Genomic DNA, 230,686 nt, shown 5'->3' on the forward strand with positions numbered 1-230,686 from the left:
GCTCTGGTTTTGGTTCTGGCTTAGGCTCTGGTTTTGGTTCTGGCTTAGGCTCTGGTTTTGGTTCTGGCTTAGGCTCTGGTTTTGGTTCTGGCTTAGGCTCTGGTTTTGGTTCTGGCTTAGGCTCTGGTTTTGGTTCTGGCTTAGGTTGTGGTTTTTCATTTTCCTTGATAAGCACAACATTTTTATTCCATTCAACAACTGGTTTTTCTGTTTCTTTCTTAACAGGATCCTTCACCAACTCAGGTGCTTCTGGTTTAACCGGTTCACTTGGTAAGACAGGTACAGTTTTATATTCTGGTTCTGTCGGTGGAACTGGTTTTTCTTTAACAGTTGGTACTTCTGTCAATTCTGGTTTTTCAGGTTTAACTGGAGGTGTTGGTTCTGTTGGTTTAACTGGCTCTTCACCTGGATCTTGAGGGAAGCCAACGTTTGAGTTGATAGAGAACCAATAGAGAGTTGCTTCGCCTGTTGCGTTAGCACCTTTTGCTGTAAATTCAAGATGACCATCTTTCAAAATAACAGCAGCACCACCATAGTAAAGGTAAGGGCTCGTAGGATCATCCCAACCCTTAGTTTGACTTGAAGAGTCTGCATTAAATGTAGCACCTTGATCCATGTATTGGTTTTGTTCTTTAGCAGATACTTCTTTTGTAGATGAATCTTGGTCTACACTTGAATTTGGAAGTTTAATAAACTCTTTGTCACCAATGTTTACAGACTCAACGTGAGGAGTATCTTGGTGTTTCATTTTTGGTGTGTATCTCAAAACACCTGATGTAGCGTCTACAGTGTAAGAACCGATAACATCTGATTTATCACCAAATGTGTAATCTTCAGTACCAACTGAGTGACCATTTCCGCCACCAGATGCGTTCACTGTTGTAGCATCAACTGTTGTTTCTTCAGTTACTTTAAAAGCATCATTATCCCATGTTGCTTTTTGAGCAACAATTTTCAAAGGATTATCAGCATTGATATCAACTTCTGCACTACCGAAGTCAGCTTTACCGCTTTTCACAACAACGTCTGCACCATCAAGTTTTGGTTCACTTCCATCTGAATATGGATCCCAAGTTCCACGAACTGTATTGCCTTCGCTATCTTTAGCTTCAACAACTAGAGGACGAGGTTTGTCATTTTCAACATAAGATGCACCATTCCAGTGGTTAAGTGAGTTAAGGGCAAGGATTGCATTATGTTGTGACAAATCAATTAATTGGTCATTTTCATCATAAAACTCAATGTCAACACCAACTGTAACTGGGTTTTCAGTATCAGTTGAGCTACCAATTGTCATTGTAACCGCTGGATCGTTATAAATTTGAACGATTCCTTTTCCATCTGATGATGGAAGGCTCTTCACTTCGTATTTATAAACAACTTTTGCAATACGTTTTTCTTCGCTACCTTTTACAATTTTAGCTTGAGTAAGTCCTGTGTATGTAACATCAAATTTGTCTCCGACTTTTACTACTCCCCACTCAATTTCATTGTTAGCATATGGGTTTGTAGTTGTCAAATCAGAATCTTGTAGATTCTTTGTTTCATACATTTTTGTAGCTTTCCCATCGCCGTACATACGAGATTGACCTTCTTTTGTCAAGTAAGTTGTTAATCCAGTTGTTTGGTGTGTGATTTTAGTTGTTTCGCCATCAGCAAGTTCTTCAGAGAGGAATGTCAAATCTTGTTTGTATTTCTCAGGATTTCCTCCACGCTCTGCAACCATCTTATTGAAGGCATCTTTAGCATCATCGTATTGTGCTTTTTTCTTGTTGTAAATTTCAAGTTCAATCAAGTAAGCAGCTTGCGCTTCATCATAAACAGCTTTTTTAGTCTTGTATTCAGCTAATTTAGCTTCATAATCTGCTTGAGCTAATTTATTACTTTCAGTAGCTTCTTGATTTGCTTTTACAGATGCATTATATGCTGCAAGAGCTGTGTTATATTCTTCAAGCGCTTTTTCATAAGCAACACGTGCTTCTTCATTACTCTTTTCTACTGCTGTTTTTTCTGCTGATTTTTCAGTCAATTCTTTTTTATAAGCAGTAAGTTTTTCGTTGTAAGCTGCAAGCTCTTTATCGTAGTTTGCTTGTGCAACAGCATTTTTAGCATCAACTTCAGCTTTTTCTTTTTCGTAAGCTTCTTGATTTGTTGCTACTTCAGCTTTGTAATCAGCTACAGTTTTATTAATAGCTGTAACTTGTTTTTCGTAATCTTTAGCAGCAACTTCCTCAGAGTCTTGCTTTTTAGTCTCAGTTTCTTTAACTTCAAGACCTTCTTTTGTGGCAGAAGTTTTAGCTTCTTCCAACTTCTCTGGAACCGCAACTTCTTTTGTTTCTTCTCCAGCTACTGTTGTAGTTGAAGTAACCGGTGTAGTTGCTGATGAAGTTTCATCGGCAGATACTGTAGCAATACCTGCAACAGCAATCACTGTTGCAACTGCAACAGAACCAAAGGCAACTGAGGTTTTTCTCAAGGCATATTTAATCGTTTTATTATTCTTTAACGATGACATGACAAACTCCTTTTTAAATGGTTTTTTTATGCTTCTCAAGCAAAAAGAATTTTTGTTCTTCGAAGTCAGAAAAATCGTAACAAAAATAATTTAAAAAGTCAAGTATTTTTATATATTTTTTTCAAACTTTTTTCACTTTATTTTTAGGGGTTTTTTTAGGGGTTTTTCATTTTGATTTCAAAAAATTTACGTTTTTGTTGACATTTTCCTATGATATGTCGTATAATTTCAACTAACAAAATTTAATGATTGGGGGATATAATGAAATCTTCAAATAACTTTTCTCAAGAAAAAGGTCACGGCTATTTCCGTAAGCGAAATAAAGTACTTGTATCTATGATTACGGTCTTTGGTTCTTTGATGTTAAGTTCTGTTGCTATGGCAGATGAAGTTGCTTCAACTACAACTACAACTACAACTTCAACAACAAACGTAACTACATCAAGTCAACCAGCCACTAGTACTGAGACCACTAGTGAGCAACCTACTACAACAACTAGTGAGGAAACCCCAAAGACTTCTTCAAGTGAAGAGACATCATCTTTGCCTCAAACTGCAAGTGCAACTGAACCCACAACGGCTAGTACTTCATCTACAACAAGCACTTATAACACTCCAAAAATCCAAAACGATGTAACATTTAACAAAGCCACATATAAAAGTGGCGAGGATGTTAGCATCTCAATCAATAATCCTGACGTAACTTCGTCTGATTTGACAGTGTCTCATTTAGACAAAGTTATTTATGAGTTGAAAAATGCTCCAGGAAATTCACTTGTCATTCCAAACTCTGTTTTCTCTCCAAATTCTGGTTATCTCATTGACATTATTGGAAAGAATGCTGATGGAAAACAAGAATTTCACAAAGTAGCTGGGCTATCAGTCGAAGATGATTGGACTGTATATCCACGTTATGGTGTTGTAGCAGGTTCAAAAGACAATCACAATTCGATCACTAAAGAGCAAGTGGAAGGATATAAAAATAGTATTGACCAATTGGCCAATATGCACATCAATAACTACTTCTTCTACGACGTTTATAATACACCTGCTAACCCATTCCCAGCAAATGTTGAACGATTCACACAAGATTGGGCTACTTTCTTGATTCCGAAAGATGAAACAGATCCCGAAAAACGTAAAACATACTTACCGGTTATTGACACAGAAGCTGTAAAAGAGTTGGTTTCTCATGTCCATTCAACTGGCGCTAAAGCTATGCTTTATAATATGATTTACGCTGTGTCTCTTGATGAGAAAATCCCAGACCAAGTAAAAAGTGCGATCGTACGCAACTTGCAAGATCACTTCAACTTTGGAAAGACTGGTGATGTTACAGCGACTGATATCCAACAATTTCTTGATCCAGGAGATCCAAACTGGCAAAACTTTATCATCAATGTGATGTTAAAAGCCATGAAAGAAGGCGGCTTCGATGGTTGGCAAGGGGACACTATGGGGACTAACTTGGTTGAAAAAGTTAACGAACCTGGAAAAGCTTTCTCTTTAAGTGAAAACTATCCAAAACTAGCCGCAGCTGCAACAGAGGCCCTCAAAAAAGAAGGCTATGACTTCATGATCAACGATATCTCTACTGGAGATGCTGATCGATTAGGAAAAACCAATGTCTCTGCACCTTACGCGGAAGTTTGGGGAGATAGCATCGCCTATGATTCTACCTATCAAGCCTTAACACGCTTGACTGAGCGTATGCGAGATTTATACAACGGAAAATCTCCAATTATCGCTGCTTATACTCACCGTGAAAAAAATGCAACAAAACTCAGCAAAGACAATGAATTACTAACAGATGCAATTATTGCAGCAAGTGGAGGTTATCATATGACCACTGCTGCTCTCAATACATCTCAAGATGAAAAAGGTTTTGGTGTTATTCAGGCTGAATGGTACCTCAATCAAAACTTACCAGTCAATGCTGATTTTGCTAATGCAGAATTCAACTACCAAGAATTTATCGTTGCCTACCAAGAACTCCTTCGTGGACGCGAAACTTTAGCACATGATACTCGCCGTATTGGAGACAATACAAATGTTCTTGTAGATGGTAACTTTATCGGTTCTAATCTTGATAATTCAGATGGTGTTCGACCAGGCACTGTCTATACCATCACAAAAGAAACTAAAACTGGTGACCGAATTGCTCATTTAATTAATCTTGTTGGAATTACTGAAAACAAATGGAATAGTGCTGTTAATTCCACTACCAAACTGACTAACATCCAAGCTTTTGTGCCACTTGGTAAAATTTCAAAAGATCAGGCTGAACATGCTAATATCTATTGGGCTACCCCAGATGCTGTAGAAGGAAAGTATAATATTAAACTTCGTGAAACTACTGCCAACGTATATTACGATAGCGGTGCGGGACAATGGATGGCTGCAATTGATGTTCCTAGCCTGGATGTGTGGGATATGCTCTATGTCAAACTCAATGAGGTTGCCCGTGTAATTTATCAAGATGAAAATGGCAAGGAACTGGAACGTTCAAAAGACTTTGTTGGTCATACTGGTGAAAAAATTGACTACTCAACAAAAGATACGATTGCTAAATACCTGAAACAAGGTTATAAACTAGTTGAGAACGAATTTGATAAAAATGGACCAGTAAAATTTGACCGAGATGCTTCAAACATTAATGGTGATGGCGTACAGGAATTCATCGTTCGCTTTACACCAAAAATTGTAGATTTTTCTGAAACACAACCAATTCAAGTTGGCCAAGTTGTTCCAGGAGATATCGATGGTAGCATCTATCCAACTCCTAAAGCTCCAAATGGAAAATCTATTAGTGATCTCAATCATTTATCAGAAAAAGTAACTCGTACTATCACCTATGTTACTGAAGATAAGAATGGACACAATCGTCAAGAAGCTGACATCGTTTCAAAAACAGATAGTTTAAACTTTAGCCGAAAAGGAACTATCAATTTGGTAACTGGAGAAACAACACTTGAAGATTGGGTGTCTAAAGACGGTACTACTTTCGCAGATTATGAAAATCCAGTCAAAAATGGATATGTTGTCGTATCTAAAGAATCAAATGCAACAATCTCTCCTGATCTTAATAAATCTGGAGGTCATACTGGAATCCTAGCTGAATCTGATGACATTTCTGATATTGTTGTCTACCGACCAGTCGGTGTTTATACAATTAGTTATGCATCAGGAAAAGAACCATCAAATGCTATTAAAGAGATTCCATATTTAAATAATTCTTCTAATCCAACTGCTATTTCAGCGCCAACTGCAACTTTACCATATATTGAAGGGTTAGAACCAAAAGATGCAACTGGAAAAATCTTAACCTTTGTAGATCCACTTGATGAAACAAAGGGATACCTTCTTCCAACTGCAACTTCTGCTACTAATGATACATCAATTACTTATACCATTTCTCAAGGATCAGTGACGGTACAATTCCTCATTATAGGCAGTGATACCGAATTACAAGACTCTCAAACAGTTTCTGAAAACGCAGACTTTGGTACGAACTATATTACAGATGCACCAAAAGTCATTACCAAAGACGGTCTAGTCTATAATTTAGTTGGTCATCGTGAGGGTTCTGCTGATGTTTCAGGAACAGTATCTAAGGGAAATAAAACAGTCATTTATGACTACAAACTTGCTTTAGGAAATGTAATAGCACGATTTGTCCTTCAAAACACCACAACTGAATTGCAACCAGCTATCGTTATTGCTTCAAATGCAGATAACGGTTCTGCCTACATTGCTGTTGCACCGGACGAAATTTCTTATAATGGTCAAACATACGAACGTATTAGCAGTGCACAACAATCAGGCCAAGTCGGAGTAGGAACTACAGATCTGATTTTTGAATACAAAGTCAAAGAATTACCAACTCCTCAACCTCAACCTCAACCTCAACCTCAACCTCAACCTCAACCTCAACCTCAACCTAAACCTAAACCTAAACCTAAACCTAAACCTCAACCTCAACCTCAGCCTAAACCTCAACCTCAACCTCAACCTCAACCTCAGCCTAAACCTCAGCCTAAACCTCAGCCTAAACCTCAAACTCAGCCTAAACCTCAAACTCAGCCTAAACCTCAAACTCAAGTTCAACCTCAAACTCAAGTTCAACCTCAAACTCAAGTTCAAGTTCAAGGTTCTGAACGCCAAAAAGAGTCAATACAATCAGAAAGAACTTTGATTAAACCTGGTAGTCAGCTACCTGCAACAGGAGAGCAAAATTCCCAATTAGCATATCTTGGATTTGCTTTTCTCACTGGATTTGCAGGTCTTGTCGGTTATAAAAAGAAACAAGATTAAACTACTATAATTTTAAAAACCCAAGGAATAAGTCCTCGGGTTTTTTTAAGAAAATAACAAAGAGGCCTTGCTCTTACGAGCAAAGCCTCTTCATTTTAGAGCTAAAATTGCTATTTCAATACCAAAATATTGATCTTATCTCAATCTTAGTCTTCACGTCTTTTTGGTTTTGCAATTAAACCAAGACCTACTAGACCAAGTGCTGCACCTAGAGCCACTAATCCAACTTTAGATTGCTCACCAGTATTTGGCAACTCACGACCTTTAGGTTTTTCCGGAGTTGGTGGTGCTACCGGTGTTGGCGGTGTTGGCGGTGTTGGCGGCGTTGGCGGCGTTGGTGGTGTTGGTGGTGTTGGTGGTGTTGGTGGTGTTGGTGGCGTTGGCGGTGTTGGCGGCGTTGGCGGCGTTGGCGGCGTTGGTGGTGTTGGTGGTGTTGGTGGTGTTGGTGGTGTTGGTGGTGTTGGTGGTGTTACCTTGTTGTTAAACTCAGTATCTTCAGGCATTTGTGAAGTAAGGGTCAACACTTTACCATCCTTAGTTACAGTAACTCCAACAGTCACTACCATATTGTCATACTCAACTCCAGCCTCTGTACCTTTCACTTCTTCTACATGATAGATATGAGTGCCTTCTTGACCACGTTTGAACTCAAGAGCTGAGAACTTAATCTTACCTTCTGCATCGTTGCTTACAGTTTCAATTACGTTGCCATCTTTGTCTTTCAATACGAAGCTGAATTCTCCAGCTTTCAACGCACGACCTTCCAATTTCTTCGTGAAGTTGAATTCAACTTTTACTGGGATATTAACAACACGTTTTTCAGTTGGTTTTTCTGGTTTTTCAACTGATTTCTTAGTTGGATCGTATTGGTGAACGATTTGAGAAGCTGTATTTTCAATATCTACACCTTCCTTAGCAGTGTCCTTGATACGTGCAAGAATATCAAACTTATAGTAACGACCAAACGCTAGCTTAGTAGTATCAATTACTTGTGTATCTTCCGCATCTCCAAGAGACTTAGTCAAGTCAGCCTTAGATGTAGCAGTAATGACACCATCCACAATTGAGATATCAAACTTAGCTGTTACATCTTCACCAGTTACTGAATCATAAGCCTTAATTTCAGATACATTAACATCCAAGTTTTCGCTGTCATATTTATCTGTAATTCCTACAGATTGAATATTGTGACCTTCTGTGAATTTAGTTGTATCCAACCATACTTGGTAAACAACCTTATCACCTTTATGGAGTGTTTGAGTATTGATATTTTGCTTTTCATTATTATCAACATTGTCCACATATGGATCTTTGTTGGTATCAGCTACTTTATCAGTTAACTCTTTATCATCATCCAGAAGTTTAGTTCCAGTAATGTCAAATTTCTCTTCGTTAAGAATATATTTTTCTGGGTTAAACTCAGGAGTTTCTGGAGGAGTCACAGTGTTATTGAACTCTTTATCTGGAGCATCAGTTAGTGTCTTCACAAGTGCTTTAGCTGTACCATCGTATTTAACTTCTACTGTGATTTCAGCCTTCATAGAGTCGTAAGTGACTGTCGCATCAGATCCTTTAACTTCTTCTACAGTGTACTTATGAGTTCCAACTTGGGCTTTAGTGAATTCAAGTTTAGCGAATTTCACTTTACCATCTTTATCATTCTTGACAGTCTCGATTTCGTTTCCTTCAGAGTCTTTCAATACGAAGCTGAACTCACCAGCTTTCAATTCACGACCTTCGAGTTTCTTAGTGAAGTTGAATTCGACTTCAATTGGAACTGAGTTGACACGTTTTTCAGTTGGTTTTTCTGGTTTCTCAACTTTCTTCGTAGATGGGTTGTAGTAGTTTACAATTTGCGCTGCTGTATTTTCGATGTCTACTCCACCTTCAACGTCTGATTTTACAGTGGCTGGGATATCGAATTTATAGTAGCGACCAAACTCGAATTTAGTTGTATCGATGATTTGTGTATCGTCTGCGTCTCCAAGTGACTTAGTGAAACCAGCTTTAAGAGTTGCGGTCATAACACCAGCCTCAACCTTAATATCGAACTTGTCAGTCACATCAGCGCCAGTTACTGAGTCGTAAGCCTTGATAGCTGAAGCATCTACATCAACCTTCGTTTCATCGAAATCATCAGAAATACTTACTGACTGGATGTTATCCTTGTTAGCTGCGTCGAACTTAGTAGTATCAAGCCATACTTGGTAGTAGAGCTTAGCACCACGCTTAACAGTCTTGGTATTGATGTTTTCTGCTTCGTTATTATCAGTTTTATCTACATACGGATCTGTATTCGTATCTCCGTACTTGTCTGCCAATTCAGAATCATCATCAAGAAGTTTGTTATCCGTAATTGAGAATTTAGCTGTATCCAATACATATTTCTCTGGTTGGAACTTAGGTTCTTCTGGTGGAGTTACAGTGTTATTGAACTCTTTATCTGGAGCGTCTGTCATTGTCTTCACAAGTGCTTTCGCTTTTCCATCGTAAGAAATCTCAACAGTAATCTCAGCTTTCATTGTATCGTAAGTTACTGTCGCATCTGTTCCAGCTACTTCTTCTACAGTATACTTATGAGTACCTTCGTCACCCTTCATAAATGATAGTGGTTCAAATTTCACTTTACCATCTTTATCATTCTTGACAGTCTCGATTTCGTTTCCTTCAGAGTCTTTCAATACGAAGCTGAACTCACCAGCTTTCAATTCACGACCTTCGAGTTTCTTAGTGAAGTTGAATTCGACTTCAATTGGAACTGAGTTGACACGTTTTTCAGTTGGTTTAACTGGTTTTTCAACCTTCTTAGTTGATGGATTGTAATAATGTACTAACTGACTTGCAGTATTTTCAATATCAGCTCCTGCCTTAACATCTGCTTTAACAGTAGCTGGGATATCGAATTTATAGTAGCGACCAAAGGCAAATTTAGTTGTGTCGATGATTTGCGTATTGTCTGCGTCTCCAAGTGACTTGGTGAAGTCAGCTTTAAGAGTTGCGGTCATGACACCATTTTCAACCTTGATATCGAACTTGTCAGTCACATCAGCACCAGTTACTGAATCGTAAGCCTTGATAGCTGAAGCATCTACATCAACCTTAGTTTCATCGAAGTCATCAGAAATACTTACTGATTGGATGTTATCCTTGTTGTTAGCGTCAAACTTAGTAGTATCCAACCATACTTGGTAAACCAATTTAGCGCCACGTTTAACAGTCTTAGTATTCAAGTTTTCTTTTTCGTTGTTTGACGCATCGTCCGCATATGGGTTCGCATTTGTGTCTGCGTACTTATCTGCCAACTCTTTATCATCGTCAAGAAGCTTGTCACCTGTGATATCGAATTTCTCTTCAGAAACAACGTATTTCTCTGGTTGGAACTTAGGTTCTTCTGGAGGTTTCACAGTGTTATTAAACTCTTTATCTGGCGCGTCTTTAACAGTTGCTACGATTGCCTTAGCAGTACCATCATGGTCTACCTTCACTGTAACTGTTGCAACCATATCATCGTAGGTTACTGTTGAATCAGTACCTGCAACCTCTGAAACAGTATAAGTGTAGGTCTTGCCAAAATCATCTTTACCAAACTTGAGTGTCTTAAAGGTAATTTTACCTTCTGCATCATTCTGAACAGTTTCAACTGCAACATTGTCTTTCTTAAGAACAAAGCTAAATTCACCAGCAGCTAGAGTACGACCTTCCAACTTCTTAGTGAACTTGAGATCAACTGTAACAGGTACAGTGTTGACACGTTTTTGAGTTGGTTTTTCAGGTTTTTCTACAGATTTACTTACTGGGTTGTAGACATGAACGATTTGGTTGGCTTTGTTTTCAATATCAGCTCCTGCCTTAACATCTGCTTTAACAGTAGCTGGGATATCGAATTTATAGTAGCGACCAAAGGCGAATTTAGTTGTGTCGATAACTTGAGTATTATCAGCATCACCTAAAGACTTGTTCATAGAAGACTTAGAAGTTGCTGTGATGACACCATTTTCAACCTTAATGTCAAACTTAGCCGTTACATCTTCGCCAGTTACACTATCATATGCCTTAATATCACTAGCATTAACTGTTACTTTTCCAGCATCATAAGTATCGGAAATACCAACAGATTGGATATTGTTCTTCTCTGAGAAGTTTCTAGTATCTAACCATACTTGGTAAACTAATTTTTCACCACGTTCAACTGTCTTAGTATTGATGTTTTCTGCTTCGTTGTTAGTAGTTTTATCAGCATACGGATCTGCATTCGTTTCTGTGTACTCATCCGTTAACTCGTTGTCATCATCAACCAACTTAGTACCAGTGATGTCATACTTTTCTTTGTTGAGTACAAATTTTTCTGGTTGGAAAACAGGTGTTTCAGGAGGAGTGATTTTGTTGTTGAATACTTTATCTTCCGTTCCTTCAGTTGATGCTCCATTATCATCTACACCACCAGTTGATGATACGCTTGTTACTGTAGTAAGTGTATGACCGTTCTTAGCAACCTTGACTGTAATAGTTGCCTTCATCGTATCGTAAGTCATACCAGCTTCTTTCGATGCTGGAACAACTTCTTCTACAGTATAGGTATGTGTACCAATCTTCGTATTGTCAAATGACAATTCAGTAAATGTTACAGTTCCATCTTTTTTGTTAGCTATAGTTTCAACTTCTTGACCGTTTGCATCTTTAAGGATGAACTTGAATTCGCCATCTTTAAGTTCACGACCAGCCAATTTCTTAGTGAAGTCAAATTTCACTTTAACAGGAGCTACAACATAGTTGTTGAAGATTTTATCATCATCACTTGATTTGAATCCACCTTCAGCACTGTATTTAACTGAAGCTTGTAAATCACCTTGAGCGTTCTCAGTTACAGTAACTGTCATGGTAACAGTCATTGCATCGTAGTCAACGTTAGTATCAGAACCTTTTTGTTCAGTGATCTTGTATTTATAAGTACCAGCTTTGTTAAAAGTAAGCTTGCTGAATGTAGCTTTTCCATCCTTGTTGGTAACAGTTTCTTCGTGCTTATCAGGAGTACTTTTCTCTTCTGTTAATTTGAAAGTAAACTCGCCGTCTGTCAAGACACGTCCGTCCAATTGTTTTTCAACTTCTGGAGTGACTGTTACTGGTTCTTGTTTGACATAGTAATAAATTGGTTGCTTGTATGGTGTCAATGAGTTGAGCAAGTCAACGTTTGTACCTATTTGTACATATGCACCATTTCCTAATTGACTATTTGGTGAAAGGTGTCCGATACCATCTCCTAAGAATGGTACGAATACCGTTTTATACGGTGTATATCCAGCAGCTTTTTGGAAGTCAAATGGAACTTCTACTCCATTAGGATGGTTTACACCGTCATTACCGGTGAAGGCAATTGTGTTAAGAGGTGATTTCTTAACATTTAATTCTTGTTTGTTATAATCACCAGGTTTAATCGGTTTAGTTTCTGCTAGCAACATGTATCCATCAGTGCTCAATGTACCATCAGAACGTTTGCTTTGTTGTTTTGGATCTAGAAGATAAACACGAACGACTACAGTTCCATCTTCCCCTACGATTTCTTTAATCCGTTTAATCCCTGCACGCTCAGCGTCCATGAATTTAGTTCCAACTTTGTAAGGACGACTCACATAACCTGATTTATCGTTTGCATCAGCTGTTTGATACAATTTGTAGCCATCAAATTGGCGCTCACCAGATGCTGTGAAGTTTTGTCCTTCCATGGCTTTAGTTGTATATCTAGCCAAGTCTACTTCATTACCATTTGGTACGTAATCTTGAACAGTTTTATCTGTTTTATTAGCGTTAAATGTTGGGTTATTTTTATCAACTACTCTGTAGTAAGTTGTTTTATCAACGAATATTGGAATTTTAGCGTTTGTATCTGTGATTGTACGACCATTATAAGCTGGTTCTACAACGTTAATAATATCAGTTGATGTACGAGCGTTATAAACATCTTGATATAATTTTTGTTCAGCTTCATTCTTTGGATTTACTAAAGCTTGAATACTTGCACCAACTTCATAACCTAATTGGATAAATGGTTGGTCAGTTTTACCCGGCCCTGCTCCTGTACCTGGGTTGTAATCAACTTGCCAAGTTAGTTCACCATTTGATGCCGTTTTAGTAGTAGTGAATTTTTGAATTCCACTTGTTGCTGTGATTTTTCTAGTCTCTACTACATTACCAGTGTTTTTATCAATCAATTCAACCGTAGTGTCTGTAGTAACATCAAAATTCTTATATGCACGTGTATAGTAGTTTGTATTATAACGTTCATTGAACTTAGTAAGGTCTACAATACTATATGTATAGTAGTCACCTTCTTTTCTGGAATAACCAGCTGGTACATCTTGTGATTTAACAGTAGCCCCGTTAGGACTAGTGATAGATGGATCAACAGTCTCACCGTCTTTTAAATAAGTACTAACACTTACTGGTTTAGTGTTGTGATCTCCAGAAACTGCATCTTCCGTAGTCGCACGACGGTTACGAACTTTAGGTTTATTTGACTCATCTGTAGCTGGTTTTGATTCAGTTGCTGCTGGTTTTGATTCTTCAGTGTTTTCTGCTTTATTAGCTTCTCCTTCAGCAACTTCTGGTTTAGCAGACTCTTCCACTTTGGCAGTTTCTTCTGTAGCTGGTTTTGATTCAGTTACTGCTGGTGTAGCTTCTTCTGCTTTGTTTCCTTCAGCAAGCTCAGTTGTTGCAACATTTTCTACAATATTCTGTTCCTTTTTAGAGGAACCCTCGCTACTATCCTTTTTCACCAACTCTGTTTTTTCTTCAGAACTTGGTTGTGTAGGAAGTTCAGAAGCTTTTACCGTACCTCCATTTGCTAACATAAAACTAAGAGTTGTTCCCAAAAATACGGATGCAACACCTACCTTATATTTCCTCAAAGAAAAACGTTGTTGTTCCTTTCTTATCATTTTGATAAGTTCTCCTTTTATATTATTTTACTATTAGCAGAGGAATTATACCATATTTGAATCTAAAATACAATATTTTTCTCTAACTTTAGCCCTTATATCATACCATAACTCTGACCTAACTTCAAATAATTATGTGCTCCTGAAATCGTTTACTTTGTTATATTTTAGGCCTTTTCAACACCCTTTGATTTATTATATATACTTATATGTAAATGTACGCCACTCTATATTATGTCTATCTTTTAAAATCAATTAATTTAAAATTATACTATTTTTATATATTTACTTAGATCAAGGTTTTGCATTTAATTATTTGTGAAAAATGATAGCAACGCTTTCATAAAAAAAGATTCTCCAAAGAGAATCTTATTTTTTAAATCGCTTCTGTGACAAAACTTCTGCTTTCTAATACTTTTAGCATGGCATCTGCTGTATCCAAAGCTGTAAAGAGAGGCACCCCATGTTCGATAGCTGAACGTCTGATTTGCTCTCCATCTTCATCGGCTGTCCGTTTGGTACCAACAGTGTTGATGATAGCTTGAATTTTTCCTTTGCGGACATAGCTTGGGATATCGTGTTCATCATCACCAATCTTACCAACGAGTTGGGCTTGCAATCCATGACTTGCAAAGAACTCCGCTGTTCCTGCAGTTGCAAGGATTCCGTAACCAATATTTTGGAAACGACGCGCTAATTCTAAAGCTTCTTCTTTTGCATCGTCTGCGATGGTAAAGACAACATTCCCAAAGGTTGGCAAGTGAAGGTAAGAAGCTTCAAACGCCTTATAGAGAGCTTTTTCAAGAGTCGTATCAGAACCCATAACTTCCCCTGTTGACTTCATTTCAGGTCCGAGCAAGCTGTCTACTTTCGCTAGCTTGGTAAAGGAGAAGACTGGCGCTTTGATATGAACTCGTGTACTTTCAGGGTAAAGTCCATCTTGGTAACCAAGTTCTTCGAGACTTTGACCAAGAATCAACTTAGTCGCTACCTGTGCCATAGGGATATTGGTTACTTTTGATAGGAATGGTACGGTACGGCTGGCACGAGGGTTTACTTCAATGACGTAGACTTTCTCATCCTTGATAACAAACTGAATGTTCATCATACCAAGACAGTTGAGGCCAATTGCCAGACGCTTAGTGTAATCTGCAATCGTGTCTTGCACCTTTTGAGACAAGGTTTGTGGAGGGTAAACAGCCATTGAGTCACCTGAGTGGACACCAGCACGTTCGATATGTTCCATGATACCTGGAATGAGAACATTTTGTCCGTCTGAGATAGCATCAACTTCACATTCTTGTCCAACGATATAAGAGTCGACAAGAACAGGATGGTCTGGACTTGCCTTAACCGCAGTACGCATGTAAGAACGAAGATCATCTTCATTCTCAACGATTTCCATAGCACGTCCACCCAAAACATATGAAGGGCGAACGAGAACTGGGAAACCAATTTTACGTGCAGCAAGTACTGCTTCTTCTTCATTGGTTGCTGTTTGTCCAGGAGGTTGTGGAATATCCAAGTCTTTGAGGGCTTGCTCAAAGAGGTCACGGTCTTCCGCACGGTCCAAGTCCGCAACTTGAGTACCAAGGATAGTCACACCAGCTTTTGCTAATGGCTCCGCAAGGTTGATAGCTGTTTGACCACCAAATTGAACGATAACACCTTTTGGTTGCTCTAAGTCGATAACATTCATCACATCTTCGAACGTTAATGGTTCAAAGTAGAGTTTATCAGATACAGAGAAGTCTGTTGAAACTGTCTCTGGGTTTGAGTTCATAATGATGGCTTCGTAGCCAGCAGATTGGATTGCCTTAACAGAGTGAACTGTTGCGTAGTCAAACTCTACCCCCTGACCGATACGGATTGGACCAGAACCTAGGACTAGTACAGATTCCTTATCAGACTTGATAGACTCATTTTCCCATCCATATGTTGAGTAGAAGTACGGAGTTTCTGATTCAAATTCTGCGGCACAAGTATCTACCATCTTGTAAACTGGGACAATCTTGTTTTCTAAACGAAGTTGGCGAACTTGATCAGCTGTAGTTCCCCAAAGTTCTGCGATTTTACGATCTGAGAAACCATTGAGTTTTGCTGTTTTCAAGACATCGACATCCTGAGGATGTGCGCCCAATTCTTGCTCAATCTCAAAGATATGCAAGAGTTTATCCAGATAAAAGATATCAATCTTAGTCAAGTCAGCAATCTCTTCTGGTGTATAACCACGACGAATAGCTTCTGATACGTAGAAGAGACGGTCATCTTGAGCCTTGACAACTTTTTCAATCAAGGCATCATCTGAAACATCTGCAAGCTCAGGCATTTCATTATGATGGACACCAATTTCTAGAGAGCGACAAGCTTTAAGGAGAGATTCCTCGATGTTCCGACCGATGGCCATAACTTCTCCAGTTGCCTTCATCTGGGTACCAAGACGACGTTCCCCTTTTTCAAACTTGTCAAATGGGAAACGTGGAATCTTAGCCACCACATAGTCAAGGGCTGGTTCAAACATGGCATAGGTTGAACCTGTAACTGGGTTAATAACTTCATCCAAGGTCAACCCTACCGCAATCTTGGCAGCCAATTTGGCGATTGGGTAACCTGTTGCCTTAGAGGCCAGAGCTGAAGAACGAGATACACGAGGATTTACTTCGATGACATAGTACTTAAAACTGTGTGGATCAAGTGCAAGCTGAACGTTACATCCGCCTTCAATCTTGAGAGCGCGGATAATGCTCAAACTAGCATCACGAAGCATTTGGTTTTCATAGTCGGACATGGTTTGCGCAGGGGCAAATACGATAGAGTCCCCTGTGTGAATCCCGACAGGGTCAAAGTTTTCCATGTTACAAACAACAAGAGCATTATCAGCTGAGTCACGCATGACCTCATACTCGATTTCCTTGAAACCTGCGATTGAACGTTCAATCAAACACTGGGTAACAGGTGACAACTTCAAACCATTTTCAGCAATTTCACGCAATTCTTCCTCGTTGGCACACATACCACCACCAGTACCACCTAGGGTAAAGGCTGGACGGACGATCACTGGGTAGCCAATTGTAGCTGCAAAGGCTACGGCTTCTTCCACAGTGTTGACAATTTCTGATTCTGGAATTGGTTGCTTAAGTTCTTCCATCAATTGTTTAAAGAGATCTCGGTCCTCCGCTTGGTCGATGGCTGACAGTTTAGTCCCGAGAAGTTCAACACCAAGCTCATCCAAGATACCATTTTTTGACAATTCCATGGCCATATTAAGCCCCGTTTGCCCTCCAAGAGTTGGAAGCAAAGCATCTGGACGTTCCTTACGGAGAATACGAGTCACAAACTCAAGTGTAATCGGTTCGATGTAGACCTTGTCTGCAATCTCTTTATCTGTCATGATGGTTGCAGGATTTGAGTTAACCAAGACAACCTCATACCCCTCTTCTTTCAAAGACAAGCAGGCCTGGGTTCCAGCATAGTCAAACTCAGCAGCCTGACCAATAATGATTGGACCAGAACCAATCACCATAATTTTTTGAATATCAGTACGTTTAGGCATAGTTTATGATACAAAGCCCGTCAAGAACACAGTGAAAATAGGAAACTTGGTGCAGACGCCTTCAGCGTCAAATCAATGTTTATCTTTTTCACACAGTTCTTAGGGCGTGTTCACTTCCGCGAACAATGTATCTTCTCCTTTCTATTCGGCAACTCTCTGATTGCCATTAAATAAATTCTCCGACGATTTCTCACTCGTCATTAATTTGTTTGTTTGAATGCTTCCATCATCTCGATGAACTCATCAAATAGATAACTTGCATCATGTGGCCCAGGAGCTGCGTCTGGGTGGAATTGCACAGAGAAACCTGGTAGATATCTGTGACGTACGCCTTCAACTGACTTGTCATTGATTTCTTCGTGTGTGATGATTAAGTGCTCTGGTAAATCCTCACGGCTAACTGCATAACCATGATTTTGACTTGTGAAGTCCACGCGCCCAGTTGCAATTTCACGAACAGCATGGTTAAAGCCACGGTGACCAAACTTCATTTTATAGGTCTTAGCACCATTTGCCATCGCAAAGAGCTGGTGCCCCATACAGATACCAAAGATTGGAATTTTCCCGAGAATACCACGGATCATCTCAAGAGCTTCTGGTACATCTTCTGGATTTCCAGGACCATTTGACAACATAACTCCGTCAGGGTTTAAATGCAAGATTTCCTCAGCCGTAGTTGTGTATGGAACTACAGTTACGTTACAATCACGTTTAGATAGCTCTCGTAAAATAGAGTGTTTAAGACCGAAGTCTACTAAAACAACGCTCAAGCCAACTCCTGGAGCCGGATAAGCAGTCTTTGTAGAAACTTGTCTGATATTATCAGTTGGCAAAACAGTTGCTTGAAGTTGATCTGCGATATGATCCATGCTATCTCCAGCATGTGTCAAAGTTGCACGCATTGTTCCATGTTTACGGATAATCTTTGTAAGAGCTCGAGTGTCAATACCTGAAATTCCAGGAATTTTCTTAGCTTTCAAGAATTCGTCCAGCGTCATTTGGTTACGCCAGTTGCTGGCTCTACGAGCCTCTTCGAAAACCACAACTCCCTTACAAGTAGGACTGATAGACTCGTAGTCGTCACGGTTAACTCCATAATTCCCTACCAGTGGATATGTGAAGGTCAAGATTTGTCCATTATAAGATTGGTCTGTAATGGATTCTTGATATCCTGTCATTCCAGTGTTAAAGACTATTTCCCCTGTTACATCAATATCTGCACCGAAGGCCTTACCTTCAAAAACTGTGCCATCTTCTAAAACTAGAAGTCGTTTTGTCATATTTTCACCTCTCGTGGACGCTCACTGGCGTCTTTTAACGTTTTGTGTCTTATTTGGCTTTTCTACTCGCCAATACGGATTCTAAGATTGCCATTCGAACAAAGACTCCATTGGTCATTTGTTGAACAATGCGTGATTTTGGAGCTTCAACCAAGTGGTCAGCAATTTCCACATCTCGATTCACTGGAGCTGGATGCATAATGATTGCTTCTTCTTTTAAGCGATTATAGCGTTCTTGGTTCAAGCCATGTTGAGCGTGATACTCTTCTTTTGAGAAGACTGCTCCACTTTCGTGGCGTTCATGTTGAACTCGAAGCAACATCAGAACATCCACCTGGTCAACAATCTCGTCAATAGTTACAAACTGACCATAATCTGCAAACTCTTGACTTCTCCATTCCTCAGGTCCTGCAAAGTAAAGTTCAGCACCTAAACGTTTCAAAATCTGCATATTGGACTTGGCAACACGTGAATGGTCCAAGTCACCAGCAATGGCAACCTTAAGTCCTTCAAAACGGCCAAATTCTTCGTAAATTGTCATCAAATCAAGCAGACTCTGACTAGGATGTTGCCCTGAGCCATCACCACCATTGATAATCGATGTCGTAATGGTTGGGCTCGCAATCAATTCCCTGTAGTAATCAACCTCTGGGTGCCGAATAACACAGATATCTACACCAAGCGCAGACAAGGTCAGGATTGTATCATAGAGTGTCTCACCCTTGTTTACCGAACTTGTATTCACATCAAAGTCAAGTCGTTCCAATCCCAGTTTAATCTCAGCAACTTCAAAGGATTTATGCGTTCTTGTCGAATTTTCAAAGAAAAGATTGGAAACAATGGGATGGTCTTCGTAGGGCAACTGGGCTCCATTTTTAAACTCAATCCCTCGTTTAATCAATTTTATAACCTGATCTACAGTGAGATCTTCCATGGACACCACATGTTTGATTTCTTGTTGATTTTCTGACATGGCTACTCCTTTAGCTTTTAAGCTTCTTCAGTAATCAAAACTCTATCTTGGCCATCAAGTTCTGTCATCTCAACGATGATTTCTTCAGAACGACTAGTTGGAATATTTTTCCCAACATAATCTGGACGAATTGGCAATTCTCTGTGTCCACGGTCCACTAGTACCGCTAGACTCACACGGGCAGGACGACCATGTCCGACAATGTTATCGATAGCGGCACGAATTGTACGACCTGTGTAAAGAACATCATCCACCAAGATAACTTCGCGGTCTGTCACATCCACAGAAATCAAGGATGTATCTTCACCACTTTTGACATCGTCACGGTAAGGTTTGGTATCTAATTCTACAACGGGAACAGAGATGTTTTCCAATTGTTCCAAGCGCTCTTGGATGCGGTGGGCGATAAAGACACCGCGTGTTTTAATTCCCGCTAAAATGATTTTGTTCAAATCTTTGTTGCGTTCGATAATTTCATAAGTGATACGCGTAATTGCTCGCTTGACGGTTAATTCGTCTACAACTTCTTTTGTCTTCATGACAAACCTCCAAAAAGAAAAGTCTCCTTAGACAAGGAGACTTGAGAATGTATCATTAAGCGAGCCATACTGGAAACAGCATAGACTTACCCTTCTACTTTATCGAGCTCCTTGCCTGCCTCACGGGACAGGTTTAAAGGAATATTTTATTGTCCTTACTATATCACAAAGCCCAGTTCAAAGCAAGTAAAAACATTCAATGTTTGACCTTATAATGAACTAAAATCATACAATTGTGGATAGTGTTCGCATTCTGGATTTTTCGGATGACAGATAGCACGACCAAAGTAAATCATGGCTTGATGCGCCGCCAACCACTTTTCTGGTGGTAAGACATCCATGACACGTTTTTCAACTTCTAATGGTGTAGCTGATTTTTTAACAATATCATGGTGTTTGCAAATGCGCTCCACATGGGTATCTACCGCAAAAGCTGGAATTCCAAAGCCCACACTCATGACTACATTAGCTGTTTTACGCCCTACTCCCGCCAAGCTTTCTAATTCTTCTCTAGTCTGAGGAACTTGACCGTCAAAATCTTCTAATAACTGTTGGGCACATTTCTTAAGGAACTTGGCTTTGTTTCTATAAAGGCCTAGACGAGAAATATGTTTAGCAATCTCATTCTCACTTGCGTAAGCCATGGCTTGCGGTGTAGGGAAGGCTTCAAAAAGAGCTGGGGTTGCTTTATTTACTGCTGCATCCGTCGTCTGAGCAGACAACATCACTGCAACTAAAAGTTCAAAATGATTGCGAAAATCTAGACTAGGTTTTGCATCTGGAAAAAGAGCTATAATTTCCTCAATGACATGACGGGCACGTTTCTTGGATAAAACCATCTATTCATCTCCATCAAAAAGCCCTTGTAAACCTGCAAAAGGACTACTTTCTTCTTTCTTGACTGCTTGTTGAGCTTGGTACTCTTCCTCAGTCATGATTTGCCAGTCATTTCCAGAAACAAATCCCTGACCAGCTTCTTCTTCTGCTGTTAATACCTTGATTGGAATGTTTAGCAAGATATTGTCCGAAACGCTCTCAGCAAGGTCAATTTCACCATTTTCGATGGGTAAAACCAAGTCATCATCTAGAACTTCTTGGTCTAGTTGATTGGTTGCTCCCTCCATGAAGACTTCTGTCACTGGATAAGACTCTGCTAGCTCAACAGGTTCCATACTACGACTAGAAGCAAGTACGATGGTATAAGACAGTTGGTAATCTAAGAAAAACATACGGTCTTCATACTGAACCTTCCCAACTGCGACAATATCTTTTACGTCTAAAATTTCTTGGTTACGCTCACGTAAGTCGGCTGCTAAGTCTAAGGCTACTTCAAAATGCATGCCTTCAGGCTGCTTACGAACTTCTTGAATATTTAATTTCATACTTCCTCCATAAAGATTTACTCACTTGATTATACCATGAAAGGAGGTCAAGTAAAGCCTCTAAACTTTTAAAACATCATTCTGTGTTTTTTGATATATTTATTATGACAAATTTATTTTTTGTGCTATACTATAGGCATCAATACATGAGTAAAGGAGGACGCTCATATGGAAGACAAAGCTCTTTTAACAGAAGCCTATCAACTCGTTTCAAAATTAAACCAAACAATACAAAGCTGTAAACAGGGATTACCTGATGATCTACGCTTACAGCAAAATATAGACGAAATTCTCAGAGCACTTAAAAAAGCTGAGAAAGTAGACAATGCCGTCTTAATTGAACTGGAAACTTTTTACCAACGGACTAGCCTTTTGATTGGACTTGGTAGTCTAAAACTAAACGACCAGGCTCGCACTGCTTGGCGAAACTATGATAAGTTCCACTACGATCACGTTAAACATACGTTGACACTCTATGGACCTGTTTTTGGTCTTTAAAAATAGAGGATTTTCTGGCTTAATCTTGACAAATTTTCACAAAAAGAGTATGATGATTGCAACAATATTCGGAGGTAAGGGAGACATGAACAACTAAGTCTATCAAATAAAGAACCTTTATTTAGTAGATCTTGTTTCTGTCTCTTTTTTGTGTGCTCTTTTTCTGCTGGATTTTCAGCCCTTTTAAAAGAGTTTTTTTGACATAGACGATTAGCTCTACTAGGTAAAGTAGAGCTTTTTGTTATGCAATATGAACATTCTAGGAAGGGCAATAATATGATAAAAATCAATCATCTGACCATTACACAAAACAAAGATTTAAGAGACCTTGTTTCCGATTTAAACATTACCATCCAAGACGGAGAAAAGATCGCTATTATAGGCGAAGAAGGAAATGGAAAATCAACCTTACTTCGAACTTTAATGGGAGAAAAATTAGCTGATTTCTCTATCAGGGGAGAAATCCAGTGTGACCTTCAGTCCCTGGCCTACATTCCCCAACATCTTCCTGAAGAACTGAAGAAAAAATCTCTACAGGACTACTTCTTTTTAGAGTCTACAGATTTGGACTACAGTATCCTCTATTGCTTGTCTGATGAATTACACTTTGACAGCAGTCGTTTTGCAAGCGATCAAGAAATTGGTAGTCTCTCGGGTGGTGAAGCTTTGAAAATTCAGCTCATCCATGAATTTGCCAAACCCTTTGAGATTTTATTTTTAGATGAACCTTCAAATGACCTGGATATAGAGACGGTTGATTGGCTAAAAAAACAGATACATAAAACCAGACAAACCGTTATTTTCATTTCTCATGATGAAGATTTTCTCTCTCAAACTGCAGACACCATTATCCACTTGCGAGTGGTCAAGCACCGGAAAGAAGCGGAAACGCTAATAGAGCATTTAGACTACGATAGCTATAGTGACCAGAGAAAGGCTAATTTTGTCAGACAAAGCCAGCAAGCTGCCAACGACCAGAGAGCCTATGACAAAACCATGGAAAAACATCGCCGAGTTAAGCAAAATGTAGAAACTGCACTTCGAGCTACCAAAGACAGTACTGCTGGTCGCCTATTAGCTAAAAAGATGAAAAATGTTATTTCACAAGAAAAACGCTACGAAAAAGCAGCTCAGTCCATGACCCAAAAGCCACTTGAAGAGGAACAAATCCAACTTTTCTTTTCAGATATAGAGCCATTAGCGGCTTCAAAAGTCTTAGTTCGACTAGAAAATGAGACTTTATCCATTGGTGAGCGTGTTCTGTCTCAAGGGCTACAATTAACTGTCCGTGGTCAAGATAAAATCGGCATTATCGGTCCCAATGGCGTTGGCAAATCCACTCTGTTAGCCAAGTTTCAACAACTGCTCAGCGGCAAAAGAGAGATTTCGCTTTGTTTTATGCCACAAGATTACCAAGAAACACTGCAATTGGATCTATCCCCAGTAGAATTTCTCAGCCAAACTGGACACAAAGAGGAAATACAGAAAATCCAATCTCACCTAGCCAGTCTCAATTTCAACTATCCAGAGATGCACCACCAAATCCGCTCGCTATCTGGCGGGCAACAAGGTAAACTCCTTCTTTTGAATTTAGTTCTGCGAAAACCAAACTTTCTCCTTCTGGATGAACCCACACGAAACTTTTCTCCAACTTCTCAACCAGAAATCAGAAAACTTTTTGCCAATTATCCTGGTGGTCTTGTCACTGTTTCGCATGATCGACGTTTCTTAAAAGAAGTCTGTACGAGTATCTATAGTCTGACAGAGCATGGTTTAGAAGTAGTGGATTTACAAGATCTTTAACTTTTGGAATTAAAACATCCAGAGGAAAACCTCTGGATGTTTTTTACATATTTTTCAAACGTTCAATCCGCTCTGAAATGGGCGGATGAGTATAAAATAGTTTTTTCAAGAAACCTCGTTTTTGAGGATCATTGATATAAAGCGCACTACTAGCATCATCCACATGATGAGTCATTGGTTGACTATTTTCTAGTTTAAGGAGGGCATTGATCATTCCCTGAGGATTACGTGTTAATTCCACACTTGAAGCATCCGCTAAAAATTCTCGTTGGCGTGAAATAGCTAACTGCACCAAAGTTGCTGCAAGAGGTGCCAGAACTATGGCTAAGAGAGAAATGACTAACATAATCACTTCAAGCCCTCCACTGTCACGGTCACTATTTCTTCTACTACGTGATGCCCCACCCCACCACATCATACGACCAGCCATACTCGATAAAAGGGTAATAGCACTGGCAAGAGCAACAGCAATCGTAGAGATTCGAATATCCAAGTTGCGTATATGACTAACTTCATGCCCAATTACAGCTTCTAACTCCTCACGATTCATGATCTCTAGAAGTCCTGATGTCGCTGCAACAGCAGCATTTTGAGGATTCGAACCCGTAGCAAAAGCATTTAAGCCAGCATCATCAATGACATAAACTCGTGGCATAGGAATTTGCGCCACCATAGCCATATCCTCAACAACATGATAGAGAACAGGTTCTTCATTCCTATCAACTTCACGCGCACCATTCATACTCATGACAATCTCTGTAGATTGAAAAATCATGGTCAAGGCATAGATGAAACCGATAATCATGGCTACGGTCACGCCCCAGATACCTGAGTTCATGAAAAGATATCCAACCGCATATCCGACTATGGCTAACAAAAGAAAGAAAACAATTAATAAAACCCAAGTTTTACGTTTATTACTAGCGATTTGTTTGTACAGCATCTTAGTCACCTAAACCACTAAAATCAACTCTAGGAACAGCCTTTTCTTCTTCTGGAGTCTGAAGGAAATCCGCTGCCTTGAAGCCAAAGATAGCCGCAACTAGATTACTTGGGAAAGTTTCTAATTTAACATTGTAATTGCTAACGACACTGTTATAAAGTTGGCGAGAATATGATATTTTGTTTTCTGTGTTAGTCAGTTCTTCTTGTAAGTGAGCAAAGTTGCCACTAGCCTTCAAGTCAGGATAGTTCTCTGCAACCGCAAAGATACCAGATATCTGACGAGTCAGTGCATCACTAGCTTTCATGGCTTCTGCAGGTGTAGTTGCTGCAGCTACTTGTCTACGGAGTTCAGTCACCTTTTCAAGAGTAGAACTTTCGTATTTAGCATAACCTTTTACTGTTTCAATTAAGTTTGGTAAGAGATCATTTCGACGCTTCAACTGAACATCGATCTGACTCCAAGCTTCCTTTGTTTGCATACGCCCTCTGACTAGGCTGTTATAACTAACAATCACAAAGAGAACAATAAGAGTAGAAATTCCAAGAATAATCCAAGGCATAGTAGGATTCCTTTCTCATTTAAGATTAGTACCAGTATATCAAATTTCCATGTTTTTGTGGTAAAATAAGATGATATACAAGAAGGATATAACTATGAAACCAGAAACTTTTTACTCATTACTTGACCAACAGAATATTAATCTTACTGACCAGCAAAAAGCACAATTTGAGCGCTATTTCGAACTCTTAGTCGAGTGGAACCAAAAAATCAACCTGACTGCTATTACTGAAAAGGAAGAAGTTTATCTTAAACACTTTTATGATTCCATCGCTCCTATCCTACAAGGGTTGATTGCAAACCAAGAAATTAAGTTACTTGATATTGGCGCTGGTGCAGGATTCCCAAGTCTCCCTATGAAGATTCTCTACCCTCAGCTAGATGTGACTATCATTGATTCTCTGAACAAGCGCATTAACTTTCTTCAGCTTTTAGCTGAGGAGCTTGATTTAGAAGGGGTTCATTTCTACCATGGACGCGCCGAAGACTTTGCCCAAGACAAGAACTTCCGTGCCCAATTCGACATTGTGACAGCTCGTGCAGTTGCTCGCATGCAAGTTCTCTCAGAGTTAACCATTCCCTACCTTAAAGTTGGTGGAAAACTTTTGGCACTTAAGGCCAGTAATGCTCCTGAGGAATTGACAGAAGCCAAAAATGCTCTCAACCTTCTCTTTAGTAAGGTTGAAGATAACATCAGCTACACACTTCCTAATGGAGACCCTCGCTACATCACCATTGTAGAAAAGAAAAAAGAAACTCCAAACAAATATCCACGTAAGGCTGGTATGCCCAACAAACGACCACTTTAGGATATTTTAAATAGATACTCACAAGATTATAAATCGCGTCTTTATTTCTTATCTCTGGAAAAGGGAGAGGGACAGAAATCGATTATCATTTGGAATGACGATTTCGTCGTCTCTCCCCCGCAAAGTTGAGTAGGTCCATCAAAGCTAGAATCAAAGCGTAAGATGGGCCACTCAACCACTGCGTCTATCATTCAACTCTATCCTGATACAAAATATATTCCATAGTGACTCAGACCTCGCTTTTTATTTCTTGGCTCGGGAAAAAACGATTTACAAAATCTTGCCTCGCTTTCTCATTTCAAGGCTCAGGAAAAATTCGTTTACAAAACGAATTTTTTCTGCTATACTATCCTAAGCAAAGGTTTTTAATGTCATCCCGTGAGGTGACGAAGACGCAGAAATATATGAAATTCTTTAAGAATGAGATAATTCTCTTTTTGAAGAAGTCTTACTCTGAGAGCCTATTGCTGTAAAATAATGGGCTCTTTTTTGATGCCCAAAAAGTGAGGTATTTATGAAACAAGAATCAACTGTTGATTTGTTACTCGACGTTGACCAACGTCCTTCTTTTGGTAAGGGAATCCTACTCAGTTTCCAGCACGTGTTTGCCATGTTTGGTGCAACCATCTTGGTACCATTGATTTTGGGAATGCCTGTATCTGTTGCCCTCTTCGCTTCAGGGGTTGGTACCCTCATCTATATGTTTGCAACAGGTTTTAGAGTTCCTGTTTATCTTGGTTCTTCTTTCGCCTTTATTACAGCCATGTCACTTGCCATGAAAGAAATGGGGGGTGATGTATCTGCTGCTCAGACAGGGGTTATCCTAACTGGTTTTGTTTATGTCCTTGTTGCTGCAAGTGTTCGCTTCGCAGGTACAAAATGGATTGATAAACTCTTGCCTCCAATCATTATTGGTCCTATGATTATCGTTATCGGTCTTGGGCTTGCTGGTTCTGCCGTAACCAATGCTGGTCTTGTAGCTGACGGCAACTGGAAAAATGCTCTTGTAGCTGTGGTTACCTTCCTCATCGCTGCCTTTATCAATACAAAAGGAAAAGGTTTCCTTCGTATCATTCCTTTCCTCTTTGCAATTATTGGTGGATATCTCTTCGCGCTAGCACTTGGCTTAGTTGACTTCACTCCTGTTCTTCAAGCTAACTGGTTTGAAATTCCTGGTTTCTACCTACCATTTAATACAGGTGGTGCCTTCAAACAATACGACCTTTACTTTGGTCCGGAAACAATCGCAATCTTACCAATCGCTATCGTAACCATTTCTGAACATATCGGTGACCACACCGTTCTAAGTCAAATCTGTGGACGCCAATTCTTGAAAGATCCAGGTCTTCACCGCACTCTTCTCGGTGATGGTATCGCAACTTCTGTTTCTGCCTTCCTTGGTGGACCAGCAAATACAACTTACGGTGAAAATACAGGGGTTATCGGTATGACTCGCATCGCTTCTGTATCTGTTATTCGTAACGCTGCTTTTATCGCTATCGCCCTTAGCTTCCTTGGCAAATTCACTGCCTTGATTTCTACAATTCCAAACGCCGTACTTGGTGGTATGTCTATCTTACTTTACGGGGTTATCGCAAGCAACGGTTTGAAAGTCTTGATCAAGGAACGTGTAGACTTTGGTCAAATGCGTAACCTTATCATTGCAAGTGCCATGTTGGTACTTGGACTTGGTGGAGCAATCCTTAAACTCGGTCCAGTTACTCTTTCAGGTACTGCCCTATCAGCAATGACAGGTATCCTTTTGAACTTGATCTTGCCATACGAAAATAAAGAATAAATTTCATTCATAAAAAAATCCACTCGAGTGAGTGGATTTTTTGTTTAAGTTCCCCAAGCAATCAAGAGGTACAAGAGACTTGAACCAAACATATCTGCAAGAGCATGCATAAGAAAGAATGGCAGTAAATTCTTAACTACATACTTGTACAAGAAATAATAGAATAGTCCATATACAAGCCCAATAACTAAGGCCCAGAGTAATCCTTGGTAGGTATGAAAAGAAATCCTGATAATTACGGAGTAAACTAGTACTAACCACTTATGTTTTTCTTTGACTGAAGTCAGTAAGCCCAAGAAGAAAAATTCTTCGTAAAAACCATTTAATAAAGCATAACCAATGGCCATTGGTGTTAAGGCCATGAATTTTCTAATAATCTCCATGGGATCTATAAAAGGAATCAACTGAGGATTAAAATAATTGTACTCACCGCTAAGGGTTGTTACAATATCTCCAATTATTCCAACAACTGCAAAGATAAGGGGAACCCAGATGAAAACTGACCAGGAAAAGCGAATTGGAAGCTGCTTAAAATCATAGTTTCGAATCAGGAGGTAGAGCAAGGTAATTCCTAGCATAATCAACTGGAAAGTAAAATTACCCGAATAGGCCGCCCCATCACTTGCTACATTTGTTGTAGTTTCCGCAACACTAGCAAGAGTTGAAGGTGATAGACTCTCCATAAATTGTTGAGTAGAACGGATGATAAACTCTCCAAACATTAAAACAGTGACGATTAAGATATCAAACCATTTTAAGTATCTTAAAGGTTTAGCAGGATGAATACTTTGTATAAAATTCATATTTCCTCCGTTTAGCTTATTTTTGTAACTTTATTATAAACTTTCAATCTTAAAATTATATAAATTAATGCAGAACATAAAAAAACAACCTCTTTATAAGGTTGTTCTGTCTTTAAATAGACTTTTGTTTCTTTTCTAGCATTAAATCCTTTAAAGAAATAATGGTCACGGCCAGTAAAATCATTGCCATACCAAGAAAATCTACAGGATAAAAAATATCTCCCATAATCATGAAGGCAAAAAACACCGCAGAGATTGGCTCAATCGAGGCCAGAAGACTAGATTTGACTGGTCCAACCATACTAGCTCCCTTGAGAAAAGCTGTGTAGGCAAAAACCGTTCCAATAAGAATAATTCCAGCAAAGGCTAGAAAAATATCAAATGACATAGGAATTCTAGCGCCGATAATTCCAGTAAATGGAACTGCCACAAAACCAGAAATGGTCATTCCAACACCAATAACCAAAATGCTCCCCCACTTTTGAATCAGTTTAATGGGTAAAATGATATACAAAGCATAGGTTAAGGCAGAGAACAAGCCCCAAAATAGACCTGCCGGTGTCATAGAGAGCTGATCCAACTGTCCATGAGTTGCAATGAGAAAGGTCCCTCCTATAGCCAAAATCATAGAAATAATTTCAGCTATAGTAGGTGCTACCTTATCCTTTATACAAGTATAAGCTAGAATACCCACAGGACAGACATACTGAAGCACCGTCGCTGTACCAGCATTTGTCTCCTGAATAGCTGATAAATAGGCCAATTGATTTAAAAAGAGACCAAATAAAGAAAATAGCAAGAGAGAAAAGAGACTTGATTTATCCTTTAAAAAAGCTAGAAATTGTTCCTTAGACTTTATATGGGATAATAGAACCAAGAGGAGACCTGCGACAATCAAACGAATATTGGTTAGGACTAGAGCTGAAATCCCATGAGCCATCAGGTACTGACCACTGGTTCCAGATAGTCCCCAGGCAATACCTGCAATCACTGTAAAAAGAGTTCCTTTAAAGGCTTTTGACATACTTCCTCCCTAGTCTGCTTCACGAATCAGGTCCATGACCTGATTACGGTCTAGTATCCACTGGCTACGCTCATCCTTTTCGTAGGTTCTATTGGACAAGAAAATAGCAGCTTCCTGCTTCTTACGATTCCACATGATAAAAGTTCCAGTATAGCCTGTGTGATCCAGCCAATCACCTTCTATATTCCAAGCCAATGAACGTTCCTTATCATCCAAGTCTGAATAATTTTGACTTAAGTCTTCAGCAAAGGAATCCTGTAAATAATGCTCTAGGAAGATTTTTAAATCATGAACAGTTGAAAATAAACCTGCACTCCCTGCATGTTTCCCAAGCAAACGTGCCTTTGGATCATGCACCACTCCTGCTTTCTGATTACGAACAGTCGGAACGGCACTGCTAACAGGACCAAACCTCGTTTCCTTCATCTTCCATGGATCCAAAACTTGCTCTTGCAAAATCTGATCCAAGTCCTTATCAAAATATCTTTCCAAGAGAAAACCTAGCAAGAGAAAGTGAACATCTGAGTATAGAAAAGCCCTCTTCTCTCGTCGACTAAGATGAAACATAGCTTCTCTTAGCTGGCCTGCTGAGAGTTGATCTCTATTAGGTATATAAGGATCCAAATCAGTTGCATGCGTTAGCAATTGACGAATGGTGATATCTGGATAATCCGCCTCTGGAAGATAGGTCTTTATGGATTGATCGACCTCAATCTTGCCTTGCTTCCACAAGAAGGTTAAGACAGTTCCAACTCCGACGACTTTGCTCACACTTGCCAAATCATAGACTAAACCTTGACAAGTCTGCTCTCCAATTTCTGGATCTGCTTCTCCGAGGTAGCAATCAGACCATTCACCATCCCGATAATACGCAAAAGAGGCACCAGGATAAATCCCTGCCTCAATTTGTTGCTTTATTTTTTGGATAACTAATTCTCTCATACTTCTTCAAACCACAATTCGATATTGTTGGTATCCTTGGTTAGGAAAAACTTCTCTGACTTAGGAATAAAGTAACCTGCAGTTTCAAAACGTTGACGGAGACTAGCCAATTCAAGTTCTTTTACTTGGAATTTCAACATAGACAAATCCCAAGTAACATTATTTTCAACGAGCAAATCACTACCTTGAGCTTGTTTAAAAGCTAGGCTAGTTTCGATTTCCTCTTTTTCAAGCAGGCTCGTCGTTTCATCAGGCAAGTTAATCTCTACTGAAATATCAAATGCTGTCAAATACTGCATATTCTCATCTTTTGAGAAAGTAACAGTTTCATCAAACTTTCTCAAATCTTTGATGTCATCTTCCGCATGGATTAGGACAAGGTCCCCTTCCGGAGAAAGAGCTTCAAAAGCAAATCCCTTATTTCCTTTATAGAGTTGAGGAAGTTTTTCCATTCTAGCTAGTAAGGCTTCAATCTCGGATGGATTCGCTACTTTTACAATCAATCTAGCTAATTTTTTGATCCCTTCAACCTTACGGCTTCTCATACTTGGTGATTCTTCTAAAACCAATTTTTCAATGCCTGACTGGTCTCCTAGCGATAAGAAAGCCGACTCTTCAAGCAAGGGTTTCATACCCAAGGTTTGGATATAAAACAATTCATTTAATCTTCTATTATTTATCTTTAGCGTCGGGATCATACGCACAATTTGATTTACATTCATAAATTCCTCCAACACTTTTTATTTTAAAGGATTTTATTTCATTTTACAAGTTATTCAACTAAAAACTTTAACTATATTAACCCCTTGAGTAGTTAACCCCCTTCGCATATCCGAAGGGGGTCTTGTTTTATTTTAGTAAAATTATTTGTTAGTTCTTCCAAGAAAGTTCTGCTTGAAGACCATAGTGATCACTGACCTGTGGACTTTGTTTTCCATCAAAGACAACTTGTAATGTTTCTACCTGTATATCCTTTGTCGTAAAGACATAATCAATTCGAAGTGGTTCTGTATTTCCCTTCCAACCATCAATTTCAGGCGGAACAGTGTAACTACCACTTCTTTCTTTTGCAACTTCAAATGCATCTTGTAAGTTTAGTGGACTAGCTAAAATAGCTTGGTAACCCTCTTGGCCTGCAGGATTATTAAAATCACCTGCTAGCAAGAGTGGCTTCTTTAATTCTTTCAGAACTGCTTCAAAGCGCGCCCATTCCTCTTGGAAGCCTTTATCCCACCAAGAGAGATGGACACTCGCAACTGCAAGTTCTTTACCTTCAACTACTGTCTCTGCTAGAGCAACTCGACGAGTGTGGTAATCTGTCGGATCATCTACATCTGAAACCAAAATTTCACGCGCTTCAATTGGTGTTTTAGATAGGATTGCAACACCTTCATGGTAACGATCATAACCAATATGGTTGTAGGCCCAAGTCCAATAATAGTTTTGACCTTGCTCAGCTAAGTGTTCTACCAAGAGACGAACATAGTGGTCTTGATGAATCGGCTCAGCAGATGGTAATGGCTGATAAAGTGCACCAGCTTCTACTTGCGCTGAAGTAATTTCCTGGTTAATTTCCTGAAAACAAATCAAATCATAACTGTTTTCAAGTATATCTTGAAGTAAAAGTTGAAACTTTTGTTCAGGATCTTTTTCCATCCAACTATGAGTATTGAGTGTTAAAAACTTCATGCTTTTCTCCTATTAAACAAGAGGTTGGAAATAGCTTCCAACCTCCTAAATATTACAATTCTACTTTTGCAACTGCTGTTTTAGCTGCAAGAGAACCTGTTTGTTCTAATTTAACTGATTTGATCGCGTCACCATTTGTGAAGACAACTACAGTTGTAGTTTCACGACCAGCTTCACGGATAGCACCCAAGTCAGCTTTGACCAAGAGATCACCAGCAGCGACTGTTTGACCTTCTGAAACCATTACTTCAAATGGTTTTCCTTCAAGACTTACAGTATCAAGACCAATGTGAACAAGAACTTCAAGACCTGCTTCAGTTACAAGACCAAGAGCATGTTTAGTTGGGAAGACGCTTGATACAGTACCAGAAACTGGAGATACAATGTTTCCATTTGCTGGTTCTACTGCAAATCCATCACCCATCATTTTTTGTGAGAAGACTGGATCTTTAACTTGTTCCAATTCAATAACTTGACCGTCAGCAACTGAGTAAACTTCTTCAGTCACACCTTTGTAGACAACAGCGTCTTTTTGAGAAGCTGCCATTTGACTTGGAAGAGTTTCAGGAATCACTTCACCTGAGTCAAGAATATCTTGGATATCTGATTTCAAAACGTCAGCTTTAGGTCCGTAGATAGCTTGGACACCTTGTCCTTTCATGACAAGTCCCATAGCTCCTTCAGCTTTCCATTGTTCTTCTGTTCCAACTTTTTCAGCATCTTGTACAGTAACGCGAAGACGAGTCATACATGCGTCGACATCAACGATGTTGGCACGTCCACCGAGAAGGTTGATGATGTTAACTGCTTGAGAAGCTTCTGCAACTTTAGTTTCACCAGCAGCTGAAGATTCAGATGTACCATCTGCATTTTCGTAGTTACCGTTACGTCCTGGAGTTGCATAGTTGAATTTCTTAATCATGAAGTTAGCGATGAAGTACATGATAAATCCAAAGAGTACTGTAACCCAGATAAAGTTAATGATATCCATACCAAGACCAGCGTTGATAGCTAGCGGAGTACGAGTCAAGAATTCGATTGAACCGAATGAGTGAACACGAAGGTTCACAATATCAGCCATTGCAAAGGCAGCACCTTGAACAAGAGCGTAAACAAGGTAAAGAGGTGTTGCGATGAACATGAACATGTACTCAATTGGTTCAGTTACCCCTGTCAAGAATGTTGCAAGAGCAGTTGCGATCATCATACCTTTGTATTGGTGTTTCTTATCTGGATCAACGTTACGGTAAATCGCAACAATGATACCCATCAAGATACCGAATGAACCGATCATTTGTCCAACTTTGAAACGAGCTGGATGTACTGTATCTAACAAGTGTTGGTATTGAGCCACGTCAGTACCTTTAAGGTTGACAAGGTCTGTTACCCATGCAAGCCAAAGTGGATCTTGACCAAATACTTGAGTTCCTTTTGCTGCACCAGTTAAGACATCATAAGTACCACCAAGAGCTGTGTAGTTCATTGGGATAGTCAACATGTGGTGAAGTCCAAATGGCAAGAGCAAACGTTCCAAAGTACCATACAAGAACGGTGCTAGAACTGGAGCTGTTTCTTGTGAGTTAGCAATCCAAATACCAAAGTTGTTGATACCTGTTTGTACAACTGGCCAGAAAGCTGAAAGAAGAATTGCAGCGATTGCTGAGCGAAGAATAACTACAAATGGTACAAAACGTTTCCCGTTAAAGAATGAAAGGGCATCAGGAAGTTTACGGAAATTATAGTATTTGTTAAAGGCAGTTGCCCCTACAAAACCTGAGATAATCCCTACAAATACCCCCATGTTAAGGGCTGGTGCCTCAAGTACACTAATGAAGTAATCAGCAACCTTGATAGATCCACCAAAGATTGATGAAACCATAGCGTTAGGATCTTTCAACATATCCCCTGATACACCGAAGATTGTACCAGTGATACGGTTAATAAGGATAAATGCAAGACCTGCCGCAAAAGCACCACCAGCACGTTCTTTAGCCCAGCTTCCTCCAATAGCGAGGGCAAACAAAATATGAAGGTTACCGATAACTCCCCAACCAATTTGCTCTAGTACGCCACCAGTAATAACTAGGGGAGCAAGGTTTGGGTCAATCATTGCAAGTGACTTACCGATTGAGATCATCAATCCAGCCGCTGGCATAACAGCGATAACCACCATTAGAGCCTTACCGAATTTCTGCCAAAATTCGAAAGACAAGACATTTTTGAATGTATCTTTCATCATTCAAATCTCCTTTTATATTTATTAGGCAAACGTTTTACGAAAACGTTTGCACTTGTTTGTGACTTAATTATACCACTTTTTATTTTTTTGTAAAGGCTTTTTTTAAAATTTTTTTCTGTCCAATCATTTCAATATCTCTCACTTATTTGCTGACTTTGAGTTTGCGAGTCTTTTCTGATATAATATTAGCTATGAAATCCTATAATACCTTGAATGATTATTATCGAAATTTATTTGGAGAAAAGACTTTTAAAGTTCCGATTGATGCTGGATTTGATTGTCCCAACCGTGATGGTACAGTAGCTCATGGAGGCTGTACTTTTTGTACGGTTTCTGGTTCTGGTGATGCAATCGTTGCTCCTGATGCTCCTATTCGAGAGCAATTCTATAAAGAGATTGACTTTATGCACCGTAAATGGCCAGATGTCCAAAAATATCTGGTATATTTTCAGAATTTCACCAACACCCATGAAAAATTGGAAGTGATTCGCGAGCGTTATGAGCAAGCTATCAATGAACCAGGTGTGGTTGGAATCAATATCGGGACTCGACCAGATTGCCTTCCTGATGAAACGATTGAATACTTGGCAGAGTTATCAGAGCGAATGCATGTTACTGTAGAGTTAGGCTTACAAACTACCTATGAGGAAACTTCTGAATTGATTAACCGTGCCCACTCCTATGAACTCTACGTGGAGACTGTCAAGCGCTTGAGAAAATATCCAAAGATTGAGATTGTTGCCCATTTAATCAATGGTTTGCCAGGTGAAACCCATGAGATGATGGTTGAGAATGTTCGACGTTGTGTGACAGATAATGATATTCAAGGGATTAAGCTTCACCTACTTCACCTCATGACCAACACTCGAATGCAACGGGATTATCATGAAGGGCGATTGCAACTGATGAGTCAAGATGCATATGTCAAAGTCATCTGCGACCAGCTAGAAATTATTCCCAAACATATCGTCATCCATCGAATTACGGGTGATGCGCCTAGAGATATGTTGATTGGTCCTATGTGGAGTCTCAACAAATGGGAAGTTTTAAATAGCATTGAAGCCGAAATGAGACGTCGAGGAAGTGTACAAGGTTGCAAGGCTGTAAAACAGGAGTTTATGAATGAAAAGACCACTTGAAATAGCGCATGATTTTCTTGCCCAAGTCATCACAAAAGATGATGTTGTTGTAGATGCGACCATGGGAAATGGCCACGATACACTTTTTCTTGCCAAGTTGGCTAAACAAGTCTATGCTTTTGACATCCAAGAACAAGCTCTGGAAAAAACAAGTCAACGTATCCAAGAAGCAGGTTTGACCAATGTAGACTTAATCCTGCAGGGCCACGAAACTGTGGATCAATATGTGACAGAAGTCAAGGCGGCTATCTTCAATCTAGGTTATCTTCCTTCAGCTGATAAAAGCATTATTACCCAGCCACAAACAACCATTGAAGCACTGGATAAGCTTTGCCAAATGCTGGTTAAGGGCGGACGTATAGCCATTATGATTTACTACGGGCATGAAGGCGGAGATATCGAACGGGATTCAGTCATGGATTTTGTCAGTCAGTTGCCACAACAAGAATACACTGCTACGATCTATCGTACCCTCAACCAAATCAACAATCCACCATTTTTAGTTATGATTGAAAAATTAGAAAGGTATCGCCATGGATAAACAATACCTACGAGATAAAATAGAAGGACTTCGCCACAAATTCGTTGAATCAACCCAACATGAACGTGCAGTTGGTATGTTAGATGAAGCCCATATGAGCAAGAAGATGTTAAAAATCAAGAAAAAAATGATAACACTTGAAATGGAGCGTTGTCAAAAGAAAATTGAGCACAAGGATTGCTCGAAGATTGATCAAAAAATCCAAGAACAAAAGGAACTTTTTGAAGCTTGTCGCAAACAAAAATAAGGAGGTAGAAGATGAATTTACTTTTTTATCTCTTAGTATTTTTGCTAGTTCTTATTGTTTCTAGCACGACCAATAAACTTCTGCCCTTTTTACCCATGCCCCTGATTCAAATATTGTTAGGGATTGGAATTGGGCTTTGCTTACCCAACAACCAATATCACTTAGATACGGAGTTGTTTCTAGCTTTAGTCATTGGTCCACTACTCTTTCGTGAAGCTCAAGAAGCAGATGTAACCTCTATCTTAAAGCACTGGAGAATCGTTCTCTACTTGATTTTCCCAGTTATCTTTATATCAGCTCTGAGCATGGGGGGACTCGCTCATGTCCTTTGGGCTAGCCTACCATTAGCCGCCTGTGTAGCAGTTGGTGCTGCCTTAGGGCCTACAGACCTAGTTGCCTTCGCTTCCCTTTCTCAACGTTTTTCCTTTCCAAAACGGGTTTCTAATATCTTAAAGGGGGAAGGTCTTCTTAATGATGCTTCTGGTCTAGTAGCCTTTCGTGTGGCTCTCATCGCTTGGACAACAGGAACCTTTTCAATCGCTCAAGCCGGAACTTCATTAGCTATTTCCATTGTTGGAGGTTTTGCAGTCGGCCTTATAACAGCCCTAATCAATCGCTTCCTCCATACCTTTTTACTTAGTGTCCGCGCAACAGATATCGCAAGTGAGCTCTTGCTAGAACTCAGTTTGCCCCTCTTGACATTTTTCATCGCTGAAGGAATTCATGTTTCTGGAATTATCGCAGTCGTTGTTGCTGGTATTTTAAAAGCGAGTCGTTTTAAAAAGATAAATCTTCTCGAAGCCCAGGTGGATACTGTTACCGAGACCGTTTGGCACACTGTAACCTTCATGCTCAATGGTTCTGTCTTTGTCATTCTTGGGATGGAACTGGAAATGATTGCTGAACCAATTCTTAAGAGTGCATTTTACAACAAAGTGCTTCTCTTACTCAGCGTTTTCCTCTTGACCTTCCTACTCTTTGCCATTCGCTTTGTGATGATTTACGGCTTTTACGCTTTTCGGATTAAGAAACTTCATAAAAGCTTAGACAAGTATGTCAAAGATATGCTTCTCCTTACCTTTTCTGGCGTCAAGGGAACTGTATCCATTGCCACTATCCTTTTGATACCGTCTAATCTGGAACAGGAATATCCTCTTCTTCTCTTCCTCGTAGCTGGTGTAACACTTATAAGTTTCCTTACAGGATTACTGGTACTTCCACACCTTTCCGAAGAACAAGAACCATCTAAGGATCAGCTCATGCACATCGCTATCTTAAATGATGTCGCCATGGAGTTAGAGAAGGATTTGGACAATACCAAAAACAAGGTTCCCCTCTATGCGGCGATCGATAATTATCATGGACGGATTGAAAACCTCATCCTCAGCCAGGAAAATAAGGAAATTCAGGAAGACTGGGAAGCTCTGAAACTATTGATTCTCAGTATCGAGAGCGATGGTTTGGAGCAGGCCTACGAAGAAGGCAAAATCGGCGAAAGAGGATATCGTGTCTACCAACGTTATCTGAAAAGCATGGAGAAAAATATTAAACGAAACTTCGCTTCTCGACTAACCTACTACTTCCTTGTTTCTATTCGGATTGTACGTTTTCTCCTACACGAGTTGCTCACATTTGGCAAAACCCTCCGTTCCTTGAAGAACAAAGAAACCCAAAGACTTCTTGCCATTGATTATGACCAGATTGCAGAACTCTACCTAGCTAATACTGAAATTATCATCGAGAGTTTAGAAAACCTCAAAGGGATTTATAAGAGTTCTCTGATCAGCTTCATGCAGGAATCTCGTCTCCGTGAAACCAGTCATATTACGAGTGGCGCCTTTGTGGAACGGGTTATCAATCGTATCAAACCCAATAACATCGATGAAATGCTTAGAGGTTACTACCTTGAACGTAAGTGTATCTTTGAATACGAAGCTCAAAAACTCATCTCAGCTCAGTATGCCAAAAAGCTACGCCAAAATGTCAATAATTTAGAAACCTATTCCTTAAAAGAATCTGCTAATACCTTACCTTACGATATGATGGAATTAGTTCGAAGAAATTAAAGTCTATACAAAACAAGAAAAACTGGAGGTTTGTGAAATGAAAAAGTTGTGGAAACAGCTGAACGATAGACCATTATTAAAAGCTTTTTTGCACTACTATCAAGCCTCCGATAGTGAGTTAACTAGCGTTGCTGTTGCCTACTATTGGTTGATTTCTATCTTCCCCTTACTCATGATAGTGGTCAATATCTTACCCTACTTTCAAATTCCCATCTCAAACTTTCTATTAACAATCAAGGAATTTTTACCAGATACAATCTATGAAGTTGTTGCAAAAATTGCCAGAGAAGTTCTGACTCAGCCATCAACTGGCTTACTGAGTTTTGCTATCTTATCAGCCCTCTGGACCTTTTCAAAATCCATGGATTTTCTTCAAAAAGCCTTTAATAAGGCTTATGGAGTTGCAAAAAACAGAGGAATCATCTCACACCAACTGATGAGCCTCTTGGTTAGCTTTGGCCTTCAAATTCTCTTTGCCCTTGCCTTATTCCTAAGTATGTTTGGCCATATGTTATTGGATTTGCTTAAAAACTACTGGAAATCCGAGAGTGCTCTGTTTTCTTATCTACAAGATTTTACAGGTCCGCTGATTTATGCCTTTCTTTTTGCTACCGTGATTATGCTCTATTATTTCCTACCAAATGTTAAAGTAAGTCGGATTCGATACGTCATACCTGGAAGTCTCTTTGTACTAGTTACCACTATTGCATTATTAAACATCTTTGCAGCTTATTTCAACAATTATGTCAATTATCTCGTTGACGTCAGATTTTTCAGTTCGATCGTCGTTGTTGTTATGATGTTCTGGTTCATTATCATTGCCAAGATATTGATCATCGGTGCCGTCATCAATGCTAGTGTTCAAAGCTTGAAGGATCCAGGCTTTAAAGCAAGTCAATAAGATTTCACCGATTTTACAAATCAATCCCCCAGTCATTTAATACTGGGGGATTTTTGAATTTCCTACTTTATTGTTCACTCGTTAGGGCTTGCAATTCTGTTTTTAGATACTGAGCCAAGTGTTGGTGGGCAAAAATATTGGCATTCTTTTCTGCGGTAGGATTGTAGTTGGTGTTGGTATTTACATCATAGACATAAATGTCTCCACTCTCTGATTGAACCCATTCAATCGCCGCAACTTCAATCTGAGCATTTTTCAAGAAATTCTCATAAGCTTCTCTTCGGTCATCTGGTAGAGGTTCTGTAATCTGGAATTTTTCAGACGTTTCTAGTTGCTCTGGTCTCTTGCCGATTTGGCAACCATCTGCTGGACACAGTTGGAAACCATCTGAAGAATCGATCGAAACAGTATAGAGGAATTTTTGATCGATAAACTCTGAACGACGGATACGTCCATCACTTGGTTTAATGTAGGCTTGTAATAAGGTAATCCCGTCAACCGATGGTTCAAAGAGGGGACTATTGACGTAAGCTGCCAGTTCCTCTTCATTTTGGAAGAGTTGAACCCCTAATCCCTTACCTGCTCGATTGTGCTTGGTAATCAAAGGATAAATGTTTAATTTTCTTGCTGCTTCAATAATGTTCTCTTGACCCAAAACCGCAACTGTTGCAGGAGTCTCGATACCAGATTCGTTTAACTTCAAATATTGTTTGATTTTACTAATTTCAAGGTTGATAGCACCGGTACCATTCACAACTTTGCGTCCGTGTGCTTCTAACCAAGTAATCACTTGCTCTGTAAATTCTGGCGCATAACGATGTCCTCTTGTGTGTGAAGAGGCAGACATACGATTGTAAAAGATACCTTGCGGCGGTGGGCTTTGCAAATCTAAAATCCCACTAGACAAATCCCATAGTTCATAAGGGACTTCTAATTCTTCCAACCATTTCACTAAATGTTGAGTCCATTCTAGATTCTCATGAATCACATAAACTTTTGCTTCACTCATTATTCATATCTCCTTAAGAAAAGCTGACTGATAATTGGCTTTCCTTTTCTTCTTCTAAAATGTATCCTTCTGTTTTTTCAATAACGCTGACTGTTAAGATTTGCCCCAAAACATTGATCATAGTACGGCCTGCATTGACAAAGAAATCAACTGCAAAAATCAAGGCCACTCCTTCAACTGGCAAGCCCAATTGAGGTGCTGCAGCTAATAGAACTACGATAGCTCCTGATGGCACAGTTGCTGCAGTTTTTCCAATCAAAGTCAACAATAAAACAGTAAACAAGAGACTTGATAAAGAAAATTGAATACCATAGGCGTGGGCGATAAAAATTGTCGCTACTGAGAAATAAACCGCTGCTCCTTCTAAGTTAAAAGTATATCCTAAAGGAACAACTAAATCAATTGTATGCTCGTCATGCCCCTGTTTTTTCAAATCTTTAAGAAGTGATGGCAAGACCACACTAGAACTTCCAGTAACAAAGGCCAGAGTTAAGAGACTCCAATTTTCACGAAAGGCTGATAAATACGGTACTTTGAAGAAGACGGCGATCAAAGGAAAAATAAGGAGAACCAAAACAGCATAAGCCAGATAAGTTCCAATTACAAACTGACCAAGCCCAATCAACTTGTCGACACCCGTAGTTGCAACATCTTTAGCGATAAATCCAAAAATACCAATCGGTGATAGTTTGATAATTACTGCAACAATCTTGTAAATGGCTTCAATCCAGATTTGGAAACCTTCGATAATCTTCTGAGATTTATCAGACTTAAGATTCCCAATTCCGTAACCAAGAAAGATTGCAAAAACGATAATTGGCAATAGAGCGCCATCTGAAAGAGATTTAACGATATTTGATGGAATGAAACCAAGCAAAAATTCGCTGAACTTGACATTGTTAGCAATCCCATCAAGGTTTCCACCAGTTTGACCGATATTCACTCCTTGACCAAATCCTAAATAGTAACTAGCAAATACAAACAAAAGAGTAATGGCAGTTGTTACAACAAAAAAGTAAACCAAGCTCTTGGTCAAGATTTTTCCGAAAGATTTTTTTCCGATAACTCCAGCTACTGCAACAACGATGGTTGGGAAGATTAGCGGAATGATAACCATATTGATCAATTTAATAAAGGCTTGACCTAAAAATTGATAAAAGCCTGCGAATTGTGGCCAGATAAGGGCAGCGATAACACCCAAGACCAAAGCCACCAATAATTGAATGCCTAGTGAGAGTTTTGACCATAAAGTAACTAATTTCATAAGAAACTCCTTTGTTTTATTTGCTACTCATTCTACTACTATTCTTCTTTCCTGACTAATATATATTTTTTATTGTCACCATAAAAAAGATTTATATTGAGAGCTCAAACCATTCCCTTTTTTGTACTCAACATACATTGAATTTTAATAAAGTATAAAAAATCAGTTTCTAAACAAAAATTTTTAGAAAAACACTGTTAAATCAAGGAATATGCTTTCCTTTTATTCAAATTTTATGATACAATATTGTTATGATTTTAATGAAACTCGCTTCCGTCTTGCTTTTGGTACTAACCTTGGCTTTGGCTATTATCTTTAGTAGATTTTTTAAGTTAAAGAAAAAGGGGATTAACTTTGCAGATTTGGCTTTTCCTTTTCTGATTTTTGAATACTATTTAATCAGTGCAAAGGTTTTTACCCATAATCAACTTCCCATTTTGGGGGCAGCCCTATCTTTGCTAGCCATTATTCTAGCTTTTTTCTTCCTGAGCAAAAAACGCAGCTTTTATTATCCAAAATTCCTTAAATTCTTTTGGAGAGCTGGATTTCTACTCACATTACTCATCTACATCATCATGATTGTTCAAATCTTTATGATGAAATAAAAATAAATCATGCCAGCACCTCACCAGTTGGCGACTAGTTTTTCCACATGAGGTGCTTTTCTAATGACATTTTAAAAAGAGATTATTAAAAAAATAGGAGATCAAACAAGTGAAAAAAAAACTCTTGGCAAGTGCCATCACGCTTTCATTTCTAGGATTTGCAACAAATTCAGTTTTTGCTGAAGAAAGTAAAGTACAAACTACTTCAGCAGAAACAACGCAACAGTCTACAACAGCTAACAAGGTTGAAACGAAGGAAGCAGTTCCTTCTACTGAAGCAAGTTCAAGCGTACCAACAACTTCTACAACAAATCCAAGTGAAACTCCAGCTAAGAAAGAGGAAGACAAGGCTCCAGAAGTCAAAAAAGAAGGTTGGGTATTAGAGGAAAACCACTGGCGTTTCTATGAAAACAATGCCCCTGTTCTTAACTGGAAAAAAATTCAAGGAAAATGGTACTACTTCGATAAGAACGGTATCATGCTCAGTGATACGATTTATGATGGATACATCCTGACTAGTAGCGGTGCTATGGTCGATAGTGGCTGGGCTAAAATTAAAGATAAATGGTATTATGCAAAGCTATCTGGTAAAATCTCTCAGCAAAAATGGGAAAAAGTTGGTGGTGTATGGTACTACTTTGACAAAGATGGAATCATGCTCAGCAACACCATTTTTGATGGTTATATCTTTACCAATAGTGGGGCTATGGCTGAGAGCGCTTGGGTCAAACAAGATGGTAAATGGTACTATGCCCAAACTTCTGGACAATTAAGTAAAAATAAGTGGGATAAAATTGGTGGTACTTGGTACTACTTTAATAAAGATGCCACTATGGCAAGTAATCAATGGCAAGGGAGCTACTACCTAAAAGCTAGCGGTGCCATGGCTGAGAAAGAATGGATTTTCGATAAAGGCTATAATAGTTGGTTCTACTTAAAATCAGGTGGTACTTATGCAGCGCGTGAATGGATTGGCTCATACTACCTCAAGTCAGGTGGGTACATGGCTAAGAGTGAATGGATTGACGACAGCTACTACAATGCCCGTTACTATCTAGATGAAAATGGTGTCTATGTCACAGGAACTCGTAAAATCGATGGAAAAGCACATCAGTTCCAAAGTAATGGGAAATGGATTGGTGAAGTTCCAGTAAGTCGTGGGTTTGAAAAAGGAAAATACACGAAGACTGTTTTCTTAGATCCAGGACACGGTGGTAAAGATCCTGGTGCTGTTTACTATAACACGAATGAAAAAGACCTCACTATGCAAGTTTACAAAAAACTACGCAAAGAGCTAGAAGGTCTTGGTTATACCGTTCTTTCTTCGAGAGATAGTGATGTCTATGTTGACTTTATTACTGAACGTTCAAAAATGGTCAATAATACTAACTCAGATATCTTCATAAGTATTCACTTCAATGCAAGTGGAGCTCCTGCTTCTAACCGTTCTGGAATTCAGACCTATTCTTACGAAGACGACCCGGGCTATCGCTCTAAGATTAATCCATACTGGCATAACCATCCTGATCGTATCAGTGAAAGTAATCGCCTGGCTGCTGATATCCACTATTCTCTTCTAGCTGAAACAGGTGCCAAGGATGCAGGTCTCCTCCAAAGTAGCTTTGCTGTCCTTCGAGAAACGGATAAACCAGCTGTTCTATTGGAACTTGGTTACATTGACAATTTCAACGAAAACCAACAAATTCGTAGCGATGCTTACCAAAATAGATTGGTGGCAGGTATTGTCAAAGGTATTCAAAAATATTACGCAGGCAAATAAAGAAAAAACCTCGAGAAATCTCGAGGCTTTTTTGTATTATGCTTCTTTCTTATTAGCGTCAGGAAAGAGAAATCCAATTCCCACACAAGCTAGCACACCAGCACCGATAACTAAACCACTTGAAAGTGGCAAGATATCAAGAATGGCATTGGCGATGATAAAGGCAATAATCAAGCTCATGAGACTGGCCTTATAATCTTTCTTGACTAGATTTTCAAGAGTGAAAAATAGAAATAGACCAACTGGAAAGAGTGCCCAGATGTTAACATCCAAACTCGGCCATCCAACAAAGCCAAAATACAAAACTGCTACTGCAACAACTAAAAATCCAATACCTAATACTTTTTTCATGATATAACCTCATTTTCTATTTTGTTAGGAAGCTTTATCTCCCTTTGACAATTACTACTATAACAAAAATAAAAATCGCAAACAATAGCTTTTGCCTATGTGGTAGATTTGGTAGACTAGGTGGTCAAAATCTTATCAAAAAAAGAAGTCCAAGAGGACTTCTTTCACACTGCCGATTGCAGGGATCGAACCTGTGACCTACGCGTTACGAGTGCGTTGCTCTACCAACTGAGCTAAATCGGCGATTACCCTTATAGTATAGCACTATAAGGAAGGATGTCAAGGAATTCTTAACCCATCTTTTTAATCAAAATCTGACAAGGATTTTGAGGCCCCCAAAGTTGTGGAAAAATCTCTAATTTTTTAAAGCCAAGACTGCGATAAAAGACATTTGTTCGGTCATAATCTTTATTAGAGCCTTCTGCTACTGTTTTCACTTGTAAATAATCAACGTTTTTGCGTGCTTCACTTTCAAAAGCAGCAAGCAATTGACTCCCAATTCCTCTACCTTGATAAGCTTTTTTTACACCGAGACAATCAATCTCTGCACAATCTTCACTAGAATAGGACAAGCTTACAAAGCCAGTCAAATCACTCTCCTGATAGGCAGCCCAGACTTGCAAGTCCTTGGCTCCTTCGATGTAGGCTTGCGTGCTTTCTGGTATTCCAAACCATTCTGGCAAATCCTTTAAAACCTCAGCGACAACTGCCATTTTTTGCTCTTCATCCTTAACTTCTTTAATAACAAGCATCATAAGTTCCTTTCTTGATTTTAGTCTTACTTTAGCTCTTACGAACCCGCACTTTCGTATGCGTCTAATCCCCTATCCCAAAGTTTGAGGGAAATAACAAAGAAAACAAGGGAAATCAGAATCAAACCACCAATATTAAATAAGACATCCTTATCCTGCAAGAAATAGCTGGCAGGATAGTAGGCGGTAAAGGCGAAAGGCACAATAAAGCTAATTAACCAACGAAGGAGCGAATTGTAAATAGAAATCGGGTACTTGGCAAAATCATTAAACATATAGAAAATGTAAATCATGGCACCTGACTGCTTGGTCCAAAAAGCTATGCTGGCTGTCGCAATTTTCAAGGAAGTATAAATCAAGGTCGCAAAAGGAATACAGACTAGGAAAAGCAGGAATTTGGGAAGAGTCCAAGCAATGCTAGTCGCCGTTGTCGCTAGTAAGATTCCACCGACCAAAAGTTCACCCAAGGCATCAATCTGAAAGGTCTCAACGAGGATGTGAAAGAGAGGATTGATAGGACGAGTCAGATACTTGTCAAACTCCCCTTTTCGAACTAGCCGTTGACCTAAAGCCCAGAGATTGTCAAAAAAGAGATGATCTAATCCCTTTGGAATTAAGGAAAATCCATAGATAAAGGCAATCTCTTGAAAGGTCCAACCTTCTAGCGAGGGGATGTGTTGAAAGAGTACATTAAGAAACAAGAGGTTCAGGCCTTGAGTCAGAAAGACTCCCAACACACCAACCACAAAATCTACCTTGTATTCCATGATTTGCTTGATGTACTGTCTGATAAAAATCAGATGCATGCGTTGATATTTTTTCATACTAACCTCCCTGAATGGTGATAAATGACTGGACCCGTTTCCAAATCAACTGAGACAAGCCCACCATCACTATAAGCCAGAAAAGCTGAAGCAAAAGTGCTTGAAGAATCTGACTGGTATCGTATTTCCCAACAATGATCATGACCGGAGTGTAAATTAAGGATGAAAATGGCAAGAAGGAGAGAATATCTGAAATGACCTTTGGAAAAAAAGCCAAAGGAATCAGACTTCCAGACATAAAGGATACTAGTGAAGCCTTAAATACTTGAGAACCCCATAAATTTTTAAACACAAAGGCTGAAAAACCAAAACAGATATTAAAGAAAAAGTTAATCAGATAAGCCAGCGTTAAGCTAAAAAGATAAAGGGTAGTTAGTCCCAGCACTTCTACAATCCCTTGCCCAGATAAGATTTTCATCAAAACAATGACACTTAAAAATGGCAGTCCAACAGAGATAAAAATCAACCACTTGGAACCAAGCTCGGTGAAAAGATAAGAGGCCGCAAAATGGACTGGTCTTAATAAGCGCATGATAATAGAGCCATCTTTTACCTCATCACCGATCATAAAGGAGCTATCTGACTCAGTTAATAAATTAGTCACAAAACTCATGATGATGTAGAGGGTGATATCCGCCATACTGAAACCCTGGATCAAAGACTCCTGCGAGGAATCAAAGACTGCCTTCCAGAGATAAAACTCAACAAAGGCCCCCATGACATCGCCAATCCGATAGAGAAGAAAGTTGACTCGATAGGTAATCAACTCCTGAATCCCCGCATTGATAAAGGGTTTATAACGTCTCCACAATTTGACCATCTTAGAGCTCCTTTCGGTAGAAGCGACGGATAATATCCTCAATATCCGTATCCACCATTTTCAAATCACGGATTTCAAAATCAGACAAGGTTTGCTTGATAATATCAGCCGACTGGTAGCGCGAACTATCAAATTCAATATTGAGAGTATTTCCTTGTCTATCAATGGATATATCAGGCAAGCCCTCATAATGAGAGATGGGATGACTTTGACCTGGCGTCAGTTCAAAGGAAAGAGTCTTCATCTTGCCAAAGGTCTCCTTGAGCTGGCTAACCGTTCCATCAAAAATCTCTTGCCCCTTGTCAATCATAAAAATCCGATCACAGAGTTGCTCAATATCACTCAAATCATGAGTAGTCAAGAGAATAGTTGTCTCTTCCTCTTGATTGATCTGGGTGATAGCGCGTCGAATGTTATCCTTGACCGAAACGTCCAAACCAATGGTCGGCTCATCTAAAAAGAGAACTTTGGGATTGTGAAGCAAGGAAGCCGCAATGTCCGCCCGCATCCGTTGACCTAGTGAAAGAGTCCGCACAGGATCCTTGATAAATTCCTTCAAATCCAAAACTTCATTCAAAAAGTCCATGCGTTTATGGAAAAGCGAGTCTGGCACATCATAGATCTCTTTCAAAACCGTGTAGGTCTCTTGCAGAGCCAAATCCCACCATAGCTGGGTGCGTTGTCCGAAAACGACTCCAATATCCTTGACATAATCTTGGCGATTATCCTGGGGAATCTTGCCGTTAATCCGACAAAAGCCAGATGTGGGCTTCAAAATTCCTGTCAGCATTTTGATGGTGGTTGACTTCCCAGCACCATTTGCCCCGATAAATCCTAAAATCTGCCCTTTTGGAACTTCAAAAGTTAAATCCTTGACCGCTTCAAAGGTCTGCTTTTCAGGATGAACAAAGGAGCGCAAAGCTCCCTTCAATCCTGGCTCCTTTACTGTCTTCACAAAATTTTTCTGAAGATGTTGCACTTCTATCATTGCCATATCTATCTCCCTATCATAAGAAACAACATTGTATTTTTGACTACAAAAATTCTAAATCCTTACTTTCTACACCTTTTCAATATTATTACAGAAGGATTTATACCAACCTATTATAATCCAATAAAAAAAGGAATGCAAGCGTTTGCTTATTGATTATGAAATTAGAGATTTCTCTCTTAAAATGATACTTTTAATCAAAAATTATGTTTATTAGTTTCCTTAAAACACCCAAAAAAACTGCCTTCTTTTTCAACATAAGAAAAGATAAAAAGGTGATGCTACATCACCTCCCTCTACCAAGTTAAGTCTTCAATCATGCTTCTTACTTGTGAATCAAGAGTCTTATCCTTCTTCAGTTCTCCAACCAAAGTCTGAATCTGCCGGACTAGATTTGGATCATTGTCATTATAGCATCGATGAAGCATCCAGATGTTATGCACAGTTGGACTTTTTAGAACTGACTCCATCAATAATTCCTCATAGCCTTGATGATAAAATCGCTCCACAAAGTGAACCAACTCACCTGGAGCCCCAAAATCTACTTCTGGATGCTTGGAAATAAAGTCTAAGACGGGGGGAACCAAATCAAAGGGTTGAGGGTAAGCCTCCATGGCATCTACAATCTCGTCTGCCAACTCAAATTCTTGGTCTTCAGTAATTGCATCATGCAAAGCAACTAACATATCATCTTTAGTAAGCATCTGATTCTCCTTTTCAACTGTTCCATATCATTATTCGTTTTCGAACTTCTTCTTCACTCATCAAACCTTGTTCGTAAGTAGTTTTCCAACTCCTTTTGGGATAAATCACTAGGAAGTTCAAACACATACTCATAACCTTCATCACAAAAGGAAACTTTCTCTTCAGGTGGAAACCATTTCCGAAGCCAGATGATATAGGAGGCATAATCTTGTAACCTGTTCGTTGAATCAAAGTAATCAATCACAAAAACATTTTTCTTGCTACTCAGTGAACTTCCCAAAGTAAGCTGAGGAATTTGATAATCCCAAGAAAGCGAGTAAGCTTTTTCAGGATTCGTCCTTTCTATGATCAAAATACCCGGGAATTTTTCTCTCAAAGCAGTACAAAAGGCTTGTAAATCTAGGAATATGGGGTCTTTACTCTCAATAAAGACAAAATCAGCAGTACTCATCAGTCTCTCTCCTTCTTTTTAAAACTGAAAACAGACCTTAACCATCAATGGCAAAATTCTCCAGACTCTCAAATGACTGCCCCTGATAGTCAAAAGAAAAGATATGAATATCATCAAAAGTTTGATCGCAGAAAGTAACGGTTTGTCTTTCTGGCTCGATGATGGGTTTACCCAATTTTTCAGTAGCTTCTTCATCTGTGAAATACCCATAAAATTCTTGTAAATGAGGCAGTATAAAAGCAAGAATACGAGATCTATTTTTATGATAATTGGCTGCAAGCAACTGAGCTTCCATCTCAAAGTTTCCACTTGGTTTTTCTTCCCAAGCTACAAGAACATCATCTACTTCATGTATGTAAGCTTGCAAGGTCTGATCGAATATCATGGCTATTTTCCCTTCTATTCTATTTACAATAACAGAAAATAAAAATCACATAGATTGAGCTAAATGATTACCTAAAAGTATCTGGCATAATTCTTTTCACACTCTCATCTTTGTCAACTAGAAAGCAATCTGGAAAGGTCATCTGTTCCCATTTTTTATAATCAAAACTTGAATCAAAATGATTGATTAAGATTCCTAGCAAATTTCCATGAGAACTCAGTAATATGGTTTTACCTGAATACCTTTCTTCCAAGTCCGAAAATAAATCTAAAATTCTATTTAATGCTTCTCGATTGGACTCGCCTCCAATGAGAGATTTATCTGGATTTTGCCATAAATATTGAATTGTTTTTTCAAACTCAGTATCTTCAATAAATCTTGAAGATAATTTTCTTTCACGTAAACGATTATCAAGTACTATCTTATCAAATTGAACGGGAGAACTATTTACTGTCTCAAAAGCTCGCTTATAAGGGCTTGAAATAAAGTAATCTATTTTACAAGCATTTAAAAACTCCAACTGTTCAAGAGAAGAAAATCCTTTTTCCGACAATGTTCTATTAAAATCATCACTCGAGAATCTTGAATGAGCATGTCTAAGTACAATATAAGTGTTCTTCATAAAATGTCACCTCTCAATTATTGGCATCCGTTCAAAATAACTTTCTAAATCACAGTTACTCTGTTAAAAATTCTTCAATTCGAGAAACAAGTTCATTATTTTGATAATGATAGAGGTCGTGAGGCGCATCCATATAGATGACTTGAACATTAGACTGACCACTAGCAAATCTCTCTGCATAATGCTGCCATTCTGATTGGCTAAAGCTAGTACCATCACCGTTAGAAACCAGTAATAAGGTGGGAATTTTCGGATTAATGCTAGATGGAACTTTCTTGGCATTTTCCTTTACCAAACGTGATTCATGAAGCATGGCTTGTGACATCAACTGCTTATATGCTAGTAATTTATATTGTTGTCGTTCAGTTTCAGTCAGAGTTGGATTTTTTATATAAAAGGACTCAGGGAAATAGCGTAATAAGCCAATCTTACTGCTCCAATAAGCCACAGTAAGCAAGGCCTGATTATCCTTTAAATCCTCATAACTTGCTGGTAATGCCCAATCCAGACCAACCAAGGCTTTCACTTCATCAGGATACTTTTCCTGCCAAGCCAGACTTTCAAGACTAGCCATGGAATGAGACAGAATGATAAAAGGTCCTGATATATTTGCTTGTGATAGAGCTTGACGTGTCTCAGACAAAACTTCCATCACATCTCTGGATTGATTACTATCCTCGCTATAACCATAGCCAGCCCGCTCCACGATGACTACCTTATATTTTTTTGATAGGGAATCTGTTAGATTCTTAAAGTCTAATATAGGTGAAGCAATTCCAGCACCTGATAGAACTACTATTGTCTCTGGACCATCCCCCTCAACGTAAACATTGATTTTGTGCCCATTAACGAGGACAGTTTTACCCATAGGAGTTAGAGAGGCTTGTTCCTTTTCTAAGCTGATACGATGAAAGATAAATGTCCCTACTAAAAACAAGATAAGGAAACTAAGAAGCCCTAGACACCATTTTTTCAGTTTTTTCATAGCATTATTGTACAAAAATTAGACTCTTTTAGCAACTTAAGTTTAAGAATTTTCCAGTATAATCTGTATATATCCAGAAACAAAAAACCCACCTTCATAGGCGAGTTTCATTTTGTATTGTTCAGCTAGATTAAGCTTTACCTTCTGAACCGAATACGTCGATACGTTCTTCAACTGATGCTTGGATAGCTTTTACACCGTCAGCCAAGAATTTACGTGGGTCGAAGAGTTTCTTCTTGTCGTATTCTGCTTCGTTTGCTTCGTAGTCACGAGCAAATTTACGAGTTGCGTTAGCGAATGCGATTTGGCATTCAGTGTTAACGTTAACTTTGGCAACACCAAGTTTGATAGCTGCTTGAATTTGGTCGTCAGGAATACCTGATCCACCGTGCAATACGATTGGGAATCCTGGAACAGCTTCAGTCAATTTTTGCAAGTGGTCAAGGTGAAGACCTTTCCAGTTTGCTGGGTAAGGACCGTGGATGTTACCGATACCTGCAGCCAAGAAGTCGATTCCTGTAGCAACCATTGCTTTAGCGTCTTCGATTGGTGCCAATTCACCGTCACCGATGATACCGTCTTCTTCACCACCGATAGTTCCAACTTCAGCTTCTACTGATACACCATTTGCGTGAGCAAATTCTACAACTTTACGAGCTTTTTCAAGGTTTTCTTCAACTGGAAGGTGTGAACCATCAAACATAACTGAAGTATAACCAACTTGAATACACTCAAGTGCATCTTCGTAGTGACCGTGGTCAAGGTGGATAGCTACTGGTACAGTGATACCCATTGATTCTACAAGGTTAGCAATCAAGTTGCGAGCAACTTTGTAACCACCCATGTATTTAGCAGCACCCATTGAAGTTTGGATCAAAACTGGAGCTTTTTTAGCTTCTGCTGCGCGCAAGATAGCTTGAGTCCACTCAAGGTTGTTTGTGTTAAATCCACCAACTGCATAACCGTTGTCACGAGCTGCTTGGACAAATTTTTCTGCTGAAACGATTGCCATTTTATCAGGCCTCCTGTATATTTTTATGGGATATCCCATTTACATTGTTCATTTTATCACTTTTTGACAAAAAAATCTAGTTTTTCCTGTAGTTTGAATTGAATTTCTTCTATCTAAAAATATGGAACTCTCCTAAAAGTCCTAATTTTATAGGTCTTTAGGTAGGTTCATATAAAAGGCTAAGTGGTCTTCATAGCGTTCAAATCGATAGTCAATTTCTTCGTTTTCCAATAAACTTTTAACTACGAATAGTCCCAAGCCAGCTCCCTTACTTTGTCGACTAGAAACCGTAAAGGATTGTTCAAACTTATCTTGCTCCTCAGGTGTACAGGCGTTCTCAATGAAGACCCAGCCATCTTCTGTCCCAATTTTTAGATAACCACCTTGGACAGAGTGTTTCACAGCATTACTGATAAGATTTGAAAGAATCAGCTTGAGTACCGAAGGATTTAGATAAGTTTGTTGGTCTGTGAGTTGATTCACAACTGAGATTTCCCTCTCTTTGGCTAATAAATCATAATCCTTCAAGAGAAAATCTGTCATTTCAAGAAGGTTGATTACTTCCTTCTTATCTCGCAACTCCTGCACTGAAGAAAGGGATAAGATTTGCTGAACGTGGTGAGTCAAATCATCCACAATACCCAAAGAAACTCCCAGATAATGGTCACGATCTTTATAGCGTCCAATATTGGCTTTCATATTCTCCAGAAGAATCTTTAGACTAGCTAGAGGTGTTTTCAGTTCGTGGGAAGCACCTCGTAAAAACTCAACCTTCATCTTTTCCAGCTGGAGAATGGCCTCGTTTTTCTCATGCAAATCTGCAATGACCGTCAAGAGATGCTGATAAAGGCTATTGATTTGTTCTTTGAGATCGCCAATTTCATCCTTAGAATCCACGCGCAACCTCACTTCTGCATCTAAATCCATCATCCGTCGAGTCACTCGTTTGATTTCCAAAATAGGAGCAACAATGGTTCTAGCATAGATAAAGGCGATGAGGAGCGAAATGATGAAAGACGCTAATAGCGTATAAGGCAAAAATTGCAGACTGATGTCTTCTGCTTCTTTCTGCAAATCCATAGAAGCTAAAAACTGCAAGGTCATCGTCTGACCATCCTTAGTTTGAACTTCTCTTTCCTCAATAACCAAGGAGGCCGTTTGTCGTTGTTTATCAATGGGAAGATTATCATTGACTTCCAACTTATCCTGAGTCATCTCTCCCTTAACAGCTCCCTTAATATCACTGCTTTTAGAATAAAGTTCAAGGACTTCCTGAATCGCTTGACTGTCCTTTCCTTGGAGGGACTGGGCAATTTCTGTAGCCTTTTGCCCTATGCTCTCCTGACGATGACTGAGATAGGTCGGAGGAAAGAGGAAATAGATGGCCAAATGCAAACAAATGACCAAGGTAGAAAATACCGAGAAGGTATAGATAAAAATTTTTTTAAATAAACCTGAACGTCTCATTTTCTCTCCAATTTATAACCAACATTGCGCACGGTAAGAATACAGTCTAAATCCAATTTTTTCCGTAGTTCCTTGATATAGACATCGATCACTCTGTCAAAAGGAACCTCATCTGTCATCTTCCATACAGCATCGATAATCTGCGACCGTGTTAAGGCTCGACCTTCATTTTTAACCAGATAGTCTAAAATTTCCAGCTCTTTTGCATTCACTGCAACTTCTTGACTAGCTACTTTGGCGCTATAACTGTCAAAGTCTACCTCGGTGTCCCTATAGGTAAAAATACGACCGGTATCATAATAACGTTTAAAGATGGCATCCACTCGTACTTTTAACAAAGATAGAGAAAAAGGCTTTTCCAAATAACCATCTGCTAATGCAGCAAAGGCACTCATCTTATACTCCTCATCCTGAAAGGCTGTCAACATCAAGACCGGAACTTGGCTACTTTTTCGAATTTCTGACAAAACCTCTAAACCATTGAGTTTCGGCATTTGAATATCTAAGAGAATCAGATCAACTTGGTGATTGGAAAATTGTTCTAAGGCCTCAAGGCCATCTTCTGCCTGAATGGTTTCATAGCCACAATCCGCCAAATAGTCACTAATTCCCTCACGGATCATGTCTTCATCTTCTACAATTAGAATTTTCATATAAATCCTTTTCTATCAAAAATGCTACCTATATTATATCTCATTTGAGTGAGAATAGGTAGCAGGTTTTTTTATTCACTATCCAACAAGAGTTCTTTTGGTTGTTTAAAGAGGAGATTACTTGAAGCAAGTGCCATAACTAGTACTACTAGAACCAAGCCAAGTACAAAGATGATAGCAAAGTCAGAAGGTTGAATGGAAATATCCAAACTTGAAAGAGTCTTGCTAAAGCCATCAACTTCTGCACCACCACCAAGATTAGAGGCCTGGGCTGCCTTACTAGCTTGCTTAGCCACATCTGATGTGACATTTGCAAGAACTGTATTTCCAATGGCACGAGCAGTATAGTTAGCCAAGAAGTAAGCTGAAATAAGTGCTGGGATTGCAATCATAACTGCTTCTGTGATAAATTGTCCTAGAATACTTGCTTGTTTTAGACCAATTGAAAGGAGGATTCCAACCTCTTTACGACGCGCGTTAATCCATAGGGTGAGTAAGAGAGCCAGTAGAAGAACTGAGAAGCTCAAGCTACCCCAGAAGAGAAGATTAGCCATCTTGTACATGCCTGAGATAGATTGTTCGAGGGCAGGATAGTTAGATGAACTCTTAATCAAGCTATACATCTTCCAGTTGATGCCGTTGATAGATCCTAATTCTTGCATGACAGTATCTAGATTCTTATCTCCAGCTACAAAGAAGGTAGCATCTCCATAAATAGCTGTATCTTCTGTATAACCATAGAGTTGGGCAGCTGTGTGAATATCTGTGATAGCTGTATTCTCATAAAGTTCTTGTGAATAGGTCACAGCAGATTTGTTATGTCCATCAAAAAGTCCTTTGATCGTTACTTCTACCGTTTCCTTTGCTCCTTTTTCATTATCTGCATCGTAGATATTAGAGTTCAGTTTGACCTTATCTCCTACCTTCCAGCCATGTTTAGCCGCCAAATCTTTGTGCAGGAGAATCTGGTATTTGTCATCGTTTGTTAAATGTTCTCCTTCGACCAGTTTGTAAGAGCCTGACACAAACTTGTCTTCTTTAGAAGAGTCATTTACACCTGTTATCATCAAGCTACTTCCAAAACGTTGAGCTCGATCTGCAGTTAGATTTTTCTTGGTTTCAGGCGTTTCAATCAGTTCATAGCCTGTCAAATCACCGATAGCATTAATTCGTTTGATGTAGGATTCAATGGCCTTATTCTCGGTAATTTTTTTGATATCTTCACCCTTGATATTCCCCGCACCACGTGGAGTACCTTGATTGACCCTGCGGTTGATTTGCATGGAGAAACTATTGGTGATATTTTTAAAGGTTTCTTGAGAAGCCTTGGCTGTTGCTCCCTTGATAGACAAGCCGACCAAACTCAAACTAGCCATCAAGAGAATGATAAGAAAGATCACAAGCGACTTAAAAAATTTTCTTGTGACATAGGCAAATGCGTTGTGTAACATAAGATTCCTTTCTAGATTTACTTCCGTTTTTAATATGTTTAAATGTTTTAGTTACTATTTTTTCTTGTTTCAGTCAGTTTCTTATCCTTCAATTCAAGTGTAATATCTGACGCCTGTGCTACTTCCTTGCTGTGGGTCACAACGATCACACACTTGCCTGTTTTCTCAGCAAGAGATTTGAGCAGGTCAATAATATCTCCAGCAGTCTTAGGATCCAAGTTTCCTGTTGGTTCATCTGCTAAAATCACTGGTGCTTCTGATACAAGGCTACGAGCAATGGCAACACGTTGTTGCTGTCCACCTGATAATTGGAGAACATTCCGCTTGATTTGACTTTCATCTAAACCAAGTTCAAGAAGGGTATCCTTGCTAGCTTTTTTATTAACCAAGCGGATATTTTCTAATGGAGAAAGATAATCAATCAAGTTATAGTTTTGGAAAACTAGCGAGATATGGTGCATGCGATGATAAGAATAACCTTGTTCACGAATATCCTTGCCTTCGAATAAGATAGCTCCTTCGACTGGGCTATCAAGTCCTGCTAATAGAGATAAGAGTGTTGACTTCCCTGCCCCAGATTCTCCAATAATACTATAAAACTTGCCAGGTTCAAAATCGTAATTGATTTTATATAAGACTGCTTCTGCAGTGTTTTTATAACGATAAGTAAGATCTTGTAGTTGTAGTAAAGTCATAATTTCTCCTTTATTAACTGATGGATGATAAAATTTCTTTCGGTGATTTTCTAAATAAAAATAGGAAACAAAGTGCAACTGACAAGCAGCTGATTATAAGTAGGAAGATATAAGATTCTCCAAATGATAGAAGACTTGTTGAAAGATTCGTTGCTTTTGCTAGCGTATCTTGTAGGGCAGCTTGGTCACCACTTGCTAGTACAGTCTTCAAGAGATAGGAAGTAATGGCATTTCCAGCCACAAATGCCGGCAGAATAGCTGCCAATGAAACTAGGATGACTTCCAGGCAGAATTGGCTAAAGATTGCTCCTTTTCCCTTACCTAGTGCCAATAAAATACCAACCTCGTAGACTCGTTCTCGTAACCAAAGTGACAAGACCAAGATCAGCGCTCCTACACCAGCAATCATAATGCCATAGAGGAAAATCTGTAGGAAGGTTTGGAAGGTCGAAACTGAATCCTTGATTTGCTCAAATGCCTTATTTTCCTTTTCGACTTGATAACCTTTCGTTTCCAGAGATAACTTTTCAACCTCTTGAATGATACTATCCATATCTTTTGGATTTTCTAGATAGAAACGAGCAGCAGTTACTTGAGCTTCCTTATTTCCAAGAAGAGTTTGGCTACTTTCGAAGTCTGTATAGACCGTGTTTTCACTAAAGTCTGACGAAAGACCAGTGAATTTCTCTTGCTTCTTACCTGAGAAAATACCTACGATTTCATAGTCTAGCCTTTGTCCACTACTATCTTCTACTGGTCCAGAATTTAAGTTAATCTTATCTCCTAGCTTTAGATTGTTTTTCTTGGCTAAATCTTCGTGGACTAATATTTTCTGGTTATCTCCTTTTTGTAGGTGTCTTCCTTCTTTAAGACTAAAGGCGGAACTTGTAAAAGAAACATCCTTGGAAGAATCTTCCAAAGCAATCAAAGTGATAAGATTCTTTTCAGCCTCTGTCAAATCATCCCTTTGGATACTTTGTTCTCCAGTAACCACTTCTTTGTCAGTCAATTTAGCTATTGTCTCAAGCTCTGGGGAAATCTCCTCAAGACCTTTTATCTGTTTAAGCTCGTCTAGTTGAGACAGTTGAAAGGTCTGATCTGCTTCTATTCTTTTAATCGAAAAAGATGTATTCAATGAGCGATAGAGATTATTTTCTACTGTTTTGTTGGACTTCATGAGCGTCAAACAAGCCGATATTCCAGCCAATAAGACAAATAGAATCAGGAATAATATGAGACTTCTCAGTCGTTTTCTGCTGACGTAAGCCCAAGCTCTTTGAGTGGGATTCATAGAGTACCTCCATATTTGTAAGACTATTATAATATTCAAATATGAAATGTTTATGAAATAAGGAAAATTTTTGAAATAAAATAAGCCAGTATTTCTACTGACTTTATATTTATAAATCACCCAGATTAAAACAGAGAAAATGCAGCAACTAAACCAGACAGGATGTTAGCTAGTGCATGTATGATCCAACTTGTTAAAATGGACCCTCCAGCTTTCTTTTCATTAACAAAACCAAGATAAGCTGCTATTGCTCCCGTAAAAAATATAATGAAAAAAGTGACTTCTAAACTTACTACTGAAGCAAATAATACTCCATGAAGCAATCCAAAAGCGATAGCCTGTATCGTATTTGCAAAGACAAACGGCATGTGATTTGCCATTCGTTTCAGTAGAAATCCTCTAAATAGCAGTTCCTCTGGCAAAGATGTTTGCAAAATACTGTAAATTAGAATACTTGGTAAAGCCTTATAACCCATACCAGAAAAAGCCGAAGTAGCCGTTTCTATACTACGTGTTAGAGGAAAGACAAACATATAAAAAATAGTAAACAAGAGAAATCCACCAATTATCCATGAGATCAGATCAGAATCTTTAACCCTTTTAATAGATTTTAAACCAATCCATTCCCCAAAAGATACTTTACCTCTCACTATTAAAAACCACCAGATATAAGGTAGTATAATAACAAAAAGAAATTGAATAAAGGCACTTATGATTCGTTGTAGTTCATTAGCCATAACAATTCTCCTTTACATATTTGAAAAACTTATTTTAAATCAGGAAATACAAGACTTAAACTATAAAAGCTTTCCCGATAATAACCGTTATAAACTAGGATAGATTAAACTTTTCTAGACTACTACCTCTCTAATTTTTCAATACTGAACTTTTTGCCATCTTTTCTATCTATATTATAGCACTTTTTAAAAGAAAACAAAAAACATACAAATAAACTAGCTTGTATGTTTTTCACTATACATCTTTCAAAAAAATAAAAAGCTAGCCAAAGCTAGCTCACTATTATGCGGAGAGAGGGACTTGAACCCTCACGACCTAAAGCGGTCACAGGATCCTTAGTCCTGCGCGTCTGCCAATTCCGCCATCCCCGCGTCGATTACTTTACTAGTATATCAACTTTGAAAAAAATTGTCAAGACTTTTTTCAGATTTTTTCATATTGAAATGTATTATTCTGCAATTTCAAGCAAATTTTCATCAACCAATTTCGCACCAAGTGTATTCTTAAAATGTCCAAGTGCAAAGGCATGATTCTCAGGCCAAATGGATGCTACTGCTGGTTTCACAACTTCTATCTGGTAACCAAGATTATAAGCATCTATGGCTGTATGCAAGACACAGATATCTGTAAGAACTCCTGTCAAAATGACTGTATCTACTCTACGCTCTCTGAGACGGATATCCAAATCTGTTCCAGAAAAAGCAGAATAGTGACGCTTATCCATCCAGAAAACACGACTATCATTAGCATATTCCTGATAGAACTCAGCTAGTTTGCCATACAAGTTTCGTCCACTAGTCCCAATAAGATTATGTGGAGGGAATAGTTTACTTTCAGGATGAAAAACATCATTTTCTTCATGGGCATCGATGGTGAAAAAGATGTAATCGCCACGTTCAAAAGCCTTTTGGGTCACCCCATATATATCATCAGATATTGCTTGAGCTGGAGCGCCCGCAGTCAGTTTCCCATGATCCGCTACAAAATCTTCTGTATAGTCAATAGAAATTAAAGCCTTAGCCATTAATAGTCCCTCTTTTTCACTTCTTCAAAAATATCTGGAATTAGAACTTTGAGATAAGTTCCTTTCATACCAAGAGAACGACTCTCAATAATCCCTGCCGATTCTAGTTTACGAAGGGCATTAACAATTACAGAACGAGTGATACCGATACGGTCTGCAATGACTGAAGCTGTTAATTGACCTTCATTACCATTTAATTCAGCTAGAATAGCCGATACTGCTCTAAGTTCAGAGTAAGAAAGGGTATTAACCGCCATAGTTACAGCCGTACGACGACGAATATTTTTCTCATCTTCCTCACGTTGGAAGTTCAAGAGTTGAATTCCTACTACTGTACTGGCAATCTCAACCAGAATCAAATCATCTTCTTCAAACTTTTTATCATTACGCCAAATAATCAATGAACCCAAGCGAATACCAGAGACATGGATTGGAGCAATCGTTGTCAAACCATCTGGGAAATCAGAACGACTCTCAGTTGGGAAAATTGTCAAATCATGCTCTACTGGAAGATTGGCCTCCGTATCGTAGATCATGTTCGCACCTTGCACATAATCTTCCGGGAAAGTCTTTGATTGGAAGAATTGCTCTACTCGGTCATTATTAGTTTTGTAGCGCATAAAGTAGCCCAACAAACGACCCTTGCTATTCACAATACAAGCGTTACAGTCAATAATATCTGCTAATTGACGTGTAATGGCATTATAAGGAAGCTCATCTTGTAATTGCTCCTCCGAACGCTTTAAAATTGATGTGATTTTTCTTGTTTTTTCTAATAAATGTGCCATTTTTTACCTCGCATATAATCGCTTTCATTATATCATAAAATTCTGACTTTTTCAACAATTATCTGAAAATTGTTTATTGAATTGCAATTCAAGTGTATTCGAAAATTTTTCCTATTTTTTTATTATTTTCTTATTGACAGTATTTTATTTTTTTGATAAGATAATATTACAAGATAACAAATTTATAAATACAAACTTCTCGTATTACTTTTCATATGACTCTCGGTCTCCTTATATATAAAAGCGATCCACCTCAGTGAACCGCTTTTTTTGTTATTTATCTCCTTTGTTACGAATCACAAAGCCTGTTTTCTTCTCGCTTGAAGTATTTCGTGGTTTTTTATTATCCTTACGGTAACGCTTCTCTTTATCAAATCGATCCTTTGAACGTCCACCTTTACGATAGTCATCACGACGGCCATTGCCACGGCGTTCACGGTCTCTACGGTCGTCTCCACGACGGCCTCCTCGACCACCCTTGCCTTTGCCACCGAAGCCACCACCAGATGGTTTAAATGGTAAAGGTTTTTCACGCGCAATTTCAACTTCTGGAAGACTATCTGGGTCTTGAACCGTTAAGCTAAGGATATACATAGCCAATTCTTCAGGATTGAATTCTGAGGCCAATTGACGAGCATCCTTGCCAAACTTCTCAAAGTTGCTACGAATTTCCTCATTAGCAAAATCACGTTCAATTTTCTTAAGAGTGACTTGCTTCTTAGCTTGGAAGGCTTCTTCTGCACTTGCAGGTTTAAGACCTTTCATGCGTTTCTTAGTTAAGTTCTCAATGATTTGTAGGTAACCCATTTCATTAGGTGAAACGAAGGTAATAGACTGACCTGACTTACCTGCACGTCCTGTACGGCCGATACGGTGAACATAACTCTCAGGGTCTTGAGGAATATCGTAGTTGTAGACATGAGTCACACCTGAAATATCCAAACCACGAGCAGCAACGTCTGTTGCAACGAGGACATCAAGATTACCATTTTTAAAATCACGAAGGACACGAAGACGTTTGTTTTGGTCCAAATCTCCATGAATCCCTTCTGCACGGAAACCACGGATTTTCAGACCACGAGTCAACTCATCTACACGACGTTTGGTACGACCGAAGACAATAGACAACTCAGGTTGATCAACATCCATAAGACGAGTCATGGTGTCGAATTTTTCTTGTTCTTTAACACGGATATAGTACTGGTCTACTAATTCTGTAGTTAATTCTTTTGCAGCAATCTTCACATGCTCAGGTTCTTTCATGAACTGAACACCAATACGTTTGATAGCATCTGGCATAGTCGCTGAAAAAAGCAAGGTTTGACGATTTTCCGGTACACGAGAGATGATATCTTCAATATCTTCAAGGAATCCCATGTTCAGCATTTCATCTGCTTCATCTAAAATCAAGGTTTCAATATCATGTAATTTCAAAGCCTTGCGTTTAATCAAGTCAAGTAAACGTCCCGGTGTTCCTACAACGATGTGAGCACCTGATTTAAGAGCCTTGATTTGTTTTTCAATACTTGAACCACCGTATACTGAACGGACTTTCACACCTTTACTACGGCCAAAGCGGAAGAGTTCTTCCTGACTTTGAACAGCCAGTTCACGAGTTGGGGCAATTACTAAAGCTTGGATAGTTGCTTCTTCTGTACGAATTTTTTCAAGAGTTGGCAAGCCAAAGGCTGCAGTTTTCCCTGTACCAGTCTGTGCTTGACCGATAACATCTTTTCCCTCAAGAGCCAAAGGAATAGTTTGCTCTTGGATAGGACTTGCTTCTACAAATCCTGCTTTTTCAATTTCTGCTAACAAATCAGCAGAAAGATTAAATTCATTAAATTTCACGTTATTCTTCTTTCTAAAGATGGTGCGAAGCCACCCTATAGCGCTTAGTTTATACTTTTCTTTTCATGACGGTTTTCCATATCTTTATATGAAAGATCGTGTTGCTTCTTTTCCACTAAAGAAAAGTACTGCTTTCTTTGCAACCTATCTAGTATAACACAAGAGAGGGCCAAAAGATAGTCTAACCACTTGATTAAATCATGTAAACGATTTTTCTATTTTTTGAGCTTGATTCCCAAAAGCTTTCGTGAGACTAAATTAGTCCAAAATTTTTTCCCGTAGCAGAATTGTGAAAAAATCTTTTTCTTATGCTAGAATGAAATCAAACAGGAGGATTTAAAAATGTTAACATACGATTTAATTGTTATTGGATTTGGTAAGGCCGGTAAAACATTGGCTGCTAAGATGAATGCGGCTGGTAAGAAAGTTGCTGTCATCGAGCGCAGTAAAGCGATGTATGGTGGTACTTGCATTAATATTGCGTGTATCCCAACCAAGACTATGATTGTTGCGGCTGAGAAAGGCTGGTCATTTGACGATACCATGAAAGAGCGTGGCGCGGTGACTGGTCGTCTTAATGCTAAGAATTATAAAATGTTGGCAGACAATGGCGTTGATGTCATTGATGCAGAGGCACATTTCGTGTCAAATAAGGTCATCGAAGTAGTAGCTGGTGATGACCGCCAAGAGCTTACAGCTGAGACTATCGTCATCAACACTGGTGCTGTTTCAAATGTATTACCAATCCCAGGTCTTGCTACAAGTAAGAACGTCTTTGACTCAACAGGCATCCAAAACTTGGACAAATTGCCAGAAAAACTTGGAATTCTTGGTGGCGGTAATATCGGTCTTGAATTTGCTGGCCTTTATAACCGTTTGGGTAGCCAAGTGACTGTCTTGGATGCAGCGACTAGCTTCTTGCCACGTGTGGAGCCATCTATTGCTAAGTTGGCTAAGGAATACATGGAAGAGGACGGCATTGTCTTTGAGCAAGGTGTTAAAACATCTGAAGTTAAGAATGACGGCGATGAAGTTGTCGTTGTTACTGATAAAGGAGACTTCCGTTTTGATGCGCTCCTTTATGCAACAGGACGCAAGCCTAATATTGAACCTCTTCACTTGGAAAACACTGATATTGCCTTGACTGAACGTGGCGGTATCCAGGTTAATAAGCATTTGGAAACAAGCGTTCCAGGTGTCTTTGCAGTGGGTGATGTCAATGGTGGTCTTCAATTCACTTATATTTCATTAGATGATTTCCGTATTGTCTTTAATTACTTGACAGGGGATGGTAGCTATAATCTTGAAACACGTGGAGCTGTTCCAACCGCTATGTTCCTCAACCCACCTTTGGCACAAGTTGGTCTTACTGAAGACCAAGCCAGAGCAGCAGGTGGACCAGTTGCTGTCAAGGAACTTCCAGTTGCTGGCATGCCTCGTGGTCATGTTAATGGCGATTTGCGTGGTGCCTTCAAAGCTGTGGTAAACCCTGAAACTAAGGAAATCTTGGGTGTGACCCTCTTTGGTCAAGAATCTCATGAAATTATCAATTTGATTACTCTTGCTATGAACCATCATATCCCATACACAGATTTGGCTAAACAAATCTTTACTCACCCAACTATGGCTGAGAACCTAAACGATTTGTTTGCGATTTAATTTTAGAAAGCAGTCCGATATAGGGCTGTTTTTTCTTCACTGAAATCTCAAACCTATCTTTTCTAGCTTTTATGATATAATAGAAACATGAAATTAAAAACTACTTTGGGCCTTCTTACTGGGCGTTCTTCTCACTTTATTTTGAGCCGTCTTGGCCGTGGAAGTACGCTTCCTGGAAAACTCGCCCTTCAATTTGATAAAGATATTTTACAACATTTAGCAAAGAACTACGAAATTGTAGTGGTAACTGGTACCAATGGGAAAACCTTGACAACCGCTCTCACTGTCGGTATCCTAAAGGAAATTTATGGTCAAGTTTTAACTAATCCAAGTGGTGCCAACATGATAACAGGGATTACAACGACTTTCTTGACTGCAAAATCGTCAAAAATTGGAAAAAATGTTGCAGTGCTTGAAATCGATGAAGCTAGTCTCTCACACATCTGTGACTACATCCAACCAAGTCTTTTTGTCATTACCAATATCTTCCGTGACCAAATGGACCGCTACGGAGAGATTTATACGACCTACAACATGATTTTGGACGCTATTCGAAAAGTTCCTACTGCTACTGTCCTCCTTAACGGTGACAGTCCACTTTTCTACAAGCCTGCAATTCCAAATCCTGTTCAGTATTTTGGTTTTGATTTGGAAAAAGGTCCAGCAAAACTTGCTCACTACAATACTGAAGGTATTCTCTGCCCAGACTGTCAAAGTATTTTGAAATATGAGCTTAATACTTATGCCAACTTAGGAGCATATATCTGCGAAAACTGTGGATGTAAACGTCTTGACTTAGACTATCGTCTGACAGAATTGGTTGAGCTGACCAACAATCGTTCCCGCTTTGTTATCGATGGTCAGGAATACGGTATCCAAATCGGTGGGCTTTATAATATCTATAATGCTCTCGCTGCAGTCGCTATTGCTCGTTACCTTGGAGCGGATTCTCAACTGATTAAGCAAGGATTTGACAAGAGTCGCGCTGTATTCGGTCGCCAGGAGACCTTCCATATCGGTGATAAGGAGTGCACGCTGGTTCTCATCAAGAATCCTGTTGGTGCTACCCAAGCTATTGAGATGATAAAATTAGCTCCTTATCCGTTTAGCCTTTCTGTTCTCCTAAATGCCAACTATGCAGACGGAATTGATACCAGCTGGATTTGGGATGCTGATTTTGAACAAATTACTGAGATGGATATCCCAGAAATCAACGCCGGTGGCGTTCGTCATTCTGAAATTGCTCGTCGTCTTCGAGTAACTGGTTATCCAGCTGATAAAATCACTGAAACAAGCAGTCTGGAACAAGTTCTTAAAACGATTGAAGCTCAAGACTGCAAGCATGCTTATATCCTTGCGACTTATACGGCCATGCTGGAATTCCGAGAATTACTATCCAATCGTCAGCTTGTTAGAAAGGAGATGAACTAATGGTTTATACTTCACTTTCCTCAAAAGACGGCAACTATCCTTACCAGCTAAATATCGCCCACCTCTATGGTAACCTCATGAACACCTACGGAGATAATGGGAATATTCTTATGCTTAAGTACGTAGCTGAAAAGCTTGGTGCCCATGTAACAGTTGACATCGTTTCACTTCATGATGATTTCGATGAAAATCATTACGATATCGCCTTTTTCGGTGGTGGCCAAGACTTTGAACAAAGTATCATTGCTGGTGATTTACCTGCTAAAAAAGAAAGTATCGATAACTTTATCCAAAATGATGGTGTTGTCCTTGCTATCTGCGGTGGCTTCCAACTATTGGGTCAATACTATATCGAAGCTTCTGGAAGACGTATCGAAGGCCTAGGTGTCATGGGACACTACACTCTCAATCAAACTAACAACCGCTTTATCGGTGATATTAAAATTCATAACGAAGAATTTGATGAAATCTACTATGGTTTTGAGAACCACCAAGGCCGTACCTTCCTCTCAGATGACCAAAAACCACTCGGTCAGGTCGTTTACGGAAATGGAAACAACGAAGAAAAAATCGGTGAAGGCGTTCACTATAAAAATGTTTTCGGTTCTTATTTCCACGGACCTATTTTATCCCGTAATGCAAATCTAGCCTATCGCTTGGTCACTACTGCACTCAAGAAAAAATATGGTCAGAGCATTGTCCTTCCAGCTTATGGAGATATCCTCAGCCAAGAAGTAGCTGAAGAATACAGCGATGTGAAAAGCAAGGCAGAATTCAACTAATCTTTCTATTCCAACATGCTATTAGCTGTTGGAATTTTTTTTACCTTCATTTCCCCTTCTCCCTTGCATTTTCTACTAATTTTTGCAAAAATAGAGGGGTAGAAAGAAGGTAGCATATGTCTAAATTACAACAAATCTTAACTTATCTTGAATCAGAAAAGCTAGACGTCGCTGTCGTATCTGACCCCGTCACAATTAATTACCTCACTGGCTTTTACAGTGATCCACACGAACGCCAAATGTTCCTCTTTGTCCTTGGAAATCAAGAACCACTTCTCTTCGTTCCAGCCCTTGAGGTTGAGCGTGCAAGCAGCACTGTCTCATTCCCAGTTGTTGGTTATGTGGACTCTGAAAACCCTTGGAAGAAAATCCAAAACGCCTTGCCACATCTTGATTTCAAACGTGTAGCAGTTGAGTTTGACAATCTCATCTTGACTAAATACCACGGTTTGAAAACTGTCTTTGAAAGTGCTGAGTTTGATAACTTGACTCCATTGATCCAACGCATGCGCCTCATCAAATCAGCAGATGAAGTGCAAAAGATGATGGTTGCAGGTGCCTATGCTGATAAGTCTGTCAAAGTTGGTTTTGACAATATCTCTCTTGATAATACGGAAACTGATATCATTGCGCAAATCGATTTTGCCATGAAACGCGAAGGCTATGAAATGAGTTTTGATACTATGGTTTTGACAGGTGATAACGCTGCAAATCCACACGGTATTCCTGGGGCCAACAAGGTTGAAAATAACGCCCTTCTCCTCTTTGATCTCGGTGTAATGGTCAATGGTTATGCATCAGATATGACTCGTACAGTCGCTGTCGGTAAACCTGATCAATTCAAGAAAGATATTTACAACTTGACTCTTGAAGCCCAACAAGCTGCCCTTGACTTTATCAAACCTGGTGTGACAGCTCATGAAGTAGACCGCGCAGCTCGTGAAGTGATCGAAAAAGCTGGCTACGGTGAGTACTTCAACCATCGTCTCGGTCATGGTATCGGTATGGATGTACACGAATTCCCTTCAATCATGGAAGGAAACGACATGGTTATCGAAGAGGGTATGTGCTTCTCAGTTGAACCCGGCATCTACATCCCTGGTAAAGTCGGTGTCCGTATCGAAGACTGCGGTGTTGTTACGAAGGATGGCTTCGACCTCTTTACAAGCACCAGCAAGGATTTACTTTATTTTGATTAAAAAGTATATTACAAAAAATAAGATGGAAAAGTTATTCTTTTCCATCTTATTTTTTGATTTGATAATAAATTTTATCAGCGATATAACCTTTTCGTTCAACTGCATTTGGAATTGTCTTCCAAAAAGTCATACCCGCCTTTTCCATCACACGACCAGAGGCGGGATTTAAACTTGCATAGCAAGCATCAACCTCTTCAAATCCAATCTCATCTAGACAGTATGATAAAACAGCCTTCAAGGCTTCTGTCATGAGTCCTCGTCCCCAGTAGTCCATCCCTAAGATATATCCGACTTCACAGCTAGAGTTTTCTTCATCCACACTGACCAGACTAATATCTCCAATGACATATTCTGGATTTTCTTTGAGACTAATGGCCTATTTGTAATAGTTAGGATTGTCGTAGGATGCTACCCAATTGCCAATAGAATTTCTAGTCTGTTCGACATTCAGGTGTGGATTCCAAGTCACATAAGTCAGATTTTCTGAGCGTGAAGCCCAATTATCAAACATGGCTTCAGCATCACCTTCCACAAATCTCCTCAAGATCAATCGTTCAGTTTCTATAGGTTGTGTACCTAGTGGTTTCATAATCGTAACTCGCTTTCTATTTGAATGCCCAAGCTAAAAAGGTCCACTGGACCTTCTTCGCTTTCTTATTTCTAGGTGAGAGGGTAAAAACACTTTACTCATAAACATTGAGAAAACAACAGTTTCCTCTAATTTCATGACGCAGTAGCTGTCTGGCTTGAAATACGCTTTATCAAGCTTTTTCAAGCCTAGTCAGCCTTGCGGGGGTGAGACTACGAAATCGAACTCTTCGAGTTACCGAACCTTCCTCGCTTTTTTATTTTCAGGCTCGGGCTAAAAAAGTCCCCCGGACTTTTTTACTCCCAAAACGTATCAAACACGGTGATTGGTAGGTGGCGTTTGTGTTGGCCTTTATGCCACCATTTTTCAATGGTTGCTTGCGCTTCTGGGTTTACTTGCTTACCTTCGAGGTAATCATCGATTTGATTGTAAGTGACTCCCAAGGCTACTTCATCTGCAATACCTGGTTTTTCTTCTTCCAAATCTGCTGTTGGAACTTTTTCATAAAGTGCTGGATCAGCTCCAAGTTCCTTCAAGAGTTGTTTCCCTTGGCGTTTATTGAGGCGATAGAGAGGAAGAATATCTGCACCACCGTCACCAAACTTGGTAAAGAAACCTGTGATATTTTCCGCAGCATGGTCAGTACCAATAACTGCTCCACTATGAGCTCCAGCGAGTGCATATTGGGCAATCATCCGGCTTCTAGCCTTGATATTCCCCTTGTTGAAATCTGAAACAGGACTTCCTGTTGCTTCGACTGCTACTGTCATAGCATCAGCAGAGTCCTTGATATTCACTACCAGGCTGACATCTGGCTGGATAAAAGCTAGGGCTTTTTGGGCATCTGCTTCATCAGCTTGCACTCCATAAGGCAGGCGAACTGCTATAAATTTATAAGAATCATCATCGGTTTCAGCTCGCATTTCTTCTATAGCTAGTTGGGCAAGGCGACCAGCTAAAGTCGAGTCTTGACCACCAGAAATTCCTAATACATAACTTTTAAGGAAGGGATGTTTCTTCAAATATCTTTTTAGAAAGTCAATGGAACGACGGATTTCTTCTTGAGGGTCGATGACAGGTTTAACCCCTAATTGCTGGATAATGGTCTCTTGCAAACTCATTCTTCTTCTCCTTCACCTAGAGCTGCCTTACGCATCTTGTCAATCAAGTCCATCTTATCTTGCCAAATATCATGCGCTAAGTCTACTGGATAATGTTGTGGGTTAAGAACACGTTTGTATTCATCCCAAAGCTTATCAAATTCCTTGCGAGCATAGGCCTGAATTTCAGGAAGACTTGGTAAATCATAGACTAGCTTACCTTCCTTAAAAATGTCTACCAAAAGAGGAACGGCATCAAAATTGCGGACAGTTTTCTTGATGTAAGTATAGGTTGGGTGGAACATCTTGAGTTCAGTCATACTTGACACATCAACGCCGTCATAGGTAATATAATCACCTTCAGATTTTCCTTTTTCACGACTGGTAATGCGCCAAACTTGTTTCTTACCTGGAGTTGAAACTTTTTCAGCATTGCTAGAGAGTTTGATAGTATTGCGCATCTGACCATTTTCATCTTCAATGGCAACAACCTTATAAACTGCTCCTAGAGCTGGTTGGTCATAGGCTGTAATGAGCTTAGTTCCTACACCCCAAACATCAATCTTAGCTTTTTGCATTTTGAGGTTAAGGATGGTATTTTCATCAAGGTCATTGGATGCATAAATCTTAGCATCAGTAAATCCTGCCTCGTCCAGTTGTTGACGAACCTTTTTAGAAATATAGGCGATATCACCAGAGTCAATACGAACACCAAGGAAATTAATCTTGTCACCGAGTTCACGCGCAACCTGAATGGCTGCTGGAACACCGATGCGAAGGGTGTCATAGGTATCCACTAGGAAGACACAGTTTTTGTGAGTTGAGGCATAAGCCTTGAAAGCCTGATAGTCATTCCCATAGACTTGAACCAAGGCATGGGCGTGAGTCCCTAAAACCGGAATTCCAAAGAGCTTACCTGCACGTACATTACTAGTTCCATTGGCACCACCAATGACAGCGGCACGAGTTCCCCAGATAGCTGCATCCATCTCTTGCGCACGACGTGTACCGAACTCCATCAAAGGCTCATCTTCAATGACCGAGCGAATACGAGCAGCCTTGGTCGCAATCAAGGTTTGAAAATTAACAATATTCAAAAGAGCTGTTTCAACCAATTGACACTGCGCTAAAGGTCCTTCCACTTGAACAATCGGTTCATTAGCAAATACTAAGTCCCCTTCTTGAGCAGAACGCACCGTCAACTCTAACTTGAGATTACGGAGATATTCCAGGAAGGCACCATGATAACCAAGTGACTCCAAATAAGCTATATCGCTATCAGAAAAGCGCAGGTTTTCTAGGTAGTTCACAATGCGTTCCAAACCTGCAAAAACAGCATAACCATTTTTAAACGGTTGTTGGCGGAAATAAACTTCAAAAACTGCTTTCTTGTTATGAATTCCTTGGTCGAAGTAAACCTGCATCATGTTAATCTGATACAAATCTGTGTGCAATGTTAAACTGTCATCTGGGTACATATACTGTCCTTCTTCCTTATTTGTAAAAAGAAGAAAATATTTCTTCTTTTCTCATAAATTAGTACTATTATAACACATTTTACCAAGATGGAGAAAAAGCTAACAAGCTATTCCATGCTCTCGAGCTCATCCATATCTTTTTCATACTTCTTCTGAGCCCATTCACCATAACTTTTCAAACCTAAGTTACCAATAAAGACCCAAGGAAGATAAAAGATATAGGTAAATACCCAAGCAAAAATGTATTTAAGATGTAGAGGGTTATGCTGATATATTTCGATATTGAACTGGTAGTTCTGTAGCATCAAGGTAGCTGTAATCACTAGAGTTAATAACAGACATCCTAAAATTGTAAAATGAAAACGACTATAGTAAGTCACACCTAGACTTCTAGCACGATTGATAAAGTAAAAAGTCCCTATGATAATAATAACGAGAAGCATACTTGGATTAAAAAGGCTTGGTGCTAACACTGCTATGAAATAAGTTAGAAACAATAATCCGATAGAAATATAAAAACTCTCTGCACTAGCTTTATTCATCAGTTGTTCTTCTCTTTCGTCTAGTAATTGATAATAAAAAAATCTATTTTTCATCTTCTTCCTCCCAAAATAATTGATCCAACGTTTTCCCTAAGCATCTACAAATGGATTGACAAAGTGAAAGCGAAGGATTGTACTTTCCAGCTTCTATCAAACCGATAGTCTGCCTAGTGACACCCACAGCTTCTGCCAAATCACCTTGTGTCATATCAAGCTCCACTCGAGCTAACTTTAATTTTAAATTCTTAGCCACTTGTTACCTCCTCCTTAATTTTAAAAGTCGCGCTTCTTTTTTTAACTTTATTATATCATATATTTTACATTATGCAATATATATCTGTCATTTTGTGAGATTTTTTTTACAAAAAACTCTCTACCACTTACATGATAGAGAGTTCTCTGTTTACAAATCTTTTTGATAATAGTGCCTTTGTCCAGTGTAGGGATAGTCTTTTAAGGTAAAGACTTCCTTGTAGCCCTGCTTTTGATAAAAGGCTGGCGCTTGAAACTGATAGGTATTCACAAAAGCAAAGCGACAGTTTCTCTTTTTAGCTTCACTTTCTGCTTGGTGCAATAGTTGGGATCCGATTCCTTGTCCTCGCAAGTCCTCCTTCACAAACAAATACTCAATTTCTAACCAATTCCCGAAAGTCTCTGCTACTAAGCCAGCCATGATTTCACCATATTCATCTTCGACATAAAGGTTTAGTGGCTCACTTTCAGCAACTTCTCTTTTGGAACGATTATAGGAGCGAATCAAGTCTCCTATAATTTGCGATTTCTGAGACTCTGTATTTTCCAATCTTACCTGCATCCAAACCTCCTCGAAGATACTTATAGCTTGATTATAGTCTTATTACCAAGAACTGTCAAACTAGAAAGCTCATCAACCAGAGTTGATGAGCTTATAACTTATTTTCTAAATTTCCATTGGCTATAAATACCAAAAGCAACAATCCAGATAGCTGAACCTCTGGCTCCCATTACAGTTGATTCTTGTAAAAAGAGAGTTCCGAATACAAAGATGAAGAAGAGCATAGTCAGAGGATTTAGCAAGCGATATTGGGGCATGAGATAGCCATCTGCCATAAAGTCCTTTGACTTGCGATACTTAAGATGGGCCACCATGATCAAGATGTAGATGGCGATATAAACACCTGATGAAGAAGCTGTAATCAAAGCAAAGGCATCTGATACGCCAGGAAGTACATTGATGAAGGCTGCTAGACCAATCAATACCGCAGAAGCAATGATAGCATTCTGAGGAACGTTGTGGCGTGAAAGTGTATCTGCCTTAATAGCTTTCAAGAAACGATTTGGTGAATCATGGGCAATTTGGTACAAGTGACGACCTGTTGAGTAAAGAGTTGAATTCAAGGCTGACGCAGCGGAAGTCAAGACAACAAAGTTAATCAAGGCCGCCGCCCACTTAAGACCAACAAGTTCAAATACCGTTACAAATGGTGAATCCGTCGCAGAAAGCTCACGCCAAGGAATAATAGACATGATTGCAAGCAAAGCCCCACCGTAGAAGAAGATAATTCGCAAAGGAATTTCCTTAACCGCCTTGGGCAATACTTTCCGAGGATCCTTAGTTTCAGATGTGGTTACACCGATAAATTCAATCATCAAGTAAGCAAAGAAAACCATTTGAAAGGCCATGACAAAGTTCATTCCTCCATTTGGGAAAAGGGAGAATTGCTCACTAATATTGGTGAGACTTGCTGATCCATAAGGAGTTTCAAAGCCAGTCAAGACCATAAAAATACCCGTCGCAATCATGGCAAGAATAGCAACGATTTTAATCATGGCAAACCAAAATTCCACTTCACCAAATATTTTAACTGCAATCAGATTGACCAATCCTAAAATTGTTAAAAAAACAACCTGAATCAACCAAGATGGCCAAGATGGAAACCAAAACTGAACATAGTGAGCAATAGCTGTAATCTCAGCCATACCAATAAAGACTACTGATAACCAATAAGACCATACCGAGAAATATCCCCAGCCCTTTCCAAGATAGCGAGTAATAAAATTAATAAAGGTGTGTTGCTCTGGGTCCTGGTACAACATTTCCCCGATAGCACGCATCATGAGATACATGAAGCCACCTGTAATCATATAGACCAAGACAATCGAAGGTCCAGTTAAACTGATAGACCGACCAGCCCCAAGAAATAATCCCGTACCAATCGTTCCTGCAATTGCCATAACCTGAACATGGCGATTGGTTAGGCCACGCTCCATTTTACTTTTCTTTTTGTGCTTTTTTTCTGAATTCATCTAGTCTCCTTAAGTTTTTAAAAAATAAGAAAAGGAGTGATAGAAAACGCTTTCCCTAAATCCACTCCTCCTTTTTATCCTATTAAGCGGTTTTTTCAACCTTTAAGATTTTAACATCATAGCTTCCAGCAGGTGTTTCGATCGTAACAACATCACCTTTTTTCTTACCAATCAATGCTTGACCAATTGGGCTTTCATTTGACACTTTTCCTGCAAAAGCATCTGCTCCAGCTGAACCAACGATAATGTATACTTCCTTTTCGTCTTCTCCAACTTCTTGGATTGTTACAGTTTTTCCGATAGCAACTTCATTTTTAGCAACGGCATCACTGTTAACGATTTCTGCATAACGAATTTTTGTTTCCAAGCTTGATATTTGTCCTTCAACAAAGGCTTGTTCATCCTTAGCTGCTTCATACTCACTATTTTCTGACAAATCACCGTATGAACGAGCAATCTTGATACGTTCTACGACTTCTGGACGACGTACTAATTTTAATTCTTCTAATTCTTTTTCGAGTTTTTCCTTTTCTTCAAATGTCATTGGATAAGTTTTTTCTACCATTTTTCTCAACTTTCTTTTGATTGTTTTAATAAAATTTACTTTTTTAAAGCAAAATTATGTGGAAAACCACATAATTTTAGTTTGTGCTATTTGATTGGTTTAATTTACTATTAATATGTTCTTGAACATTTTTGTCATGTTCTTCCAGTGTTGTTGAATAGTAAACCTTACCATCTTGAACATTGGCCACAAAGTAGAGATAGTCACTCTTTGTTTGATTGATACTTGATTCGATAGCATCCAAGCTAGGGCTGTCAACTGGTCCAGGCATTAGACCTACTTTTGTATAGACATTGTATGGTGAATCAATTGAAGTATCAATAGCTGCATCATCAGAAAGACTGATGTTTTGACCAAGTTTTCCTTCTGCGTAAAGGATAGCGATATTACTTTGAAGTGGCATACCCAGGTTCAAACGATTATAAAATACACCAGCAATCAGCTTGCGATCCTCTGTTTTTGCTCCTTCTTTCTCAACAAGAGAGGCAATTGTTAAGAGCTCATTTACTGTTAAGTTCTTTTCTTTGATTGTAGCATAGTGACTAGATAGATTTTTATCCATAGCAGCTAGCATTTCATCAATTAAACTTCCAACAGTTGTACTTTCTTTGATTGTAAAAGTCGCAGGGAAAAGATAACCTTCTAAACGGTAACGAACACCACTATCTTTGGCTGGCAAGCTTGCAAGCAGGTTTGGATATTTGGCAACCTCTTGAGCAATAAAGGTCTCATCTTGAACTTTAGCCAAAAATGCTTCCGCTGTCAAAGGTTCCTTAAAGTTGCCTTGAAGTTGCCCAATAGTTTGAGCAATTTGCTCTAAAGTATATCCCTCTGGAATAGTCAAGCTTGCAAGTGTAACCTCTTGAGGTTCAGGTGTACCACCCTTTTGCAACTCTTTAATGATATCTTCAACGCTCATACTCTTTTGAAGATTATAATAACCAGATTTTAATTCATTATAGTTTTTATACTTGACATAAAGTGTAAAGATCAAACCATTTTTAATGACACCAGATTTTTCCAACGTTGAACCAATTTCTTGAGCATTAGATCCATCTGGAATCTGAACAGTCATATATTGTTTAGAACTTGGATCCACTGGTTGCAAGGCTGATTCAGCATAGCGAAGTCCAAAGAAACCACCAGCACCAAGTAGGATCAGCAATACCAATACTGTGACTAAAAATCCTTTCAAGTGGGATTTTTTCTTTTTCTTAGCTGGTTTCGCAGACTCTCTCCGACTTCTTTTAGGAAGTTCATCTGCCTCAGTATTCTCCGGATGAGCATTTCCAGATGTTAATTCTTCTTGGTTAGTTGCAAAACTTACAGTTCCTTTATCTTCAAGTGATTTTTCATGAGTACGGTAGGAAACTGAAACCTTAGTTGGTATCGAATTAATTTCATCGTTATCTGAGATTAATTGAGGTGACTCAACGGATACTTCTTTCGCAGCTTCTTCTGCAACTTCCTCTTTAAGGTCTGGGCGAGGAGGAACCACAGGTGCATTCTCAATCAATTGTTCAACATTTGAAACAGAATTAGCAATCAGTTCTTCTTCAGGAGTTATTACTCGTTCTTCCGTTTCTGCATCAGAAGAGTTCATCAAATTTGATAAGAGGTCATTTGTTTGTTCTGTTAAATTTTCCTCTTTCTTTAATCGTTCTAAGTCTCGCAAGATCTGCTCTTTAAAACTCAACTTTTCTTCATTTGAATTTTCGCTCAAAGGTATTTACCTCCTTGTTAATAATCCTTAATATTATATCTTAAAAACCAGAGAAAAGCAACCTTAGAAGCCTTTCTACTCACTAATTCTTGTTTTCCCAGACCATATCATACCATTCTTCTCCCGCAAATTGGGACTTAGACTTTCCTTCATTGACAAAACCATGCTTCTCATAGTATTCAATAAGGTAGTCATGACAGGTTAGATTGATCCCCTCTCGTTCATGCTTAAAAGCCACTTCTTTCAATGCGGTCAGGAGTTTTTTCCCTAGTCCTAGAGATTGAGCTTTTTTGGCTATAGAAAGACAAGTCACAGATATATATCCGCCTTTTTGATGACTATGGTCTTTTATTTCTTCAGTGAAAGACTGGTCTTTTAAATAACGATGAGGGATTACCGGACCTTCGATATAACCGAGTATCTCCCCCTCTTTTTCAGCCACTAGAAAGCTCGTTTTTATTTCCTTTAAGTGTGCTTCAAAGACAGATCGAGGTATGGCTTCCTCAATTGAAAAATTTTCTAATTCAATCTCTAAAATATGGTCTAAATCACTCAGTCTAGCTTGTCGAATAATCATAGTTCCTCCTGATAAAAGGGATTCTTCCACCACATGAGAAAATCAACTTCATTGCCGACTCCCAGGTCTACTATTCCTTGCTCCATAAATTCATTCATCTCAAAATAAGACAGCAATTCATCTTTACAGACCAGATAAATAGCTGGACTATTTTGTTGAAGAGCAACTTGTTTCATGGCTGCAAGCAACAAGGTTCCAAATCCTTGCCCCTGATAATTCGGATGAACAGATAAAGCATCAATCACAAGATTTCCATTACTAATAGCTTCTCCATCTGCCATCTCTACTATCCATCTACTTACTGAGGATGTAGCAAAATCTGTCGCTGAAATATAAGCAATCACCTGATCATCCAAACTAGCTAAGAGAAACGTATCCGCAAAATTACGGATACGTTCTTCTATTATTTCTCTATTAAATGTTTCTTGGAAGTTTTGAGTACTCTCCTGTATCAAGCAAACCTGCTCGATATCAGATTGCTGAACTTCCCTTATTTTAATTGGAAATTCCATGGTGTTCCTTACTGAACATTACTTGTCAAATTAGACAAGAGACGTTCGAATGAGTATTCATATGATTGAATGTCACCTGCTCCCATAAAGACGTATACAGCATTGTCATGGTCTAAGAGTGGAGACACATTTTCAACAGTGATAACTTGATGTTTTTTATCAATCTTAGCTGCTAAATCTTCAACTTTAACATCACCATGGTCAACTTCACGAGCTGATCCATAGATTTGTGCTAAGTAAACTGCATCAGCCTGATTCAAAGCTTGTGCAAAATCATCCAACAAAGCAATTGTACGAGTAAAAGTATGAGGTTGGAAAATAGCAACGATTTCCTTGCTTGGGTATTTTTGACGTGCAGCATCTAGGGTTGCGATAATTTCAGTTGGGTGATGCGCAAAATCATCGATGATGACTGTATCGTTAACAATCTTCTCTGTAAAGCGACGCTTAACGCCTCCAAAAGTATTCAAGTGTTCACGTACTAAATCCAAGTCAAAGCCAGCAGTATAAAGCAAACCAATCACTGCGGTTGCATTCATGATATTGTGGCGTCCGAAAGTTGGAATGTGGAATTGACCCAATTCTTGACCACGGAAGTGAACTGTGAAGGTTGAACCAGTAGTAGAACGAAGCAAGTCACTTGCTACAAAGTCATTGTTTTCTGCTTCAAAACCATAATAGTAAATTGGAGCATCAGATGTAATCTTACGCAACTCAGCATCTTCACCATAGACAAACAAACCTTTACTGATTTGTTTCGCATAATCATTGAAGGCGTTGAAGACATCCTCTAAGCTTGTGAAATAGTCAGGATGGTCAAAGTCGATATTAGTAATAATAGAGTACTCTGGGTGATATGGCATGAAATGACGCTCGTACTCGTCTGATTCGAAGACAAAATACTTGGCATTTTCAGAACCACGACCTGTACCATCTCCAATTAGATAGCTTGTATCAGTGATGTGTGACAAAACGTGAGAAAGCATACCTGTTGTTGAAGTCTTACCGTGTGCTCCGGCAACACCCATGCTGATAAAGTCACGCATAAAGCTACCAAGAAATTCATGATAACGTTTATAGCTTAGTCCATTCTTGTCTGCATAAGCAATTTCAACATTGTTATCTGGACGAAAGGCATTCCCAGCGATAATTTCTATATCCCCTTGAAGATTGTTCTCATCAAAAGGCAAAATTTTGATTCCTGCTTGCTCTAAGCCACGTTGTGTAAAGTAGTATTTCTCTACATCAGATCCTTGGACCTTATGCCCCATTTGGTGCAACATCAAGGCCAGGGCACTCATCCCTGATCCTTTAATTCCGATAAAATGATAGGTTTTTGCCATCTTTTTCCCCTTTACTCTGTCATATTTGTCAAGTTCAACTCTTGAGCAATTTTACGCACTTTTTCTGATTGATTTTCTTTTTTGTTATAAATCTGGCTTTTCTTTAAAAAATCATAATTATTTCTCTTTGGTCCAAGATACTCTTCTTTGCTTGTCTCCTGGATCTGTGGAGCTATTTCAGCCAAAATATAATGGCTCTGAGTTAATTTGTCACTATATTTGGCAAGCTCACCAGGATTTTCCTTTTGGAAAGGAGCTGTTGGCTGATTTGCCTGTCTTACTACATTATTTGAAGATTTATGGCGTTTTGTAAAACTAACATCTTGTGTCAAATACTTTGCTGAACGTTTTCGTTTCAAATCAGCTCTAGCTTCCTCACGAGCAAGTTCAGCGTAGGATTTTTCCTTATTTTCAGTCAGTTTCTCTGGCGCCTTAGTCGATGACTTTTTTTCAGTAGTAATTGGCGACCATTCCAAGTAGTTTTTATCTTGGTAGTCTCCCTTAATATTACTAATGAGATCCGACTCATCATATAAATTCATAAATGGCATCTCTGTCAGCATAATTTCATCATCTGACACTATTGGAAATCGTTCTAGCTTCATTTTTATTTCCTTTCAATACTCCATTATAGCGTAAAGTCTTGATTTTTCAAGTCTTGGCTTCAGAAATTCCTAATATTTCTTGAATTTCAGTAAGTGTGAGACTTCCACGAGACTCTGTTCCATCCAATACTTCTGATACCAGATTTCTTTTCTGTTCCTGCAACTCTTGAATCTTCTCCTCGATTGTGCCTCTGGTTACCAGACGATAAACCTCAACAGCTTGGTCTTGTCCCATACGGTGGGCCCGGCCAATAGCCTGCGATTCAACTGCCGGATTCCACCATAAATCTACCAGAATAACTGTATCCGCACCAGTAAGATTGAGACCAACTCCACCAGCTTTTAGAGAAATCAAAAACACATCGCGCTCACCTTGGTTAAAAGCCTTGGTCATTTCTTGACGCTCCTGTGATGGTGTAGAGCCAGTAATCTTAAAGGAAGTTAAGCCAAGCTGAGGCAACTCCTTTTCGATCCGATCAAGCATTCCCCTAAATTGAGAGAAGATGAGTACACGATGATTTCCCTCAGCAATTTGACTTAGCAGATCTCGTAAACTATCAAGCTTCCCGCTATCTCCCTTATAATCCTCCATAAATAGAGCTGGAGTATCACAAATCTGTCGAAGACGCATGAGTCCTGTTAAAATTTCAACTCGATTTCGTTGAAATTCTGCATCGGTCACTTGTCCCAAACGCTCTTGCATCTGTTGAAGTTGAGCTAGATAGATAGCCTTTTGCTGGTCCTCCAGTTCATTTTTATAAACGACTTCTATCAGATCAGGTAACTCTGTAAGAACATCCTCTTTTTTTCGACGCATGACAAATGGTTTGATAAACTGTGCCACTCTCTCAGCAGGCAATTTCATAAAGTCTTTTTTTGCTGGCAAAAGTCCTGGCAAGACAATCTGAAAGATAGACCATAATTCCCCTAGATTATTTTCAATTGGTGTTCCGGAAAGAGCAAAGACTGATGGAACCACAAACTTTCTCAAAATCTTAGCAATTTTGGTTTGGGCATTTTTCATCACTTGGGCTTCATCTAGAAATAGAAAATCAAAAGATAAATTTCGATAGATTTCACTATCCTGACGGAAAGTGGCATAACTGGTCACATAGACCTGATGTTTTTCTGCTAATATAGTCTCGCGATAAGGCTTCAATCCATGCACAACAACTACATCCAAATTTGGTGCAAATTTTTGAAACTCATCGGCCCAATTATAGATGAGACCCGATGGAGCAAGAATCAAGACACGGCTGTTCTCCTGAAGCTGGCTACTCAGAAAGGCAATAGCTTGCAAGGTCTTACCAAGTCCCATATCATCCGCTAAAATCCCACCAAATCCATAATGGTGAAGCATTTGAAGCCATTGAATCCCCTTTTTCTGATAATCTCTGAGATCAGCTTTGATATTCAGAGCTGTCATCGGAAAATCCTCTGGATGCGTCAAATCGTGGGCCAAATGACGAAATTCTTCGGTAAATGTTACTTGGTCTTGATCCTTAAAAAGATGAGAAAGGGTATAAGCCAAAGATTTCCGTGCATGGAAAGAATCACTCTCTATCTCTTCCATTCCCAAATCATCCAAATTCTGACGGATACGTTTGGTCTCTTCGTCGAAATAATAAACCTGGTTAGTGGAAGAAATATAATAATCTTGCTTTTCAACCAGAGTCTTCATTGCTCGATTGATTTCTTCTTGATCTATATCTTGAAAATCAAATTGAATTTCTAAAAGACTCCCCTTGGATGAGATATGAATTTGAGGTTTCTGAACCTGATAAAGATTTTGCAAGCTCTCAGAAATCTTTAATTCTCCTAGTGCTTCAAAGGCTGGTAATACTTCCTGAAAGAACGTATGGACTGCTTCGGCTTTCAAACTCTGACGCCATGAACGAAAATCTGCTTCAAATCCAGCAGATAAGGCCAACTGAAAAATCTGTTTTTCCAATTGAATGTCACTAGCAAAAGGGAGCTTCTCTAGTTCATTACGATTGGTTACTAGGCAAGTTTCATATTGAAATTGCATATCTAATCGAATAGAACCATCCTCTTCACGATCCATGTAAAAAGACGGACGGAAGGATTGGATATGAAGCGACTCAGGAGCCTCTACTTTTCCGAGCTCTTTAAACTGGGACAAGGTCGAAGCTAAGAGATCTCGATCGCTAGTATCAAACTGTAAAATCTTCCTACCACTATGATCTAAAGGAACTTTTCTAAGCGCATCTAATAAACTAGCCTGTTTTTTCGTCAATAGGTAAAAATTGCCTTTAGAGAATAAAACTTGTCCCCCATAAAAGACATTGACCCCTGTCCGTTCGAGGATTTCCATCTCATAATAGTTGGATTTTTCTTCAATCTCAAAAGAAAACAAACCTGCTTGGCCATCAAAATCTTGGAAAAGAAGATGGTGATAAGTTGCAAGCTGGTGATCAAATTGGAATACATCTAAGCCCATCAGAAGACTGACACCTTGCTCAAAAAAAGTCTTAGGGAAATAAAGATGTCGCCCTTGATTTTGGAAAAAAATAGAATTGTCCGTTTTCTCCTCAACCAGTCCTAGCAAGAAACTCAAAACTTCTTGGCTGGCTTTATCAAAATACTCAAGTCTTAATGAGGTCTCGTAATGTTTTCCAATCATGTAGGGTTTGGTAGCTTCTATGACTTTTAAGAAAAGAGGGATATCCCTAATCACATAAAACTTTTCTTGCTGAGAAAGGCCAATTCTTAAAGTCCAAACAATGCGATTGGTACCTGCTTCTACCTGTCCTTGAGCAGAAAGCTGATAGATATTGGCTTGGCGTGGAACTTGGATAGACTCCAAGAATTTTCCTCCGAAAGTCACTTGTGTCTCAACAGTCTCCTTCTCTTCCTGATTAGCCTCCAGATTGAGCAAGATTTCCTGTCCTAGCTGATCATTTTTAAGGTAATATTCCAGTGCTGCCAAATGAACACAGTAGCCTCTTTTTTTGAAAAAAGCACAGGTACAAAAAATCAAATCATCATCCAAACTATAGCGAATTTCTTCATCCGCTACATGCGCATAGATGCGATGGTCTTGTTCTTTGATGATTTCAATCTGACCAGTTTCGTAGAGTTCTACTCCCTCCATTCGAAGCTTTCCTGGAATCAATTTAGCCATAGTGTCCCCTTTACTTTATCTCTTAATTATACCATATTTCTGCCTATGAAAATAGCCTTCTAGGAAGACTTTTCTCCTAAAAGGCTAGTTTTTAATGATTTGAAAAAGTGGCAATGATTCGTTGGCAAACTTCTTCCAACACAGATGTCGGCATGGCTACATTCAAGCGAGCGTGAAGGGCTCCTTCCTCACCAAAGTCCAAGCCCCTATTCAGGATAACCTTGGCTTCGTCTCTCAAGAGTTTTCTTAGTTCTTCATCGCTAATATCATAGGCTGAAAAATCAAGCCAAATAAGATAGGTCCCTTGAGGTTTCATGACCTTGATTTTAGTTTCTTTACCAAACAAATCGACTACATAATTAATGTGCTTCTCGATTAGTTCTTTGAGTTCTGTCAACCAATCTTCACCATAGCGATAGGCAGCTTCTGTTGCTAAGTATCCTAATCCTGAAATTTCATGTTGATTATTCGCAAGCTGGCGTTTTTGGAAAGCAAGTCTCAACTTAGGATTTTCGATAATAGCGTAGGAATTCTTGGTTCCTGCAATATTGAAAGTTTTGGTAGCACTACTTAAAATCAGTGAAAATTCTTTGAAGTCTTTATTTACCGTGTTGAATGACTGGTGTTTATGTCCAAACAAGGCCAAGTCTTGGTGAATCTCATCTGAAACTAGCAAGACTCCATGTTTTTGACACAGTTGTCCAATCTTCTCTAAGACTTCCTTCTCCCAAACACGTCCACCAGGATTATGAGGATTGCAGAGAACATAGAGTTTCACTTCCTCTTCGACAAAATCTTTCTCCAATTGATCAAAGTCAATTTCAAAAAGTCCGTCTTTTTCTACTAGAGAGTTGGTGATTAGTCTACGATTATTGAGCTTAATACTGCGAGCAAAAGGAGGATAAACCGGTGTGTTAATGAGGACTGCTTCACCTTCCTTGGTGAAAGCTTGAATGGCTGTTGAAATGGCAGGTACTACTCCTTCGATAAAGACTAGAGCATCCTTATCAAAGCGATATCCATGATGTTTTTCCTCCCAGTTTTGAACAGCTTCAATCAACCCATCACTAGCATAGGTATAGCCATAGACTAATTGCTCAGCGTAGTCATGAACAGTCTGACGAATCTCAGGTAACACTTCAAAGTCCATATCAGCAATCCAGGCTGGCAATACTTCTCGGTCATTCTCTGCTTCTTTCCATTTGTAGGTATGATGTCCAAAACGATTGGGCAAGGTCGTAAAATCATATTTTCCCATAGTTTTATCATCCTTCCAAGGCTTGACGCAAGTCTTCAATCAAATCTCTAACATCCTCAATACCAATAGACAAGCGCAAGAGATCGTCTGTTAGACCATAAGAATGACGAACCTTTGCAGGAATGTCAGCATGGGTTTGAGTAGTTGGGTATGTAATCAGACTTTCAACCCCACCTAAACTTTCAGCAAAAGAGAATACTTTCAAGGTATTTAAGATATGAGGAATACGCTTCTCATCTGCTACTTTAAATGAAATCATCCCCCCACGTCCTGTATACAAGACTTCTTTGACAGCAGGCGATTGTTCTAGAAAGGCTACGATTTCTTGAGCATTGGCTGTTGAGCGCTCCATACGAAGTGACAAAGTTTTAAGCCCACGAATCAATTGATAACTATCAAATGGTGATAAAACAGCCCCTGTCGTGTTGAGATTGTAAAAGAGTTTTTCGTATAAATCAGCACTATCTGTCACAACTACACCAGCTAGAACATCATTATGTCCTGCAAGGTATTTTGTCGCTGAATGAAGGACTATATCTGCCCCGTATTCAATTGGACGTTGATAGATTGGACTGTAGAAGGTATTGTCCACGACAACTTTAGCACCCTTAGCATGAGCTAATGTTGACAATTTTTCAATATCAAATTCCAACATCAAAGGGTTGGTTGGTGTTTCAATATAGAGTACATCCACATCCTTTTCTAGCTCAGCAATCAACTCTTCTTCTGTGTTTGCATAGGTAAAATGGAAGCGACCTTCCTGTTCCACTTGATTGAACCAGCGGAAAGAACCACCGTAAAGGTCACGGACAGCCAAAACCTTACTTCCTACTGGAAAGACACTAAAGGCCAACACAATCGCAGACATACCTGAACTAGTCGCTAAAGCATACTTGGCTGATTCAATAGCTGCCAAGACTTCCTCTGCCTTGCTACGAGTTGGATTTTTTGTGCGGGTATAGTCAAATCCCGTTGATTGACCAAATTCTGGGTGCTGATAAGTCGTTGAAAAGTGAATTGGTGTTACCAAAGCACCTGTTGCTTCATCAGACTTGATCCCTGCTTGGGCTAAAATTGTGTTGATATGAAATGATTTGCTCATACTTTACCTCCAAATCTATAGTAACTATTGTACCACTTATTTTGGATCCTTCGTTTTCTTGTTTTCAAGAGCTAGTTATAGTTTCAAACTATACAAAAACGATAGCTTCCTGAGAAACTATCGTTTTTCCTGTTGAATAGACTGATTATTTAACGTGTTTTGCTAATTCTTCTTGGGCTTTTTTATTAGATTCTTCTTTTTCTTTCAGCCATTTTTGTCTAGCTTCTTCATACTCAGCTGTTGTGACAATCTTATCTTGTAACTTAACGTATTTGTAGGACTCAACACCCTTGTTACCCGCTTGAGAGAAGGCAGCAGAGAATGGAACTGTTTTTCTGATTCCTGGTGTTCCACCAAGAGATACGCTTGGAAGCGTGAGAGAGCTATCCACCAACCAAGCTTGTGCTTCAGCGTATTTGTCATAACGTTTTGTCAAATCTTGTTCAGCATTGGCTTCTTCTAGCATCTTAGTGTAGGTATCTAAGCCAACCGCAGTTGCTTTAGCATTACTTTCACCAGGTTCTAAGCCAAGGTTTTGCAATGAACCACCACTTGTTAAGCTAAGTGTATCAAGATAAGTTGATGGATCCTGGTAGTCAGGGCTCCAACCACCATTGTAGAGGTCATAATCTTTTTGGGCAGCTGTGTTAGCAAGATAACCAATGCTATCCATTTCTTCTGTAGTAAGCATTTGAATATCGATGACGACATTATCTGCACCCAAGACGGACTCGATAGATTGTTTGAAGGAACTTGCCTCTTGGACACCCTTCTTATATGATTGGTCTACTGGCAAGTCTAGGTGAATAGGGAATTGTACGCCTTTAGCTTCCAATTCTTTCTTGGCTTGTGCAAAAGCTTCTTTGGCCTTATCAGCATTATAATAGGCATCTTGTGCATCCGCAAAGTTCACATTTTGCCATACTTGGCCGTAGTTAACCATCTTAGAAGCGACGACATCCCCAAAATCTTTACCATCAAGAGTTACAAATGAAGGTGGAACGAGCAAGTTTCTGATAATCTTTGTTGCTCCCTCTTCCCCTTGTGACTGAGCTCCATAAGCTGTACGGTCATAGGCAAAGTTAATGGCTTGACGGAATGATTTGTTTAAAACTGCTTCTTGTTGAGCTGTCTTTTCAGCGTCTGTCGTTTTTGATGTGTGGTTATAAGATTTTCTATCTAAGTTAAAGTTAAAGTAGAAAGAAGTCGCAGTTTGCATACTGTAGATAATATTATCCTTGTATTTCTCTTGCACACCTGCAAAACTTGAACTATTTGGATAGAGACGGGCAAAACTATAGACACCTTCACTAAAGTTACGAACAAGCGCATCTTGGTCGCTTCCATCATAGTATGTCAACTTGACATCATCTACAAATACATTTTTTGCATCCCAATAGTTTGGATTTTTCTTGTATTCAAGTACAGATTTAGATGTGAATGATTTTAGGATGAATGGACCATTATACAAGATATTTGCTGGATCCACCTTACCAAAATCATCCCCTTTTGAGTTCAAAAAGTCCGCATTTACTGGGAACAGAATAGTTGCAGTTGTTTTTGAATTCCAATAAGGTTCTGGTTGAGTCAAAGTATATTGAACAGTCTGGTCGTCAATAGCTTTTACTCCAACTGTTGAAAAGTCTTTAGTTTTTCCGCTAACATAGTCTGCCAAACCAGCAACAGAATCTTGCACTAAATACAAGGCTTCTGAATTTTTATCTGCAGCATATTTCAAACCTGTCACAAAATCTTGTGCTGTTACAGGCGCATACTCTTCACCATCTGCTGTGTACCATTTGGCGTCCTTACGAAGTTTGTATGTATAAGTCAAACCATCTTGGGAAACAGACCAATCTTCTGCCAATGAAGGAATGTAGTTCCCATATTGGTCATTTTCCATCAAGCCATCTACCAAGTTTGTGACAACATCACCTGTTGTTGCACGGTTTTCTACTAGATAGTTAAGACTAGAAGGATCGTTACTGTATACATAATTGTAAGTCTTTGTAGAACTAGCTGAACTACCACAAGCAGTCAATAGTAAACCAGCACTTAAGACGACGCCTGCCAACGTCAGATATTTTGCCTTAGACTTTTTCATCTCCAGAACCTCCAAATTTAAATATTTGTATCATTATACAGTTAAAGTTTTTTTTAGTCAAGCATTTATGTGTTAAAAATTTACATTTTTCTACATTTTTTATATTTTTTTATATTTTTTAAAGAAAAAAAGAACAATCTAAACTTTTTTTCTTTAAAAGTTCAAACTGTTCGTTTTATTTATAAAGCATTATGATAATTTTAATCGTGCTCTCAACTGGTCAGCTTTTGCCTTTCCAATAACCTTATCCAAGAGTCGAGTATAAAGACTCATGATTCCGTAGAGGCCACCGCCGATTACAGCAATAAAGGCGACATAGATAAAACTCCAGAAACGTCCAGTTGGATGGAAAACAAATCCAAGAATCCACTGCAAGAATCCAACTAGGATGAACATCACTAAAGTCAAAATTGTGACTAAAATTGTTCTCTTCAAGATAATCTTATGGCGAGCACCAGTAATCTGACAGATTTCACGGTACATTAAAACAATTGGGATAATGAGACCGATGGTCGTTGAAATTAATGGTCCATAACTGTGGAAAATCGCTATTGATGGTAGTTGTAAAACGATCTTAGCAAGTGAACCATAGACAAAATATAAAACTGCCTTACGGTTACGGAACATAGCCTGAAGCATTGGAGACAAGACCATGTACAAACCTAGAATTGTTGACTGCAAGACTGCAAAGACAAACAAGCCCAAAGCCAAACTATCAGGTTTACCGTAAAAGACTGTATAGAGGGGTTCCCCTACCATGACTACTCCAACCGTTGCAGGTAGTAGGAATAAGAAGAGCATAGTAATACTATCTTGCACCAACCGAGAAGCTGCTGGTAAATCACCCTTGACATAGTTCTCGGTCAAGAGGGGCAAACCAACGCTACCGATTGATACTCCTACGGAAATCAAAATCATGGTGATTTTATTAGGATTGGCAGAGAAATAAGAAAACATGACAACCAAATCTTCATTACTGTAGTTGGTAAACCACTTCATGCTATTAATGAAGGTCATTTGGTCCAAGATTTGGAAAAGTTGAATAGCTGAACCTGTTATAATAAAAGGAATAGCTTCCTTAATCGTATCAACCAGTAGACTCTTACTATCAATCTTATCTCGAGTTTCAAATACTTTTTGAAGCAAACCTTCCTTGTAAAGGAAATAAAGTAAGACAGCGAAGCTAGCTACCATTCCCACAAAAGCCGCAAAGGTAGATTGGGTAACCGCCGATAGATAATCTCTTGAACCAAGTTTCATGATGATAAAGGTTGCCAAGAGCATCCAAATAACACGGATAACCTGCTCAGCGATTTGGCTCATAGCATAAGGCTTGAGATTATTCATTCCTTGGAAAAATCCACGGATAACACTCATAGACGGGAAAATCAAGACAGCCCAAGCTAAACTCTGCATAATGGGAATCAAGTCCTTACCGACACCCGAAAGATCCGCTAACCAAGGCGCAAAGAGATATAAGATCAAAGCAAAGGCAAGTCCCAATACAGTCATAAAGCCTAAGAAGCTTCGAATCAGGGCAAAACTATGCTCTTCCTCATGCATGGTATTGTATTTAGCGACCTGCTTAGCGACCGCCACTGGGATACCTGCTGTCGAAATCAATAAGAACCAGGCGTAGATATTGTAACCCATGGTAAAGAGACCGTTAGCCGTTGCAGCATATGTTCCCATCCAAATATACCAAGGGATGATGTAAATAGCCCCGAGCAGGCGACTGATAAAGTTACTAGCTGTAAGCCAGGCAGTCCCGCGTAACATCTGGGCCTGCTGATGATTATTTTCGTTAGACATAACTTCCTCATTCAATTTTAATAACTAGGAAATGTTCCTTATCTTCCATTATAAACTTTTCCTTGTTACTTGTAAAATTCAGACTTTCAGTTTACAATAGAAAGTATGATAAAGATTGAAACCGTATTAGATATTTTAAAGAAAGACGATCTCTTCCGTGAGATTATCGACCAAGGACATTACCACTATAATTTTAATGATGTAACTTTTGATAGCATCTGCTACGATAGCCGAAAAGCAAAAGATAATAGCCTCTTTTTTGTAAAAGGAGCTGCTTTTAAGAAGGAATTTCTTCTTTCGGCAATCTCACAAGGACTCGGTTGGTATGTAGCCGAGCAGGACTACGAAGTAGGCATTCCTGTCATCGTTGTTAGCGATATTAAGAAGGCCATGAGTTTGATTGCCATGGAATTTTATGGTAACCCGCAGGAAAAACTAAAACTTCTTGCTTTCACTGGTACTAAAGGAAAAACTACGGCAGCTTACTTTGCCTACAATATCTTAAATCAGCAACATCATCCAGCTATGTTATCGACCATGAACACGACCTTGGACGGAAAAACTTTCTTCAAGTCTGCTCTGACAACACCTGAAAGCATCGACCTCTTTGATATGATGGCGCAGGCAGTTGATAATGGAAGAAGCCACCTTATTATGGAAGTTTCTAGTCAAGCCTACTTGGTGAAGCGAGTCTACGGCCTCACTTTTGATGTAGGTGTGTTCCTAAATATCAGTCCTGACCATATTGGTCCTATTGAGCATCCAACCTTTGAAGACTACTTCTACCACAAGCGTCTCTTGATGAAAAATAGCCGAGCAGTTGTCATTAATAGCGATATGGACCACTTCTCTGTTCTAAAAGAACAAGTAGAAAATCAAGAACATGACTTCTACGGTAGCCAATCTGATAACCAAATCGAAAACTCCAAAGCCTTTAGCTTCTCAGCTACTGGTAAATTAGCTGGTGATTATGACATCCAGTTGATTGGACATTTTAACCAAGAAAATGCCGTGGCTGCTGGACTTGCCTGCCTTCGTTTAGGTGCTAGTCTTGAAGACATTAAAAAAGGGATTGCTACAACACGCGTTCCTGGCCGTATGGAAGTTCTCACTCAGAAAAATGGCGCAAAAGTTTTCATCGACTACGCCCATAATGGTGATAGCTTGAAGAAATTGATCTCAGTCGTTGAAACACATCAGACTGGAAAGATTGCTTTAGTACTCGGATCAACAGGAAACAAGGGAGAAAGCCGTCGCAAGGACTTTGGACTTCTCCTCAATCAACATCCTGAAATTCAAGTATTCCTTACGGCTGACGATCCAAACTATGAAGATCCGATGGCCATTGCAGATGAAATTAGTAGCTACATCCATCGTCCTGTTGAAAAAATTGCTGACCGTGAACAAGCCATCAAGACTGCGATGTCAGTTACAAGTCAAGAACTAGATGCGGTCATTATCGCTGGCAAAGGAGCTGACTGCTACCAAATCATTCAAGGTAAGAAAGAAGACTATCCTGGAGATGCTGCTGTTGCAGAACGTTATCTATAGTATATTTAAAGAAGAGGCTGGGACAAAAGTCCTAGCCTCTCAATTGTCTTTGGATTATCGAGCAAGACGCAGTGGTTGAGTGGGCTCTACTACGCTGATTTCATCAGCTTTTACAGCCCTACTCAACTGTGCGGAGGCGGGACGACGAAATCGAATTCTAACGAATTACCGATTTCTGTCCCACTCTCTCTTCTATTTTTTTCTAAAGATGAATCTTTCCTTATCAAATTCTACAGCTAACTCATATTTCCCATCTTCGTTTTGAACGATGTAACCTAACAAGACTAAACTATCAACAAAGATATCACGACGTTTCTGCATAAGTTGATCTTTCTTAAGAAACTTGAGCAAAAATGTTGTCATATACTTGAGGGCATACTCAGGATTGACATCCCCTAAAATTTCATACAGTCTCTGCTGTTCTTCCGTCAGTGGATACTGGAACTTGACCTTGTAGAAGTAATTAGACAAGGTCATCTTTTCCCTTGCAAAATCGGTGTGCTCTTCTAGGATAGCTGCATTTGTTTGATTGCGCAATTCTGTCTTAAAATCTTTCTCCAGGATTTCTTGATAAACAGGACTATCATCCCTCACAAAGACTTCTTGGTCTAGTGCAAGAGATTCTGTAGATTCTAGAAAGGGAAGATTGAGATAATAGCGTTTGTTTTCTCTCAAAATCAAACCCGCTTTAATATATTCCTCCAAATACTTGTCAACTGCGACCTCTGGAAACTGAGCCTTGATTTCGCGTAAGATCACATCATCATTCTGGTCTAGAAAATCAATTAAATCTCTAAAGAATGGTTGACGCGTTATGCGAGAGGGATTAAAAATCTGAATCATGAAGATTCCTTTCTTTACAAACTAAAAGTGGTGATGTCGCTAATTGACTCGGGTTAGTGCCAGGCTGATTCAGAGGTACAGGAAGTCCCAACTCTCGATAATAGTCTCTCCAGAAATCACTGATTTCTTGCTCACCATCCCCAAACTTCATGGGAATGGTCTCAAAAATAGGGAGGATTTCTGCTACAAACTGGGAACAATAGAAACCATCTCCATCTGGATAAAAGGACGCATTGTAGGGAGCCCCTAAAAGACTCTCTGCTCGCTTTTTGACCTCTATACAATCAATCTGCTCATAGCGATAAAGATCATAGACTTTTCCAGCTTCAAAGAAGTCCTCAGGAGCCTGGGTAAGGACGCCACCTTCCACCGTAGCATGATAGACCTGTCCGTCCAAAAAGATAGCCACGTGACTGTAGTTACCTGTAGAAGCCTGTATAGCATGCCCCATTTCTGTATCTTCTCTCACAAAAATCAAATCGCCATTTTCTAACATCTTTCTCTCCTAGAAAAAAAGGAGTCGAAACTCCTTTTTAACAATGGGCTTCCCCATCTATGATTATGCATTAAAGCTTTCAGTCAATTGTGGTACCACTTGTTTCTTACGTGAAACAGCACCTGGAAGGAAAGCGTGGTTGTTTTGAAGTTTGAAGTTGAAAGCAGCTTCTACCTTGTCCATATTAGCACCAAGAACCAAAATTTCTGAGTTTGAGTTGACGATGTCTGTAATCATCAAGACAAAGTCAGAGTAGCCATTAGCTGCATTTGCGGCTTGGATAGCTGCTTCGATTTCAGCTTGGCGTTCCAAGACTTCAGCAATATCAACTGTATTCACTTGAGCCACACGGACATTGTTTCCATTGAGTTCAAATGTCTTGGCATCGATATCAATCAATTCTTCAGCAGATTTACTTGCCAAGTTGGTACCAGCCTTGAGCATGGCAAGACCGTATTCTTCCAAGTTCACACCAGCCAATTCAGCCAATTCAGGAGCAATGACTTTATCTGATGGGTGAGTGGTTGGTGATTTCAAAAGAAGGGTATCTGAAATCAAACCTGATAGCATCAAACCTGCGATTTCTTTTGGAACAGCTACACCATGTTCTTTGAACATGCGGTAAACGATAGATGATGCGGATCCAACTGGTTCCAAACGCATGTAAAGTGGGCTTGCAGTTTCAAAGTTAGCCACACGGTGGTGGTCCACCACACCGTAAACTTCTACTTCAGCGATATCTGAAACAGATTGTTGGAATTCATTGTGGTCTGTTAAGATGACTTGTTCTGCACCTTCTGCTTTAGCAGATGTGATCACGCGCGGTGCGTCTACACCAAAATAGTTCAAGACGAAAGCTGTTTCTTCATTTGGAGTTCCAAGAGCCACCGCTTCTGTGTCCAAACCGTATGCTTCTTTTGCAAGATAAGCAAAAGCTACAGATGAACCAATAGCATCTGAGTCTGGATTTTGGTGACCAAATACTAGAATCTTAGACATGATAATACCTCGTTTCTTTATTCTCTTTATTGTAGCATTTTTTTCAATTTTTGACAAAAATAAGAGGAGCCAAAGGACTCCTCATTACATATCAAAAGCATCGACTAAATTCTTATTTTGACACTCTTTGAGATAATGTTCTTTTTGCATGCGTGTCTTGCGCTTGAAAAGAGCTTCAGCAGACATGGCCTCTTCCTTGCTGTCAAAACCTTCCGCAAAGATGAGTTTTACCGGCAATCGAGCGCGTGTATACTTGGCTCCTTTACCGCTATTATGCACGGCGATTCGTTTCTTCACATCTGTTGTATAGCCTGTATAGTAGGAACCATCACGGCACTCTACCACATACATATAAGCCTTATGATCCATAGTAAATCTCTTGAATTTCTGGTGTATAAGTACCATCACTATTATGAACAATGAGTGGTGGCAAAACCTTAAAGCCACTAGTGGAGCCGTCCTTAATAGCCTCAATCAAAAGCATATTGGCTTCCTTCTCCCGTTTAGGGTAAACAAATTGCAGACGTTTTGGAGCCAAATTATGCTGTTGGAGCGTAGCTAAGATATCTAATAATCGGTCAGGACGATGAACCATCGCCAAACGCCCATTTGATTTGAGAATACTCTGAGCACTACGACAGATTTCCTTAAGATTGGTTGTAATTTCATGCCGAGCTAAAAGGTAATGCTCACTTTCGTTCAGATTAGAATTTGGATCCACTTTAAAATAGGGCGGATTGCATAAAATCAAATCAACCTTGCTCCCCTGAATGTGACTAGGCATATTCTTCAAATCATCACAGATGACCTGCATCTGTCCGTCCAGCCCATTTAAACGTACTGAGCGTTCGGCCATATCAGCAAGACGTTCCTGAATTTCTACAGATAGAATTTTAGCCTTGGTCCGGCTACTGGCAAACAGTCCAACAGCTCCATTGCCCGCACAAAAATCCACAATTAACCCATTTTTAGGAAAACGAGGAAAGCGTGACAAAAGTACACTATCCACTGAATAGCTGAAAACCTCACTATTTTGAATAATCTTGATATCTGTAGAGAAGAGTTGATTAATGCGCTCTCCTGATTTTAATAATTGTTCTTCGTTCATACTTCTATTATAGCAAAATATAATAACATCACAATAATTTGAGGGGATATCAATTACTGTTTTTCTTTAAATGTTCCAAGGCTTCTCGTGTCCAAACAGGCATCATGCGACCAAGCGGCGCGAATCCATGTTTGATGCGATCATTCGAAAAACGTCTCCGTCTAGGAAGTTGATGTTTTTCTTCTTCCAAGGTACGAATGGAAAGACTAGCCTTCCCTGTATATTCGTCAAAATCTACTACTTGTACCTGGACTTCATCACCGATTTTTAAAACCTCGTAAATATTTTCGATAAATCCTGTCCGAATCTCCGAAATATGAATCAGTCCTGTCACTCCTGTTTCTAACTCAACAAAAGCTCCATAGGGCTGAATCCCAGTAATACGGCCATTTAGCTTATCACCGATTTTCATTTTAGTCCTCAATTTCAATAGTTTCAATTACGACATCTTCAACTGGCTTGTCCATTGCACCTGTTTCGACACCTGCAATTGCATCCAGAACTTCATAAGAAGCTTCATCCGCAAGTTGACCGAATACAGTATGACGACGGTCTAGGTGAGGAGTTCCACCTTGTTCTGCATAAATCTCCGCAATTGGTTCTGGCCAACCACCACGAGCAATTTCTTTCTTAGAATATGGCAAGTGTTGATTCTGCACGATAAAGAACTGGCTACCATTTGTATTCGGCCCAGCATTAGCCATAGAAAGGGCTCCACGGACATTGTAAAGTTCTTCTGAAAACTCATCCTCAAATGACTCACCATAGATAGATTCACCACCCATACCAGTACCAGTTGGGTCTCCACCTTGAATCATAAAATCTTTAATAATACGGTGGAAAATCACACCGTCATAGTATCCATCTTTTGACAGAGCAATAAAGTTGGCTACTGTTTTTGGTGCGTGATCAGGGAAAAGTTTGATACGCATATCACCATGATTTGTCTTAATAGTCGCAATTGGACCTTCTACTGTTTCAATGTTAACTTGTGGAAAATGTAATTCTTTTTCTACCATACCAAATCCTTCTAAGGCATCAAAGATGCCATCTTCTTCTAATGTTTTTGTAATATAATCTGCTTTTTCTTTTATTTTGTCATGAGAAACACCCATGGCAATACTAATACCTGCATAATCAAAGAGCTCTAAATCGTTAAGTCCGTCCCCAAAAACCATCACATTTTCAGGTTTAAGACCTAATTGGTCTACCACGTTGGCAACTCCAGCTGCCTTAGAACCAGAAATAGGCACCACATCTGATGAATGTTCATGCCAACGTACCATACGTAAAGTCGATGCTAAACTTTCAGGCAAGATCAAATCATCTCCCTGATTCTCAAAGGTCCACATCTGATAAATATCTTCTTTTTGGTAAAAATCAGGGTCCACCTCTAAATCAGGATAAATCGGGTCAATCGCCTGGCTAATCATCTCTGTTCGCCTTGATAGTTTAGCGGCATGACTTCCCACCAAACCATAATCAATCCCAACTTCTTTGGTCCAAGTAATATACTCTTCAACCTTATCTTTAGCAATTTTGTTACTATAAATGACATTGCCCTTTTTGTCCTCAATATAAGCACCATTCAAGGTTACAAAGAAATCAGGTTTGAGGGCTTTAATCTCTGGGACTACACCAAAAATGCCTCGACCAGTCGCAATTCCTGTCAAGATTCCTTTTTCGCGTAATTGTTTAAAGGCTGTTGGAATAGTGCTTGGAATAAAGCCAGTCTTTGAATTTCGTAAAGTATCATCTATATCAAAAAAGATAATTTTAATCTTCTTAGCCTTGTATCTTAACTTGGCATCCATTACAATACCTCCTTCAATTCACTCTTTCCATTATACCATAAAGTAGAAAAATCCCACATCCCCAAGAAAATCCTTGTCTCTTATCCGAATTCCTTTACTAGATACAACACCAAATCATCATTATTTTGGCTAGTTGCATTCATTTCCAAGGGTTGATTTCGATACCAGACACCTGTCCCATCTGGAATGTAGCCCCGTCTGATATACAATCTCTGGGCAGGGCCATAGCCTAAGTGCAAACCTACACCAAGAGTGACTTTATTCGAAACAAACTTGACTCGTTTTTCTGCTTCTTCCATCAATAGGTTTCCAATTCCTTGATTTTGAAAGGGCTCAAACACATTAAAATCTGATAATTCTGGATAGACTTCTGCAAAAGGACCATGTTTAGCAGAGGGCAAAATGGTAACGTAGCCCGCTACAGCACCATCAATCTCTGCAACTAAGACTTCTCTCTCCCCACTTTCCTGTTCCAGAAAATATCTAGCCAAAATTTCCTCTCTACCAGGCCAACCCTGATTCATAAATCCATGAGATAAGGATTCAATATCAGACTTAATCATATTTCTAATCGTACAATTCATCTTTGACTTACCCACCTTTACTCTTTCTATTACCATTATAGCACGCCAAGGTCAAAAAAAACTATCTCATGAAAAATAGGTCCACCGGACCCCAACTCGCTCTCACATTTCAATGCTCGTGAAAAAAAGACCCGTCGGGATCTTAATTCGCTTTCTTATTTTCAAGCTCATGAAAAAGAGGTCCACCGGACCTCAACTCGCTCTCACATTTCAATGCTCGTGAAAAAAAGACCCACCCGGGTCTGAAAAAGAGGTCCCCCGGACCTCTTTTTTAATCTTCGTTTACGAAAGGCATCAAAGCCATTACGCGAGCGCGTTTGATAGCTGTTGTTACTTTACGTTGGTTTTTAGCTGAAGTTCCAGTTACACGACGTGGAAGGATTTTCCCACGTTCTGAAACGAAACGGCTAAGAAGCTCAGTATCTTTGTAATCAACATATTCAATTTTATTTGCTGCGATGTAATCAACTTTTTTACGGCGTTTGAATCCGCCACGACGTTGTTGAGCCATGTTTTTTCTCCTTTATAGTATTAATTGTCCATTAGAATGGTAAATCATCATCTGAAATATCCAAAGGATTGGTTGATCCAAATGGATTTTCATCACGTGAAAAGTCTGGTACTGAATTTGTAGGTGCTGAATGACTGGCAGTTGGTGCAGAATAAGCTCCACCACTTTGTCCTTCACGAGCACTACGGCTTTCCAACATTTGGAAATTCTCAGCTACGACTTCTGTCACGTAGACACGTTGTCCTTGCTGGTTATCGTAACTACGAGTCTGAATACGACCTGTAATCCCGACAAGAGAGCCTTTTTTAGCCCAGTTAGCAAGATTTTCAGCCTGTTGGCGCCACATAACGACATTGATAAAATCAGCCTCACGTTCGCCATTTTGACTCTTGAATGTACGGTTTACTGCAAGAGTAAAAGTCGCAACTGCTACATTTGATGGGGTATAACGTAACTCAGCGTCACGTGTCATACGCCCTACAAGTACAACATTGTTAATCATAATCTACCTTCTTACGCGTCAAGTTTGACGATCATGTGACGAAGAATGTCAGCGTTGATTTTTGAAAGACGGTCAAACTCTTTAAGAGCTGCGTCATCGTTTGCTTCAACGTTAACGATGTGGTAAAGTCCTTCACGGAAATCTTGGATTTCGTATGCAAGACGACGTTTTTCCCAATCTTTTGATTCAACAACAGTTGCACCGTTGTCAGTCAAGATAGCGTCAAAACGTGCTACCAAAGCGTTTTTCGCTTCTTCTTCAATGTTTGGACGAATGATATAAAGAATTTCGTATTTAGCCATTGATATGTTCCTCCTTTTGGTCTAATGACCCCAAGCCTTTGCAAGGGGTAAGTGAGGTTTGCTCACAATAAACTATTATACTAGAAAAAAGTTTTTTTCGCAAGCTTAAAGTAAGTTATATTTTTCTTTTTAGAGTTTTTTTGCAGAAGTTTTTGTAATTTCATCTACGAGAATATTTTCATCCTCGAATTTATTTTTCAATGATGAAAGATCAATGCTTCCCTCAATTTGAACTTCAATAACAATTTTACCATCTTTACGTGGAATGTTAACGGTATGAGAAATATTAAGATTTTCCTCAACGATTAAAGAAACAATCTTACCTAAAACTCCAACTTCATTTTCTGTGATAAAACGAACACGGATTCCCTCTTCCCCATAACCAGCGATTTCAAGAAAGGCACTGAATACATCACGATCTGTAATGACTCCATACAATTGTCCATTGTCAACAACTGGCAAAATACCAATCTTATTTTTAAGCATGAGATAAGTTGCATCTTCTAAACTTGCATAGCCTGAGACAGTAACAACATCTCGAATCATGACGTCTTTTACTTTGGTCTTATTAAGCAGATAATTCATCTCGAAGATTGAAAGACTAGTCGCTTTTGAAGGACTAGCTTCAGCGATTGTCCCTTCTGTTACCAAGCCTACTAATTTATCATTCTCAATAACAGGGAGACGGTGCAAGCCTTGTTCGCGCATCAAATCTGCTGCGTGTGCAACAGTTGTATCAGGACTGATATAAACGACCTTGCGTGTCATAAAATCTTTAACTGCCATAGGAAATCTCCTTTATGTTTATAGTTTTATTATACACTTTTTACGGAAAGCTATCAAACGCTTTCATTTCTTTTTCAAGATTCAGAAAAATCTGAAGGACTTTACGAAAAAGAGCTCAACTTAGAGCCCTTAATCTTATACTTATGTAGATTGTATGATTGCTTTGCAATCTTTATCCGCCGACTAAAAAGGTCCCCCAGACTAGATGTTAATTGCTGACGCAATTTTTATCCGCCGACTAAAAAGGTCCCCCAGACCTTTTTAGCCACCTAGATATGCTTTTCTGACTTCGTCTGATGCTGCGAGTTCTTTTCCTGTTCCTGATAGGACAATCTTTCCTGTTTCAAGAACATATCCTCGGTCAGCGATAGCTAGTGCTTTATTAGCATTTTGCTCAATCAAGAGAACTGTTGTTCCTTGTTTTTGAATATCTTGGATGATATCAAAAATTTCTTGGATAAAAATCGGAGCAAGACCCATTGATGGTTCATCTAATAAAAGTAGTTTAGGCGTTGACATGAGTGCACGTCCCATGGCAAGCATCTGCTGTTCACCACCAGATAGAGTAGCCGCATCTTGATTTTTACGTTCTTCCAAACGAGGGAAACGAGAGAAGACTTTCTTCAAATTTGCTTGATTCTCTTCACGATTTTTCTTAAGAAAGGCTCCCATCTCCAAGTTTTCCAAAACAGTCAAACCAGGGAAGACATGACGTCCTTCTGGTACTTGAGAAAGTCCTGATGCCACAATCTTTTGCGCAGGCATCTTTTGGATTTCTTGTCCCAAAAATTCAATTCGACCAGAGCTTGGACGAACAAGGCCTGATAGGGTACGAAGGATAGTTGTTTTACCAGCACCGTTAGCACCGATAAGAGAAACAACTTCCCCTTCATTGACTTCAAAGCTCACATCACGTACAGCTTGAATCATGCCGTAGTGTACTGAGAGGTTTTCAACTTTTAACATAGACATTAGGCTTCACCTCCAAGATAAGCTTCGATAACTCGTTTATTGTTCTTGATTTCATCTGGTGTCCCATGAGCAATCAAACGACCGTACTCAAGTACGTAGATACGTTCAGTGACTTCCATGACCAAGTTCATATCATGTTCAATCAGCATGATAGTGATCTTGAATTCATCCTTGATGCGACGAATCAACTCAGTCAATTCTGCAGTTTCTTGTGGGTTCATACCTGCTGCAGGCTCATCCAAGAAGAGGATTTTAGGTTCAGTGGCAAGGGCACGAACAATTTCCAAACGACGTTGTTGGCCATAGGCTAAGTTTTTAGCTAAGGTTTCAGCATCACCATCTAAATCAAAGATTTTTAGTAATTCTAAAGCTTTGGCTTTCAATTCTTGTTCATTCTTATAAAAAGCTGGTAAACGCAAGAAACTTGCAAAAACATGTTGTTTGTGATGGTTACTAAATGCAATAAGAACGTTATCCAAAACTGTCAAGTCTTTAAAGAGACGAATGTTTTGGAAGGTACGCCCTAAACCAAGAGATGCGATTTTATAAGGTTGCTTACCATTTAATAAGTGGCCATCTAAGGTTACTGTTCCTTCGCTTGGTTCATAAACTCCTGTCAGCAAGTTGAAAAGAGTTGTTTTCCCAGCTCCGTTCGGTCCAATCAAGCCAACAAGTTCACCTTCGTTCAATTCTAGAGTTACATCTCCAACAGCAGTCAGACCACCAAAATGCTTGGTTAACTGTTTTACTTCAAGTAATGCCATTAGTTTTGTCCCTCCTTCTTACCTTTTTTAAAGAGTCTTGATAGGCTCAATTCCCAGGTTCCAAGAAGACCACCTGGTCTGAAAATCATAACGAGTACCAAGGCCAAAGCATAGATAATCATACGAACGCTAGCCACATCTTGAAGGAACATATTCAAAATACCAAGAACAATCGCAGCGACAATTGCTCCTGTAATTGATCCCAAGCCACCAAATACAACGATAATTAAAACGTTGATAGAGTTGATAAAGCTATAATCTTTTGGCACAACAGAACCGATAAATCCTGCTTGAAGGGAACCTGCAATACTTGCAGTCATAGCTCCAAAGACAAATGCGATAATTTTGATTTTTGTTGTATTGACCCCGACAGATTCAGCTGCAATTTCATCTTCACGAACAGACAAGGTTAAACGACCGATTGGACTACGAAGGAAATTCAGCGTTGCAATTGTCGTAATCACGGCAAAAATGTATACCATTTGCCAATTAGTAAAGTTTGGAATACCAAGGATACCAGCAGCTCCGTTTGTTAAATCACCACCATTGACGATTAGGATACGGATAATTTCAGCAACCCCAAGTGTCGCAACTGCAAGGTAGTCCCCCTTCAAACGAAGGGTAGGAATTCCAACGACCAAGGCAACCAAACCAGCAATGATAGCACCAAGCAACATAGCTCCAAAAAAGGCACCATAAGTTGGAGATTTAGAACCAATAATGGCTGCTGCATAGGCACCGATAGCCATGAACCCAGCATGTCCAAGAGAAAATTGACCAGAAAAACCAACGATAAGGTTAAGTCCTACTGCAAGAATAATATTGATACCGATTTGTTCTAAAATCTGAATATGGAAAAGGTTTAAAATACCAAACGAAACTAATAAGCTAATCACACCATATCCAAGCAACAAAAGGAGCAACCAGAGAATATTAACTTTTAAATTTTCTTTCATTGTTTACACCTTCTCTTTCACATTCTTACCAAGGATACCAGCTGGACGAACAATCAAGATCAATAGCAAGATTCCGTACACGATAGCATCACGGAAATCTGACATTCCGAAGGCTGTTGCAAAAGTTTCCAATAGTCCGATTACAAAACCTCCAAGAGCTGCACCAGGAATAATACCGATTCCACCTAAAACGGCAGCCACGAATGATTTAATACCCGGAGTCATTCCCATCAATGGTTCAAGAGAGTTGTAGTAAAGGGCAATCAAGACACCTGCTGCACCAGCCAGAGCTGAACCTAAGGCAAAGGTGAAACTGATTGTACGGTTTACGTTGATCCCCATTAACTGAGCTGCATCACTATCTACAGATACGGCACGCATGGCTTTCCCCATTTTTGTTTTTTGCACGATGAGTTGCAAAAGAATCATCAAAACAATCGAAACCGTCAAAATCAACAATTGAATATTTGTTAGACTGATTGGACCCAAGTCATAACGAACTGTTTGGATTGCTTGAGGGAAGGCACGTGTATTGGCACCTACTAGATAGACCATTCCATACTCAAGTAAGAAGGATACCCCGATAGCAGTAATCAATACAGAGATACGAGTTGAATGTCGGAGTGGACGGTAGGCTAGAAACTCGATGATTACGCCGAGAATAGCTGAACCAATCATGGACAAAATTAAGGCTAAAAAGAAATTTAAATGGAGGGCATTAATCAAGAAATAACCCATGAAAGCACCCATCATATAGATATCACCGTGGGCAAAGTTAATCAGCTTGATAATTCCATAAACCATAGTATAACCCAGGGCTAGCAAGGCATAGACACTACCCAAGATTAAACCATTGACAAGTTGTTGAAGCATATGGTTCACTCTTTCTAAGTTTTATTTTTAGGATTTTATAAAAAAATAATCCCTTTATAAATACCGAAACAGGGAGTGAGTAAAAGCTCATTCCCCATTTACGATATCTATAAGATTAAGGTTTTACGACTTCTGCCGCTTCTACTTTACCATTATTCATGGTCATCATGAAGGCTGTTTTCACAGTGTTGTGATCTGCATCAAAGCTTGTTTGACCTGTAACACCTTCGAAGTTTTGTGTTTTAGCAAGATTGTTCTTGATATCAACTGAAGTTTTTGCACCTTTTGCTGCATTAGCTACAAGGTAAACTGAGTCATAAGCAAGAGCTGCAAATGTTGAAGGATCTTCATTATATTTTGCACGATAAGCTTCAAGGAAGGCTTTTGCTTTATCTGAAACATCAACAGTCGTTGAGAATCCTGAGATGAAGTAGATATTTGATGCACGTTCAGCAGTTGCTTGTTGAACAAATTCTGCACCGTTAAATCCGTCACCACCGATGATTGGTTTATCAATTCCCATACCACGAGCTTGGTTTACAATCTTACCAGCTTCTGTATAGTAACCTGGCAATACGATTGCATCAAAGTCTTTATCTTTGATTTTTGTCAAAGCTGCTTGGAAGTCTGTATCACCTGATACAAATGTTTCGTCTGCTACGATTTCACCTTTGAATGAATCACGGAAAGATTTTGCAATACCTTTAGCGTAGTCACTTGAGTTATCTGTATACAAGACCACTTTCTTAGCGTTCAATTTGTTTGAAACGTAGTTTGAGATGATTTTTCCTTGGAAACTATCTTGGAATGTTCCGATGAAGAGGAAATCTTGACCTTTTGTCAAACCATCTTGAGTAGCACTTGGAGAAATCAATGGAACTCCAGCTTGTGTAGCATTTGCTACTGCCGCTGCAGTTGCACCTGATGTCGCAGGTCCTACGATAGCTGCTACCTTAGATTGAGTCACAAGGTTTGTTGAAACAGAAGCAGCTTCAGCAGTTTCAGATTTGTTATCTTTGTCGACTACTTCGATTTGTTTTCCATCGATACCACCTGCTGCGTTGATTTCATCAACTGCAAGTTGAGCACCCTTTTGCTCAGAAGTACCGTAAGATGCTACAGCACCAGTTTCTTCGAAGTTGAAACCAATTTTTACAACTTTTTCATCAATTGGGTTACCAGTTGTGTTTGAAGCTCCTGACTTCACTTCCCCACAAGCTGCTAAAAGAGCTGTACTTGCAAGAGCTACAAGTGACAATGCAAATTTTTTCTTCATGTTTATCTCCTTTTAATGTTCAATTTAAATTACATGTTAAGAATATACCGAATTATCAGAAAATTGTCAACAAGTTTCTCTCAGTTTTTTAAATGATAACGTTTTCGCTAGTTTTATATAGGTTCCCAACGAAAGGAGTTTCCAATTCTTGAATATGACAAACTCTCACTTTCTTGATAAATTTCTCTTTTCCTAAACGATTTACCAGCTCTTCTACTTCCTCTGTTGGGACATAAAGTTGTAGGTAACGATGTTTTTTTGAGTGGTAACAAATATCACCATAATTTGCGAGTTTTTTAACATCGCGATTATAGTATAAATAGATAATCAGACCAGACCGATTCTCTTTTTGAAACATAATTCAACTTCCTTCTTACAATCTTCCTTCTATTATATCAAAAAAAACAAGCTCAGTCGAGCTTGCTTTAGTAGTTTAATTCAAAGAATTATTGGCCATAATTTCATCAATAAAACCGTAGTCAAGAGTTTCTTGAGCGCTCATCCAGTAATCACGTTCAGCATCTTTATGAATTTGCTCAATAGATTTGCCAGAGTTATCTGCTAGGATTTGCTCCAAAGTCTTACGAGTTTTAAGTAAGTGTTCAGCAGCGATGGCCATATCAGTCTGCTGAGTACCACCACCTGTACCACCCATTGGTTGGTGAATCATGTATTCTGCATTTGGAAGCATGAAACGTTTACCCTTTGCTCCACTTGAAGCGATAATTGTTCCCATTGAGGCTGCCATTCCCATAACGATAGTTTGGACATCTGCCTTGATAAAGTTCATAGTATCAACGATTGCCAAACCAGCTGATACAGAACCTCCAGGAGTGTTTACATAAAGGTAAATATCTTTTGTACTATCTTGAGCATCCAAGAAAAGCAATTGGGCGATAACTGAGTTTGCCATATTGTCTTCGACTGGTCCAGTCAACATGATAATGCGGTCCTTAAGAAGACGTGAGTAAATGTCATACGAGCGTTCTCCACGACTTGTTTGTTCAATAACTACAGGAATCATTCATTTCTCCTTTTGATTTCTAATTTCTTTGTTAATAGGATTATTATATATTTTTGGTCAAAAAAGGTCAAATTTTTGCTCTATCCTACTAACAGATACAAAAATTCAACCTCCTTTCAAAGCTAAGACTAGGCTTTAGTCTCAATATCACTTTAGAATCTTATTTTGTTCCGAACAAGCGGTCTCCAGCGTCTCCAAGACCTGGAACGATGTAACCATGTTCGTTCAAGCGTTCATCCAAAGCTGCTGTAAAGATTTCTACATCAGGGTGTGCTGCTTGAAGTGCCTTCACACCTTCTGGAGCTGATACAAGGCAGACAAACTTGATGTTTGAAGCACCACGTTTTTTGAGGGAGTCAACAGCCAAAATCGCTGATCCACCTGTTGCAAGCATAGGATCAACTACAAAAATTTGACGTTGGTCAATATCTTCAGGTAATTTTACCAAGTATTCTACTGGTTGAAGGGTCTCTTCATCACGGTACATACCAATGTGACCAACTTTAGCTGCTGGAACCAAACTCAATAGTCCATCAACCATACCAATACCAGCACGCAAGATTGGGACAATCGCCAATTTTTTACCAGCCAATTGTTTTTGAACAGTTTTTGTGATTGGTGTTTCGATTTCTACGTCTTCAAGTGGAAGATCACGAAGTACTTCATATCCCATCAACATTGCAATTTCATCAACTAGCTCACGAAAAGCTTTTGTAGAAGTGTCAGTTCGACGCAAGATTGACAATTTGTGTTGAATCAGTGGATGATTAATAACTTCAAGTTTTCCCATTTTCTGAATTCCTTCTTTCAATTTATTCTACTTATTATACCAAAAAATGGTTTAAAAATCTTTCTAAACCATTTATTTTTTTATATTTCTATATCAAATCTGCTTCTTGAAGTGCTGTTTGAACAGTTTCAAGTGGTAAATGTGTTAATTCTGTCCCTTTTTCTTGATAAAGATACTGAGCATAATCGTCCATGCGGTATTGATTGATATACACAACACGCTCGCATCCTACTTGAAGTAATTGTTTGGTACAATTGAGGCATGGGAAATGTGTAACATATGCTGTAAATCCTTTTGGAACGCCACGTTCTGCCCCTTGTAAAATGGCATTTACTTCTGCATGAAGGGTACGGACACAGTGCCCCTCAATCACAAGACAGTCATGATCAATACAATGCTCTGTCCCCGACACTGATCCATTATAGCCGGTCGAAATAACCTTATTGTCCTTGACTAAAACAGCTCCTACCTTGGCACGTTTACAGGTCGACCGATTAGCAATCAATAGGGCTTGAGCAGCGAAGTACTCATCCCAAGCCAGTCTTTTTTCAGTCATAACTTCTCTCCTCTTGATTTATTTTTTGAAAAATGGCAAGCGCAGATCTGCAATTTTTTCAGCGGGAACCTTCATCCCATCCTTGATCCATTTGAGCAAAACTGATACGATGGCAGAACTCCAAAAAGAATGCAGGTAAGAGCTGACTCCTTTTGATTTTCCATAGTATTTTTCTAGAAATTCTTGCATAGCTTGCACAAAGATTTTTTCTAAGTGATAGTCCAAGGCAAGCTGAATAACCTTAGCTTCTTTCTTGGCTTCTCTAAAGAGGTGAACCCATACGAGATAAAGGTCTGTTTTAACATCGTAATGACTTAGTTGCTCCATGATATTATGGACGCTACGTTTAAAGACACTTTCTAAAATTTCTTCTTTGGATTCATAATTTCGATAAAAGGCTGCACGAGAAACGCCAGCACGCTTGACTAACTCAGAAATACTAATCTTAGCCAATTCTTTTTTCTCCAAGAGTTGCAAAAGAGCTGTTTCAATCGCTTCTCTGGTTAGCAAATTAGATTCTTGATTTGATTTTCTAAGATTTTCAAGCGATTTTTCAGATATTTTACGTTCAGACATAACAATTTCTTTCTACTTGTGACAACAGAGAGGTACTACTTTTGTTTCAAGGGCTTTCATGATATAATTGTAAAAAAAGACAGAACCTTTGTCAATGTATAAGTGATAAAGATGGAGAATTTCTATGACTTGGAAGATTGTAGCTGACTCTGGTTGTGATTATCGTCAACTGGCAAACCCCGCTTTTGATACTGAATTTGTCAGTGTTCCCTTAAAGATTCAGGTAGCAGATCAAGTCTTTGTCGATGATGCCAATCTGGATATCGATAAGATGATGGAAACTATGTATGCGACTTCTGAAGCTTCAAAATCAGCCTGCCCTAGTCCTGATGATTACTTACGAGCATTCGAAGGTGCAAAACATATTTTTGTAGTGACTATCACTGGAACTCTCTCTGGTAGCCACAATAGTGCTCAATTAGCTAAGAATATCTATCTCGAAGAACACCCTGATACTCAGATTCATGTCATCGATAGCTTATCAGCTGGTGGGGAAGTTGACTTAATCGTTGAAAAGATCAATGGCTTGATCAACCAAGGACTTTCTTTTGAAGAAGTGGTTGAAGTTATTACTACTTACCAAGAAAAAACGAAGTTGTTGTTCGTTCTTGCTAAAGTGGATAACCTGGTTAAAAACGGTCGTTTAAGCAAGCTTATTGGTGCGGTTGTCGGACTCCTAAATATTCGAATGGTTGGGGAAGCAAGTGAAACCGGAACATTGGAACTACTCCAAAAGGCTCGTGGTGCTAAAAAGTCCCTTCAGGCTGCTTATGAAGAGTTAATCAAAGCTGGCTACGCTGGTGGGCGTATCGTCATGGCTCATCGTAGCAATGAAAAATTCTGCCAACAGCTCTCAGAGCTCTTACGAGAAAAATACCCACAAGCTGACATTAAAGTCATCCCAACTTCTGGACTCTGCAGTTTCTATGCGGAAGAAGGCGGGCTCCTCATGGGATACGAAATCAACTAATAAATCTGACAAGAGATGTCTAATCATCTCTTGTTTTTTTATGGTACAATACTCTTATGAAACATTTTGATACTATTGTCATCGGAGGAGGCCCTGCTGGTATGATGGCTACGATTTCCAGTAGCTTTTACGGGCAGAAAACCCTTCTCATTGAAAAAAATCGGAAACTTGGAAAAAAATTAGCTGGTACAGGTGGTGGTCGTTGTAATGTAACTAACAACGGAACTCTAGATGACCTACTAGCTGGAATACCTGGAAATGGGCGATTTCTTTACAGTGTCTTCTCCCAGTTTGATAACCATGATATCATTAATTTTTTCACGGATAATGGAGTCAAACTCAAGGTCGAAGACCACGGCCGTGTCTTTCCAGCCAGCGATAAATCTCGTACCATAATCGAGGCTCTGGAGAAAAAAATTACGGAACTAGGCGGGCAAATTGCCACTCAAACAGAGATTGTTTCTGTTAAAAAGATAGACGACCAGTTTGTCCTTAAGTCCGCAGACCAAACCTTCACTTGTGATAAACTCATCGTCACAACAGGTGGCAAGTCCTATCCTTCCACTGGTTCGACTGGTTTTGGCCACGATATCGCTCGCCACTTCAAACACACCATTACCGAACTTGAGGCTGCTGAAAGTCCCTTATTAACGGATTTCCCGCATAAAGCCTTGCAGGGAATTTCCCTAGATGATGTGACTCTCAGTTATGGCAAGTACGTCATTACTCATGATCTGCTCTTTACCCACTTTGGTTTATCTGGTCCTGCTGCTTTGCGTATGTCTAGCTTTGTCAAGGGTGGCGAAATCCTCTCTTTAGATGTCTTGCCACAACTTTCTGAAGGCGACTTAGTAAATCTTCTAGAAGAAAACCGTGAAAAATCCCTAAAAAATGCCTTGAAGACTTTGCTCCCGGAACGCTTGGCAGAATTCTTGGTACAAGGCTATCCGGAAAAAGTCAAACAACTAACAGAAAAAGAACACGACCAACTTGTCCAGTCTATCAAAGTTCTTAAAATTCCCGTAACTGGCAAAATGTCCTTGGCCAAGTCCTTTGTGACTAAGGGAGGTGTTAGTCTCAAGGAAATCAATCCTAAAACACTGGAAAGTAAATTGGTTCCTGGACTTCACTTTGCTGGCGAGGTACTAGATATCAATGCCCACACAGGTGGCTTTAACATCACTTCTGCCCTCTGCACCGGATGGGTGGCAGGAAGTCTACATTATGATTAAAAAATACGAAGGAGAAGCCTATGAACAGAAGAGAATCAGTCGAATTTGTTAACATGTGTATGATTAAAAATGGGGACAAGGTTCTAGTTCAAGACCGAGTTAGTCCTAACTGGTCTGGCATTACTTTTCCTGGTGGCCATGTTGAACGTGGCGAATCCTTTGTCGATGCTGTCATTCGCGAAGTGAAGGAAGAAACTGGTCTGACCATTTCTAATCCTCAACTCTGTGGTATCAAAGATTGGTATGATGACGAGGACTATCGTTATGTTGTCCTCTTTTACAAAACAGAACACTTTACTGGTGAGCTCCAATCTTCAGACGAAGGAAAAGTCTGGTGGGAGGCTTTTGAAAATCTATCTCATCTTAAACTGGCTACTGAGGATATGTCTGATATGCTTCGTGTTTTTCTTGAAGAAGATCTCAGTGAGTTCTTTTACTATAAGGATGGGGAAGACTGGTCTTACCAACTCAAATAACAGTAAATCAGCAGAAGTAGCTCCGCCGATTTTTGCTTATTTGAAATTTCATCTTTATCCATATAAGATAATCTTTCCTAGAAACCATGACTTATTCTTAAAAAACTTGAAGATAAATACTTTTCCAAGTTTGGCTCTTCCTTCTTCGTTATATCATACCAATCATCATCAACGTAGTTTTTATTGCCCAATTTATGTAAATACAAAAAAGGACTTGAGAATATCTCTCAAGTCTTTTCTTTTTATGGGTGGCTAACAATCAATTCTAGACCTTGCCCTTCCAAGGTCCAAGCTTCAACATCACTTGGCAAGATAAAGTGGCTACCTTTTTGAAATGGATAATCTTTTCCGTCTACAGTCAGTTTCCCTTGACCAGCCAAGACACTCAACAAGCTGTAATCAGCCGTCTTCTCAAATTCAACTTTTCCTGTGATTTCCCACTTGTAGACAGCAAAGAATTCATTAGAGACAAGTAAAGTTGAACGCAAATCATCTGCTTTGACAGTCACAGGACGGCTATTTGCAGGCTCACCAATATTCAAAACATCGATTGATTTTTCGAGGTGAAGTTCACGCAAGTTACCATTATCATCTTTGCGGTCAAAGTCATAGACACGGTAAGTTGTATCACTAGACTGTTGCGTTTCAAGAATCAAGATGCCTGCCCCGATAGCGTGCATGGTTCCGCTTGGTACATAGAAGAAATCTCCAGCCTTGACAGGGACTTTTGTTAATAGACCATCCCAGTCTTTAGCTTCGATTTGCTGGCGAAGTTCTTCCTTAGACTTAGCATTGTGACCGTAGATAATCTCTGAACCTTCATCTGCTGCGATGATATACCAGCACTCTGTTTTTCCAAGCTCGCCTTCGTGCTCTAGTCCATAAGCATCGTCTGGGTGAACTTGGACACTGAGCCAGTCATTGGCATCGAGGATTTTGGTCAAGAGTGGAAATACAGGCTCAGGACGGTTGCCAAACAACTCACGGTGTTCCTCATACAAAGTAGCTAGGTCTGTTCCTTCATAGCGGCCATTAGCTACCTTAGACACTCCATTTGGATGAGCTGAGATCGCCCAATACTCACCAATCTTTTCATTTGGGATGTCGTAGCCAAACTCATCACGTAGTTTAGTCCCACCCCAGATTTTTTCTTGCATTACAGAATTTAAAAATAACGGTTCTGACATGTTAATCTCCTGTCTGATTTTTCTCCCTTCATTATAGCAAAAAAAGAGTTCCAGTTGAACTCTTTTTCATATCTTATAAAGTAGGGAGAAGATTTTATAAAAATAGTAACGATATGGATTTCATACTTTTGAAAAATCTACCAGAAACTCTTAGTTCACAAGATTTGGAAGAATGAACACTATAAAGAAAGCTAGAGCAACCATCAGAAAAACAAGGAAATAAACTAAACATTTAGTCAGCCATGCGTAACGACCTGGTTTTAAAGGTCTTTCTACATAGGAATGTTTTGGTTTCTTAGGATCATAATAAACAGTTACCTTTCCTCCAATTGGAAATCGTTCCATTAAAGGTGATTTTGTTAAAGAGATGAAACTGTTCCTATAAATCTTGTATCTTAAAACCTGAGGAATTTCCCCATCTTCAAAATTATCCATTTTGACATCAGATACGATTGAACCTAAGGGAGTACTGATTGTATTTGAAATCGCATATAGAAATTTCGGCCCTAAAACCTTGTATCGGTTCCCATCAACAGTGTACTCAACCACTGGGAGACTAATTCCGTTATAAAGAGTATAGGAATATCGGATAATAACTCCTTCCGTTCTTTCGGTGCATCTCTTGGCATTTCTGTAATTACTAAAGATAAAAATGTCGAACATAAAATAAGTAAAAACAGCAAAGCCTAACATCATTAAGCCAAATAATAGAAAGAAAGTTGTTGGCATCTTTTTTCTCCTTAAAATATCATGATGCATCTATTTTAACAGAAAAGACATAAAAAGAAAAAGACCGGATTGCTCCGATCTTTTAATAGTTTATATTCTCATATTCTGTTTTAAGAATCATTAAGGTTAACTTCAAATGACTAGGCATCCTATTTCATACGATAAAAATCAATGACTAGACCAGCAGGGCCTTCAACTAACAGGGATTCTGTTCCCCAATCCGTTTCACAAATACCGTGTAAAATCTCAACACCAATCTCTTTTAACCGCTTTTGGTTCTGGTCGACATCCTCAACCTCAATGTGTAGAATGATTCCTGACTGAAAATTTTCCAAAGGAATCAAATGATTTTGGGATAACATGAGACAGTGACTGCCAATCGTGAACTGAGCAAAACTGTTATCAACATAGTCCGCCTTTTTATCCAAGATACTCTCTAATTCAGCACAGACTTGGGGAACATCTGACACGATAATATCTAATTGATTTAAATTCATTTACTGTCCTCCACAAAAAGACCGGATTGCTCCGATCTTTTAAGTTTCTCTCTAAGAAAATCAATGCATAAAATCTACAATGTTTACTTTTGATTTTCGACGAGAGGAATTATTTAATTGCGCGTGATTGCAATCCTTCTTCTTCCAAGAAGAGGCGGAATGGTACAAGCTCTTCAGCTTCGTATTTTTCCTTGAAGGCTTTGATAGCTTCTTCTGAGTAAAGTTTTGGATCCAATTCAAGTACTTCTACTGGAAGTGGACGGTGTGGTGTGATGCGGGCATCGATCACAACTGTCTTACCTTCTTTGTTCAATTTAACAGCTTCTGCAACAACTGCATCGATGTCTTCGATACGGTCAACTGTAAATCCTACAGCACCTTGCGCTTCAGCGATTTTCGCATAGTCAGCATTAGGGAAGTCACAACCAAACAAGTGTTTGTTTGTGTCTTCGTATTTGTCCTTGATGAAGGCATATTTACCATTTGAGAAGACAACGTTGATAACTGGAAGGTCGTAATGAACGTTTGTGATCACGTCTGGGTAGCACATGTTGAATGCACCGTCACCCATGATGTTCCATACTTGGCGATCTGGATTGTCTTTCTTAGCAGCGATACCACCAGGAAGGGCAATACCCATTGTCGCAAAGAGTGGAGATGTACGCCACATGTTCTTAGGTGTCATGTGAAGGTGACGAGTAGATGTTTGAGTAGTGTCACCTACGTCGATTGAGTAGATAGCGTCTTGATCAGCATGTTTGTTGATTGCATTGTAAACTTGATACAATTGCAATTCACCCTCAGTTTTACCTTCGAGTTTGTTCATGTAATCGCGCCAGTTTTGGTTGTTCTTCACGTTTGCACGCCACCATGGAGTAGACTCAACTGGGTTTACTTTATCAAGGATAGCTTTAGCTGCTTGACCTGCATCACCAAGGATTGAAGCGTCAAGGGCGTGACGCTTACCAAGTTTGTATGGGTCGATATCCACTTGGATGAATTTTTCAGTGTTCTTGAATGCTTCGTATACTTCAGCAAATGGGAAGTTTGAACCAAGGAAAAGAACTGTGTCTGCTTCAAAGACCACTTCGTTGGCTGGCTTCCAACCAACACGGTAAGCAGAACCTGTCAAACCTTCGTAGTTCCATTCGAAAGCTTCGAAGTTTTTACCAGTTGTGATGATTGGTGCTTTGATTTTACGTGACAATTCAGTGATTACTTCACCAGCTTTAACACCACCGTAACCAGCGTAGATCACTGGGCGTTCAGCATTGTTCAAGATTTCAACAGCTTTGTCGATTTCAACTTCGTTCAAAGCAGGAGCGATGAATGAACGCTCGTATGAACCTGAACCGTAGTATGAGTTTTCGTCGATTTCTTGGAAACCGAAGTTTACTGGGATTTCAACAACAGCTGGACCTTTTTTAGAAACGGCAGCACGGCAAGCTTCGTCGATTACTTTTGGCAATTGCTCTGCGTAAGCTACACGTTTGTTGTAAACAGCGATACCGTTGTACATTGGGTTTTGGTTCAATTCTTGGAAGGCATCCATGTTCAATTCGTTAACTGGACGTGATCCAAGGATAGCAAGGAATGGAGTGTTATCCATAGCTGCATCGTAAACACCGTTGATTAAGTGAGTTGCACCAGGTCCACCTGAACCAACTGCAACACCGATAGATCCGCCAAATTTAGCTTGCATAACCGCTGCAAGAGCACCTGTTTCTTCGTGACGAACTTGCAAGAAACGGATATCTTTGTCTTCAGCCAAAGCGTCCATCAATGAGCTGAGTGTTCCTGATGGGATACCGTAGATAGTATCTACGCCCCATGTTTTCAATACGTTGAGCATTGCTGCAGATGCAGTAATTTTCCCTTGAGTCATAATGATAACTCTCCTTCAAAATAATTTCATATTTTTACAAAAAACGCTTTTATATGTTATTTGAAAACGATTCAGTAAATTTACAATCCTAATTTATCACATTTGTTTTCAGATTCATAAGAATGTGCTCAGAAACTTTCATTCTCTATTACAGTACAGTTTGGAAGCGTTTTGAAAATCTGTTTTAGAATAGAAAAAAGCGGTTAAGACCGCTTTTTTATACTCAATGAAAATCAAAGAGCAAACTAGGAAGCTAGCCGCAGGCTGTACTTGAGTACGGCAAGGTGAAGCTGACGTGGTTTGAAGAGATTTTCGAAGAGTATTAATCGACTTTAGTAAAATTAAGCATAAGAGAGCTGATTAAAACAGATACTGAACTAAAGGCCATGGCCAATCCTGCAAGTTCTGGATTGAGTACTAAACCAAGTCCTGAAAAAACTCCTGCTGCAATCGGAATACCAATGAGGTTATAGATAGAAGCCCAGAAAAGATTGAGTAGAATACGATTAAAGGTCTTCTTACTCATATCAAAAGCACGTGCCAATCCTAGTAAATTATTGGTTGTAAGGACAAGATCTGCTGATTCAATGGCAATATCTGTTCCAGAGCCCATGGCAATTCCAACATCCGCTACACTGAGGGCCGGAGCATCATTGATACCATCTCCAACAAAGGCCAATTTGCCATTCTTTTGAAGCTTGTGAATTTCATGTGCCTTTTCCTCTGGCAAGACATTTGCGATCACTTCCTCGATTCCAATTTGCTCTGCAATCGCATGCGCTACTCCAGCATTATCTCCGGTAAGCATGACCGTTCTAAGACCACGTTTTTTCAATTTAGCAATAGCTTCTTGAGCAGTTTCCTTAGGGACATCCTGCAAGGCAATTAAGCCTTTTAACTGACCATCTACGGATAGGAAGACAACTGTTTTTGCTTCTTTCTCAAGCAAATCAAATCGTTCTTGATAATCATGTGGAATAGCAAGGTCAGCTAAAAGTTTAGCATTACCCAGCAAGACTTGTTTACCATTAATAATCCCAGTCACACCTTTTCCATGCAAGGCTTGGAAGTTTTCCACTGGGTAAAGGCTAATTCCTAGTTCAGATGCACGATTAACAATAGCTTGAGCTAGCGGGTGTTGAGATACATCTTCCAGTGAAGCAGCCAAACTTAGCACTTCTCTTTCATCGCCAATAACATCTGTCACTACTGGCTTCCCTTCGGTCAAGGTTCCTGTCTTATCAAAAACAACCGTTTGGACTTTTTGGATTTCCTGTAAAACTGTACCATTTTTGAGAAGAATCCCCATCTTGGCACTTCGTCCTGTTCCAACCATGAGTGCTGTCGGTGTCGCGAGTCCTAGTGCACAAGGACAAGCAATAATCAAAACAGCAACTCCATAGAGAAGTGAAGTCACAAAGCTATCTCCAAGTAAAACAAACCAGACCCAAAAAGTAAGAAGTCCTAAAATGACAACTGCTGGTACAAAAATCCCAGAAATCTTGTCTGTCAAATCTTGAATAGGAGCACGACTCGTTTGCGCTTTTTTCACAAAGTCCACAATCTGAGCCAGCATAGTCTCAGAACCAACTTTTTCAGCTCTAAAGATGATCGTACCGCTATTATTGATGGTTGAACCAATGACAGCATCTCCAACTGATTTATCGACTGGAATACTTTCCCCAGTCACCATTGATTCATCAATACTCGTTTCACCTTCTAAGACAATCCCATCAACGGCAATTTTTTCACCTGGTCGAACGCGAATGAGATCCCCAACTTTGACTTGCTCTAGAGGGATTTGAACATAAGCATCATCACGCAAAACCTCTGCTGTTTTTGCTTGTAGGTCTAATAATTTTTCGACTGCCTGCGAAGTATTTTTTCGCATTTTTTCCTCAAAAACTGCTCCCAAAAGAATGAAGAAGAGGATAAATGCAGCACTTTCAAAGTAAACGGGCAGACCAGTGAAGAGGGCAACTAAGCTATAGAAATAGGCCACTAGGGTTCCCAGAGCAACCAAGGTATCCATGTTGGAATTGTGCTTTTTAAAACTAGCCCAGGCGCTTCTGATATATGGAACTCCAGCTACCAGCATAATGGGTGTTGTGGCTAAAAAGGTGCCCCAACGCATGACTTGGTGACTAATTCCTCCTGTAGACATCCCAATCATGAGAATCACAAGAGGCACAGTAAAGATACTAGTAATCCAAAAACGCTGTGAAAGGCTTAGAGATTTTTTAGTTTTTTCAACAACGGTATAGGTTCCCTTTTGCATCTTCATGCCGCATGAAAATTCATGCTCACCCAATTCTTGAGGCGTAAAGCGAATGACTTTTTCCTCGTCTTGAGCGATTGGTTCTAGAAGTCCTTCTTCTTCGAAGAGAATCTCTTTATAACAGTTTGATGGTGCCACACGATGAAAGGTAATCTCAGCAGGAATCCCTTTTTGCAGTTGAATGTGGGCTGGATGGTAGCCTTTGTCTGCCGTGATACGAATTTTTTGCACACCATTTTCAAGGCTTGCTTTTACAATTTCAGTCATATTCTTCTCCTATTCTACAATCATCTTACCGTGCATCATGTTCATGCCACAAGAGAAACCATACTCACCTGCTTCTTCAGGTGTGATTTCAACCACATATTGGTCTCCCATAGGCAGATCTGCATGCACTCCAAAGTCTGGAAAAACGATTTGATCCAAGCAAGGTGAAGGATCTTTTCGATCAAAAATAATGCGAGCAGGTTGCGATTTTTTGAGGATAATAGTTCCTGGAGTGTATCCCCCCATGACTTCCACTCGAATTTCTTGATAGCCATTTTTTTGCTGGGCTCTCTTAGCATCTTCTTGCGGTTTTTTGAAAAACCAAAAGATGATAAAAGCAATCATTCCTAAAACAACAATAGATACAAATAGATTTAACATAGCGTCTCCTTTACATACAATTACATCTTACTTCTGTTACAGCACTTGCTTTTTTCTTTGAAATCACTTCTTCCAAGCCTTCCAAGTCAGCTAGGGTAAAGTCACATTCTTTGATCAAATCAGCAAGTAACTGCTTGATCCTGCGGGAACAAACCTTATCTTTGATATCCTGGACAAGTAACTTCCTACTATCTTCCTGCGTCAACAACGCTGAATAGATAAAGGACTTGCCCTGTTTTTCCCGAGTCAAACATTCTTTCTCAACCAGACGGGCCAAGAGTGTCTGGATCGTGGATTTGGACCAACTGAACCTTTTCTCTAATACTTTTATGAGATCAGTACTGGTCTGCTCCCCCTGCATCCAGATAATCTTCATGACCTGCCATTCTGCATCCGAAATCTGCATCAGCACACCTCCAAAATCTACATTTGTCAATTACAATTATCAGTATACTCTCAAAATCTACATTTGTCAACTAAATTTCCTAAAAATTTTAAAATTTCCCTTTCCAATAGATTTTGTCTATCATTGTGATAAAAAATACATATTATTCAAAGTTCTATTTTAATGCTACAATAACTGTATTATTTTCCTAAATAGGAGGTTCTACTTTTGGATTGGTCCATTGTTGAACAATATCTACCACTCTATCAAAAGGCTTTTTTTCTGACCTTGCATATTGCAGTCTGGGGAATTCTAGGTTCTTTTTTGCTGGGGCTCATCGTCAGCGTCATCCGGCATTACCGCGTTCCTGTTTTCTCCCAACTGGCAACAGCCTATATAGAATTGTCACGAAATACACCCCTTTTGATACAACTTTTCTTTCTCTACTTCGGTCTACCTCGAATAGGGATTGTTCTCTCTTCAGAAGTCTGTGCAACAATCGGGCTCATCTTCTTAGGTGGTTCCTACATGGCAGAATCCTTCCGTAGCGGGCTAGAAGCAGTCAGTCAAACCCAGCATGAAATCGGTTTAGCCATTGGGCTTACTCCATTTCAGGTATTTCGCTACGTGGTCCTTCCACAAGCGACTGCGGTTGCTCTACCATCCTTTAGCGCCAATGTTATTTTCCTCATCAAGGAAACTTCTGTCTTTTCGGCAGTCGCCCTTGCTGACCTAATGTATGTTGCTAAGGATTTGATTGGACTCTACTATGAAACAGATATCGCACTAGCCATGTTGGTGGTTGCTTACCTTATCATGCTTCTACCTATTTCACTAGTCTTTAGTTGGATAGAAAGGAGGCTCCGTCATGCAGGATTCGGGAATGCAAGTACTCTTTCAGGGAAATAATCTCTTGAGAATTTTACAGGGATTGGGAGTCACAATTGGGATTTCTATCCTGTCTGTCTTCTTATCCATAATTTTCGGAACGGTTATGGGAATTATCATGACCTCTCATTCTAGAGTGATTCGCTTATTGACACGCTTATATCTAGAATTTATCCGGATTATGCCGCAGCTAGTGCTCCTTTTCATCGTTTACTTTGGCTTAGCTCGAAACTTTAATATCAATATCTCTGGGGAAACTTCTGCTATTATCGTTTTCACCCTCTGGGGAACAGCTGAGATGGGTGACTTGGTTCGTGGCGCTATCACTTCCTTGCCTAAACATCAGTTTGAGAGCGGACAAGCGCTTGGCTTAACTAAAGTACAACTCTACTACCATATCATTATCCCTCAAGTTTTGAGAAGGCTTCTACCGCAAGCCATCAATCTTGTCACTCGTATGATCAAAACGACTTCCTTGGTTGTTTTGATTGGAGTTGTTGAGGTTACCAAGGTTGGACAACAAATCATTGATAGCAATCGCTTAACCATCCCAACCGCTTCCTTTTGGATATATGGAACCATCCTAGTCTTGTATTTCGCAGTTTGCTTCCCTATTTCCAAACTATCTACTCATCTAGAAAAACATTGGAGGAACTAAATGTCTGAAACTATTTTAGAAATCAAGGAACTAAAAAAATCCTTCGGAGACAATCCAATCCTCCAAGGACTTTCCCTAGATATTAAAAAGGGAGAAGTCGTCGTCATCCTAGGACCATCTGGTTGTGGTAAAAGTACGCTACTTCGCTGCCTCAATGGTTTAGAAAGTATTCAAGGAGGAGATATCCTGCTTGATGGTCAGTCCATCGTTGAAAATAAAAAAGATTTTCACCTGGTTCGCCAAAAGATCGGTATGGTCTTTCAAAGTTATGAACTCTTTCCTCACCTAGATGTCCTTCAAAACCTCATCCTAGGACCTATCAAGGCTCAGGGGAGAGACAAAAAAGAAGTAACGGAAGAAGCTCTGCAACTACTGGAACGTGTCGGACTTCTAGACAAAAAACATAGCTTCGCTCGTCAATTATCCGGAGGACAAAAGCAACGGGTAGCCATCGTTCGTGCACTTCTCATGCATCCAGAAATTATCCTCTTTGACGAAGTAACTGCTTCACTGGATCCAGAAATGGTGCGTGAGGTCCTAGAGCTTATCAATGACTTAGCACAAGAAGGGCGTACCATGATACTGGTAACCCATGAAATGCAGTTTGCCCAAGCAATTGCGGATCGCATCATCTTTCTAGACCAGGGAAAAATTACTGAAGAAGGAACTGCTCAAGAATTCTTCACAAATCCACAAACAAAACGAGCACAAGAATTTTTAAACGTCTTTGACTTTAGCCAGTTTGGCTCATATCTATAATCAACAAAGGAGATTATTATGAAACTACTTAAACCAATTCTAACTGTTTTTGCTCTAGCATTTGCGCTTATCTTCGTCACAGCTTGTAGTTCAGGTGGAAGCTCTGATGCTTCATCTACAAAAGCAACTGCCAAAGCTCGTACTATTGATGAAATTAAGAAAAGTGGTGAACTTCGAATCGCGGTATTTGGAGACAAAAAACCATTTGGTTATGTTGACAACGACGGTTCTTACCAAGGTTATGATATCGAACTAGGTAACCAATTAGCACAAGATCTTGGTGTAAAGGTCAAATACGTTTCTGTCGATGCTGCCAACCGTGCTGAATACTTGATTTCAAACAAAGTTGATATCACCCTGGCTAACTTTACAGTTACTGACGAACGTAAGAAACAAGTTGACTTTGCCCTTCCTTACATGAAAGTTTCTCTCGGTGTTGTATCACCAAAAGATAAAGTCATCAAGGACGTTAAAGAACTTGAAGGCAAAACCTTGATTGTTACAAAAGGAACTACTGCTGAAACTTACTTTGAGAAAAATCACCCAGAAGTAAAACTCCAAAAATACGACCAATATAGCGATGCCTACCAAGCCCTTCTTGATGGACGTGGAGATGCCTTCTCTACTGACAATACTGAAGTTCTAGCTTGGGCGCTTGAAAATAAAGGATATGAGGTAGGAATTTCTTCTCTAGGTGATCCAGATACTATTGCACCAGCAGTCCAAAAGGGTAACCAAGAACTTCTTGACTACATCAACCAAGAAATCGAAAAATTAGGTAAAGAAAACTTCTTCCACAAGGCCTATGAAAAAACACTTCACCCAACATACGGTGATGCGGCTAAAGCAGATGACCTTGTTGTTGAAGGTGGAAAAGTTGACTAACATCTAATAAATGTAACAAAAAGAAATCAGGTAACCCTAAGGGTTACCTGATTTTTATATACCTTAAGCATTTTGCCAATTTTCTTGGTCTTCTTTAAAGCGTTTGAGGAGGTCAAGTCCTTCTGGTGTGATGTAGCCTTCTTCTTGGGCTAGGTGGATGAGCTCGCTGTAGTTTGAAAGAGTCACTAGTTTGACACCAGCATCCGCAAAGTTTTTATCTGCTTTTGGTAATTGATAGCTGAAGATAGCCACGACACCAAGCACATCTGCTCCTTCACGTTTCGCAGCTGCTACAGCTTCAAGAACCGAACCCCCAGTTGAAATCAAATCTTCAACAACGACCATTTTTTGACCTTGAGCTACACGGCCTTCGATTTGGTTTCCTGCTCCGTGGTCTTTTGGTTTGCTGCGGATATAAGCAAAGGGTAGATTCATCTTATCAGCGATGATGGCACCGTGTGGTATACCCGCAGTCGCTGTTCCTGCAATCACTTCTACCTCAGGGAATTCTGCCTTGATGGCTTCTACAAAACCATTCTCAATCAAGGTACGTGTCTCTGGATAAGCAAGCGTCACACGATTGTCTGTATAAATCGGTGATTTAATGCCCGATGCCCAAGTGAAGGGCTCTTCTGGTTTGAGATATACGGCTTGAATTTTCAATAGATGGCTAGCAATGTCTTTAGCAAGTGTCATGGGATTCTCCTTTGTATTTTAAACTTTATTCTTATTTCCAGTCTCGTGTCCATTCATCCTTGATAGCATGATAAGCTACTACTGGATCAGTAGCTTGAGTGATTGGGCGTCCGACAACGATATAGTCACTACCAATTTGATAGGCATCTGCTGGTGTCATGACTCGCTTTTGGTCCCCAAGAACAGCTCCTGATGGACGGATGCCTGGTGTCAGACAAATAAAGTCTTGACTTGTAGCTTCCTTGATGAGCTTCACTTCCTGAGCTGAACAAACCACACCATCTAATCCCGCTTCAGCAGTTTTCTTGGCATAGTGAATAACCGATTCTTGAAGACTGGTTTGAATATTTTGAAAGTCTCTCATTTGCTCCTCAGAGGTTGAAGTTAACTGAGTGACAGCAATCAATTTGGCTTCTTTCCCAAGGCCTTCACGCGCAGCTTTCATCATCTCTACGCCACCTGCTGCATGAACGTTTGTCATATCAACGCCAAGATGAGACAAGACCTTCATGGCTGATTTGACCGTATTGGGAATATCATGGAGTTTAAGATCCAGAAAGACGCTATGTCCCAAACCTTTCAGATAAGATACAATCTCAGGTCCTGTAGCATAATAGAGTTCCATACCTACCTTTAGATAGAGGCTCTCTCCTGCTGGAAAAAGAGCTAAAAATTGCTTGACTGCCTCAAAACTTGGAAAATCAAGAGCAATAACTGGACGAGCTTCGCGCATACTTTTCTCCTTTTACCTTTGTGAGCTAGAGAGCATGAAAAAAGGAACCTGCCTACAGCAAGGTTCCACGAAAAATGGGTAGTCTCCACCCTTTCACCGTCTAACCTTAGCTGCCTCTCTGGACTGCTTTAAAGGTTTTTTACTATTCTATTATTTAAAGCGGTACTTGTCAAGTAAAAAACAGTAACTGAACGAATCATCTGAAACTTAGCGACTCTGTGTTGTTTGAGTCGTCTGTGTTGTTTGATCTTGATTTCCTTGCTCAGCTTGTTTTTTCTTCTCTTCTTCCTGCTTCTTCTTTTCCTCTTCTTTGGCTTTGACTCTTTCGTCATCCAGAGCCTTATCCACTAGACTATAGCTATAGATACCGACCTCCATGTCAATACCACTAGGAACTGTCAACTGTGGTTTTATCTTACTATAGTAAGGTAACTTCTTCCCTAGTTCTGATAATGGCACCAAAATCTCGTCAGTATCATACATGGTAATCTTTAGAAGGTCACTTGTTACCTTACTTGGTGCAAGTTCAATCTTCTCAATCTCTTGCTTAATTTCTGGACTAACTTCATTTAACTGAGAAATTAGGGTTTTAATCTGTTCCTCATCGTTAAATAAAACAGATATGTATTTCTCAGGTAAGTTATCAGAACTAACGGCAGTTGATTCAATGCTTCCACTAGATAAGATTGGATAATAGTTATCTCCTGAAACTGAATAGGCTACAATTTCAAATTCTTTAACTTCAATAGTAAAGTGAACTGGGAATTGATAAACTATCTTAGCCGATTCAATCCAGTGATTTGATTTGACCATTTCCGCATGCTTATCTTTATTTAAGAGCAAGCTGATTGTATAGTCACTGTCACGAATGCCAGACGCTTCTCTAACTTGGTCTGCACTTGTCTGAACAGTACCCGTAACCTCAATATGTTTCATTGTAGCTAGAGGACTTAGTAGATAAATAGACAAGAATAAGATTATAAAACTAGGGACGAGGATCGTAACTGCTCGCCAGATATGTATAGAAGGAATGGCCGGTTTTGGAGGTTTACTCTTGGTTTTTACCTTTTTCTGTTTCTTAACCTTTTCGTCAGCTTTTTCTTTCTCTACTTGATCCTGACTCTTAGAGTCTTCTTGAGGAGTTTCCTCCGAATCTTTCTCTTCATTTGAAGTCTCATCGCTAGTATCCGAATCCTTCTCTTCAGATTTTTCGGATTCTTCGTCCACTTCTTCAGAACTCGTAGATTCTTCTTCCGTTCTTTTGCTTAAATACTCGTGGTGTTGTTTTTGCCATTCTGACACTTCTTGAATGCTTTCAGAAGACTCTGATACTTGTTCTTCTTTTTCACGAGCTTCTTCTTCGGCACGTTTCGCCTCTTCTTCAGCCTTTTTTTGAAGATATTCTTGATTTCGTTTTTGCCACTCTGACAATTCCTTGCCTTGAGTGTCCTGATTCTTTTTATCCTTTGACATCAATTTTCCTTATGATAAATCTTTTTTTAGTAACTCATAAAAATCTGCCACAGATTTTAATTCCTGAGAATTCTTCATCTTGTTTTGGTAAATCTCTTTGTTGGTCAAGAGTTGATTTACTTTTTCTTCTAAAGTTGACAAAGTCAAATCGCTCTCTTGCAACTCCTCAGCATAGCCTTTCTTCACAAAATAGGCTGCATTTTCAATCTGATCTCCGCGGCTGGCTTCACGACCCAGTGGTACAATGACGTGCAATTTAGCCATAGCAAGGAGTTCAAAAATCGTATTGGCACCACCACGAGTGATGACCACATCAGCCATATTCATGAGTGGTTGATAGAGTTCCGTCGCATAGTCAACACGGTAGAGGTTTGAACTTAGTTCATTTAAACTAGCATCACCTGTCAGGTTAATGATATTATAGCGACTAGTCAGCTCTTCCTTGTGGTCTGTGACTAATTGGTTAAAGACACGCGCACCAGCAGAACCTCCGACGAAAAGAAGAGTTGGTAACTTGTCGTTGAAAGAAGTTCGGATATCCACCATTTCTTCAGGTTCTTCCATAACTGGACCAGAAACCTTGGTCACAGCTCCTACATGTTCTACCTTAGTGAGACTAGACGCTTGCTCGAAAGTAGAGTACATCTTAGTCGCAAACTTATAGGCAATTTTATTGGCCAATCCCATAGAGAGATCAGACTCGTGGATGAAGACTGGTACTCTGCATACCCGCGCTGCGATAACAGGCGGAACAGATACAAATCCACCCTTAGAAAAGAGGGCTTGTGGACGAACTCGAAGCATGATAAAGAGCGATTGAAGAATTCCAAAAGCAACCTTAAAGACGTCAACCATATTTTGCCATGAGAAATATCGACGTAATTTCCCTGTTGCAATCGAATGGAAGGTAACATCTAAACCTGACTTGAGAATTTCATGATGCTCAATCCCATTTTTATCACCAATATAGTGGACTTCCCAGCCATCTTCGATAAACTTAGGCATTAACAAAAGGTTGAGGGTAACGTGTCCAACCGTTCCCCCACCAGTAAATACTATTTTTTTCATATTATCCCTTTAACTCCGCTACAGTGTCGATGAAAAGATCTCCACGTACTTCAAAGTTAGCATACATATCCCAGCTCGCATTGGCAGGACTGAGGAGAACAACATCTCCCTCTTCCGCAAGTTCAGAAGCCTTGCGAGTTGCATCTGCAATATCAGCCGCGTCGATATAAGCCACACCAGCTTTATCCGCTGCACGTTTGACACGTTCTGCAGATTGACCGAGTATGACCATTTTCTTAAGTCCAGTAATATCAGGAACCAATTCGTCAAACTCATTGCCACGGTCCAACCCACCAGCAATCAAGATAACCTTGCTATTATCAAATCCTGACAAGGCTTTTTGAGTTGCTAAGATATTGGTTGACTTACTATCGTTATAAAATTTAACGCCATTGATTTGGTCTACAAACTGGAGACGGTGTTTAACTCCACCAAAGGCTGACAAGGTTTCCTTGATGATTTCATTGTCCACACCACGAAGTTTAGCAACGGCAATGGTTGCAAGAGCATTTTCCACATTGTGGCTACCTGGAACACCGATTTCATCAGCTGCCATGACTTTTTCACCACGGAAGTAGAGAAGACCATCTTCAAGATAGGCTCCGTCAACCTTTTCAAGTGTTGAGAATGGTACTACAGTCGCATTTGTCTTTGCCGCAAGTTCTTTGGCTAATTCCTGGTTGAAGTTCAATACTAGGTAATCAGCTACTGTCATATTGCTTTGGATATTCCACTTGGCTGCCACATAGGCTTCAAAAGAACCGTGATAGTCAATATGTGTTGGCATCAGGTTTGTGATAACAGCAATTTCAGGATGGAATTCCTGGATTCCCATTAATTGGAAAGAAGAAAGTTCCATGACAAGGGTGTCCTTATCTGTCGCTGTTTGAGCAACCTGACTAGCAGGATAACCGATGTTACCTGATAAGAGTCCATTTTGTCCTGCAGCAGTCAGGACTTCCCCAATCATGGTTGTGGTCGTTGTCTTACCATTTGAACCAGTAATACCGACGATTGGTGCATCAGAAATTAAATAGGCCAACTCAACCTCAGTCAAAACTGGAATGCCTTTTTCTAGAGCTTTTTCAATCATAGGATTGCTATAAGGAATTCCTGGATTTTTTACCATCAAGGCAAAATCTTCGTCCAACAATTCCAAGGGATGACCACCAGTTACAACCTTGATGCCCTCTTCCAAGAGACTTTGCGCAGCTGGATTTTCCTCAAAGGGCTTACCATCATTCACCGTTACGATGGCTCCTAGCTTGTCCAAGAGACGAGCTGCAGACTCACCTGATTTAGCTAAACCTAGGACTAATACTTTCTTATTTTCAAATTGATCAATTCGTTTCATATCTAGAACTCCATTTCTACTCTTACTATTTTACCATTTTTATGAAAATAAAAAAGCCACAAAGGGCTTTCTTATTTGTTTTTTGTATAAAAAACTATTCTACCGACTTGAGGGCTTCTAACATATCCACCTTTCGGAGATAATGATTGACAAAAACTCCTAGGATGGTCAAAATGACACTGACAGCTAGAACTGGAATGAGATAAACTTCCCAGCCGACCTTTGGTTGAAAGCGGAAGGTACCGGGTGCGATCATCTGAATGAGAAATTGATGGAGATAAAAACCTGATACCAATCCTACAATCATTCCAATTAGTGACAATATGATAGTTTCCCGATAGATGTAAAGGGTCACTTCTTTGTTATGAAAACCAAGAACCTTGATGGTTGAGAGTTCCCGAATCCGTTCAGCAACATTGATATTGGTCAAATTATAGAGAATCACAATAGCTAGTAGTACCGATACCAGCACCAAAATCGCCATGGTATGATTCAGAGAATTAGCAAAACTTTCAAAGAGCTGAATGGTGGAGGCGTTTTGAACGAGGCCACTGACAGCTACCTGGTCCATAAATTCTCCCGCGACTCTTTCAGTATTCCCTTCACTTTTATCCTTAAGTTGGACCAGATAGGTGTTCATCTTGGGAGCTTGACCATATATCTCCTCATAGGTCGCCTGATTCATATAAACAAAGTGACCTACATAGTGCTCAGTAATAGCACCTACTTTAAAGGTTTTCCCATCTATTGTAAAGTTGTCACCAACAGAAACTCCAGCCAACTGAGCTAATTTATCTGTTAGGATGACTCCACCTGATAAGCTCAGTTTTTCTCCATTTTTTTCTAAATGGACAAAAGGTTCCAGGTCATCCTTATCCGTTACCATGATGGTCACTGTCTGAACTCCAGCCTTGCCTGCATACTTTTCCTCAACCTGTTTGAAAGAAATTAAACGATAGTTTTCAACTTCATCACTCTGCAATTTTTCTTCTAGTTTGGCCTTATCAGAATCTGAAGCTCGAGAATTGACAGAGAGAATCATCTGATATTGTTGCAGATCCTTAAACTGCCTGTCAGCAACGCCTACCACAGAGGATTGAATACCAAGTCCTGCAAAGAGGAGGGCTACTGAACCTGCAACCCCAAAAATGGTCATCAGCATGCGTTGTTTGTAACGGAAAATATTGCGGGCAGTTACCTTTTGGGTAAAGCTCAAATGAGACCAGATAAAGGTTATCCGCTCCAAGAGAATCTTTGAGCCCTTGACTGGTGGCTTGGGTAGTAATAATTGTGCTGCTTCTTCATGCAATTCTCTGCGAGATACAAGGTAGGCAGGTAAAACGCTAGCTATTAAACTTAGTCCCAGAGCTAAACAACTATAGGTCCAGTAGAAATGCTGCTGACTCTCACCAACGATCATTCGTTCAGTGATGATATGCGAGATTGTGGGTGCTAAGACATAATGACCAATCAGAATTCCTAGAAGGGTGCCAAGAGTACCAGCAACCAGACCATAAATTACAAACTTAGCAATGATATCCTTGCTATGGTAGCCTAAAGCCTTAAAGATACCAGCATTGGTCCTTTCCTCGTCTACAAATCGTGTCATGGTGGTAAAGGTAACCATGGCTGCGACGGCATAGAGAACAACTGGAAAAATATTCCCTACGGCACGAATACTCATGGCTGAGTTACTATACATGAGATAACCTTGACCAGTAGGAGAGCTTTTTCGATTGTAAACATGATAGGTTGGCTCTGTCAGAGCATTGACTTCATCCTGACTGGTCTGCCATTTAGCCTTCTCACTAGCAAAATCTGACTCAGCATGACTTAGTTTTTCCTTTTCTTGTTTCAATTGTTCTTTAGCTTCTTCTATCTGGCTCGAAACTTGGCTCTTTTGCGGTTCTGGAAGTTGGCTCACTTGATTTTCTTGAGCTTGTAAACGCGTTTCGATTTCTTGCAGGCGTTTCTTGCCAGCTGTCAAGTTGCTCTCTGCCTCGTCTAGTTGTTTCTTGCCCTCATCAAGGGACTCTTGGGCATCCTTCTTCATTTTCTCTAGCCGCGCTTGTCCATTATCAGCAACTAGTTCCTTTAAAGTCTCCTCTTCTTCCTCTAGCTTCTTTTCGTAATCACTAGAGAAAGGATTAACATCTGTTAGGCTAGCAAAACGCAGGCGGGCAATCGTGTAAACAGAGCTCTTAAAATTTTCTTCAGTTACAACACCATATGCTACTAAGTTCCCATTACCACTGGCTGAACTCCCCATATCTGATTTTGAAAAAATATCTGGAGAGTGGACAAAGCCTGTAATGGTATAACTATCCCGCTTTAATTGAGAATTACTGCCCTTTTTCTGGCTCAGATGAATAACTTGACCAATCTGATAGCGATCTTTCAAAAAGTCCGCCAAGGCCAATTCATCCTCTTGCTCAGGCAAGCGCCCTTCCGTTACTTGAAATTTTGAAATCTTATCAGTATTTGAAAAGATTCGTATGGCATCTTCACTATTTGCCAGAGTCAAATCTGTCATATAACCAAACTCGACATCTGCTCCTGATAGAGTTTGCAATTCTGCCTGGTCTGCTTGATCAAGTCCATAATCTCCTATGACGGTCACATCTGCCGCATTGGTATTTTTCAGAAAAGTCCAAGCTGTTCGCTCCATATTGGGACTGGCCACTTTGAGACCGACTAGGGCCAAAGAACCTAACATCATCAAAGTTAGAATGGATAGAAATCGCCCTTTTGAACCTGTGAAAGACTGGAGCAGGTCTTTCCAATATATCTTCCTTTTCATATCAGTACTCCAAATCATCAATATCCTGTGGTTGAGGATTGATAACAACGCTCTTGACACTGGCATCATGCATCTGAATCACCCGATCAGCTATAGGAGCTAGGGAAGCATTGTGGGTCACGATGACAACGGTAGCGCCCTTCTTACATGACATTTCTTGAAGAATCTTTAAAACCTGCTTACCAGTCTGGTAGTCCAAAGCTCCCGTTGGCTCATCACAGAGGAGAATTTTGGGATTTTTAGCCACAGCTCGAGCTATTGCTACCCGTTGTTGTTCACCACCTGATAGCTGAGCTGGAAAATTATTGAGACGATGGCCTAGACCTACGTCCTTTAGAACTTGCTCAGGATCTAAGGCATCTAAGACAATTTCTGATGCCAACTCGACATTTTCTTTGGCAGTTAAGTTAGAAACCAAGTTATAAAATTGAAAGACGAAACCAACATCATCCCTACGATAGTTGGTTCTCTGATGGGAAGTAAAATTCGAGATATTGGTTCCGTCTATCCAGACTTGTCCTTCATCGTTTGTATCCATACCACCAAGAATATTTAAGACTGTTGACTTCCCTGCTCCAGATGAACCAAGGATAATGACCAGTTCTCCCTTTTCAATCTCGAAGTTGACATCACGATTGGCTACGATTTCTGTTTCTCCAGTATGATACCTCTTATAGCTATGTTTCATTTCAATATAGGACATCTTATTTCCTCCTTTCCTACCCCTTATTTCACCCTTATTATAACTCTTTTAATAATAGAAAGAAAGTTAAGCCCTAAATATAAAACATAAAAAAGCGGACAAGATCTAGTTCTGTTTCTTGAAACTAGTTTGTCCACTTTTTATAGTTGAGATTGTTTTCTTGTCCAATCTCTATAATCTAAATACTGTCAGATTATTTTATTCTTCGTCTTTCTTCTTTCCCATTGCAAAGAGACCAAGTAGTGCTCCCACAACACCTGCTGTTGCAAGGGTTGCATTTTCCTTAGTACCTGTTTCAGGGAGAATATGTTGACGGCTTGCAGGCGCCTGATAAGTCTTATCTTGTGACATAGCGAGGGCTACAATCGACTGCTCATCTTTGTACTCTGGTACTTCATTGACAGCTGCTTCGGCTGCGTTCACGCCACCAGTATATTCTGGAACTTCGTGAACTGCTGCAAAGACTGCATTGGCACCACCTTTGTACTCTGGCACATCGTTAACCGCTGCTTCGACTGCATTCACACCACCAGTGTATTCTGGAACTTCGTGAACTGCTGGTTCGACTACATTCGCTCCTAAAGTATGTTCTGGTACTTCATGAACTGCTGCTTCAACTCCATTCACGCCTCCAGTGTATTCTGGTACTTCGTTCACCGCTGCTTCAACTCCATTCACGCCTCCAGTGTATTCTGGAATTTCGTGAACTGCTGGTTCTTCCCCATTCACACCGCCTGTGAACTCTGGAACTTCATGTATAGCCGGTTCTTCTCCATTCACGCCTCCAGTGTATTCTGGTACTTCGTGTACAGCTGGTTCTGTCTTAGCGCTTTCAGCATCTGCCTTAGTCAATTGAATGCGATATTCCTTAATATGTTTACCACTTTCTGAAACAAGATGAATCAAGACTGGAAGTTTATCATCTCCACTATCAACAATAGTTGCTGCTACGTTTTCGCCAGCTTCAACTGTTACTTGAGGACGATTTCCACTATAGGTTACTTGGTAATCTACACGATCTTCAGAGAAGTCAGCAATCTCTTTACCATCCACAAGAAGTTTTGCAGCTGTACTATCCTTAGGTTCTTCACTTGGAGCAATGAAGGTCATTTCTGTAATAGCTACACCCTTGGTATCAGCTTTTCTATCCATGCGCCATCTCATAGCCTTAGCTTTAACTGGAGCAAAGGTTACATGGATATCAGTACCTGCTTGAATCTCTTGATCAGCACGGTATTCAACTTTCTCCCAGTTAGAAGGAGTGTTGAATGGATGTTCTGGATCGTATGGTTGGTAGTTAGAGTAATATTCTGGCGAGTCAAATTCTGGTCCCACATAGCGCTCTAAGACTAGTTTAGAAGGTGCATCTGTACCACCATCTGAGAAGAATCGAATGCTTCCTTCAGCGACTGTACGTTCAACAATCTTGCCAGCTTCTCTAAAGATAACCCCTACTGAAACCTCTGGATTATCAGATGGAGTTGGAGACCAGTTGGTCCAACGACGGGTTTCATCATCAGAACCATCGTTAACATAGTCCACACGGTCATGAGAGTTTGGATCAATATCGTTAGTTGCTGAGGCAAATGAACGGTTGCTATCGTCGTCGAAGTCTGGGTTGTCTGATAGGTTTTCACCGAGTTTATCAGTCACACGTACTGCTACTTCGGCATTCAAATCAGTACCTAAAACGCGACCACGAACTGTAAATTCACCTGCATTCGCTAGATTTTCAGCTGGAACTTCATCCCATTCAACTGCCAAGTCTTTGACTTCATAGCCATCTTTACCTGTGAAGTAAACAGCGACTTTCGCAGGTAACTCAAGAGTATGGCCCTTAGCAACCAAGCGTGATGATTTCACAGCAACAACAGGTTTACTTGCTAGCAAGTCTTTATCATTTGTAAAGTGGAGACGGTATTCACCTAGAATATCTCCGTTTTCAGCCTTAACGACAACACGAACTGGATCCCCTTCACGCACGCTTGGAATCACTGTAGCAATACCATTATCTGATACACTTGCTGTTACAGTTGCTGCTTGGTCTTCTTTAGTTTCTAGATAATAGTCAGTCAAGCCAGGGTTAAAGTTTGGCAAATCTTTTCCATCTACTTGGATTTGAGCTTGAGCTTTCTTAGCTGCAACTACTTGTTTAGAGAAGATTTGAATTTCTGTAATGGAAGTACCCCATTTACCATCTGGTCTAACCATACGGATACGAACCGCATAGGTATTGACTTTATCAAAGCTAAAGTGGGTCATTTCTCCCGCTCTTACTTGATCTGGAGCTTTAAGATTTGTCACTTGTTTCCAGTTATTGTCATCGTTAAAGACGTGGTCTTCACTAGCTACAAAGCTTGGGTTCTTAGGAACTGTTGGAACATCTGTTCCTACATAGTATTCGATGACATAAGACTTAGGTGCACCAACACCGTGGTCTTCGTGGAAGGCAACATTGAGATTGTCAACCGAACGTTTAGACAGGATACCAGAATCACCAAAGAGGATTCCCACTGACGCTTCACTTGTACGGTTCCAGTTTGTCCAACGGTTAGCTGGTTGGTTGTTGTATGAGATTAGTTTATCATTAACATTTGCTACCGAGTCACTTGGATTTGAGTCTGATGCAAAGGCAAGTGGTAACTCTGAACCTGTCCACTGGTCAGAAATGTTTGCACCAGTTTCTGTCTGAGCAGAAACACGGACATGAAGTTTCGTTGGTAACTGAGTCCCTTCCACATGTCCTGTAACGGTAAAGCTACCTTCAGTTGCATATTGGCTTGGGTCAATAGCATCCCAAGTCACTTTAGCTGAAGATACTTGGCCGTTTGAGTGGTAAGTACGAACACTTTCTGGTAATTGAGGAGCTTCTGAAACTGGAGTTGTTGTAGTCACTTCTTCGACTGCAATGATACCTTCTACAGAAACTTTAGCATGAGCTTCGTTTTCAATTCCTTCTACTTTACCTAGAACATCAAAGCTATGGTATTTAGCAAGGTCTTCCTTAGCAACTGCTTGCCAAGTCACCTTGTGAACTTTTGGAAATCCTTTATCGTACTCTACCGTTACTGTACCAGGTAGACTTGGTTCTTGGTTCAAACCTGTCACGACACTTACTGGACGAATGGCCTGGACAACTTTATTTTCAGTATTTGCCTGAATGTTCAAGTCAATCTGACCTTCTGCTCCTTCAAATTGAGCTTTTAAAGTTACTTGACCAGGTTTATGCAATTCAAGCATACCTTTACGAACAGCTACGTCTCCTTCACCTGATGTTGAGAAGGTTACCTTGTCAGCTTTTAATACGGCCTGAGTTCCATCTTGATAATGAGCCAAGACTTTGATACCAACTGTTTGGTCTTCTTTCAGTGCGTCTGCATTTTCAACTTCTAGGCTTAAACGCTCAATCTGAGGAGCTTCTTGTAAGAATTGGATAGCATAAGTCTGAAGTGCTCCACCATCATTTGGTTGAACATAAATACTAGCACGCATACCATTTGCTTCGTTAGCTTGAATAACAGTAACTTGCGCATTTTCAGCTAAAGCTTTGACTTCAGGCAAAGTAGCTCCATAAGCAAGTTTATGGTATAGAACCGGTTTGTCAGTTGAGAGCCCTTCTACAGGCTGGTCTGCAACAGTTACAGTCGGTACTACTGGTGAAGCCGCTTGACCTTCTGCGACTACGAATGTAGCAGCGATTTCATCATCACCTGAAATTCCTTTAGCTTGGATACGAGAGCCTGGGATAGTTAATTTAGCTTGGTCTTCAGCTACAACTTCCCACCTATCAACGTCATAGCTTCCTAGAGTACCATCTGACAATACATAGGTTACAGATGGATCAACCTTACTTAGATCTGTAGTTGGTGCAATTCTCTTAACTACAGGTAATTCTGCTTCGAGTGCCAAGACTTCAACACGCGCTTCTACATCTCTTCCTTCTGCCACACCTTTAACAGTAAAAATACCAGGTTGGTTGACATCAACTGCAGACCATTCTACTGGAAGTTTTGCACGGCTACCATCACTGTAGATAAATCCTACTTTTGAAGGCATTTTCGCTGCTTGACCGATTACTGTACGAACTTTAGGCACCTCTGTACCTAAAATAGTTTTTTCAGCTTGGTCTTTCTTACCTGTGAAGATAGTTGTTTGACCAGATTTCAAGAAATCAGAGTGAGCAGTCAAGGTGAATTTACCTGCTTGCTCAGTTGATTTGACAATCACAACACCCTTACCATTAAAGGCTTTGCGAATCCATGAACCATCTGCTTGTTCTTTGTAACGTTCACGGCTGGCTTGTTCCCCGTTATCCACACCGACAATCTGACCTTGTCCATGCAACTGGAAGCGAACAAGATTATTGGCTGTAGGAACTACGTTACCTTTACTGTCAACAATTTCGTAATAGATATAAGTGAGGTCTTTTCCGTCAGCTGCGATAGCATTTTCTTCTTTGACCAAACGAACCCCTGCAGGTTCTCCAGCAGTCACAATCTTATCACGAGCAATGATATTACCAGCTTCGTCACGAGCTACTGCTTCCAAAGTACCTGCTTCAAAAGCAACTTTCCATTCAAGGTAAAGTTCATTCGGTTTGGCACCTTCTTGGTAAGTGCGTCCATCACTTGTTTGTTTTTTAGTAAATGTCTTCTTGCCTAGAGTTTCACCATTCAAATATAGTTCTACACTTGCAGCGTTAGAATAGGCACGAACAGGAATCTTACCATCTGCATCCGCTACATTCTCTTTTAGGGTAGGATTTTCCCAGTTCCAGTGAGGAAGAAGGTGAACCATTGGTTTCTTCTCAGCAGAAACCCATTGGCTTTGGTACAAGTAGTAGTCATTCTTTGGAATTCCGGCCGTATCTACGATACCAAAGTAAGAACTCTTAACTGGAGTTTGGTTTTGGTTGTGCCATGGAGTCGGTTCACCGATATAGTCCGTACCTGTCCAGATGAACTGACCTGCATAACCAGCATTGTCACGGTCAAAAGTCCAAGATGCTGTTGCTGTTTTACCCCAACCAACACGGTCATTACCGTAGTCTGATTGCTCGTAATTACGGTAAGCCTGATTGCTGTGGACCAATTCACGTTCTGGACGGAAATAACTTCCACGTGTACGAGTAGCTGAGGAAGTTTCAGATCCGTAAATCAACCAATTTGGATGTTTCGCACGAAGTTTCTTGTAGTTGTCTTCTGAATAGTTAAAACCAACTGCATCCAGTTCATTGGCAATCTTTTCATGGTCACCACTACCATCACCAAAGCGGAACTTATCTGCTCCCATAGTGACATAGCGTGTCTTATCAACAGCCTTGATCACTTGAACCAAGCGTTTAACAGTTGCTAGAGAACGAGGTTTCCCGTCTGCTTCACCTATTTCATTACCGATAGACCACATAACGATAGCAGGGTTGTTCTTTCCTCGTTCAACCATGGTACGAAGGTCAAAATCAGACCATTTTTCACCTTTCTTAGCGTCTGGGTGAGTAGCATCTTTATCAAAGAAGCGACCGTAGTCATACTGTTTCTTACCACCATACCAAGTATCGAAGGCTTCTTCTTGGACCAACAAACCAAGCTCAGCAGCAATCTGTAAAGTTTGCTCACTAGCTGGGTTGTGAGTTGTACGGATAGAGTTTACACCCATATCCTTCATCTGTTTCAGACGACGGTATTCAGCCTTATAGTTTTCTTCAGCTCCAAGAGCTCCATGGTCATGGTGAAGAGAAACCCCATGGAATTTAATGCGTTCACCATTCAAAGAGAAGCCTTCATTTGGAGTCCAGTTGTAATAACGGTAACCAAACAAATCTTTCTTAGCATCTACCAATTGACCATCACGATATACACGTGTCACCAATTCGTAAAGGGCAGGCTTGTCGCTATGAACTGTCCAAAGTTTTGGTTTATCAACTTGTAAAATAGCATTCAAGCTAGCTGATTGATGAGCTTTCAATACTTGACTAGCTGTACGAACTAGGTCCGTTACAGCTTGACCATTACGTTCGATAATTTGGTATTCAGCAAGAATTTCATGATCTTTATCATCAGTATTGACGATCTTACTTGTTACATGAGTATCTACCTTACCATTTTGTTGTTTTTCAAGGTCTGGAGTTAAGATAGTTGTTCCATTTTTCTCAGTATGGACCTTATCTGTGACTTGAAGGGTAACATCACGGTAAATCCCGCTTCCTGAGTACCAACGGCTACTTGGTTGTTTGTTGATGGCATGCACTGCTACGACATTCTCGCGACCGTCTTTATGGAGATAGTCAGTGATGTCATATGAGAATTGGTTGTAACCATTTGGATAGTGACCAACTAGCTGTCCATTTACATAAACCTGAGAATCCATGTAAACCCCGTCAAATGTGATACGTACATTCTTATTGAGGTCTTCTTCATCGAGTTTAAAGGTCTTACGATACCAAGCATCACCACCATTGAGTTGCCCACCTTCGTTTTGGGCAGGTGAGTCATGGTCAAAGTCATTGTAGATACTCCAATCATGAGGAAGGTCTAATTTCTTCCAACTAGAAACATCGGCATCTGGCTTGACCGCATCTTTAGCATTGGCATTGAGCTTGAAATGCCAGTTTTGGTTGAATTCTACTTTTCTATCCTCAATCAACTGTTTTACCTCATCATTAGTTGCAGGTTTGAGCTCTGGTTTTTCTGTTTGAGCAGATTGATCCTGAGTCACAGCTGGAGCTTGCTTTTCTACATCAGAGGTTTCTTTTTTCTCAGGAGTAGTCTCAGTAGTTGGGGCTTCCACTTTTTTCTCTACTTCATGATTAGTTTCTACTGCTTCACTGTTAACAGTTTCTGTTGTTACAGGTTGTTCAGAAGCTTTTGAATCTACAGCTTCCTCTTTAGGAGTTTCTTTCTCCACTTTTTCTGTAGCAACAGCGACTGGTGTCTCATCCGCAGATACAGAATTTACACCTACTAGATTTGCTCCAAATAAAACAGAGCAAGTCCCGATAAGTACCGAGCACGTTCCGACCGTAAATTTACGGATGCTATAGATACTTTTGCGATTCCAATAATCTTTTCCCATAGGGTTCTCCTTGTCAAGTAACCGCTTCCATTTTTTGTTGAAAGCGCTATACTTTTTTTGTAATTATTACTTCTATTTTATAAAATAATATAGGAAACTTCAATACTATGACTGTAAAAATCATACTTTTGATTGTTTTTTCTATATTTTGTAGAAAACTATAAAAATCTGAATGTACATTTAGAAAAATACGTCAAAACAGCTGTTTCACTTATAGAAACAGCTGTTACTGAAAAACTATTCTGAATTTACCTTCGATTACTGATTATCCTTCTTTTAACATCTTGACCATCTCATTTTTACGCTCTTCTAGCTCGGCAATTTGATGGAGTAAAAGTCCTGAAAAATCACATTCAAGCTCTTCCGATTCGCCACTATTATACCAATCTAGAGCAACAATATGATTGTCCTTATCAAAGCAAAAAACCACATCTCCATCCCCGATGATAGACAGAAATGGAATATAATCCACAAAACCCAGAGCGTGTAATTCCTTGGTTTTAAGACGAATGTCTAAGAAATCTGGGATGCCATTTGCAATTCCCAAGACTTTAATACCTCGACAGAAGGTCCAAAATGGTGCTACATCGTAAGCCTTGGCTCTTGGCCATAGCTCTTCTCTAACTTCCATAAAGAGACCTCCCAGAGATGACATGGTGAATTCCCTGAAATCTTCTGGCAGACGAATGCCGTATTGATTTTCAAAATCCTGAACATCTTCTTCCGATGGTTCATTGCCCATGCAGGCGACAACCTGATAAGTTTCCTTATCATAGTGACGAAAATACTCATAAACTTCCTTGAGTGCCATTATTTTAATCCTTTTTACTCAGAAATAGTAACTACAAATCCATCTGGTAAGATGACTTGCTGACCATCTTCAAACTGGCAATGACTCGCTAAGTCAACTGAATCTCTGTCTAAGATAAAATCCTCAGAAGACTGATTAAAGATTGCCTGAACTTCTTTTCCTTGGTAGTTCCAGCTCAAGGCAAGAACATCTGGTTCCACTTCTTCCAAGCGATAATTTCCATGCTGAATCATACTTGCCGATTCCTTACGAATCTTGATTAATTTCTTCATAAAATTCAGCATGTCATTGTCTTTAGAAACACGATCCCAAGGCATGACACGACGGCAATCAGGGTCTGGTCCACCTATTAATGCTAGCTCTGTTCCGTAATAGATACAAGGATTCCCTTTTTGAAGATAGAGGAAAGTTAGGGCAGCCTTGACATGTTGGATATTTCCTTTTGCAGTTGTAAGGATACGCTCTGTATCGTGAGAATCCAGAAGGTTAAACATCACCTCTGAGATTTGTTGCTTATAGTACATAGACTGGCTATTGATTTCTGAAATAAATTGCTCCGTCTTTTTACGCTGACGCAAGAAATAATCCTTGATACTTTCAGAGAGTGGGTAGTTCATGACTGCATGGAACTCATCCCCTTGTAGCCAAGGTTGTGAGGTATGCCAGATTTCACCTAAGATATACAAATCAGACTTTTTAGTGAGAACTGCCTTTCTGAAATCTCTCCAGAACTGATGGTCAATTTCATTGGCAACGTCCAAGCGCCAAGCATCGATATCAAAATTCTCAATCCAGTAGGTCGCAACACTTAAAAGATAGTCCCTAACCTCCGGATTAGCTGTATTCAACTTAGGCATATAGCTAGCAAAGGCAAAGGTATGATAAGGGAGTTCTCTTGGATTCTGAAGTTTATCCTCAGTAACTGGAAATTCTTGGATATGGAACCAATCTTTATATGGTGATTTTTCGCCGTTCTTTAGAACATCCTGCCATTGGGCAGACTGGTAGCCTATATGATTGAAAACAGCATCTAGCATAATCTTGATGCCCCGTTTGTGGGCTTCCTCGACTAAATTACGAAAAACTTCCTTGTCCCCAAAGTGACGGTCAATTTCAAAATAATCCGTCGTATCGTACTTGTGATTGGTTGTTGCTTCAAAAATCGGACATAGGTAAAGTCCAGTGATTCCCAAATCTTTAAGATAGTCAAGATGGTCAATAATCCCTTGTAAATCTCCACCAAAAAAGTCATCCCTATTAGGTGCAATGGCAGCATCCCACTCTCGAGCTCCATCTGGAGTTAGATTAGGATTTCCATTCGCAAAGCGTTCTGGGAAAATCTGGTACCAAACGGTATTTGAAACCCAGCTAGGAACCTGACAACCGTCAATTTCGTGAATATAAGGAAGCTTAAAGCCGTTTCCATCAGCATCTAAGTTTTCCTGAGTATATTCTACACAACCCTTATCGCCATAGTAGACACCCTGACCTTCTGTATCAAGAAGTTCAAAGAGATACTGAATGCGAGCAAAATCAACCGATACCGTAACCTGCCAATAGTCAAATAGGGCATCTGAGGTTACTTTGGTCATTTCTTTCTTGGCTTCATACTTATCCTCAATGAAAATAAAGGGATCTCCATAGTGTAAGATAACCTTCTGGACATCATTTTTCTTCGTTCTAATTCGGATATGTAGCTGACCTTCTTTGTAAAGATAAGCATACTCTGATTCTGGTCTATGATAAATGGCTGTTAATTCCATGTCTTGTCTCCTAAAATTAATAAAAACGCAAACGTTTTTATAGTCGTTGTTTCCAGTATACTACTTTAAAATTCGATTTGCAATACTTGGTCAAGTTTCACAAGAAAACAGCTCAAACTAGATACTGTAGACTAATCAAGAAATTTCAGCACCTATCAATAAAAAGCTCCCAAACTCAGCCTCACAGCCTAGTCAATCTGACAAAGAGCAAGTTCTTTTAATCCTCTGTCGTACAGGAAGGTTAAACAAAAGTTGTCTGTTATATTTTGAACCTTGTGTTTACTCATTCCTCTAGGCAAGGCTATATCGCACAATTCTCTTGTTGCCAGAGAAAATAGCTTTTGCTTGCCCTTCCAGTCATCATTTTTAAATAGGGGGCTCAGGATAAGATAAGGCGAATCCGTAAAAATTCCATTGACACCAGCTTTTTTGCCTGAAGCCTTTAAATCTTCAGATTCTAATAACTTTTCGATAATACGACCATCACCAGAGATTTTAACAAGGGCATAATAGTCCATGCCCCATTTATTGACAGAAGTTTGACTTTCTCCAGAGCTAAAGGCATAGAGCTCTTGCTGCCAATATTTCAGACTATCGATTTTAGGACAAGCATCTGAGCTCGTGTCGTGGTAGTTTAAAGCTTTTTTATCAATATGCGAATAAGTGGTCCACGTCGCCTGCTTTTTCTCTCTATCAAATTCTAAAAAGGCAAAGTTTCTTGCCTGATTTGTATAAACTTGCTCTTCAAAACACACGGGTATCTGGTCGCTATCTGATACTATTTGAAAATATCTCTCTTGTGCCTTTTTAGGAAGTATACCTTGCGGATCCTTTAGGGCAATGATTTCTGGATGAGAAAAATCACCAGCATAATAGACTATTTCCTTGCCAGACTTGATGATGCCAATATTTTGTCCATCTTTATAGAGCAGAGGCTCTTCCTCCCAAACATGGTCACAATTCCAAGCATCTATCTCCTTCACACCCAAAGGCGATACTTCAAGCAGACAGTAGCGATTGAAAGCTTCCTTCTCACTGGTCAAGACAACGGCTCGACCATCATGTAGCATGGCTGAGCTTAGGACAATACTATAATTCTTGTCAAGTTCCCATTTGTTCAATAGGCTTAACTTTAGCTTCCTCATTTTCTCTCTCCTAATCCATCACCACTCGTTGATGGCAAATAGAATGGCTAATCGAATATTTCTTAGCAACTGATCCGAAAGGTCATCGTATTGTTGACCAAGTCCCTTATCTTGTGCCAGCCATCCAGGTTCATCATTCCAGGAGCCCATTGCTCCAAAAACATCCGCTGCACTTGCAGCTCTAAATATGCTTAGATGTTGCGGTGGAATTTGAGGTTCTGCCAGTCCTTTACCAGATTCTGGGTCTAGCAAAAAGTTTCTAGCAGAGTGAAAGACTTTGGCAAAGTTGTCACATTCAATTTTAATTGCTAGATCTTCTATACGAGCCAATATGCCCTTAAATTCTTCGATATTATCTTCATAGTGGGGAATGTCTTGAGAAGACCTTTCCCATTCATACTCAGTGTAGGTCACATCCCAGCCCCTACCTGCGGAAGCAGATTCCCAATTTGGTAGGAAATAACTTGCCTTCCCATCTTTATAAAAACAGAGAATTGAACTCTGTGTCGTATTGGAAAAGCCTAAAATCCCTCTGTCTTCAACTGAAATAGGACAAAATAATTGTAAGTCCTTTAGACCTTTTTTCTTAAGGTTTTCAAACCAATCAGATACAGAAAGTTCTGTAGCTTCCCCATTTTCTGACGGCAAAATTTGAAAGCTCAACTTATTTGTATATTTTTCGGGGTTATAACATATTTCTTTACCACTTTTTAAAGCCTTCCTAGCTGCTGCCACGATACAGGCTATCTGATACATTTGTCCATTCATATGATTTCTTCCATTATCCCTTCAATCAGTTTTGTAAGACTTTCTACTACATAGATAATTTCATCAGGGTCATGGATGTAGCAAATAATCTGCCCTTCCTGACCCTCCTGGTCTGGATCAAAATCCAGCATAAGATAACAAGAGTCACAATACTGGGCAAAAGGAAGCCATTTTTTATTAAAAAGATAAGGCTTAATCCTGCTATCACGCATATTTTCCAGGTCTTGACTAGAAAAATAGTCGGGAAATTCGGTTAACAGAGCATCTCTATTTTGAAAGTACTTTTTACAAGTCTCAATTTCCTGTAGACTCATGAGAGAAAAAGTCAGATCTCTCTGGTCAATCACACAAGGTAAAATAGAGAGGTATTTACTCCCATTCTTATAGCTATAAAGCTCTTTGAAGTCACTAGGTAGACGAATACCAAATCTTTCCTCAAAGCCTTGAAGCTCTTCCTCGGAAGCACCAGAAATATCCTGATAATCTTCCAGATATCCTTCCTCTACAGGATCATCCAAATCCCAGTCTTCAAAACACTCACAAATATAAGTTTCTATTTTTTTAACTTGGTCAATTAGTTGCATAATCCCACCATGATTTCTTTATTTTATCTGTCTTCCAATGCTTTTTACCGATTATAACTTGGTTCTTTTAAGTCAATTGGGTTAGGATTTTGCTTAATCCATGCAAGAGCCAATTGGCAGAGGCGGTCCAGGCGAGGCTCGTCATCAAAATCTTTCCCATGAACTTGAGCAATAAGCTCTTTAGTCTCTGCTAATTCTTGATCTGAAAGAGAGCTTCCTAGAGACAAGTATTTAGGGAGAGCCTGAAGCATTTTTCTATAGTCCCTGTCCCAGTTGACCCCACCATTGCGATCCAGTTCATCTCGGACTCGACCTGGTATACGGATAACTTCTCCCTGAACAGTTTTGGCTGCTCCACTTGAAGGAATCAAGAAGGACCAAAGTTCCTCATACTGCTCCTCCCAGCTACCTTCTTTTACGAGAATCGGTGAAACTCCATCGTGGGTTATTCGTTTGGCTACCGGCTTGACATCAAAGAGCTCATAGAGCTTCGCTAAGCCTTTATCTGCTCCCTCGATGTAGTCTGGGTGGATACTTTCTCTATGAAATTCAAAATCCTTGCCGATTTGCTCAACTCTTTCCTTCATTTTAGAGGTTTTCTTAGCACCAGCATCCAGAAGCATAGATGCGATTTCAGCAGTTTGGGCAATATAAATCCCCCGACAAACCATCAAGACTGAAGCTAGTGGGGTTCTTCCCATATCATTTTTAGCATTGACATTTGCTCCCTTGTCAATTAAAAATTTGACAGTCTTAGGATGAAAAAATTCAGCTGCCATATGTAGAGGGGTATCGCCATAGGTATTGGGCTTTTCAATGTCTGCCCCCAATTCACACAAGAGTTTTACTGTATCTCTACCCAAGATTGCTTGACGGTATAAAGGAGTCGCTCCATAATAATCAGGGATATTGATATCCAAGCCCTGTTCGACAAGCCAGATAACCAATTCATCCGGGACTCCTCCCATATGCAGAGGTGTACATAAGCTAAATCTTCCATCATGAGCGGTTAATTCACAACGGTCATAGACTGCTTTAAGGGCTTCAATATTTCCTTCATCCATTAAATCCTTAAACTCTTTTGGTAATGTAACTCTTTTCTTTGCCATATTTAGTTCCTTTCTTCTGATTCAGCATCTAGGACAAGCCAATGAAGATTGTCAATAGTTTTCAAAGTCAGGACTTGTCCATCATAATCATTTTTCAACTCAAGACCGTTTTGCTCAATAGATATATGATTGTACCAGTGGTCTAGGCTGGCGTATTCCCCCATATGAATGTTGATGAGCATACTGGTTATCGGATCCCACGTTCCTTTCTTAACAGTTTCGGCTAAAAGGTAGTAAGCGTCTAAGAATATGAGATTTCTCCCATAGATCCAAAAGGGTAGTTCAAGCTCTAACAAAGGCAACTTGGCAGAAAAAATCTCATCACCGTGCGGTGGCACGGTTTCATAATGAAATTCTATCTCGCTGCCATAATAGGCAATCAAGGCTCCCTGACATCCGATATTTTGAGGAATTCCCTCCTCAGCTACAATAAATTCCATGACCTGCTCCTTATATTTTCAATCATAAAATCCGACCAGACTCTGCCAGAATATCAAACTGGACTCATGGCCTTTTCTAGTCATCAAATGGATGAAGTCACTTTCACAACCCTTCCAAACTGCAGATTGAGCCGTTCCCATGGCTCTAACAAATGCTAGAAAATCTGGTGCCAGCCATATTTTTTCATCATAGGACATCTCTGCATCAAGAGCATAGACCGCCCCAGATTGACAATCCAGCAAAATAGTGTAGGGATCTCCATTTGCAATGATGATCAAGACACTTTCTTGTAGAGTCGAGTAATCATGGTATTCCAAATTGCGATTGATCAGCCAAGTAAGACTAGTGCCGTCCCCATATCCAAACTGGTAACTTAAAAAACCTATCTGCCCCCAGTTATAGGCCAAAATATTTTTCCTAAAAATCGGATCCAATTCTTGGATTTGAAGTTGGCTTTTCAAACGATCCAGTTCAGACACAGGCAGTTCCGTTTGGTTCAAGACAATTCCTTCTCTTATCTCAGGGTCAAGCCCTTGTATTTCTTCTTGGGTAAGGGAAATGATTTGGTCAATTGTCAATAATTCCATTGTCGACCTCCGACTATAAATAATCCATTTTCTACAGCAAACTAGCTAGTTTAGGTCTTCTTTTTTCCGATGAACTTTCTTATCACAATTATACTACAAAGCTATCAAATAGGGATAAACTACCAGTATTTTCAGGGATTATTTTTGACGAACAACTTCTCCGAATTAAAACAAAAAACCATTCCTCAAGGGAACAGCTTTTTTACTTATAATTAAAAGTTTCTCCTGCCAACTTATCTGCTAACTTGGGAAAGAGGGTATAAAATTTATGAGCTAAATTTAGCAAGGCCGGGAGATTGAGCTCGCGTTTGTTTTTTCCGATGGTCTTAACAATCTTTTGCGCGACAGCATCTGGTTCCAATAGAAAACGGTCAACCGATTTGAGGTAGGTCCCATCTGGGTCTGCCTGGTCAAAAAATCCTGTACGGATAGGTCCTGGATTAACAGTTGTCACATAGACACCATAGGGCATGAGCTCAAGGCGAAGAGCATTTGAAAAACCAATGGCCGCAAACTTGGTCGCAGAATATAGACTAGACTTAGCAGTCGCAATCAATCCTGCCATGCTGACGATATTGATGATATGACCTTTTCGAATCTCCTTCATACGAGCTGCAAGCAAACGTGATAGATTCATGAGAGCAAAGGTGTTAACCTCAAACATTTGATGAATGTCTTGATCAGAAATCTTGTCAAAATCTTCAAAAATTCCGTAACCAGCGTTGTTAATTAAAACATCAATCTTACCATAACGCTGATAGAGTTCAGCAACTAGTTCTTCTAAGGCTTGAGCGTCGGTAATATCAATTTCAATCAATTCTGCCTGAGGATGATTTCCGTATAGTTGAGCTAGTTTTTCCTTATCTCTGCCGAGTAAGATGAGTTGGTCATTTGGCAAGAGTTTGACCATTTCTTGGGCTAGACCCCCGCTAGCACCTGTAATGAGAATAGTAGACATACTTTTCCTTTCTCGAGATTCTAGATTTCCACTTCTTCCAAGTCTTTGACCACATGGACATTTTCAAAAATAGTTGCAGCATCTTTCTTAAGCTGGCTAATGTCCTTTGAAAGAAAACGGGCGCTGATATGGTTGAGCAAGAGTCGTTTGGCTCCCGCTTCTGTCGCTACTTGGGCAGCCTGCATATTAGTTGAGTGGCCATGATTACGAGCGATTTTCTCATCACCTTTACCATAAGTGGACTCATGGACAAGAACATCTGCATTGACAGCCAGACGCACACTGGCATTAGTTTTTCGAGTGTCACCTAAGATAGTGATAATCTTACCAGGTCGTGGAGCTGAGATGTAGTTTGCTGCCTTGATCTCGGTGCCGTCTTCTAGGACTACATCCTGCCCGTTTTTGATTTTACCAAAAAGCGGTCCAAATGGTACGCCGGCAGCCTTGAGCTTTTCAGCATCCAGAGTGCCTTCTAGGTCCTTTTGCATGATACGATAGCCGACACAGAAAATAGTGTGATCCAACTCTTCCGCATATACTGTAAATTTATCTGTTTCAAGAATTTTCCCAAGAGAAGCTTGGTCAAATTCATGGAAATGAATCTTATAGGGCAGGCGTGAACCTGACACTCGTAGACTGGTCAAGACAAAAGATTTGATGCCTTGGGGACCATAGATTTCCAAATCTGTTTGCTCTTCATTGGCTTGAAAGGCACGACTAGAGAGAAAACCAGGCAATCCAAAGATATGGTCTCCATGCAAGTGTGTGATAAAGATTTTGCTGACCTTACGTGGTCGAATCGTGGTTTCCAGAATGCGATTTTGCGTTCCTTCTCCACAGTCAAAAAGCCAAACTTCGTTAATCTCGTCCAAGAGTTTCAGAGCGAGACTGGAAACGTTGCGGGCTTTAGAGGGCTGGCCAGCCCCCGTTCCTAAAAATTGAATATCCATTCGATACTTTCTAATTAATCAATATATAACATAGCAGTGCGATTTTCTGAGCGATAATAAAATTTGCCAGAAAAAGCTCTAGCTTCTTGCAGTAAATCCTCTTGGCTATATCCCTTAAGTCGCTTTCTTCCATCTGCTAAATTTTCCAAATCTGTCAAAGCTGTGAGATTTTCCAGGCTGACTACTTCCTCTTCACCAATCGCCTTCATGTAAATCTTACCAGACTCTACAAAAACTAACTGATGAGGAAAAATTTGCGCAATCTCAAAGAGTAATTCATCCGTAATTGCTTCTTTGTTCTCTGAGAAAATGCGACCTAGTCCTTCTTTCTCGTAGCAAAATCCAAAGGATTTACCAGATAGGTTAAGGCGAATAAAAGGCTTGCTTTCTTCAGTGAAACTTGGTTCAGTATTATAAAGGTTTAACTCCTTAGTCAATTCAGCAAAATAATCTGTCGCAGCTTGAGGGCTCTTTTTCTGATAAAGTTCTGCAAAGTAAGCATTGACCACGCTTGGTGGAGGTGTGATGAGAGCTAGCTGCTCCTCTTCAGACCTACCAGCTAGTAGCTGGTCCAAATAGACCTTGTCTAGACTTGTATAGCCACCATACTTGAGTGCTAATGTTTTGATATCAGTCATAAAATTCTTCTAATCTCCATTTATTTTTCTCAGAAATGTAGCCTCTGATGACTTCGCCGTCATCTTGATAATCCCTTTCTTCTAGGATAGCAACACTCTCTAAATCGTGAATCTTATAGGATTTAGAAAAAGGTACACGCAAGGTAAAGGGTTCAAAAATGTCCTTAATCTTATCCAGCAATAAAGCCTGCAACTGTTCGCGACTATTCTCAGACTTGGCAGAAATCAGTGCATAAGGCGTTTGAGTCGGCGTGAAATCCTCCACCAAATCCGCTTTATTATAAAGGGTCAAACGAGGAATATCCTCCATATCCAAATCTTTCATGATAGACAGAACTGTTTTTTCATGTTCCTCATGGTAAGGATTGCTGGCATCAATAACATGAACCAGAAGATCTACATGCTTGCTTTCTTCCAAGGTCGACTTGAAACTAGACACCAACTCTGTCGGCAAATCTTGAATAAACCCAACGGTGTCAGTCAAGGTAACCTGAATATTGCCCTCCAGATGAATGCTCTTAGTTGTCGCATCCAGAGTCGCAAAGAGCTCATCCGCCTCATACTGGGTCTTACTGGTCAAGGTGTTCATGATAGTTGATTTCCCAGCATTGGTGTAGCCAATCAAACCAATCTTGAAGGTGCTTGACTCCAAACGTTTTTCTCGAACTGTCGCTCGATTTTTCTCAACGACTTTGAGCTGACGCTCGATATCTGTAATTTGGTTGCGAACGCTTCGACGGTTAAGCTCCAGCTGACTCTCACCTGGACCACGGGAGCCAATTCCCCCTGCCTGACGGCTAAGCATAATCCCCTGACCCACCAAACGAGGCAAGAGATACTTGAGCTGAGCCAAATGAACTTGAAGCTTTCCTTCATGGCTTCGAGCTCTCATGGCAAAGATATCCAAAATCAACTGCATACGGTCAATAACTTTGACCCCTAGAACTTCTTCTAAATTGACATTTTGACGAGGTGTCAGACGGTTGTTGACAATGACTGTCGTGATTTCCTCTGCGTCCACCATTTGAGCAATTTCTTCCAACTTACCAGAACCGACGAAGGTCTTGGAATCGTATTTTTCACGTTTTTGTCTGTAACTATCGACTACAACTGCCCCTGCCGTTTTAGCTAGACTAGCCAGTTCTTCCATGGAGAGATCAAAATTGTCCATGCCCTGGAGTTCAACACCAATCAGCAGGACTCGCTCTTCTTTTTTCTCCGTTTCAATCATCTAAAAACTCCTCAATCTGGCTGAAAATACACTCTTTCACGCCAGATTCTCCAATCTGATAAAAGGTTACCTGCATGCGGTTACGGAACCAGGTCAACTGACGCTTGGCAAAACGACGAGTCGCCTGCTTGAGACTCTCACTAGCCTCCTCCAAACTTTGCTCCCCTCGAAAATAAGGAAAGAGTTCCTTGTAGCCAATGCCTTTAGCAGCTTGCACATTTGGATAATAATCAAACAGCCACTTAGCTTCATCCAATAATCCAGCCTCAAACATCAAGTCCACACGATGGTTAATCCTCTCATAGAGTTGACTGCGCTCATCATCCAAGCAAATAATCAGTGGTTCATATAAACTTTCTTGATTTTCCAAATCTTGACCAAAATGGGCAATTTCCAAGGCACGCATGGCACGACGACGATTAAATTGGGGAATTTCAAGGCCTGCTTGCTCTAGGAGCTGGGCTAACTCCTCATCTGAAAAAGGCTCTAGACTAGCACGATAAGCTAAAATGTCCTCATGTGGTGTCTCCCCACCTAAATGATATCCTTCTAGCAGACTCTGGATATAAAGACCTGTCCCACCTGCAATAATAGCAAGCTTACCTCGACTTTGAATATTCTCGATGGCTACTTTAGCTTCTGAAACAAAATCAAAAGCCGAGTAAGACTCGGTTACATCTCTCACATCAATCAAATGATGAGGGACAGTTGCCTGCTCCTCCGGACTAGCCTTGGCAGTCCCAATATCTAGGCCTCGGTAGACTTGTTGGCTATCTCCACTAACTACTTCTCCATTAAATCGCTGAGCAACTTCAATGGCAAGTGCAGTCTTTCCAACAGCTGTTGGACCAACAATCACAATTATTTTTGTTTTCATCGTTTTTCCTTGAAAAATTCCCATTTTTTCGTTACTATTATTATATCACAAAATAGACAGGCAGAAAAATGCTATATCTTAAGCTATTTCCGTCTGATTTATAAATAAAAGGAGGAAGACTCATGGCTAAAGGATTTGCTAAAGGTCTCGTAACAGGTGTTGCAGGAACTGTTGCTGCTGTTGCAGGTGCAGTATACGCATTCAAAAAGAAAGTGATTGAACCAGAAGAACAAAAAGCAGCTTTCATCGAAGAAAATCGTAAAAAAGCAGCTCGCCGTCGCGTATCACGCTAATTAATAAAAAAGAAGTTGGAAATTCCAACTTCTTTTTTTCTATTCTTTTATACTCAATGAAAATCAAAGAGCAAACTAGGAAGCTAGCCGTAGGTTGCTCAAAGCACTGCTTTGAGGTTGTAGATATGACTGACGAAGTCAGTTACATATATCTACGGTAAGGCGAAGCTGACGTGGTTTGAAGAGATTTTCGAAGAGTATTAAATAGCTAGATCAAACTTCAACTGCGGTTTCACTGGATCATAGTCAACCAACTCAAAATCTTCTGCTTTAATATCAAAGAAGTTGGTCTTGTCTGGTACATTCAAGACCAAACGTGGTTGGCAATTTGAAGGTTCACGACGGAGCAATTCCTCTGCCTGTTCAAATTGATTATCGTAGATATGAAGGTTATTGATAAAGTAGAAGAATTTTCCTACCTTCCAACCAAAGTGTTTGGCAATCATCATTTGAAGAGCCACATACTGCATGGCATTGATGTGGTGAGCTACCAGCATATCATTAGAACGCTGGGTCAAGGTCGCATCTAGATAGATGTCCCCATCTACTCGACGGACATCAAACATGGTTTGAAAGGCACAAGGAAGAAGGCCATCTGTTTCCTCAAAAGCTTGATAATCCCAAAGTGAGATGATATTGCGACGGTTCCAAGGATTGGCTTCTAACTGTTTGAGGATTTTATTGATAATGTCATGCTTCTTAACCACAGCCCCATAACGCTCGCCAATTGTCCCTGTGTCTCCCACTTCCCAATCATTCCAATAGTGGACATTGTACTTGTCATTAAGAACTTCTAGACTATTAGACTGGTCTTGATAAATCCAGAGTACTTCCTTGATAGCTGATTTGATAGCAATTGGACGTAGGGTTGTGATGGGAAATTCACCCTTGGACAAATCATACTCCGCAAAAGCACCTGTGATGTACTTGGAGTTAGCCACTGTTCCATCCTTATACTTGGGACGAGCTTGTTCTGAAAAGACTCCTTCATTGAGAATTCGCTCAATATTTTCTTTAAAAATCTTATCTGCTTTTGTCATTTACTCTCTCCTCAACGTTTATTCTTAACTAGTATAGCATAAAAAAAGAAAGGAGGAAAATCACTCGCTTCAAGATAGTGATTTTCTCCTTCTTTTGCTTCTTATTGCAAGACAAGTGATGCTGCTCCGATAACTCCAGCGTCATTTCCTAGAGTCGCAAGAGCCAATTTAGTTGTTGTGCGTACTTGTGGGAAGGTATTTTCATCATAAACCTTTTGCACACCTTGGAGAAGGAATTCTCCGGCAGCTGAAACTCCACCACCGATAACAATTGTTGATGGATTTAGGATAGAACCAATGTTGGCACATGCAATACCCAAGTAACGTGAGAAGTTACGGTAAACGATCAAAGCGAGGTCGTCCCCTTCTTTTGCCAAGTCAAAGACAGTTTTAGCAGTTACTTCTTCACCATCATCAATCAAGCGTTTTAAGGCTGCATCCCCTTCATATTCATCCGCGTAACGGCGAGTCAAGTTGACAATCCCTGTTGCAGAAGCCACTGTCTCAAGACAGCCTTTTTTACCACAGGTACATGCGATTGGTTGGTCAAAATCAACAGTGATGTGACCAAGCTCACCAGCAGCACCTGCAACACCGTGAAGCAATTTACCTTCTGCCACGATACCGCCACCAACACCTGTACCAAGAGTCATAAAGACAACGTCTGGTTGGTTTTCACCAGCACCCATCCAACGCTCACCAAGAGCAGCTACGTTAGCGTCATTGTCGATAAAGAATGGAATACCCAAGGCTTTTTCCATTTTCTCTTTGATCGGTTGAAGAGTTTTCCAGTTGAGGTTATAGGCTCCGATAACAGTTCCATTTTCACGGTCAACTACACCAGGTGAACCCATACCAATCCCTTGGAAATCCGTAGCTGACAATCCAAGCAAGTTCAAACGATGTTGAATTGATTCAATCATATCGTCTACGATATGGCTTCCTTCATCCAAAATGTTAGTTTTAATAGACCATTTTTCTTGGATTTCTCCTTCTTGAGTTAAAATTGCAAACTTGACAGAAGTTCCACCAAGGTCAATCCCAATAATCTTTTGACTCATCTTTTTCTCCTTTATATTTATTAATGGAAATGCTTACAGACATAGTATAACAAAATCGTTAGATTTGTGCAAAGCTTTGCATTACCTTTCCAGATTATTTCTACTCTATGGTTTCCACAAACCAGAAGCATCTACATAATAGCGTCCACCATCCACTCGCTCATTCTTAGCCATTTTACCATCCGATTTCAAATAGTAATTTCCTTGCCATGCATTGCGAGCATAAGATCCATCTGATTTCAAGTAATACCAGGCTTGGTAAGAAGAATCATAGATCCACTCATTCTGAGCCATTTTCCCATTTGACTTGAGGTAATATGAACCTTGCCAAGTATTATGCGCATAAGCTCCATCTGATTTGAGGTAATACCAGGCTTGGTAGTAAGAATCATAAATCCATTCACCCTGAGCCATCTTACCATCTGATTTGAGATAGTAACTTCCCTGCCAAGCATTACGTGCATAAGATCCATCTGATTTAAGGTAATACCAGGCTTGGTAATAGTTATCGTATACCCACTCATTCTCAGCCATTCTTCCATCTGACTTGAGATAGTATGCACCCTGCCAAGTATTTGTTACTGGTTTCCCATTTGCAGAAAAATAGTACCAAGATCCATTTTGACGAACCCAACCACTTACAGCTTCTGCACTAGGAGCAGGTGCTGCACTATTTGGTGCTACATTGTTGTTAGCTTGAGATGTACTCGTCTTTTTCTCTTTTAAAACTCCCTTAGGCGCATTCTTCGATTCACAAGCGATTCCATCATGATCCTTATCCAGAGTAGCAGAATAACCTGGTTCTCCCTTATGAATATCTGCATATCCATTCTCCCAAGCTTCCTTACAGCTCGAAAAGTGGATACTTTCATCTGCCATAACAGGTTGTAAAAACAGAGTAAGGACAGGTAAAGAAACTAGGCCTAGTTTTAATAAATGACGTTTGTTCATGATTTTCTCCTAAAATTATAATATCAATATCAATCTCAATATTATTTTATCAAACTTGTTTCAGCAATTCAAGAAAACTTCTAGTTATTTCTGCAAACTCTTTTGGTTTGGCCCTATTCAGAACATGAGGTCCATCAGGAATAATCTGAATCTGAGAATTTGGAATCAGTTGTTGCAGACCTTTCATAGACTTTAGATTAGGCTTATCCTGACTACCACAGATTAACAAGCTTGGATAGGCACAATTCCGTGCAATCTCTCTTAAATCAAGTGTTTTTAATTCTTCAGATACTCCAACTAAAAGCGATTTGTCTGCTCCCTGCTTCTCATATATACTCTTAGGAAGCAATTTGAATATCAGCAACTGAATGTAAAAAGGAATGTTACCTGCTAATTTCAGTGGACATCCTGACAAAACCAAGGCCTGAAGATTTGGTAGATCATAACTTGAAATCTCCAATGCAAGTGCAGCCCCTAAAGATAAGCCAACTAAGACAAAAGGCTCTGTTTCCTTTGATAAGTGCTGATAAATGCGTTCCTTGGCTTCTTGGTAGGTCCCAACTCCTGAAGGAAATAAGTCCAGTGCTTCAGAGGGATAATCTGTTAGCAAATCCTGAACTTCTTTCCAACTATCTGCTGACTGTCCCAAACCGTGTAAAAATATAAGTTTCATTTAGTGCTCCTTTACTGACAACTCATACAAGCCCCTTACTGCATTACAGCCATAGATGGCTTCTGCTTGTGCCAAATCTTCTATTGTCAAGACCTTCTCTTCTACCTGCCTGTTTTCAAGTAAATGCTGGCGATAAATCCCTGGTAACAGGCCAAGAGTACTAGGTGGGGTATAGAGCTTGCCATCCATTTTTAAGACCAGATTCCCAATAGAGGTTTCAAGCAATTTTCCATCAGCAGTGTGATAGATGATTTCCTGATTTCCCACTGTCAAATGTGGTCGGTATGTCGTCTTAAAGTAGGTAAAGGCCTGCTGTAAATCAGCTTCCTGTAGACAAAGTTTGGCCTGACAGAAGCTAGAGCTAAGCGGTGTCAATACTTGCCGATCGATTTCAATCGCTCCAGATTTGCTGAGACTGATTCGTACCCGATAATCTTGAAGTAGATCACAAGACTGGTACTCCTTCTCTATCTCTTGTTTCAGAACTTCTTGGTCAAATGGAAATGCAAAGTATCGACTAGCCTTTTGCAGTCTTTCCAGATGTTGAGTTTCAAAGAGTAATTTTTTCTGGCTAATTTTCCCTGTAGTAATTAGTTGAAAACGAGGCTGTTTTCGGTAAAGAACAGCAGCCTTTTGATGGACTTCGCGGTATTCTGACTCCCAAGTGCTATCCCATGTAATGCCTCCACCGACTCCATAGATGGCTTGCCCTCCATGCAGTTGAATGGTTCGAATGGCGACATTGAAAATTCGTCGTCCATTGGGAAGTAAGAGACCAACAGTCCCACAGTAGACTCCTCTAGCTTGTGGTTCTAAGTTCTTGATAATTTCCATGGTCGCTATCTTGGGAGCCCCAGTGATGGAGCCACATGGAAAGAGAGAACGGAAGATTTCTACTAGATTAACATCCGATCGTAACTGACTCTTGATGGTCGAAGTCATCTGCCAAACTGTTGAATACTGTTCCACATGGCATAAACGTTCCACATGCTCACTACCAACCTCAGAAATACGATTCATGTCATTTCGCAAGAGGTCTACTATCATCATGTTTTCTGAGCGATTTTTGGGATCTTGTTCCAACCAAACTGCCTCTTTCAAGTCATTATAGTCATTCAAACCACGTTTAGTTGTCCCCTTCATAGGACGAGTGGTCAACTCACGACCATTTTGCTCAAAAAAGAGTTCTGGACTCATGGAAATCACTGCCATGTCGTCGTGCTCTATGTAAGCATTGTATCCCGCTTCCTGCTCAACCACCATGCGATTGTAGATAGCAAAAGGATTGGCAGACAACTCCTGTTCGAGTTTAACAGTATAGTTGATCTGATAAGTATCGCCTTGTCTTAAATGATGATGTATCTGGTCAATAGCCTTTTCATAGTCCTCTGCAGATGTTACTTCCTGCCAGTTTGACGGCAAATCCACCTCCTCATAAGTCAAAGGTATACTTGATTTTTCTACGCTTTCATGAACGGTGAAATAGAGGAGATACTCTCCTAACAAGGGACCTGAGTGTACTACTAATTTTTTCTCAAAAGCAGGTGCAGCCTCGTAGCTGACATAACCAACTACATAATAGCCATTCTCTTGGTAGCTTTCCACTTGTGCCAGTAAGTCTGTCACTTCTGCTAAATCTCTGGTTTTTAACTCTTTGATAGGCTTGGTAAAGGTGTATCTCTCGCCCAAAGCCCTAAAATCAATCACTGTTTTTCTATGCATATCCTAAGTATACCATAAAAGCCAGACCCCAAACAGGAGATCTGGCTTTTTAACTAATATGGTTGAGAAAACTTACTCAACATAATCCAACAAATAAGCATAACCCTTTTCTTCCATTTGATCCTTTGGAATAAAGCGGATGGATAGACTATTGATACAATAGCGTAGACCTCCCTTGTCCTGAGGTCCGTCTGTAAAGACATGTCCTAAGTGGGAATCACCAGTTCGGCTTCTGACTTCTGTTCTGACCATATTATAAGACTTGTCTTCCTTGTAGGTCGCAACATCTGGACTGATAGGCTGGGTAAAACTTGGCCAACCACAGCCCGATTCAAATTTATCTTTCGAAGAAAAGAGAGGTTCACCTGTTGCTACATCCACATAAATACCTGCTTCAAATTTATCCCAGTAACGATTTGAAAAGGCCCGTTCTGTTTGACTATTTTGAGTCACTGCATATTCCTCAGGAGAGAGGAGTTTTTTCAATTCATCGTCACTCGGTTTTGGATATTTACTCGCATCAATAACAGGATAGGCTGCTTGATTGACATTGATATGGCAATATCCATTTGGATTTTTCTGGAGATAATCTTGGTGGTAGTCTTCAGCCACGATAAAATTTCTTAAGGCTTCCTTTTCAACCGCTAGAGGCTGGTCATACTTTTGAGCAACTTGCTCAAAGACTTGATTGATGACTTCTAGATCCTGATCGTCCTTATAGTAGACTCCCGTTCTGTACTGAGTCCCCACATCATTTCCCTGCTTATTTTTACTGGTTGGATTGATAATGCGGAAATAATGGAGCAAGATCTCTTTTAGAGTAATTTGGTTGGCATCGTAGGTCACATGAACAGTCTCAGCATGGCCTGTTTGACCGATCAATTCATACTGGGTTGTTTCTCCTCTCCCATTCGCATAGCCAGAAACAGCATCTGTCACACCTGCCACTCGAGAAAAATATTCTTCGACACCCCAGAAACATCCTCCAGCTAGATAGATATCATGTAAGTCAGCATCTTTACTTGGCTTAGTTTTTTTCGTGACTTTTTGCCCTTGACTAACTGCTGCCTTCTCAATTTGAGAGGTATCTGTGTAGCTAGCGCTTCTTCTTTCCAAAAGAAACAAAATTCCGATGATGATGCCTCCAATTAAGAGTATTGTTTTTAATTTATCACTCATAATAAGCCTCTAATTCATAGTCTTTAAATTCTCTAAAATAGTTTCCTTATCCATAAAACCTGGCTGGATCTTAACTAGTTTACCTTCTTTATCAATAAAAGCCTGAGTCGGATAAGAACGAACTCCGTAACTCGCTAAAAGTTGTCCCGAAGGATCTAGCAATACTGGTAAATCTTTATAGTCCAAACCTTGATACCATTTTTGGAAGTCTCCTTCTGCTTGCTCTCCTTTTTGACCAGGAGAAACCACTGTCAAGATGACATAGTCATCACTTGCTTCTTTTGCCAGTTCATCGGTATCAGGTAAACTAGCTAGACAAATAGAGCACCAAGATGCCCAAAATTTGAGATAGACCTTTTTGCCTTTATAATCTGATAGGCGATAAGTTTTACCATTAACTCCCGTAAGCTCAAAGTCTGGAACTTCTTCTCCTATTTTTGCAGTTTGAGAGCTAACTTGTGCATTTTTGTCCCCATTTTGCTTATCAACTTGCTTCTCCATCTGATTGTTACAAGCCGATAGACAAAGCAAACTAGCACAGACCAATGCAGATGTTTGCCATTTTTTCATTTCCATCACCTTTCTAGTTTATTATATGAATATAGATTTTGTATTATAGCTCTATTATATACCTAGCATCCTAAAAATACTTGAAATCTGCTTGGAAATTAATAGCGCTTCTTGATGACAAAAAACTCCCATCTGCTGAACAGATGAGAGCTTTGGATTATTTAAAGATAGATGTTTTAAAGCTATCTGTCTGTTGAAGAAGTTTCTTGAAGACTTTTTCTTTAAGTGATACGGTGTTATCAAATTTAACAGATCCGTTACTTAGAGTAGCCTTATCTTTATCAACTGCTTCAGCAAAGGCTTGTTTCAAGTCTTCATAGCTATTGTATGTTTTACCATCAATTTCAAAAGATTGTATTCCATTTTTAGCACTTGTCACAACTTCTTTGAAGTAATCTTTCTTCCAATCTTCGAGATTGTTGAATTTTCCTTCAGAAATCTTCTTAATGATGAAGTCATCACCTAGAGTATCTTTACCAGCTTTTTTAGATTCAGCTTTTAGCATGTTAGAAGCATAGTTTAAGAAGCCTTTTTCGTAGCCATAGTAACCCCAGATTCTAAAAGTATTATGTTTGAATGACATCGCTCCAGGAGCACCTTCACTGGTATTTCCACCATAGATACCCGTCATCATTGGTACAGTAACATAGGCTGAACCAAAGTCGGATGGATTATAGACTCCATTTCCAGGTCCACGATTGGTCATAAAGTTATTGGTCACTAAGTCATCAACTGTACGCAAAGGAATAGCCTTTTCATCATCACTTAAAGGTCGAACCTTATCGAATTGATTCTTGGTATTATTTCCTCGGTACTGTTTGTCTACTTTCTTGAACCAAGCATTGTTTAAATCTTGACTTGCTTTATTGAGGACAGCTTCTCCTTCAAGATAATCTAGAAGCATGAGAGTGTCATTATAGCCCTTCATGTAACGATCAATTTCGTCACGTGATTTAAGGTCATTTGGATTAGTGTTATACCATTGATTTCCATCGTTTGGACGTTCATAGGCCATGTTGAGACCTAGGGCTTTGTATTCACCGTTTGGATTTGTTACTGACGGAGTTTGTAACATTCCTTGAGCAAATGCTTCAAGATCTGTTCCTTCACGGTGTCTTGAGCCACCCAAGTAGACCATACGGTCATTGACGTGAGTTGTTTCATGAGTAAAGGCAGATACCCCAAAATCACTAATCATGTCCGTCACCATAAAGAAGACAGAATCATCCTTATATGGATTCGCATAAACACGAGCCACAGCTCCCATACGCCAATCAGTCGCATGGTAACGGTCGGTAGGTCCATACAATTCACGGATAGGCGCCACATCTTTACCACTGTTTGTATGGCCATAACGATCAGTACTAATGCCTTTATAATTCTGGTTGTCCAGTACAGGTGTTGGAACCATATTATTGCTCTTCAAGAGCTGATTACGTACTTTATCTAGAGATAGACGTGACCAGAAATCTAGGTAATTCTGTTGTCCTTTAGCAACCTTATCAATTTCAGCTTTGAAGGCATTACGCTCTGCTTCAGTGTTCTTACCATATTTTTCAAATGAACTGTAGGCCATGGTATTATATGTTGAAATCAAGAACATATGGGCATCTTTTAAGTTCAAGAGTGGTAAAATCATCTTGCCATGCATATCGTTATTTAAGCCTTCGTAAGCTCTATGTTTCTTATCAGCAAAATCAGGATTTGTTGTTTTTGGTTCCACGATATAGACATTATCTTTAGTTGCCTTTATAAACCAATCATTCAAGTCTGTATCTTTTGTGAAGAGTTCCATGTTATATTTCAGGAAGTCATTTAAATTGCCTGATAGAGTATGTTTAGCAACTACTTCACGGAAGGCATCATGTGTGCGAGTTCCTTTTACATAGTCTTCTTTTGAACCAATTTCAATCAAACGGTCTAATACATTGACGTTCTTACCATAGAAGTCTGGCTTGAACAACATGAGTTGCTTGATATTGAAATCATCAAACTTCACCCCGTAATAACGGTTAAGGTAAGAAAGGCCAAGGAGAAGCGCTGCCTTGTTGTCATCAATTTTCTTGATCAAAGCACGTTTAGCAGCTTCATCTGTGTTTAATTGATGATCCTCATTTTCAACCAACTGTTTGACAAATTTAGTAAGATTATCCTTAACTTCTTTGAAGGTTTCTTCAAGATAAAGGTTCTTAATCGCATTAACTTTGTTTGGACCAGTTCTACCAAGGTGTGTATAGATTGGATCAGATTGCAATTCTACAGGACTCAATTTTTCAACAATAGTATTGATGAGATCACTACGGTCTTTGTCAACCATGTTTGGAGTGTAAACAACTTCACCAAGTTCTGCAATACCATACTCTTTCACTTGTTTGACTTTAGAGTCTTTCGGCGTAATGCTGAAGACATCTTTTGTCTTATCTGCATAGTGGATCATAATATGATCAGCATCAGCTAATTCCGTCACAAAGGTATTGCCCCTCATGGCAGTGACAGACAATACTTCTTTAGTTAGGAGAGGACTTCCTGCAGCAAGTTTATTACCTTGGTCGACAATCCACTCTTTATTATAGAAAGGTTGAAGTTTTGCGATATTACGGTAAGCTAGCTCCCGAGTCGCATCATAACTATCAATTGCTTTGTATTGATCGTCTTTGTTAAGACTATTATTAAGCTTGTCTTCAATAGGTTTGCTGCTGGTAAATTTATCAGCAGTGATTCCCATCGCTTCAATTTTCTGCTCAGCTTCTGCCAGTGAGATACTTGGAATTTTACGTGAATTGTTAAAGGATTTCTTACCTTCACTCACGCCATCAACACTATAATTACGTTTGGTTCTTGAATAGGTGAAGTAATCGTCAGCATCAATATCTGAGTGACCAAATACCATCTCACCTGTTTTGACTTTCATCATAGTGATGTTGTCTTCAATAGTACCCAAGGCCCAGTTGGTACCCAGCAATCCACCAGATTGAACAGCTTCTTTCAGTTCGATAGAACCTTTAGCAACTGAATTTCTAAGGACACCTTCTTTACCGACCGTGTAGTTGTTAGCACCATTTTGAGATGAATAAACTAAACCTGCAGCTTTTGCTTTATTACCAGTAATTTCAGCATCAACGTAGGCTTTTTCAACGATACCCTTCCAGTTTTCACCAAGAACACCAGCTAAATAACCTCCTCTACTACCAGCAGCGTGAAGTTTACCGATAAAGGCGACATTACTTACTTTTCCACTACCATCAATTTTATTGATAATACCAGCTACATCATTATTACCGACAACACTTCCTGTTACTTTGACATTTTCGATAGTCGCATTGTTTTTGATGACATTAGCAATTGGAGCTACTCGATCAACTCCGGACATATCAATGTTGACATTTTCTAGTATGAGATCCTTAACTGAACCACCTTCAATGTTTCCAAATAATGGTTTAGTGATATTATGAATAGCAAATTTATTACCTTCAGTACTTCCCAACGAACCTTTAAAGGCATTGGTTACATAAGATTTGCCAGCAGCTGGTACATTATTAGCATTCATATTGCTACCAAGCTTGAATGTACCAGTCGGATTAGCTTGCATAGCTTTTACAAGTTCATTAAAGTCGTAGTAAACATCACCTTCATGAGCTTTAGGTTTAGGTAAATAGTGTATATACTCTTCAGTGAAACGATTCTCTGCAGTACGTTGAATCAAATCTGGTGCTTTAGCAGTTACTTTGTAAAGTTTATTTCCATCTACAGTAACTTCTTCGATTTTATCAACAGCTAGTTTCGTAACCTTGTTATCGTAAGTGGTAACTTTTAAGTAGTAAGGCTTAACATTCGATGGTTTCTCGGACAAGAGACTACTATCGGCCTCATTTCCTTGGTCATCTACACTGATTAAGCTTGTTTCCTTAATATTTTTGACTTCAACTTTTTTAAGGTCGATTCTCAATGGTTCTTCCTTAAGAACTTCTTCCTCGTCACCATTGCCACGATCATACACCATGGTCGTCGCAAGTGTATAATCCTTGTAATAATCTAAATCAGCTAAAGCTGTCGCAAGATTTGACTCTGAAAGACTAAAGGTCTTAATAACTTGATCGCCTTTTTTCAATACTGCTTGAATAGACTTAATCGTTACACCATCTGGTTTTTTAAGGCTATAAGTGGCTTTTGCACTTCGATTCAATTCTTCTGTATCAACTTTAGTTAATGTTAGAGTAGGTTTTTCTAATTCCTTAGTACCTTTTTTGATAATGTGGTCTTGTACCTGTTCAACAACTTCTTCTGAAACAGTCGGGGCATCTGCAGTTCTCACACCCTTGATAGTCTTGTAGACTTTGGTAATTTTCTTTTTACCATTCTTACCTACCTGAGCAACTGTTTCAGTTCCCTTGAGTAGACTAGAATCTTGTTCCATTATCGTTTTAAAAGGAACTTCTTCAAAAGAAACTTCTTCGGTTTGGCCTTCTCTTGGTTTGGTTCCGCGACTGATTTTTTCAGCTACAGGAGCTTTAACAGTCTCTGTAGTTGTACTTATAGGCTCACCGATTTTTTCGCTATTAACCGTTTTGTAGACACGATGAATGAGTTGACTACCAGTTTCACCCTTTTGAACAACACTTTCTTCATCAGTATAGCGATTAGCATCCGAGAGGTATTCTGTAGTGTAAGGAATTGTAACCGTTTCTGATTCAGTCACAGTTGACTCTGTCACCTTGTATTCTGGCAAGCTCGGTTGAATAAGAGGTTCACCTACGTGGCCCTCTTCTTGAGTTCCTTTGGCTGTTACTTCGCCTGTATATTCTGGAAGTTCTGGCTGAATAAGAGATTCACCCACATGACCTTCCTCTTGAGTACCCTTGGCTGTCACTTCGCCTGTATATTCTGGAAGTTCCGGTTGGATTGGAGATTCGCCTACATGACCTTCCTCTTGGGTACCCTTGGCTGTCACTTCGCCTGTATATTCTGGAAGTTCCGGTTGGATTGGAGATTCGCCTACATGGCCTTCTTCTTGAGTCCCTTTAGCAGTTACTTCGCCTGTATATTCTGGAAGTTCTTCCTGGACAAGAGATTCGCCTACATGGCCTTCTTCTTGAGTTCCTTTAGCTGTAGTTTCCTCGGTTTGAGCGGGTTGATTCGGTTGAACAAGAGGCTCACCTTCATGAGTTTCTTCTTGTGTTACTTGACCTGTAGTCAATTTTTCATCATGAGTATTATCTGGGATAGAGACTTTCAAATCTGCTTCTTTGAAATACCCAATGTAGTCATACCCATCAATTTGAATAACTCCATTCGCTAAATCTTCTTTACTACAAGCAGAAATTGTTTGGTTATAAGATAAAAGAATTTGATTTTCAAAAGCTTGAATAGTCTGAGGAATGAAGTAGCTTCCACCTAAAGCACCAATCACGAGAAGACCCGCAATCTTATTACGATTTTTCTTTGAAATTACCAAAACAGCTAGCGATGCTGTCGTAAGGCCAAGGCCAGCAAGTGCTAATTCTTTACTTCCAGTTTTTGGTAATTCCTGAGAAATAGTGGCTTTCCTTCGGTAAACAAGATAAACAACATCATCTTGTTTTAAATCAGAAGGAAGTTCCTTATGAATAAGGGCCTTTTCAGCTTCTGTTAGCTCTTGCTCTGCTAAATAACGATAGTGTACCTGATTTGGCTCACAAACTTCATTAGCCACTACTGGATCAAGCAAGAGGTTGTTAGCACCGAAAAGTACGGCTCCGATAACAGCAGAACCGACTCCAACAGAGAACTTTCTAATAGAATATTTTATAACCTTTTCAACTTGTTTCTTTTCCATTTTACGATTTCCTAATAGCATCTTGTGGGTATTGAGCACGCGCCCCTCCAATCAGTTTTGGACGACTAGCTAGGGCAGTTACGTGGGCTTGGCCGATTGATCTCAAAACTGGACGTATCGGTACTTGAACATGTTTGATATGCATCCCAATAGCCGTATCTCCAACATCGAGTCCTGCATCAGCTTTGATAAATTCGACCTCAACTGGGTCTTTCATATAGCGAAAAGCCGCCAATTGACCTGATCCTCCAGCATGCAGAGTCGGTAGAACACTCACAATTTCGAGATTGTGTTTGATTGCAACCTCTCGTTCCACAACCAAGGCTCGATTGACATGTTCACATCCTTGGACGGCAAGATGGATTCCTTTAGATGATAAGATGTCTAAGAACTTTTGAACAATTAATTCTCCAATTTCTTGACTAGATGCTTTCCCGATGTGTCCTCCTATCACCTCACTGGAAGATAAGCCCAAAACAAAGAGAGCCCCCTCATGGAGAGAAGCCTTTGCCAACACATCTTCTAGGATTTCCTCTACCTCTTTTTGTAAATGTCCTTGGTCCATACATTACCTCGCTTATTTCTTTCTATGATATCGTTTTTTCATTATTTTAGCAAGCTAAGTGACGTAATAGAAAGTATTTATCTATAGCACCTCAATTGAGTTTACAAAAATTATCGTATAGTCTAAGCCTAAGCAAATCCAAATCTAAAACAAAAAAGACAGAGAATTCTATTTCTCTGTCTTTTTTCAAATACTTTAAACTTTTTGGAGTCCTTGAACCGCATCATGATTGATGAGTACTTGACCATATTCTTGTAGTACCGAACGGCTGATGTCACTGTCATCCGCAAATTCCCGCATACGAGCCAATAACCAAGCTGGATAAAGACTTGGATGATCTTCTACATCAACCAAGACAGTTAGATAATATTGGTCGTTCATTTTGTAAAGTTCTGAAGTCTCCATTTGGTAATCAACGGTTTTCGCAAAAGAAACCAAACTAGTTAAGTCGTCAAAGCGTAGGATGTAGTAGATATAGGGTTCTCTTTTCCCTTCTTCTTCGAGGGCTTCATCAAGCGCTGCTTCCTCTTCCTTTTCAACCTGTTCTAAAGATTGAATCGCTTCAATATCCTCTTTAGTTTTCTCTGCCATGGTTTTTTCCAACGTTTTCAAAAATTCATCTGGAGACATTTTCGCTAACTCATCCATGTCAGGAAGATCGGCTAAATCCTCAAAATCCAAGTTTTGGTCAATCTTAGATTTCGTCACAAAGACATCAACCTTATCAGGTTTCGGTGTCACTCGGAAACTAAGCATACCTGTATCCAAGAAACTATCTGGCATTTCTAGCTCATCCAAGATTGCATAGAAAAACTCTTCTGTTTTTTCTTGTGGAACGAGAAAGTCTGCGATTTCCATTCCACGATCCATCAAATCTTCTAAAGACATCGTGATTTTTAAAGTCGTATCACTGATTTGTTTCATTTTCATAGTTCGTAACCTCATACTTTCAGTTCTATCTATTATACAAGATTTAAATGATTTTATCAAAAGAATGGCGTTGGAATTGAGTCTAAAGATGCTCACTTGATGAATCAAGCGAGCATCTTTAGAACATCTATCTAGCCTATAAAATGTTTATTTTCGATAGGCTTTTATACTATGGCTATACCATTCCTGCATTTCTTTTGACGGCGGAGTCATGTAATCTCCATACATCTGAGTTAGAAAAATATCATAGTTCTTTGGAATAGGCACCATTCGTCCTTCGAACTCTGTTAAAATCAGTTCGTTAAGGGTTCCGACTGGAAAGACTTCTTTCATTTTTTCTTTTCCAACTCCAATAGCCCCTTCATAAGCAGGATTATCTGTCACACTTTTCTTAACTAACTTGTCAATTTTCTTATAGAAATATCTCGGATTAACAAGTCTGAGAGGATACCAAGTACACAGACGGAGAAAATCTTTTAATTTACTATCTCCGTGAACAGCACGCTCTTTTTTTATATAGGCAAGTTGACGCAAGGCAACATACTTATAACTCTTGTCAATAATACTTAAATCTGAAAATTGATCAATTGGGAAGACATCAATGAACAAACTTGTATCATGACGTTTGTATTTTACATTATCTTCAATAACTGTTGTTGTATCTAAAATAACTGCAAAATTATGGAAATACCATGAAGAAGTATCGTAAGAAAGAACACGATAAACAGGATGATTATCCTCCTCAATCGCTTTTAATAGACGCTCATAGTCTTTTCTATACAGTGAAATATCGATATCATCATCCCAAGGAATCATTCCCTTATGGCGAACAGCTCCCAACATGGTTCCATAGCTGAGGAAATAAGAAATATTATTTTTTTTACAAATGTCATCAACATAGTCCAAAATACCTAGTTGAATTTCTTTAATTTCATTTTTTTCTAAGTACTGCATTTAATCCTCCAATTTATAGGCTTCAAATTCGTGACTATAAAACTGTTTTTCTTTTGGTGGGAGAGTCATATAATCACCATAATACTGTTTCAAAATAGCATCATATTGTTTCGGTGCTGGAAGAGTCAGATGTTCAAAAGGAACTTCCACTAAATCTTCAAAAATTTCTTTGTCAAAGACTTCTTTTTCCTTAAACTTGGAAGGAATAAAAGCGATATATTTACCATCTTTTACCCTATACTTTTGAATTTGCTTTTCAATTTGACTCGCAAAATAACGGGGAGAAATAGGACGAAGGATAAACCAGAAGAAGGTACGAATCAAGTCTTTTAGCTTGCTATCTCCATAGACAATATTCTTGTGCTTACTGAAAGATAATAACTTAAAGCTTTCCAACTTATAGCAAACATCGATAACTTTAGTATCGTTGAAAGAATCCATTGGAAAAATATCAATGAAAATTCCAGAATCATAGGTTTTAGTATTTCGTGTATCCACTATTTTTGTTGTTGAATCTACAACCTTAATAAAATTATTATAGTAGTGATCATCAGTTTCTAACGCTAAAATCTTATATTTAGATTGTTCTTGATTAAATAACTGGATAAAACGTTCGTAGTTTTCACGTGTCATCGAAAGGTCTATATCATCATCCCAGGGAATAAAACCTTTGTGACGAATAGCTCCAATCAGGGTACCATAATTGATAAAATAATCAATACCATGCTTCTTACAAAATGAATCAATAAAAGCTAAAATATCAAGTTCAATTTGTTTAGCTTCTTCAATACTTAATCTTCTCATCTAATCCTCCTAAGATTTTTTTATACGTCTTTTAAGCGAAACAAAGTGTCCTAAAAATTCATAAAAGATACTATCTTTTGTCCAAATGAGTAAACCAATATAACTAAGAGCTGATAAGGCCATGATAATCAGCATATTAATCAAAAAAGGTAGGTTGATAACCATCTTGACTGGATAAATAGCATTGACCAAGAAATAGATAGGAACAAATGTCAATGCGAAAAGTGAATAACGTACAGTATATTTGAAGATATGTCTTAAACTAATTAGTTTTTTCTTATGAATAAAGATAGCATAAAGTATTAGGAGAAAACTTTCCGATAACATGGTAGTAATTAGATAATACTCTGGTGTAATAATATTATTAAAATAAAGTAAACTATCTAGAATTAGGTTCAAAACACCTGCAAAAACTGTGTAGACTGTGATTCTTTTTTCAAATCCATTTGTAAAGAGGATTTGTGATCCCAAAATAGTATCAAGGGCAAGGATAATTGTACGAACTGCAAATAGAGAAGTTAGATTTGCCCCTCCAATATATTTTTCACTCCCATATAAAAGTATTGCTTGAGGTCCTAAAATCATCAAACCAAAACTAAGTGGAATGATGAAAAAGTTGAAAATGCGACTTCCTCGATTTACCAAATTTACATACTCTTCTTTTTTTCCAATACCTAGATAGTAGCTCAAGCGAGGAACACTGACTCCAATCGCACCCGTAACAACACCTGCGATAACCGTTACAATCCGTTGTGCCATCGTATAGTAACTGACGTTCACATCAACACCCGTCTTTACCAAGAATAGACGATCAAGGAAGGTAAATAACATATTGGCATTGGCAAAAATCAACATGGCTGTCAAAGGTAGGAAAAGTGGTTTAAACTCTTCTAACGAAACCTTAACAAACTGAATATCTCTCTTAATCCAAAAATAACTAATGAGATAATTGATCAGAGTTGAAAGACTCATAATCAGTGTATACACAACAATGTCATGCTCATTTTTTACAAACATAAAGATAGAGACAAGCATGAGAACACGTATGAAAGCTGTTTTATAAAATAAAAAGCTATAATTTTCAAGTGCCTCGTTCACCCATTCGATGGAGAAGATTTGAGCAATCAGTTGAACTCCCATTACCAAAAAGATCTTTTTGATGACAGGATTACTATTAAAGAATAAGGGATAGGAGAACAGATAGACAATACTTGTCAAAATCGTACAAGCTACACACAAATAAAAAAGGCTTGAAAAAACTTTATTTAATTCTTTTTTATTATCTTTTACATTACTAATAGCACGAAGCCCGTAATTATAGACTCCATAGGTCGCAAAAGGCAAGAAAAAAGACAGAATAGTATCGACAGAGTTAAAATAACCATAATCTGTACGATCTAAAACACGCGCTACATAAGTACCCGTCAAAATTGGGAAAATGATATTTAAAACACGAATACCCATATAAGCTAGGGCATTTAATTTAATACTTTTCATTCAATTTACCTCGTCGATTTATTATATCATAAAGTTAGTTAAAAAGCCTATTCAGCTAAGAATTCTATTTATTCCCTCAATGGTGAATAAAAAGAAGACCTTTCAGTCCTCTTTTTATTTTTATGTAAAACGATTTTAGATCGCAAAAGCGATAACACCTAAAACTGAACGATTGAGATTTCTCACTTCTTGCATACTTTCTTCAAATTTCTTATAGCGAGTGACACCATATTCTTCTACGAATAAAACATTCTCAAATGATAAAAGATCTTTGATATTCTGCAAATTAACAAATTGAACTCCTTCAAGATTCAACTTGTATTCTGACTTCAATTTATTCAAGATATGCTTATCTGAACTTACAATTGCTAATGGTTGGCCTTGGCACACATAATTTAGGAGTTCAGAAAGATTTTCAAGAGTTGTGATAGTTGAAACGAAATCTACTTGATAAGCAGAAAAATCACCTGCACGATTGATAGTTGGATTAAAGAGATATACTAGGATATTTGCTAAAATAACTAAGACTACACAGAGGACACCAATAATCACTAAGCGTAAAATAAGATTTTTCAAGTTAAATCCAAGAGCAACTTCTCCATTCGGAGTCAATTCTGTAGAGTTGACCGTTTCAAGTTTCTCAATCTTAACATCTGTAAAAGTAGACTTAAACTTATCAATCAAAGAGTCAAATTTACTCTCAAGGAAATCATTTACTTCCTTACTTGGAGTTAAAATTTTAACAGTTACACCTGCATCATCAATTAATGGATTGATCGTTAATTTTTTTGTCCAATAGTCACTTGCAGAATTCTTCAATGCTGTTTCTGTAGTATCTAAATCTTTTGCGATTTCTTTCATCTTATCAGAATCAACATCATTAAACAGAAAGGCACCATTGAGATTACCATCAATTAGTTTTGCATAGAAGTCACTATAGCCACCAACTTGATGATTTAAAATTGTCTTTGATGATTCTTCTGGAGCAGTTATCTTATAGGTAATATAAGTTGAATAGCTAGTAGAATCTTTGACTGTATTTTTACTTTTAACAGCTTTTAAACTAAATGGTACAGCTATGAGAGCAAATAAGGCTAGTAAAGCTAGCAAATTCACTTTACGTTTTTTATAAAGATTTGCGAACAAATCAGCTACAGAATAATGTTCAAACATGTATTTCCCCTTTTTTGATTAAGTGATGATTTTCTTTTGTAAGCATTTTTGCCACGAAAATGATAATAAGAACAATTCCCCAGAATTGCATTGTAAAAAGATTAAAGAAACTTTCTGAGAAGCTACTTCTAGGCATAAAGAATAAATTATTCAAGATTAGCAAAGATAATGCAAATAAGATTGTTCTTGAGCGATATGCCACTTGCAACATAGCTATAAAGAGCATACCAAGTAAGATACTTAGTAGAAATAGTCCCAACATACCATAATCAGTATACAATTCCATGATATAACTACTTCCAATACCATGGCCTCTTAAATATTCTTTATTTAGAACAAGATAAGATAAATTGTGGGCATAACTATTACTGTCAATCGCTAGTTCAATACTATTTGTCGTATGTTCAAATGGTTTGGCACCAAATATGATTCCGATACTACCTCTCGCAAAATAGTCAACAACCGGACCAAAAGTGAAATTTCGGAAGTCTCTATAAGGAAGACTACTATTGTACAGGAATCCTCTAGCTAAAACTCCAAAACTAGTTCCTTGTTTATAAATGAAATCGAGTAATAAATCAAAAACTCCACTATGGGACACTTGAGCATTATCACGAACATAGTTTAATGCTCCCATCGCAAGCATGAGAACAGGTGTTCCAAGATAAATAGCCATTCTTTCTTTGAAACCGATCCATTTACCTTTCTCCGTTTGTTCACGCATAAAGTAGTAAACAAAGGCAAAAATCAAACTTAGAATAAAGGGATTTCTGGTACCAATTACTAAGTGAATCAAGTTAGCCGCGATATAGGCAACTAAAACCATTGTCGCATGTGACTTTTTAGGTTTGGTTGCTAAGTAAACACACATGGCATAAACCGTGAAAGTCGATAAGATATAGGTAAAGTAGGGCAATTGACTTTCAAAATTTGCATAATAATTGTAATAAGAAGTTTGCAAACGGTATAGCAAGCGCTCAAATAGTCTAAGAAAATAAAATGGATAAGTGAGTAGAAATACACTCAATGAAACAAAACGTAATTTTTTTATATAATTGATATTTACTGTTTTTTCTACTTTTACAGGAGTCTTGCTTTTTCGAGCAAGATAATAATTCGCTATAAAGCCACCTATAGTCAATCCTAAGATAGAAACAATGACAACTAGGAAAGCAAATCGATAAGCAATTGGTTGATAGGTATCTAGCGCTCCATCTCTAAAATAATCAATGGTGGGTCTGGATACCAAAAATATAAAAATTGTGATAAAGAATATAAAGTGAATCAAATAGTATTTAATATTATTCCAGCAAAGTAGCAGACTGCTAATTAAGAGCAAAAGCAAAGTTGTCAGAAGTCCTACGTTGTTACTGGTAAACAAATAAGTGATTCCACTTATTATGGTTACGATATAGCTTAGAATCGTAACCGTTAGCAACATTCGTTTGCCATCAACCATCTCAGCCCTCCTTTTCTAATTAATTTTTTTCGACTGCTCAATATTTTTAAACAATAATATTCTATACAATCTTACATTTACAAATAAGGCTAAAGCACTAATACGTCTTCCTTTTCTAAAAATGGTATTTTTAAAAATAGCAAAGGCATGTTTTTTTAAATACCCATAAATCTTTGGATAATCTTTAAACTCTTTGAAATTCTCATCTAAAAGCATCTTATCTAAAACTACAAAATGAGCATGAGCAAGTCTAAAAAAAGCCTCTTTTTTTAATTCTGGATAGTAAGATATTACATAGTTATAAAATGTTTCATATACATCAACGCAGGATAGATCTTTTTCCGAAAAAGGTTTTGTTGTGGAACTATCACCTCTATGAAAATAATAATAGTGAGGTTTAGTATTTACGACATACTTCTTGGCTACTTTAATCAAATCAAAGTGATAATAAGCATCCTCATATATTTTTCCTATAGGAAACGATAGATGTTTTGCTATGTCTCTTTTTATTAATTTATTACAAATGCTGCCTGGAATCTTTTCTCCAACAAGATATTCACTCAAAAATTTTTTTGAATCACAAACAAAATAATCGTCTATATTTGATGACTGTGGTGTTTCACTATTCGAGTATACATTCATAACACCACAACTAGAAACATCCGCATCTTCTTTGACTAATTGTTGATATAAGGTAGCAATCATATCAGGATGAATATAATCATCTGAATCAATAAAAATTAAGTATTGGCCATTCGCTAGATCTCTTCCGTAATTTCTTGCTTGCGATTGTCCTTGATTCATTTGGTGATGAACTTTTACTCGTCTATCTGCTAATGCAAGTTCTTCTGCAATTTTCCCACTTTCATCCGTAGAACCATCATCAACGAGAATGATTTCAAGATTTTGATAGGTTTGTTGCTGAATGGATGCTATTGATTTTTCAAGGTATTGCGCCACATTATAAACAGGAACAATGACACTAATTAATGCAGTTTCCATGCTACTCCTCTATTAGTTTTTCTACTTGTTCAATTTGTTTAGCAATCGTAAATTGCTGAATAAATTGGCTGGCCTCATTGGCATCAAAATTTGATGCTGATGTCATGTAATTATCAATCGCTTGAGCTGCTTCTTCATTGCTAGCAATGATTTTACCAAATCGTCCTTCCTGAGATAATTCCTCGGCTCCCCCAACTTCGGTAGACACAAAAGGAACTCCCAGGCTCAAGGCTTCAACATAAACCCCAGGGAAACCTTCCTGTTTTGACATGGATAAGAGGACTTTCATATGAGAAAGATACTGATACGGATTTTTTTGATAACCCAGGAAATGAACGTAATCCTCAAGGTGATACTCTTTGACTCGTTCTTTCAGCTCCTCTTCCATGTCACCCGCACCTATAAAGTAGAGGTGATATTTCTTGCCTTGTTGGTGCAAAAGTCGTATAACTTCTACTACTCGGTCAGAACCTTTATTTTCTTCAATACGACCAATTGTGCAGATGCTTTGAGAGGCTATGTTTATGGTTACTTTCTCTCTTGATTTTTCCAAAATACTTTCAAAATCGTAACCATTATAGACTGTAGTCAATTTCTGTGAGTAATCTGGATAAACTTCTATGATAGAATTGCTGGTCTTCTTTGAAATTCCTACTATCGTATCAGCAGCATCTAACTGATGTCTATGAGATTCGCGTTTCGACCTATCTGTTAAAAATTCTTCAATACTTCCATGAATCCAAGAAATTTTCTTCACTTCTTTTCGTTTAGAAAATAAAAGAGGAGGATTCATGATGGTAAAAGACACCTCTACATCATATTGATCTTCTACAAGCAATCGTCTTGTAAATCTTGGGAAATAAATTCTCAATCTCCACAAAAGCGCTCTTAACCATCTTGGTTGGCGGTAATCTTGTAAGGATTTTAAAATTCTCACATTTTTAGGTACTTGTTCGTATCCTTTGTCAAAATGTTCCATTTCAAGGATGTCAATATCATACTTTTCAGGATCCAAATTTGAAACAATCGTTGAAAGGATTTTTTCTGCACCTCCGCCTAGAGAGAAAGACCACATAAAAAATAAAATTTTTTTCTTATCCACCATATTCTCCCATATATTCTCTATAACTCTTATCCATATCTGCTATGACGGCATCGTGGTGAGGGACTTGCTTATCAGCTGGAGGCGGCGTCATGTAATCACCAAAAGCTGTACTGAGATAGGCATCGTAACCAACTGGAATAGGCATTTCTGTCCCTTCGAATGGTAAGAAAATGCTATCTTCAAAGGCTTGAATTGGGTATTTCTTCTTCATGTAACCTGGACCTGAGCATAATTCTGTGATGCCATCACTTTCAGCTGGTCCATACTTGGTCATTTCTTTTTCAGCCTTTTTCCAGATACGATAGCGAAGGGCTTTAGGAGTTACTCCTAGTAAAATGGTACTACCCCACTTCATAAGAGCCCCATGCTTTTCCGGAATAGTTTGTGCACAGAAGAGGGAATAAATCAAAGCCCAACGGACCTGTTTCTTGCGCTCTGCTGGATTTTTAGGGTAGTAGTCCAAGGGAAGAACATCTAAAGCCAAGCCGTGTGGTAAATCCAAATCTTTTTGATAAGGCTTGATACAAGTCGTCTCCTTATCGCGAATGGTGATAAAGAGGTTACGGTCTACATAGTCTTTAGAACTCTTTGATAGGAAATAACGTTCATCTGCATATTGAGGCCATAGCTCTGCTAGTTTTTCATAGTCCTTACGGGGCATAAAGAAGTCCAAATCATCATCCCATGGGATAAAACCTTTATGTCGTAAAGCTCCAATTGCTCCTCCGCCACACAAATAACAGAGCAAGCCATGTTCTTTACAAAAGGCGACAAAATATTCAGCCATCTCTAAGCTACGGGCTTGAATTACCTTTAAATCACTCATCTCGTTCTCATCCTCTTCTATAGAATTACATCATTTCATTATACCATAAAAATGGTCAAAAAATCCATCTAACCATGTGAAAAATCAAAGCCCGAGAACACCTATTTTATTAGATGTTTCAAGCTTTGATTTAGTTTTTATTATCATCTAAATCCCATTTGAGCTAATTTTTTCTGATAGGCTTCTTGGTCAATACGAAGTGACTGACCTCCATAGACATCATAGTCATCTACCCAGTCTCCAAGTTCCGGTACTGTTAGTCTTTCAATACCGTTCTGACCTCCCTCAAGAACGGATAATCCGTTGGTCAATATAAAAGTATAAGGAAGGTTTGTGGATGTCATAGCAAATACTTTACCAAGAGCTTCTGAACCTGTGAAAAGTTTTGTTGGATCTTTAATTTGCTGTAAAACAGCTGTCATGACTTGTTGCTGTCTACGAGTACGACCATAGTCCCCTTCATCATCATCGCGGAAACGTGCATAGTTAAGGAGAGTTGAACCATTCATTTGTTGTGTTCCGACTTTAATAGTTTGTGTTGGTGATTCTGTTTCTGTCGCATGCAAGTCATCACCAACTGTTGCTTCTGTAACTGGAACTCCATTTAGAGTTGAAAATTGAGCATCAATAGTCACACCATCGGGGAAAAGGGTGTCAATGGCAGTCGCAAAAGCTTGGAAATCAACAAGGGCATAGTATTTGATATCTAGGTCAAAGTTATCTTTAAGGACCTTACGCACCATTTCAGCCCCTTGTTTTCCTTCTTGTTCCCCCAATTCGTAGGCCAAGTTCAACTTGTGGTCAGTTTGTTTTTGTCCGTTAATAACTTGGCTATAACCATCAATATAAACTAGGTTATCTCGCATAAAACTTACAAGCTTAAGTTTTTTATCCTTACCACTTACATTTAGAACCATAATGGAATCTGTCCGTGTTTCTGCACTATTCTGTCCAATACGGCCGTCTGTCCCTAAAATAAGAATATTGACACCATCTCTTGTATCCTGTCCATTGAAGACTTCAACTTGAGCAGCCTTGGCATCTTTTGATCCACTTGAGCCATTCGGATTGGCTGATTGGAAACCTTTCAGGAACATGAAAATCATTCCTACTGCAGCACAAAGCAATAGCATTCCTAACCAAGCAAGTATGCGTTTAAATCGAAAGACTCTTTTTTTCTTTGGTTTCTTCTGCTTAGGAATCTTGGCTTTTGGTTGAGGTAGACTACTACGTCGACTAGCTCGGCTACGATTTGTATAACTCGGTAGACCTGTATTAGATTCCGTATAGTCCTGATAGTCTTGATTTTCTGCTTCTTCTACGACAACTGAACGAGCTTCTTGTGGACCATCCAGCTTAGCTTGTAAAAAAGCAAACTCTCTCTTTTCTTTCTCATTCAAATAATGAATATTTTTCAAGAGATAGTCATAGCGTAATTTTTCATGGTGTGTCAGAGGATTTTCTCTAGTCATTCCTTCTCCTTCCCTTTATCCTGTATGGTATAGATAGGGTAAGCTCCAAGTATTTTATACTGGATACCAATCGTTTCTAGTTCTTTTTGAGCAAAATGGACCAGTTCTTTATCAGTATAAGCGACATCAATGATAAAAAAGTATTCCCCCAAGGCAGTTTTTAGGGGACGACTCTCAATCTTCGTCAGATCAATTCCGCGCCAAGCAAAGGTAGAAAGAGCCTTATACAATGCACCAGGTAGATTATCTGGCAAGGTCAAGGCTAAGCTCATCTTTTCAGAATCTGCATTCAAGGGAATTTGTGGTAAGTTAGGTCCCAAAACCCAAAAACGCGTGAAATTAGCTTCCATTTCTTGAATATCTTGAGCGACTAATTCTAGTCCATATTCCTCAGCAGAGCTCTTGGGAGCAATAGCTGCAAAAGGTTGATCCGGATGTTCGGAAACATACCGCGCGGCGTAGGCTGTACTGGCAGTGACTTCTAATTGAGCATTCGGATAATGTTCATCGATAAATTTCTTCCCTTGAGCCAATGCCTGTGGATGAGAAAAGATTTTTTCAATTCTAGACTGGCCTGGCACTGCCATTAGCTGTTGATGAATTGGCTGAACAATCTCTGCTACAGCCTGAATTCGAGCTTGATGAAAAAGATAGTCCAAGGTTTCATGAACACTACCTTCTATGGAGTTTTCAACTGGCACTACTGAATAATCTACCAAGCCCTGTTCATAGGCCTTGATAACATCTGTAATATTTGAAAATGGCTCTAGTTCCTCATGAGGAAAAGCCGTTTGCACTACATGGTGCGAAAAAGACCCTTTGGGACCTAGGTAGGCAATTTTCATTTCAGTTCCTCTATAATTTCATCTGGGTTTAAACTTGATACATCTACAACCTGACTAGCCACTTCCTCATACCAAGCCTGTCTTTCTTTAAAAATTGCAAGCAATTCTTCCTTGCTATTTTTTAAAAATAGTGGACGTTGATTGTCCTTATCAGCTGAGATTCGCTGGTACAGGATCTCAAAATCGGCTTTGAGGTAGATGTTGTCTGAGTTCTGCTTGAGCAAGGCACGATTACGTGGCGAAATAACAATCCCTCCGCCTGTAGAAATAACTTTATCTGTCTTTAGCAAGTCAGCTAGGACTTCTTCTTCTAGTTGGCGGAAGGCTGCCTCTCCTTTTTCTTCAAAGAAACGAGCAATCGGCATCCCCAGTCGGTCTACCAGCAAGGCATCCATATCTACGAAGTCAGAATCCAGCTTTCTAGCAATAGTAGTTTTTCCTGAACCCATAAAACCTAGTAAAACCTTAGCCATGAATCAAAGTCTCCAAATCATCAAAGAAACTTGGATAGCTTGTGTTGATAGCTTCGGCACGATCCAATTCGACCTCTCCATCCGCAACTAAGAGAGCTGCAATGGCTGTCATCATACCGATACGGTGGTCTCCAAAGGTATTGACTCTAGCGCCATGGAGGGTAGATTTCCCTTTGATAATCATTCCGTCTGCTGTAGGAGTAATAGTTGCTCCCATGCTATTTAAAGCATCCGCAACAACTTGAATGCGATCCGTTTCTTTAACCTTGAGTTCTTCTGCATCTTTGATAACTGTTTGACCTTGAGCTTGGGTAGCAAGGAGCGCGATAATCGGCAATTCATCAATTAAACGTGGAATCAAGGCCCCGCCAATCTCTGTTCCCTTCAAATCTGAAGTTTCAACAGTCAAGGTTGCAGATTTGGCAATTGGATCCATATCAGTAATCTCTAATTTCCCACCCATAGCTCGGATAACATCGATAATACCTGTACGTGTTTCATTAATACCGACATTCTTAAGTACCACTCGAGAATTTGGCACAATCAAACCTGCTACTAACCAAAAGGCTGCACTAGAAATATCTCCTGGCACGACAACCTTTTGTCCACTTAGTTTCTGTGGCCCTTGAACAGTGATTTTCTTACCATCGACACTCAAATCACCTCCGAATTGTTGGAGCATATCTTCTGTGTGATTACGAGTGCACTCCTTCTCGATAATGACTGACTGGCCGTGAGCCTGCAATGCTGCAAAAATCAAGGCTGACTTGACTTGAGCAGAGGCAATTGGCAATTCATATTGAATAGGTTTTAAGCTTTTTGTTCCTTTTAAGTGCAACGGTGGCAAGTCTCGCTCTGTCTGACCAGAAATGCTAACTCCCATCTTTTTCAAGGGAAGGGTCACACGATCCATGGGGCGTTTAGAAAGACTATCATCTCCAAACATCTCTACTTCAAAGTCTGCACCAGCAAGTACGCCTGAAATCAAACGAATAGATGTCCCAGAATTCCCCATATCCAGAGCTTTCTGAGGTGCTTTCAATCCATTCATCCCAACACCTTGAATTGTAACGACACCGTCCTTATCCTCAATCTCTACGCCGAGGTCACGAAATACCTGCATGGTTGACAAGACATCTTCACCACGCAAGATATCATAAACCTTGGTTTCTCCCTCAGCTAAGCTTCCAAAAATAATCGAGCGATGACTGATGGACTTATCCCCAGGTACGCGAATACTACCATTTAAGTGCTTAATGTTTGTTTTTAATTTCATACGGGCCCTCATACTGACAATACTTTTTCTTATTTTATCATAAAAAGTCAGAAATTTCTTAAAAATTCCTGACTTTATGAGGTGAATTCTTATTTTAAAAGTTCTGAAATTGGTTCAAAGACAATTTTTTCAATATCAGAAAGGTAGATAGAAAGTTGTTGCTGTTTGGCAAAGAATTCTGACAAGAGAGAGTTCCCTTGAATCTGCTTGCCAAAACTTTCCATTTTTTCTTGGAAAGAAGCATCTGGAATTTGACCAGTTTGTGCCATGATTTGGATTTCATGTTGAAAAGCAATATAATCTGCAAAAATTTTGCTTGCTTCTGCATCCGCTTGGATGGCATCTCTAGCTTCTTTAACTGCCTTGTATTCAGGCAATTCGCGTAGTCCACGACTTAGTGCATTTGCACTATCATAAATATTTGACATAATTGTCCTCCTTATTTAATAACGACTGTGTAGTCAGTATTTTCTGTAATGACTTGCTCAGCTCTTTCCAAGTCCTGAGCATTCTTAAAGGAAATTTGCAGAATCCCGTGAACATCCTCACGGTTTTCCTCATTGATATGGATATTGACCAAAGAAGTTCCACGTAGCAATTCCAAGATGCGTAAAATCACATCTTCCTCATCGGGAACATCTACATAAAGGTCAAATGAGCTGTCTACTCCTCCGCGTTTATGGATTTCCATAGCTTGACGTTGCTCACGCGCTTGATTGAAAAAATTCCAGATTTGGCTTTCATCACCTACACTGATAGCTTGTCCAATATCGTCCAAACGACCCTTGAAGTCCTCGATGCGTTCAATAATGGTATCCCGATTGGATAAGAGGATAGAAGTCCACATACCAGGCTCACTTTCGGCAATCCGAGTCATATCTCGAAATCCACCGGCCGCAAAGCGTCGCGCCATTTCATGCTCTTCAGCATAACTTGCAGTTTGTTCCATCAGACCTGATGCTAAGATATGCGGAAAATGGCTAATCTGAGAAGTCACTCGGTCATGCTCTTCAGCATCAATTTCAATGAAACGAGCATGAAGACCTGACAGCAAGTCTCTCATTTCTTCGAGCGTAGCCGGAGTTGTCAGACTAGATGGCGTGAAGATATAATAGGCGTTTTCAAAAAGATTAACATCTGCAGAGGCCGCTCCTGTCTTATGGCTCCCTGCCATAGGATGGGCCCCCACAAAGCGAACAGACTTATCAGCAAAACATTTTTCAGCTGTAGCCACGATAGCTGACTTGGTCGATCCAGCATCAGAAATAATGACACCTTCTTTCAAGTCCAAGTTGCCCAATTCCTTAATAAAGGCAATAGTTTGCTTGATTGGCAGGCTAAGAATGATGACGTCTGCAAGTGGAGCAAAACTGGCAAAATCATCCGTCGCTCGGTCAATCATTCCTCTCTCCAAGGCAATATCTCTAGACGCTTGACTACGATTATATCCTAAAATTTCATAATCAGGATGATCCCGCTTGATTCCGAGTGCCATGGAAGCACCAATCAAACCTAGTCCTGCAATATAGATGGTTTTTGCCATAAGAACTCCTTAATAATTCTTTGTATACTCCCGATGTTTTGCAACAGCTTCTTTTAATTCTTCCAGATTATCAGAGGAGAATTTCTCAAGGATTTCTTGAGCCAAAACCGTTGCTACGACTGCCTCCATAACGACACCTGCTGCTGGAAGAGCAGTAGGATCACTTCTCTCTACTGTTGCTTTATAAGGCTCATGAGTTTCAATATCGACACTCATCAACGGCTTATAAAGAGTAGGAATTGGCTTCATAACTCCACGAACGATAATCGGTTGGCCGTTGGTCATACCACCTTCGAAACCTCCAAGGTTATTAGTCCGACGAGTATAGCCATCTTCTGATGACCAGAGGATTTCATCCATGACTTGGCTACCCTTAAGATGGCCTGCTTTAAAACCAAGACCAAACTCAACTCCCTTAAAGGCATTGATAGAAACAACAGCTTGAGCTAGCCTTGCATCTAGTTTACGATCCCATTGGACATAAGAACCAAGACCAACCGGAACACCTCCGACAACTGTTTCTACAACACCTCCGATGGTATCCCCATCTCGCTTAATCTGGTCAATATAGTCCTTAATCTCCTGCTCACGTTCTTGGTTGACGATAGAAACTTCAGACTGGGCAGCCAGTTTCTTAATCTCTGAGACTGTTAAGTTTTCTGGAACATTGATTTCCTTACCACCGAAGATAACAACATGGTTAGCAATTTCGACATCAAGCTCAGCTAAAAGCCGCTTGGCTACTGCTCCAACTGCAACCCGCATAGTTGTTTCACGGGCAGATGAACGTTCCAAAGAATTTCGCAAATCATCAAAGCGGTATTTGATGCCCCCAACCAAGTCCGCGTGACCTGGACGAGGATGTGTGATTTTTCGTTTACTTTTGAGTTTGTCCTCAATATCCTCGGCAGACATGATATCTAGCCATTTTTGATGGTCTTTGTTAATGACATCCATGGTAATGGGAGCCCCTGTCGTCTTCCCGTGGCGAACACCAGAAGTAAAGACAACTTGGTCACTTTCAATCTTCATTCGTCCACCACGTCCGTATCCACCTTGGCGACGTTTGAGATCCTCATTAATATCTTCTGCAGTCAAAGGCAGTCCTGCTGGAATTCCTTCAATAATTGCTGTCAGACGAGGACCATGTGACTCTCCTGCTGTTAAATATCTCATACATTCTCCTTATTTTACTAAGTAATCTTTCATTTCTTCGAGAAAAACTGGGTGAATCATCGCTGAACCAAGTTCTGGCACCAAAACTAATTTCATGGTATTGCCACGCGCTTTTTTGTCATGAGTCAAAGCCTGATAGAGCTTGTCAACATCCCAGTTTTCATAATCAACAGGAAGACCAAACTTCTGACACATCTCTCGGATAGACTGAGTTATTCCAGCTGGCATGAGTCCTTTTTCTTCTGCTACCTTAGAGACCTGAACCATTCCCATAGCTACTGCCTCACCGTGCATGACTTTTCCATAACCAGCAGTTGCTTCGATGGCATGGCCAATTGTGTGACCAAAGTTGAGATATAAACGAATGCCATTATCCAACTCATCCTCAACCACCATCTTGCGCTTAACCTGACAAGAATGCTCAATCAAACTCTCGGAATGTTCCAATATGCTTTCGACAGAACCATCCATATCAGATAATAGGTCCCAAAGCTCAGGATCTTCGATGAGGCCATACTTGATGACTTCGCCCATTCCTTCAATTAACTCTCTCTTACCCAAGGTCTCAAGAACAGTTGAGTCAATCAAAACACCATCCGGTTGAGCAAAAGTCCCCACCATATTCTTGGCAAAAGGAGTATTCACTCCTGTCTTACCCCCGATTGAAGAGTCAACTTGAGCTGTCAAGCTAGTCGGAATTTGAACAAAGTGAATACCTCGCATATAGGTTGAGGCTACAAATCCAGCTAAATCACCAACTACACCACCACCTAAAGCTACGATTCCGTCACTGCGAGTCAAGTCTTGCTTAACTAGAAATTCATAAGCCTTTTGAACCGTGGTTAGATTTTTTCGCCCTTCACCCTCTAGAAAGTCAAAAACTGCCACTTGAAAGCCAGCATCCGCCAAACTCAATTTAACCTTTTCTGCATAGAGTGAAGCCACACGGTTATCCGTTATGATAACAATCTTTTGTGGTTGCCAAAGTTCACGCAACCATTTTCCTGCTTGAGACAAGCATCCTTTTTCAATCTGAATATCGTAAGGATGATGTGGAAGGTCTATTCTAATTTTCATAGCAGGTCTCCTTTTTCTTTATTGGTACTTTTGTTTTAATAATTCCCAGATTTGATCTGTTGGCATTTCCTTGCCTGTCCATAACTCAAAAGCTTCAGCAGCTTGGTAAAGCAACATGCCCAGGCCATTAACAGCATGATTTCCCTGGTTTCTTGCCCATTTTAAAAACGGTGTTTCAAAGGGTTGATAAATCACATCTGCTACCAAGAGCTTCTCTGGTAAAACGATGCTGGTCGGGATCGGCTGAGAGAATCCATCCATGCCCACACTAGTAGCATTAACCAAGAGGTCGGCTTGAGTGATGCTGTCTTGAAGCTCTTGAACATCCTCTAATGCCAATAAATCTACTCTAAATCCAGTCGTATTCTGTATTTTTTCTAAGTAAGGTCTTGTTTTTTCCATGGATGAAGAACGAACAAAGACAGAAATCTGACTCACTCCATCCAAGATTGCCTGTGCCAAAATTGCCTTGGCTGCACCGCCTGCTCCTAACAAAACCAGTCTTTTCCTTGATATTTTAAAAGAAGGCAAGCTCTTAAAGAATCCCTTGCCATCTGTGTTATATCCAATTAATGTTCCTTCTCGATTCACAACTGTATTAACTGCACCAATTAAACAAGCCTCTTCGCTCAACTGGTCCAGATAAGGAATCACTTGTTCCTTGTAAGGCATGGAAAGATTGATTCCATACATCTGGTAGCGACGAATATTAGCAACTGTTTCTGCTAGTTCAGTCGCATCTACTTCCCAAGCAAGATAAACACCATTGGTATTGGTTGCTTCAAAAGCGCTATTGTGAATAAAGGGAGAAATGGAGTGTTTGATAGGATTTGCGACTACAGCTGCTAAACGTGTGTAGCCATCAATCTTCATTTAGAAGCTCCCTAATTTTTTTCATGCTAGATAGTGAAATTTGTCCTGGAGCACTAGCTTCATCTAGACTTGCAAAAGACCAACTAGAACCAGTCACATCTGAAGTAATACGAGAGACCTTGCCCACTTTTCCCATAGAAATCGTTACATATTCTTGTTCAGGATTCAGTGTTTTAAAGCCACGTGTAAAGTTCATCAGATCCAACACATCTTGTTCTGTATTAGCCATAACAGCTATTTTCACAACTTTAGGATTTAAACTTGTTAACTCAGACAATATTTCCATTAGATTTTCAGGTGTCTCTTGGAAGTTATGGTAGCTCAAGACAAGATTTGGAAAGTCCAACATCTGATCAAAAACATCCTTGTAGCTGAAATACTCAAAATCAATATAATCTGGTTGATAAAGCTGGGCCACTTCCTTGATAATTTGAACATACTCTTCTGAAGAGAGCTCAATTTGACCACCCTCAGAACGAGTACGTAAAGTAAAAACAAGCTCACGACCTGCAAATTTTTCAAAAATAGCTGGCGCTACCTGCAAGATAGCTTCCTTGGGTAAGAAGTCTGCTCTCCACTCAATGATATCTGCATCATGATACCGCATAACATCAATAGCCTGAGCCTCTTCTATACTTCTTGGCATGACAGAAACAATTAATTTCATTTACTAACCTTCATGGTAATCACTTTGAGGTAATTACTACTTTCATCTTTTTCATTGTAGACAAAGTCTGCTGGAAGTCCATATTTATGAAGGACCTGATACTTTCTACCTGCAAATCCTTTGTCGATTTGTTCTGTGAATTTTTGACGGGAAACATTAGCCGCATTGGTACTAGCAATAATGATTCCACCTGGGTTTAAAATCTCTAGGCTTTGGGAAATCAACTTATGATAATCCTTAGCTACAGAGAATGTTTGTTTTTTATTTCGGGCAAAGCTAGGCGGATCCAGAACAATCACGTCATAGCTTAAACCTTTTCTTTTAGCATATTTAAAATATTCAAAGACATCCATGACAAGCAGTCGATGATTGTCTAGACTCAAACCATTGGCATGAAAATGAGCTTCTGATAGTTCTCTTGAACGTTTGGCTAGGTCTACAGAGGTTGTTTCACTAGCTCCTCCCATAGCTGCAGCGACTGAGAAGGCCGCTGTGTAGGAAAACATATTGAGTAAGGATTTCCCCATTGCTAAACCATCAACTAAGCTCCCACGAACTTCATGCTGATCCAAGAAAATTCCTGTCATAAGGCCGTCATTCATAAAGACTTGGTACAAGACTCCATTCTCGAGAACAGTGAAATATTCAGCTGCTTCTTGACCATAGATATGGGCAGACTCATAGTCTAGACCTTTAAAGCGAATCTTTTCATAGGCACCTAAGACTTCCGGGAATACCTGAGAGAAGGCTGCAATAATCTCTTGGCGAAGACTATAAATATAGGAGTTGTACCAAGAGAAAACAACATAATCTCCATAGAGATCCAGCGTCATTCCACCAAAACCATCACCTTCTTGATTAAACAAACGAAAGGCAGTTGTCAACTCATCTTGATAGTAGGAAGAACGTTTTTTTTTGGCTTGCTTAAACAAACTTTCAAAGAAGGTTTGTTTAAAAGAAATGTTCTGGTTAGATACAAACCAGCCAATTCCCTTATTTTGACGGGATAAATAAGCCTTCCCTAAAAATTCTTTGCTTTGGCTGAAAAGTTCAACTTCCTGATCAGTTTCAGATAAGTCTGGAAAATCAACTTCTTCCAAAAGAACCTGACCTTTGCGAAGCTTTTTTTCGACACGCCGACTGACGAATATTTTATTCATAGATACAATTATATCAAATTTGTTGAAAATTCACAAAGTAGAAAGTGATTTCTCCATTGATGTCATAGGAACTATCCAAGCTTTTTGTTTCTGCTTGATGATTTCTAAATGAGAATGGTCATTTGTGTTGAGAAATTTCATTCTATTACCGTAAAAATAGACATTCACATCCTGAGGTCTATTTTTGTAGCGCAAACGTTTGCGTATTCCTTAGCTTTGTGGTAAAATGATTGTCAAATTGTTAAGTATGAGGACTTTCTATGAAAAATCAAACCCTAATGCAATATTTTGAGTGGTACCTTCCCCACGATGGACAACACTGGACGCGACTTACCGATGATGCTGAGCATCTTGCAAATCTAGGAATTAGCCACGTCTGGATGCCACCTGCCTTTAAAGCTACCAACGAAAAAGATGTCGGTTATGGTGTCTATGACCTTTTTGACCTCGGAGAATTCGACCAAAAAGGCACTATCCGTACCAAATACGGCTTTAAAGAAGACTATCTTCAAGCCATTCAAACACTTAAATCACATGGGATTCAACCTATGGCTGACGTCGTCTTAAACCACAAGGCAGCTGCAGATCGTTTAGAATCCTTCCAGGTTATTGAAGTCGACCCAGAAGATCGCACAATTGAACTTGGAGAACCTTTTACTATCAATGGTTGGACAAACTTTACTTTTGATGGAAGACAAAATACCTACAATGATTTCCACTGGCACTGGTACCATTTCACTGGAACTGACTATGATGCTAAACGTCGTAAGTCTGGCATCTATCTCATTCAAGGTGATAATAAAGGCTGGGCTAACGAGGAATTAGTTGATAACGAGAATGGTAACTATGACTATCTCATGTATGCGGACCTAGATTTCAAGCATCCAGAAGTCATAAAAAATATCTACGATTGGGCTGATTGGTTTATCGAAACGACTGGTGTAACAGGTTTCCGCTTAGATGCTGTAAAGCATATTGACTCTTTCTTTATGCGTAATTTCATTCGTGACATCAAAGAGAAATATGGACAAGACTTCTATGTCTTTGGAGAATTCTGGAATCCAGACAAGGAAACCAACTTGGACTACCTCGAAAAGATTGAAGAGCGCTTTGACCTTGTCGATGTCCGACTCCATATGAATCTCTTTGAAGCAAGCCAGGCTGGTGCAGACTACGACTTGCGTACCATCTTTAATGATAGTCTGGTTCAAATCAAACCAGATAAGGCTGTAACCTTTGTCGAAAACCATGATACTCAACGAGGACAAGCTTTAGAATCTACTGTAGAAGAATGGTTCAAACCAGCAGCCTATGCTCTTATTCTTTTGCGTGAGCAGGGTCTCCCTTGTGTCTTTTATGGAGACTACTACGGTATCTCTGGTCAATATGCTCAGCAAGATTTTAAAGAAGTTCTTGACCATTTGCTAGCTATCCGAAAAGAGTTAGCTTATGGAGAGCAGACGGACTACTTTGATGACCCTAATTGTATCGGTTGGGTCCGTTCAGGAGCTGACAATCAAGCACCTTTAGCTATTCTTATCTCAAATGCTCAAGACAATTACAAAACTATGTTTGTAGGTCAAGAATGGGCTGATCATTCTTTTGTTGATTTACTTGGCAACCATTCAGACCAAGTAACTATTAATGCTGAAGGATATGGTGATTTCCCAGTTGCTGAACGTTCTGTAAGTGTTTGGGGACTTACTTATTAAGAACACAAAAAAACTTGCCATGGGCAAGTTTTTTTTATTGCTAAATATTAGTCTTTCCAAAGGTCCATGGCATTTTTAAAATCAGATGAAACTTGTACATTTTGAGGGTTTGTTGCCTCTCTCTCCTGACGTTTCGCTTCTACCTGGGCTACACTCCTAATCCCTTCGTGACGCCAGTTTCGAAGGATAGCTTGGATATATTTCCAATTTGGTTTTCCATTTAAAACAGCTTCTCGTAAGGCTTCTTTTATCAAATCCGCACTAGTTCCGTCTTCTTTCAAACTCTTTTCCAAATCTTCGATTTCAAAGGGGCTCAATAGACGGCCTAGCTCCTGTTGGAAAGTATCTACCAAGCTCTTTAAATCATTTGGGGCAGATTGCACCTGGTTTGGAGCTTGTTTTTCAAACAGTTGGTCTAGGCGCTCCAAGGCAAGGGTTGCATCAAAGATTACTTCTATTTCGCCATTAAGTTCAATCGTACGGTATTGAAGCAGGCCTTTTTCTGTCAAGCGTGAAATAGCCTGATTGACTTCAGTGACATTTTTGCCGATTTTCTCAGCAATCTGACTTGGAGACAATTCTCCTAAAGCCGTTGTATTCTGTAGGTAAAAGAATTGCCAAACCAAGAAATCATCACTTGATGAGAACAGTTGATTGTAATGTAAAAGCAGGTCACTCGGTAACACTAAGTTTCCTGATTTGAAAGCATCTAAATATGTCATAATTCCTCTTATAAATATCCAAAATGAGACACATCTTCTTCCGCACTCTTCCACTCAAACGGCGTTTCTTGGTAAACCGCATAATTTACCCAGTTACTAAAGAAGAGAGCTGCAGATGAACTCCAACGCATACAAGGAAGCTCATGAATGTCATCATTTTTGAAATAATTTTCTGGTATATGGGGATCTAAACCAGCATCTAGATCTCTAAAATATTCCTTTGCAAGCGTGTCGCGATCATACTCTAAATGCCCAAAGCTATAAACTTCTCTCAAATCTCGACTCGCAAGGATAGAGATTCCCACCTCTTTTCCTGATGCTAAAATCTCTAGATTTGTTTTATTCAGAATATCTTCTTTGTGAACTTCTGTATGGCGAGAATGAGGGGATACATATAAATCATCAAAACCTCTCAAAAGAAGGTGACCTTCTTTTAAAACATCCTGAGGATAAATCCCCGAAAGCTTCTGCTCCATCTGGTATTTATCTACGCCATAGCGATAGTATAGACCTGCCTGTGCCCCCCAACAAATATGCAGGGTTGAAAAGACATGAGTCTTAGACCAATCAATCACTTGGGTAAACTCCTGCCAATAGTCAACCTCCTCAAATGGAAGGTGCTCAACTGGAGCTCCTGTGATAATCAAGCCATCGAAATAATCATCTTTGACTTCCGAGAAGGTCTTATAAAAGGTCTCCATATGCTCTGAGCGAGTTGTTTTTGATTGGTGACTCTCCATATATAAAAAGTCAATATCTAACTGTAAAGGAGTATTGGCCAAATGCCTTAAGAGTTGAGTCTCTGTTACAATTTTTTGCGGCATTAGATTTAAAATAAGAATTTTCAAGGGTCGGATATCCTGATGAGCCGCCCGTTGATCATCCATGACGAAAATATTTTCTGTTTGTAAAATCTCAACTGCTGGTAATTTTTTATCAATTCTAATCGGCATGGAAATCTCCTCACTGTATCATACTGGACTCAAGTAACCTGACTGTCATCAAATGGAATAATCCAGCTGACGACACTTCTTCCCTTTATTATACTGTAAGAAGATATAGTTTTCAATTATAGTTTTTCTCTAACTAGATATAGCCTATTTTTATATCCGATGAAGAGAAAACAGCCCTAAGGACTGTTTTTCATTAATAATGCATCAAAACTTTATAGTCGTAATCTCCGATTGCTTCACGACCTTTTAGCTCATCAAGCTCAATCAAGAAGGCACAACCTGCTACGACACCACCTAATTTTTCAATCATTTCGATTGTCGCTTTAACAGTACCACCTGTTGCCAAGAGGTCATCTACAATAAGAACACGTTGACCTGGTTTGATAGCATCGGCGTGCATAGTCAAGGTATCAACACCATATTCTTTTTCGTAGTCAGCTGAAATCACTTCACGTGGCAATTTCCCTGGTTTACGAACAGGTGCAAAACCAATTCCCAACTCAAAAGCGACTGGACATCCAACAATAAATCCACGTGCTTCTGGTCCTACGATCATATCAATTTTTTTGTCAGTAGCATATTGAACAATTTCACGAACGGCATAACTGTAGGCATTTCCGTTAGCCATCAAAGGGCTGATATCACGGAACGTAATGCCTTCTTGTGGGTAATTTTCAATACTTGCAATGTAATCTTTTAAGTTCATAGCATTTCTTTCTTTTTAAGTTTTTACTCCCTATTATACCATATTTCCTAGAAAAGCAAAATAGAAAGAAGTCTTGAAACTTGGTCCAAGACTTCTCTTTTATTCTTCAATGTTGCTACTCACTAGCTCAATGAAGTTCCTACTTCTATTTACTTTTAGAGGTTTGGTTGCGATGACGATTTTGTTCAATGCGCCACTCTCGTTCAAAGTAAGACATGGTTTCAAATACTCTCTCTGGCAAACCAACATCCAGCAAATAGATTGGGATTTTCAAAACGTTAGAATGTTTTGAACTTGTAAATCTACTTCGAAGACGATACCAGAAAGAGTTGGATTTTAAAAGTTCCTTGTCATAAAACTGAACCTCAATCATATAAAAATCCCTTGCATTTCTACTACCCTTAATTCTCATGAGAGCAAATTTTTCTACCTGTTCCCAGGAATAAAACTGCCAGTCTCTCTTCGGATATGGCTTATAGGAAAATCCTTGAGCCGTACATTTCAAATATTCTTTATCAGAAAAAAGAAGTCGCAAACGTTGATATAAAATGAAACCAACGATGATGATTAAAAAACAAATAAAGAGAATTAAGGCCACCAATCCCATAGGTAGTTCTTCGGGATAGGTCATCATAAAAGATAGGATCCAAAGAAGAAAAGCTAACTCAACTAAGCAGAGAACAATAGTCCAAATGATTTTCTTACTGCACCATTTGATGATTTTCTCTTCCATTAAACCAACTCACTTAAATATTCATAGCGTTCATATTTTTCAAGTAAGGCTTCATTCTTTTCATCCAGCTCCTTTTGAAGGGTGGCTAGTTTCCCAAAGTCAGAACCATTTGCCTGCATCTCTTCTTCAATCTCTACAATGCGGTTTTCCAAGGCTTCGATGTCACCTTCAATACATGCCCACTCCTGCTTTTCTTGGTAGGTCATCCGTTTCTTTTCTTCACGAACTTTGACGACTTTTTCCTTGTCAGCTTTTTGGTTTTGAGTTACCGTTTCTGCTTCAAAAGCTTTTTCATCTAGGTAGTCTGTGTAATGTCCAAAGAAAGGACGGATGGTCCCATCTTCAAAAGCAAGAATCTTAGTTGCTACCTTATCAAGGAAATAGCGGTCATGACTAACTGTCAAGACTGGTCCTGCAAAACCTTGTAAGAAATTTTCTAGAACCGTTAAGGTCGCAATGTCTAGGTCATTTGTTGGTTCATCCAAGAGAAGCACATTGGGTTTTTCAAGGAGTAATTTGAGGAGGTACAGACGCTTCTTCTCTCCACCTGACAGCTTCTCAATCAAGGTGCCGTGAGTTGAGCGTGGGAAGAGAAATTGTTCTAGTAATTCTGCAATGGATGTCGTAGTACCACCGCTCGTCTTAACCTCTTCTGCCACTTCCTGCAGGTAATTGATAACCCGCTTACTTTCATCTAAACCTTCGATTTGTTGAGAGAAATAAGCGATACGAACTGTTTCACCGATGATAACTTGTCCTTCAGTAGCTTCAAGTCTTCCTGCAATAAGGTTAAGAAGGGTTGACTTCCCAACACCATTGTCCCCGACGATTCCGATACGGTCTTTGGCTTGTACCAAAAGATTAAAATGTTTCAGAATTGGTTTATCGTCATAGGCAAAGGAAACATCCTTAAACTCGATAACTTTTTTACCGATACGGCTAGTTTCAAAATTCATGCTCAAGTCTGTCTCAAGGCTAGTATCTGAAACTTCCTTTTTCAAGTCATGGAATCGATTGATACGCGCCTGTTGCTTGGTCGCACGAGCTTGAGGTTGCCGTCTCATCCAAGCTAATTCTTGTTTGTAAAGTTGTTCCTTTTTGTGAAGAAGTGCTGCATCACGCTCATCCTGTTCAGCCTTGAGACGGACATAATCTTGGTAATTCCCCTGATACTCTGTTAATCCACCTCTATCCAATTCAAAAATTCGCGTAGAAAGAGCATCCAGGAAATAGCGATCGTGGGTGATGAAGAGGACGGTCTTCTTGGAATTCTTCAAGAAAAGTGTCAGCCACTCGATGGTCGCAATATCCAGATGGTTGGTAGGCTCATCAAGAAGCAAGAGATCATGATTTCCTAAAAGCACTTGCGCCAATTGAACCCGTCTACGAAGACCACCCGACAAAGCTCCAACAGGAGTTGATAATTCTTGAATGCCTAGTTTACTGAGAACAGTCTTGACCTGACTTTCGATTTCCCATGCTTGGAGAGAATCCATCTCCGCCATGACCCGTTCTAGACGCGCCTGCTTGTCCTCACTGTAGTTGAGCATAAGCAGTTCATACTCCCGAATCAACTGGATTTCCTTGAGGTCACTGGATAAAACAGTATCCAAGACAGTCTTGTTATCATCAAATTCCGGATTCTGGGTCAAATAACCAATCTTGTAATCACTCTTTGCTGAAAATGGGCTTACGTCACCATCAAAACCTGAAACACCAGAAAGCACATCTAGAAGGGTCGTTTTCCCAGTTCCGTTGACCCCAATAAGACCGATACGATCTAAGTCATGGATGATAAAAGAAATATCCTTAAAAACAGTCTTATCACCAACTGATTTGCTTAGTTTTTCAACGATAAAATCACTCATTTTCTCTCCCTTAAGTATGCATGAATGGCTTCCACTTCATTATCTAGATTACCATCCACAATAGCGTACTCAATTTCCTCTAAAACATCTCCCATTTCTGGTCCAGGTTGATAGCCGTATTCCTTGATCAAAATCCCACCATTGATTTGAATTTCTTTCTTATCATGGATGGTTAGGCTGTGGTAAGTCTCTGTAATAGCCTGTGGATTGACTTCTTTTCCTTGAGCCTGACGAAGATTTTCAGCCTGTAAAAGCAAATCTAGATCAAAGCGGTAACAATCGCGCTTGCTTAGTTCTCCTTCTTCACGAAGTTCTAAGATTGTTAGCAAATCTTGAACTTGCTTGGCAAATTGTCGTGATGTCTTCCAATGTTTTAAAAATTTTTGAGCATCTTCCACTTTTAAAACCCATAAAAGTGCTGCCCAGGCTTGTTCAGAAGATTCAAAAGTGAAATGATCTTCTAAATCAAATAATGACTGGAGTTTATCCTGACTACCAGCCATATCTGGAAGATAATCATAAGCTTGACTCTCAATCATAGATGATAAACCTACTCGCCAATAGGGAGCCAGTAAAAGCTTATCAAACTCGACAAAAGTGCGCTCCACAGAGATTTTATCTAAGAGTGGTGTTAAGGCCATCATCGCTTCAAACGTTTCTTGCTCGAGTTCAAAACCAAGACTAGCCTGAAAACGAAATCCACGCATGATGCGTAGCGCGTCTTCATTGAAACGTTCACTAGCTACACCGACGGCTCGCAGGACTTGATTTTCTAAATCTTTGAGACCATCAAATAAATCGACGATTTCCCCTGTCTCATCCAAGGCAAAGGCATTGACTGTGAAATCTCGGCGTTTGAGATCTTCTTCGAGTGAACGAACAAAAGAAACCGAACTTGGTCTCCGATAGTCTACATAGACATCCTCTGTTCGAAAAGTGGTTACTTCGTACTCTTCATCTCCATCTAAAACCAAAACGGTCCCATGCTCAATGCCGATATCAGCTGTGCGTGGAAAAATCTGCTTGGTCTCTTCAGGATAAGATGAAGTCGCGATATCCACATCATGGATGGGACGATTGAGTAGGGCATCCCTAACAGAGCCACCCACAAAATAAGCTTCAAATCCTGCTTCTTTAATTTTTTCTAATACTGGTAAAGCCTTCTGAAATTCAGAAGGCATTTTTGTTAATTTCATAGTAAGTGTTCTAATCCATAGACAAGCTCATGACGCTTGACAACTTCTTTGATTCCCAAATTCACCCCTGTCATGAAGGAGCTACGATCATAGGAGTCATGACGCAGAGTCAATCCCTCTCCTTGATTGCCAAAAATGACCTCTTGATGAGCTACCAAACCTGGCAAGCGAACTGAATGGATTCGCATACCATCAAAGTTAGCTCCACGTGCTCCCGCAATGAGTTCTTCCTCATCGCTAGCACCTTGTTGAATAGACTCACGAACTTGTGCCATCAACTCAGCTGTTTTGATAGCTGTCCCGCTCGGCGCATCTTTTTTCTTATCATGGTGAAGTTCAATAATCTCCACATTTGGAAAGTATTTAGCTGCCTGTGCTGCAAATTGCATGAGTAAGACAGCACCCAAGGCAAAGTTAGGAGCAATCAAGCCACCCAAGTTTTTAGAACGAGAAAATTCTTTTAGTTCTTCAATCTCTTGACTAGTGAAACCTGTTGTTCCAACGACAGGTGCAAAGCCATTTTCAAGCGCAAAATGGGTATTCTCATATGCAACAGCTGGTGTTGTAAAGTCCACCCATACATCTGCTTCAAAGCCTGCCAAGTCATTCTTATCATTGAATACTGGAATTCCCTGCCATTCTGTTGCAGTTTCGAAAGGATCCAACACTGCTACTAGTTTAAGTTCAGAATCAGACAAAACCATCTGACAAGCAGCTTGTCCCATTCTTCCCTTAAAACCTGCAATAATCACTCGAATACTCATCTTTACTCCTATCTAAGATACAAAGCCTGTAAGAACACAAAGTGAAAATAGGAGTTCTGATCAAGGAGTTTCTTCTCCTTGGAAGAACTATCTTTTTCACATAGGGTTCCAGGCGTGTTCAATTGCTAAGATACAAAGGACGTTAGCTGCCCATGAAAAATAGGGGATGGCGCTGACTTTCCACGAAAGGCAAGACAGGCATCTTTTTTCAAGAGGCAGATAGTCCGTGTTCAATTTTAAGATACAAAGCCTGTAAGACAAATCTAGACGATTGGTGTGTATGCCAAAGCGATGCTTCCTTCTCCCAGGTGGGTTCCAATGACACTACCAAAGGTTGCAATCTCAACATCTGTAGCTACTCCACTATCTAGCAAAAGCTGACGTAAATCGGCTGCTTTTTGAGAGGCATTCCCATGAATCACCATAATTTGGTAGTTTCCGTTACTTGTCACATCTTTGACAATTTCAACCAGACGTTTAGTTGCTTTCTTCTCTGTACGAACCTTCTCATAAACTTCGATAACACCTTGGTCATTGAAATAGAGAATTGGTTTAATGCTAAGAAGATTTCCTAAAATGGCTGCGCCGTTTGATAAACGACCACCTTTAACCAAATGATCAAGATCATCTACCATGATAAAGGCAGAAGTATTTTCAATCTGTTCTGTTAACTTATCTAGTATAGACTGGAAATCATCTCCCTGCTCAGACCACTGAAACACACTTTCTACCATGAAACCTAGTGGTGCACTTGTAATTCGAGTATCAGGAAAAGCAATGGTCAGACCTTCGAACTCATCCGTCATATATTGGATATTCTGATGAAATCCTGAGATTCCAGAAGAAAGGAAGAGACCCAGAACATGAGTATAACCTTTTTCTTTCAATGATGATAAAATTTCATCCAACTTTGCGATACTTGGTTGACTTGTTTTAGGTAGTTCAGATGAACGAGCCATTTTTTCATAAAATTCTTGAGCGGTTAGATTTACACCTTCAACATACTCCTGTCCGTCGATATTCACAGGAATTTCTAGCACAAATAAATCTTCTTTCCGCAAGGTTTCCGCTTGTAGAAAAGCAGATGAGTCTGTTATGACCGCTAATTTCATTCTTTTAAAACTCCAAATTAATTCCTGGTAAGTCTAGTGCAATTTCCGTTACTTCATAAGTCAAACGGTTTAGCATATCCAAAGAAGGACGAGCAAGCGTCTCAACTTCTTCTTGACTAAAGTCACTTGGTTGATCTACGATACGACCTTCAACGTGGTTCACTTGAGAAATAGTACCGCTGATAACAAATTTATCAAAGACAATCATAAAGCTCAAAACAACTACGAGAGAAGTCACTTGATTTTCTTGGTCATGTTGAAGTAGTTGGAAGTTCACATCAACCTTTGTTTCAGGAATTCCGTTCTCATTTTCCCATTCAAAATTACGCGCATCAAAGTGATACTGACTAACAAATTCTTGTTCACGTTTTAAATTCATCATATTCTCCATGGTTACAATTTACTTTGACATTGTAACATATTTTCTTATTTTCTGCTAACTTTCCTAAATTCCGATTTCTGCTTTCACAACTTCAGCAATGGTATCCACATAGTAATCTACTTCTTCAGTTGTTGGTGCTTCAGCCATGACACGCAAGAGTGGCTCAGTTCCACTTGGGCGAACGAGAATACGTCCATTACCTGCCATCTCTTCTTCCATCTTATCGATAATAGCCTTGATAGCTGGTACTTCCATGGCTTTGTCTTTCATGGTGTTTTCCACACGGATATTAACCAATTTTTGTGGGTAAATTGTTACTTCTGAAGCCAATTGAGATAAGCTCTTCCCTGTTTCTTGCATGATCTTAGTCAATTGAACTGCTGACAACTGACCATCACCAGTTGTATTGTAGTCCATCAAGATAACGTGACCTGACTGTTCTCCACCGAGATTGTAGCCCGATTTTCTCATTTCTTCAACTACATAGCGGTCTCCAACAGCAGTGACAGCTTTATTAATGCCTTCACGATCCAAGGCTTTATGGAAACCAAGGTTGGACATAACTGTTGTTACAATTGTATTTTGTGCCAATTGACCTTTTTCAGAAAGGTATTTACCGATGATATACATAATCTTATCACCGTCGACAATTTCACCATTTTCATCAACAGCAATCAAACGGTCGCTATCACCATCAAAGGCTAAACCAATGGCAGATTGACTTTCTTTGACAAGTTCTTGCAAGGCTTCTGGGTGAGTCGAACCAACATTCAAGTTAATGTTCAAACCATCTGGATTTTCTCCAATGACAGTGATTTGGGCACCCAAATCTGCAAAAATTTGACGAGCACTTGTAGAAGCTGCTCCATTTGCAGTATCTAAGGCTACCTTCATCCCTTCAAGAGCTGTTCCAGTTGAAATCAGGTAGGCTTCATACTTGCGTAATCCTTCTGGGTAATCAACAACAGTACCTAATCCTTCAGCACTTGGACGTGGGAGAGTATCTTCACTGGCGTCAAGCAAGGCTTCGATTTCTGCTTCTTTTTCATCGTCTAGCTTAAAGCCATCGCCACCAAAGAATTTAATTCCGTTATCAAGGGCTGGGTTGTGACTAGCTGAAATCATGACACCTGCGCTCGCTCCTTCAGTTTTCACCAAATATGCTACTGCAGGCGTAGCAAGTACACCAAGTTTATAAACGTGAATTCCCACAGAAAGAAGACCAGCAATCAAGGCTGCTTCTAGCATTTGACCTGAGATACGTGTATCGCGTCCAACAAAAACCTTAGGCGCTTCTGTCGCATGTTGACTGAGGACATATCCTCCAAAGCGACCCAATTTAAAGGCCAATTCTGGCGTTAATTCTACGTTTGCTTCTCCACGGACTCCGTCCGTTCCAAAATATTTACCCATTTTAAGATTCCTTTTCTAGTTTAATGTTTATTTTAAGATTCTGACTTCGTCTCTGCTGCTGTCGTTGAAGAGTTTTCAGTAGATGAAGTATTACTTGTTGTGGTTGTGCTACTTGTTGTTCTTACAGCTTTGGTCGTTACTTTCATAGTAGTTTCAAAAGGTGTAATCACTGTTGGTAAGACAGCCCCATTTTTATCAACAGCTTGCAAAGGAACTGATCCAGAATAGTTCCCTGTAATCTGTTCACTCGTTGGTAAAACTGCAACAATCCGATCAATCTTAGATAGTGTATCCGCATCACTAGTTACTGAAACTTTTTCATCAGAAACAGTCACACGTTCGATTATAATCTTCTCATCAATTTGACTAGAATCAATTTGAGGTACAACAGGTACATTATCTCGAGTAACTTTCTTACCAACCTTGACTGTGATCTTTTGAGGTGTTGCTACAGCTGTCAAACCACTTGGAAGATTTTCAATGGTCAAGGGAACTTCAATCGTTCCTTCTGTAGCCTGGGTCAAATCAGCAGTCACTTTAAATTTACGAGTGCTTTCCTGCATCTCACTAGCCAAGGTGACTCGATTCGAACCCGTCAAAAATACCGTTACTTCTGAACTGAAACCACTGATAAAATACTGCTCACTATCATACTGAATATCAATCGGTACATTGACTACTGTATTGGTATAGGTTTCAGTTTTAGTTTGCCTTGCATTGGTATTGTTTTGATAATTGATTGATGTTGCATAGATAAACAGGACACATGCAAAGAGGAGTGAGGAGATGATATAAAGACTATTTCTTTTCATTATTCCAGCCTCCTAATAGACGTTCTTTTAAGCTTAGTTCTTGTTCATCCTTAGGTATCAGAATACGACGTAGTTCTTCCTCGAATTCTTCCAAACTTAGATCATGTTTGAAGACACCATTGTAGGTGATGGATATACCTCCAGTTTCTTCAGATACAACAAAAGTAAGGGCATCTGAAACTTCTGATAAACCAATGGCTGCACGGTGACGAGTTCCGAACTCTTTGGAAATACCTGTGTTTTCAGTCAGTGGTAAATAGGCAGAAGTTACTGCGATCCGATCTCCACTGATAATGACTGCACCGTCATGGAGAGGCGTATTAGGGATAAAAATGTTAATTAATAACTCAGCAGAAATCTTAGCATCCAAAGGAATTCCTGTAACGATGTACTCCTGCAAGGTTCTCACACGTTGAACAGCTACCAAAGCTCCAATCTTCCGTGGGCTCATATACTCAACCGATTTTACAAAAGCCTGTACCATCCGCTCTTCTGAACTTATAGGAGTATTTGAAAAGAAGTCCGTAGCTCGACCTAATCGTTCCAAACCTGTCCGAATTTCTGGAGAAAAGATAACAACCGCTGCGATAACTCCATAGGTAATCAATTGGTTAATCAACCAGGAAATAGTCGTCAAGCCCAAAAAATTAGCCGCAATCTGAGCTAAGATAAAAACTAAAACGCCTCGAACCAGAATCATAATCTTGGTTCCTGCAATTGATTTTGTAAATTGGTATAAGATATAAGCAACGATTAGAATATCAATCACATTTATCGCAATACTCCAAGGACTGGAAAACAAACTAGACCAGTATTGAAGATTAGATAATTGCTGAAAATTCATCCTGTGTCCCCTCTCCAAAAAAGCTTCTCTTCATTATACCATTTTTAATGGAAATTTTCTCCCCCCTACCTCATTTTAAATTGGCAGAAAATATGATAGAATAAAATGATAAAAATGAAATAAGGAGAAACCATGTCTGAATTATATGATATTACCATCATAGGGGGTGGCCCAGTTGGTCTTTTCGCAGCCTTTTATGCAAATTTACGTCAAGCTAAAGTACAAATCATTGACTCTCTTCCTCAATTAGGTGGCCAACCTGCCATTCTTTATCCTGAAAAGCAAATTCTTGATGTCCCAGGTTTCCCAAATCTCACTGGTGAAGAACTAACTAATCGCCTCTTAGAACAACTAAAAGGTTTTGATACACCAGCATATCTCAATGAAACTGTTCTTGACATTGAAAAAGAGAATGATGTATTTAAGATAACAACTACTAAAGGTATTCATAGTAGTAAAGCTGTTATTATCGCTATGGGTGGAGGTGCCTTTAAACCGCGTCCACTTGAATTAGAAGGTGTTGATAGTTATGAAAATATCCATTATCACGTTTCTAACATTCAACAATATGCTGGCAAGAAAGTAACCATCCTGGGTGGAGGAGACTCTGCTGTGGACTGGGCCTTAGCTTTTGAAAAGATTGCTCCAACTACACTTGTTCACCGTCGAGATAACTTCCGTGCGCTTGAGCATAGTGTCCAAGCTCTTCAAGAATCATCTGTTAGCATCAAAACACCATTTGTGCCAAGTCAACTTCTTGGAGATGGAAAAACTCTTGACAAGCTTGAAATCGCAAAAGTCAAATCCGATGAGACTGAAACCATTGAGTTGGACCACCTCTTTGTCAACTATGGCTTTAAATCATCAGTTGGTAATCTTAAAAACTGGGGACTTGACCTTAACCGTCACAAAATTATCGTTAATAGCAAGCAGGAGTCAAGCCAAGCTGGAATTTACGCTATCGGTGACTGCTGCTACTACGATGGTAAGATTGACTTGATTGCAACAGGTCTTGGTGAAGCACCAACTGCTGTCAACAATGCTATCAACTATATCTACCCTCAACAAAAAGTACAACCAAAACACTCAACAAGTCTATAAAAAACAACCACGAATCCTAGGATTTGTGGTTTTATAGTTCTTGAGCGCTTTGATGCAATCTTTCTGCTCTTGTATATCGTATTTATCTTTAGTATTGGTCAGCTTGATTATCTTTCTGATTGCCTTTTACAGCTTGCTGAAAGATTGCAAAGGCTAGTAATGCCTCATTGTTGCCAGCCATACCTATTTCTTCAAGTTGTTTCTTGATTTTACTATCCGTCACATCCAAAGATAAGAGGGTTTCAAATGCTTTTTTAGATCAATTTTTTTCTTCTAGCTATGCCAGACACTTTTCCTCCTTTTGAGCTAATAGCTCTTATTTCATCTTTGCTTCGTTCTGTAACTGGTTTTAAATTTTTAGTCCCATCTCTAGATAATTTTCACCCCCCTTTCAAACAAAAAAATCACAAATATTTTATACTTATGATTTCATTGTATATAGTAAAAAAGGGGATGTTTTACATTATTCCTAATAACTTTTCGATTTTGTTGAGTAAATCTCTATATTTTGAGTTGTCTTTTTCGTTGTTGACAAGATATTCGTTTGCAACGATGTTTAATGACTGATATAACCCGCCCATAATTCCGGATTGTTTCTCAGTCAGTTCAATCTTCTTAGCGTATTCATCATAATACATCTTGCAATTCTCATATATACGCTCATTCAACTTATTATAAAGATTAGTCATTTTCTATTGTACCTATCTATAGTTCATCAGCAATTTTATTAATCTTTCTCAGTCGATGATTGACACCACTTTTTGTGAGTGGATTTGTCAAACTGTCTGCCAATTGTTGGATAGAGTAGTCCGGATGTTGAATACGCAAATGCGCTACTTCCTGCAAATCTACTGGTAGGCTATCTAGACCTACGGTATCAATGATTTTACTGATATTGTTGATGGTTTTCATGCTCGCAGAAACCGTACGAGCGATATTAGCTGTCTCTGCATTATTAGCACGATTGAGATCATTCCGAGTTTCTCGGAGAATCTTGACGCCTTCAAAAGTATCTCTCGCCTCCATGGCTCCCACTAAAATCAGGAAATCCATAATATCTTCCGCTCGCTGAAGATAGGTCACTGCCCCCTTTTTTCGTTCGATAACCTTTGCATCTAGCAAGAACTGCTGCAAGAGCGAAGCAATCCCTTGGGCGTGGTCTAGATAAACCGAACTAATTTCCAACTGATATTTCCCTGACTCGGGATCACGAATGCTGCCATTCGCTAAGAAGGCTCCACAGAGATAGGCACGACCTGCTTCCTCATCTCCTAAAATTTCTGGATCAATCCCAGTCTCCAAACCAAAGAAAGAATCGGCCAAACGCAAATCTGCTAAAAGTTCCTGGACTCGCTCATCCGTAAATACAGTATAGACGCGATTTTTCCGTAGATTACTTCTCTGGTGGTGACGAATCTCAGACTTGATGCCATAAAAGTGCAAGAAAGATTCATAGAGATGACGGGCCAATTTAGCATTTTCTGTAATGACGGACAAGGTCAAACCAGAGCTCGATAAACCAATACTACCCGACATCTTGATAATAGCTGACAATTCATGACGACTCAGGTGATGCTGACTTAAAATTTCTTCTTTTACTGCTACTGTAAAACTCATTTTCTCACCTGTATGATCCGCATGAGCTCATCTACGATTAAATTACCATCGTGAAAGGCTCCCCCATTTTCCAAGCGTAGAAAGTTGGATGAAATGACACGTGGGACTTGCTTACGCAAACCTTCAAAATCATGCTCAACCTGCACCAAATACTCATCAAAACGGTTGGTATCCATATAGTCCCTCGGAACCTTTTCGATATTAACAAGGACAGTATCGATAAATGGACGGCCCAAATGACGATGCAAGACTGCTACGTGATCACTATCTGAGAAATGCTCCGTTTCTCCACGTTGAGTCATAATGTTGCAGACATAGGCAACCTCTGCCTTAGTCTCTAGAAGAGCCTGACCGATTTCTTCGATGACGATATTAGGCAAAATCGAAGTAAAGAGTGAACCTGGTCCCAAGACAATCATATCACTCTCAAGAATGGTATTGACAACTCGACGGCTAGCCTGCGGTTTTTCATCATCTAGAGTGTTTGTCACATAGACATGGTCAATCATACCTGGATGATCTGCAATGTGACTTTCCCCAGCAACTTCTGAACCATCTTTAAAGACAGCATGGAGTGTCAAAGGATGGTCACTTGATGGGAAAATCTTTCCTGTAGTATGGAATAATTTACTCAGCAATTGCATGGCATTATAGGTCGAACCCTGCATTTCAGATAATCCAGCAATGATAATGTTTCCTAATGGATGACCAGCAAAAGCACCTGCATCCTCTGAAAAACGGTATTGAAAGACCTTTTCATAGAATTTTGGCATATCTGACATGGCCACAAGGACATTACGCAAATCCCCTGGAGGTGTCAACTGTTGAATATTCTTACGCAATTCACCTGAAGAACCACCATCATCCGCAACGGTAACTATGGCTGCAATTTCGACGTCTTTTTCCCGTAGACTATTTAAAATAACAGGGATTCCGGTTCCTCCACCGATTACCGTAATTTTGGGTTTTCTCATGAACGGTTTACCGTTTCCTTTCTTCGGTCTTTATCACGATGACTTTCATTTACAGGCCAACTTTTAGATAGGTCATTCGCTAAACGCTTGGCAAAAGCAACACTTCGGTGTTGGCCACCAGTACAACCAATCGCAATAGTTAAGACTGATTTGCCTTCTTTTTTATAGCCTGGTAGGATTGGTTCAACCAAGGCTAACAAATGACGGTAGAAATCTTCAGATTCCTCATGGTTCATGACATAGTCATAAACTGCCTGGTCTTCACCTGTCTGATTGCGAAGTTCTGGCAGATAGTAAGGGTTTGGCAAGAAACGAACATCAAATACCAAGTCTGCATCAATTGGAATGCCGTATTTAAACCCAAATGACATGACCTCGATACGGAAAGACTGCGTTTGTTCTTGGTCCGAAAATTGCTCTGCAATAGTCTTGCGAAGTTCACGAGGAGTTAACTCTGTTGTGTCAACCACATTTTGGCTCATGTTTTTTAATGGAGCCAAGAGTTCACGTTCCAGCTTGATACCGTCCAAGATACGACCATCAGCTGCAAGAGGGTGACTTCTTCTAGTTTCCTTATAGCGTGCTACCAATTCCTTATCAGCAGCATCCAAAAAGAGAATCTTGAAGTCCAAATCATCTTGGTTTTCCAATTCATCCAAGACAGCCTGAATCTCTGAGAAGAAAGAGCGGCTTCGCATATCCACCACTAGGGCTAACTTGTGGTCGTCATCCTTGGTCTCTACCAACTGCAAAAACTTTGGCAATAGAGCTGGTGGCATATTATCAATCGTAAAATATCCTAAATCTTCAAAGGATTGAATGGCTACAGTTTTCCCTGCACCACTCATCCCTGTTACAATCACCAGGTGAAGTTGTTTCATTGTCATCATAGTCTCCTTATATCAAAAGAAGTTTGGAAAACCAAACTTCAACTCGCTTATCCAATCTCTGCGATGACTTCAATTTCGACTTTTACATCGCGAGGAAGACGAGCTACTTCTACAGCTGAACGAGCTGGAAATTCCTTGTTAAAGGCTGTTTGGTATACCTCATTAAAAGGTACAAAGTCGTTCATATCGCTCAAGAAACAAGTCGTTTTAACAACATGGTCAAAATCTGTACCTGCTTCTGCCAAAATAGCTCCAATGTTTTTCAAAACTTGTTCAGTCTGTTCTTGAATCGTTTCTCCTACGATTTCTCCAGTTTCAGGAGATAAAGGAACTTGACCGCTAGCAAACAAAAGGTTCCCAACGATTTTTCCTTGAACGTAAGGTCCGATTGCCTTTGGAGCTTTATCTGTATGAATTGTTTTTGCCATATGTATTCCTCACAATTTTTCTAAAATAGCATCCCAAGCCTGGTCCATTCCTTCTTTTGTTACGGATGAAAAGAGGATAAAGTCATCACTTGGATCAAAGTTTAATTTCTTTTTAATGGCTGATTCGTGCTTGTTCCATTTACCTCGCGGAATCTTGTCTGCCTTGGTCGCCACAATGATGACAGGAATCTCATAATATTTAAGAAATTCGTACATCTGTACATCATCTGCTGACGGATCATGACGAAGGTCAACGAGACTAACCACTGCTCGAAGATTTTCTCGAGTGGTTAAGTACTCCTCAATCATGCGTCCCCATTTTTCGCGTTCCTTTTTGGACACACGGGCATAACCGTAACCAGGCACATCTACAAAACGCATCTTATCATCAATATTAAAGAAATTAAGTAGTTGTGTTTTCCCTGGCTTTCCAGAGGTACGAGCTAGATTTTTACGATTGAGCATGGTATTGATAAAGCTCGATTTACCAACATTTGAGCGTCCTGCAAGAGCAATTTCAGGGAGTTCATCCTGCGGATAGTGGGATTTGTTGGCAGCACTCAGTAAAATCTCAGCATTGTGTGTATTGATTTCCATAGTCACCTCTAGGCTGTCTCTAGGATTGGCTTAGCTGTTCCATCAACTGCTTCTTTTGTGATACGAACTGTTTTCACATTTTCTTGACTTGGAACTTCAAACATAACATCTAGCATGGTTTCTTCGATGATTGAGCGAAGACCACGAGCACCCGTTTTACGTTCAATAGCTTTGTTAGCAATCTCTTGGAGAGCCTCATCGTCAAATTCAAGCTCAACATCGTCATATGAAAGCAAGGTCTGGTATTGTTTAACCAAGGCATTTCTTGGCTCTTTCAAAATGCGAACCAAGTCATCCACTGTCAACTGCTCCAAGGCTGCAAAGACAGGCAAGCGTCCAATTAATTCAGGAATAATACCGAATTTCTGAATATCTTCTGCAATGATTTCTTGCATGTAAGAACTGTTTTCGTCAATAGCCTTGCTATTTTGTCCGAAACCGATAACTTTTTCACCAAGACGCTGTTTGACAATTTCTTCGATTCCATCAAAGGCACCACCCACGATGAAGAGGATATTCTTGGTATCTACTTGAATCATTTCTTGTTGTGGATGTTTGCGTCCACCTTGTGGAGGAACACTTGCTACTGTACCTTCGATAATCTTGAGGAGGGCTTGTTGCACACCTTCACCAGAAACATCACGTGTAATAGAAACATTCTCGCTCTTCTTAGCAATCTTATCAATCTCATCGACGTAGATAATCCCACGTTCTGCACGTTCAATGTTAAAGTCAGCTGCCTGCAAGAGTTTGAGGAGAATGTTTTCCACGTCCTCACCTACATAACCAGCCTCAGTAAGAGCCGTTGCATCAGCAATAGCAAAAGGTACATTCAAACTTCTAGCAAGAGTCTGAGCAAGGAAAGTCTTCCCTGATCCAGTTGGGCCAATCATTAGAATGTTTGACTTTTGCAAATCCACATCTTCAGTCTCTTCACGAGTGTCATGGAAATTGATGCGTTTGTAGTGGTTATATACAGCCACTGCCAGAGCACGTTTGGCACGATCTTGACCGATCACATAGTGGTTCAAAATATTTAGGAGTTCGATTGGTTTTGGTACCTCAGATAAGTCTGCCAATACTTCCTCAGCCAACTCCTCACGAATAATCTCCTGAGCCAACTCCACACATTCATTACAGATAAAGGCATTGTTCCCAGCAATTATTTTTTTAACTTCTTCTTGGCTTTTGCCACAAAATGAGCAATAAACCATCATATCATTTTTCCTATTTGTAGACATGATTCCCTTCCGTTCTAACTATTCATTCTATCTAAAATAAGGTCATATAAAAAGCATGAATGCTATTCACCAAGTTTGTGAAAGCATTTAGCCATAGCAGAGTAGCAAGTCCAAAGCGCTTTTTACGAAAAGCGTGTGTTCCAGCTACAAGACAGACAGCACACAAAAGAGCTGTAAAAAATCCAAAAATACTGCGCTCCATTAGACTTCCTTTCTCTTTCTATATTCGATGGTAAAATCATAGACATTTCTCTCATCTTTGGAATAAGATTTGCTTGCAACAGTCTCAAAAACAGTCAAGTCAAAATCTTCTGGGAAATAGGTATCCCCTTCAACTTGAGCATGAATTTGTGTCACAATAATCTCATCGAGATAAGGTTCAAAAAGCTGAAAAATCTGCTTGCCACCAATGATATAGAGATTCTTAGCCTGATGATGATACCAGTCTAAAACATCCTCGACATTTTGGAAAACCAGTGCTCCTTCAATTGACTCTTCGGGATTGCGCGTCAAAATTAAGGTTTCACGTCCTGGAAGCAATCGTCGCCCCATCCCATCAAAGGTTACACGACCCATTAAAATGGCATGATTCAAGGTTGTTTCTTTAAAATGTTTTAACTCTGCTGGCAAATGCCAAGGCAAACGATCCTCTTTCCCGATCACACCCTTTTCATCTTGAGCCCAAATGGCTACGATTTTCTTTGTCATGCTTTCATCCTTTTCATTGATAGTTCTATTTTATCAAAAATCTTCAAAAAAGACTGTTTTGGAATGCCCTCTTGAATAGAAAAAATCCGTAGAAAACTTCTACGGATTTTTAGAAAAATACAGTATCTTACAAACCAGGTGTTTGTCCTAATTCTGCTGCAAGCATCCAGACTGTTTTTTCAAGGTCTGCCTTAGCACCAACGAAAATATCATTAGTAACATCATCACCTTCTTCATCTGTTACATCCAATGCTTTTTGGAAAAGAGTGATGAGGTAACGATAAATTTCAAGGACACGTTCCAAGCTTTCTTCTACGTTACGGAACTCTCCAACTTCTTCTTCGATTTCACTGTGTTGAAGGAATTCTGTCAAAGTAGAGTAAGGTTTGCCACCAAGAGTGATCAAGCGTTCGCTGATTTCATCAAGGTAACCATCCAGGCTATCCATGTATTCATCCATCTTAGGATGCCATACCATAAAACCACGTCCACGCATGTACCAGTGTACTTGATGAAGAGCGATATGCGCTACGTACAAGTCTGCCACGGCTTGATTCAAGACTTCCTTCGTTTTTACTAGCGTTTCAGGAGCTGTCTTAGATAATGTTGTTACATCTTTTAATGCATCTTTTTTCAATTCAACCATTTTTCTCACCTCGTAAAATTATTTTTGTAACCATATTTATTGATTACTACCTCATTATACTACTCCAAGTAGACAAAAGCAAGAAAATTAACCCATATTAAAAAAGTTGTAATTGACTGATAATTTAAGAAAATGAGTGGCTATTTACCCTAGCTATTTTCTCTGTTTTTACTAGAAAATTGACTTTGATAAAGGTCATAATAGAAACCTTTTGCAGCTAGGAGACTTTCATGATTTCCTTGTTCGATAATCTGCCCATCTTTCAGCACCAAAATTTTGTCAGCTTCCTGAATAGTCGAAAGTCGATGGGCAATGACAAAGCTTGTTCTCCCTTTCATCAAACGTTTCATAGCCTTTTGAATCAAGAGTTCTAGACGAGTATCGACTGATGAGGTCGCTTCGTCCAAAATTAAGATTGTAGGATCCGCCAAGAGAGCACGCGCGATAGTTAACAACTGTTTTTGCCCAAGAGAAATATTACTTGACTCTTGGTTCATTTCCATGTTATAGCCACCAGGAAGGGTGCGGATAAAGTGGTCAACATTGGCCGCCTTAGCAGCTTCAACGATTTCTTCATCTGTTGCATTCAGATTTCCAAAGCGAAGATTTTCCTTGATACTGCCTTCATAGAGCCAGGCATCCTGTAGAACCATCCCAAACTGGCGACGATAGTCCTGACGAGACAGGTCACGAATATCTTGGCCATCCACTAAAATGGCACCAGCTGTCACATCGTAAAAACGCATGAGAAGGTTAATCAAGGTTGTTTTCCCTGCTCCGGTAGGTCCAACGATAGCTACCATCTCTCCAGGTTCAACATCTAAATTAAAATTGCGAATCAATGGTTTGTTTTCCACATATTGGAAATCGACATTTTTGAAACTAACTTGACCTGTCAATGGTGCTAGTTCTTTCACTTCAGCAGTTTGAACTTCTTCCTGTTCATCTAAAACTTCGAAGACACGATCAAGCGAAGACTTAGCACTTTGCATTTGCCCAGCTAATTGAGTAATGTTTTGGATTGGTTGACTGACCTGCCACACATACTGAACGAAGGCCTGCATATTACCAATCGTCAAACGCCCTGCAATAACCTGCAATCCACCTAATACTGCAACAATCAGGTAGGTTAAATCAGATACGATGTGAAGGGCAGGCATCATCAATCCTGAAATAAAGCTCGCCTTGAATCCGACTTGTTGCAATTCATCCGTAATCTTTTCAAATCTCTCTTGAGAATTTTCTTCTCGTCCGAAAAGTTTTAAAACATTGAAACCTGTCAAGTTTTCCTGTACAAATCCATTCATACGTCCCAATATAGCTGCCTGCTGTTTAAAGTATGGCTGCGAACGGTTTAGAATCGTTTTGGCTCCAAAATAAGTCACTGGAATCGACAAGATAACAATGATAGCCAACTGAAGATTTAGATAGAGGACCATTCCCATAACAAAAATAATGGTAAAGACTGCATTAACAATCTGTAAGAAGGATTGTTGGAGTGCATTAGATACGGTCTCTACATCACTAGTAAAACGTCCCAGCAAATCTCCAAATTGGTGCTTGTCAAAGTAAGACACAGGGATGCGGTTGATTTTTTCGCTCATTTCATTTCGCAAATCCTGTATCATAGACTGGACAGCATTGGTCATGAAATAGTTTGAGTAGTAAGAACCCAACTCATAAAAAAGGCCACGCAAGAGATAGATCACCAGAATCACTGCGATATAGCTGGTATTAATCCCTGCTCCTGCAACACCATTTGCCATGGCAAGGAGGTTGCTGGTTAACTCAGTGATAGCAAGCCCCAATATGAATGGCTCGATAACACTCATTATGACGCTGACTATTTTCAAGAAGACTGCAAAGAAAACAGAGAAACGGTAGGCTTTTAAATAACTCCATAGACGAGCTAGGCTAGATTGTTGTTTCATCCTTTACCTCCTATTCTTCTGTCAGAGACGCATTTTTCAACTGCGACTCAGCAATTTCTCGATAGATGTCATTGGTTTCCATCAATTCTTCATGACGACCACGGCCAACTATTTCGCCCTTATCAAGGACGATAATCTGGTCCGCATCCATAATGGTTCCAACACGTTGCGCGACAATCAATACCGTAGCATCTTTAGTCACATCCTTGAGACGACGACGCAAAATTGCATCTGTACGGTAGTCCAAGGCTGAGAAGGAATCATCAAAGATATAGATATCTGGACCCTTGATGACTGCGCGGGCAATCGACAATCGTTGCTTTTGACCACCTGATAGATTGCTTCCCCCTTCAGCCAGATGAGTTGCAAAACCTTCTTCTCGACTCTCGATAAAGTCTTTGGCTTGGGCTACATCAGCTGCTTGGTGCAAGTCCTCATGACTGGCGTCCTCTTTTCCGTAACGGAGATTATCTGCGATAGTCCCTGTAAAGAGCAAGGCTTTTTGTGGAATAAATCCAATTTTCTGGCGGAGTGATTTGAGACGGTAATCCCGGACATCAACACCATCGACCTTAATTTTCCCCAGTGTAACATCATAAAAACGAGGAATTAACTGAACCAGAGTAGACTTACCTGACCCAGTCGAACCGATAAAAGCAATGGTTTCTCCCGGTTTAGCAGTAAAGGAAATGTTATGCAAAACAGGGCTTTCTGTTTCCCCAGGATAAGCAAAGGTCACATTATCAAATTCTAAGTAACCATGTGTTTCTGTTTCTTGAATTCCGTCCTCATTTGGATCAATGGAAATAGGCATATCCATGATTTCCTTCAAGCGCTCACTAGACACAGCCGTACGTGGATACATGGTAAAGAGGTTTGACAAGAATAGGAAGGACAAGAGGGCATGGAAACTATACTCGATAAAGGCCACCAAATCCCCAATCTGCAAACTTCCTTGCTTGAGAGGATCTAGAGCAAACCAAACGATAGCTACAATCATGGCAATAATGATTTGCACAAACAGTGGCTCCGTCAAACCAGTCAATTTGAACAAACGATTCGAATTATCTGCATAGATTGCATTTTTCTCTTTGAAACGTTTTTCTTGGAAATCTTCACGAGCAAAGGCACGAATCACTCGCAAGCCCATCAAATTTTCACGGACATATTGGTTTATCTTGTCTAGTGTTTTCTGTTGTTTTTCAGATAAGGGGCGCGTTTTCACTGCCACATAAAGGACTACTACAGCTAGGAAAGGAACTGAAAAAGCGACAATCCAGGCTAGTGAGGGACTAGTTAAGAAAATCATGAGAATACTCGACAGCATCATCATGGGAGTGATAACACCCAACTTAAGCGTCTGCTCTGCAAACTGCATAAGGACAAAGGCATCACTGGTAATACGAGTCACCAATGAAGAAACACCAATTTGTTCATATTCGTGATGAGAATACTCTTGTAATTTAGCATAAACATCATTTCGCATGTCCTTAACCATATTGGTGGTCAGTTTACTAGCAGCATAGGATAGAACAACCCGCCCAAATGTCCCCAAGACGATAATAACCAACATTACGATAGCCCAAAAATAGAGCTTTTCTTCATTACCTTGATTAATCCCCTGGTCAATCATGCGAGCAAGAACAGTCGGTAGCCCAAGATTGACAATCACAAAGAAAATAGCTCCGAAGAAGTCTAACACTAACCACTTGGGATAACGTTTGAGATAAGACCAAATATACAGCATGATTCTCCTTTCTTTTTCTTCTAATACTCTTCGAAAATCAAATTCAAACCACGTCAGCTTCACCTTGCCGTACTCAAGTACAGCCTGCGGCTAGCTTCCTAGTTTGCTCTTTGATTTTCATTGAGTATAAAATGCAGAAAAGAGCGTGCTTTCGCACGCCTTTTTACTAAAAAGAAGACAGGCAGTCTTAACCTCGAGGGAGGGAACTGTCTGTCTTAGATATTTGAAGCTTATTTTACAAAATCAAGCAATGCCAAGAAGCTTTCTGGATCAAGTGATGCACCACCAACAAGAGCTCCGTCAACGTCTGGACAAGCCATGTATTCTGCAACGTTTTCAGGTTTAACTGAACCACCGTATTGAACACGTACTTTATCAGCTACTTCTTGACCAAAGTCAGCTGCTACAACGTCACGAACAACTTTACACATTTTTTGTGCATCGTCTTGTGAAGCTGATTTACCAGTACCGATAGCCCAGATTGGTTCATAAGCGATAACTGATGAAGCTACTTGTTCTGCAGTCAATCCTGCAAGAGCAGCTGAAACTTGAGCACCTACGAATTCAGCAGCTTTTCCTGCTTCGTAAGTTTCAAGTGACTCACCACAACAGATGATTGGAAGCATACCGTTCGCAAAGATTGCTTTTGCTTTTTTGTTGATGTCTTCATCTGTTTCGTGGAAGTAGTCACGGCGCTCTGAGTGACCGATCACAACATAGTCAGTACCGATTTCTTTCAAAACTTGTGGACTAGTTTCACCAGTGAAAGCACCAGCATCTTCAAAGTAGCAGTTTTGAGCAGCAACTTTAAGATCTGAACCTTTAGCAGCAGCAAGAACTGTTGTCAAGTCAAGTGCAGGAACTGCAATCCCAGCTTCAACAAGGTCTGATGAAGGAAGTTTTGATGCTACAGCTTCAACGAATGCTTTTGCTTCTTCTGGGTTTTTGTTCATTTTCCAGTTACCAGCGATAAATGGTTTACGTGACATTTCACATACCTCTTTTTTCATTTTATTTTCTACTTATTTTATCATAAATAGAGGGAGCTTGCAAATTTTACTCTGTAACTAGAAGTCTTCTTTTCAAATACTTTCCAGTCATCAATTCTATTTAGAGTCTGGCTTTCTCTTGGTTAATTTGACCACTGCTTCTGTCCTAGCCGTGTGCGGAAACATATCAACTGACTGGATATAATGCAGATCATAGACTTCAACCAAACGGACCAAATCACGCGCCAGGGTAGATACATTGCAGGAAATGTAGACCATCTTTTCAGGAGCGTATTTGACGATGGTATCCAAGAGCTTGTCATCTAAACCGGTACGAGGCGGGTCTACAATCAAGGCATCAGCACGATAGCCTTCCTTGTACCAACGAGGGATGATTTCTTCTGCAGTTCCAGCCTCATAGTGAGTATTGGTATAACCCATGCGCTTGGCATTTTCTTTGGCATCCTCAATAGCTTCTGGAATAATATCCATCCCTCTCAGACTTTTAACTTTTTTGGCAAAGGCAAAACCAATGGTACCAACACCACAATAGGCATCAATCAGATGGTCATTCTCATTTACGTCCAAAGCTTTAATGGCTTCACTATAGAGAATTTCTGTCTGTTCAGGATTGAGCTGGTAAAAAGCTCGAGGTGAAAGAGAAAATTCATAATCTAGAACACCTTCGCCTATACTATCTTGACCCCAAATAATCTCGGTCTTGTCTCCATAAATCTCACTGGTTTTAGCAGTATTGGTATTGACTGCGACAGTCACTACTTCAGGATAATCCTTGACTAGGTCTTTCACAAATTGAGTCAGATTTAATTGACGATTGGTCACAATGATAATCTGAACTTGCCCAGTTTTCCGTGCGCGACGAACCATGATGGTCCGAACTCCAAGGATTTTCCGTTCATCTGTAATTGGAATTTGATGATAGGTCAAGAGTTCAGCAATGCGATTGGCAATCGCTTGCGTTTCCTTGTCTTGAACCAGACAGTCTTTTAATTCAACCAGATAATGCGAATTCTGAGCATACAAACCTGCCTTGACTTGGCTTTTAAACTTTCGTGTCTGAAATTGTAGTTTAGCCCGATAATACTTTGGTTTCTGCATGCCAATGGTTGGTCTGATTTCAAAGTTTTCATAGCCAGCAGGGGCAAATTTCTTCAGTGCTTGATGGAGAAGATCTGTCTTGAACTCTAGCTGCTTGTCATAATGTAGGTGCATGATCTGACAGCCACCACACTCATTATAAATAGTACAGTCTGGAACCACTCGAAACTTAGATTTTTTATTGACCTCAAGGAGTTTAGCCTCAACGTAGTTACGCTTAACGGAAGTCACCTGACAATAGATATCTTCACCCTTGAGGGCGCCTGGAACAAAAACAAGGGTTTTCTGGAAAAATCCGATACCTTCCCCGTTAATCCCCATACGCTTAATTTTTAATGGAATTTTTTGTTTGACTTTAAGACTCATAAGTCTATTATACCACGTAGTTTCTCAATGTTTAAGAATATGTTACAATAAAACCATGAATACAAAGATATCTCATTTTTCCCCATTGGATTTTCCTGAGCAATTACGAACTTATATAGAGGGAGCAACTCTTTCTGACAGCTCTTCTCATTCAGGCGCAAGGGTTCTCTATCTTGATTCAGGTTACTATTTGAAAATTAATCAAAAGGGAAGATTAGAGCGAGAAGCTAGAATTGCAAGCTTGTTTGAACAAGAGGGAATAGGAACTCCAGTCATCCACTATCTATCTACAGATAAAGACTACCTCCTGACGAAAGAGGCTATTGGTCATGATACTCTCGCTTTTATAGACCAGCCAGATAAAATTTGCCGAACCATGGCCGAAGCTCTTAAAAAACTTCACAGCTTTTATCCGCAAAATTTTCCATCAGAAAACCATTTGCAGACCTATAAAGACAGAGCCTTTAAAAACTATGAAAAAGGTGAGTTCTATGCCAAGGCCCTCCTACCCCAATTCCAGATTAACGGTCGCGAAGAGGCCTTCCAACTCATCCAAGAACAAGGGCACCTTTTAAAGACAGATGCCTTTATTCACGGGGATGCCTGTCTACCGAACTTTATTCTAAAGGATGCTGACCACTTCTCTTGCTTTATTGACCTTGGCCTAGCTGATTTCAGTGACCGACATATCGATCTCTTTTGGGCAGTTTGGTCCCTCAACTATAACCTACATGACCCTAAATACGCTGAACTATTTCTTGACTATTATGGGAGAGAACAGGTCGATGTGCATAAACTTCGACTCGTTGCTGCCTTTGAAGCGTTTGGATAAAAGGAAAACCATGAAAATCACAAAACTAGAAAAGAAAAAACGTCTCTATCTGCTAGAACTTGATAGTGACCAAACCTGCTATATTACAGAGGATACCATCGTTCGCTTTATGTTGACCAAGGATAAGGAAATTAGTCCTCAAGAGTTTGCAGAAATTCAGACCTTTGCACAATTTTCCTACGGAAAAAACTTGGCGCTCTACCACTTATCCTTCAAGGCCCGTACTGAAAAGGAAGTCAGAGACTATTTAGTTAAACATGAGATTGATGAGAAAATCATACCACAAGTCATCCAAGCCCTCAAGGATGATAACTGGATCAATGACCGTCAGTATGCCTATGCGATCATCAATTCCAATCAGCTATCTGGTGACAAGGGAAGCTACATGCTCATACAAAAGATTTCTCAAAAAGGAGTTGCTAAGGCTGTTATCCAAGACGTCTTACAAGAATTTGATCTGACGGAAGTCGCAGAGCGTACAGCCGAAAAACTACTGAAAAAATATCAGGGTAAATTGCCTGCTCGCGCTCTACAAGATAAGATAATCCAAAATCTTACCAACAAAGGTTTTTCCTACTCGGAAGCTAAAACAGCCTTTGACCAACTGGATAGCCAGGTCGATGAAGAAACTGTCCAAGAGCTAATTTTTAAAGAGTTGGATAAGCAATACCAAAAATACTCACGAAAGTATGAAGGATACGAACTCAAGCAGCGCTTGACCCAAGCTTTAGCTAGAAAAGGTTATGATTTTTCGGATATAGCCAGCGCTCTCAGAGAATATCTTTAATTTTTTCATGAAAAACTAAGAACTTTAAACAAAAATGTGATACAATAGTAAACGATAAACTTATAAATTGTAGAAAGTTGGTTAGTTATGAAACTTCCAAAAGAAGGCGACTTTATTACAATTCAAAGTTATAAGCATGATGGGAGTCTTCACCGTACTTGGCGAGACACCATGGTACTAAAAACAACAGAGAACGCTATTATCGGCGTCAACGACCACACACTTGTTACCGAAAGTGACGGTCGTCGTTGGGTGACTCGAGAACCGGCTATTGTTTACTTTCACAAAAAATATTGGTTTAATATCATTGCCATGATTCGTGATAATGGGATTTCCTACTATTGCAACATGGCTAGCCCATACTATCTAGACGAAGAAGCTTTAAAATACATCGACTATGATTTAGATGTTAAAGTTTTTACAGATGGCGAAAAACGCCTCTTGGATGTTGAAGAGTATGAGCGCCACAAGCGCAAGATGAATTATCCTGATGATTTAGACTATATTTTGAAAGAACATGTTAAGATTCTTGTTGATTGGATCAACAATGAACGAGGCCCCTTCTCAGAAGCCTATGTCAACATTTGGTACAAACGCTACGTAGAACTAAAGAATCGGTAAAGTTGTCAGAGGTCAGGAACAAAATCCTGACCTCGTTTTTTGGGTAGTGTAAAATAAGTTGTGTAAACACAAAAAGGAATAAATCCATTATGATAGAATTAGAAAGATATACAAAATAAATAGATATACTAATACTTTTTTAATGTCTTTGTTCCTTGTAAGTTTACAACAATCTTCTATCGTCTAATACAAAAAATAAGAAGATGATTAGTATAAAAAATACAGGTCACCTTCCTATCAAAAAATTTAGTTATTGTATTTCCGCATAGCATCAATCCTATAGTACAATCTTTGGAAAAAATGACTTAACAGAGAAAATGCTATTTAATCTACCAGCTCATTTAATCGTTTTTGAAAATATAAAGCAATATTTTTAGACTCAATAAACTCAAAATATTTAATGACATTTTGCATTTGCTTAATTCCAGATTCTTTAGATTCTGTCAGGTATATTTTATATCCTTCTACAAATTTGAATGTAGATTTTTCAAAAACTTTTGTGTCATCTTTTAATAATTTTTTTAATTTCATCTCAAAGTAGTCTGCATATATTAGATGTGAATTCTCAAGGCAGCAGAACCAAAAATTTAAACAAGCTGACACGACTAAATTTCTATTCTTGCCAATTTTTTCGTAATAATGTGTACGCTCTAGTATTTCTTTTCCGACCCTGTAAATATAATCTATCTCAAAAAGATGATATAAATTACCAATCAGCGCTATCTCATAGGACTCCCATCGTTCCTTCTGGAATAAATAGTCATATACTAAATTTAGATCATCTCTACTAACTACATAATTACAATCTATCTGATTTAATAGTCCCTGAACCATAATTGTATTTATTCTATAAGTTTTTTCTCCACTCTTCTCAAAAAGTTTTTGTTGCTCATTTTTTATTTCCTCCAATCCTTTAGTATTCAAACTATAAAAATTTGGAGATAAATTAACCAAAAAATCATCAAGCTCCGATCTTTTATAATGTTCTAGATAATTACAAAAATTCTCGATCGAAACATTGATATTTGATAATAATTCAAAAAACGTTGAAAGAGAAATTTCATTTTCTCCCCTTTCAAATCTAGAAAGTTGAGATTTAGATATAGAATCAGCTGCAGCATACTCTAAAGAATATCCGTTTAATTTTCTAAAATATCTAAAAGCTTCTCCGTAATTTTTCACAATTTCGTTCCCTTAACTTTCTTTTCGAGCGATAAACATACCATATTCTTTAGGAATAATCAACATACCATTATTAAACTCACTTTCTAATCTATTACGAATTATTTCCTCTTCTAGTGAACCTATTTCGGAAATTCCTTTCAAGGATTGAATATATTGAACTAGATCGTCTATACTTGTCACCTGTAGCTCATCATCATAAATTAATTTTTCCACAGTGTCAAAATACCTATTTAAAAAAGTCTTCCCGTTTTGTAAAGTAAAAGTTTTATTTTCCAAATTTTGATTAACCACATCTTTAAATAAGCTTGCCAAATAATCTACAACTCCATTTTCACCAAATGTAGCACAATAAAAAATTCCTCCTTTTTTTAATACTCTATTCACTTCAGAGATAGCTTTATCAATGTCATTTACATGATGTAGAAGCATATTAGCAATAACAATATCAAAAGTTTCATTTTTAAAAGAAATATTTTGGATATCCATTCTTTCATAGTTGACATTATCTCTATTCCCAATCACTAACTTCGTAGTTTCTACCATGTCATTAGAAAAATCCGTTATAATCAATTGCTTCATCTTGTCTATTGAATCAAGATTACTTTTCCACAGTTCTCCTGTACCACATCCTAATTCTAGAACCTTTACTTCATCAGTGATTTGGTAGTTAGAAAATATCCAATTATTAAATCCCAGTTTATTTTTTGAATACTTCTTATGCAATTCTACTCGAATATCAAGATTATCATGATTTTTATATTGTTCAATTACTTTATCAATCATTCTAAATGACCTCCACTCTATAATTTGACATTATATCACAAGAATAAAGGTAGTGTAAAATAAGTTGTATAAATGCAAAAAGGAATAATTTTACCACAGTATTGAACTATTTTTTGGTCTTCTAGACTCCAAAAAACACTTTTAATCTAAACTTCATTTTTATCCACAAATCTTAAGTATCAACTGATTTATTGAAGTCTCGCAAGACACGGACTAAAAATTTAAATATTGATCCATCTATTTCTATCCCAGTACATTTTAGCAAAAAACCTGCCTAATGTGGCAGATTTTCGTCTAAATATCTAACTTCGTAACAGTGAACTTGATATGCGAATAGTCTTTCTCGATATCCTTATCTACCATAAAGGCTGTTGCATCCTTCTTGACCTGCACCAAGTCGATATTCTGGGCTTGAGCGGCATAGACACAGCCACAGTAGCATTGACGATAGATATCGTACTCTTCACACATCTCTACAGAACGTTTGTAACCTTGGTTTTTCTTAAAGTCACTCGGAAGATAATGAGTGGTGTAGATTTTTTGCACATCAATCCCGATACTATTGATCGTTTGTGAATTTTTGTGAGGACTGATGGTTAGGGCTGAACCAAAGTAGTCAAAGCCCAAGTCCATAGCCACTTGAGCTGTCTTGTCCAAACGATAGTCAAAACAAACCTTGCAACGATCGCCACCTTCAGGTTCTTCTTCCAAACCTCGAACCAGTTTACGGTATTCATTGGGTTCATAAGGTGCTTCTAGATATTGGACATTGTTGCCAGTTCTCTCATTAAAATCACTGACAAACTTTTGGGTCACATAAGCACGCTTATGATATTCTGCCTTGGGATGGATATTGGAATTAGCAAAATAAATGGTCACATCGGCATACTTAGTCAAGTACTCTAAAGTGTAGGTACTGCAGGGAGCACAACAGACGTGCATGAGAATAGTTGGTCTTTCTTCATTTTTTTCCCAAACTTGGACCATCTTTTGCATGACACGGTCATAGTTGATCTTTTGATTGGGATTCATCTTACTTAGAATTTCTTCTACATCAATCATGCTCTTCTCCTTTTCTTCTTGTTATTTTATCACAAGAAGGCTCTTTGGGCAAATAGGGTTTCGTGCTTTATTCAGTTTTTAAGTCCTGATTTAATAGCTTGCCCATCCTTTTTAGACTGATTATTAATATAGGATAAATTAAAAGTAAGATAAGGCCTAGAACTAAAAAGACAGCTACAAGACCCCAACGATCAATCAACCAACCTGTCAATGGAAATATGACAATCATGGAAAGACTAAAGAGCATGGAATTGATACTAAGCATAGTTGCTCTTACACTGGAAGGTAAATAACCTTGTAAGTCATTGAAATAGATCGGCTGATAAACTGCATAAAGTGTATTGGTTAAAAGATATACAAGAAGAAAAGCAAAGGGTGTTCCAGAAAACACCAATAGTAGGGACAAGCCCGTTAGTGCAACAAGAGTCGGAAAAACTAGATTGCTATTCCATTTTTTACCAATTTGACTAGCTACATAAACTGCTATAAGATTTAAGCCACTACCAATCAGCATGACCAGCGATACCTGCCATCCTACTAAGTCACTTATTTTCTGCTGATAGTAAAAGTAAAACATGCACATGAGTGTCCCGACTAGCTGATAAGTCATCATCCAGTAAAAGAGTACTGGTTTTTCCTGCCATTCTTTTCGAACTTGTAGGACAATCGTTTTAAAGGTTAAGACTTCATTTCTTCCTCTCTTAGCCATTGGTTCTTTCATAAAATAAATCAAGATTATAGAAAGAAAAGATAATCCCATAGCAATTAGATAGGTCCAAGCCAATGCTCCGTGAATAAAGAAGCCTGCGACAACTGTACCTAGAGTTCGGGTGACTTCTGCCACACCAGACAAAAAGCTAGAAATCTGAAGATATCGGTCCTTTTGACCCGCTTCTACCGCAGAATCATATAAGAAAGCGGTGCTGGTTCCCGAGTCAAAATTATAGGACCAAGCACTGACCATCATGGCAAGAGCATAGATCCAAAAATTCCCCTGACCAAACAAAATCAAGATAGAGGATACAATACTGGCCAAGCGAGCCAAATAGAGATTGGTCTTGTAGCTAAATCGATCGGCCAACATACCAGATGGGATTTCACATAAGAGACTTGTCCCATGAAAGATACTCTCTAATAGACCGATTTGAAGCAAGGAAAGACCATTCTGAATGAAAAATAAAATCCAAAAACTAGTAATTCCAAAATAAGATGTAAATTCCAGACCTGCTAGGAGTGGAATATTGCGTTTGTAAGTTCTTTTAAACATTGTTTTCTCTCTTTCAATATGTAATATGATTATTTCTAAAAGACTTACTTAGATTTGCCTACATTTTCTCCACCTCTTTCATTTAAAGTAATACTCAATGAAAATCAAAGAGAAAACTAGGAAGCTAGCCGCAGGCTGTACTTGAGTACGGCAAGGTGAAGCTGACGTAGTTTGAATTTGATTTTCGAAGAGTATAAAAACGCCAGACGGCGTTTTTATGGCTATTAAGGTTTGATACGGTGCAACATACGTGGGAATGGAATAGCTTCACGGATGTGTTTAGTTCCAGCTGCGAAGGTTACCATACGCTCGATACCAATACCAAATCCACCGTGTGGTACTGTACCATATTTACGAAGGTCAAGGTAGAATTCGTACTCTGTACGATCCATTCCAAGTGATTCCATCTTAGCGACAAGGGCATCGTAGTCTTCCTCACGCATGGAACCACCGATGATTTCACCGTAACCTTCTGGTGCAAGCAAGTCTGCACAAAGCACGCGATCTGGGTTCCCAGGAACTGGTTTCATGTAGAAAGCTTTGATGTCTGCTGGGTAGTTAATCACGAAGGTTGGTACACCAAAGTGGTTTGAAATCCAAGTTTCGTGTGGTGAACCAAAGTCATCTCCATGCTCAAGATGTTCATAGTCTGCATCTTCGTCGTTTTCATGCTCTTGCAAGAGGTCAATGGCTTCATCGTAAGTAATGCGTTTAAATGGCTCAGCAATGTAGCGTTTCAAGAGCTCTGTATCACGTTCCAATGTTTCCAAAGCTTGAGGCGCACGATCAAGAACACCCTGAAGAAGAGCTTTTACATACGCTTCTTGCAAGTCAAGTGACTCATCGTGTGTCAAGTATGAGTACTCCGCATCCATCATCCAGAACTCAGTCAAGTGACGGCGAGTCTTAGATTTCTCTGCACGGAATACTGGACCAAAGTCAAAGACGCGACCTAGAGCCATAGCACCTGCTTCAAGATAAAGCTGACCAGATTGACTCAAGTAAGCTGATGTTCCAAAGTAGTCTGTTTCAAAAAGTTCTGTAGAATCTTCTGCAGCATTTCCTGAAAGGATTGGGCTATCAAATTTCATGAAACCATTCTTATCAAAGAACTCATAAGTTGCATAGATAATAGCGTTACGGATTTGCATCACTGCTACTTGTTTGCGTGAACGCAACCACAAGTGGCGGTTATCCATCAAGAAGTCTGTTCCGTGTTCTTTTGGAGTAATTGGGTAATCTTGAGATTCACCGATGACTTCGATGTCTGTAATATCCAACTCATAACCAAATTTTGAGCGTTCGTCTTCTTTGACAATCCCTGTCACGAAAACAGAAGTTTCTTGGCTTAGGCGTTTGATCGTATCAAATTTTTCAAGACCTACTTCTTCTCCAAATTTTTCGATAAAGTTTGGTTTGAAAGCCACACCTTGGAAAAAGGCAGTTCCGTCACGCAATTGCAAGAAGGCAATTTTTCCTTTTCCTGACTTGTTAGCAACCCAAGCACCAATAGTGACTTCTTGACCAACGTAGTCTTTTACTTCGATAATTGTTACACGTTTTGTCATGTTTTATCTTCCTTTTTTTGTTTAACTTGTCTAAAGATATTATTACCCACTATTGTACCACAAATAATGCCTGATAGCTAGCTAGTTTGATAGAAATTCATAAGTTTTAACAACAAAAACCTCCGCCAATGAGGCAGAGGTTTTACTTCCTAATTTTCCATAAATTGGTGCAAGCGACGAATAGCTTCTTTGAGTGTATCTAGGTCTGTCGCATAGCTGAGACGGACATTCTCTGGTGCTCCAAATCCTGCTCCCGTAATCAAGGCCAGACCCACTTCCTCAAGAATAGCCGTTGTAAATGCTGTTACATCTGTATAGCCTTTCATCTCCATAGCTTTTTTAACATTTGGGAAGAGGTAGAAGGCTCCTTGCGGTTTGACTACTTCAAAGCCAGGGACTTGGCACAAGAGAGGATAAATGGTATTGAGACGTTCCTCGAAAGCCTGACGCATGGTTTCTACGGAGTCTTGTGGACCAGTTAAGGCCTCGATTGTTGCGTATTGTGAAACAGCGGTTAGGTTTGAAGTTGTTTGACCAGTCAATTTGCTCATAGCAGCAATAATTTCTGGATCACCTACTGCATAACCAACACGCCATCCTGTCATAGCGTAGGCCTTAGACACTCCATTGATGACAATAGTTTGTTTGCGAATATCTTCTGACAGACTAGAGATTGGAACGAACTCATTCCCGTTATAGACCAAACGTCCATAAATATCATCGGCCAGGATAAGAATATCATGCTTAACTGCCCAATTTCCAATGGCTAACAATTCCTCACGAGAATAGATCATCCCAGTCGGATTAGATGGTGAGTTTAGTACCAAGACTTTAGTCTTATCTGTGCGAGCAGCTTCTAATTGCTCCACAGTCACTTTAAAGTGATTGTCTTCCTTGGCTTGGACAAAGACTGGAAGGCCTTCGGCCATCTTAACCTGATCCCCATAGCTGACCCAGTATGGTGTTGGAATGATAACCTCATCACCTGGATTAATCACAGCCATAAAGAAAGTATAAAGGGAGAACTTGGCACCAGTCGCAAAAGTGACCTCATTAGCTGCCACAGAATATCCATAATATCGTTCAAAATAGGTATTGACTGCTGCTTTTAACTCAGGCAAACCTGAAGCCACCGTATAGAAAGACGCGCGACCATCTCGAATGGCTGCAACCGCAGCATCCTGAATATTTTTAGGAGTATGAAAATCGGGCTGACCTAAAGTCAAGAAAAGAACGTCTTTTCCTTCAGCTTTTAACTTCTTTGCTCTTGCATCACTAGCCAGAGTAACGCTTTCTTCCATCTCTAAGACACGTTTGGATAATTTCATTGTTTCTCCTTTTCGACTAAGGCGCTAGATTCAAAATCTACCAGATAATAGTCTCCTCCGGACTTGATTTCCCAGACAGGCTTGTTAGCGTACCGTCCGAAAGTAATCTTGTCAATCTCAGTTGCTCCTTTTTCTCTGACAACTGTTTCTGCTTTTTCTTGAGAAGTACCATTTTCTAGTTGATATACGTAAATATTGTTGCTACTTTTCTCTATTAAGACAGCAACTGGTTTCTGGTTCTTATCTTGGCCAAGAACACTATAATAGCTTTCTAAACCATTGAAGATATCAATCTGGTTAACCGTTTCTAGATTTGCATACTGCTTAGCTAGCTTCTCTCCTTCAATCTTAGCAGTCCGATATGGCTTCATGCCGAGCCATACCAAGTAGAGAAAGGAAGAAGTGATGACTAGAGTTAACAAAGTTATACCAATAATGTACTGAAATAATAGGGAATTTTTTTCTTTTTTCTGTCTCTTTTTCACTCGTCTATTTTACCATCTATCCTAGGGAATTACAAGTGAAGTTAGGGGAGGAATCTGGATTTTCAATACGTTTTTAGGATATCATTACACAACTTCAAGCCGTGTTTTTATAGACTTTTCTACGGTCTTCATTTTTAATTAAAAACTTAGATTCTATTGATTTTATTTTCTGAGCATATCCCTTGCAAATGATTTTATCGTGTTGTAACATATATTATAACAACAGAGTGATTCTGATTAAAAGATTGAAATTTAAAGGAGACTCCCTATGTCTAAAAAAGTATTATTTATCGTTGGTTCACTTCGTGAAGGTTCATTCAATCACCAAATGGCATTAGAAGCTGAAAAGGCACTTGCTGGCAAAGCCGAGGTAAGTTACCTTGACTACTCAGCCATTCCTCTCTTTAGCCAAGACCTTGAAGTTCCTACACTTCCAGCTGTTACAGCGGCTCGCGAAGCTGTTCAAGCTGCTGATGCTATCTGGATCTTCTCTCCAGTCTACAATTTCTCAATTCCAGGGACTGTGAAAAACTTACTTGACTGGCTTTCACGCGCCATTGACTTATCTGACACTCGTGGAGCTTCTGCTCTTCAAGATAAGATTGTTACAGTATCATCTGTAGCTAATGCTGGACATGATCAACTCTTTGCGATTTACAAAGACCTCTTGCCATTTATCCGTACACAGGTTGTTGGTGATTTTACCGCAGCCCGTGTTAATGATTCTGCCTGGGCAGATGGTCAATTAGTCCTTGAAGATAGCGTCGCCGCTTCTCTTAAACAACAAGCTGAAGATTTACTTCAAGCTATTCAATAATAAAAAAGATAGTAGAACATCTCATTTCTACTATCTTTTAGTTTATTCAACAAATTCTCCAATCATACTATGTTTTAATGGTAAACTACACATTACTAAAAGGAAGATGAAGGAGGATTGAATCCAAAAGAGTGCCAAATCAAAAATTCCATGCACAGCAACTACTGTTAAGAATGAAAGATAAAGACCAACAATTGGACGCTTGCTCGGCTCCTGACTCATATCAATCAACATTCGAATTGGACCAGAAGAAGCTATTCCTAACAATACCGTTCCTACCACACCGTAACTCAATATCGTATCAATGTATATACTATGAGCATGTTCGTGATAAGGAGCAAAAATACGAGGATAAGAGTGCATATAGGTTAGGGGACCCTCACCCCAGAAGGGATTTTGTTTGAATAAGGTCATACCTGCATTCCAGATCGACACTCGTTCTTCCATAGACGAATCGAGCGTTCCCATTCGAACTCCCAAATCACTCGAGAAGAGAAAGGCTAAACCAACACCAAAGACTCCGATACTGAGCCAGAAGGCACGCCAGTTCTTAATGGTAGTGAAAAGATAAATAATCGCACCAAAGATAATAGCTGGAAAAGCTGTTCTATTTTGGGTGAAATTCAAGCCAAACAAATTCGCAAAGATTGCAATGAGAGAGAAAATTCTCAACCATCTCAATCTAGTCGTACTAATTAGGTAAAATCCAATCATAATACAGAAGCAACAGATAATCCCATAATAATTAGGATTAAAGAAGGCTACCTCTGCACGGTTCTGATGCCAGACTTGCATCTTAGGTGATAAGAAAGTATAATCAAATTTCTTTACAATCTGAAAGTGCTCTAAGGCTGCAAAAACTGATGCTAGCACACTAAGCGACATAACCGATTGCAATACTAATCTGAAAAACTTAGGGGTTAAATGGGCTTGGTAATAATAAAAGAAAATTGCAAAGAGGAACATTCCTAAAGTGGAAACCATCCCCATCACATTTTGAGCTAAAAGAGAGATAACACCACTATAGCCGATAAATAAAAGTAAGATAGAATGGTGGGATAATCGTTTTAATATCCCCTTCATCTCTCCTGTAAATATTAGACCTATTAAGTAGGCGATAAAAATAATAACGAAAATATAAAAAGGCAAGAAAATACTTAGAATAACAGCTAGTAAGACTAGCTCTTGCTTGGATAAGCCTTTCAATTTTTCAATGATACCTATTGATTTCACAACAGTTCCTTTCTCTCTGCGCTATAAAGCTCAGATAAATAAACTATTAAAACATTTTACCATTTTTCAAATGATTTGAAAACCACTTTGTCCATGGCAACCTGACTAAAACTAGGTAAAATTTTATAGCGAGCTAAGATATCTCTCAAAGCGCGCATCCTTTTTTAAAAATATGGTACAATAAATCTAGTTGTTCCAGAAAGGACCTAGTATGAAATCCTACCAAGAAGTTTACAAAATCTTAGCTCATGAAACAGATTATTTAAGCGGAGAGAAAATCGCTGAAATATTAAACCTCTCTCGCACCTCTGTTTGGAAGGCTATCCAACGCCTCCAACAGGAAGGTTTAGAAATTGGCAGCATCAAAAACCGTGGCTACAAACTTCTTCATGGTGACCTAATCTTACCTCAAGAAATAGAAGCTAACAGCCCAATCTCAGTTCAATTTAAACCCATCACCAAATCAACCCAAAGTGATGCCAAGGAGGCCATGGAAGCTGGCGCAAAAGGAGATACACTCTATCTCTCAACTAGCCAAACGATGGGACGTGGTCGATTTCAACGCCCCTACTATTCTCCAGAACAAGGTGGGATATACATGTCTCTCCACCTCAAGCCCAATCTCTCTTATCTAGATCTACCAACCTATACACTCCTGACTGCAGCTGCAATTTATAAGGCTGTTAAAAACCTTTGTTTGATTGATTTAGATATCAAATGGGTAAATGATTTATACCTAAATCAGAAAAAAATAGCCGGTATTCTAACCGAAGCCATCACTTCAGTTGAAACAGGCCTTGTCACAGATGTTATTATTGGTGTTAGTATCAACTTTTCTATCGCTGATTTTCCAAAAAACCTACAAGGGAAAGCTGGAAGTCTCTTCTCTCAAAATAGCCCAATCACTCGCAACGAGCTGATTGCAGAAATCTGGAAATGTTTCTACGAAACTGAGGCCGAAGAGCTGCTTTACCTTTATAAAAAACAATCAATTGTTTTAGGCAAAGAAATTTCCTTTAAGAAAGATCAAGAAATCATCTCAGGAAAAGCTTGTGATATCTCTGACCAGGGTCAACTACAGATTCAATTAGCTAGTGGTGAAAAAATTTGGCTCAATAGCGGTGAAGTTTCGCTTACCAAATGGTAAACACTCGTCAATAACATAAAAATCGACCTCTCTATCGAGAAGGTCGATTTTCTTATCGTTTATTTTTTCAAACGCTCAACATCACGCGCAATAACAAGTTCTTCATCAGTTGGAATGACAAGGACACGAATTTTTGCAGCATCTGTAGAGATGTCTCCAGTTACACCAAAAACATTTTTCTCTGGATCTACATCACAGCCAAACCAAGAAATACCTGAGATGACTTTCTCACGGACAAGCGTTGCATTTTCACCAACACCAGCAGTAAAGATAATAGCGTCTGCCCCGTTTAGGACTGCCAAGTATTGTCCAATGTGTTTTTGGATACGGTCAACATACATTTCAAATGCCAAAGCAGCATCATGATCCCCTGCTTCCATTGCAGCAATCACATCACGCATATCACTAGACTTCCCTGAAACACCCAGCAATCCTGACTCACGATTAAGAATACGACTGATGTCCTCAGGCTTGTTAAAGTCCTCTGTATATTGCATTAAATAAGGAATGATGGCTGGGTCAATATCCCCTGTACGAGTTCCCATCATAACACCACCAAGTGGAGTGAATCCCATAGAGGTATCGATTGATTGACCTCCCTTAACAGCTGTGATAGAAGCACCATTACCGATATGGCAAGTGATCAATTTCAACTCTTCTAGTGGACGTCCCAAAAGTTTTGCTGCTTCTTGAGCAACGTACTGGTGACTTGTACCGTGTGCTCCATATTTACGAACCTTGTTTTCTGTATAGTACTTAGTTGGTAATGGATAACGATATGCCTTTTCTGGCATTGTTGTGTGGAATGATGTATCAAAGACTGCTACACTTGTGATATCTGGTAACAATTCTTTGAAGGCACGAATACCAGCTGCATTAGCAGGGTTGTGCAATGGAGCAAGAAGTCCTAGTTCTTCAATTTTTTCTAAGACATCACCTTCAACAACTGTAGACTCTTTGAAGTATTCTCCACCTGCAACAACACGGTGTCCGACACCAGTAATTTCATCATAAGTTTTAATAATATTAAAACGAATCAAGTCATCAAGTAAAATCTTAACAGCCAAGGTATGGTTTTCAATATCAAGAACTTGTTCTTCAGAACGACCATCAAACTTAACTGTTGAAACAGAATCCTTCAATCCGATTCGCTCAATTAAACCTTTTGCAAGCACCTTTTCTTCTGGCATTTGATATAGTTGCCATTTCAAGCTAGAGCTTCCAGCGTTAATTGCAATGGTTTTTGTCATAAATTTATTCCCCTTTTTAAGCGTTTTCAACTATTATACCAAAATTTGCACTAGATTTCATGCCCTTGACACCAATTTTGAAAATTTTCCTTAAATTCCATCAAAATTTCAGGGTCACGAAGACTGGTAAGTGGATAAACAAATGGTTCAACTCCTTCTCCTGTCTTCTTTTGTAGGACAAAAATGCTCTTAGACTGAGCTCCTTGAGCGAAGAGATCCTCTGGTAAGGCCACAATAGCCACTAGTTGGGCCTGTTCATTCAGCCATGATTTCAAAAGGTCACTCTGAGGACTTGTCAGGAGATCTGTTGGAGCTAGAAAAATCGCATAGCCTCCTGTCCGGAGATACTTGAGTGATTGTTCCATTAACAAATGATGAGCATAAGTATGTTCATTCTTAGCCGCTACTTGATAACGTGAGGCTGTCTGATTATCTGGATAGTAACCGACAGGCAGGTCGCTCACAATGATGTCACTTTCTTTTAATACTTGTGGACGCACTGCGTCTCCTTGGACAAAGCCCATTTGAAGATCCATTACTTCTGCCATGCTTGCCGCCAAGTCAATCAAGAGGTCATCAAGTTCTATTCCCAGGTAATCTATCTTTTTGTTCATAGACGTTAAGAAACTAGCTCCAAGAATTCCCATCCCAGATCCCAATTCCAATAAGCTCACATTTTCAGCAGGGAAAAGTTGTTCTATGATAAAAATCATCAAGTGTCCAACCGCATCTGGTGTGAACTGGTGATTGGCTTGAAGAGGTTCTGTTTGAGCTGCCTTCATTAACAAAAATTGATAGGTCCGTAACCACTCCTCTTTTCGAAGTGCCAAACGTTTTAAGGCCTGGTTATTTTTTTTGACTTGCTCCAGAGCAGTTTGACCATCGAGATAGATCCCATTTTGTTCTATCAAGGCATCATAAAAACTTGTCGCCAAATCGTTTTGAATGATTTGGACATTTTCTAGTAAATAGGTATATGCTTGTTCAATTTTTTCAAAATCCATAATCTTATCTTACCAAATTCAGAGCCGATTTTCCAGATTTTCATAATACTGAAAACAAATAAAAACCTCTGAGATGACTCTCAAAGGTTTATTCCACTATTTACTATTTTCAACAGCTGCTGTTACAAAAGCAGTGTAAAGTTCTTCTGGACGATTTGGACGACTTGAAAGCTCTGGATGGTACTGACAAGCCACAAAGAATTTATTTTCTGGGATTTCAACAATTTCGACCAAGCGATTGTCTGGTGAAACACCTGAGAAGACAAATCCTGCACCTTCAAACTGTTCACGGAAGGCATTGTTAAACTCATAACGGTGGCGGTGGCGACGTTGGACTACTTCTTTGTTATGATAAGCTGCTGCTGCCTTAGAACCACGTTTCAACTTAGAAGGATAAAGTCCCAAACGAAGGGTTCCCCCCATATCCTCAACATCAATCTGATCACGCATGATATCGATGATTGGATATTTTGTATCCGGATCAAGCTCTGCTGAATTAGCCCCTTCAAGTCCCAAAACATGACGGGCAAACTCGATACAAGTCAATTGCATTCCCAAGCAGACACCCAACATTGGTATATCATTTTCTCGCGCATAGCGAATCGCTTGAATCTTACCTTCTGTCCCACGTTGACCAAAACCACCTGGAACGATGATTCCGTCAGCGTCAGATAGAAGTTCTACCACATTGTCAGCTGTAACATCGTTAGCATTGACCCAATCAATCTTGACTTCTGCATCATTGGCATAACCAGAATGTTTCAAGGCCTCTACGACAGAAATGTAGGCATCTTGCAACTCGACATACTTACCAACAAGAGCAATTTTGACTTGTTTTTTTAGATTCATAACCTTATCAACCATAGCTGACCACTCTGTCATATCTGCTGCAGGTGCGTCAATCTTCAAATGGTCACAGACGATTTGGTCCATGCCTTGAGCTTGCAGATTAAGTGGGATTTGGTAAAGGTGATCGACATCCAATGACTCGATAACAGCTTCTGGCGCTACATCACAGAACTGGGCTAGTTTGTTTTTAATCCCTTGTCCTGCTGGTTTTTCTGTACGAATGACTAACATATTTGGCTGGATTCCCAAACCACGCAATTCTTTGACAGAGTGTTGAGTCGGCTTGGTCTTCATTTCTCCAGCTGCCTTGAGGTAAGGAAGCAAGGTCGTATGGATATACATGACATTTTCTGCTCCGACATCAGACTTCATCTGACGGAGCGCTTCTAGGAAGGGAAGGGACTCAATATCGCCGACTGTTCCACCAACCTCTGTAATAATAACATCAGAGTCAGTCGTAAGAGCAGCACGCTTGATTTTTTCTTTCAAGGCATCTGTAATATGAGGAATGACTTGGACAGTTGCACCGAGGTACTCTCCACGACGTTCTTTACGCAGAACTTCGCTGTAGATTTTACCAGTTGTCACATTTGAGTATTTATTGAGATTGATATCAATAAAACGTTCATAGTGACCCAAGTCCAAATCTGTCTCAGCCCCATCATCTGTTACAAAGACTTCCCCGTGCTGGTAAGGACTCATGGTTCCTGGATCAATATTGATATAAGGGTCAAATTTTTGAATGGTCACCTTCAAACCACGGTTTTTTAAAAGACGTCCAAGGCTCGCTGCAACGATACCTTTCCCAATAGACGACACCACTCCACCAGTTACAAAAATATATTTCGTAGACATAGATTCCTCTTTCTAAAATGCTCAAGTCCTGCTCACTAATAGGGGAGATAGGAAACAAGACCTTCATCAATAACCACAATCCAGGATAAAAATTCCCGGAAAAACAAAAATAGCTCCCTAATAACTAGGGAGCTCCGACCTCTAAAAGAGGTGCCCGAACAATATCTTACCTCAATTCGACTCATTTGTCAAATCAAATTGACTATCAGATTTTAGTATCTTACCTTCAAGTATGAACAATCATTAAAAAAACAAGGAAATTTCCCTTGCTTTTTTGTATTATTCTTCTTCGTCCTCAGAATCTTCGTCATCTTCTTCATTAAGATCGACATCTTCTCCAAGATCATCTGGTGCAATTTCGTTGATTTCAGCGTCGTATGCTTCTACTTCGTTCTTCTCATCATCTGGATTTTCATCATCATAAGAAAGAGCTGGATCTTCTTCGTAGGCATCTTCATCTTCTGGATCATCTGCGCCATAATCAATGGCATCAGCATCTCCGTCCATAAAGGCATTAACGCGTTTTTTCTTAGCTTTAGGTGCTACTTCTTCATCGTCACTTTCCTCAAGAGCAATGATTTCTTCATCAATTTCATCTACTCCATACCATGAACGAAGACCCCATTTGTTATCTCCAAGTGAGATAAAACTACCGTCAAAGTTCAATTCTGTATAGAACAAAGGTAGTGCTTCACGAATATCGCTATTAGAGGTACCAAGATAGTTTTGGATTTCATTAACCAAATCGCTAAAATGCATTTCGTGATCGCGACCACGGAGTTCCAAGATGGCACGAGCCACCTCAATCATAGATAGTTCACTTTTTTCTTGCCCAGCAAATACTTCTAATTCCAAAGCGTTTCTCCTCATTTTTTACTACTAACGCCAGAGCATATAAACTCTGGTCTCATTTTATCATGTACTCTTTATTGTACGATAATTTTCGTTATTAGTCAAAGGTTTAGAAGAAATTAATGTGAAATATTTCAGCTAATTGAAAGACCTGGGAGATACACTCTCAGGTCCACTACTTTATTTATAGCTCAAAGCTCGTTTAAAGGTTTTCCAGATGCCTAAGTCATCTGTTTGAAGAACTAAGCTAGCATACATACGGCCGATAAAGACTGTTGCAGTTACTGCAAAAATGACTGTTATAGCAAGCGAAATCCATGCTTCTAAACTACTTGCATAACCATTAATAGCTCTAAAAGGCATAAAGAAAGTTGAGATAAATGGGATATATGAGCCAATCCTCAAAACCAAATTATCTCCAGATGTTCCTAAGGCAGTTACTCCAATAAATCCTACCATAATTAAAAGCATCAAAGGCGACAAGGCTTTACCAGAGTCTTCAGGCCGAGAAACCATCGAACCTAGAAAGGCAGCCAAAACCACATACATAAAGAGACTGACTAAGACAAACAATAAGGTATTGACTGAAAAGGATTCTCCTAAGTGGTTTAAAATACCTGAATTTGCTAATAAGGGCATATCTTTAAAGAATAAGATTGCTCCAAGTCCGCCTACAATATAGATACCAATATGAGTCAAAATGACAAGAAGTAAGGCAATCATCCGTGCGTAGAAATAATGGCTAGCACGAATACTTGAAAATACCACTTCCATTATTTTGGTCCCTTTTTCACTGGCTACTTCTTGAGCGGTGACACTAGCATAAGTAATCAAAATCATATAGAGGAAGAAGCCTAGTCCTGCAGCCGCAAAGGTTTGGACCATCTTTTTATTTTCCTTGGCTTCATCAATCTGCTCTGAGAATTGAATCGTTTGCGCCAAGTGTTGTTCCTGTTCCTGAGACAAATTTGCTTCTAAACGGTTGAGTTGGGATTGAAGTTCATTCAACTTAGCAGTCACAGCTAATTTAATACCACTCTCTAGTGAAGTCTCTCCATGATAGACCGCCTTTAACACACTATCTTCTTGATTAATAGTCAGATAACCTTTTATTTTCTCATCCTTGATGGCTTCTTGGGCACTTGCTTCATCCTTATAGTCAAAGTTAAGACCATTGGTCGATTTAAGTTCTTCTGTAACAAGAGGAACAGAACTAACTACTGCTACCTTACTATTTTGAGCCAAGGAAGAACCTTGGAGATACCCAATTCCTCCAGACAAGCCGATAAAGAGAAATGGCGAGATTACCATAAAGAAGAAACTCCAGGATTTGACATGACGTAGATAGGTTTCTTTGATTACAACCAACATATTTCTCATACTTCCACCCCTGATTCTAGTTTAAAGATTTCATCAATTGTCGGAGCTTGCTGATCAAAGGTCGCGATATAATGTCCTTGAGTCAAGATAGCAAAGAGCTCCTGTCCAGCATTTTCATCATCTAGGATGAGCTTCCAAATTCCCTGCTTGGTCAAGCTAGCATGAATGACATGTGGGAGTTTTTCCAAGTCTTCCTGACTCTTTTCACTTGCAACAAAGAGTCGCGTTTTGCCGTATTGATTACGAACATCTTGGACTGGTCCATGCAAGACGACACGCCCATCACGAATCATAAGGATATCATCACATAGCTCTTCGACATTGGTCATGACGTGGTCAGAGAAGATAATGGTTGCACCACGTTCTTTTTCTTTGAGGATAACCTGCTTGAGCAACTCGGTATTAACTGGATCTAAACCACTAAAGGGTTCATCGAGGATAATCAAATCTGGTTCATGCATTAAAGTAATGATCAGCTGAATCTTTTGTTGATTCCCTTTTGAGAGACTCTTGATTTTATCTGTCAATTTTCCTTTAACTTCCAGTTTTTCCATCCATTGAGGGAGTTTTTCTTTGACTTCTTTTGCATCCATGCCTTTTAAGGTTGCAAGATAGCGTACTTGTTCGAGAACTGTCAATTTAGGCATGAGACTACGTTCTTCGGGTAGATAGCCAATCCGAGCATAGGTTTCCTGACGAATTTCCTGACCATCAAACTGAATCTCGCCCTGATATTCTAAAAATTTCAAAATACTATGAAAAATGGTTGTTTTCCCAGCTCCATTTTTCCCAACTAGACCTAAAATTCTTCCAGGCTGAGCTTGAAAGTCAACTCCAAACAAGACTTGTTTGGGACCAAAATTTTTTTCAAGATTGCGGACTTCTAACATAATCCACCTCCTACTAATCTTATCCTCATTATACTCCTTTTTTGGGGCATTACAAGGATTTATGTACATTTTTATTAGTAGAATTTGCTTGGGTTTTTTCATACCAAAAATAATAAAATTTACATTTATTTATCTTTCCAATATTCGGCATTTGCAAAGATAAAAAATCCACCCCTAGGGATGGATTTTAGACTTTTAACGCACTTCTGCATGCACTTTTTCTTCGAGTGATGCTTGGATTTTTTCCATATAGCGTGCGACTTCTTCGTCGGTCAAGCTATCTTCTGGATTTTGGAAGGTCAAGCTGTAGGCCATTGACTTCATACCAAGTCCTAGTTTTTCACCTGAGAATACGTCAAAGAGTTTGATGTCTGTCAAACGTTTCACGCCCGCAGATTTGATAGCATCAACTACATCTTGGTGAGTCACTTCTGCTTTGAGAAGAAGAGCAATATCACGGCTAACTGCTGGGAATTTAGTGATTTCCACAAATGGAGCGGCTGGTTTAAGAGCTGTCTCAATAGCTGAAAGGTTGAGCTCTGCTACATACGTTTCTGGAATATCGTAAGCCTTAGCTGTAACAGGATGTACTTGACCGAGGAAACCAAGGACTTGGTCACCGAGTGAGATCAAGGCTGTACGTCCTGGATGAAGACTAGCAATTTCAGAGGTTGCTGTATAAGTCACTTCAAGACCCAAGCGAGCAAAGAGGGCTTCCAAAATTCCCTTAGCATAGAAGAAGTCAACAGGAACTGCTGCTGTTTGGAAGTCTTTTTCAGCAACTAAGCCAGTCAAGGCAAAGGCAAAGCTATTGATTTCGTTTGGCAATTCTTCTTTTGGATTACCAGTTTGCTCGAAGACTTTTCCAATCTCATAAAGAGCCAAGTTTTTGTTCTTACGCGCTACGTTGTAGGCAACTGTATCAAGGATACCAGAAACCATATTTTGACGGAGGACCGAACGATCCACGGTCATTGGCCACATGAGCTCTGTTAAATGACTTGGCTGAATCGTAAACTCAACCGCTTTTTCAGGAGTTGTAAGAGCGTAGGTGATGATTTCAGTCAATCCAGCCCCTTCAGCAATAGTCCGAACTTGACGACGGAGTTTTTGTGTCGCTGTTAACTCACCTGCTGTCCCATCGTCTTTTGGAAGACTAGTTGGCAAGCGGTCATAACCGTAGATACGAGCGATTTCTTCAAAGAGATCCGCTTCGATAGTGATATCCCAACGGCGACGTGGAACTCTTACTGTGAAGCTGTCAGCATTTCCAGAAAGGCCAAATCCAAGACGACGGAAGACATCTTCTACATCGGCGTAGGAAAGCTCTGTACCGAGGACACGGTTGACGTCAACAAGAGTTGAAGAAACTTCCACATCAGAAGTGTCAAGCTCACCTGCTGAAACGATCCCCTTACGAACAGTTGCTCCTGAAAGCTCTGCAATCATGCTCGCTGCCGCATCAAGGGCTTCATTGACAGTTGCCACGTTGATGCCTTTTTCAAAGCGAGAAGATGATTCAGAACGAAGGTTGAGGCGACCACTAGTCTTACGGATAGATTTGCCATTGAAAACAGCAGCTTCAAGGACGACACGACTAGATTTTTCAGAGATTTCTGTAGCTTGACCACCCATAACACCTGCAAGGGCTACTGGTTTATCAGCGACAGTGATTACGAGGTCATTTATTTCTAACTCACGCTCTTCACCATCCAAGGTTACTAATTTTTCACCAGCACGCGCTTCACGCACACGGATGTCAGTCCCTTCAAAGGTATCCAAGTCAAAGGCATGCATTGGTTGACCAAAGTAAAGCAAGATATAGTTGGTCACGTCGACGACATTATTAATCGGACGGATGCCCTCGTTCATGAGGAGGTTTTGCAACCATTGTGGACTTGGTGCGATGGTCACATTGTCCAAGATACGAGTTGCATAATAAGGCGCCTTGTCTGTGTCAATGCTGACAGAAAGAGCATCAGTTGCAGCTTGATCAGTTTCAGTCAAAGTAAAGTCTTTAAAGTTGACTGCCTTGTCATAGATAGCGGCTACTTCATACGCCACTCCACGCATAGAAAGAGCATCTGCACGGTTTGGAGTGATGGAAAGCTCGATGATTTCATCATCCAAGTCTAGATAGGAGAAGACTTCCTCACCTGGAACAGCAGTTGCTGGCAAGATTTGGATCCCATCTGCAAATTCTTTCGGTACAACGGAGTCAGAAATCCCTAATTCACCAAGTGAGCAGATCATTCCGAGAGATTCCAAACCACGGATTTTCCCTTTTTTGATCTTGTAGTTGTCCGCGATGCGAGCACCTGGAAGAGCCACCATGACCTTGATGCCAGCGCGCACATTTGGTGCTCCACAGACGATTTGACGGGCTTCTTCTTTACCTACATTGACTT

The 230,686-nt window shown here is 39.5% G+C and carries 206 protein-coding genes, 2 tRNA genes and 4 pseudogenes (1 of these 212 cut by a window edge); 32 read left to right on the forward strand and 180 right to left on the reverse strand.

The genetic code is table 11. The annotated features are described in order from the left end of the window. The coding region (locus QM382_RS03530; protein WP_414272466.1) for a GbpC/Spa domain-containing protein at positions 1 to 2,515 on the reverse strand (2,515 nt) is incomplete at its 3' end. Positions 2,516 to 2,776: 261 nt separating this feature from the next. Here QM382_RS03530 and QM382_RS03535 point away from each other — a divergent pair. Beyond that, entirely contained in the window at positions 2,777 to 6,829 is a 4,053-nt protein-coding gene (locus QM382_RS03535; RefSeq protein WP_414272467.1) for a glycoside hydrolase family 66 protein, read from the forward strand. A 146-nt stretch (positions 6,830 to 6,975) separates the two neighbouring features. On the opposite strand, the gene QM382_RS03540 is transcribed toward QM382_RS03535, so the two are convergent. The 7 genes from QM382_RS03540 to QM382_RS03570 form a co-directional block, all read right to left on the reverse strand. Further along, entirely contained in the window at positions 6,976 to 13,761 is a 6,786-nt protein-coding gene (locus tag QM382_RS03540; RefSeq protein WP_414272468.1) for an SspB-related isopeptide-forming adhesin, read from the reverse strand. Positions 13,762 to 14,137: 376 nt separating this feature from the next. Then, complete coding sequence (carB, locus tag QM382_RS03545; protein WP_414272469.1) at positions 14,138 to 17,314, reverse strand: carbamoyl-phosphate synthase large subunit; 3,177 nt, start codon at positions 17,312 to 17,314, stop codon at positions 14,138 to 14,140. 200 nt (positions 17,315 to 17,514) lie between these two features. Beyond that, positions 17,515 to 18,594 (reverse strand): carbamoyl phosphate synthase small subunit, encoded by a 1,080-nt coding sequence (locus QM382_RS03550; RefSeq protein WP_247921664.1) that lies wholly within the window; start codon positions 18,592 to 18,594, stop codon positions 17,515 to 17,517. A 49-nt stretch (positions 18,595 to 18,643) separates the two neighbouring features. Further along, positions 18,644 to 19,567, reverse strand: coding sequence for an aspartate carbamoyltransferase catalytic subunit (locus QM382_RS03555; protein WP_414272470.1), 924 nt, complete (start codon positions 19,565 to 19,567; stop codon positions 18,644 to 18,646). A gap of 17 nt (positions 19,568 to 19,584) precedes the next feature. Then, on the reverse strand, positions 19,585 to 20,106 hold the full coding sequence (pyrR, locus tag QM382_RS03560) for a bifunctional pyr operon transcriptional regulator/uracil phosphoribosyltransferase PyrR (RefSeq protein ID WP_004252509.1): 522 nt from the start codon (positions 20,104 to 20,106) through the stop codon (positions 19,585 to 19,587). A 209-nt stretch (positions 20,107 to 20,315) separates the two neighbouring features. Continuing rightward, positions 20,316 to 20,945 carry an endonuclease III gene (gene nth, locus QM382_RS03565; protein ID WP_414272471.1) on the reverse strand — a complete coding sequence of 210 codons (630 nt, stop codon included), beginning with the start codon at positions 20,943 to 20,945 and terminating at the stop codon, positions 20,316 to 20,318. Continuing rightward, positions 20,946 to 21,488, reverse strand: coding sequence for a YceD family protein (locus QM382_RS03570; RefSeq protein ID WP_414272472.1), 543 nt, complete (start codon positions 21,486 to 21,488; stop codon positions 20,946 to 20,948). It lies immediately after the preceding gene. A 168-nt stretch (positions 21,489 to 21,656) separates the two neighbouring features. Here QM382_RS03570 and QM382_RS03575 point away from each other — a divergent pair, with 168 nt between their 5' ends. Further along, positions 21,657 to 21,986 carry a helicase BlpT gene (locus QM382_RS03575; RefSeq protein ID WP_414262200.1) on the forward strand — a complete coding sequence of 110 codons (330 nt, stop codon included), beginning with the start codon at positions 21,657 to 21,659 and terminating at the stop codon, positions 21,984 to 21,986. 243 nt (positions 21,987 to 22,229) lie between these two features. After that, a complete protein-coding gene (locus tag QM382_RS03580) occupies positions 22,230 to 23,789 on the forward strand; it encodes an ATP-binding cassette domain-containing protein (protein WP_414272473.1) in 1,560 nt (519 codons plus the stop codon). A gap of 43 nt (positions 23,790 to 23,832) precedes the next feature. Here QM382_RS03580 and htpX read toward each other — a convergent pair whose 3' ends face one another. Continuing rightward, a complete protein-coding gene (gene htpX / locus QM382_RS03585; RefSeq protein ID WP_414272474.1) occupies positions 23,833 to 24,732 on the reverse strand; it encodes a zinc metalloprotease HtpX in 900 nt (299 codons plus the stop codon). 1 nt (position 24,733) lies between these two features. Continuing rightward, positions 24,734 to 25,294, reverse strand: a complete 561-nt coding sequence (locus tag QM382_RS03590) for a LemA family protein (protein WP_414272475.1) — start codon at positions 25,292 to 25,294, stop codon at positions 24,734 to 24,736. 94 nt (positions 25,295 to 25,388) lie between these two features. Between QM382_RS03590 and rsmG the strand changes: the two genes are divergently transcribed. Together rsmG and QM382_RS03600 are read left to right on the forward strand one after the other, a co-directional pair. After that, positions 25,389 to 26,102, forward strand: coding sequence for a 16S rRNA (guanine(527)-N(7))-methyltransferase RsmG (gene rsmG / locus QM382_RS03595; protein ID WP_414272476.1), 714 nt, complete (start codon positions 25,389 to 25,391; stop codon positions 26,100 to 26,102). 514 nt (positions 26,103 to 26,616) lie between these two features. Next, on the forward strand, positions 26,617 to 27,900 hold the full coding sequence (locus tag QM382_RS03600) for a uracil-xanthine permease family protein (RefSeq protein ID WP_414272477.1): 1,284 nt from the start codon (positions 26,617 to 26,619) through the stop codon (positions 27,898 to 27,900). Positions 27,901 to 27,944: 44 nt separating this feature from the next. On the opposite strand, the gene QM382_RS03605 is transcribed toward QM382_RS03600, so the two are convergent. The 6 genes from QM382_RS03605 to QM382_RS03630 form a co-directional block, all read right to left on the reverse strand. Then, the gene (locus tag QM382_RS03605; protein ID WP_414253473.1) at positions 27,945 to 28,703 is read right to left on the reverse strand and encodes a CPBP family intramembrane glutamic endopeptidase; all 759 of its coding nucleotides are present in this window, start codon (positions 28,701 to 28,703) and stop codon (positions 27,945 to 27,947) included. A gap of 112 nt (positions 28,704 to 28,815) precedes the next feature. After that, a complete protein-coding gene (locus tag QM382_RS03610) occupies positions 28,816 to 29,727 on the reverse strand; it encodes a DMT family transporter (RefSeq protein ID WP_414272478.1) in 912 nt (303 codons plus the stop codon). 9 nt (positions 29,728 to 29,736) lie between these two features. Then, entirely contained in the window at positions 29,737 to 30,669 is a 933-nt protein-coding gene (locus QM382_RS03615) for a serine hydrolase domain-containing protein (protein ID WP_414272479.1), read from the reverse strand. Then, complete coding sequence (locus QM382_RS03620; protein WP_414272480.1) at positions 30,666 to 31,391, reverse strand: CppA N-terminal domain-containing protein; 726 nt, start codon at positions 31,389 to 31,391, stop codon at positions 30,666 to 30,668. Before QM382_RS03620 ends, QM382_RS03615 begins: the two co-directional genes overlap by 4 nt. Before the next feature lie 148 nt (positions 31,392 to 31,539). Beyond that, positions 31,540 to 32,358: an endonuclease/exonuclease/phosphatase family protein gene (locus tag QM382_RS03625; RefSeq protein WP_414253470.1), complete on the reverse strand. Its 819-nt coding sequence runs from the start codon at positions 32,356 to 32,358 to the stop codon at positions 31,540 to 31,542. A 52-nt stretch (positions 32,359 to 32,410) separates the two neighbouring features. Then, the gene (locus QM382_RS03630) at positions 32,411 to 34,597 is read right to left on the reverse strand and encodes a PTS transporter subunit IIBC (protein WP_414272481.1); all 2,187 of its coding nucleotides are present in this window, start codon (positions 34,595 to 34,597) and stop codon (positions 32,411 to 32,413) included. A gap of 191 nt (positions 34,598 to 34,788) precedes the next feature. On the opposite strand from QM382_RS03630, the gene QM382_RS03635 reads away from it, so the two are divergent. From QM382_RS03635 to QM382_RS03655, 5 genes are read left to right on the forward strand one after another with little or no spacing between them, the layout of a single operon-like run. Continuing rightward, complete coding sequence (locus QM382_RS03635; protein ID WP_414272482.1) at positions 34,789 to 35,736, forward strand: TIGR01212 family radical SAM protein; 948 nt, start codon at positions 34,789 to 34,791, stop codon at positions 35,734 to 35,736. Beyond that, positions 35,720 to 36,277 carry a class I SAM-dependent methyltransferase gene (locus QM382_RS03640; protein WP_414272483.1) on the forward strand — a complete coding sequence of 186 codons (558 nt, stop codon included), beginning with the start codon at positions 35,720 to 35,722 and terminating at the stop codon, positions 36,275 to 36,277. Before QM382_RS03635 ends, QM382_RS03640 begins: the two co-directional genes overlap by 17 nt. Further along, positions 36,270 to 36,524, forward strand: coding sequence for a hypothetical protein (locus QM382_RS03645; protein ID WP_006150587.1), 255 nt, complete (start codon positions 36,270 to 36,272; stop codon positions 36,522 to 36,524). Before QM382_RS03640 ends, QM382_RS03645 begins: the two co-directional genes overlap by 8 nt. 11 nt (positions 36,525 to 36,535) lie before the next feature. Beyond that, positions 36,536 to 38,590, forward strand: a complete 2,055-nt coding sequence (locus QM382_RS03650) for a cation:proton antiporter (protein WP_414272484.1) — start codon at positions 36,536 to 36,538, stop codon at positions 38,588 to 38,590. Between the two features lie 37 nt (positions 38,591 to 38,627). Next, on the forward strand, positions 38,628 to 39,491 hold the full coding sequence (locus tag QM382_RS03655; RefSeq protein ID WP_414272485.1) for a YihY/virulence factor BrkB family protein: 864 nt from the start codon (positions 38,628 to 38,630) through the stop codon (positions 39,489 to 39,491). Between the two features lie 67 nt (positions 39,492 to 39,558). Here QM382_RS03655 and QM382_RS03660 read toward each other — a convergent pair whose 3' ends face one another. Both QM382_RS03660 and QM382_RS03665 read right to left on the reverse strand, forming a co-directional pair. Then, positions 39,559 to 40,500, reverse strand: a complete 942-nt coding sequence (locus tag QM382_RS03660) for an ATP-grasp domain-containing protein (RefSeq protein ID WP_414272486.1) — start codon at positions 40,498 to 40,500, stop codon at positions 39,559 to 39,561. A 13-nt stretch (positions 40,501 to 40,513) separates the two neighbouring features. Beyond that, on the reverse strand, positions 40,514 to 41,764 hold the full coding sequence (locus QM382_RS03665) for a dicarboxylate/amino acid:cation symporter (RefSeq protein WP_414272487.1): 1,251 nt from the start codon (positions 41,762 to 41,764) through the stop codon (positions 40,514 to 40,516). Positions 41,765 to 42,009: 245 nt separating this feature from the next. Here QM382_RS03665 and QM382_RS03670 point away from each other — a divergent pair, with 245 nt between their 5' ends. Both QM382_RS03670 and QM382_RS03675 read left to right on the forward strand, forming a co-directional pair. Next, entirely contained in the window at positions 42,010 to 42,369 is a 360-nt protein-coding gene (locus QM382_RS03670; protein WP_414266589.1) for a DUF3397 domain-containing protein, read from the forward strand. A 109-nt stretch (positions 42,370 to 42,478) separates the two neighbouring features. Further along, complete coding sequence (locus QM382_RS03675) at positions 42,479 to 44,149, forward strand: N-acetylmuramoyl-L-alanine amidase (protein WP_414272488.1); 1,671 nt, start codon at positions 42,479 to 42,481, stop codon at positions 44,147 to 44,149. A 36-nt stretch (positions 44,150 to 44,185) separates the two neighbouring features. On the opposite strand, the gene QM382_RS03680 is transcribed toward QM382_RS03675, so the two are convergent. The 22 genes from QM382_RS03680 to QM382_RS03785 all read right to left on the reverse strand — a co-directional run bounded on the left by QM382_RS03680 (position 44,186) and on the right by QM382_RS03785 (position 62,002). Beyond that, entirely contained in the window at positions 44,186 to 44,500 is a 315-nt protein-coding gene (locus QM382_RS03680; protein WP_414272489.1) for a hypothetical protein, read from the reverse strand. Positions 44,501 to 44,670: 170 nt separating this feature from the next. Further along, positions 44,671 to 44,743: transfer RNA gene (locus tag QM382_RS03685), tRNA-Thr, on the reverse strand. Between the two features lie 47 nt (positions 44,744 to 44,790). Next, positions 44,791 to 45,252: a GNAT family N-acetyltransferase gene (locus QM382_RS03690; protein ID WP_414272744.1), complete on the reverse strand. Its 462-nt coding sequence runs from the start codon at positions 45,250 to 45,252 to the stop codon at positions 44,791 to 44,793. Between the two features lie 38 nt (positions 45,253 to 45,290). Beyond that, positions 45,291 to 46,076 (reverse strand): ABC transporter permease, encoded by a 786-nt coding sequence (locus QM382_RS03695; protein ID WP_414272490.1) that lies wholly within the window; start codon positions 46,074 to 46,076, stop codon positions 45,291 to 45,293. A 1-nt stretch (position 46,077) separates the two neighbouring features. Beyond that, the gene (locus tag QM382_RS03700; RefSeq protein WP_414272491.1) at positions 46,078 to 46,896 is read right to left on the reverse strand and encodes an ABC transporter permease; all 819 of its coding nucleotides are present in this window, start codon (positions 46,894 to 46,896) and stop codon (positions 46,078 to 46,080) included. 1 nt (position 46,897) lies between these two features. Further along, the gene (locus QM382_RS03705) at positions 46,898 to 47,890 is read right to left on the reverse strand and encodes an ABC transporter ATP-binding protein (RefSeq protein WP_414272492.1); all 993 of its coding nucleotides are present in this window, start codon (positions 47,888 to 47,890) and stop codon (positions 46,898 to 46,900) included. Between the two features lie 293 nt (positions 47,891 to 48,183). Next, positions 48,184 to 48,591 carry a hypothetical protein gene (locus QM382_RS03710; protein WP_414272493.1) on the reverse strand — a complete coding sequence of 136 codons (408 nt, stop codon included), beginning with the start codon at positions 48,589 to 48,591 and terminating at the stop codon, positions 48,184 to 48,186. A gap of 53 nt (positions 48,592 to 48,644) precedes the next feature. Further along, positions 48,645 to 49,043, reverse strand: a complete 399-nt coding sequence (locus QM382_RS03715) for a hypothetical protein (RefSeq protein ID WP_414272494.1) — start codon at positions 49,041 to 49,043, stop codon at positions 48,645 to 48,647. A gap of 37 nt (positions 49,044 to 49,080) precedes the next feature. Next, positions 49,081 to 49,428, reverse strand: a complete 348-nt coding sequence (locus QM382_RS03720) for a hypothetical protein (protein ID WP_414272495.1) — start codon at positions 49,426 to 49,428, stop codon at positions 49,081 to 49,083. 67 nt (positions 49,429 to 49,495) lie between these two features. After that, the gene (locus QM382_RS03725) at positions 49,496 to 50,050 is read right to left on the reverse strand and encodes a histidine phosphatase family protein (protein ID WP_414272496.1); all 555 of its coding nucleotides are present in this window, start codon (positions 50,048 to 50,050) and stop codon (positions 49,496 to 49,498) included. A gap of 55 nt (positions 50,051 to 50,105) precedes the next feature. Continuing rightward, positions 50,106 to 51,035, reverse strand: coding sequence for an alpha/beta fold hydrolase (locus QM382_RS03730; RefSeq protein ID WP_414272497.1), 930 nt, complete (start codon positions 51,033 to 51,035; stop codon positions 50,106 to 50,108). A gap of 130 nt (positions 51,036 to 51,165) precedes the next feature. Further along, entirely contained in the window at positions 51,166 to 52,047 is an 882-nt protein-coding gene (locus QM382_RS03735; RefSeq protein ID WP_001019005.1) for a class II fructose-bisphosphate aldolase, read from the reverse strand. Positions 52,048 to 52,194: 147 nt separating this feature from the next. Further along, positions 52,195 to 53,514 carry a sensor histidine kinase VncS gene (vncS, locus tag QM382_RS03740; RefSeq protein WP_414272498.1) on the reverse strand — a complete coding sequence of 440 codons (1,320 nt, stop codon included), beginning with the start codon at positions 53,512 to 53,514 and terminating at the stop codon, positions 52,195 to 52,197. Next, positions 53,511 to 54,167 carry a response regulator transcription factor gene (locus tag QM382_RS03745; RefSeq protein ID WP_414272499.1) on the reverse strand — a complete coding sequence of 219 codons (657 nt, stop codon included), beginning with the start codon at positions 54,165 to 54,167 and terminating at the stop codon, positions 53,511 to 53,513. Before QM382_RS03745 ends, vncS begins: the two co-directional genes overlap by 4 nt. 71 nt (positions 54,168 to 54,238) lie before the next feature. Continuing rightward, entirely contained in the window at positions 54,239 to 55,618 is a 1,380-nt protein-coding gene (gene vex3 / locus QM382_RS03750; protein ID WP_414272500.1) for an ABC transporter permease subunit Vex3, read from the reverse strand. Between the two features lie 47 nt (positions 55,619 to 55,665). Continuing rightward, entirely contained in the window at positions 55,666 to 56,313 is a 648-nt protein-coding gene (gene vex2, locus QM382_RS03755; protein ID WP_004252438.1) for an ABC transporter ATP-binding subunit Vex2, read from the reverse strand. Between the two features lie 13 nt (positions 56,314 to 56,326). Then, the gene (locus QM382_RS03760) at positions 56,327 to 57,604 is read right to left on the reverse strand and encodes an ABC transporter permease (protein WP_414272501.1); all 1,278 of its coding nucleotides are present in this window, start codon (positions 57,602 to 57,604) and stop codon (positions 56,327 to 56,329) included. Between the two features lie 125 nt (positions 57,605 to 57,729). Continuing rightward, entirely contained in the window at positions 57,730 to 58,341 is a 612-nt protein-coding gene (locus QM382_RS03765) for a CPBP family intramembrane glutamic endopeptidase (RefSeq protein WP_414272502.1), read from the reverse strand. A gap of 286 nt (positions 58,342 to 58,627) precedes the next feature. Next, positions 58,628 to 58,713, reverse strand: a tRNA-Leu gene (locus tag QM382_RS03770). Between the two features lie 77 nt (positions 58,714 to 58,790). Beyond that, complete coding sequence (locus QM382_RS03775) at positions 58,791 to 59,366, reverse strand: cysteine hydrolase family protein (protein WP_414272503.1); 576 nt, start codon at positions 59,364 to 59,366, stop codon at positions 58,791 to 58,793. Continuing rightward, the gene (codY, locus tag QM382_RS03780) at positions 59,366 to 60,154 is read right to left on the reverse strand and encodes a GTP-sensing pleiotropic transcriptional regulator CodY (RefSeq protein ID WP_016466100.1); all 789 of its coding nucleotides are present in this window, start codon (positions 60,152 to 60,154) and stop codon (positions 59,366 to 59,368) included. Before codY ends, QM382_RS03775 begins: the two co-directional genes overlap by 1 nt. Before the next feature lie 273 nt (positions 60,155 to 60,427). Continuing rightward, positions 60,428 to 62,002: a DEAD/DEAH box helicase gene (locus QM382_RS03785; protein WP_414272504.1), complete on the reverse strand. Its 1,575-nt coding sequence runs from the start codon at positions 62,000 to 62,002 to the stop codon at positions 60,428 to 60,430. 342 nt (positions 62,003 to 62,344) lie between these two features. On the opposite strand from QM382_RS03785, the gene QM382_RS03790 reads away from it, so the two are divergent. The 4 genes from QM382_RS03790 to QM382_RS03805 all read left to right on the forward strand — a co-directional run bounded on the left by QM382_RS03790 (position 62,345) and on the right by QM382_RS03805 (position 67,073). Further along, a complete protein-coding gene (locus tag QM382_RS03790) occupies positions 62,345 to 63,661 on the forward strand; it encodes an FAD-containing oxidoreductase (protein ID WP_414272505.1) in 1,317 nt (438 codons plus the stop codon). A gap of 87 nt (positions 63,662 to 63,748) precedes the next feature. Continuing rightward, positions 63,749 to 65,092 (forward strand): lipid II isoglutaminyl synthase subunit MurT, encoded by a 1,344-nt coding sequence (gene murT, locus QM382_RS03795; protein WP_414272506.1) that lies wholly within the window; start codon positions 63,749 to 63,751, stop codon positions 65,090 to 65,092. Beyond that, positions 65,092 to 65,874, forward strand: coding sequence for a lipid II isoglutaminyl synthase subunit GatD (gene gatD / locus QM382_RS03800; protein WP_414272507.1), 783 nt, complete (start codon positions 65,092 to 65,094; stop codon positions 65,872 to 65,874). The genes murT and gatD overlap by 1 nt, the downstream gene beginning before the upstream one ends. Positions 65,875 to 65,990: 116 nt before the next feature. Then, a complete protein-coding gene (locus QM382_RS03805) occupies positions 65,991 to 67,073 on the forward strand; it encodes a M24 family metallopeptidase (RefSeq protein ID WP_414272508.1) in 1,083 nt (360 codons plus the stop codon). A gap of 46 nt (positions 67,074 to 67,119) precedes the next feature. On the opposite strand, the pseudogene QM382_RS03810 reads toward QM382_RS03805, so the two are convergent. From QM382_RS03810 to QM382_RS03895, 18 genes and pseudogenes are all read right to left on the reverse strand, one after another. After that, positions 67,120 to 67,662, reverse strand: a pseudogene (locus QM382_RS03810) (GNAT family N-acetyltransferase). Between the two features lie 296 nt (positions 67,663 to 67,958). Further along, positions 67,959 to 68,783, reverse strand: a complete 825-nt coding sequence (gene nadE, locus QM382_RS03815; protein WP_414272509.1) for an ammonia-dependent NAD(+) synthetase — start codon at positions 68,781 to 68,783, stop codon at positions 67,959 to 67,961. Next, positions 68,780 to 70,240, reverse strand: coding sequence for a nicotinate phosphoribosyltransferase (locus QM382_RS03820; RefSeq protein WP_301560127.1), 1,461 nt, complete (start codon positions 70,238 to 70,240; stop codon positions 68,780 to 68,782). The genes nadE and QM382_RS03820 overlap by 4 nt, the downstream gene beginning before the upstream one ends. Before the next feature lie 107 nt (positions 70,241 to 70,347). Continuing rightward, positions 70,348 to 70,836, reverse strand: a complete 489-nt coding sequence (locus QM382_RS03825; RefSeq protein WP_225750536.1) for a DUF6773 family protein — start codon at positions 70,834 to 70,836, stop codon at positions 70,348 to 70,350. After that, complete coding sequence (locus tag QM382_RS03830; protein ID WP_001107501.1) at positions 70,826 to 71,035, reverse strand: helix-turn-helix transcriptional regulator; 210 nt, start codon at positions 71,033 to 71,035, stop codon at positions 70,826 to 70,828. The genes QM382_RS03825 and QM382_RS03830 overlap by 11 nt, the downstream gene beginning before the upstream one ends. Before the next feature lie 150 nt (positions 71,036 to 71,185). Then, the gene (locus QM382_RS03835; RefSeq protein WP_225750537.1) at positions 71,186 to 71,596 is read right to left on the reverse strand and encodes a GNAT family N-acetyltransferase; all 411 of its coding nucleotides are present in this window, start codon (positions 71,594 to 71,596) and stop codon (positions 71,186 to 71,188) included. A 98-nt stretch (positions 71,597 to 71,694) separates the two neighbouring features. Continuing rightward, positions 71,695 to 73,068 (reverse strand): amino acid permease, encoded by a 1,374-nt coding sequence (locus QM382_RS03840; protein WP_195183675.1) that lies wholly within the window; start codon positions 73,066 to 73,068, stop codon positions 71,695 to 71,697. An 82-nt stretch (positions 73,069 to 73,150) separates the two neighbouring features. Beyond that, on the reverse strand, positions 73,151 to 73,633 hold the full coding sequence (gene greA, locus QM382_RS03845; protein WP_414272510.1) for a transcription elongation factor GreA: 483 nt from the start codon (positions 73,631 to 73,633) through the stop codon (positions 73,151 to 73,153). A 76-nt stretch (positions 73,634 to 73,709) separates the two neighbouring features. Continuing rightward, positions 73,710 to 75,356 carry an endolytic transglycosylase MltG gene (gene mltG, locus QM382_RS03850; protein ID WP_414272511.1) on the reverse strand — a complete coding sequence of 549 codons (1,647 nt, stop codon included), beginning with the start codon at positions 75,354 to 75,356 and terminating at the stop codon, positions 73,710 to 73,712. Positions 75,357 to 75,438: 82 nt separating this feature from the next. Further along, positions 75,439 to 75,933 (reverse strand): GNAT family N-acetyltransferase, encoded by a 495-nt coding sequence (locus QM382_RS03855; protein ID WP_049495680.1) that lies wholly within the window; start codon positions 75,931 to 75,933, stop codon positions 75,439 to 75,441. Next, positions 75,930 to 76,445 carry a GNAT family N-acetyltransferase gene (locus QM382_RS03860; RefSeq protein WP_049495683.1) on the reverse strand — a complete coding sequence of 172 codons (516 nt, stop codon included), beginning with the start codon at positions 76,443 to 76,445 and terminating at the stop codon, positions 75,930 to 75,932. The genes QM382_RS03855 and QM382_RS03860 overlap by 4 nt, the downstream gene beginning before the upstream one ends. An 8-nt stretch (positions 76,446 to 76,453) precedes the next feature. After that, positions 76,454 to 77,788, reverse strand: coding sequence for a UDP-N-acetylmuramate--L-alanine ligase (gene murC, locus QM382_RS03865; RefSeq protein ID WP_414272512.1), 1,335 nt, complete (start codon positions 77,786 to 77,788; stop codon positions 76,454 to 76,456). Positions 77,789 to 77,799: 11 nt separating this feature from the next. Further along, positions 77,800 to 78,393 (reverse strand): cystathionine gamma-synthase, encoded by a 594-nt coding sequence (locus QM382_RS03870; RefSeq protein WP_414256083.1) that lies wholly within the window; start codon positions 78,391 to 78,393, stop codon positions 77,800 to 77,802. 46 nt (positions 78,394 to 78,439) lie between these two features. Next, a complete protein-coding gene (locus QM382_RS03875; protein WP_414272513.1) occupies positions 78,440 to 81,538 on the reverse strand; it encodes a DEAD/DEAH box helicase in 3,099 nt (1,032 codons plus the stop codon). Positions 81,539 to 81,629: 91 nt separating this feature from the next. Further along, the gene (locus tag QM382_RS03880; protein ID WP_235083964.1) at positions 81,630 to 82,796 is read right to left on the reverse strand and encodes a MalY/PatB family protein; all 1,167 of its coding nucleotides are present in this window, start codon (positions 82,794 to 82,796) and stop codon (positions 81,630 to 81,632) included. A gap of 7 nt (positions 82,797 to 82,803) precedes the next feature. Next, positions 82,804 to 83,898, reverse strand: a complete 1,095-nt coding sequence (locus tag QM382_RS03885) for a cystathionine gamma-synthase (RefSeq protein ID WP_235083963.1) — start codon at positions 83,896 to 83,898, stop codon at positions 82,804 to 82,806. A 145-nt stretch (positions 83,899 to 84,043) separates the two neighbouring features. Beyond that, a complete protein-coding gene (locus QM382_RS03890) occupies positions 84,044 to 86,002 on the reverse strand; it encodes a peptide ABC transporter substrate-binding protein (protein WP_414272514.1) in 1,959 nt (652 codons plus the stop codon). A 189-nt stretch (positions 86,003 to 86,191) separates the two neighbouring features. Then, positions 86,192 to 87,814, reverse strand: a complete 1,623-nt coding sequence (locus tag QM382_RS03895; protein ID WP_414272515.1) for a putative polysaccharide biosynthesis protein — start codon at positions 87,812 to 87,814, stop codon at positions 86,192 to 86,194. Between the two features lie 105 nt (positions 87,815 to 87,919). Between QM382_RS03895 and QM382_RS03900 the strand changes: the two genes are divergently transcribed. Beyond that, complete coding sequence (locus QM382_RS03900) at positions 87,920 to 89,365, forward strand: UDP-N-acetylmuramoyl-L-alanyl-D-glutamate--L-lysine ligase (RefSeq protein WP_414272516.1); 1,446 nt, start codon at positions 87,920 to 87,922, stop codon at positions 89,363 to 89,365. A 192-nt stretch (positions 89,366 to 89,557) separates the two neighbouring features. Here QM382_RS03900 and QM382_RS03905 read toward each other — a convergent pair whose 3' ends face one another. The 22 genes from QM382_RS03905 to QM382_RS04010 form a co-directional block, all read right to left on the reverse strand. Then, positions 89,558 to 90,208: a DUF1803 domain-containing protein gene (locus QM382_RS03905; protein WP_414272517.1), complete on the reverse strand. Its 651-nt coding sequence runs from the start codon at positions 90,206 to 90,208 to the stop codon at positions 89,558 to 89,560. After that, positions 90,192 to 90,704, reverse strand: a complete 513-nt coding sequence (locus QM382_RS03910) for a YiiX/YebB-like N1pC/P60 family cysteine hydrolase (RefSeq protein ID WP_049494548.1) — start codon at positions 90,702 to 90,704, stop codon at positions 90,192 to 90,194. The genes QM382_RS03905 and QM382_RS03910 overlap by 17 nt, the downstream gene beginning before the upstream one ends. 63 nt (positions 90,705 to 90,767) lie before the next feature. Continuing rightward, complete coding sequence (locus QM382_RS03915; protein ID WP_414272518.1) at positions 90,768 to 91,703, reverse strand: manganese-dependent inorganic pyrophosphatase; 936 nt, start codon at positions 91,701 to 91,703, stop codon at positions 90,768 to 90,770. 84 nt (positions 91,704 to 91,787) lie between these two features. After that, entirely contained in the window at positions 91,788 to 92,072 is a 285-nt protein-coding gene (locus QM382_RS03920; protein WP_004252384.1) for a GIY-YIG nuclease family protein, read from the reverse strand. Next, positions 92,062 to 92,811: a tRNA1(Val) (adenine(37)-N6)-methyltransferase gene (locus tag QM382_RS03925; RefSeq protein WP_314944175.1), complete on the reverse strand. Its 750-nt coding sequence runs from the start codon at positions 92,809 to 92,811 to the stop codon at positions 92,062 to 92,064. Before QM382_RS03925 ends, QM382_RS03920 begins: the two co-directional genes overlap by 11 nt. Positions 92,812 to 92,860: 49 nt before the next feature. Further along, a complete protein-coding gene (locus QM382_RS03930; RefSeq protein ID WP_004252382.1) occupies positions 92,861 to 93,223 on the reverse strand; it encodes a S1 RNA-binding domain-containing protein in 363 nt (120 codons plus the stop codon). A 1-nt stretch (position 93,224) separates the two neighbouring features. Next, positions 93,225 to 94,625 (reverse strand): bifunctional Cof-type HAD-IIB family hydrolase/peptidylprolyl isomerase, encoded by a 1,401-nt coding sequence (locus QM382_RS03935; RefSeq protein WP_414272519.1) that lies wholly within the window; start codon positions 94,623 to 94,625, stop codon positions 93,225 to 93,227. 80 nt (positions 94,626 to 94,705) lie between these two features. Next, positions 94,706 to 95,209, reverse strand: coding sequence for a GNAT family N-acetyltransferase (locus tag QM382_RS03940; protein WP_414272520.1), 504 nt, complete (start codon positions 95,207 to 95,209; stop codon positions 94,706 to 94,708). Between the two features lie 271 nt (positions 95,210 to 95,480). Further along, the gene (gene rpsR / locus QM382_RS03945) at positions 95,481 to 95,720 is read right to left on the reverse strand and encodes a 30S ribosomal protein S18 (protein ID WP_000068664.1); all 240 of its coding nucleotides are present in this window, start codon (positions 95,718 to 95,720) and stop codon (positions 95,481 to 95,483) included. Positions 95,721 to 95,751: 31 nt separating this feature from the next. Continuing rightward, positions 95,752 to 96,222 carry a single-stranded DNA-binding protein SsbA gene (ssbA, locus tag QM382_RS03950; RefSeq protein WP_016466131.1) on the reverse strand — a complete coding sequence of 157 codons (471 nt, stop codon included), beginning with the start codon at positions 96,220 to 96,222 and terminating at the stop codon, positions 95,752 to 95,754. 11 nt (positions 96,223 to 96,233) lie between these two features. Beyond that, complete coding sequence (rpsF, locus tag QM382_RS03955) at positions 96,234 to 96,524, reverse strand: 30S ribosomal protein S6 (RefSeq protein ID WP_414272521.1); 291 nt, start codon at positions 96,522 to 96,524, stop codon at positions 96,234 to 96,236. A gap of 129 nt (positions 96,525 to 96,653) precedes the next feature. After that, positions 96,654 to 97,310, reverse strand: a complete 657-nt coding sequence (locus tag QM382_RS03960) for a CBS domain-containing protein (RefSeq protein WP_414272522.1) — start codon at positions 97,308 to 97,310, stop codon at positions 96,654 to 96,656. A gap of 261 nt (positions 97,311 to 97,571) precedes the next feature. Beyond that, on the reverse strand, positions 97,572 to 98,282 hold the full coding sequence (locus tag QM382_RS03965) for an ABC transporter ATP-binding protein (protein ID WP_006151996.1): 711 nt from the start codon (positions 98,280 to 98,282) through the stop codon (positions 97,572 to 97,574). Next, on the reverse strand, positions 98,282 to 99,046 hold the full coding sequence (locus QM382_RS03970; RefSeq protein ID WP_414272523.1) for an ABC transporter ATP-binding protein: 765 nt from the start codon (positions 99,044 to 99,046) through the stop codon (positions 98,282 to 98,284). The genes QM382_RS03965 and QM382_RS03970 overlap by 1 nt, the downstream gene beginning before the upstream one ends. Continuing rightward, the gene (locus QM382_RS03975) at positions 99,046 to 100,002 is read right to left on the reverse strand and encodes a branched-chain amino acid ABC transporter permease (protein WP_004252374.1); all 957 of its coding nucleotides are present in this window, start codon (positions 100,000 to 100,002) and stop codon (positions 99,046 to 99,048) included. Before QM382_RS03975 ends, QM382_RS03970 begins: the two co-directional genes overlap by 1 nt. A 3-nt stretch (positions 100,003 to 100,005) precedes the next feature. Continuing rightward, on the reverse strand, positions 100,006 to 100,875 hold the full coding sequence (locus tag QM382_RS03980) for a branched-chain amino acid ABC transporter permease (RefSeq protein WP_004252371.1): 870 nt from the start codon (positions 100,873 to 100,875) through the stop codon (positions 100,006 to 100,008). Positions 100,876 to 100,990: 115 nt separating this feature from the next. Beyond that, positions 100,991 to 102,151 (reverse strand): ABC transporter substrate-binding protein, encoded by a 1,161-nt coding sequence (locus QM382_RS03985; protein ID WP_414272524.1) that lies wholly within the window; start codon positions 102,149 to 102,151, stop codon positions 100,991 to 100,993. An 88-nt stretch (positions 102,152 to 102,239) separates the two neighbouring features. After that, positions 102,240 to 102,509, reverse strand: a complete 270-nt coding sequence (locus QM382_RS03990; RefSeq protein ID WP_414272525.1) for a YlbG family protein — start codon at positions 102,507 to 102,509, stop codon at positions 102,240 to 102,242. Positions 102,510 to 102,584: 75 nt separating this feature from the next. Next, the gene (gene clpP / locus QM382_RS03995; RefSeq protein ID WP_414272526.1) at positions 102,585 to 103,175 is read right to left on the reverse strand and encodes an ATP-dependent Clp protease proteolytic subunit ClpP; all 591 of its coding nucleotides are present in this window, start codon (positions 103,173 to 103,175) and stop codon (positions 102,585 to 102,587) included. Between the two features lie 160 nt (positions 103,176 to 103,335). After that, positions 103,336 to 103,965, reverse strand: coding sequence for a uracil phosphoribosyltransferase (gene upp / locus QM382_RS04000; protein WP_004252365.1), 630 nt, complete (start codon positions 103,963 to 103,965; stop codon positions 103,336 to 103,338). Between the two features lie 88 nt (positions 103,966 to 104,053). Continuing rightward, on the reverse strand, positions 104,054 to 104,521 hold the full coding sequence (locus tag QM382_RS04005) for a deoxycytidylate deaminase (RefSeq protein WP_263393848.1): 468 nt from the start codon (positions 104,519 to 104,521) through the stop codon (positions 104,054 to 104,056). Positions 104,522 to 104,539: 18 nt separating this feature from the next. Then, the gene (locus tag QM382_RS04010; RefSeq protein WP_070677977.1) at positions 104,540 to 105,097 is read right to left on the reverse strand and encodes a TetR/AcrR family transcriptional regulator; all 558 of its coding nucleotides are present in this window, start codon (positions 105,095 to 105,097) and stop codon (positions 104,540 to 104,542) included. A 124-nt stretch (positions 105,098 to 105,221) separates the two neighbouring features. Between QM382_RS04010 and QM382_RS04015 the strand changes: the two genes are divergently transcribed. The 3 genes from QM382_RS04015 to QM382_RS04025 are packed head-to-tail and all read left to right on the forward strand — an operon-like array spanning position 105,222 to position 107,775. Next, positions 105,222 to 106,067, forward strand: coding sequence for a DegV family protein (locus QM382_RS04015; RefSeq protein WP_303404924.1), 846 nt, complete (start codon positions 105,222 to 105,224; stop codon positions 106,065 to 106,067). A 56-nt stretch (positions 106,068 to 106,123) separates the two neighbouring features. After that, positions 106,124 to 107,299: an NAD(P)/FAD-dependent oxidoreductase gene (locus QM382_RS04020; RefSeq protein WP_414272527.1), complete on the forward strand. Its 1,176-nt coding sequence runs from the start codon at positions 106,124 to 106,126 to the stop codon at positions 107,297 to 107,299. 20 nt (positions 107,300 to 107,319) lie between these two features. Beyond that, complete coding sequence (locus tag QM382_RS04025; RefSeq protein WP_414272528.1) at positions 107,320 to 107,775, forward strand: 8-oxo-dGTP diphosphatase; 456 nt, start codon at positions 107,320 to 107,322, stop codon at positions 107,773 to 107,775. Between the two features lie 242 nt (positions 107,776 to 108,017). On the opposite strand, the gene manA is transcribed toward QM382_RS04025, so the two are convergent. The 7 genes from manA to QM382_RS04060 all read right to left on the reverse strand — a co-directional run bounded on the left by manA (position 108,018) and on the right by QM382_RS04060 (position 115,405). Further along, positions 108,018 to 108,962, reverse strand: a complete 945-nt coding sequence (manA, locus tag QM382_RS04030) for a mannose-6-phosphate isomerase, class I (RefSeq protein ID WP_414272529.1) — start codon at positions 108,960 to 108,962, stop codon at positions 108,018 to 108,020. Between the two features lie 150 nt (positions 108,963 to 109,112). Beyond that, complete coding sequence (locus QM382_RS04035; RefSeq protein WP_414272530.1) at positions 109,113 to 109,691, reverse strand: DUF3592 domain-containing protein; 579 nt, start codon at positions 109,689 to 109,691, stop codon at positions 109,113 to 109,115. A 149-nt stretch (positions 109,692 to 109,840) separates the two neighbouring features. Further along, entirely contained in the window at positions 109,841 to 110,188 is a 348-nt protein-coding gene (locus QM382_RS04040; protein ID WP_414272531.1) for a VOC family protein, read from the reverse strand. Between the two features lie 109 nt (positions 110,189 to 110,297). Next, the gene (gene spxB, locus QM382_RS04045; RefSeq protein ID WP_414272532.1) at positions 110,298 to 112,073 is read right to left on the reverse strand and encodes a pyruvate oxidase; all 1,776 of its coding nucleotides are present in this window, start codon (positions 112,071 to 112,073) and stop codon (positions 110,298 to 110,300) included. Positions 112,074 to 112,395: 322 nt separating this feature from the next. Beyond that, entirely contained in the window at positions 112,396 to 114,618 is a 2,223-nt protein-coding gene (locus QM382_RS04050) for a heavy metal translocating P-type ATPase (RefSeq protein WP_414272533.1), read from the reverse strand. A gap of 9 nt (positions 114,619 to 114,627) precedes the next feature. After that, positions 114,628 to 114,999 (reverse strand): cupredoxin domain-containing protein, encoded by a 372-nt coding sequence (locus tag QM382_RS04055; RefSeq protein ID WP_414272534.1) that lies wholly within the window; start codon positions 114,997 to 114,999, stop codon positions 114,628 to 114,630. Between the two features lie 10 nt (positions 115,000 to 115,009). Next, on the reverse strand, positions 115,010 to 115,405 hold the full coding sequence (locus tag QM382_RS04060; protein ID WP_414272535.1) for a CopY/TcrY family copper transport repressor: 396 nt from the start codon (positions 115,403 to 115,405) through the stop codon (positions 115,010 to 115,012). Positions 115,406 to 115,612: 207 nt separating this feature from the next. Here QM382_RS04060 and QM382_RS04065 point away from each other — a divergent pair, with 207 nt between their 5' ends. From QM382_RS04065 to QM382_RS04080, 4 genes are read left to right on the forward strand one after another with little or no spacing between them, the layout of a single operon-like run. Further along, positions 115,613 to 116,293, forward strand: a complete 681-nt coding sequence (locus QM382_RS04065) for an amino acid ABC transporter permease (RefSeq protein ID WP_414272536.1) — start codon at positions 115,613 to 115,615, stop codon at positions 116,291 to 116,293. Continuing rightward, a complete protein-coding gene (locus QM382_RS04070; protein WP_414272537.1) occupies positions 116,253 to 116,930 on the forward strand; it encodes an amino acid ABC transporter permease in 678 nt (225 codons plus the stop codon). Before QM382_RS04065 ends, QM382_RS04070 begins: the two co-directional genes overlap by 41 nt. Then, positions 116,931 to 117,689 (forward strand): amino acid ABC transporter ATP-binding protein, encoded by a 759-nt coding sequence (locus QM382_RS04075; protein ID WP_414272538.1) that lies wholly within the window; start codon positions 116,931 to 116,933, stop codon positions 117,687 to 117,689. 18 nt (positions 117,690 to 117,707) lie between these two features. Next, positions 117,708 to 118,574 carry a cysteine ABC transporter substrate-binding protein gene (locus tag QM382_RS04080; protein ID WP_074324648.1) on the forward strand — a complete coding sequence of 289 codons (867 nt, stop codon included), beginning with the start codon at positions 117,708 to 117,710 and terminating at the stop codon, positions 118,572 to 118,574. 63 nt (positions 118,575 to 118,637) lie between these two features. Here QM382_RS04080 and pyrE read toward each other — a convergent pair whose 3' ends face one another. The 22 genes and pseudogenes from pyrE to miaA all read right to left on the reverse strand — a co-directional run bounded on the left by pyrE (position 118,638) and on the right by miaA (position 146,334). Beyond that, positions 118,638 to 119,270 (reverse strand): orotate phosphoribosyltransferase, encoded by a 633-nt coding sequence (pyrE, locus tag QM382_RS04085; protein WP_036755409.1) that lies wholly within the window; start codon positions 119,268 to 119,270, stop codon positions 118,638 to 118,640. A gap of 31 nt (positions 119,271 to 119,301) precedes the next feature. After that, on the reverse strand, positions 119,302 to 120,003 hold the full coding sequence (gene pyrF, locus QM382_RS04090) for an orotidine-5'-phosphate decarboxylase (RefSeq protein WP_414272539.1): 702 nt from the start codon (positions 120,001 to 120,003) through the stop codon (positions 119,302 to 119,304). A 207-nt stretch (positions 120,004 to 120,210) separates the two neighbouring features. Beyond that, complete coding sequence (locus QM382_RS04095; protein ID WP_247921741.1) at positions 120,211 to 121,476, reverse strand: cell division protein FtsQ/DivIB; 1,266 nt, start codon at positions 121,474 to 121,476, stop codon at positions 120,211 to 120,213. Positions 121,477 to 121,485: 9 nt separating this feature from the next. Next, positions 121,486 to 122,544: a UDP-N-acetylglucosamine--N-acetylmuramyl-(pentapeptide) pyrophosphoryl-undecaprenol N-acetylglucosamine transferase gene (locus QM382_RS04100; protein ID WP_036755417.1), complete on the reverse strand. Its 1,059-nt coding sequence runs from the start codon at positions 122,542 to 122,544 to the stop codon at positions 121,486 to 121,488. Between the two features lies 1 nt (position 122,545). Beyond that, positions 122,546 to 123,898 carry a UDP-N-acetylmuramoyl-L-alanine--D-glutamate ligase gene (gene murD / locus QM382_RS04105; RefSeq protein ID WP_414272540.1) on the reverse strand — a complete coding sequence of 451 codons (1,353 nt, stop codon included), beginning with the start codon at positions 123,896 to 123,898 and terminating at the stop codon, positions 122,546 to 122,548. Between the two features lie 94 nt (positions 123,899 to 123,992). Then, positions 123,993 to 126,698 (reverse strand): FtsX-like permease family protein, encoded by a 2,706-nt coding sequence (locus tag QM382_RS04110; protein ID WP_414272541.1) that lies wholly within the window; start codon positions 126,696 to 126,698, stop codon positions 123,993 to 123,995. 1 nt (position 126,699) lies between these two features. Then, on the reverse strand, positions 126,700 to 127,401 hold the full coding sequence (locus tag QM382_RS04115; RefSeq protein ID WP_414272542.1) for an ABC transporter ATP-binding protein: 702 nt from the start codon (positions 127,399 to 127,401) through the stop codon (positions 126,700 to 126,702). Between the two features lie 198 nt (positions 127,402 to 127,599). Continuing rightward, positions 127,600 to 134,073: pseudogene (locus tag QM382_RS04120) on the reverse strand (SIALI-17 repeat-containing surface protein); the annotation flags it as partial. A gap of 251 nt (positions 134,074 to 134,324) precedes the next feature. After that, positions 134,325 to 134,472: pseudogene (locus QM382_RS04125) on the reverse strand (YSIRK-type signal peptide-containing protein); the annotation flags it as partial. 265 nt (positions 134,473 to 134,737) lie between these two features. Then, positions 134,738 to 135,283, reverse strand: a complete 546-nt coding sequence (locus tag QM382_RS04130) for an SMI1/KNR4 family protein (protein ID WP_414272543.1) — start codon at positions 135,281 to 135,283, stop codon at positions 134,738 to 134,740. Between the two features lie 14 nt (positions 135,284 to 135,297). Then, the gene (locus QM382_RS04135) at positions 135,298 to 137,046 is read right to left on the reverse strand and encodes a glycoside hydrolase family 13 protein (protein WP_414272544.1); all 1,749 of its coding nucleotides are present in this window, start codon (positions 137,044 to 137,046) and stop codon (positions 135,298 to 135,300) included. Positions 137,047 to 137,234: 188 nt separating this feature from the next. Continuing rightward, positions 137,235 to 138,191 carry a hypothetical protein gene (locus tag QM382_RS04140; RefSeq protein WP_414272545.1) on the reverse strand — a complete coding sequence of 319 codons (957 nt, stop codon included), beginning with the start codon at positions 138,189 to 138,191 and terminating at the stop codon, positions 137,235 to 137,237. An 18-nt stretch (positions 138,192 to 138,209) separates the two neighbouring features. Further along, complete coding sequence (locus tag QM382_RS04145; protein ID WP_414272546.1) at positions 138,210 to 138,959, reverse strand: hypothetical protein; 750 nt, start codon at positions 138,957 to 138,959, stop codon at positions 138,210 to 138,212. Then, positions 138,956 to 139,543, reverse strand: a complete 588-nt coding sequence (locus QM382_RS04150) for an SMI1/KNR4 family protein (RefSeq protein WP_414272547.1) — start codon at positions 139,541 to 139,543, stop codon at positions 138,956 to 138,958. The genes QM382_RS04145 and QM382_RS04150 overlap by 4 nt, the downstream gene beginning before the upstream one ends. Positions 139,544 to 139,587: 44 nt before the next feature. Beyond that, the gene (locus QM382_RS04155) at positions 139,588 to 140,652 is read right to left on the reverse strand and encodes an ankyrin repeat domain-containing protein (protein ID WP_414272548.1); all 1,065 of its coding nucleotides are present in this window, start codon (positions 140,650 to 140,652) and stop codon (positions 139,588 to 139,590) included. 2 nt (positions 140,653 to 140,654) lie between these two features. Next, positions 140,655 to 141,092, reverse strand: coding sequence for a hypothetical protein (locus tag QM382_RS04160; RefSeq protein ID WP_414272549.1), 438 nt, complete (start codon positions 141,090 to 141,092; stop codon positions 140,655 to 140,657). A gap of 18 nt (positions 141,093 to 141,110) precedes the next feature. After that, positions 141,111 to 141,680: an SMI1/KNR4 family protein gene (locus QM382_RS04165; protein WP_414272550.1), complete on the reverse strand. Its 570-nt coding sequence runs from the start codon at positions 141,678 to 141,680 to the stop codon at positions 141,111 to 141,113. A 202-nt stretch (positions 141,681 to 141,882) separates the two neighbouring features. Next, on the reverse strand, positions 141,883 to 142,638 hold the full coding sequence (locus tag QM382_RS04170) for an SDR family NAD(P)-dependent oxidoreductase (protein WP_414272551.1): 756 nt from the start codon (positions 142,636 to 142,638) through the stop codon (positions 141,883 to 141,885). A 20-nt stretch (positions 142,639 to 142,658) separates the two neighbouring features. Beyond that, the gene (rnz, locus tag QM382_RS04175; protein ID WP_414272552.1) at positions 142,659 to 143,588 is read right to left on the reverse strand and encodes a ribonuclease Z; all 930 of its coding nucleotides are present in this window, start codon (positions 143,586 to 143,588) and stop codon (positions 142,659 to 142,661) included. Positions 143,589 to 143,602: 14 nt separating this feature from the next. Then, positions 143,603 to 144,226, reverse strand: coding sequence for a cystathionine beta-lyase (locus QM382_RS04180; protein WP_414272553.1), 624 nt, complete (start codon positions 144,224 to 144,226; stop codon positions 143,603 to 143,605). After that, complete coding sequence (hflX, locus tag QM382_RS04185; RefSeq protein WP_414272554.1) at positions 144,219 to 145,457, reverse strand: GTPase HflX; 1,239 nt, start codon at positions 145,455 to 145,457, stop codon at positions 144,219 to 144,221. Before hflX ends, QM382_RS04180 begins: the two co-directional genes overlap by 8 nt. Beyond that, positions 145,450 to 146,334 carry a tRNA (adenosine(37)-N6)-dimethylallyltransferase MiaA gene (miaA, locus tag QM382_RS04190; RefSeq protein ID WP_414272555.1) on the reverse strand — a complete coding sequence of 295 codons (885 nt, stop codon included), beginning with the start codon at positions 146,332 to 146,334 and terminating at the stop codon, positions 145,450 to 145,452. The genes hflX and miaA overlap by 8 nt, the downstream gene beginning before the upstream one ends. Positions 146,335 to 146,456: 122 nt before the next feature. Between miaA and QM382_RS04195 the strand changes: the two genes are divergently transcribed. After that, positions 146,457 to 146,627 (forward strand): DUF3042 family protein, encoded by a 171-nt coding sequence (locus QM382_RS04195; protein ID WP_001051780.1) that lies wholly within the window; start codon positions 146,457 to 146,459, stop codon positions 146,625 to 146,627. Positions 146,628 to 146,827: 200 nt separating this feature from the next. Here the strand turns inward: QM382_RS04195 and QM382_RS04200 are convergent, their stop codons facing one another. From QM382_RS04200 to QM382_RS04340, 29 genes are all read right to left on the reverse strand, one after another. Then, on the reverse strand, positions 146,828 to 147,667 hold the full coding sequence (locus QM382_RS04200) for a thymidylate synthase (protein WP_414272556.1): 840 nt from the start codon (positions 147,665 to 147,667) through the stop codon (positions 146,828 to 146,830). A 101-nt stretch (positions 147,668 to 147,768) separates the two neighbouring features. Then, a complete protein-coding gene (locus tag QM382_RS04205; protein WP_070678016.1) occupies positions 147,769 to 148,728 on the reverse strand; it encodes an ROK family glucokinase in 960 nt (319 codons plus the stop codon). Between the two features lie 105 nt (positions 148,729 to 148,833). After that, positions 148,834 to 149,679 carry an excalibur calcium-binding domain-containing protein gene (locus tag QM382_RS04210; protein WP_414272557.1) on the reverse strand — a complete coding sequence of 282 codons (846 nt, stop codon included), beginning with the start codon at positions 149,677 to 149,679 and terminating at the stop codon, positions 148,834 to 148,836. A 49-nt stretch (positions 149,680 to 149,728) separates the two neighbouring features. Beyond that, positions 149,729 to 150,352: an alpha/beta fold hydrolase gene (locus QM382_RS04215; protein ID WP_414272558.1), complete on the reverse strand. Its 624-nt coding sequence runs from the start codon at positions 150,350 to 150,352 to the stop codon at positions 149,729 to 149,731. Continuing rightward, complete coding sequence (pabB, locus tag QM382_RS04220) at positions 150,353 to 152,074, reverse strand: aminodeoxychorismate synthase component I (RefSeq protein WP_414272559.1); 1,722 nt, start codon at positions 152,072 to 152,074, stop codon at positions 150,353 to 150,355. It lies immediately after the preceding gene. Positions 152,075 to 152,146: 72 nt separating this feature from the next. Further along, complete coding sequence (gene msrB, locus QM382_RS04225) at positions 152,147 to 153,253, reverse strand: peptide-methionine (R)-S-oxide reductase MsrB (protein WP_414272560.1); 1,107 nt, start codon at positions 153,251 to 153,253, stop codon at positions 152,147 to 152,149. Between the two features lie 9 nt (positions 153,254 to 153,262). Next, positions 153,263 to 153,823, reverse strand: coding sequence for a redoxin family protein (locus QM382_RS04230; RefSeq protein WP_414272561.1), 561 nt, complete (start codon positions 153,821 to 153,823; stop codon positions 153,263 to 153,265). Positions 153,824 to 153,980: 157 nt separating this feature from the next. After that, complete coding sequence (locus QM382_RS04235; protein WP_414272562.1) at positions 153,981 to 159,635, reverse strand: ZmpA/ZmpB/ZmpC family metallo-endopeptidase; 5,655 nt, start codon at positions 159,633 to 159,635, stop codon at positions 153,981 to 153,983. A gap of 1 nt (position 159,636) precedes the next feature. Further along, positions 159,637 to 160,200 carry a TIGR01440 family protein gene (locus QM382_RS04240; protein WP_414272563.1) on the reverse strand — a complete coding sequence of 188 codons (564 nt, stop codon included), beginning with the start codon at positions 160,198 to 160,200 and terminating at the stop codon, positions 159,637 to 159,639. 195 nt (positions 160,201 to 160,395) lie between these two features. Continuing rightward, positions 160,396 to 161,130 (reverse strand): adaptor protein MecA, encoded by a 735-nt coding sequence (mecA, locus tag QM382_RS04245; protein ID WP_414272564.1) that lies wholly within the window; start codon positions 161,128 to 161,130, stop codon positions 160,396 to 160,398. Positions 161,131 to 161,277: 147 nt separating this feature from the next. Then, a complete protein-coding gene (locus QM382_RS04250; protein ID WP_414272565.1) occupies positions 161,278 to 162,084 on the reverse strand; it encodes a LicD family protein in 807 nt (268 codons plus the stop codon). Next, positions 162,085 to 162,888 carry a LicD family protein gene (locus QM382_RS04255; RefSeq protein ID WP_414272566.1) on the reverse strand — a complete coding sequence of 268 codons (804 nt, stop codon included), beginning with the start codon at positions 162,886 to 162,888 and terminating at the stop codon, positions 162,085 to 162,087. Between the two features lie 9 nt (positions 162,889 to 162,897). Then, the gene (locus QM382_RS04260) at positions 162,898 to 164,385 is read right to left on the reverse strand and encodes an oligosaccharide flippase family protein (protein ID WP_414272567.1); all 1,488 of its coding nucleotides are present in this window, start codon (positions 164,383 to 164,385) and stop codon (positions 162,898 to 162,900) included. A gap of 135 nt (positions 164,386 to 164,520) precedes the next feature. Beyond that, positions 164,521 to 165,558, reverse strand: a complete 1,038-nt coding sequence (locus QM382_RS04265; RefSeq protein WP_414272568.1) for a prephenate dehydratase — start codon at positions 165,556 to 165,558, stop codon at positions 164,521 to 164,523. Next, positions 165,551 to 167,017 carry an O-antigen polysaccharide polymerase Wzy family protein gene (locus QM382_RS04270; RefSeq protein ID WP_414272569.1) on the reverse strand — a complete coding sequence of 489 codons (1,467 nt, stop codon included), beginning with the start codon at positions 167,015 to 167,017 and terminating at the stop codon, positions 165,551 to 165,553. Before QM382_RS04270 ends, QM382_RS04265 begins: the two co-directional genes overlap by 8 nt. A 15-nt stretch (positions 167,018 to 167,032) precedes the next feature. After that, positions 167,033 to 168,019 (reverse strand): glycosyltransferase family 2 protein, encoded by a 987-nt coding sequence (locus QM382_RS04275; RefSeq protein ID WP_414272570.1) that lies wholly within the window; start codon positions 168,017 to 168,019, stop codon positions 167,033 to 167,035. A gap of 1 nt (position 168,020) precedes the next feature. Beyond that, positions 168,021 to 169,124, reverse strand: coding sequence for a glycosyltransferase (locus tag QM382_RS04280; protein WP_414272571.1), 1,104 nt, complete (start codon positions 169,122 to 169,124; stop codon positions 168,021 to 168,023). Beyond that, positions 169,114 to 169,950 (reverse strand): LicD family protein, encoded by an 837-nt coding sequence (locus QM382_RS04285; RefSeq protein WP_414272572.1) that lies wholly within the window; start codon positions 169,948 to 169,950, stop codon positions 169,114 to 169,116. The genes QM382_RS04280 and QM382_RS04285 overlap by 11 nt, the downstream gene beginning before the upstream one ends. Positions 169,951 to 170,093: 143 nt before the next feature. Further along, a complete protein-coding gene (locus tag QM382_RS04290; RefSeq protein WP_414272573.1) occupies positions 170,094 to 171,422 on the reverse strand; it encodes an LCP family protein in 1,329 nt (442 codons plus the stop codon). Beyond that, entirely contained in the window at positions 171,419 to 172,267 is an 849-nt protein-coding gene (gene pheA, locus QM382_RS04295; protein WP_414272574.1) for a prephenate dehydratase, read from the reverse strand. Before pheA ends, QM382_RS04290 begins: the two co-directional genes overlap by 4 nt. Then, positions 172,264 to 172,740 carry a shikimate kinase gene (locus tag QM382_RS04300; RefSeq protein WP_414272575.1) on the reverse strand — a complete coding sequence of 159 codons (477 nt, stop codon included), beginning with the start codon at positions 172,738 to 172,740 and terminating at the stop codon, positions 172,264 to 172,266. Before QM382_RS04300 ends, pheA begins: the two co-directional genes overlap by 4 nt. Next, on the reverse strand, positions 172,733 to 174,016 hold the full coding sequence (aroA, locus tag QM382_RS04305; RefSeq protein WP_414272576.1) for a 3-phosphoshikimate 1-carboxyvinyltransferase: 1,284 nt from the start codon (positions 174,014 to 174,016) through the stop codon (positions 172,733 to 172,735). Before aroA ends, QM382_RS04300 begins: the two co-directional genes overlap by 8 nt. A gap of 89 nt (positions 174,017 to 174,105) precedes the next feature. Continuing rightward, complete coding sequence (locus QM382_RS04310) at positions 174,106 to 174,444, reverse strand: YlbF/YmcA family competence regulator (protein ID WP_036757185.1); 339 nt, start codon at positions 174,442 to 174,444, stop codon at positions 174,106 to 174,108. A gap of 11 nt (positions 174,445 to 174,455) precedes the next feature. After that, on the reverse strand, positions 174,456 to 175,559 hold the full coding sequence (locus QM382_RS04315; RefSeq protein WP_414272577.1) for a prephenate dehydrogenase: 1,104 nt from the start codon (positions 175,557 to 175,559) through the stop codon (positions 174,456 to 174,458). Between the two features lie 9 nt (positions 175,560 to 175,568). Beyond that, positions 175,569 to 176,735, reverse strand: coding sequence for a chorismate synthase (aroC, locus tag QM382_RS04320; RefSeq protein WP_414272578.1), 1,167 nt, complete (start codon positions 176,733 to 176,735; stop codon positions 175,569 to 175,571). A gap of 9 nt (positions 176,736 to 176,744) precedes the next feature. After that, complete coding sequence (aroB, locus tag QM382_RS04325; protein ID WP_414272579.1) at positions 176,745 to 177,812, reverse strand: 3-dehydroquinate synthase; 1,068 nt, start codon at positions 177,810 to 177,812, stop codon at positions 176,745 to 176,747. An 18-nt stretch (positions 177,813 to 177,830) separates the two neighbouring features. Beyond that, the gene (locus QM382_RS04330) at positions 177,831 to 178,685 is read right to left on the reverse strand and encodes a shikimate dehydrogenase (RefSeq protein WP_004252230.1); all 855 of its coding nucleotides are present in this window, start codon (positions 178,683 to 178,685) and stop codon (positions 177,831 to 177,833) included. Continuing rightward, positions 178,675 to 179,352 (reverse strand): type I 3-dehydroquinate dehydratase, encoded by a 678-nt coding sequence (aroD, locus tag QM382_RS04335; protein WP_045614175.1) that lies wholly within the window; start codon positions 179,350 to 179,352, stop codon positions 178,675 to 178,677. The genes QM382_RS04330 and aroD overlap by 11 nt, the downstream gene beginning before the upstream one ends. Beyond that, positions 179,349 to 180,512, reverse strand: coding sequence for a class I SAM-dependent rRNA methyltransferase (locus QM382_RS04340; RefSeq protein ID WP_414272580.1), 1,164 nt, complete (start codon positions 180,510 to 180,512; stop codon positions 179,349 to 179,351). The genes aroD and QM382_RS04340 overlap by 4 nt, the downstream gene beginning before the upstream one ends. A 260-nt stretch (positions 180,513 to 180,772) precedes the next feature. Here QM382_RS04340 and QM382_RS04345 point away from each other — a divergent pair, with 260 nt between their 5' ends. Further along, positions 180,773 to 182,224: an alpha-amylase gene (locus QM382_RS04345; protein ID WP_414272581.1), complete on the forward strand. Its 1,452-nt coding sequence runs from the start codon at positions 180,773 to 180,775 to the stop codon at positions 182,222 to 182,224. Positions 182,225 to 182,271: 47 nt separating this feature from the next. On the opposite strand, the gene QM382_RS04350 is transcribed toward QM382_RS04345, so the two are convergent. From QM382_RS04350 to cdaA, 12 genes are all read right to left on the reverse strand, one after another. Continuing rightward, a complete protein-coding gene (locus QM382_RS04350) occupies positions 182,272 to 182,946 on the reverse strand; it encodes a DnaD domain-containing protein (protein ID WP_004252223.1) in 675 nt (224 codons plus the stop codon). Positions 182,947 to 182,954: 8 nt separating this feature from the next. After that, entirely contained in the window at positions 182,955 to 183,899 is a 945-nt protein-coding gene (gene metA, locus QM382_RS04355; protein ID WP_178895311.1) for a homoserine O-acetyltransferase MetA, read from the reverse strand. A gap of 193 nt (positions 183,900 to 184,092) precedes the next feature. Continuing rightward, positions 184,093 to 184,605 carry an adenine phosphoribosyltransferase gene (locus QM382_RS04360; RefSeq protein ID WP_001049312.1) on the reverse strand — a complete coding sequence of 171 codons (513 nt, stop codon included), beginning with the start codon at positions 184,603 to 184,605 and terminating at the stop codon, positions 184,093 to 184,095. Positions 184,606 to 184,750: 145 nt separating this feature from the next. Continuing rightward, complete coding sequence (locus QM382_RS04365; RefSeq protein ID WP_414272582.1) at positions 184,751 to 185,338, reverse strand: hypothetical protein; 588 nt, start codon at positions 185,336 to 185,338, stop codon at positions 184,751 to 184,753. Then, complete coding sequence (locus QM382_RS04370) at positions 185,338 to 187,206, reverse strand: ABC-F family ATP-binding cassette domain-containing protein (protein ID WP_414272583.1); 1,869 nt, start codon at positions 187,204 to 187,206, stop codon at positions 185,338 to 185,340. Before QM382_RS04370 ends, QM382_RS04365 begins: the two co-directional genes overlap by 1 nt. Further along, positions 187,203 to 188,402, reverse strand: coding sequence for a CCA tRNA nucleotidyltransferase (locus tag QM382_RS04375; protein ID WP_414272584.1), 1,200 nt, complete (start codon positions 188,400 to 188,402; stop codon positions 187,203 to 187,205). The genes QM382_RS04370 and QM382_RS04375 overlap by 4 nt, the downstream gene beginning before the upstream one ends. Further along, positions 188,399 to 189,166 (reverse strand): 4-hydroxy-tetrahydrodipicolinate reductase, encoded by a 768-nt coding sequence (gene dapB / locus QM382_RS04380; RefSeq protein WP_414272585.1) that lies wholly within the window; start codon positions 189,164 to 189,166, stop codon positions 188,399 to 188,401. Before dapB ends, QM382_RS04375 begins: the two co-directional genes overlap by 4 nt. Before the next feature lie 263 nt (positions 189,167 to 189,429). Then, positions 189,430 to 190,278 carry a DegV family protein gene (locus QM382_RS04385; protein ID WP_414272586.1) on the reverse strand — a complete coding sequence of 283 codons (849 nt, stop codon included), beginning with the start codon at positions 190,276 to 190,278 and terminating at the stop codon, positions 189,430 to 189,432. 4 nt (positions 190,279 to 190,282) lie between these two features. Beyond that, positions 190,283 to 190,657 carry a DUF1149 family protein gene (locus QM382_RS04390; protein WP_004252208.1) on the reverse strand — a complete coding sequence of 125 codons (375 nt, stop codon included), beginning with the start codon at positions 190,655 to 190,657 and terminating at the stop codon, positions 190,283 to 190,285. Between the two features lie 66 nt (positions 190,658 to 190,723). Beyond that, positions 190,724 to 192,073 (reverse strand): phosphoglucosamine mutase, encoded by a 1,350-nt coding sequence (gene glmM, locus QM382_RS04395; protein ID WP_414272587.1) that lies wholly within the window; start codon positions 192,071 to 192,073, stop codon positions 190,724 to 190,726. Positions 192,074 to 192,105: 32 nt separating this feature from the next. After that, positions 192,106 to 192,885, reverse strand: coding sequence for a YbbR-like domain-containing protein (locus QM382_RS04400; protein ID WP_006151670.1), 780 nt, complete (start codon positions 192,883 to 192,885; stop codon positions 192,106 to 192,108). Continuing rightward, positions 192,872 to 193,729, reverse strand: coding sequence for a diadenylate cyclase CdaA (cdaA, locus tag QM382_RS04405; RefSeq protein WP_006151439.1), 858 nt, complete (start codon positions 193,727 to 193,729; stop codon positions 192,872 to 192,874). Before cdaA ends, QM382_RS04400 begins: the two co-directional genes overlap by 14 nt. A gap of 132 nt (positions 193,730 to 193,861) precedes the next feature. On the opposite strand from cdaA, the gene QM382_RS04410 reads away from it, so the two are divergent. Next, positions 193,862 to 194,830: an NAD(P)/FAD-dependent oxidoreductase gene (locus tag QM382_RS04410; protein ID WP_254724437.1), complete on the forward strand. Its 969-nt coding sequence runs from the start codon at positions 193,862 to 193,864 to the stop codon at positions 194,828 to 194,830. A gap of 39 nt (positions 194,831 to 194,869) precedes the next feature. On the opposite strand, the pseudogene QM382_RS04415 reads toward QM382_RS04410, so the two are convergent. From QM382_RS04415 to rlmD, 15 genes and pseudogenes are all read right to left on the reverse strand, one after another. Further along, positions 194,870 to 195,150 (reverse strand): annotated as a pseudogene (locus QM382_RS04415) (stress-induced protein); the annotation flags it as partial. 138 nt (positions 195,151 to 195,288) lie between these two features. Further along, positions 195,289 to 195,519, reverse strand: a complete 231-nt coding sequence (locus tag QM382_RS04420) for a hypothetical protein (protein ID WP_254724438.1) — start codon at positions 195,517 to 195,519, stop codon at positions 195,289 to 195,291. Between the two features lie 16 nt (positions 195,520 to 195,535). After that, positions 195,536 to 196,447: a DNA-binding protein WhiA gene (gene whiA, locus QM382_RS04425; protein ID WP_006152058.1), complete on the reverse strand. Its 912-nt coding sequence runs from the start codon at positions 196,445 to 196,447 to the stop codon at positions 195,536 to 195,538. Then, positions 196,444 to 197,421 carry a YvcK family protein gene (locus tag QM382_RS04430; protein WP_414272588.1) on the reverse strand — a complete coding sequence of 326 codons (978 nt, stop codon included), beginning with the start codon at positions 197,419 to 197,421 and terminating at the stop codon, positions 196,444 to 196,446. Before QM382_RS04430 ends, whiA begins: the two co-directional genes overlap by 4 nt. Further along, positions 197,418 to 198,308 (reverse strand): RNase adapter RapZ, encoded by an 891-nt coding sequence (gene rapZ / locus QM382_RS04435; RefSeq protein WP_070677118.1) that lies wholly within the window; start codon positions 198,306 to 198,308, stop codon positions 197,418 to 197,420. Before rapZ ends, QM382_RS04430 begins: the two co-directional genes overlap by 4 nt. 50 nt (positions 198,309 to 198,358) lie before the next feature. Continuing rightward, positions 198,359 to 198,739, reverse strand: coding sequence for a RidA family protein (locus tag QM382_RS04440; protein ID WP_001140424.1), 381 nt, complete (start codon positions 198,737 to 198,739; stop codon positions 198,359 to 198,361). Between the two features lie 9 nt (positions 198,740 to 198,748). Then, positions 198,749 to 199,336, reverse strand: a complete 588-nt coding sequence (gene yihA / locus QM382_RS04445; protein WP_036757129.1) for a ribosome biogenesis GTP-binding protein YihA/YsxC — start codon at positions 199,334 to 199,336, stop codon at positions 198,749 to 198,751. Positions 199,337 to 199,344: 8 nt separating this feature from the next. Further along, the gene (clpX, locus tag QM382_RS04450; protein ID WP_006152251.1) at positions 199,345 to 200,577 is read right to left on the reverse strand and encodes an ATP-dependent Clp protease ATP-binding subunit ClpX; all 1,233 of its coding nucleotides are present in this window, start codon (positions 200,575 to 200,577) and stop codon (positions 199,345 to 199,347) included. A 31-nt stretch (positions 200,578 to 200,608) separates the two neighbouring features. After that, positions 200,609 to 200,779: a hypothetical protein gene (locus tag QM382_RS04455; protein ID WP_000442255.1), complete on the reverse strand. Its 171-nt coding sequence runs from the start codon at positions 200,777 to 200,779 to the stop codon at positions 200,609 to 200,611. Continuing rightward, the gene (locus QM382_RS04460) at positions 200,779 to 201,285 is read right to left on the reverse strand and encodes a dihydrofolate reductase (protein ID WP_414272589.1); all 507 of its coding nucleotides are present in this window, start codon (positions 201,283 to 201,285) and stop codon (positions 200,779 to 200,781) included. Before QM382_RS04460 ends, QM382_RS04455 begins: the two co-directional genes overlap by 1 nt. A gap of 127 nt (positions 201,286 to 201,412) precedes the next feature. After that, positions 201,413 to 201,931, reverse strand: coding sequence for a Dps family protein (locus tag QM382_RS04465; RefSeq protein ID WP_006148031.1), 519 nt, complete (start codon positions 201,929 to 201,931; stop codon positions 201,413 to 201,415). Between the two features lie 149 nt (positions 201,932 to 202,080). Beyond that, on the reverse strand, positions 202,081 to 203,862 hold the full coding sequence (locus tag QM382_RS04470) for an ABC transporter ATP-binding protein (RefSeq protein ID WP_414272590.1): 1,782 nt from the start codon (positions 203,860 to 203,862) through the stop codon (positions 202,081 to 202,083). 10 nt (positions 203,863 to 203,872) lie between these two features. After that, entirely contained in the window at positions 203,873 to 205,609 is a 1,737-nt protein-coding gene (locus QM382_RS04475) for an ABC transporter ATP-binding protein (protein ID WP_414272591.1), read from the reverse strand. 230 nt (positions 205,610 to 205,839) lie between these two features. Beyond that, on the reverse strand, positions 205,840 to 206,598 hold the full coding sequence (tpiA, locus tag QM382_RS04480) for a triose-phosphate isomerase (RefSeq protein ID WP_414272592.1): 759 nt from the start codon (positions 206,596 to 206,598) through the stop codon (positions 205,840 to 205,842). 117 nt (positions 206,599 to 206,715) lie between these two features. Next, positions 206,716 to 208,083 (reverse strand): 23S rRNA (uracil(1939)-C(5))-methyltransferase RlmD, encoded by a 1,368-nt coding sequence (gene rlmD / locus QM382_RS04485; RefSeq protein WP_414272593.1) that lies wholly within the window; start codon positions 208,081 to 208,083, stop codon positions 206,716 to 206,718. A 55-nt stretch (positions 208,084 to 208,138) separates the two neighbouring features. Between rlmD and QM382_RS04490 the strand changes: the two genes are divergently transcribed. The 3 genes from QM382_RS04490 (at position 208,139) to QM382_RS04500 (ending at position 210,323) form a co-directional block, all read left to right on the forward strand. Next, positions 208,139 to 208,915: a phosphotransferase gene (locus QM382_RS04490; protein WP_414272594.1), complete on the forward strand. Its 777-nt coding sequence runs from the start codon at positions 208,139 to 208,141 to the stop codon at positions 208,913 to 208,915. A gap of 10 nt (positions 208,916 to 208,925) precedes the next feature. Beyond that, positions 208,926 to 209,702, forward strand: a complete 777-nt coding sequence (gene recX, locus QM382_RS04495; protein ID WP_414272595.1) for a recombination regulator RecX — start codon at positions 208,926 to 208,928, stop codon at positions 209,700 to 209,702. An 87-nt stretch (positions 209,703 to 209,789) separates the two neighbouring features. Next, positions 209,790 to 210,323, forward strand: a complete 534-nt coding sequence (locus tag QM382_RS04500; RefSeq protein WP_004252157.1) for a DUF402 domain-containing protein — start codon at positions 209,790 to 209,792, stop codon at positions 210,321 to 210,323. 324 nt (positions 210,324 to 210,647) lie between these two features. Here the strand turns inward: QM382_RS04500 and QM382_RS04505 are convergent, their stop codons facing one another. The 7 genes from QM382_RS04505 to QM382_RS04535 all read right to left on the reverse strand — a co-directional run bounded on the left by QM382_RS04505 (position 210,648) and on the right by QM382_RS04535 (position 218,001). Further along, positions 210,648 to 211,505 (reverse strand): helix-turn-helix domain-containing protein, encoded by an 858-nt coding sequence (locus QM382_RS04505; protein WP_414272596.1) that lies wholly within the window; start codon positions 211,503 to 211,505, stop codon positions 210,648 to 210,650. 12 nt (positions 211,506 to 211,517) lie between these two features. Next, on the reverse strand, positions 211,518 to 212,291 hold the full coding sequence (locus QM382_RS04510; protein WP_414272597.1) for a class I SAM-dependent methyltransferase: 774 nt from the start codon (positions 212,289 to 212,291) through the stop codon (positions 211,518 to 211,520). A gap of 294 nt (positions 212,292 to 212,585) precedes the next feature. Next, complete coding sequence (locus QM382_RS04515) at positions 212,586 to 213,353, reverse strand: epoxyqueuosine reductase QueH (RefSeq protein ID WP_004252154.1); 768 nt, start codon at positions 213,351 to 213,353, stop codon at positions 212,586 to 212,588. A gap of 67 nt (positions 213,354 to 213,420) precedes the next feature. Beyond that, positions 213,421 to 214,620, reverse strand: a complete 1,200-nt coding sequence (locus tag QM382_RS04520) for an MFS transporter (protein ID WP_414272598.1) — start codon at positions 214,618 to 214,620, stop codon at positions 213,421 to 213,423. 224 nt (positions 214,621 to 214,844) lie between these two features. Continuing rightward, positions 214,845 to 216,188, reverse strand: a complete 1,344-nt coding sequence (gene asnS / locus QM382_RS04525) for an asparagine--tRNA ligase (RefSeq protein WP_414272599.1) — start codon at positions 216,186 to 216,188, stop codon at positions 214,845 to 214,847. A 149-nt stretch (positions 216,189 to 216,337) separates the two neighbouring features. Further along, positions 216,338 to 217,516: a pyridoxal phosphate-dependent aminotransferase gene (locus QM382_RS04530; protein ID WP_414272600.1), complete on the reverse strand. Its 1,179-nt coding sequence runs from the start codon at positions 217,514 to 217,516 to the stop codon at positions 216,338 to 216,340. Then, a complete protein-coding gene (locus QM382_RS04535; RefSeq protein WP_414272601.1) occupies positions 217,513 to 218,001 on the reverse strand; it encodes a DUF5590 domain-containing protein in 489 nt (162 codons plus the stop codon). Before QM382_RS04535 ends, QM382_RS04530 begins: the two co-directional genes overlap by 4 nt. Positions 218,002 to 218,269: 268 nt before the next feature. Between QM382_RS04535 and QM382_RS04540 the strand changes: the two genes are divergently transcribed. Further along, positions 218,270 to 218,818: an NADPH-dependent FMN reductase gene (locus QM382_RS04540; RefSeq protein ID WP_414272602.1), complete on the forward strand. Its 549-nt coding sequence runs from the start codon at positions 218,270 to 218,272 to the stop codon at positions 218,816 to 218,818. Between the two features lie 42 nt (positions 218,819 to 218,860). On the opposite strand, the gene QM382_RS04545 is transcribed toward QM382_RS04540, so the two are convergent. After that, a complete protein-coding gene (locus QM382_RS04545; protein WP_004252136.1) occupies positions 218,861 to 220,051 on the reverse strand; it encodes an O-antigen ligase family protein in 1,191 nt (396 codons plus the stop codon). Between the two features lie 211 nt (positions 220,052 to 220,262). Between QM382_RS04545 and birA the strand changes: the two genes are divergently transcribed. Beyond that, positions 220,263 to 221,198, forward strand: a complete 936-nt coding sequence (gene birA, locus QM382_RS04550) for a bifunctional biotin--[acetyl-CoA-carboxylase] ligase/biotin operon repressor BirA (protein WP_414272603.1) — start codon at positions 220,263 to 220,265, stop codon at positions 221,196 to 221,198. A gap of 59 nt (positions 221,199 to 221,257) precedes the next feature. On the opposite strand, the gene QM382_RS04555 is transcribed toward birA, so the two are convergent. The 7 genes from QM382_RS04555 to pheT form a co-directional block, all read right to left on the reverse strand. Next, the gene (locus QM382_RS04555) at positions 221,258 to 222,448 is read right to left on the reverse strand and encodes an acetate kinase (RefSeq protein WP_414272604.1); all 1,191 of its coding nucleotides are present in this window, start codon (positions 222,446 to 222,448) and stop codon (positions 221,258 to 221,260) included. Positions 222,449 to 222,498: 50 nt separating this feature from the next. Further along, the gene (locus QM382_RS04560; protein WP_414272605.1) at positions 222,499 to 223,452 is read right to left on the reverse strand and encodes a class I SAM-dependent methyltransferase; all 954 of its coding nucleotides are present in this window, start codon (positions 223,450 to 223,452) and stop codon (positions 222,499 to 222,501) included. 96 nt (positions 223,453 to 223,548) lie between these two features. Then, positions 223,549 to 225,156: a CTP synthase gene (locus QM382_RS04565; protein ID WP_414272606.1), complete on the reverse strand. Its 1,608-nt coding sequence runs from the start codon at positions 225,154 to 225,156 to the stop codon at positions 223,549 to 223,551. Between the two features lie 279 nt (positions 225,157 to 225,435). After that, positions 225,436 to 226,011 (reverse strand): DNA-directed RNA polymerase subunit delta, encoded by a 576-nt coding sequence (gene rpoE, locus QM382_RS04570; protein ID WP_006150244.1) that lies wholly within the window; start codon positions 226,009 to 226,011, stop codon positions 225,436 to 225,438. A 177-nt stretch (positions 226,012 to 226,188) separates the two neighbouring features. Beyond that, complete coding sequence (locus QM382_RS04575) at positions 226,189 to 227,388, reverse strand: ABC transporter permease (RefSeq protein ID WP_414272607.1); 1,200 nt, start codon at positions 227,386 to 227,388, stop codon at positions 226,189 to 226,191. Beyond that, a complete protein-coding gene (locus QM382_RS04580) occupies positions 227,385 to 228,278 on the reverse strand; it encodes an ABC transporter ATP-binding protein (protein WP_414272608.1) in 894 nt (297 codons plus the stop codon). Before QM382_RS04580 ends, QM382_RS04575 begins: the two co-directional genes overlap by 4 nt. A gap of 195 nt (positions 228,279 to 228,473) precedes the next feature. Beyond that, positions 228,474 to 230,686, reverse strand: partial view of a phenylalanine--tRNA ligase subunit beta gene (gene pheT / locus QM382_RS04585; RefSeq protein WP_414272609.1) — the 3' portion only. 193 nt of this gene lie beyond the right edge of the window; 2,213 of the gene's 2,406 nt are visible here — the last part of the coding sequence; its start codon lies beyond the right edge, outside the window; its stop codon occupies positions 228,474 to 228,476.

It is taken from the genome of Streptococcus infantis (assembly GCF_047465185.1).
GTDB lineage: Bacteria > Bacillota > Bacilli > Lactobacillales > Streptococcaceae > Streptococcus > Streptococcus infantis_O.

Coding starts and splice junctions, on each gene's coding strand:
- QM382_RS04580 (WP_414272608.1), bottom strand. CDS start 228,278: ATGTTAGAAGTCCGCAATCTTGAAAAAAATTTTGGTCCCAAACAAGTC.
- QM382_RS03885 (WP_235083963.1), bottom strand. CDS start 83,898: ATGAGCAAATCATTTCATATCAACACAATTTTAGCCCAAGCAGGGATC.
- greA (WP_414272510.1), bottom strand. CDS start 73,633: ATGGTAGAAAAAACTTATCCAATGACATTTGAAGAAAAGGAAAAACTC.
- pyrF (WP_414272539.1), bottom strand. CDS start 120,003: ATGCGCGAAGCTCGTCCAGTTATTGCTCTTGATTTTCCAAGTTTTGAG.
- QM382_RS03705 (WP_414272492.1), bottom strand. CDS start 47,890: ATGGCAATGATAGAAGTGCAACATCTTCAGAAAAATTTTGTGAAGACA.
- QM382_RS04520 (WP_414272598.1), bottom strand. CDS start 214,620: ATGTTTAAAAGAACTTACAAACGCAATATTCCACTCCTAGCAGGTCTG.
- QM382_RS04100 (WP_036755417.1), bottom strand. CDS start 122,544: ATGAAAAAAATAGTATTTACTGGTGGGGGAACGGTTGGACACGTTACC.
- murD (WP_414272540.1), bottom strand. CDS start 123,898: ATGAAACGAATTGATCAATTTGAAAATAAGAAAGTATTAGTCCTAGGT.
- QM382_RS03640 (WP_414272483.1), top strand. CDS start 35,720: ATGAAAAGACCACTTGAAATAGCGCATGATTTTCTTGCCCAAGTCATC.
- pyrR (WP_004252509.1), bottom strand. CDS start 20,106: ATGAAGACAAAAGAAGTTGTAGACGAATTAACCGTCAAGCGAGCAATT.
- QM382_RS03805 (WP_414272508.1), top strand. CDS start 65,991: ATGTCTAAATTACAACAAATCTTAACTTATCTTGAATCAGAAAAGCTA.
- QM382_RS04255 (WP_414272566.1), bottom strand. CDS start 162,888: ATGAGAAGATTAAGTATTGAAGAAGCTAAACAAATTGAACTTGATATT.
- QM382_RS03905 (WP_414272517.1), bottom strand. CDS start 90,208: ATGATTCAGATTTTTAATCCCTCTCGCATAACGCGTCAACCATTCTTT.
- QM382_RS04460 (WP_414272589.1), bottom strand. CDS start 201,285: ATGACAAAGAAAATCGTAGCCATTTGGGCTCAAGATGAAAAGGGTGTG.
- QM382_RS04060 (WP_414272535.1), bottom strand. CDS start 115,405: ATGCAGATTTCGGATGCAGAATGGCAGGTCATGAAGATTATCTGGATG.
- QM382_RS04300 (WP_414272575.1), bottom strand. CDS start 172,740: ATGGCTAAGGTTTTACTAGGTTTTATGGGTTCAGGAAAAACTACTATT.
- QM382_RS04410 (WP_254724437.1), top strand. CDS start 193,862: ATGTCTGAATTATATGATATTACCATCATAGGGGGTGGCCCAGTTGGT.
- QM382_RS04390 (WP_004252208.1), bottom strand. CDS start 190,657: ATGAATTTAAAACGTGAACAAGAATTTGTTAGTCAGTATCACTTTGAT.
- QM382_RS04040 (WP_414272531.1), bottom strand. CDS start 110,188: ATGAATTTAAATCAATTAGATATTATCGTGTCAGATGTTCCCCAAGTC.
- QM382_RS03665 (WP_414272487.1), bottom strand. CDS start 41,764: ATGAAATTAGTTACTTTATGGTCAAAACTCTCACTAGGCATTCAATTA.
- aroD (WP_045614175.1), bottom strand. CDS start 179,352: ATGAAATTAATTGTTTCTGTCATGCCAAGAAGTATAGAAGAGGCTCAG.
- QM382_RS03975 (WP_004252374.1), bottom strand. CDS start 100,002: ATGAAAGAAAATTTAAAAGTTAATATTCTCTGGTTGCTCCTTTTGTTG.
- QM382_RS03625 (WP_414253470.1), bottom strand. CDS start 32,358: ATGAAGTTTTTAACACTCAATACTCATAGTTGGATGGAAAAAGATCCT.
- QM382_RS03970 (WP_414272523.1), bottom strand. CDS start 99,046: ATGGCATTACTTGAAGTAAAACAGTTAACCAAGCATTTTGGTGGTCTG.
- QM382_RS04010 (WP_070677977.1), bottom strand. CDS start 105,097: ATGTCTGAACGTAAAATATCTGAAAAATCGCTTGAAAATCTTAGAAAA.
- rapZ (WP_070677118.1), bottom strand. CDS start 198,308: ATGACAATGAAACAACTTCACCTGGTGATTGTAACAGGGATGAGTGGT.
- QM382_RS04115 (WP_414272542.1), bottom strand. CDS start 127,401: ATGTCCTATATTGAAATGAAACATAGCTATAAGAGGTATCATACTGGA.
- QM382_RS04345 (WP_414272581.1), top strand. CDS start 180,773: ATGAAAAATCAAACCCTAATGCAATATTTTGAGTGGTACCTTCCCCAC.
- mecA (WP_414272564.1), bottom strand. CDS start 161,130: ATGAAAATGAAACAAATCAGTGATACGACTTTAAAAATCACGATGTCT.
- QM382_RS04050 (WP_414272533.1), bottom strand. CDS start 114,618: ATGACTGAAATTGTAAAAGCAAGCCTTGAAAATGGTGTGCAAAAAATT.
- QM382_RS04330 (WP_004252230.1), bottom strand. CDS start 178,685: ATGAAGATTGATGGCTACACACGTTTAGCAGCTGTAGTCGCAAATCCT.
- QM382_RS03910 (WP_049494548.1), bottom strand. CDS start 90,704: ATGTTAGAAAATGGCGATTTGATTTTTGTGAGAGAAGATACAGAAATG.
- msrB (WP_414272560.1), bottom strand. CDS start 153,253: ATGAGTGATAAATTAAAAACAATACTCTTAATTGGAGGCATCATCATC.
- glmM (WP_414272587.1), bottom strand. CDS start 192,073: ATGGGTAAATATTTTGGAACGGACGGAGTCCGTGGAGAAGCAAACGTA.
- QM382_RS03895 (WP_414272515.1), bottom strand. CDS start 87,814: ATGTCTAACGAAAATAATCATCAGCAGGCCCAGATGTTACGCGGGACT.
- QM382_RS03720 (WP_414272495.1), bottom strand. CDS start 49,428: ATGATATTCGATCAGACCTTGCAAGCTTACATACATGAAGTAGATGAT.
- QM382_RS03855 (WP_049495680.1), bottom strand. CDS start 75,933: ATGATTATTCGACAAGCTAGACTGAGTGATTTAGACCATATTTTAGAG.
- QM382_RS04160 (WP_414272549.1), bottom strand. CDS start 141,092: ATGGAATTTATTGTAGCTGAGGAGGGAATTCCTCAAAATATCGGATGT.
- vex3 (WP_414272500.1), bottom strand. CDS start 55,618: ATGTTACACAACGCATTTGCCTATGTCACAAGAAAATTTTTTAAGTCG.
- QM382_RS03900 (WP_414272516.1), top strand. CDS start 87,920: ATGATAAAGATTGAAACCGTATTAGATATTTTAAAGAAAGACGATCTC.
- QM382_RS03735 (WP_001019005.1), bottom strand. CDS start 52,047: ATGGCAATCGTTTCAGCAGAAAAATTTGTCCAAGCAGCTCGTGACAAC.
- rpsR (WP_000068664.1), bottom strand. CDS start 95,720: ATGGCTCAACAACGTCGTGGCGGATTCAAACGCCGTAAAAAAGTTGAT.
- aroA (WP_414272576.1), bottom strand. CDS start 174,016: ATGAAATTAAAAACAAACATTAAGCACTTAAATGGTAGTATTCGCGTA.
- QM382_RS03650 (WP_414272484.1), top strand. CDS start 36,536: ATGAATTTACTTTTTTATCTCTTAGTATTTTTGCTAGTTCTTATTGTT.
- QM382_RS04290 (WP_414272573.1), bottom strand. CDS start 171,422: ATGACTAGAGAAAATCCTCTGACACACCATGAAAAATTACGCTATGAC.
- QM382_RS04310 (WP_036757185.1), bottom strand. CDS start 174,444: ATGTCAAATATTTATGATAGTGCAAATGCACTAAGTCGTGGACTACGC.
- QM382_RS04315 (WP_414272577.1), bottom strand. CDS start 175,559: ATGGCAAAAACCATCTATATTGCAGGACTAGGTTTGATTGGTGCTTCC.
- QM382_RS03875 (WP_414272513.1), bottom strand. CDS start 81,538: ATGGCTAAATTGATTCCAGGAAAGCTTCGAATGGAGGGAGTAGAACTC.
- murC (WP_414272512.1), bottom strand. CDS start 77,788: ATGGCAAAAACCTATCATTTTATCGGAATTAAAGGATCAGGGATGAGT.
- asnS (WP_414272599.1), bottom strand. CDS start 216,188: ATGACAAAACGTGTAACAATTATCGAAGTAAAAGACTACGTTGGTCAA.
- QM382_RS04515 (WP_004252154.1), bottom strand. CDS start 213,353: ATGATTGATGTAGAAGAAATTCTAAGTAAGATGAATCCCAATCAAAAG.
- QM382_RS04430 (WP_414272588.1), bottom strand. CDS start 197,421: ATGAGAAAACCCAAAATTACGGTAATCGGTGGAGGAACCGGAATCCCT.
- QM382_RS03790 (WP_414272505.1), top strand. CDS start 62,345: ATGTTAACATACGATTTAATTGTTATTGGATTTGGTAAGGCCGGTAAA.
- QM382_RS04565 (WP_414272606.1), bottom strand. CDS start 225,156: ATGTCTACGAAATATATTTTTGTAACTGGTGGAGTGGTGTCGTCTATT.
- QM382_RS04230 (WP_414272561.1), bottom strand. CDS start 153,823: ATGAAAAAATGGCAAACATCTGCATTGGTCTGTGCTAGTTTGCTTTGT.
- recX (WP_414272595.1), top strand. CDS start 208,926: ATGAAAATCACAAAACTAGAAAAGAAAAAACGTCTCTATCTGCTAGAA.
- QM382_RS04110 (WP_414272541.1), bottom strand. CDS start 126,698: ATGAAAAGGAAGATATATTGGAAAGACCTGCTCCAGTCTTTCACAGGT.
- QM382_RS03600 (WP_414272477.1), top strand. CDS start 26,617: ATGAAACAAGAATCAACTGTTGATTTGTTACTCGACGTTGACCAACGT.
- QM382_RS04035 (WP_414272530.1), bottom strand. CDS start 109,691: ATGCCAACAACTTTCTTTCTATTATTTGGCTTAATGATGTTAGGCTTT.
- QM382_RS03915 (WP_414272518.1), bottom strand. CDS start 91,703: ATGTCTAAGATTCTAGTATTTGGTCACCAAAATCCAGACTCAGATGCT.
- QM382_RS03605 (WP_414253473.1), bottom strand. CDS start 28,703: ATGAATTTTATACAAAGTATTCATCCTGCTAAACCTTTAAGATACTTA.
- QM382_RS03730 (WP_414272497.1), bottom strand. CDS start 51,035: ATGAAAAAACTGAAAAAATGGTGTCTAGGGCTTCTTAGTTTCCTTATC.
- QM382_RS04005 (WP_263393848.1), bottom strand. CDS start 104,521: ATGACTGAAAAAAGACTGGCTTGGGATGAGTACTTCGCTGCTCAAGCC.
- QM382_RS04205 (WP_070678016.1), bottom strand. CDS start 148,728: ATGAGTCAAAAGATTATTGGGATTGACCTTGGTGGAACTTCTGTCAAG.
- nadE (WP_414272509.1), bottom strand. CDS start 68,783: ATGAGTTTGCAAGAGACCATTATCCAGCAATTAGGGGTTAAACCTGTC.
- pheA (WP_414272574.1), bottom strand. CDS start 172,267: ATGAAAATTGCCTACCTAGGTCCCAAAGGGTCTTTTTCGCACCATGTA.
- rpsF (WP_414272521.1), bottom strand. CDS start 96,524: ATGGCTAAATACGAAATTCTTTATATCATTCGTCCAAACATTGAAGAA.
- QM382_RS04500 (WP_004252157.1), top strand. CDS start 209,790: ATGAAACTTCCAAAAGAAGGCGACTTTATTACAATTCAAAGTTATAAG.
- QM382_RS04170 (WP_414272551.1), bottom strand. CDS start 142,638: ATGTCTACTATTCTCATTACAGGTGCTAGCGGGGGTCTAGCCCAAGAA.
- QM382_RS04575 (WP_414272607.1), bottom strand. CDS start 227,388: ATGAGAAATATGTTGGTTGTAATCAAAGAAACCTATCTACGTCATGTC.
- QM382_RS04140 (WP_414272545.1), bottom strand. CDS start 138,191: ATGAGGAAGCTAAAGTTAAGCCTATTGAACAAATGGGAACTTGACAAG.
- QM382_RS04400 (WP_006151670.1), bottom strand. CDS start 192,885: ATGAAAAGAAATAGTCTTTATATCATCTCCTCACTCCTCTTTGCATGT.
- QM382_RS03860 (WP_049495683.1), bottom strand. CDS start 76,445: ATGGAATTTCCAATTAAAATAAGGGAAGTTCAGCAATCTGATATCGAG.
- aroB (WP_414272579.1), bottom strand. CDS start 177,812: ATGAAAATTAGAATAGACCTTCCACATCATCCTTACGATATTCAGATT.
- QM382_RS04440 (WP_001140424.1), bottom strand. CDS start 198,739: ATGGCAAAAACAATTCATACAGATAAAGCTCCAAAGGCAATCGGACCT.
- QM382_RS04020 (WP_414272527.1), top strand. CDS start 106,124: ATGAAACATTTTGATACTATTGTCATCGGAGGAGGCCCTGCTGGTATG.
- QM382_RS03920 (WP_004252384.1), bottom strand. CDS start 92,072: ATGGATCATAAGGCTTATATGTATGTGGTAGAGTGCCGTGATGGTTCC.
- QM382_RS04150 (WP_414272547.1), bottom strand. CDS start 139,543: ATGCAACTAATTGACCAAGTTAAAAAAATAGAAACTTATATTTGTGAG.
- QM382_RS04465 (WP_006148031.1), bottom strand. CDS start 201,931: ATGGTTGAATTGAAAAAAGATGCATTAAAAGATGTAACAACATTATCT.
- QM382_RS04280 (WP_414272571.1), bottom strand. CDS start 169,124: ATGGTGGATAAGAAAAAAATTTTATTTTTTATGTGGTCTTTCTCTCTA.
- QM382_RS04270 (WP_414272569.1), bottom strand. CDS start 167,017: ATGGTTGATGGCAAACGAATGTTGCTAACGGTTACGATTCTAAGCTAT.
- QM382_RS03645 (WP_006150587.1), top strand. CDS start 36,270: ATGGATAAACAATACCTACGAGATAAAATAGAAGGACTTCGCCACAAA.
- QM382_RS04055 (WP_414272534.1), bottom strand. CDS start 114,999: ATGTTAAATCTATTTGTATCTATTGTTGTTTTAGGAATGATTGCTTTT.
- QM382_RS03630 (WP_414272481.1), bottom strand. CDS start 34,597: ATGATGAAAGATACATTCAAAAATGTCTTGTCTTTCGAATTTTGGCAG.
- QM382_RS04195 (WP_001051780.1), top strand. CDS start 146,457: ATGGCTAAAGGATTTGCTAAAGGTCTCGTAACAGGTGTTGCAGGAACT.
- spxB (WP_414272532.1), bottom strand. CDS start 112,073: ATGACTCAAGGGAAAATTACTGCATCTGCAGCAATGCTCAACGTATTG.
- QM382_RS04075 (WP_414272538.1), top strand. CDS start 116,931: ATGTCTGAAACTATTTTAGAAATCAAGGAACTAAAAAAATCCTTCGGA.
- QM382_RS04250 (WP_414272565.1), bottom strand. CDS start 162,084: ATGCAGTACTTAGAAAAAAATGAAATTAAAGAAATTCAACTAGGTATT.
- QM382_RS04145 (WP_414272546.1), bottom strand. CDS start 138,959: ATGAATGGACAAATGTATCAGATAGCCTGTATCGTGGCAGCAGCTAGG.
- QM382_RS03925 (WP_314944175.1), bottom strand. CDS start 92,811: ATGAACGAAGAACAATTATTAAAATCAGGAGAGCGCATTAATCAACTC.
- birA (WP_414272603.1), top strand. CDS start 220,263: ATGAAATCCTACCAAGAAGTTTACAAAATCTTAGCTCATGAAACAGAT.
- QM382_RS03930 (WP_004252382.1), bottom strand. CDS start 93,223: ATGAAAATCGGTGATAAGCTAAATGGCCGTATTACTGGGATTCAGCCC.
- tpiA (WP_414272592.1), bottom strand. CDS start 206,598: ATGTCACGTAAACCATTTATCGCTGGTAACTGGAAAATGAACAAAAAC.
- QM382_RS03590 (WP_414272475.1), bottom strand. CDS start 25,294: ATGCCTTGGATTATTCTTGGAATTTCTACTCTTATTGTTCTCTTTGTG.
- QM382_RS03710 (WP_414272493.1), bottom strand. CDS start 48,591: ATGCTTACTAAAGATGATATGTTAGTTGCTTTGCATGATGCAATTACT.
- nth (WP_414272471.1), bottom strand. CDS start 20,945: ATGGTTTTATCCAAGAAACGTGCCCGTCATGTCATTGAGGAAATTATA.
- QM382_RS04095 (WP_247921741.1), bottom strand. CDS start 121,476: ATGTCAAAGGATAAAAAGAATCAGGACACTCAAGGCAAGGAATTGTCA.
- QM382_RS03655 (WP_414272485.1), top strand. CDS start 38,628: ATGAAAAAGTTGTGGAAACAGCTGAACGATAGACCATTATTAAAAGCT.
- pyrE (WP_036755409.1), bottom strand. CDS start 119,270: ATGACACTTGCTAAAGACATTGCTAGCCATCTATTGAAAATTCAAGCC.
- QM382_RS03550 (WP_247921664.1), bottom strand. CDS start 18,594: ATGACAAAACGACTTCTAGTTTTAGAAGATGGCACAGTTTTTGAAGGT.
- QM382_RS03535 (WP_414272467.1), top strand. CDS start 2,777: ATGAAATCTTCAAATAACTTTTCTCAAGAAAAAGGTCACGGCTATTTC.
- QM382_RS04375 (WP_414272584.1), bottom strand. CDS start 188,402: ATGAAATTAACAAAAATGCCTTCTGAATTTCAGAAGGCTTTACCAGTA.
- QM382_RS03680 (WP_414272489.1), bottom strand. CDS start 44,500: ATGAAAAAAGTATTAGGTATTGGATTTTTAGTTGTTGCAGTAGCAGTT.
- QM382_RS04530 (WP_414272600.1), bottom strand. CDS start 217,516: ATGAAATTATCCAAACGTGTCTTAGAGATGGAAGAAAGCGTTACTCTG.
- hflX (WP_414272554.1), bottom strand. CDS start 145,457: ATGATTGAAACGGAGAAAAAAGAAGAGCGAGTCCTGCTGATTGGTGTT.
- murT (WP_414272506.1), top strand. CDS start 63,749: ATGAAATTAAAAACTACTTTGGGCCTTCTTACTGGGCGTTCTTCTCAC.
- QM382_RS04135 (WP_414272544.1), bottom strand. CDS start 137,046: ATGGAATTAACAGCCATTTATCATAGACCAGAATCAGAGTATGCTTAT.
- QM382_RS03940 (WP_414272520.1), bottom strand. CDS start 95,209: ATGAATTGTACGATTAGAAATATGATTAAGTCTGATATTGAATCCTTA.
- QM382_RS03775 (WP_414272503.1), bottom strand. CDS start 59,366: ATGGCTAAGGCTTTAATTTCTATTGACTATACAGAAGATTTTGTAGCG.
- QM382_RS03965 (WP_006151996.1), bottom strand. CDS start 98,282: ATGTCTATGTTAAAAGTTGAAAACCTCTCAGTACACTACGGCATGATT.
- codY (WP_016466100.1), bottom strand. CDS start 60,154: ATGGCACATTTATTAGAAAAAACAAGAAAAATCACATCAATTTTAAAG.
- QM382_RS04490 (WP_414272594.1), top strand. CDS start 208,139: ATGAATACAAAGATATCTCATTTTTCCCCATTGGATTTTCCTGAGCAA.
- QM382_RS04210 (WP_414272557.1), bottom strand. CDS start 149,679: ATGAACAAACGTCATTTATTAAAACTAGGCCTAGTTTCTTTACCTGTC.
- QM382_RS03725 (WP_414272496.1), bottom strand. CDS start 50,050: ATGAAGAACACTTATATTGTACTTAGACATGCTCATTCAAGATTCTCG.
- gatD (WP_414272507.1), top strand. CDS start 65,092: ATGGTTTATACTTCACTTTCCTCAAAAGACGGCAACTATCCTTACCAG.
- QM382_RS03765 (WP_414272502.1), bottom strand. CDS start 58,341: ATGGCTAATGAACTACAACGAATCATAAGTGCCTTTATTCAATTTCTT.
- vex2 (WP_004252438.1), bottom strand. CDS start 56,313: ATGACTTTACTACAACTACAAGATCTTACTTATCGTTATAAAAACACT.
- QM382_RS03615 (WP_414272479.1), bottom strand. CDS start 30,669: ATGAGAGAATTAGTTATCCAAAAAATAAAGCAACAAATTGAGGCAGGG.
- QM382_RS03580 (WP_414272473.1), top strand. CDS start 22,230: ATGCAATATGAACATTCTAGGAAGGGCAATAATATGATAAAAATCAAT.
- QM382_RS03820 (WP_301560127.1), bottom strand. CDS start 70,240: ATGTACCCAGATGACAGTTTAACATTGCACACAGATTTGTATCAGATT.
- QM382_RS03700 (WP_414272491.1), bottom strand. CDS start 46,896: ATGGTCAAATTGTGGAGACGTTATAAACCCTTTATCAATGCGGGGATT.
- metA (WP_178895311.1), bottom strand. CDS start 183,899: ATGCCGATTAGAATTGATAAAAAATTACCAGCAGTTGAGATTTTACAA.
- QM382_RS03620 (WP_414272480.1), bottom strand. CDS start 31,391: ATGAATGTAAATCAAATTGTGCGTATGATCCCGACGCTAAAGATAAAT.
- QM382_RS03660 (WP_414272486.1), bottom strand. CDS start 40,500: ATGAGTGAAGCAAAAGTTTATGTGATTCATGAGAATCTAGAATGGACT.
- carB (WP_414272469.1), bottom strand. CDS start 17,314: ATGCCTAAACGTACTGATATTCAAAAAATTATGGTGATTGGTTCTGGT.
- QM382_RS04215 (WP_414272558.1), bottom strand. CDS start 150,352: ATGAAACTTATATTTTTACACGGTTTGGGACAGTCAGCAGATAGTTGG.
- QM382_RS04180 (WP_414272553.1), bottom strand. CDS start 144,226: ATGACTGATATCAAAACATTAGCACTCAAGTATGGTGGCTATACAAGT.
- QM382_RS04340 (WP_414272580.1), bottom strand. CDS start 180,512: ATGAATAAAATATTCGTCAGTCGGCGTGTCGAAAAAAAGCTTCGCAAA.
- QM382_RS04350 (WP_004252223.1), bottom strand. CDS start 182,946: ATGACATATTTAGATGCTTTCAAATCAGGAAACTTAGTGTTACCGAGT.
- rlmD (WP_414272593.1), bottom strand. CDS start 208,083: ATGAGTCTTAAAGTCAAACAAAAAATTCCATTAAAAATTAAGCGTATG.
- QM382_RS03935 (WP_414272519.1), bottom strand. CDS start 94,625: ATGGATGCCAAGTTAAGATACAAGGCTAAGAAGATTAAAATTATCTTT.
- QM382_RS03745 (WP_414272499.1), bottom strand. CDS start 54,167: ATGAAAATTCTAATTGTAGAAGATGAAGACATGATCCGTGAGGGAATT.
- manA (WP_414272529.1), bottom strand. CDS start 108,962: ATGTCAGAACCGTTATTTTTAAATTCTGTAATGCAAGAAAAAATCTGG.
- QM382_RS03715 (WP_414272494.1), bottom strand. CDS start 49,043: ATGAGTACTGCTGATTTTGTCTTTATTGAGAGTAAAGACCCCATATTC.
- QM382_RS03760 (WP_414272501.1), bottom strand. CDS start 57,604: ATGAATCCCACTCAAAGAGCTTGGGCTTACGTCAGCAGAAAACGACTG.
- rsmG (WP_414272476.1), top strand. CDS start 25,389: ATGAAACCAGAAACTTTTTACTCATTACTTGACCAACAGAATATTAAT.
- QM382_RS03985 (WP_414272524.1), bottom strand. CDS start 102,151: ATGAAGAAAAAATTTGCATTGTCACTTGTAGCTCTTGCAAGTACAGCT.
- QM382_RS04275 (WP_414272570.1), bottom strand. CDS start 168,019: ATGGAAACTGCATTAATTAGTGTCATTGTTCCTGTTTATAATGTGGCG.
- QM382_RS03555 (WP_414272470.1), bottom strand. CDS start 19,567: ATGTCAGAAAATCAACAAGAAATCAAACATGTGGTGTCCATGGAAGAT.
- QM382_RS04025 (WP_414272528.1), top strand. CDS start 107,320: ATGAACAGAAGAGAATCAGTCGAATTTGTTAACATGTGTATGATTAAA.
- QM382_RS04360 (WP_001049312.1), bottom strand. CDS start 184,605: ATGAACTTAAAAGATTACATTGCAAGTATTGAAAATTACCCACAAGAA.
- QM382_RS03695 (WP_414272490.1), bottom strand. CDS start 46,076: ATGAAAAAATATCAACGCATGCATCTGATTTTTATCAGACAGTACATC.
- QM382_RS03540 (WP_414272468.1), bottom strand. CDS start 13,761: ATGATAAGAAAGGAACAACAACGTTTTTCTTTGAGGAAATATAAGGTA.
- QM382_RS03960 (WP_414272522.1), bottom strand. CDS start 97,310: ATGGCAGTTAAAGATTTTATGACACGCAAGGTCGTTTATATCAGTCCT.
- QM382_RS04200 (WP_414272556.1), bottom strand. CDS start 147,667: ATGACAAAAGCAGATAAGATTTTTAAAGAAAATATTGAGCGAATTCTC.
- ssbA (WP_016466131.1), bottom strand. CDS start 96,222: ATGATTAACAATGTTGTACTTGTAGGGCGTATGACACGTGACGCTGAG.
- QM382_RS03635 (WP_414272482.1), top strand. CDS start 34,789: ATGAAATCCTATAATACCTTGAATGATTATTATCGAAATTTATTTGGA.
- miaA (WP_414272555.1), bottom strand. CDS start 146,334: ATGAAAACAAAAATAATTGTGATTGTTGGTCCAACAGCTGTTGGAAAG.
- QM382_RS04540 (WP_414272602.1), top strand. CDS start 218,270: ATGTCTAAAAAAGTATTATTTATCGTTGGTTCACTTCGTGAAGGTTCA.
- QM382_RS04235 (WP_414272562.1), bottom strand. CDS start 159,635: ATGGAAAAGAAACAAGTTGAAAAGGTTATAAAATATTCTATTAGAAAG.
- upp (WP_004252365.1), bottom strand. CDS start 103,965: ATGGGAAAACTTGAAGTTATTAATCATCCACTGATTCAACACAAATTG.
- QM382_RS03990 (WP_414272525.1), bottom strand. CDS start 102,509: ATGTTTCAAAAAGAGAATCGGTCTGGTCTGATTATCTATTTATACTAT.
- aroC (WP_414272578.1), bottom strand. CDS start 176,735: ATGAGATATTTAACAGCAGGAGAGTCACATGGTCCTCGTCTGACAGCA.
- QM382_RS04015 (WP_303404924.1), top strand. CDS start 105,222: ATGACTTGGAAGATTGTAGCTGACTCTGGTTGTGATTATCGTCAACTG.
- QM382_RS04510 (WP_414272597.1), bottom strand. CDS start 212,291: ATGATTGATAAAGTAATTGAACAATATAAAAATCATGATAATCTTGAT.
- rnz (WP_414272552.1), bottom strand. CDS start 143,588: ATGGATATTCAATTTTTAGGAACGGGGGCTGGCCAGCCCTCTAAAGCC.
- QM382_RS04560 (WP_414272605.1), bottom strand. CDS start 223,452: ATGGATTTTGAAAAAATTGAACAAGCATATACCTATTTACTAGAAAAT.
- QM382_RS04240 (WP_414272563.1), bottom strand. CDS start 160,200: ATGGACCAAGGACATTTACAAAAAGAGGTAGAGGAAATCCTAGAAGAT.
- QM382_RS04260 (WP_414272567.1), bottom strand. CDS start 164,385: ATGAAAAGTATTAAATTAAATGCCCTAGCTTATATGGGTATTCGTGTT.
- QM382_RS03890 (WP_414272514.1), bottom strand. CDS start 86,002: ATGAAAAAGTCTAAGGCAAAATATCTGACGTTGGCAGGCGTCGTCTTA.
- QM382_RS03840 (WP_195183675.1), bottom strand. CDS start 73,068: ATGAATTCAGAAAAAAAGCACAAAAAGAAAAGTAAAATGGAGCGTGGC.
- QM382_RS03870 (WP_414256083.1), bottom strand. CDS start 78,393: ATGAAGCTAGAACGATTTCCAATAGTGTCAGATGATGAAATTATGCTG.
- QM382_RS04475 (WP_414272591.1), bottom strand. CDS start 205,609: ATGCTGTATATTTGGTCTTATCTCAAACGTTATCCCAAGTGGTTAGTG.
- QM382_RS04070 (WP_414272537.1), top strand. CDS start 116,253: ATGCAGGATTCGGGAATGCAAGTACTCTTTCAGGGAAATAATCTCTTG.
- QM382_RS03575 (WP_414262200.1), top strand. CDS start 21,657: ATGGAAGACAAAGCTCTTTTAACAGAAGCCTATCAACTCGTTTCAAAA.
- QM382_RS04470 (WP_414272590.1), bottom strand. CDS start 203,862: ATGAAACAACAATCTAGCCTAGCTCGTCTATGGAGTTATTTAAAAGCC.
- QM382_RS04165 (WP_414272550.1), bottom strand. CDS start 141,680: ATGGAATTATTGACAATTGACCAAATCATTTCCCTTACCCAAGAAGAA.
- QM382_RS03610 (WP_414272478.1), bottom strand. CDS start 29,727: ATGTCAAAAGCCTTTAAAGGAACTCTTTTTACAGTGATTGCAGGTATT.
- whiA (WP_006152058.1), bottom strand. CDS start 196,447: ATGAGTTTTACAGTAGCAGTAAAAGAAGAAATTTTAAGTCAGCATCAC.
- QM382_RS03570 (WP_414272472.1), bottom strand. CDS start 21,488: ATGAAATTAAATATTCAAGAAGTTCGTAAGCAGCCTGAAGGCATGCAT.
- QM382_RS03835 (WP_225750537.1), bottom strand. CDS start 71,596: ATGCAGGTAAGATTGGAAAATACAGAGTCTCAGAAATCGCAAATTATA.
- QM382_RS04155 (WP_414272548.1), bottom strand. CDS start 140,652: ATGGCAAAGAAAAGAGTTACATTACCAAAAGAGTTTAAGGATTTAATG.
- QM382_RS04130 (WP_414272543.1), bottom strand. CDS start 135,283: ATGGCACTCAAGGAAGTTTATGAGTATTTTCGTCACTATGATAAGGAA.
- vncS (WP_414272498.1), bottom strand. CDS start 53,514: ATGAGACGTTCAGGTTTATTTAAAAAAATTTTTATCTATACCTTCTCG.
- QM382_RS04285 (WP_414272572.1), bottom strand. CDS start 169,950: ATGAGTGATTTAAAGGTAATTCAAGCCCGTAGCTTAGAGATGGCTGAA.
- dapB (WP_414272585.1), bottom strand. CDS start 189,166: ATGAGTATTCGAGTGATTATTGCAGGTTTTAAGGGAAGAATGGGACAA.
- QM382_RS04555 (WP_414272604.1), bottom strand. CDS start 222,448: ATGACAAAAACCATTGCAATTAACGCTGGAAGCTCTAGCTTGAAATGG.
- QM382_RS03825 (WP_225750536.1), bottom strand. CDS start 70,836: ATGAAAAATAGATTTTTTTATTATCAATTACTAGACGAAAGAGAAGAA.
- QM382_RS04385 (WP_414272586.1), bottom strand. CDS start 190,278: ATGAAATTAGCGGTCATAACAGACTCATCTGCTTTTCTACAAGCGGAA.
- QM382_RS04080 (WP_074324648.1), top strand. CDS start 117,708: ATGAAACTACTTAAACCAATTCTAACTGTTTTTGCTCTAGCATTTGCG.
- QM382_RS04420 (WP_254724438.1), bottom strand. CDS start 195,519: ATGACTAATCTTTATAATAAGTTGAATGAGCGTATATATGAGAATTGC.
- QM382_RS04365 (WP_414272582.1), bottom strand. CDS start 185,338: ATGGAAGAGAAAATCATCAAATGGTGCAGTAAGAAAATCATTTGGACT.
- pabB (WP_414272559.1), bottom strand. CDS start 152,074: ATGCATAGAAAAACAGTGATTGATTTTAGGGCTTTGGGCGAGAGATAC.
- clpP (WP_414272526.1), bottom strand. CDS start 103,175: ATGATTCCTGTAGTTATTGAACAAACAAGTCGTGGAGAACGCTCGTAT.
- yihA (WP_036757129.1), bottom strand. CDS start 199,336: ATGGAAATCAATACACACAATGCTGAGATTTTACTGAGTGCTGCCAAC.
- QM382_RS03690 (WP_414272744.1), bottom strand. CDS start 45,252: ATGCTTGTTATTAAAGAAGTTAAGGATGAAGAGCAAAAAATGGCAGTT.
- QM382_RS04370 (WP_414272583.1), bottom strand. CDS start 187,206: ATGAGTGATTTTATCGTTGAAAAACTAAGCAAATCAGTTGGTGATAAG.
- htpX (WP_414272474.1), bottom strand. CDS start 24,732: ATGCTGTACAAACAAATCGCTAGTAATAAACGTAAAACTTGGGTTTTA.
- cdaA (WP_006151439.1), bottom strand. CDS start 193,729: ATGAATTTTCAGCAATTATCTAATCTTCAATACTGGTCTAGTTTGTTT.
- QM382_RS04455 (WP_000442255.1), bottom strand. CDS start 200,779: ATGGAGCGCAGTATTTTTGGATTTTTTACAGCTCTTTTGTGTGCTGTC.
- QM382_RS04265 (WP_414272568.1), bottom strand. CDS start 165,558: ATGTTTGAACATTATTCTGTAGCTGATTTGTTCGCAAATCTTTATAAA.
- clpX (WP_006152251.1), bottom strand. CDS start 200,577: ATGTCTACAAATAGGAAAAATGATATGATGGTTTATTGCTCATTTTGT.
- QM382_RS03980 (WP_004252371.1), bottom strand. CDS start 100,875: ATGCTTCAACAACTTGTCAATGGTTTAATCTTGGGTAGTGTCTATGCC.
- QM382_RS03880 (WP_235083964.1), bottom strand. CDS start 82,796: ATGGGAAAATATGATTTTACGACCTTGCCCAATCGTTTTGGACATCAT.